Source organism: Novosphingobium sp. G106 (assembly GCF_019075875.1).
In the GTDB taxonomy this organism is placed as follows: domain Bacteria; phylum Pseudomonadota; class Alphaproteobacteria; order Sphingomonadales; family Sphingomonadaceae; genus Novosphingobium.
On the sequence record NZ_JAHOOZ010000001.1, the window covers coordinates 5,504,610 to 5,733,685 of the forward strand.

The 229,076-nt window shown below is 63.6% G+C and carries 210 protein-coding genes and 8 pseudogenes (1 of these 218 only partly in view); 93 read left to right on the top strand and 125 right to left on the bottom strand.

Features of this window, described 5'->3' with window-relative positions; translation table 11 throughout:
• Both KRR38_RS26810 and KRR38_RS26815 read right to left on the bottom strand, forming a co-directional pair.
• On the bottom strand, positions 1-220 hold the 5' portion of the coding sequence (locus KRR38_RS26810) for a TauD/TfdA family dioxygenase (protein ID WP_217406462.1). Its footprint begins 701 nt before the window's first position; 220 of the gene's 921 nt are visible here — the first part of the coding sequence; it begins with the start codon at positions 218-220; its stop codon lies off the left edge, out of view.
• Positions 220-1,965, bottom strand: coding sequence for an amidohydrolase family protein (locus KRR38_RS26815; RefSeq protein ID WP_217406463.1), 1,746 nt, complete (start codon positions 1,963-1,965; stop codon positions 220-222). The genes KRR38_RS26810 and KRR38_RS26815 overlap by 1 nt, the downstream gene beginning before the upstream one ends.
• Positions 1,966-2,075: 110 nt before the next feature.
• Here KRR38_RS26815 and KRR38_RS26820 point away from each other — a divergent pair, with 110 nt between their 5' ends.
• Positions 2,076-2,606, top strand: a complete 531-nt coding sequence (locus tag KRR38_RS26820; protein WP_217406464.1) for a nuclear transport factor 2 family protein — start codon at positions 2,076-2,078, stop codon at positions 2,604-2,606.
• A gap of 438 nt (positions 2,607-3,044) precedes the next feature.
• Here the strand turns inward: KRR38_RS26820 and KRR38_RS26825 are convergent, their stop codons facing one another.
• The 5 genes from KRR38_RS26825 to gntA form a co-directional block, all read right to left on the bottom strand.
• A complete protein-coding gene (locus KRR38_RS26825) occupies positions 3,045-3,362 on the bottom strand; it encodes a hypothetical protein (protein ID WP_217406465.1) in 318 nt (105 codons plus the stop codon).
• A gap of 5 nt (positions 3,363-3,367) precedes the next feature.
• A complete protein-coding gene (locus tag KRR38_RS26830; protein ID WP_309141150.1) occupies positions 3,368-4,882 on the bottom strand; it encodes a Ppx/GppA family phosphatase in 1,515 nt (504 codons plus the stop codon).
• 13 nt (positions 4,883-4,895) lie between these two features.
• Positions 4,896-7,046, bottom strand: coding sequence for an RNA degradosome polyphosphate kinase (locus KRR38_RS26835; protein WP_254514988.1), 2,151 nt, complete (start codon positions 7,044-7,046; stop codon positions 4,896-4,898).
• Positions 7,047-7,157: 111 nt separating this feature from the next.
• Positions 7,158-7,745: a DUF1989 domain-containing protein gene (locus KRR38_RS26840; protein WP_217406467.1), complete on the bottom strand. Its 588-nt coding sequence runs from the start codon at positions 7,743-7,745 to the stop codon at positions 7,158-7,160.
• The gene (gntA, locus tag KRR38_RS26845) at positions 7,742-8,425 is read right to left on the bottom strand and encodes a guanitoxin biosynthesis heme-dependent pre-guanitoxin N-hydroxylase GntA (RefSeq protein WP_217406468.1); all 684 of its coding nucleotides are present in this window, start codon (positions 8,423-8,425) and stop codon (positions 7,742-7,744) included. The genes KRR38_RS26840 and gntA overlap by 4 nt, the downstream gene beginning before the upstream one ends.
• Before the next feature lie 161 nt (positions 8,426-8,586).
• On the opposite strand from gntA, the gene KRR38_RS26850 reads away from it, so the two are divergent.
• Together KRR38_RS26850 and KRR38_RS26855 are read left to right on the top strand one after the other, a co-directional pair.
• Positions 8,587-9,987, top strand: coding sequence for an MFS transporter (locus KRR38_RS26850; RefSeq protein ID WP_217406469.1), 1,401 nt, complete (start codon positions 8,587-8,589; stop codon positions 9,985-9,987).
• 238 nt (positions 9,988-10,225) lie between these two features.
• Positions 10,226-12,661 (top strand): TonB-dependent receptor, encoded by a 2,436-nt coding sequence (locus KRR38_RS26855; RefSeq protein WP_254514989.1) that lies wholly within the window; start codon positions 10,226-10,228, stop codon positions 12,659-12,661.
• A gap of 59 nt (positions 12,662-12,720) precedes the next feature.
• Here the strand turns inward: KRR38_RS26855 and KRR38_RS26860 are convergent, their stop codons facing one another.
• The 3 genes from KRR38_RS26860 to KRR38_RS26870 form a co-directional block, all read right to left on the bottom strand.
• A complete protein-coding gene (locus KRR38_RS26860) occupies positions 12,721-13,167 on the bottom strand; it encodes a Zn-ribbon domain-containing OB-fold protein (protein WP_217406471.1) in 447 nt (148 codons plus the stop codon).
• The gene (locus KRR38_RS26865) at positions 13,148-14,371 is read right to left on the bottom strand and encodes a thiolase family protein (protein ID WP_217406472.1); all 1,224 of its coding nucleotides are present in this window, start codon (positions 14,369-14,371) and stop codon (positions 13,148-13,150) included. The genes KRR38_RS26860 and KRR38_RS26865 overlap by 20 nt, the downstream gene beginning before the upstream one ends.
• Positions 14,372-14,528: 157 nt before the next feature.
• Positions 14,529-15,218 carry a hypothetical protein gene (locus tag KRR38_RS26870; RefSeq protein ID WP_217406473.1) on the bottom strand — a complete coding sequence of 230 codons (690 nt, stop codon included), beginning with the start codon at positions 15,216-15,218 and terminating at the stop codon, positions 14,529-14,531.
• 138 nt (positions 15,219-15,356) lie between these two features.
• Between KRR38_RS26870 and KRR38_RS26875 the strand changes: the two genes are divergently transcribed.
• The 7 genes from KRR38_RS26875 (at position 15,357) to KRR38_RS26905 (ending at position 25,289) form a co-directional block, all read left to right on the top strand.
• Positions 15,357-16,031 carry a PilZ domain-containing protein gene (locus KRR38_RS26875; protein ID WP_217406474.1) on the top strand — a complete coding sequence of 225 codons (675 nt, stop codon included), beginning with the start codon at positions 15,357-15,359 and terminating at the stop codon, positions 16,029-16,031.
• Between the two features lie 134 nt (positions 16,032-16,165).
• Positions 16,166-18,046 (top strand): TadE/TadG family type IV pilus assembly protein, encoded by a 1,881-nt coding sequence (locus tag KRR38_RS26880; RefSeq protein WP_217406475.1) that lies wholly within the window; start codon positions 16,166-16,168, stop codon positions 18,044-18,046.
• Positions 18,043-18,642, top strand: coding sequence for a TadE/TadG family type IV pilus assembly protein (locus KRR38_RS26885; protein ID WP_217406476.1), 600 nt, complete (start codon positions 18,043-18,045; stop codon positions 18,640-18,642). The genes KRR38_RS26880 and KRR38_RS26885 overlap by 4 nt, the downstream gene beginning before the upstream one ends.
• Positions 18,636-19,319 (top strand): TadE/TadG family type IV pilus assembly protein, encoded by a 684-nt coding sequence (locus KRR38_RS26890; protein ID WP_254514990.1) that lies wholly within the window; start codon positions 18,636-18,638, stop codon positions 19,317-19,319. Before KRR38_RS26885 ends, KRR38_RS26890 begins: the two co-directional genes overlap by 7 nt.
• Positions 19,320-19,444: 125 nt before the next feature.
• Entirely contained in the window at positions 19,445-20,653 is a 1,209-nt protein-coding gene (locus KRR38_RS26895) for an efflux RND transporter periplasmic adaptor subunit (protein ID WP_217406477.1), read from the top strand.
• A gap of 6 nt (positions 20,654-20,659) precedes the next feature.
• Entirely contained in the window at positions 20,660-23,857 is a 3,198-nt protein-coding gene (locus KRR38_RS26900) for an efflux RND transporter permease subunit (protein ID WP_217406478.1), read from the top strand.
• Between the two features lie 94 nt (positions 23,858-23,951).
• On the top strand, positions 23,952-25,289 hold the full coding sequence (locus KRR38_RS26905; protein ID WP_309141211.1) for an efflux transporter outer membrane subunit: 1,338 nt from the start codon (positions 23,952-23,954) through the stop codon (positions 25,287-25,289).
• Positions 25,290-25,352: 63 nt separating this feature from the next.
• On the opposite strand, the gene KRR38_RS26910 is transcribed toward KRR38_RS26905, so the two are convergent.
• The 3 genes from KRR38_RS26910 to KRR38_RS26920 are packed head-to-tail and all read right to left on the bottom strand — an operon-like array spanning position 25,353 to position 27,677.
• The gene (locus tag KRR38_RS26910; protein ID WP_217406479.1) at positions 25,353-26,036 is read right to left on the bottom strand and encodes a hypothetical protein; all 684 of its coding nucleotides are present in this window, start codon (positions 26,034-26,036) and stop codon (positions 25,353-25,355) included.
• A 22-nt stretch (positions 26,037-26,058) separates the two neighbouring features.
• Positions 26,059-27,036 (bottom strand): FAD:protein FMN transferase, encoded by a 978-nt coding sequence (locus tag KRR38_RS26915; RefSeq protein WP_254514991.1) that lies wholly within the window; start codon positions 27,034-27,036, stop codon positions 26,059-26,061.
• Complete coding sequence (locus KRR38_RS26920; RefSeq protein WP_217406480.1) at positions 27,033-27,677, bottom strand: PepSY-associated TM helix domain-containing protein; 645 nt, start codon at positions 27,675-27,677, stop codon at positions 27,033-27,035. The genes KRR38_RS26915 and KRR38_RS26920 overlap by 4 nt, the downstream gene beginning before the upstream one ends.
• Before the next feature lie 180 nt (positions 27,678-27,857).
• Between KRR38_RS26920 and KRR38_RS26925 the strand changes: the two genes are divergently transcribed.
• Both KRR38_RS26925 and KRR38_RS26930 read left to right on the top strand, forming a co-directional pair.
• Positions 27,858-28,274, top strand: coding sequence for a UrcA family protein (locus KRR38_RS26925; RefSeq protein ID WP_217406481.1), 417 nt, complete (start codon positions 27,858-27,860; stop codon positions 28,272-28,274).
• Complete coding sequence (locus KRR38_RS26930) at positions 28,271-28,576, top strand: dodecin (protein ID WP_254514992.1); 306 nt, start codon at positions 28,271-28,273, stop codon at positions 28,574-28,576. The genes KRR38_RS26925 and KRR38_RS26930 overlap by 4 nt, the downstream gene beginning before the upstream one ends.
• 6 nt (positions 28,577-28,582) lie before the next feature.
• Here the strand turns inward: KRR38_RS26930 and KRR38_RS26935 are convergent, their stop codons facing one another.
• From KRR38_RS26935 to KRR38_RS26975, 9 genes are all read right to left on the bottom strand, one after another.
• The gene (locus tag KRR38_RS26935) at positions 28,583-29,503 is read right to left on the bottom strand and encodes an SMP-30/gluconolactonase/LRE family protein (RefSeq protein ID WP_217406482.1); all 921 of its coding nucleotides are present in this window, start codon (positions 29,501-29,503) and stop codon (positions 28,583-28,585) included.
• A 4-nt stretch (positions 29,504-29,507) separates the two neighbouring features.
• On the bottom strand, positions 29,508-30,389 hold the full coding sequence (locus KRR38_RS26940; protein ID WP_217406483.1) for an NAD(P)-dependent oxidoreductase: 882 nt from the start codon (positions 30,387-30,389) through the stop codon (positions 29,508-29,510).
• Between the two features lie 34 nt (positions 30,390-30,423).
• Positions 30,424-31,617, bottom strand: a complete 1,194-nt coding sequence (locus KRR38_RS26945; RefSeq protein ID WP_217406484.1) for a CaiB/BaiF CoA-transferase family protein — start codon at positions 31,615-31,617, stop codon at positions 30,424-30,426.
• A 1-nt stretch (position 31,618) separates the two neighbouring features.
• Entirely contained in the window at positions 31,619-32,764 is a 1,146-nt protein-coding gene (locus tag KRR38_RS26950; protein WP_217406485.1) for a CoA transferase, read from the bottom strand.
• Between the two features lie 138 nt (positions 32,765-32,902).
• Positions 32,903-34,102, bottom strand: a complete 1,200-nt coding sequence (locus KRR38_RS26955; RefSeq protein ID WP_217406486.1) for a MaoC family dehydratase N-terminal domain-containing protein — start codon at positions 34,100-34,102, stop codon at positions 32,903-32,905.
• Positions 34,103-34,226: 124 nt separating this feature from the next.
• Positions 34,227-34,808, bottom strand: coding sequence for a cysteine hydrolase family protein (locus KRR38_RS26960; RefSeq protein ID WP_217406487.1), 582 nt, complete (start codon positions 34,806-34,808; stop codon positions 34,227-34,229).
• A 36-nt stretch (positions 34,809-34,844) separates the two neighbouring features.
• Positions 34,845-35,489: a GntR family transcriptional regulator gene (locus tag KRR38_RS26965; RefSeq protein ID WP_217406488.1), complete on the bottom strand. Its 645-nt coding sequence runs from the start codon at positions 35,487-35,489 to the stop codon at positions 34,845-34,847.
• A complete protein-coding gene (locus KRR38_RS26970) occupies positions 35,486-36,532 on the bottom strand; it encodes an aldo/keto reductase (protein ID WP_217406489.1) in 1,047 nt (348 codons plus the stop codon). Before KRR38_RS26970 ends, KRR38_RS26965 begins: the two co-directional genes overlap by 4 nt.
• Before the next feature lie 12 nt (positions 36,533-36,544).
• Positions 36,545-37,780: a CaiB/BaiF CoA-transferase family protein gene (locus tag KRR38_RS26975; protein WP_217406490.1), complete on the bottom strand. Its 1,236-nt coding sequence runs from the start codon at positions 37,778-37,780 to the stop codon at positions 36,545-36,547.
• 99 nt (positions 37,781-37,879) lie between these two features.
• On the opposite strand from KRR38_RS26975, the gene KRR38_RS26980 reads away from it, so the two are divergent.
• Both KRR38_RS26980 and KRR38_RS26985 read left to right on the top strand, forming a co-directional pair.
• A complete protein-coding gene (locus KRR38_RS26980; RefSeq protein ID WP_217406491.1) occupies positions 37,880-38,713 on the top strand; it encodes a MaoC family dehydratase N-terminal domain-containing protein in 834 nt (277 codons plus the stop codon).
• Between the two features lie 904 nt (positions 38,714-39,617).
• Complete coding sequence (locus KRR38_RS26985) at positions 39,618-40,349, top strand: helix-turn-helix domain-containing protein (protein WP_217406492.1); 732 nt, start codon at positions 39,618-39,620, stop codon at positions 40,347-40,349.
• A gap of 55 nt (positions 40,350-40,404) precedes the next feature.
• Here KRR38_RS26985 and KRR38_RS26990 read toward each other — a convergent pair whose 3' ends face one another.
• Both KRR38_RS26990 and KRR38_RS26995 read right to left on the bottom strand, forming a co-directional pair.
• Complete coding sequence (locus KRR38_RS26990) at positions 40,405-40,638, bottom strand: helix-turn-helix transcriptional regulator (RefSeq protein WP_217406493.1); 234 nt, start codon at positions 40,636-40,638, stop codon at positions 40,405-40,407.
• A 100-nt stretch (positions 40,639-40,738) separates the two neighbouring features.
• A complete protein-coding gene (locus KRR38_RS26995) occupies positions 40,739-41,377 on the bottom strand; it encodes a cytochrome b (RefSeq protein ID WP_217406494.1) in 639 nt (212 codons plus the stop codon).
• A gap of 184 nt (positions 41,378-41,561) precedes the next feature.
• Here KRR38_RS26995 and KRR38_RS27000 point away from each other — a divergent pair, with 184 nt between their 5' ends.
• The 7 genes from KRR38_RS27000 (at position 41,562) to KRR38_RS27030 (ending at position 49,121) form a co-directional block, all read left to right on the top strand.
• Positions 41,562-42,011 (top strand): cupredoxin domain-containing protein, encoded by a 450-nt coding sequence (locus KRR38_RS27000; RefSeq protein ID WP_217406495.1) that lies wholly within the window; start codon positions 41,562-41,564, stop codon positions 42,009-42,011.
• 86 nt (positions 42,012-42,097) lie between these two features.
• Positions 42,098-42,862 carry an isocitrate lyase/phosphoenolpyruvate mutase family protein gene (locus KRR38_RS27005; RefSeq protein WP_217406496.1) on the top strand — a complete coding sequence of 255 codons (765 nt, stop codon included), beginning with the start codon at positions 42,098-42,100 and terminating at the stop codon, positions 42,860-42,862.
• 117 nt (positions 42,863-42,979) lie between these two features.
• Positions 42,980-44,092, top strand: a complete 1,113-nt coding sequence (locus tag KRR38_RS27010; protein ID WP_217406497.1) for an amidohydrolase family protein — start codon at positions 42,980-42,982, stop codon at positions 44,090-44,092.
• 196 nt (positions 44,093-44,288) lie between these two features.
• Positions 44,289-45,014 carry a CoxG family protein gene (locus KRR38_RS27015; protein WP_217406498.1) on the top strand — a complete coding sequence of 242 codons (726 nt, stop codon included), beginning with the start codon at positions 44,289-44,291 and terminating at the stop codon, positions 45,012-45,014.
• Positions 45,011-45,883, top strand: coding sequence for a xanthine dehydrogenase family protein subunit M (locus KRR38_RS27020; RefSeq protein ID WP_217406499.1), 873 nt, complete (start codon positions 45,011-45,013; stop codon positions 45,881-45,883). Before KRR38_RS27015 ends, KRR38_RS27020 begins: the two co-directional genes overlap by 4 nt.
• A complete protein-coding gene (locus KRR38_RS27025; RefSeq protein ID WP_217406500.1) occupies positions 45,880-46,383 on the top strand; it encodes a (2Fe-2S)-binding protein in 504 nt (167 codons plus the stop codon). Before KRR38_RS27020 ends, KRR38_RS27025 begins: the two co-directional genes overlap by 4 nt.
• An 8-nt stretch (positions 46,384-46,391) precedes the next feature.
• Positions 46,392-49,121 (top strand): xanthine dehydrogenase family protein molybdopterin-binding subunit, encoded by a 2,730-nt coding sequence (locus KRR38_RS27030; RefSeq protein ID WP_217406501.1) that lies wholly within the window; start codon positions 46,392-46,394, stop codon positions 49,119-49,121.
• 145 nt (positions 49,122-49,266) lie between these two features.
• Here KRR38_RS27030 and KRR38_RS37130 read toward each other — a convergent pair whose 3' ends face one another.
• Together KRR38_RS37130 and KRR38_RS27040 are read right to left on the bottom strand one after the other, a co-directional pair.
• Complete coding sequence (locus KRR38_RS37130; protein ID WP_217406502.1) at positions 49,267-49,848, bottom strand: sortase domain-bontaining protein; 582 nt, start codon at positions 49,846-49,848, stop codon at positions 49,267-49,269.
• Positions 49,845-51,992: a marine proteobacterial sortase target protein gene (locus tag KRR38_RS27040; protein ID WP_217406503.1), complete on the bottom strand. Its 2,148-nt coding sequence runs from the start codon at positions 51,990-51,992 to the stop codon at positions 49,845-49,847. The genes KRR38_RS37130 and KRR38_RS27040 overlap by 4 nt, the downstream gene beginning before the upstream one ends.
• A gap of 170 nt (positions 51,993-52,162) precedes the next feature.
• Here KRR38_RS27040 and KRR38_RS27045 point away from each other — a divergent pair, with 170 nt between their 5' ends.
• Positions 52,163-52,903 carry a helix-turn-helix transcriptional regulator gene (locus KRR38_RS27045; protein ID WP_217406504.1) on the top strand — a complete coding sequence of 247 codons (741 nt, stop codon included), beginning with the start codon at positions 52,163-52,165 and terminating at the stop codon, positions 52,901-52,903.
• A 115-nt stretch (positions 52,904-53,018) separates the two neighbouring features.
• Positions 53,019-53,543: a hypothetical protein gene (locus tag KRR38_RS27050; protein ID WP_217406505.1), complete on the top strand. Its 525-nt coding sequence runs from the start codon at positions 53,019-53,021 to the stop codon at positions 53,541-53,543.
• Positions 53,544-53,555: 12 nt separating this feature from the next.
• On the opposite strand, the gene KRR38_RS27055 is transcribed toward KRR38_RS27050, so the two are convergent.
• The 5 genes from KRR38_RS27055 to KRR38_RS27075 all read right to left on the bottom strand — a co-directional run bounded on the left by KRR38_RS27055 (position 53,556) and on the right by KRR38_RS27075 (position 60,478).
• Positions 53,556-54,608 (bottom strand): acyltransferase family protein, encoded by a 1,053-nt coding sequence (locus KRR38_RS27055; protein ID WP_217406506.1) that lies wholly within the window; start codon positions 54,606-54,608, stop codon positions 53,556-53,558.
• A gap of 220 nt (positions 54,609-54,828) precedes the next feature.
• Positions 54,829-56,061 (bottom strand): cytochrome P450, encoded by a 1,233-nt coding sequence (locus KRR38_RS27060; RefSeq protein WP_217406507.1) that lies wholly within the window; start codon positions 56,059-56,061, stop codon positions 54,829-54,831.
• A gap of 122 nt (positions 56,062-56,183) precedes the next feature.
• Positions 56,184-57,236 (bottom strand): phosphotransferase family protein, encoded by a 1,053-nt coding sequence (locus tag KRR38_RS27065; protein WP_217406508.1) that lies wholly within the window; start codon positions 57,234-57,236, stop codon positions 56,184-56,186.
• A gap of 84 nt (positions 57,237-57,320) precedes the next feature.
• The gene (locus KRR38_RS27070; protein WP_217406509.1) at positions 57,321-59,471 is read right to left on the bottom strand and encodes a molybdopterin-dependent oxidoreductase; all 2,151 of its coding nucleotides are present in this window, start codon (positions 59,469-59,471) and stop codon (positions 57,321-57,323) included.
• 65 nt (positions 59,472-59,536) lie between these two features.
• Positions 59,537-60,478, bottom strand: coding sequence for an aldo/keto reductase (locus KRR38_RS27075; protein WP_217406510.1), 942 nt, complete (start codon positions 60,476-60,478; stop codon positions 59,537-59,539).
• A gap of 80 nt (positions 60,479-60,558) precedes the next feature.
• Here KRR38_RS27075 and KRR38_RS27080 point away from each other — a divergent pair, with 80 nt between their 5' ends.
• Together KRR38_RS27080 and KRR38_RS27085 are read left to right on the top strand one after the other, a co-directional pair.
• Positions 60,559-61,167, top strand: coding sequence for a carboxymuconolactone decarboxylase family protein (locus tag KRR38_RS27080; protein WP_217406511.1), 609 nt, complete (start codon positions 60,559-60,561; stop codon positions 61,165-61,167).
• A gap of 64 nt (positions 61,168-61,231) precedes the next feature.
• Entirely contained in the window at positions 61,232-61,972 is a 741-nt protein-coding gene (locus tag KRR38_RS27085) for a hypothetical protein (protein ID WP_217406512.1), read from the top strand.
• 1 nt (position 61,973) lies between these two features.
• On the opposite strand, the gene KRR38_RS27090 is transcribed toward KRR38_RS27085, so the two are convergent.
• From KRR38_RS27090 to KRR38_RS27100, 3 genes are all read right to left on the bottom strand, one after another.
• Positions 61,974-62,768, bottom strand: a complete 795-nt coding sequence (locus KRR38_RS27090) for an SDR family oxidoreductase (RefSeq protein ID WP_217406513.1) — start codon at positions 62,766-62,768, stop codon at positions 61,974-61,976.
• A gap of 137 nt (positions 62,769-62,905) precedes the next feature.
• Entirely contained in the window at positions 62,906-64,156 is a 1,251-nt protein-coding gene (gene phaZ, locus KRR38_RS27095) for a polyhydroxyalkanoate depolymerase (protein ID WP_217406514.1), read from the bottom strand.
• 153 nt (positions 64,157-64,309) lie between these two features.
• Positions 64,310-66,010 carry an alpha/beta hydrolase gene (locus KRR38_RS27100; RefSeq protein ID WP_217406515.1) on the bottom strand — a complete coding sequence of 567 codons (1,701 nt, stop codon included), beginning with the start codon at positions 66,008-66,010 and terminating at the stop codon, positions 64,310-64,312.
• 381 nt (positions 66,011-66,391) lie between these two features.
• On the opposite strand from KRR38_RS27100, the gene KRR38_RS27105 reads away from it, so the two are divergent.
• Positions 66,392-66,868, top strand: coding sequence for a phasin family protein (locus KRR38_RS27105; protein WP_217406516.1), 477 nt, complete (start codon positions 66,392-66,394; stop codon positions 66,866-66,868).
• Positions 66,869-66,934: 66 nt separating this feature from the next.
• On the opposite strand, the gene KRR38_RS27110 is transcribed toward KRR38_RS27105, so the two are convergent.
• Positions 66,935-67,822, bottom strand: coding sequence for an amidohydrolase (locus tag KRR38_RS27110; RefSeq protein WP_217406517.1), 888 nt, complete (start codon positions 67,820-67,822; stop codon positions 66,935-66,937).
• A 145-nt stretch (positions 67,823-67,967) separates the two neighbouring features.
• Here KRR38_RS27110 and KRR38_RS27115 point away from each other — a divergent pair, with 145 nt between their 5' ends.
• Both KRR38_RS27115 and KRR38_RS27120 read left to right on the top strand, forming a co-directional pair.
• Entirely contained in the window at positions 67,968-68,612 is a 645-nt protein-coding gene (locus KRR38_RS27115; protein ID WP_254514994.1) for a cytochrome b/b6 domain-containing protein, read from the top strand.
• A gap of 303 nt (positions 68,613-68,915) precedes the next feature.
• Complete coding sequence (locus tag KRR38_RS27120) at positions 68,916-69,359, top strand: MarR family winged helix-turn-helix transcriptional regulator (protein WP_217406519.1); 444 nt, start codon at positions 68,916-68,918, stop codon at positions 69,357-69,359.
• Between the two features lie 4 nt (positions 69,360-69,363).
• Here KRR38_RS27120 and KRR38_RS27125 read toward each other — a convergent pair.
• The 3 genes and pseudogenes from KRR38_RS27125 to KRR38_RS27135 form a co-directional block, all read right to left on the bottom strand.
• Positions 69,364-70,825 (bottom strand): annotated as a pseudogene (locus KRR38_RS27125) (PepSY-associated TM helix domain-containing protein).
• A complete protein-coding gene (locus tag KRR38_RS27130) occupies positions 70,765-73,125 on the bottom strand; it encodes a TonB-dependent receptor (protein ID WP_217406520.1) in 2,361 nt (786 codons plus the stop codon). Before KRR38_RS27130 ends, KRR38_RS27125 begins: the two are co-directional and overlap by 61 nt.
• An 88-nt stretch (positions 73,126-73,213) precedes the next feature.
• Positions 73,214-73,684, bottom strand: a complete 471-nt coding sequence (locus KRR38_RS27135) for a DUF2946 family protein (RefSeq protein ID WP_254514995.1) — start codon at positions 73,682-73,684, stop codon at positions 73,214-73,216.
• Between the two features lie 59 nt (positions 73,685-73,743).
• On the opposite strand from KRR38_RS27135, the gene KRR38_RS27140 reads away from it, so the two are divergent.
• Complete coding sequence (locus KRR38_RS27140) at positions 73,744-74,739, top strand: iron ABC transporter permease (RefSeq protein ID WP_217406521.1); 996 nt, start codon at positions 73,744-73,746, stop codon at positions 74,737-74,739.
• Positions 74,733-75,506 (top strand): ABC transporter ATP-binding protein, encoded by a 774-nt coding sequence (locus KRR38_RS27145; protein ID WP_217406522.1) that lies wholly within the window; start codon positions 74,733-74,735, stop codon positions 75,504-75,506. The genes KRR38_RS27140 and KRR38_RS27145 overlap by 7 nt, the downstream gene beginning before the upstream one ends.
• Here KRR38_RS27145 and KRR38_RS27150 read toward each other — a convergent pair.
• A complete protein-coding gene (locus tag KRR38_RS27150) occupies positions 75,503-76,327 on the bottom strand; it encodes an enoyl-CoA hydratase-related protein (protein WP_217406523.1) in 825 nt (274 codons plus the stop codon). The genes KRR38_RS27145 and KRR38_RS27150 overlap by 4 nt on opposite strands.
• Before the next feature lie 148 nt (positions 76,328-76,475).
• On the opposite strand from KRR38_RS27150, the gene KRR38_RS27155 reads away from it, so the two are divergent.
• Positions 76,476-77,486 carry a zinc-binding dehydrogenase gene (locus tag KRR38_RS27155; RefSeq protein ID WP_217406524.1) on the top strand — a complete coding sequence of 337 codons (1,011 nt, stop codon included), beginning with the start codon at positions 76,476-76,478 and terminating at the stop codon, positions 77,484-77,486.
• On the opposite strand, the gene KRR38_RS27160 is transcribed toward KRR38_RS27155, so the two are convergent.
• Positions 77,483-78,244, bottom strand: a complete 762-nt coding sequence (locus KRR38_RS27160; RefSeq protein WP_217406525.1) for a sulfite exporter TauE/SafE family protein — start codon at positions 78,242-78,244, stop codon at positions 77,483-77,485. The genes KRR38_RS27155 and KRR38_RS27160 overlap by 4 nt on opposite strands.
• A gap of 73 nt (positions 78,245-78,317) precedes the next feature.
• Positions 78,318-79,349, bottom strand: coding sequence for an LLM class F420-dependent oxidoreductase (locus KRR38_RS27165; RefSeq protein WP_217406526.1), 1,032 nt, complete (start codon positions 79,347-79,349; stop codon positions 78,318-78,320).
• A 156-nt stretch (positions 79,350-79,505) separates the two neighbouring features.
• On the opposite strand from KRR38_RS27165, the gene KRR38_RS27170 reads away from it, so the two are divergent.
• On the top strand, positions 79,506-80,597 hold the full coding sequence (locus KRR38_RS27170; protein ID WP_217406527.1) for a Zn-dependent alcohol dehydrogenase: 1,092 nt from the start codon (positions 79,506-79,508) through the stop codon (positions 80,595-80,597).
• 63 nt (positions 80,598-80,660) lie between these two features.
• Here the strand turns inward: KRR38_RS27170 and KRR38_RS36470 are convergent, their stop codons facing one another.
• Positions 80,661-81,377, bottom strand: coding sequence for a PEPxxWA-CTERM sorting domain-containing protein (locus KRR38_RS36470; RefSeq protein ID WP_254514996.1), 717 nt, complete (start codon positions 81,375-81,377; stop codon positions 80,661-80,663).
• Between the two features lie 640 nt (positions 81,378-82,017).
• Between KRR38_RS36470 and KRR38_RS27180 the strand changes: the two genes are divergently transcribed.
• The 6 genes from KRR38_RS27180 (at position 82,018) to KRR38_RS27205 (ending at position 88,454) form a co-directional block, all read left to right on the top strand.
• Entirely contained in the window at positions 82,018-84,057 is a 2,040-nt protein-coding gene (locus KRR38_RS27180) for an acyl-CoA dehydrogenase family protein (RefSeq protein WP_309141152.1), read from the top strand.
• 104 nt (positions 84,058-84,161) lie between these two features.
• Positions 84,162-84,947, top strand: coding sequence for an enoyl-CoA hydratase-related protein (locus KRR38_RS27185; RefSeq protein WP_217406528.1), 786 nt, complete (start codon positions 84,162-84,164; stop codon positions 84,945-84,947).
• A 42-nt stretch (positions 84,948-84,989) separates the two neighbouring features.
• On the top strand, positions 84,990-86,546 hold the full coding sequence (locus tag KRR38_RS27190; RefSeq protein WP_217406529.1) for an AMP-binding protein: 1,557 nt from the start codon (positions 84,990-84,992) through the stop codon (positions 86,544-86,546).
• Positions 86,543-87,109 carry an acyl-CoA thioesterase domain-containing protein gene (locus KRR38_RS37895; protein WP_217406530.1) on the top strand — a complete coding sequence of 189 codons (567 nt, stop codon included), beginning with the start codon at positions 86,543-86,545 and terminating at the stop codon, positions 87,107-87,109. Before KRR38_RS27190 ends, KRR38_RS37895 begins: the two co-directional genes overlap by 4 nt.
• Positions 87,009-87,341, top strand: coding sequence for a hypothetical protein (locus tag KRR38_RS37900; RefSeq protein WP_375293473.1), 333 nt, complete (start codon positions 87,009-87,011; stop codon positions 87,339-87,341). Before KRR38_RS37895 ends, KRR38_RS37900 begins: the two co-directional genes overlap by 101 nt.
• A 12-nt stretch (positions 87,342-87,353) precedes the next feature.
• On the top strand, positions 87,354-88,454 hold the full coding sequence (locus KRR38_RS27205; protein WP_217406532.1) for a hypothetical protein: 1,101 nt from the start codon (positions 87,354-87,356) through the stop codon (positions 88,452-88,454).
• On the opposite strand, the gene KRR38_RS37225 is transcribed toward KRR38_RS27205, so the two are convergent.
• The 3 genes from KRR38_RS37225 to KRR38_RS27220 form a co-directional block, all read right to left on the bottom strand.
• Positions 88,451-89,743, bottom strand: a complete 1,293-nt coding sequence (locus KRR38_RS37225; RefSeq protein ID WP_217406533.1) for a CAP domain-containing protein — start codon at positions 89,741-89,743, stop codon at positions 88,451-88,453. The genes KRR38_RS27205 and KRR38_RS37225 overlap by 4 nt on opposite strands.
• 293 nt (positions 89,744-90,036) lie before the next feature.
• A complete protein-coding gene (locus tag KRR38_RS27215) occupies positions 90,037-90,369 on the bottom strand; it encodes a hypothetical protein (RefSeq protein ID WP_217406534.1) in 333 nt (110 codons plus the stop codon).
• 210 nt (positions 90,370-90,579) lie between these two features.
• A complete protein-coding gene (locus KRR38_RS27220) occupies positions 90,580-90,792 on the bottom strand; it encodes a tautomerase family protein (protein ID WP_217406535.1) in 213 nt (70 codons plus the stop codon).
• A 121-nt stretch (positions 90,793-90,913) separates the two neighbouring features.
• Between KRR38_RS27220 and KRR38_RS27225 the strand changes: the two genes are divergently transcribed.
• The 4 genes from KRR38_RS27225 to KRR38_RS27240 all read left to right on the top strand — a co-directional run bounded on the left by KRR38_RS27225 (position 90,914) and on the right by KRR38_RS27240 (position 93,683).
• Entirely contained in the window at positions 90,914-91,798 is an 885-nt protein-coding gene (locus KRR38_RS27225) for a winged helix-turn-helix domain-containing protein (protein WP_217406536.1), read from the top strand.
• Positions 91,799-91,817: 19 nt separating this feature from the next.
• The gene (locus KRR38_RS27230; RefSeq protein WP_217406537.1) at positions 91,818-92,492 is read left to right on the top strand and encodes a hypothetical protein; all 675 of its coding nucleotides are present in this window, start codon (positions 91,818-91,820) and stop codon (positions 92,490-92,492) included.
• Positions 92,493-92,559: 67 nt separating this feature from the next.
• Complete coding sequence (locus tag KRR38_RS27235; RefSeq protein ID WP_217406538.1) at positions 92,560-93,252, top strand: GDSL-type esterase/lipase family protein; 693 nt, start codon at positions 92,560-92,562, stop codon at positions 93,250-93,252.
• A 131-nt stretch (positions 93,253-93,383) separates the two neighbouring features.
• The gene (locus tag KRR38_RS27240; RefSeq protein WP_217406539.1) at positions 93,384-93,683 is read left to right on the top strand and encodes a hypothetical protein; all 300 of its coding nucleotides are present in this window, start codon (positions 93,384-93,386) and stop codon (positions 93,681-93,683) included.
• A 21-nt stretch (positions 93,684-93,704) separates the two neighbouring features.
• On the opposite strand, the gene KRR38_RS27245 is transcribed toward KRR38_RS27240, so the two are convergent.
• Positions 93,705-94,055, bottom strand: a complete 351-nt coding sequence (locus KRR38_RS27245; protein ID WP_217406540.1) for a hypothetical protein — start codon at positions 94,053-94,055, stop codon at positions 93,705-93,707.
• Between the two features lie 149 nt (positions 94,056-94,204).
• Entirely contained in the window at positions 94,205-94,405 is a 201-nt protein-coding gene (locus KRR38_RS27250) for a hypothetical protein (RefSeq protein WP_217406541.1), read from the bottom strand.
• 31 nt (positions 94,406-94,436) lie between these two features.
• On the opposite strand from KRR38_RS27250, the gene KRR38_RS27255 reads away from it, so the two are divergent.
• The 9 genes from KRR38_RS27255 (at position 94,437) to KRR38_RS27295 (ending at position 103,864) form a co-directional block, all read left to right on the top strand.
• Positions 94,437-95,126, top strand: a complete 690-nt coding sequence (locus tag KRR38_RS27255) for an acyltransferase (RefSeq protein ID WP_217406542.1) — start codon at positions 94,437-94,439, stop codon at positions 95,124-95,126.
• Positions 95,127-95,259: 133 nt separating this feature from the next.
• Positions 95,260-96,300 carry a Gfo/Idh/MocA family protein gene (locus tag KRR38_RS27260; RefSeq protein ID WP_217406543.1) on the top strand — a complete coding sequence of 347 codons (1,041 nt, stop codon included), beginning with the start codon at positions 95,260-95,262 and terminating at the stop codon, positions 96,298-96,300.
• A gap of 4 nt (positions 96,301-96,304) precedes the next feature.
• Positions 96,305-97,321 (top strand): NAD-dependent epimerase/dehydratase family protein, encoded by a 1,017-nt coding sequence (locus tag KRR38_RS27265; RefSeq protein ID WP_217406544.1) that lies wholly within the window; start codon positions 96,305-96,307, stop codon positions 97,319-97,321.
• A gap of 8 nt (positions 97,322-97,329) precedes the next feature.
• Positions 97,330-98,475 carry a DegT/DnrJ/EryC1/StrS aminotransferase family protein gene (locus KRR38_RS27270; protein WP_217406545.1) on the top strand — a complete coding sequence of 382 codons (1,146 nt, stop codon included), beginning with the start codon at positions 97,330-97,332 and terminating at the stop codon, positions 98,473-98,475.
• On the top strand, positions 98,475-98,966 hold the full coding sequence (locus KRR38_RS27275; protein WP_217406546.1) for an acyltransferase: 492 nt from the start codon (positions 98,475-98,477) through the stop codon (positions 98,964-98,966). Before KRR38_RS27270 ends, KRR38_RS27275 begins: the two co-directional genes overlap by 1 nt.
• The gene (locus KRR38_RS27280) at positions 98,960-100,093 is read left to right on the top strand and encodes a DegT/DnrJ/EryC1/StrS aminotransferase family protein (protein WP_217406547.1); all 1,134 of its coding nucleotides are present in this window, start codon (positions 98,960-98,962) and stop codon (positions 100,091-100,093) included. The genes KRR38_RS27275 and KRR38_RS27280 overlap by 7 nt, the downstream gene beginning before the upstream one ends.
• Positions 100,090-101,670: a glycosyltransferase gene (locus KRR38_RS27285; protein ID WP_217406548.1), complete on the top strand. Its 1,581-nt coding sequence runs from the start codon at positions 100,090-100,092 to the stop codon at positions 101,668-101,670. Before KRR38_RS27280 ends, KRR38_RS27285 begins: the two co-directional genes overlap by 4 nt.
• A gap of 253 nt (positions 101,671-101,923) precedes the next feature.
• Positions 101,924-103,222 carry a hypothetical protein gene (locus KRR38_RS27290; protein ID WP_217406549.1) on the top strand — a complete coding sequence of 433 codons (1,299 nt, stop codon included), beginning with the start codon at positions 101,924-101,926 and terminating at the stop codon, positions 103,220-103,222.
• A gap of 111 nt (positions 103,223-103,333) precedes the next feature.
• Positions 103,334-103,864 carry a nuclear transport factor 2 family protein gene (locus tag KRR38_RS27295; RefSeq protein ID WP_217406550.1) on the top strand — a complete coding sequence of 177 codons (531 nt, stop codon included), beginning with the start codon at positions 103,334-103,336 and terminating at the stop codon, positions 103,862-103,864.
• Positions 103,865-104,007: 143 nt separating this feature from the next.
• On the opposite strand, the gene KRR38_RS27300 is transcribed toward KRR38_RS27295, so the two are convergent.
• From KRR38_RS27300 to KRR38_RS27325, 6 genes and pseudogenes are all read right to left on the bottom strand, one after another.
• Positions 104,008-104,268, bottom strand: coding sequence for a hypothetical protein (locus KRR38_RS27300; protein WP_217406551.1), 261 nt, complete (start codon positions 104,266-104,268; stop codon positions 104,008-104,010).
• 143 nt (positions 104,269-104,411) lie between these two features.
• Complete coding sequence (locus KRR38_RS27305) at positions 104,412-104,960, bottom strand: MarR family winged helix-turn-helix transcriptional regulator (RefSeq protein WP_217406552.1); 549 nt, start codon at positions 104,958-104,960, stop codon at positions 104,412-104,414.
• A gap of 50 nt (positions 104,961-105,010) precedes the next feature.
• Positions 105,011-105,907, bottom strand: coding sequence for a phytanoyl-CoA dioxygenase family protein (locus KRR38_RS27310; protein WP_217406553.1), 897 nt, complete (start codon positions 105,905-105,907; stop codon positions 105,011-105,013).
• 48 nt (positions 105,908-105,955) lie between these two features.
• Positions 105,956-106,582 carry an acyl-homoserine-lactone synthase gene (locus KRR38_RS27315; protein ID WP_217406554.1) on the bottom strand — a complete coding sequence of 209 codons (627 nt, stop codon included), beginning with the start codon at positions 106,580-106,582 and terminating at the stop codon, positions 105,956-105,958.
• Positions 106,583-106,636: 54 nt separating this feature from the next.
• The gene (locus KRR38_RS27320) at positions 106,637-107,416 is read right to left on the bottom strand and encodes a LuxR family transcriptional regulator (RefSeq protein WP_217406555.1); all 780 of its coding nucleotides are present in this window, start codon (positions 107,414-107,416) and stop codon (positions 106,637-106,639) included.
• 278 nt (positions 107,417-107,694) lie between these two features.
• A pseudogene (locus KRR38_RS27325) lies at positions 107,695-108,159 on the bottom strand (YbaK/EbsC family protein); the annotation flags it as partial.
• A gap of 216 nt (positions 108,160-108,375) precedes the next feature.
• On the opposite strand from KRR38_RS27325, the gene KRR38_RS27330 reads away from it, so the two are divergent.
• From KRR38_RS27330 to KRR38_RS27345, 4 genes are all read left to right on the top strand, one after another.
• On the top strand, positions 108,376-110,325 hold the full coding sequence (locus tag KRR38_RS27330) for an OPT family oligopeptide transporter (protein WP_217406556.1): 1,950 nt from the start codon (positions 108,376-108,378) through the stop codon (positions 110,323-110,325).
• 77 nt (positions 110,326-110,402) lie between these two features.
• The gene (locus tag KRR38_RS27335) at positions 110,403-112,481 is read left to right on the top strand and encodes a M13 family metallopeptidase (protein WP_217406557.1); all 2,079 of its coding nucleotides are present in this window, start codon (positions 110,403-110,405) and stop codon (positions 112,479-112,481) included.
• 239 nt (positions 112,482-112,720) lie between these two features.
• On the top strand, positions 112,721-113,266 hold the full coding sequence (locus tag KRR38_RS27340) for a heme NO-binding domain-containing protein (RefSeq protein ID WP_217406558.1): 546 nt from the start codon (positions 112,721-112,723) through the stop codon (positions 113,264-113,266).
• A 5-nt stretch (positions 113,267-113,271) separates the two neighbouring features.
• The gene (locus tag KRR38_RS27345; protein ID WP_254515718.1) at positions 113,272-114,822 is read left to right on the top strand and encodes a bifunctional diguanylate cyclase/phosphodiesterase; all 1,551 of its coding nucleotides are present in this window, start codon (positions 113,272-113,274) and stop codon (positions 114,820-114,822) included.
• 24 nt (positions 114,823-114,846) lie between these two features.
• Here KRR38_RS27345 and KRR38_RS27350 read toward each other — a convergent pair whose 3' ends face one another.
• Together KRR38_RS27350 and KRR38_RS27355 are read right to left on the bottom strand one after the other, a co-directional pair.
• The gene (locus KRR38_RS27350; RefSeq protein ID WP_217406560.1) at positions 114,847-115,809 is read right to left on the bottom strand and encodes an AraC family transcriptional regulator; all 963 of its coding nucleotides are present in this window, start codon (positions 115,807-115,809) and stop codon (positions 114,847-114,849) included.
• A 334-nt stretch (positions 115,810-116,143) separates the two neighbouring features.
• Positions 116,144-117,559, bottom strand: coding sequence for a methyl-accepting chemotaxis protein (locus KRR38_RS27355; RefSeq protein ID WP_217406561.1), 1,416 nt, complete (start codon positions 117,557-117,559; stop codon positions 116,144-116,146).
• 406 nt (positions 117,560-117,965) lie between these two features.
• Here KRR38_RS27355 and KRR38_RS27360 point away from each other — a divergent pair, with 406 nt between their 5' ends.
• Positions 117,966-120,335, top strand: coding sequence for a TonB-dependent receptor (locus KRR38_RS27360; RefSeq protein WP_217406562.1), 2,370 nt, complete (start codon positions 117,966-117,968; stop codon positions 120,333-120,335).
• 174 nt (positions 120,336-120,509) lie between these two features.
• Here KRR38_RS27360 and KRR38_RS36490 read toward each other — a convergent pair.
• Together KRR38_RS36490 and KRR38_RS27365 are read right to left on the bottom strand one after the other, a co-directional pair.
• Positions 120,510-121,640 (bottom strand): annotated as a pseudogene (locus KRR38_RS36490) (MFS transporter); the annotation flags it as partial.
• A 141-nt stretch (positions 121,641-121,781) separates the two neighbouring features.
• Positions 121,782-122,384 (bottom strand): response regulator transcription factor, encoded by a 603-nt coding sequence (locus KRR38_RS27365; RefSeq protein ID WP_217406563.1) that lies wholly within the window; start codon positions 122,382-122,384, stop codon positions 121,782-121,784.
• 555 nt (positions 122,385-122,939) lie between these two features.
• On the opposite strand from KRR38_RS27365, the gene KRR38_RS27370 reads away from it, so the two are divergent.
• Entirely contained in the window at positions 122,940-123,554 is a 615-nt protein-coding gene (locus KRR38_RS27370; RefSeq protein WP_217406564.1) for a response regulator transcription factor, read from the top strand.
• 15 nt (positions 123,555-123,569) lie between these two features.
• Here the strand turns inward: KRR38_RS27370 and KRR38_RS27375 are convergent, their stop codons facing one another.
• The 9 genes from KRR38_RS27375 to KRR38_RS27415 all read right to left on the bottom strand — a co-directional run bounded on the left by KRR38_RS27375 (position 123,570) and on the right by KRR38_RS27415 (position 131,865).
• Positions 123,570-124,568, bottom strand: coding sequence for a fimbrial protein (locus KRR38_RS27375; RefSeq protein WP_217406565.1), 999 nt, complete (start codon positions 124,566-124,568; stop codon positions 123,570-123,572).
• A 15-nt stretch (positions 124,569-124,583) separates the two neighbouring features.
• Complete coding sequence (locus tag KRR38_RS27380) at positions 124,584-127,121, bottom strand: fimbria/pilus outer membrane usher protein (RefSeq protein WP_217406566.1); 2,538 nt, start codon at positions 127,119-127,121, stop codon at positions 124,584-124,586.
• Between the two features lie 84 nt (positions 127,122-127,205).
• Positions 127,206-127,964, bottom strand: coding sequence for a molecular chaperone (locus KRR38_RS27385; RefSeq protein WP_217406567.1), 759 nt, complete (start codon positions 127,962-127,964; stop codon positions 127,206-127,208).
• A 79-nt stretch (positions 127,965-128,043) separates the two neighbouring features.
• Positions 128,044-128,589, bottom strand: coding sequence for a fimbrial protein (locus tag KRR38_RS27390; protein ID WP_217406568.1), 546 nt, complete (start codon positions 128,587-128,589; stop codon positions 128,044-128,046).
• Between the two features lie 277 nt (positions 128,590-128,866).
• Positions 128,867-130,066 (bottom strand): serine hydrolase, encoded by a 1,200-nt coding sequence (locus KRR38_RS27395; RefSeq protein ID WP_217406569.1) that lies wholly within the window; start codon positions 130,064-130,066, stop codon positions 128,867-128,869.
• 12 nt (positions 130,067-130,078) lie between these two features.
• Positions 130,079-130,291, bottom strand: coding sequence for a hypothetical protein (locus KRR38_RS27400; protein WP_217406570.1), 213 nt, complete (start codon positions 130,289-130,291; stop codon positions 130,079-130,081).
• The gene (locus KRR38_RS27405) at positions 130,291-131,034 is read right to left on the bottom strand and encodes a thioredoxin family protein (protein ID WP_217406571.1); all 744 of its coding nucleotides are present in this window, start codon (positions 131,032-131,034) and stop codon (positions 130,291-130,293) included. Before KRR38_RS27405 ends, KRR38_RS27400 begins: the two co-directional genes overlap by 1 nt.
• Positions 131,035-131,050: 16 nt before the next feature.
• Complete coding sequence (locus tag KRR38_RS27410) at positions 131,051-131,485, bottom strand: SRPBCC domain-containing protein (protein ID WP_217406572.1); 435 nt, start codon at positions 131,483-131,485, stop codon at positions 131,051-131,053.
• The gene (locus KRR38_RS27415) at positions 131,482-131,865 is read right to left on the bottom strand and encodes a metalloregulator ArsR/SmtB family transcription factor (RefSeq protein ID WP_309141153.1); all 384 of its coding nucleotides are present in this window, start codon (positions 131,863-131,865) and stop codon (positions 131,482-131,484) included. The genes KRR38_RS27410 and KRR38_RS27415 overlap by 4 nt, the downstream gene beginning before the upstream one ends.
• Before the next feature lie 83 nt (positions 131,866-131,948).
• On the opposite strand from KRR38_RS27415, the gene KRR38_RS27420 reads away from it, so the two are divergent.
• The 7 genes from KRR38_RS27420 (at position 131,949) to KRR38_RS27450 (ending at position 136,859) form a co-directional block, all read left to right on the top strand.
• Entirely contained in the window at positions 131,949-132,320 is a 372-nt protein-coding gene (locus KRR38_RS27420) for a VOC family protein (protein ID WP_217406574.1), read from the top strand.
• Between the two features lie 57 nt (positions 132,321-132,377).
• The gene (locus KRR38_RS27425; RefSeq protein WP_217406575.1) at positions 132,378-133,025 is read left to right on the top strand and encodes a glutathione S-transferase family protein; all 648 of its coding nucleotides are present in this window, start codon (positions 132,378-132,380) and stop codon (positions 133,023-133,025) included.
• A gap of 222 nt (positions 133,026-133,247) precedes the next feature.
• Complete coding sequence (locus KRR38_RS27430; protein WP_217406576.1) at positions 133,248-133,439, top strand: hypothetical protein; 192 nt, start codon at positions 133,248-133,250, stop codon at positions 133,437-133,439.
• Positions 133,440-133,494: 55 nt separating this feature from the next.
• A complete protein-coding gene (locus tag KRR38_RS27435; RefSeq protein WP_217406577.1) occupies positions 133,495-134,298 on the top strand; it encodes an enoyl-CoA hydratase/isomerase family protein in 804 nt (267 codons plus the stop codon).
• A 127-nt stretch (positions 134,299-134,425) separates the two neighbouring features.
• A complete protein-coding gene (locus KRR38_RS27440) occupies positions 134,426-135,673 on the top strand; it encodes an MFS transporter (RefSeq protein ID WP_217406578.1) in 1,248 nt (415 codons plus the stop codon).
• 1 nt (position 135,674) lies between these two features.
• Entirely contained in the window at positions 135,675-136,424 is a 750-nt protein-coding gene (locus KRR38_RS27445) for a DUF2889 domain-containing protein (protein ID WP_217406579.1), read from the top strand.
• Between the two features lie 144 nt (positions 136,425-136,568).
• On the top strand, positions 136,569-136,859 hold the full coding sequence (locus KRR38_RS27450; RefSeq protein ID WP_217406580.1) for a hypothetical protein: 291 nt from the start codon (positions 136,569-136,571) through the stop codon (positions 136,857-136,859).
• 99 nt (positions 136,860-136,958) lie between these two features.
• Here the strand turns inward: KRR38_RS27450 and KRR38_RS27455 are convergent, their stop codons facing one another.
• The 9 genes from KRR38_RS27455 to KRR38_RS27495 all read right to left on the bottom strand — a co-directional run bounded on the left by KRR38_RS27455 (position 136,959) and on the right by KRR38_RS27495 (position 142,580).
• Positions 136,959-137,126: a Lar family restriction alleviation protein gene (locus KRR38_RS27455; protein ID WP_217406581.1), complete on the bottom strand. Its 168-nt coding sequence runs from the start codon at positions 137,124-137,126 to the stop codon at positions 136,959-136,961.
• Between the two features lie 217 nt (positions 137,127-137,343).
• Complete coding sequence (locus KRR38_RS27460; RefSeq protein ID WP_217406582.1) at positions 137,344-137,736, bottom strand: hypothetical protein; 393 nt, start codon at positions 137,734-137,736, stop codon at positions 137,344-137,346.
• Entirely contained in the window at positions 137,729-138,310 is a 582-nt protein-coding gene (locus KRR38_RS27465) for a hypothetical protein (RefSeq protein ID WP_217406583.1), read from the bottom strand. The genes KRR38_RS27460 and KRR38_RS27465 overlap by 8 nt, the downstream gene beginning before the upstream one ends.
• Before the next feature lie 281 nt (positions 138,311-138,591).
• On the bottom strand, positions 138,592-139,254 hold the full coding sequence (locus KRR38_RS36495; protein WP_254514998.1) for a PEP-CTERM sorting domain-containing protein: 663 nt from the start codon (positions 139,252-139,254) through the stop codon (positions 138,592-138,594).
• 185 nt (positions 139,255-139,439) lie between these two features.
• Positions 139,440-140,138 (bottom strand): TorF family putative porin, encoded by a 699-nt coding sequence (locus tag KRR38_RS27475; protein ID WP_217406584.1) that lies wholly within the window; start codon positions 140,136-140,138, stop codon positions 139,440-139,442.
• Between the two features lie 59 nt (positions 140,139-140,197).
• Positions 140,198-140,389 carry a hypothetical protein gene (locus tag KRR38_RS37520; protein WP_217406585.1) on the bottom strand — a complete coding sequence of 64 codons (192 nt, stop codon included), beginning with the start codon at positions 140,387-140,389 and terminating at the stop codon, positions 140,198-140,200.
• A gap of 1 nt (position 140,390) precedes the next feature.
• Positions 140,391-141,404 carry a S8 family serine peptidase gene (locus KRR38_RS27485; RefSeq protein WP_217406586.1) on the bottom strand — a complete coding sequence of 338 codons (1,014 nt, stop codon included), beginning with the start codon at positions 141,402-141,404 and terminating at the stop codon, positions 140,391-140,393.
• Entirely contained in the window at positions 141,401-142,045 is a 645-nt protein-coding gene (locus tag KRR38_RS27490; protein WP_217406587.1) for a zf-HC2 domain-containing protein, read from the bottom strand. The genes KRR38_RS27485 and KRR38_RS27490 overlap by 4 nt, the downstream gene beginning before the upstream one ends.
• 10 nt (positions 142,046-142,055) lie before the next feature.
• The gene (locus KRR38_RS27495) at positions 142,056-142,580 is read right to left on the bottom strand and encodes an RNA polymerase sigma factor (protein ID WP_217406588.1); all 525 of its coding nucleotides are present in this window, start codon (positions 142,578-142,580) and stop codon (positions 142,056-142,058) included.
• A gap of 234 nt (positions 142,581-142,814) precedes the next feature.
• Here KRR38_RS27495 and KRR38_RS27500 point away from each other — a divergent pair, with 234 nt between their 5' ends.
• A complete protein-coding gene (locus KRR38_RS27500) occupies positions 142,815-143,207 on the top strand; it encodes a cupredoxin domain-containing protein (protein ID WP_217406589.1) in 393 nt (130 codons plus the stop codon).
• 31 nt (positions 143,208-143,238) lie between these two features.
• Here KRR38_RS27500 and KRR38_RS27505 read toward each other — a convergent pair whose 3' ends face one another.
• The 4 genes from KRR38_RS27505 to KRR38_RS27520 are packed head-to-tail and all read right to left on the bottom strand — an operon-like array spanning position 143,239 to position 146,907.
• On the bottom strand, positions 143,239-144,198 hold the full coding sequence (locus KRR38_RS27505; protein ID WP_217406590.1) for a methyltransferase domain-containing protein: 960 nt from the start codon (positions 144,196-144,198) through the stop codon (positions 143,239-143,241).
• On the bottom strand, positions 144,199-144,411 hold the full coding sequence (locus KRR38_RS27510) for a DUF5989 family protein (RefSeq protein ID WP_254515000.1): 213 nt from the start codon (positions 144,409-144,411) through the stop codon (positions 144,199-144,201).
• Entirely contained in the window at positions 144,408-146,180 is a 1,773-nt protein-coding gene (locus tag KRR38_RS27515; RefSeq protein WP_217406591.1) for a carbamoyltransferase N-terminal domain-containing protein, read from the bottom strand. Before KRR38_RS27515 ends, KRR38_RS27510 begins: the two co-directional genes overlap by 4 nt.
• 1 nt (position 146,181) lies before the next feature.
• Positions 146,182-146,907, bottom strand: a complete 726-nt coding sequence (locus tag KRR38_RS27520; protein WP_217406592.1) for a ferritin-like domain-containing protein — start codon at positions 146,905-146,907, stop codon at positions 146,182-146,184.
• Positions 146,908-146,958: 51 nt separating this feature from the next.
• On the opposite strand from KRR38_RS27520, the gene KRR38_RS27525 reads away from it, so the two are divergent.
• The gene (locus KRR38_RS27525) at positions 146,959-148,200 is read left to right on the top strand and encodes a hypothetical protein (RefSeq protein WP_217406593.1); all 1,242 of its coding nucleotides are present in this window, start codon (positions 146,959-146,961) and stop codon (positions 148,198-148,200) included.
• Between the two features lie 44 nt (positions 148,201-148,244).
• Positions 148,245-148,865: an NADPH-dependent FMN reductase gene (locus tag KRR38_RS27530; RefSeq protein WP_254515001.1), complete on the top strand. Its 621-nt coding sequence runs from the start codon at positions 148,245-148,247 to the stop codon at positions 148,863-148,865.
• A gap of 444 nt (positions 148,866-149,309) precedes the next feature.
• Here the strand turns inward: KRR38_RS27530 and KRR38_RS36500 are convergent, their stop codons facing one another.
• Positions 149,310-149,528, bottom strand: a complete 219-nt coding sequence (locus KRR38_RS36500; RefSeq protein ID WP_254515002.1) for a hypothetical protein — start codon at positions 149,526-149,528, stop codon at positions 149,310-149,312.
• 229 nt (positions 149,529-149,757) lie between these two features.
• On the opposite strand from KRR38_RS36500, the gene KRR38_RS27535 reads away from it, so the two are divergent.
• From KRR38_RS27535 to KRR38_RS27545, 3 genes are all read left to right on the top strand, one after another.
• A complete protein-coding gene (locus KRR38_RS27535; protein WP_254515003.1) occupies positions 149,758-150,861 on the top strand; it encodes a hypothetical protein in 1,104 nt (367 codons plus the stop codon).
• Between the two features lie 61 nt (positions 150,862-150,922).
• Complete coding sequence (locus KRR38_RS27540) at positions 150,923-152,053, top strand: HlyD family secretion protein (protein ID WP_217407496.1); 1,131 nt, start codon at positions 150,923-150,925, stop codon at positions 152,051-152,053.
• The gene (locus KRR38_RS27545; RefSeq protein WP_309141154.1) at positions 152,050-153,471 is read left to right on the top strand and encodes an efflux transporter outer membrane subunit; all 1,422 of its coding nucleotides are present in this window, start codon (positions 152,050-152,052) and stop codon (positions 153,469-153,471) included. Before KRR38_RS27540 ends, KRR38_RS27545 begins: the two co-directional genes overlap by 4 nt.
• Before the next feature lie 356 nt (positions 153,472-153,827).
• Here KRR38_RS27545 and KRR38_RS27550 read toward each other — a convergent pair whose 3' ends face one another.
• From KRR38_RS27550 to ectA, 8 genes and pseudogenes are all read right to left on the bottom strand, one after another.
• Complete coding sequence (locus tag KRR38_RS27550) at positions 153,828-154,502, bottom strand: hypothetical protein (protein ID WP_217406594.1); 675 nt, start codon at positions 154,500-154,502, stop codon at positions 153,828-153,830.
• Positions 154,503-154,526: 24 nt separating this feature from the next.
• Positions 154,527-155,880, bottom strand: a pseudogene (locus KRR38_RS27555) (MFS transporter).
• Entirely contained in the window at positions 155,880-157,133 is a 1,254-nt protein-coding gene (locus tag KRR38_RS27560; protein WP_217406595.1) for a mechanosensitive ion channel family protein, read from the bottom strand. The pseudogene KRR38_RS27555 and the gene KRR38_RS27560 overlap by 1 nt, the downstream one beginning before the upstream one ends.
• Positions 157,134-158,318 (bottom strand): MFS transporter, encoded by a 1,185-nt coding sequence (locus tag KRR38_RS27565; RefSeq protein WP_217407498.1) that lies wholly within the window; start codon positions 158,316-158,318, stop codon positions 157,134-157,136.
• Positions 158,319-158,410: 92 nt separating this feature from the next.
• Complete coding sequence (thpD, locus tag KRR38_RS27570; protein WP_254515004.1) at positions 158,411-159,328, bottom strand: ectoine hydroxylase; 918 nt, start codon at positions 159,326-159,328, stop codon at positions 158,411-158,413.
• Between the two features lie 23 nt (positions 159,329-159,351).
• Positions 159,352-159,759 (bottom strand): ectoine synthase, encoded by a 408-nt coding sequence (locus KRR38_RS27575; protein ID WP_217406597.1) that lies wholly within the window; start codon positions 159,757-159,759, stop codon positions 159,352-159,354.
• Positions 159,760-159,772: 13 nt separating this feature from the next.
• Entirely contained in the window at positions 159,773-161,080 is a 1,308-nt protein-coding gene (gene ectB / locus KRR38_RS27580) for a diaminobutyrate--2-oxoglutarate transaminase (protein ID WP_217406598.1), read from the bottom strand.
• A 35-nt stretch (positions 161,081-161,115) separates the two neighbouring features.
• The gene (gene ectA / locus KRR38_RS27585; RefSeq protein WP_254515005.1) at positions 161,116-161,661 is read right to left on the bottom strand and encodes a diaminobutyrate acetyltransferase; all 546 of its coding nucleotides are present in this window, start codon (positions 161,659-161,661) and stop codon (positions 161,116-161,118) included.
• 275 nt (positions 161,662-161,936) lie between these two features.
• Here ectA and KRR38_RS27590 point away from each other — a divergent pair, with 275 nt between their 5' ends.
• Together KRR38_RS27590 and KRR38_RS27595 are read left to right on the top strand one after the other, a co-directional pair.
• The gene (locus KRR38_RS27590; protein WP_217406599.1) at positions 161,937-162,362 is read left to right on the top strand and encodes a MarR family winged helix-turn-helix transcriptional regulator; all 426 of its coding nucleotides are present in this window, start codon (positions 161,937-161,939) and stop codon (positions 162,360-162,362) included.
• A 221-nt stretch (positions 162,363-162,583) separates the two neighbouring features.
• Positions 162,584-163,135 carry a hypothetical protein gene (locus KRR38_RS27595; RefSeq protein WP_217406600.1) on the top strand — a complete coding sequence of 184 codons (552 nt, stop codon included), beginning with the start codon at positions 162,584-162,586 and terminating at the stop codon, positions 163,133-163,135.
• An 84-nt stretch (positions 163,136-163,219) separates the two neighbouring features.
• Here KRR38_RS27595 and KRR38_RS27600 read toward each other — a convergent pair whose 3' ends face one another.
• The gene (locus tag KRR38_RS27600) at positions 163,220-164,293 is read right to left on the bottom strand and encodes a mechanosensitive ion channel family protein (RefSeq protein WP_217406601.1); all 1,074 of its coding nucleotides are present in this window, start codon (positions 164,291-164,293) and stop codon (positions 163,220-163,222) included.
• A 531-nt stretch (positions 164,294-164,824) separates the two neighbouring features.
• Between KRR38_RS27600 and KRR38_RS27605 the strand changes: the two genes are divergently transcribed.
• From KRR38_RS27605 to KRR38_RS27620, 4 genes are all read left to right on the top strand, one after another.
• Complete coding sequence (locus KRR38_RS27605) at positions 164,825-166,393, top strand: DUF389 domain-containing protein (RefSeq protein WP_217406602.1); 1,569 nt, start codon at positions 164,825-164,827, stop codon at positions 166,391-166,393.
• Positions 166,390-167,673: a sodium:proton antiporter gene (locus tag KRR38_RS27610; protein WP_217406603.1), complete on the top strand. Its 1,284-nt coding sequence runs from the start codon at positions 166,390-166,392 to the stop codon at positions 167,671-167,673. The genes KRR38_RS27605 and KRR38_RS27610 overlap by 4 nt, the downstream gene beginning before the upstream one ends.
• 190 nt (positions 167,674-167,863) lie before the next feature.
• On the top strand, positions 167,864-169,075 hold the full coding sequence (locus KRR38_RS27615) for a hypothetical protein (RefSeq protein WP_217406604.1): 1,212 nt from the start codon (positions 167,864-167,866) through the stop codon (positions 169,073-169,075).
• A gap of 1,466 nt (positions 169,076-170,541) precedes the next feature.
• The gene (locus KRR38_RS27620) at positions 170,542-170,811 is read left to right on the top strand and encodes a hypothetical protein (RefSeq protein ID WP_217406605.1); all 270 of its coding nucleotides are present in this window, start codon (positions 170,542-170,544) and stop codon (positions 170,809-170,811) included.
• A 171-nt stretch (positions 170,812-170,982) separates the two neighbouring features.
• On the opposite strand, the pseudogene rodA reads toward KRR38_RS27620, so the two are convergent.
• Positions 170,983-172,085: pseudogene (rodA, locus tag KRR38_RS27625) on the bottom strand (rod shape-determining protein RodA).
• Positions 172,086-172,497: 412 nt separating this feature from the next.
• Here rodA and KRR38_RS27630 point away from each other — a divergent pair.
• A complete protein-coding gene (locus KRR38_RS27630; RefSeq protein ID WP_217406606.1) occupies positions 172,498-173,319 on the top strand; it encodes a superoxide dismutase in 822 nt (273 codons plus the stop codon).
• Between the two features lie 453 nt (positions 173,320-173,772).
• The gene (locus tag KRR38_RS27635) at positions 173,773-175,050 is read left to right on the top strand and encodes a mechanosensitive ion channel family protein (protein WP_217406607.1); all 1,278 of its coding nucleotides are present in this window, start codon (positions 173,773-173,775) and stop codon (positions 175,048-175,050) included.
• Between the two features lie 51 nt (positions 175,051-175,101).
• On the opposite strand, the gene KRR38_RS27640 is transcribed toward KRR38_RS27635, so the two are convergent.
• Entirely contained in the window at positions 175,102-175,947 is an 846-nt protein-coding gene (locus KRR38_RS27640; RefSeq protein WP_217406608.1) for a LysR family transcriptional regulator, read from the bottom strand.
• 484 nt (positions 175,948-176,431) lie between these two features.
• On the opposite strand from KRR38_RS27640, the gene KRR38_RS27645 reads away from it, so the two are divergent.
• Together KRR38_RS27645 and KRR38_RS37905 are read left to right on the top strand one after the other, a co-directional pair.
• The gene (locus tag KRR38_RS27645; RefSeq protein ID WP_217406609.1) at positions 176,432-177,301 is read left to right on the top strand and encodes a universal stress protein; all 870 of its coding nucleotides are present in this window, start codon (positions 176,432-176,434) and stop codon (positions 177,299-177,301) included.
• Positions 177,302-177,883: 582 nt separating this feature from the next.
• Positions 177,884-178,648: a helix-turn-helix domain-containing protein gene (locus tag KRR38_RS37905; protein WP_217406610.1), complete on the top strand. Its 765-nt coding sequence runs from the start codon at positions 177,884-177,886 to the stop codon at positions 178,646-178,648.
• Between the two features lie 66 nt (positions 178,649-178,714).
• On the opposite strand, the gene KRR38_RS27655 is transcribed toward KRR38_RS37905, so the two are convergent.
• The 3 genes from KRR38_RS27655 to KRR38_RS27665 form a co-directional block, all read right to left on the bottom strand.
• Positions 178,715-179,086, bottom strand: coding sequence for a PRC-barrel domain-containing protein (locus tag KRR38_RS27655; RefSeq protein WP_217406611.1), 372 nt, complete (start codon positions 179,084-179,086; stop codon positions 178,715-178,717).
• A 182-nt stretch (positions 179,087-179,268) separates the two neighbouring features.
• A complete protein-coding gene (locus tag KRR38_RS27660) occupies positions 179,269-179,715 on the bottom strand; it encodes a hypothetical protein (protein ID WP_217406612.1) in 447 nt (148 codons plus the stop codon).
• Positions 179,716-179,993: 278 nt separating this feature from the next.
• Complete coding sequence (locus tag KRR38_RS27665; protein ID WP_217406613.1) at positions 179,994-181,022, bottom strand: cytochrome c oxidase assembly protein; 1,029 nt, start codon at positions 181,020-181,022, stop codon at positions 179,994-179,996.
• A gap of 110 nt (positions 181,023-181,132) precedes the next feature.
• Here KRR38_RS27665 and KRR38_RS27670 point away from each other — a divergent pair, with 110 nt between their 5' ends.
• Positions 181,133-182,110, top strand: a complete 978-nt coding sequence (locus KRR38_RS27670) for a cytochrome c oxidase assembly protein (RefSeq protein ID WP_217406614.1) — start codon at positions 181,133-181,135, stop codon at positions 182,108-182,110.
• Between the two features lie 107 nt (positions 182,111-182,217).
• Here KRR38_RS27670 and KRR38_RS37910 read toward each other — a convergent pair.
• Positions 182,218-182,934, bottom strand: a pseudogene (locus KRR38_RS37910) (SCO family protein); the annotation flags it as partial.
• A gap of 90 nt (positions 182,935-183,024) precedes the next feature.
• The gene (locus KRR38_RS27675) at positions 183,025-183,822 is read right to left on the bottom strand and encodes a tol-pal system YbgF family protein (protein WP_217406615.1); all 798 of its coding nucleotides are present in this window, start codon (positions 183,820-183,822) and stop codon (positions 183,025-183,027) included.
• 739 nt (positions 183,823-184,561) lie between these two features.
• Between KRR38_RS27675 and KRR38_RS27680 the strand changes: the two genes are divergently transcribed.
• Both KRR38_RS27680 and KRR38_RS27685 read left to right on the top strand, forming a co-directional pair.
• A complete protein-coding gene (locus tag KRR38_RS27680; RefSeq protein WP_217406616.1) occupies positions 184,562-184,738 on the top strand; it encodes a hypothetical protein in 177 nt (58 codons plus the stop codon).
• Positions 184,739-185,068: 330 nt separating this feature from the next.
• Positions 185,069-186,982: a lytic transglycosylase domain-containing protein gene (locus KRR38_RS27685; protein ID WP_254515007.1), complete on the top strand. Its 1,914-nt coding sequence runs from the start codon at positions 185,069-185,071 to the stop codon at positions 186,980-186,982.
• Between the two features lie 599 nt (positions 186,983-187,581).
• Here the strand turns inward: KRR38_RS27685 and KRR38_RS27690 are convergent.
• From KRR38_RS27690 to otsB, 8 genes and pseudogenes are all read right to left on the bottom strand, one after another.
• Positions 187,582-188,943 carry a chloride channel protein gene (locus KRR38_RS27690; RefSeq protein ID WP_217406618.1) on the bottom strand — a complete coding sequence of 454 codons (1,362 nt, stop codon included), beginning with the start codon at positions 188,941-188,943 and terminating at the stop codon, positions 187,582-187,584.
• Positions 188,943-190,124 carry a Na+/H+ antiporter NhaA gene (gene nhaA / locus KRR38_RS27695; protein WP_217406619.1) on the bottom strand — a complete coding sequence of 394 codons (1,182 nt, stop codon included), beginning with the start codon at positions 190,122-190,124 and terminating at the stop codon, positions 188,943-188,945. Before nhaA ends, KRR38_RS27690 begins: the two co-directional genes overlap by 1 nt.
• A gap of 749 nt (positions 190,125-190,873) precedes the next feature.
• Positions 190,874-191,074 carry a hypothetical protein gene (locus KRR38_RS27700; RefSeq protein WP_217406620.1) on the bottom strand — a complete coding sequence of 67 codons (201 nt, stop codon included), beginning with the start codon at positions 191,072-191,074 and terminating at the stop codon, positions 190,874-190,876.
• The gene (locus tag KRR38_RS36510) at positions 191,058-191,180 is read right to left on the bottom strand and encodes a DUF2254 family protein (protein WP_309141155.1); all 123 of its coding nucleotides are present in this window, start codon (positions 191,178-191,180) and stop codon (positions 191,058-191,060) included. Before KRR38_RS36510 ends, KRR38_RS27700 begins: the two co-directional genes overlap by 17 nt.
• A gap of 97 nt (positions 191,181-191,277) precedes the next feature.
• A pseudogene (locus tag KRR38_RS37915) lies at positions 191,278-191,540 on the bottom strand (DUF2254 family protein); the annotation flags it as partial.
• Positions 191,541-191,909: 369 nt separating this feature from the next.
• A pseudogene (locus KRR38_RS27710) lies at positions 191,910-193,275 on the bottom strand (trehalose-6-phosphate synthase).
• Positions 193,272-195,068: a glycoside hydrolase family 15 protein gene (locus tag KRR38_RS27715; protein WP_217406621.1), complete on the bottom strand. Its 1,797-nt coding sequence runs from the start codon at positions 195,066-195,068 to the stop codon at positions 193,272-193,274. Before KRR38_RS27715 ends, KRR38_RS27710 begins: the two are co-directional and overlap by 4 nt.
• Positions 195,065-195,796: a trehalose-phosphatase gene (gene otsB, locus KRR38_RS27720; protein ID WP_217406622.1), complete on the bottom strand. Its 732-nt coding sequence runs from the start codon at positions 195,794-195,796 to the stop codon at positions 195,065-195,067. Before otsB ends, KRR38_RS27715 begins: the two co-directional genes overlap by 4 nt.
• 796 nt (positions 195,797-196,592) lie before the next feature.
• Between otsB and KRR38_RS27725 the strand changes: the two genes are divergently transcribed.
• The gene (locus tag KRR38_RS27725) at positions 196,593-196,952 is read left to right on the top strand and encodes a hypothetical protein (RefSeq protein WP_217406623.1); all 360 of its coding nucleotides are present in this window, start codon (positions 196,593-196,595) and stop codon (positions 196,950-196,952) included.
• Positions 196,953-197,062: 110 nt separating this feature from the next.
• Positions 197,063-198,376, top strand: a complete 1,314-nt coding sequence (locus KRR38_RS27730; protein ID WP_217406624.1) for an SLC13 family permease — start codon at positions 197,063-197,065, stop codon at positions 198,374-198,376.
• 19 nt (positions 198,377-198,395) lie between these two features.
• Here the strand turns inward: KRR38_RS27730 and KRR38_RS27735 are convergent, their stop codons facing one another.
• The 9 genes from KRR38_RS27735 to KRR38_RS27775 form a co-directional block, all read right to left on the bottom strand.
• A complete protein-coding gene (locus tag KRR38_RS27735; RefSeq protein WP_256449526.1) occupies positions 198,396-199,379 on the bottom strand; it encodes a YihY/virulence factor BrkB family protein in 984 nt (327 codons plus the stop codon).
• A 191-nt stretch (positions 199,380-199,570) separates the two neighbouring features.
• Positions 199,571-200,173 (bottom strand): DUF305 domain-containing protein, encoded by a 603-nt coding sequence (locus KRR38_RS27740; RefSeq protein ID WP_217406625.1) that lies wholly within the window; start codon positions 200,171-200,173, stop codon positions 199,571-199,573.
• Positions 200,174-200,490: 317 nt separating this feature from the next.
• The gene (locus KRR38_RS27745) at positions 200,491-201,390 is read right to left on the bottom strand and encodes a cytochrome c oxidase assembly protein (RefSeq protein ID WP_217406626.1); all 900 of its coding nucleotides are present in this window, start codon (positions 201,388-201,390) and stop codon (positions 200,491-200,493) included.
• Complete coding sequence (locus KRR38_RS27750) at positions 201,363-201,797, bottom strand: hypothetical protein (RefSeq protein WP_217406627.1); 435 nt, start codon at positions 201,795-201,797, stop codon at positions 201,363-201,365. The genes KRR38_RS27745 and KRR38_RS27750 overlap by 28 nt, the downstream gene beginning before the upstream one ends.
• Positions 201,794-202,396 carry a cytochrome c oxidase subunit 3 gene (locus tag KRR38_RS27755; protein ID WP_217406628.1) on the bottom strand — a complete coding sequence of 201 codons (603 nt, stop codon included), beginning with the start codon at positions 202,394-202,396 and terminating at the stop codon, positions 201,794-201,796. The genes KRR38_RS27750 and KRR38_RS27755 overlap by 4 nt, the downstream gene beginning before the upstream one ends.
• Positions 202,389-204,332: a cytochrome c oxidase subunit I gene (gene ctaD, locus KRR38_RS27760; RefSeq protein WP_217406629.1), complete on the bottom strand. Its 1,944-nt coding sequence runs from the start codon at positions 204,330-204,332 to the stop codon at positions 202,389-202,391. The genes KRR38_RS27755 and ctaD overlap by 8 nt, the downstream gene beginning before the upstream one ends.
• A complete protein-coding gene (coxB, locus tag KRR38_RS27765; protein WP_217406630.1) occupies positions 204,329-205,339 on the bottom strand; it encodes a cytochrome c oxidase subunit II in 1,011 nt (336 codons plus the stop codon). The genes ctaD and coxB overlap by 4 nt, the downstream gene beginning before the upstream one ends.
• On the bottom strand, positions 205,336-205,911 hold the full coding sequence (locus tag KRR38_RS36525) for a c-type cytochrome (protein ID WP_217406631.1): 576 nt from the start codon (positions 205,909-205,911) through the stop codon (positions 205,336-205,338). The genes coxB and KRR38_RS36525 overlap by 4 nt, the downstream gene beginning before the upstream one ends.
• Before the next feature lies 1 nt (position 205,912).
• Positions 205,913-207,712 (bottom strand): PQQ-dependent dehydrogenase, methanol/ethanol family, encoded by a 1,800-nt coding sequence (locus tag KRR38_RS27775; protein ID WP_217406632.1) that lies wholly within the window; start codon positions 207,710-207,712, stop codon positions 205,913-205,915.
• Between the two features lie 337 nt (positions 207,713-208,049).
• On the opposite strand from KRR38_RS27775, the gene KRR38_RS27780 reads away from it, so the two are divergent.
• Positions 208,050-209,621 carry a L,D-transpeptidase family protein gene (locus tag KRR38_RS27780; protein WP_217406633.1) on the top strand — a complete coding sequence of 524 codons (1,572 nt, stop codon included), beginning with the start codon at positions 208,050-208,052 and terminating at the stop codon, positions 209,619-209,621.
• Positions 209,622-210,367: 746 nt separating this feature from the next.
• On the opposite strand, the gene KRR38_RS27785 is transcribed toward KRR38_RS27780, so the two are convergent.
• From KRR38_RS27785 to KRR38_RS27795, 3 genes are read right to left on the bottom strand one after another with little or no spacing between them, the layout of a single operon-like run.
• Positions 210,368-210,637 carry a DUF5985 family protein gene (locus tag KRR38_RS27785; protein ID WP_254515011.1) on the bottom strand — a complete coding sequence of 90 codons (270 nt, stop codon included), beginning with the start codon at positions 210,635-210,637 and terminating at the stop codon, positions 210,368-210,370.
• Positions 210,638-210,639: 2 nt separating this feature from the next.
• Positions 210,640-210,909 (bottom strand): DUF5985 family protein, encoded by a 270-nt coding sequence (locus KRR38_RS27790; protein ID WP_217406635.1) that lies wholly within the window; start codon positions 210,907-210,909, stop codon positions 210,640-210,642.
• 2 nt (positions 210,910-210,911) lie between these two features.
• The gene (locus tag KRR38_RS27795) at positions 210,912-211,574 is read right to left on the bottom strand and encodes a hypothetical protein (protein ID WP_217406636.1); all 663 of its coding nucleotides are present in this window, start codon (positions 211,572-211,574) and stop codon (positions 210,912-210,914) included.
• Positions 211,575-212,054: 480 nt separating this feature from the next.
• On the opposite strand from KRR38_RS27795, the gene KRR38_RS27800 reads away from it, so the two are divergent.
• Both KRR38_RS27800 and KRR38_RS27805 read left to right on the top strand, forming a co-directional pair.
• Complete coding sequence (locus tag KRR38_RS27800) at positions 212,055-212,618, top strand: RNA polymerase sigma factor (RefSeq protein ID WP_217406637.1); 564 nt, start codon at positions 212,055-212,057, stop codon at positions 212,616-212,618.
• Entirely contained in the window at positions 212,615-213,619 is a 1,005-nt protein-coding gene (locus KRR38_RS27805; protein ID WP_217406638.1) for a FecR domain-containing protein, read from the top strand. The genes KRR38_RS27800 and KRR38_RS27805 overlap by 4 nt, the downstream gene beginning before the upstream one ends.
• A gap of 27 nt (positions 213,620-213,646) precedes the next feature.
• Here the strand turns inward: KRR38_RS27805 and KRR38_RS27810 are convergent, their stop codons facing one another.
• Positions 213,647-214,699, bottom strand: coding sequence for a Glu/Leu/Phe/Val dehydrogenase dimerization domain-containing protein (locus KRR38_RS27810; RefSeq protein WP_217406639.1), 1,053 nt, complete (start codon positions 214,697-214,699; stop codon positions 213,647-213,649).
• Between the two features lie 119 nt (positions 214,700-214,818).
• Here KRR38_RS27810 and KRR38_RS27815 point away from each other — a divergent pair, with 119 nt between their 5' ends.
• Positions 214,819-215,283 (top strand): Lrp/AsnC family transcriptional regulator, encoded by a 465-nt coding sequence (locus tag KRR38_RS27815; protein ID WP_217406640.1) that lies wholly within the window; start codon positions 214,819-214,821, stop codon positions 215,281-215,283.
• Between the two features lie 20 nt (positions 215,284-215,303).
• On the opposite strand, the gene KRR38_RS27820 is transcribed toward KRR38_RS27815, so the two are convergent.
• On the bottom strand, positions 215,304-215,579 hold the full coding sequence (locus KRR38_RS27820; protein ID WP_217406641.1) for an acylphosphatase: 276 nt from the start codon (positions 215,577-215,579) through the stop codon (positions 215,304-215,306).
• A 251-nt stretch (positions 215,580-215,830) separates the two neighbouring features.
• Here KRR38_RS27820 and KRR38_RS27825 point away from each other — a divergent pair, with 251 nt between their 5' ends.
• Positions 215,831-218,395, top strand: coding sequence for a TonB-dependent receptor (locus tag KRR38_RS27825; protein WP_217406642.1), 2,565 nt, complete (start codon positions 215,831-215,833; stop codon positions 218,393-218,395).
• Between the two features lie 68 nt (positions 218,396-218,463).
• Positions 218,464-220,599, top strand: coding sequence for an Atxe2 family lasso peptide isopeptidase (locus tag KRR38_RS27830; RefSeq protein ID WP_217406643.1), 2,136 nt, complete (start codon positions 218,464-218,466; stop codon positions 220,597-220,599).
• A 67-nt stretch (positions 220,600-220,666) separates the two neighbouring features.
• Here KRR38_RS27830 and KRR38_RS27835 read toward each other — a convergent pair whose 3' ends face one another.
• From KRR38_RS27835 to KRR38_RS27865, 7 genes are all read right to left on the bottom strand, one after another.
• Positions 220,667-222,427: an asparagine synthase C-terminal domain-containing protein gene (locus tag KRR38_RS27835; protein ID WP_217406644.1), complete on the bottom strand. Its 1,761-nt coding sequence runs from the start codon at positions 222,425-222,427 to the stop codon at positions 220,667-220,669.
• Positions 222,424-223,074: a lasso peptide biosynthesis B2 protein gene (locus tag KRR38_RS27840; protein ID WP_217406645.1), complete on the bottom strand. Its 651-nt coding sequence runs from the start codon at positions 223,072-223,074 to the stop codon at positions 222,424-222,426. The genes KRR38_RS27835 and KRR38_RS27840 overlap by 4 nt, the downstream gene beginning before the upstream one ends.
• Before the next feature lie 142 nt (positions 223,075-223,216).
• Positions 223,217-223,345 (bottom strand): benenodin family lasso peptide, encoded by a 129-nt coding sequence (locus KRR38_RS27845; RefSeq protein ID WP_217406646.1) that lies wholly within the window; start codon positions 223,343-223,345, stop codon positions 223,217-223,219.
• A 102-nt stretch (positions 223,346-223,447) separates the two neighbouring features.
• The gene (locus tag KRR38_RS27850; RefSeq protein WP_217406647.1) at positions 223,448-224,065 is read right to left on the bottom strand and encodes a GntR family transcriptional regulator; all 618 of its coding nucleotides are present in this window, start codon (positions 224,063-224,065) and stop codon (positions 223,448-223,450) included.
• Positions 224,062-225,018 (bottom strand): phytanoyl-CoA dioxygenase family protein, encoded by a 957-nt coding sequence (locus KRR38_RS27855; RefSeq protein WP_217406648.1) that lies wholly within the window; start codon positions 225,016-225,018, stop codon positions 224,062-224,064. The genes KRR38_RS27850 and KRR38_RS27855 overlap by 4 nt, the downstream gene beginning before the upstream one ends.
• Complete coding sequence (locus KRR38_RS27860; protein ID WP_217406649.1) at positions 225,015-225,638, bottom strand: acyl-homoserine-lactone synthase; 624 nt, start codon at positions 225,636-225,638, stop codon at positions 225,015-225,017. Before KRR38_RS27860 ends, KRR38_RS27855 begins: the two co-directional genes overlap by 4 nt.
• A 124-nt stretch (positions 225,639-225,762) precedes the next feature.
• Complete coding sequence (locus KRR38_RS27865) at positions 225,763-226,464, bottom strand: LuxR family transcriptional regulator (RefSeq protein WP_217406650.1); 702 nt, start codon at positions 226,462-226,464, stop codon at positions 225,763-225,765.
• 438 nt (positions 226,465-226,902) lie between these two features.
• Between KRR38_RS27865 and KRR38_RS27870 the strand changes: the two genes are divergently transcribed.
• Positions 226,903-227,649: a LuxR family transcriptional regulator gene (locus tag KRR38_RS27870; RefSeq protein WP_254515728.1), complete on the top strand. Its 747-nt coding sequence runs from the start codon at positions 226,903-226,905 to the stop codon at positions 227,647-227,649.
• Positions 227,650-227,857: 208 nt separating this feature from the next.
• Positions 227,858-228,619, top strand: a complete 762-nt coding sequence (locus KRR38_RS37525) for a transcriptional regulator domain-containing protein (RefSeq protein ID WP_217406652.1) — start codon at positions 227,858-227,860, stop codon at positions 228,617-228,619.
• Positions 228,620-229,076: the final 457 nt, after the last annotated feature.

Below are 229,076 nucleotides of genomic sequence, written 5' to 3' on the forward strand. Positions count from 1 at the left end.
CGGCCATCATCGGATGGACTTCGGGCTCACCATAGATTTCCGAGAGCGCGAGCTGGGTGTCTATGCCGCCCGGAATGCCGCGGAAGACGACGAGGCCTTTGTCGATCCAGAGGTCGTGCAGCGCCTGGCGGACTTTCGGATCGCCCAGAGTGCCAGGATCGAGCTCCGTGATCATGGCCCCGTAACGGTCCTGGCCGGGCAGGGGGGCGACGTCGAACATCAGCGCCCCGGTGTCGCTTGCCGCATCACGTCCATCGGCACCGTCCGCGTGTCTCGGCCCGATCGCAACAGCGTGCCCGGCAAGGCGCCCGTGTGCTCACCGTGGCGGACGATCTCGACGCCGCCGACGAGCACGTGGTCGATCCCCACCGCCTCGGCATAGATGCGGTATTCGTTGCCGCCGGGCAGGTCGTAGCGTCGGCCGATCGGCTGGCCGGCGATCGTATCCGGATCGAAGACGACCACGTCAGCATGATAGCCCTCGCGGATCAGGCCGCGGTCGATCAGGCCGAAATAGGCGGCGGGCCGCGCGGTGAGCTGGTGCACGGCCGCTTCGAGCGCGATGATCTTCTCCTCGCGCACACCCTTGCCGAGCACGGTCGTGGCGTAGTCGAAGCTGTCTATCAGATCGAGGTGAGCGCCGGCGTCCGAGGCGCCGACAAGCGTCCGGTCGTCGGCCCAGAGGCGCCCGCGCAGTTCCCACGAAGCGCGGTCGTGACCGCCCTGGTCGGGGGAGAAGACGGTCGCCAGTCCGTCGGCGACGGCGATGTCGAAGAAGGCATCGACCGCGCTCTTGCCCTCTTCGGCGGCGATGGCCGCTACCTGACGGCCGTCATGGCGGGCATTGGTCGACGACACCACGGTATAGGTCGCCAGCGTTGCAAAGGATTTGAGCCCCGAATCCGCGGGGATCAGCTCGGCGTCTGCCGCCAGTTGCCGGCGCACTTCGGGATCGCGGAATTTTTCGATCCGCTCTGGAATCGGCAGCTTGAACACCTCGCGCCAGAGGCCAGGCAGCACGTCGAACATCATCCCGTTCTTCAGGCTCATGTAGACGCCCGGCGTGCGCGGCATGGTCAGCGCGATCACCTCGCCGCCGCGCGCTCGCGCCGTGTCGCTGATCGACAGCTGCCGCGCGGCGATCTCGGCAGCATTGGCTTTTCCGTTCACCACCAGCACGTTCCAGTTGACCGGCCGCTGCCCCGCCAGCGAAAACTCGGCCATCAGGTCCGCCGTGCTCTCAAGCTTGTCGAGGTCCGGCAGCAGCTCCAGTCCGGTCCCTTCGTGCTTCGCGACGACGCTGGCGAGGGCCAGGAATTCCTCGCGCTCGGCCCAGCGCGAGGGGACGGGCTGACCTTCGTAATCGTTGTGCGTCGGCGATGTCGTGGTGGAGAAGCCCAGCGCGCCTTCGGCCAGCGACCGGTCGAGCAGGTCTTGCATCGCGGCGATCTCCGCCGCGTCGGCCTTCTCGCCCACCGCCCGCGGCCCCATCACCGCGCGGCGGATCGCCGAATGGCCGACGAAGAAGCCGGCGTTGAGCCCTAGGCCGCCTTCGACCCGGTCGAGATAGTCGCCGAACGAGGACCAGCCCCAGTCGGACACCGCCTCCAGCGTTTCGAGCGGCATGCCTTCGACGCGCGACAGCATGCGGCGGATGTAGGGGCCCGACTCAGCCGTCAACGGCGCGATCGAAAAGCCGCAGAAGCCGCCGATCACCGTGGTGACGCCGTGGAAGCACGAAGGCGTGAGCTTGGGGTCCCAGAACACCTGCGCGTCGTAATGCGTATGCGCATCGATGAAGCCGGGCGCGACCACCCGCCCGCTCGCGTCGATCGTCTCACGCGCCGCCTCGGTCACAGTGCCGATCGCGACGATGCGGCCGTCCCTGATGCCCAGATCGCCCGCGAAGCCCGGGCTGCCGGTGCCGTCGACGATGGTTCCGCCGATTATCCTGGTATCGAGCATGTGCCCGCACCCTCTCCATGTTTGTCTGTTGCTTACCAGCTAAGCGGGTGAATAGAACAGCCAAGGATGGAACAGGCGAAGACGCCGTTCTTGGCGAGAGAGGAAAGCCGATGACGATGACGGTATCGCAGATTCGCGACGAGATGGCCGATCGCGAGGCGATCCGCGACTGCCTGATGCGCTACAGCCGCGGGATCGACCGGATGGACCCCGAAGTGCTCGCCTCCGCCTATTGGCCCGGGGCGATGGACTATCACACCGGCTTCACCGGCACGGTCGAGCAGTTCATCGAATGGGCCCTGCCGCGGCTCGCCGCGATGGAGCAGGCCATGCACATGATCGGCAACGTGCTGATCCGCATCGACGGCGACACGGCCAAGGTCGAGTCCTACCTGTGGTCGGTCAGCGTGCTGCCGGGCGACGATGCGCGCCAGGTCATGGTCGTGGGCCGCTATCTCGACAAGTTCGAGAAGCGGAATGACGAGTGGCGGATCGCCGAGCGCCTGGTGGTCCACGACTGGTTCCAGGAGGGGCCGGCGGACAACGATTGGTCGGCAGGCCCCTTTGGCATGACCGGCCTGCTACGCGGGACCACCGTGCCGAAGGATGCCAGCGTCGACTGGTTGGAGCTGCGGGTTTGAGCGATGCACATACCTGCGTGGCGAGCCCATAGTGCCATCCGTTGTGGCTGGCAGATTGCGGCGGGCCTATCCTCACTCGATGCGCGTTTATTGCCTTTGTCTGTCGTTGTTCTTGGCAGGATGTAGTCGATCGACGAATACGTTTGAGGTTCAAGCCGCGGGTGCGACATCAGCAAAGCTTGAGCTTTGTGGGCAATCGACGGAGCTTCAACGGAGCGGCGATAAGTTTGCCGGCAGCTACCCGGTTGGCTGCGAGGGGGATGGCGTCATCAAGGTCAGCTTTCTAAGCCAAACGTCTGTCATTTGCCCCATCGGATACGTAACACCGGGAGCACGCCAGAATTTCCGATTCAAGATCGATGACGGTAGATGCACTCCATCTGAAATCTAGTCCGAGGTCCCCTTTTCGGACTGGCGTCGCGCCTGTGGGTCTATGCTTTAATCGCCGGCCTCGCGGCATTTCATGTCGATGGCGCGGCGCTGGAGCGTGCTGGCCGCGCCGCCCTCGCGCTTCATTTCCTCATCGACGCAGCGCTGCGAGGGTGTGCGGGTGTCGGCATTCTGTGCACGGATGCGGCGGTCGAGCTCGATCACGTCGGCCAGTTCCTGCGGCGTGAGGCTGCCGATCTGCCGGCCGCCGTTCATCACCGCCTCGTAGTTGGCGCGCGCTTCGGCGACGCGGCTCTGCGCCAGCGCGCTGCCCTGCCAGCCGAGCCCGAGCGTCAGGACCAGCGCCGCCGCTATCGTCTTCGTCATTGGATCTACCCTGCTATCGCTTCCTCGCGGGCCAGCTCGATCGCCGGCTGGGATTCCAGCCAGTTCGCCAGCAGGCGCAGGTCCTTTTCCACCGCTTCGGTGTACAACGGCTTAAGCGCTTCGGAGACGGCCAGCACGAGTTGCCCTTTCCGGCGGCTCAGCGTCGAGCCCGAAAGCGTCTGTGCGATGCAGCCGCTGAACTTGCGGCACAGCCGCGTCGCGAGGCCCCAGGTCACCGCTTCGCGCAAGTCGGCGAGCGGGGCGAGGCGCAGGTATTCGTCGGGGATCGCGGTGCGCCCGGTATTGGCCATGGCCGCCATCGCCAGGATCGCGCGCTCGCGGTCGTCGATGCCGATCCAGCGCTTGCGCAGCGCCCAATCCATCGCCTGCTCCATGCGCAGGTTTGGCTCGATCCGCTGCGCCGCCAGCGCCAGCATGGTCGCGGCGAGGCGTAGGCGTTCGCTGTTTGGCGCTTTGGGGCCGGCCTCACCGGGTATGCAGACGTCGGCGGTCCAGCCGTTGACCATGGTCGCTGCGGCGGGGGAGACGTCGAGCGTCTCGGCGAAGGCGGATACGCCCGCGAGCATCGGATCCTGGGCCCGCACGCCGGGGCTGAGCCGGCGGTAGAGCAGGCCCTCGCGCAGGCCCCAGGACGAGAAGATCAGGCTCGCCGGCTTGATCTCGCGCGCCAGGACCGCGAGCAGCGCAGCGGCATCGGGCAGAGTGGCAAGGCGCGAGGGCGAAAGCCGCGGGACGTCCGCGGTGAGCCTGCCCGAAACCACGCTGCGGCAAAGCCTGATCGCGGTCTCGGTATCGATCTCCCAACCGTGCGGATCGTCGAGCGGCCAGCCGAGCTTGGCCATGAAATAGCGGGCCAGCGCACGGAACGAGCCGCCAACCAGATAGAGCGGCAGGCCCGAGCCGTCGGGCCAGTCGGCCGCGCGCAGCGCCTTGTGGACGCGCGCGTTGAACTTCGCCGCGCCGCCGGCGCGCAGGGCTTCCAGTCGCAGCGTGCCGAAGGGCATGGTCACGCCGTGGCGGGCGTTCTGGCCGTCGAGTTCGGTCAGTTCCAGGCTGCCTCCGCCGAGGTCGGCGACGACACCCCTGGCGCCGGGGAAGGCGGCCATGATGCCGTGAGCGCTGGCGATTGCCTCTTCCTCGCCTGTCAACAGGCGCGGATCGAGCCCGAGCGCGCGCACCTGATCGAGGAAGGCCTCGCCGTTGCTGGCATCGCGCACCGCGGCCGTGGCGACGGTCTCGACGTCGCTTACCTCCATCATGCGCAGCAAGGTGGCATAGCGGCCGAGCGCCGACAGCGCGGACCTCATCGCCTTGTCCGACAGCGCGCTCGTCTCGCTCATGTTCCGGCCGAGCCGGGCGGTGACCTTCTCGTTGAGCAGCACAGAAGGCGCGCGCGGGGGCCCGCCGTAAACGACGACACGGACGGAGTTCGATCCGATGTCGATGATCGCGTGTCGCTCTGCCACTACCGTTCCCGTCATGCGGTTGGTGAAAAACACCGCGTCGCTCCTGTCACACTTTCCCGCGGCGCAAGGCAAGCTTCGGCACCTTGCGCCCGCTGGTCAATGCCGCGCCTCGGCCCGAAAGCGAAGGGTTGGTCATGAAGTAACGGTGCAAATTGAAGGGGGTTTCCCCCTTTTCCATGCGAGCGTAGCTGCCGTCGGGCGCGAGCACCCAGGACTGTTCGGTGTCGAGCAGGTTGGCGAGCATGACCTGGCTCAACACCTGGTCGTGGACGGTGCGGTTGCGGATCGGCACGAGCAGCTCGACTCGCCGGTCGAGATTGCGGCTCATGCCGTCGGCCGAGGTGATGAACACCCGCGCACGGCGGTTGGGCAGCTCGGCGCCGTTGGCAAAGGCCCAGATGCGGCTGTGCTCGAGGAAGCGGCCGATGATCGACTTGACCGTGATGTTTTCCGACAGGCCCTCGATCCCGGGCCGCAGGCAGCAGATGCCGCGGATCACCAGCGCGATCATCACGCCCGCCTGGCTCGCTTCGTAGAGCCGGTTGATCAGCTTCGAATCGGTCAGCGCGTTGAGCTTGGCCCAGATCGTCGCAGGCTTGCCCGCGCGGGCGTTGGCGATCTCGCGGTCGATGCATTCGTAGAGCCGGTCGCGCAGGAACAGCGGCGAGATCGCCAGCATCTCCAGCTTCTGCGGCTCGACATAGCCGGTGATGAAGTTGAACAGCTTGCCGGCATCGCGGCCGAACTTGGGATCGGCGGTGAAGAAGCTGAGGTCGGTATAGATGCGCGCGGTCACCGGGTGATAGTTGCCCGTGCCGAAGTGGCAGTAGGTCCGGTAGCTGCCTTTCTCGCGCCGCACGACCATCGAGACCTTGGCGTGGGTCTTCCAGTCGACGAAGCCGTAGATCACCTGCACCCCGGCGCGTTCGAGCTGCGAGGCCCAGAACAGGTTCTGCTCTTCGTCGAAGCGTGCCTTCAGTTCGACCACCGCGGTCACCGACTTGCCGGCCTCGGCCGCGGCGATCAGCGCGGCGATGACCGAGGACTGGTTGCCCGCGCGGTAGAGCGTCTGCTTGATCGCGACGACATCAGGGTCCGAAGCCGCCTGGCGCAGGAAGTCGACCACCACCTCGAAGCTTTCGTAGGGGTGGTGGATGACGATGTCCTTCTCGCTGATCGAGGCGAAGCAGTCGCCGTCATGTTCGAGCACGCGTTCGGGATAGCGCGGGGTATAGGGTTCGAACTTGAGGTCGGGCCGGTCTTCCTCGACGATCTTGGACAAGCCGCCGAAGCCGATCAGCCCGCCGGTCTTGATGACGATCGCCTTGTCGAGCCCGAGCTGGTTGCGCAGCAGCGCCTCGGCCGCGGGATCGAACTTGCCCTGGAGCTGGAGCAGGATGACCATGCCGCGCCGGCGCCGCTGGATCGCGGTGCGGTAATAGCGGACGAGGTCTTCGGCCTCTTCCTCGATCTCGATGTCGCTGTCGCGCAGCACGCGGAACACGCCGTGGCCGAGCCCGCGGAAACCGGGGAACAGCAGCTCGACGTTCAGGCAGATCAGGTCCTCGACGCTGATGTAGATCGCTTCTTCGCCGGGAATGCGGATGAAGCGCGGCAGCGACTGCGGGATCAGCACCATTTCCATCAGCTCGGCGCCGTCGGCGATGCGCGACAGCGCGAAGAGGATGCCCATTCCCTGGTTGGCGACGAAGGGGAAGGGATGCGCCGGGTCGATCGCCTGCGGCGTGATCACCGGCAGGATATGCTCCTGGAAATAGTCCTTCATCCAGCGCGCATGCGCCGGCTCGCGCTTATCGTCGTCGAGGATGGTGATGCCGCATTCGGCGAGCAGTACCTGCAGCTCTTCCCAGGCTTTCTGCTGGTCCAGCTCGAGCTCGATCACCTTCTCGCGGATCGCGCCGAGCTGTTGCGAGGGGGTCATGCCCTCTATCGAGACTTCCTCGATCTGGCGGCGCACCTGCCCGGCGAGGCCGGCGACGCGGACCATGAGGAATTCGTCGAGGTTGCTGCCCGAGATCGACAAGAAGCGCAGCCGTTCCAGCACCGGATAGTCGGGGTTGCTGGCTTCGGCTAGCACGCGCTGGTTGAAGGTGAGCCAGGAAAGTTCGCGGTTGAAATACCGCACTTCGGCGCCGGCGGTCTGCCCCCCGCCGACACGGACCGTTTCCGTGGTCATCATATCCCCAACAGCCAGCATTCGTTCGGCTCCGCTTCCGCTGCCTATGTTACAATAGGATGACAGTAATGCGGCAGATATGAAGGAAAGCCGCTGCCGAACCCTAGCCGGTCAACGCTCGATGCGATAGTCGATCGGCTTGAATGTGCCGCCATTGCTCGCATAGGCGGAGCAGGCCGTCAGGCCGACGATCAGGTCTTCCTCGGCGCGAAAGGCGATGCGGTCACCCGGCTTGCTCAGCGGCGGCTCGACGCGGATCGTGCCGTCGGCAGCGATGGGGACGTTCATGAAGCAGTTGAAGGCGACCGGGATCATGTCGGGCGTCACGCCCCAGGGCGAGAGGGCTTCTGCGAGATTGCCGAAGCACCCGCGGTGGACCGGCTTGTCGGGATAGAAGTGGCGGAAGGTGTCCTCGCTGCACGGTGTCAGCAGGAAATCGTGCGCGCCGACCGTGTCCTCCTCGATCGTCAGCAGCACACGGCTGCGGTTGGACCAGAGGCGGTTGCCGGTGGTAAGCCGGATGGTCTCTTCGTAGTCGAGCGTGCGCCCGTTGCTGATGACCTCGCGCAGGTCGAAGCGGCCGAAAGCGAGCAGGTCGGCAACCTGGCAGCCCTCGGGGTCGCTGACCACCAGCCGTTCGCCCTCGCGGAGCGGAAAGGCGGTGCCCGATCGCGGCAGGATGCGGTGGCTCTCGTTCATTCTTCTGTCCGGGGGTCGCGAAACGGACATTGCCAGTCGGGCCCGACCGCGCGGCCGCTGTACTGCGCCGCCTCGCTCGCGTCACCGTGCCGCGCGAGCATCGGATTGACCGAGCCGGCGAGATCGATGTCGCGCTCGAGGATCGTCTCACGGATCCGTTCGTAGCGGCCCTCGGCGCGTAGCTGCTGGAACTGGTCGTGGAGGTTGAACACCAGCGCCGGGTGCTCGAAGCGCCGGGCGGGCCGGCTGGCGTTGGGATGTAGTCCGACGACGAAAAATGCCTCGCCGCCAAAGCTCAGCGAGAAATGCGGGTCGTCGGGATCGCCGCTCACCCGTTCGTCATAGGGCTGGTCGAGCCAGGCGTCCTTGTCGGCAAGCGACTGCACGCGCGTCCAGAGCGCGGCCTCGAACTGCGTTTCGCTGAGGTCGCCGGGCTCGGCGAAGACGAAGGCGATCGAGCGGAACAGGCCGGGGTCCCGGCGGTAAGCCTTCGCCCAGGCGAGCAGCTTGCGATGGATCCGCACGTCGTCCCAGGCGCTGACGATCGACCAGCAGGCGACGGTCTTGAGCGTCCCGCGCGAGAGCGCCGACTTGGCGCCGACGCAAGGGAAGGCAGCATCGCGCACGAACGTCTCGAACAATTGCCTGAGGCGCTGGTCTTCCAGATCGTCGACGAGCATGGTTGCTATATCTCCAAGAAAACAGCGGATTAGGTGGCGGCCCCTAGCCAATGATGCGGCACGCGGATTGTTCCCGCTCGATCGTCCAGTTCACTCGCAGCAGCGTTGACGCCCGCGGCGTTTTTGCCCCAAGGCCGAAGGCAACAAATTTGGGGCAGGATATGCAGGCAACCCGTGCGGCGGAGGAAAGTCCCGCTGCGGCCTTGATGGCCGCGGACGGCGTTCCGACGCCGCGGCGCTATGCCGCCATCGTCGCGGTCTCGCTCGGCACGATGATCTCGATCATCGACACCGGCAGCCTCAACATCGCGCTGCCGACCCTGGCGCAGGAACTTCACGTCGCGCCCTCGGCCGTGGTCCTGCTCGTCACCGCCTATCAACTCGTGCTGATCATGACCGTGCTTCCGCTCTCGGCGCTCGGCGACCGGCTCGGCCACCGCACGCTCTACCAGTACGGCCAGATGCTCTACCTCGTCGCCACGCTGTTCTGCTTCGTCGCGCACAGCCTGCCGGCGCTGCTGGTGATCCGCACGCTCCAGGCGCTCGGCGCGGCGGCAACGTCGAGCGTTTCTTCTGCGATGGTCCGGCAGATCTATCCGCAGGCGCGTCTGGGGCGCGGCATGGCGCTCAACACGATGCTGGCGACCATGGCCTCGACCCTGGCGCCGAGCCTCGGCGGGCTGATCCTGAGCCACGCGCGCTGGCCCTGGCTCTTCGCCATCTGCCTGCCGCTGGGTCTGGGCTCGCTATTGGTGGGCGGCAAGGCGCTGCCCGATCCGATCCGGCGTGACCAGCCTTACGACGTCACGGCGGCGCTGCTCTGCGCCGCGACTTTCGGGCTGGCAGTGGTCGGACTCGAAGGCGCGGTGCACGGCTTCGCCCCGGTTCTGACCGGCGCGCTGCTGATCGCCGCGCTGGCCATCGGCACGGCTTTCGTCCGGCGCGAGGCCGAGCAGGATACGCCCGTGCTGCCGGTCGACCTGCTGCGCGAGCGGCAGATCGCGCTTTCTTCGGTGGCGGGGCTGATGGGCTCGATGGCGACGATGACGATCATGATCACGCTGCCTTTCCGCCTGCAGCACCAGTTCGGCTATTCGCCGACCGAGGCCGGGCTGGTCTATGCCGCCTGGCCGATGGCGCTGATCCTGTTCGCGCCGATCTCCGGCATACTTTCGGACCGGTTCCGGCCTGGCCTGCTCGGGCTGATCGGGACCCTGCTGGGCGTGGCCGGCATGGTGCTGCTGGCCTGGTTGCCCGACAAGCCCAGCCATTTCGACATCATGTGGCGGCTGGTGGTGATTTCGGCCGGATCGGGCACTTTCTTCGCGCCCAATGCGCGGCAGATCATCTTCGCCGCGCCCATGGCCCGCGCCGCCGCGGCGGGCGGGCTGACCCAGACGACGCGGATGGCAGGCCAGGTTCTCGGATCGACGGTGACCGCCGGTCTGCTCGCTTTCGGTGTCGGGTCGGGCGAAGTGCCCTCGATCGTCGCGGCGTCGCTGTTCTCGGTGAGCGGGCTCTGCTGCCTGGTCTTGCTCGGATTGGGGCGTTCCGAACGCTAGTTGCCGGACGATAGCTGGGGCATGCTGGACGATCGGTGCGTGCGCCAATCAAACAAACACTTGCTGCGCATCGCCCCAGCGATAGTATGGTAGTCGATCGGCGGGCGATGCGGATCGTATATCTTCGGCTTTTTCAGGCGTGCCTCTTTGCGCGCATCCGAAGTGTGCGCACAACTCCAACGTCCCCGACTGGTCGAAACGTGTCTGCCGAAAAAGGCAGAACGCCAGGGAGGGAATGATGAAAGTGAGCACACGCAGAATCTGTCTTGCTGCCACGGCGCTGGGCGTCGTCCTGTCGACCCCGGCCCTCGCGCAGAGCGACGGCGATGCGAGCGACATCGTCGTCACCGCCCGCCGCGTCGAGGAACGCCTGCAGGACGTGCCGATCTCGATCACGGTGTTCAACCAGGATCAGCTCGACGATCGCAATATCACCACAGCCACCGATCTGGCCTTCTACACGCCGTCGCTGACCGCCAACTCGCGGTTCGGTTCGGACAAGGCGTCGTTCACGATCCGCGGCTTCAACCAGGACGGTAAGACCGCGCCGACGGTGGGTGTCTACTTCGCCGAAGTCGTGTCGATCCGTGCCAACTCGGGCACCGGCGGCGGCAACGGCGCGGGGCCGGGTTCGTTCTTCGACCTGCAGAACGTCCAGGTCCTCAAGGGCCCGCAGGGCACCCTGTTTGGCCGCAACACGACGGGCGGCGCCATCCTGCTCGTGCCGCAGCGCCCGACGGGCGACCTCGAAGGCTATGTCGAAGGCTCGGTCGGCAACTATAACCTGCTGCGCGCCCAGGGCGTGCTCAACATTCCGCTGGCCGATACCTTCAAGGTCCGCCTCGGCATCGACCGGCAGAAGCGCGACGGCTACCTGCGCAACAAGAGCGGCATCGGTCCCAAGGACTTCGCCGACATCGATTATGTCGCGGCGCGCCTCAGCATCCTGGCCGAGCTGACGCCGGACCTGGAGAACTACACGATCGCGTCCTACAGCCGATCGGACACCAATGGCCCGATGTTCAAGATCGGCGCCTGCGAGCGCAATCCGGCGCTGCGGACTGGCCGCGGCGTTTTCGCGGGGCCGTTCGCCTGCGCCCAGATCGATCGCCAGAACGCGCGCGGCGACGGGTATTACGACGTCGAGAATTCCTTCGCGACGCCGCAAAGCCTGCTCGAGCAGTGGCAGGTCATCAACACGACGACCTGGAAAGCCAGCGATACGCTGACGATCAAGAACATCATGAGCTTCGGCGAGTACCGCGAGCGCTATGCCGGCAACATCGGCGGCGAGTTCCTGGTGCAGACCGCGGGACCGCTCGCGGGTCTGCCGCTCAGCACGACTCTGACCGCGCCTTTCCCGCACGCATTCTCGAACTTCCAGAGCGCTTTCACCGAAGAGTTCCAGATCCAGGGCAACAGCGGCGACAACCGCCTGAAGTACCAGGTCGGCGCCTATTTCGAGCAGACCAAACCGAACGGCTCGGGCGACACGACGCTGTCGGGCGCTTTCGTCAACTGCACGGACGTGTTCACCTATAAATGCACCGGCGTGTCGACCGCGCTGTCGGGCCTGGGGCTGATCTACAACCAGATCCAGAACCGCAACATCGGCCTCTATGCTCAGGGCAGCTATGACCTGACCGATCAACTCGCGGTCACCGCGGGTGTGCGCTACACGATAGACCGGATGGAAGGCCATGGCGGCCGTCTTTCGCTGCTGTTCGGTCAGCCCAACGTGATCACCGCGACGAGCTGCTCGAACCCGCGCTTCACGCCGCGGCCCGGCGACCTGAACCCGCGGCAGTGCGATTCCGGGCCGCTGGTCACCAAGTCGGAGAAGCCGACCTGGGTGATCGATCTCGAATACAAGCCGATCACCGACGTGATGGTCTATGCCAAGTACTCGCGCGGCTATCGCCAGGGCGGCGTCGACCCCAGCGTCATCAGCCTAGAGTTCTGGCAGCCCGAGAAGGTCGATACCTACGAGATCGGCGGCAAGACCAGCTTCTCGTCGGGCTCGATGCGCGGCTACTTCAACTTCGCCGCGTTCTATAACGACTTCAGCAACCAGCAGCTCTCGATCACCTTCACCGGCAAGGCGGGCAGCGGCATCACCGGTGCCCGTGCTATCATCAATGCCGGTAAGTCGCGGCTCTGGGGTATCGAGGCCGATGCCTCGGTGACGCTGTTCGACAGCCTGAAGCTGGATGCCGCCTATACCTATCTGAACACCGAGCTGCAGGAGATCGCCATTCCGACGATCCCGGCGACCAGCCCCTACAACCCGCCGGTCATCGCGATCCGCACGGGCGGGGACCTGCCGTTCAGCCCCAATCATCGCGTGACCCTGGGCGCGACCTACACGCTGCCGCTCGACGAGTCGGTCGGCCGCGTCTCGCTCGGCGTGAACTATGTCTATACGAGCACGCAGCTCGGCGTGCTGGAGCCGATCCCGTTCCAGAAGCTGCCGTCGACGAACCTGCTCAACGCCAACATCAATTGGGACAAGGTCGGCGGGCTTCCCGTCGATCTGAGCTTCTTCGTGACCAACCTGACGCAGGAGAAGTTCCCGATCGCCGTCGGCAATAGCTGGGCTTCGGGCTACGAAAGCTTCTTCCTCAACTCGCCGCGGATGTACGGCGTGCGCGTGAAGTACCGGTTCGGCAACTGATCCGGCGATAACCGGCTATGACAGCCCCGGCGAAAGCCGGGGCTGTTTCCTTTTGGGGATCAGCCGCGTTCGAACACCGGCAGCTTGAAGGTGCCGGCCGAATCCTCGGCATCGAGGAAGGCGAGCTTGACCGGCATCTCGGGTGACAGGTCCTGCCAGCTGAAGCCTTGCGGGTTGCTCATGAACAGCGGGCCTTCGTCCAGCTCGACGAGGATCGTGTCGTAGGGCACGGCCATCAGGCCGCGGTAATAGTCCTGCTGGAACGTGGTCCAGCTTACCACCTTGCCGCGGCCCGACATCGGTTCCCAGGTGAAGGCTTGCTCGCCGCAGGACTCGCACTTGCGCACGGTCACTGGCCAGTGAAGGTGGTTGCAGTTGCCGCAGCGCTGCAGCCGCAGCTCGCCTTTGCCGCACCAGTCCCAGAAGGTGTCGTGGTTGCCGCCGAGGGTGCGGTCTGGTCTTTTTGGACCGATGTATCTTGGGCCATCAGCGGTCTCCCCGGACATAGACGATGGGATGGGTCTGGTCGGTCTGGGCGAGGTTGGTCATCGAGACTTCGATACCCGGCACCTGGTACTGCCCGGCTTCGCCGCGTAGCTGGCGCACGGCCTGAACCACCTGGCTCCAGCCCTGCATGTAAGCATGGCTGAGATTGCCGCCCGAGGTGTTGGTCGGAATACGCCCGCCCACGGTCATCTGCCCGTCCTTGCAGAAGGCCAGGCCCGTGCCCGGCGGGGTGAAGCCGATGCCTTCGACCTGGTTGATCAGGTGGAACGACGAGGCGTCGTAGCCCTCGAAATGCTGGATCTGGTCGAGCGTCACCCCGGCCATAGCCAGGGCATCGGTGCTTGCCGCCTGAAGCTGCGGGCGCAACTGCTCGCGGACCATGGTATGCATCTTGTTCTGCTTGATCTTCGAGTAGCCCCAGCCGGCGACGTCGACCGGCACGTGGGCGAGGCCCTTGGCCAGATCGGCACGGCGGATGATCAGGCAGACCGCGCCGTCGTTGACGATGCAGATGTCGAACAGATGCAGCGGCCGGACGATATAGCGCGAGGCCAGATAGTCCTCGAGCGTCAGCTCCTTGCGCATCACTGCGTTATCCCGCGCCATCGCGTGGCGGCGGACCTGCGCGGCGACGTGGTAGAGGTCTTCCTCGCCGACGCCGTACTTCCACTGGAAATGGGCAAAGATCAGCGCCCAGTGCGCCGCCTGGCTGCTCCAACCCCAGGGATGGAAGTAATAGTACGATGCAGGCGCACCGCCTTCGCCATCGGGATCGGGGACGCCGCCGGTCGAATGGGTCATGCCGCCGAACAGCCGCCCGGCGCTGCGCGAGGCGACGGCGAATACCATGGCGATGCAATCGGCCTTGCCCTCGGCGATCGCGGCGCAGGCTGTGGGCAGGGGCCCCGCCATGATGTTGCCGTTGGCTTCGGCATAGCGCGCCTTGATGCCGAGCATCTTGGCCACTTCCTCGGCCGGCGGGCCGCCGTAGGTAAACGAACAGGTTACCCCGTCGATATCCTCGCGGCTCAGCCCGCTATCGGCCAGCGCGCGCTCGAAGGCGTTGGTGAGCAGACTCTCCTCGGTTGGTGGCACCCAGCCTTCGGGCCGCTTGCGCTCGGCCTGGTAGTCGGCGCCGAAGTCGGTTTCACCGACCCCGACGATCGAGACCTTGCGACTGAGCGCGGGGTCCGACGGCGGCATTGTTATCGCGCCATATGAGGCCATTTCCAGGTATACCCCTCTCGCTTTTCCGTTCCACATCCGGTCGATACAACAGGCCAGCCGGCTCGCGGCCGCCCATCGCACCAAACGCTTGATCGGATTGTGGTCCAGCCCCGCGGAGGAGGCAATGGCTATTCTATGATTGCTGCGCGCTCGCTTGTTCTTCGGCCCAATCGAGACACCAGTGCACCGACTCCTGCGCCGCCAGCGCGGCATCGAGTTCGGCGCTCTCGCCGGCGGCTTGCAGCGCGGCGATGCGGGCGTGGACCGCGGCCTGCTCGGCCTCGATCCGCTCGCGATAGGCGGGCAGGGTGATCTCGCCGGCCTGAAGGCTTTCGAAAGCTTCCTCGAGCCGGCCAAGCACGGCTTCGCTGTAGTCGAGCGCCTCGTCGGTCATGTGTTCGGCATCGAGCTCGGTCTGGGGCGCTTCTTCGGGCTCGGCCACTGGTTCGATGGCGACTTCGGGGACCGGCTCGATCTCGGGCTCTGGCTCCGCGCGCGCTTCGGGTTCCAGCACGGGCAGCACCACCGCATCGGCTTCCGCGGCCGTGCGCTCGGCTTCGGCGAAGGAATGCAGCTGCCGCCGGCGCGGGGGCTGCGGCGCATCGGCTGCGGGTTCCGGCTCAGGCTCGGCAACCTTCCTCCCAAGACCGGGCACGCGCAGCTTGGGCGCTGCCGGCTCGGCCGTGCTGGGGGAATGGGCATCGCTCGCGCCGGCGTCGCTCGCTCGGCGTTTCGCCATGAATTGCCGCACCAGCAGCACCACGACCGCGACGAGTGCCAGCGCGACGACGGCGAAGATCAGTTGGAAGACCAGAAACGACATATTCGGACTCCGAAGAAATAAATGCGGGTCACGTATCTTGTAGCACTTAGCGATTAACCGATTTTAAAGCGCCCCCAGTCATACTCGATTTACCAAGAAAGGCACTAGTCGCCCATGGCACTTGGTAGAAGGAATAGCATGACCCAGGCCCAGGACGCTTCGGAGCAGCCCGGTACGCCAGCTGAGTCTGGCGCCGGCTTCGGTGCCGACATGCGCGCCGCGCCGCGCTCGTCGCTGATGTTCCGCACTGCCAAGCTGCTCTGCGAGACCGGCGAATATGTCTGCGTCGTTCGCGACATATCGGCCACGGGCTGCCGCCTTCGCCTGTTTCATATGGCCCCACCCGATCAGCACCTGTTCCTCGAGCTCGCCAATGGCGATCGCTATGCGATGGAGCGGGTCTGGACGCGCGACGACCACGCCGGCTTCCGCTTCTCCTGCGAGATCGACGTCGACCATTTCATCGCCGAGCCGAGCCCCTATCCGCGACGTCCGATCCGTCTGAACCTCAAGCTGCCGGCCGATGTCGTCGTCGACGGCGTTGCCGCCCCGGCGGTCCTGCTCGACCTGTCGCAGCAGGGCGCACGGATCGACGCGGGCCGCAAGTTCGCGATCGAGCAGAAGCTCTGGCTCGGGGTCGAAGGCCAGCCGCAGCGCTTCGGCTGCGTGCGCTGGCGCAACGGCTATACCCACGGCCTCGTGCTGCAGCAGGGCTTCAAGCTCGACGAGCTGGCGCACTATGCCCTGGCGCTCCAGCCGTTCGGCGCCGACCCCACGGTCCCCGCACCGGCGGCGGCTGCGCGCTACGGCTGATTTCGGCGCAGCCCTGCGCTTTCGTGGACCGCACCGGGCGGGAAGGTCGGATATTAGCCTTTTCTTAAGCCTCCTCAATTTAAACTAATCTCACAGGGCCCTCTGTACCGGAGGGAATTGCCAGGGGCGGCAAGATGACTGGGGCGAAACGGGGCTTATTGACTCTTCTGCGCGATCGCTCGGGCAACGTCCTGCCGATCGCGGCCGTCGGCATGCTGCTCTCGGCCGCGCTCGTCGGCGGCGGCATCGACATGAGCCGCGCCTATCGCGCGCAGAACCGGCTGCAGGCGGCCTGCGACTCCGGCGCCCTCGCGGGCCGACGTGCAGTGCTTAGTTCGGGCTTCGACCAGCCTGCCAAGGACCAGGCCAGCGCCTTCTTCAACACCAATTTCAACGACAACGCGATGGAGACCGAGAACACGGTCTTCACACCCACGTCGACCGACAATGGCCAGACGATCAACGCATCCGCCAGCACCACGCTCAAGCTGGCGGTCATGAAGATCTTCGGATTCCAGGCGTTCGACTTGGCAGTGACCTGCACGGCGTCGATGGGCGTGGGCAACAGCGACGTCGTCATGGTGCTCGACACCACGGGCTCGATGACCACCGATACCGGTGGCGGTGTTACCAGATTGGCCGCGCTGCAGCAGGCAATGAAGAACTTCTACACGACTGTGCAGACCGCGACGACGGGCACCAACGCACGCATTCGCTATGGCTTCGTACCCTATAGCACGACCGTGAACGTCGGTAAGCTGCTCTATGCCGCGAATCCGGCATATCTGAAAGATACTCGGACCAACATGCCAACGCGCAAGGCGGTCACTAGCGGCAGCGCTACGACGACGGACAACAACATCGTCAACGGTTCAAGTCAGAACGATACGTCGGTCAGCTACAGCTCTTCGAGCAATTGCAATGCTGAGCTGACGAGCACCACCTGGACGAACAACGGCGCTTCCTCAACACTACCCATCACGATCATCGATGGACCGCCCAGCTCGCCACCGGACTACGGCAAGCGAAGCTGGACGGTGACCACCCGGCAACCGCAGACGCACAGGGTCTATACCTCGTGCTACAAGTCGGGGAGCGTCTATTACCGAAGCTATTATAATCAGACCAAGGATCTCGACAGCGCGCAAAAGTGGGTGCTGCAGTACTATACGCTTGCTGCAGGATACGACGTAAGCGCCTACAAGACCTTCGCGACGGTCACGACCAATACCGGCGACTATGGCGATTCGGTGTCGTCCACTTGGGAGGGCTGCATCGAAGAACGCGGCACAAGCGCCTCGTCCAGTTTCTCCTATTCTACGCTTACGGGTATTACACCGGCCGCCGCTATCGACCTGAACATCGATAGTGCACCGACGGACGATAACAGCAAGTGGGCGCCGATGTGGCCGGAAGTCGCCTACTTTCGCAGGACCAGCGGCGGGAGCTACAGTACCAGCACGACCACTTCGTATGGTACGCAGTCTAGCTCTTGCCCGTATGACGCGCAGTTGCTGGCGGAAATGTCGCAGGACGAGTTCAACACCTATGCCGGCAAGTTGAAGGCCGAAGGCAGCACCTATCTCGACATCGGCATGGTATGGGGCGGTCGTTTGAGCTCGCCCGACGGCATATTCGGGACCAACGTCAAGGTCGCGCCGACCAACGGCGGTGAGGTGTCGCGGCACATCATCTTCATGACCGACGGCATCATGGATCCCAGTCCCACCACCCAATCGGCCTGGGGTCTCGAATGGCATGACCGGCGCGTGACCAGCGACGGCTCGGATTCGCAGGATACTAGCCGCCATACCTCGCGCTTCCTGGCGATCTGCGAGGAGATCAAGGCCAAGGGCATCCGCGTCTGGGCGATCTCTTTCACCTCGGGAACAAACTCGACCCTGTCGACCTGCGCTTCGGCCAACAGCTACTACAACGCCGACAATCCGACCCAGCTCAACGCGGCTTTTCAGGAAATCGCCAAGCAGGTCGGTGAACTGAGGCTCACGCAATGAAGCAGAAAGCCGAAATCACAACACTATTCCGGCTCGCCGCCGAACAGGATGGCCTTGCCGCCATTGAGTTCGCGATCGTCGCGCCGGTGTTCTGCCTGTTGCTGATGGGGATCTTCGACATCGGTCAGATGGCCTATGGCCGGTCAATCCTTAGCGGCGCGGTGGAGAAGGCGGCGCGCAGTTCGGCAATGGAAACGGCCGATACCACTGCGGCGGACCTGATGGTGCAGAATGCGATCAAGCCGATTCTGCCTGGAGCGACCTTCACCAGCACTCGTGCAGCCTATGTCGATTTTAGCGACGTCAACCGGGCGGAGAAATTCACCGATACCAACAACAACGGCACCTGCGACGCGGGTGAGCCTTATGTCGACGAAAACCGCTCGGGCCACTGGGAGGCCGACGTCGGCATAAGCGGTAACGGCGGCGCCAACGATGTTGTGCTCTATACCGTCACGGTAAACTACAAGCCCGTGTTCAGGGTGAACCTCCTGGGTAATACCACGGAGACGCGAACGATGGTCGCCTACGGGGTACGCAAGAACCAGCCCTTCGCCACCCAGCGGGGCTATGGATCGAGTGCCGGGACATGCTGATCACTTCCGCCGCATCCGCGAGCTGGCGCAGCCGCGCGCGTCGCTTCGCCGGGCTTCTCGCTGTCACATCCGGCCGACTGGTTCGCGATAAATCGGCCAATTCATTGATCGAGTTTGCCTTTTCGATGCCGATCTTCCTGACGCTCGGCATGTATGGAGCCGAACTCGCCAACATGGCGGCGACCAGCATGCAGGTTAGCCAGATCGCCATGGCGCTGGCCGACAATTCGGCTCGTCTCGGCCAGACCGACAATAGCGCGGTCTTGCCGACGATTCTTGACCCGATGGTCAATTCGGTCATGTCGGGCGCGATGAAGCAAGGCACGACGATCAACTTCCAGGCCAACGGGCGGGTGATCTTGTCGAGCCTCGAGCAAACCGCGGGCGGCCTTCAATATATCCATTGGCAACGCTGCAAAGGCAATTTTGCCCGTGCCTCGGCTTACGGCCCGCTCAATTACGGGAACACGGGCACTGCGATTCCTGGCCTCGGCAAGAACAACGTCTCGGCACCCGCTGGGCAGGCGGTGATGTTCGTCGAGGCGTTTTACAGCTACAAGTCGCTGTTCGGTAACATGTTCGTCAAGAACGCTGTGATTTCGCAAGAAGCGGCCTTTCTGATGCGCGACCGTCGTGACCTGGCGCGCGGCATCGCTAACACCACCGATTGCACCTGACAGCCAGCCAGTCAGGTGCCGCTTCCGCGGGGGGGCCGTATCCACCCCCGGAAAAACGTCCCCATTCGGGCGCCGCGACAAACTGATACTTGACAGTTTGTCAGCCGTTCCGGATTTGGTTGCAAATGCGAAACATTTCAGCGCAGCCGCGGCGCAATTCTGCGTCAAAACAGAGAATTGCCGCGATTTTGCTGTGCCTGGCCGTTTGCGCGTGCAGCAAAGCCGCTGACGACAAGCGTAACAAGGGCACTCCAGAAGTCGGTTTCCGCGTCATGCAGCCGACCTCGGTGCCGATCGTCACCGAGCTGCCCGGCCGCATCAACGCGCTGCGCACCGCCGAAGTGCGGCCGCAGATCGCGGGTGTGATCCTCAAGCGGCTCTATACCGAGGGCGCGGTAGTCCGGCAGGGACAGCCGCTCTACCAGATCGACCCTAGTATCTATCGCGCCGCCGCGGACCAGGCTTCGGCCAACCTGTCGAGCGCCCAGGCCCAGGCCGAGGCCGCCCAGGCCAAGGCCAACCGCTTCAAGCCGCTCGCCGCCGAGCAGGCGGTCGCCCAGCAGGACTATACCGACGCGCTCGCGGCCGCCCGCGCCGCCAATGCCGCCGTGGCGCAGAACCGCGCGGCGCTGAACACAGCGCAGATCAACATGCGCTTCACCACGGTCCCCGCGCCGATCAGCGGCCGCATCGGCCGATCGCTGTTCACCGAGGGTGCGCTGGTGACGACCGGCCAGGCCGATCCGCTGGCGGTGATCTCGGTGCTCGATCCGATCTATGTCGATATCCAGCAAAGCTCGGGCGACATGCTGAAGCTGCGCCGTGAGCTCGCCTCGGGCGGTGTTTCGGCGATGACCGCCGAAGTGCGGCTGAAGCTCGACGACGGCAGCGACTACGATCTGCCCGGCACGGTCGAATTCTCCGAAGTGACCGTCGACCCGTCGACCGGCACGGTTACCCTGCGCGCGCGCTTCGCCAATCCGCAAGGCGTGCTGCTGCCGGGCATGTTCGTCCGCGCGCGCTTCGCCCAGGCTCAGGTCGCCAGCGCCTTCCTCGTCCCGCAGGTTGCGGTCACCCGCGATTCCAAGGGCAATCCGCAGGTCTATGTGGTCGTCGGCAACAAGGCTGAGGCCCGGCCGGTCACCACCGAGCAAACCCAGGGCGACGCCTGGATCGTCACCTCGGGCATCAAGAAGGGCGACCGCGTAATCACGCAGGGGCTCGGCAAGATCAGGCCCAACCAGCCGATCAAGGCGGTGCCCGAGAGCGCCTCGCAGGCACCGCACACAGGCAAAAGCGGGAAACACGGCGAAACCCAGGGCAAGGCGGGCTGACACCGGATGTCTCAGGTTTTCATCGGCCGGCCGATCTTCGCCTGGGTCATCGCCATCATGACGATGCTGCTCGGCCTGCTGAGCGCCTTTTCGCTGCCGATCGAGCAGTATCCCGACATCGCTCCACCGCAGGTCAATATCCGCGCGTCTTATCCTGGCGCTTCGGCAAAAGTGCTCGAGACCAGCGTCACTCAGGTGATCGAACAGCAGCTGACCGGCATCGACGGCCTGCTCTATTTCAGCTCGACCTCGTCATCGCGCGGCCGCGTCAGCATCACAGCGACCTTCGAGAAGGGCACTAACCCCGACATCGCCCAGGTCCAGGTGCAGAACAAGGTCCAGCAGGGCATCAGCCGCCTGCCGCAGCAGGTCCAGCAGCAGGGCCTTACGATCACCAAGTCCAACCCGGACTCGCTGCTGGTGGTGGCGATCTACGACAAGAACAAGAAGAACACATCGATCGAGATCGCCGACTACATGGTCTCGAACCTGCAGGACCAGATCGGCCGCATCGAAGGCGTGGGCGATCTCAACGTCTTCGGTTCGCAGTATGCCATGCGCATCTGGCTCGATCCCAACAAGCTGACCAGCTATGCGCTGATGCCGAGCGACATTACCGCGGCGATCACCGCGCAGAACGCCGAAGTGGCGGCCGGTGAGGTCGGCGCAGTGCCGAGCCCGCCCGGGCAGATGCTCGACGCTACGGTAACCGCGCAGTCGCGGCTGCAGACGCCGGCGCAATTCGCCAACATCGTCGTCAAGTCGCAGCCCGACGGTTCGCTCGTGCACCTGCACGACGTTGCCCGGATCGAGCTGGGCGCGGAAAGCTACGGCATCGCCGGCCTGCTCGGCGACGCTCCGGCCGCGGGCATGGCGATCAGCCTGTCGCCAGGCGCCGACGCGTTGACCACGGCCGAGCGGGTGAAGACTGAGCTTTCCGAGCAGGCGAAGAACTTCCCGCCGGGCTACGCAATCGCCTATCCGCAGGACTCGACGATCTTCATCAAGAAGTCGCTGGTCGACGTGGCGATTACCCTGGCAGAGGCCGTCGTCCTCGTCGTCATCGTCATGTTCGTCTTCCTGCAAAGCTGGCGCGCCACGCTGATCCCGGCCATCGCCGTGCCCGTGGTGCTGCTGGGGACGCTGGCCGTGTTCTCGGTCGCCGGGTTCAGCATCAACACGCTGACCTTGTTCGGCATGGTGCTGGCGATCGGCCTGCTGGTCGACGATGCCATCGTCGTGGTCGAGAACGTCGAGCGGCTCATGCAGGAAAATCCCGGCATGACCCCGCGCGAGGCGACGGTCGAATCGATGAAAGAGATCTCGGTCGCGCTGGTGGCGATCGCGCTCGTGCTCTCGGCCGTGTTCCTGCCGATGGCCTTCTTCGGCGGATCGACCGGCGTGATCTATCGCCAGTTCTCGCTGACGATCGTTTCGGCGATGGTGCTTTCGGTCGGTGTCGCGCTGATCCTCAGCCCGGCGCTGACGGCTACCTTGCTCAAGCGCCACGAAGACGAGGATCACGATAGCTTCGTCGGCCGCAACAGCTTCAAGATGCGCGAATGGTTCGATCGCCATTTCAACCGCTTGGTCGAATGGCACCAGGGCAAGACCATCTATGTCGTCGATCACAAGAAACGCTTCCTGATCATCTACGGCCTGATCGTCGTGCTGCTCGCCATCCTGTTCCTGCGCCTGCCCACCGGCTTCCTCCCCAACGAGGACCAGGGCATGACGTCGCTGCAGTTCAACCTGCCCGCGGGCGCGACTTTCGAGCGGACGGTCAACGCGCAGAACGCGGTCACCGACTATTTCCTCAAGCACGAGAAGGCGAATATCGATTCGCTGCAGACCGTCGCGGGCGGCGGTGGCGGCCCCGGCGGCGGCGGCCAGAACACCGGCCGCGGCTTCATCTCTTTCGTCGACTGGGATAAGCGTCCGGGCAAGGAGAACACCGCCGAAGCCATCTCGCGGCGCGCGACCAAGGCCTTGTCGAGCCTGCGCGACGTCGAGTTCTACGCCACGGTTCCGCCGGCAGTGCGCGGCCTCGGCCAGTCCACCGGCTTCACCGCCGAATTGCTCAATTCGGCGGCGATGTCGCGCGAGGAGTTCAATAACGTGCAGGCGCAGATCCTGGCCGACGCGCGCGCCGAATCCCGGCTGGCCAACGTCCGCCTCAGCAGCCTGCCCGACCAGCCGACGCTGCAGGTCAACACCGATACCGAGAAGCTTTCCGCGCTGGGCCTGACGCAGAACGCGGTGAATACGACGCTGTCGACCGCCTGGGGCGGAACCTACGTCAACGACTTCAACGACCGCGGCCGCGTCAAGCGGGTCTATGTCCAGGGCGACGCGCCGTTCCGCGCGCGGCCCGAGGATATCTCGCAATGGCAGGTGCGCAGCGCGAACGGGCTGATGTCGCCGTTCTCGTCCTTCTCGACGATCGGCTGGAGCACGGCGCCGACCTCGACCAGCCGCTTCAACGGCATCTCCAATTTCGAGTTCAACGGCGAGGCGGCGCCCGGCACCAGCTCGGGCGAAGCGATGAACATCTTCAGCGCCATCGCCGCCAAGTATCCGGGTGTATCGGTCGCCTGGTCGGGTGCCTCCTATCAGGAACGGCTGTCCTCGGGGCAGGCGCCCTACCTCTACGCGATCTCGCTGGTGGTCGTCTTCCTGTGCCTGGCCGCGCTCTACGAGAGCTGGTCGATCCCGGTCGCCGTGCTGCTCGTCATTCCCCTCGGTCTGATCGGCGCGGTCTTCGCGGTGACGCTGCGCGGGTTGCAGAACGACGTCTACCTGCAGATCGGCCTGCTCACGACGATGGGCCTGGCCGCCAAGAACGCGATTCTGATGATCGAGTTCGCCGAACAGGAAGAGCGCAAAGGTGCGCGCATCATCGATGCGGCATTGACCGCCGCGCGCATCCGCTTGCGTCCGATCCTGATGACGAGCTGCTCGTTCATCTTCGGCGTGCTGCCGCTGGCGATTGCCAGCGGGGCGGGCGCGAACAGCCGCATCGCCATCGGCACCGCGGTGATCGGCGGCATGCTCACCGCGACGATGCTCGCGGTGTTCTTCATCCCGCTGTTCTTCGTGCTGGTCCGCCGCGGCGTGCGCGACGGCATGAAGAAGCTGCACGATCACTATCACCCCACGCCGACACCCACCGGGCCGACGCCCGAAGAGGAGCCGCTGGTATGAGGCGGGCGCTTGTTCTGATGGCGGGCGTCGCGGCGCTTTCGGCCTGCACGATGGCGCCCAAGTATGCGACGCCGGCTCTGCCTGTGCCGCAGACCTGGCCTGTGGGCGACGCCTATCTCAAGCAGAGCGAGGCGGCGCTGCCGTCCTATTCCTACCGCGACGTCTTCGCCGACCCGCGGCTGCGTGCGGTGATCGACCAGGCCCTGGCCAACAACCAGGACGTCAAGGCGGCCATCGCCAATATCGAGACTGCGCGCGCGCAGTATCGTATCCAGCGCGCAGAGCTGCTCCCCAGCTCGATGCCACGGGCAGCTATCGCCGCTCGAAGGGCGCGACCGTCACGAACGGCAATGCCGTCGGTAGCGGCAGCGGCGAGCGTGACTCTTTGAACGCGCAGGCGACGGTGGCGAGCTGGGAACTCGACATCTTCGGCCGTATCCGCTCGCTGACCGGGGCGGCGCGCGATCGCTATCTGGCGAGCGAGTCGGCCGCGCGCGCCACCCGGCTGACGCTGGTGTCCGACGTGGCCGAGGCCTGGGTCGCCTACGGGCTCGACAACAGCCTGCTGCAGATCGCCCGGAACACGGCCGATTCGGCGCGCGACAGCGTGCGGCTCACCCAGCGCCGGCTCGACGGCGGCGTGGCGCCGCGCAGCGACCTGCGCCAGGCGCAGATCATCCTCCACACGGCCGAGGCCGATGTCGCCAGCCAGACGACGCAGGTCGCGCAGGACGTCAACGCCCTGCAGCTCCTGGTGGGGGCCCCGGTCGATCCCGCCATGCTGCCCGCCACGGTCGAAGACGCCGGCGCACAACTGCGCGAGGTGCCCGCCGGGCTCGATTCGATGATCCTGCTGCGCCGTCCTGACGTGATCGAGGCCGAATACCAGCTCAAGGCAGCCAATGCCGAGATCGGCGCGGCGCGCGCCGAGCTGTTCCCCAAGATTACGCTGACCGGCCTGCTCGGCTTCGCCTCGGACGCGCTGGACGCGCTGTTCAAGGGCGGCAACTTCATCTGGCAGGCGGGCGGCAACGCCTCCTATTCGATCTTCAGCGGCGGCGCTGCGCAGGCCGGGGTAGCGCAGAGCAAGGCGCAGCGCGATGCCGCGCTCGCCGCCTATCGCAAGTCGGTCCAGAGCGCCTTCGCCGACGTCGCCGATACGCTCGCCCGTCGCGGCACGATCGACGCGCAACTCAGAGCGACCCAGGCGGGCCGCGAGGCGGCGGCGGACAACCTCCATCTCGCCGACCTGCGCTACCGCGGCGGGATCGACTCCTACCTGAACGACCTGACCGCGCGCCAGTCGCTCTACTCCGCCGAACGTACGCTGGCGAACACGCAGCAACTGCGCGCGAGCAACCTGATCGCGCTCTATCGCTCGCTCGGCGGGGATGCGTTCACCGATGCGCCGAAGGTGACGGCGCAGCCTTAGTGCTCAGGTCATTGCCAAGGCTGAGTCCGCCGATGCGGAAACGGCGTCTGATCACCAACAGGTTTAGTCCGTAGTCTGCAGCTCGATCTGTTGACCAAAAGCGAGCGAGCCCGTGGAAATCACGTCTGTCCACACAAAGGCCTGCCACAGCGAAAACTCGTGATCGGGATCGCCGGGCCGGAAGGCGCGCTCGAGTCTCACGCGTCCGGCAAGTTCGGGTGCATCGCGTCCGACGGCTTCGAGCCGTGCGACGATATTCTCCCATTGCGCGGCCGTATCGACGCGAATGCCGAAATGCATGCCGTCCTGTGGCTTGGAGAGCAGCATTTGCCGATATCCGTTGAGGCTGGTCGCCAAGGGTTCCTGCGTCAGCGCGGCTGCCAGTTCCTGATCGAAGGCCCATTGCTCGCCGCGCACCTCGCGGCCGGCAATGAAATTGTCTGCGCCCGAATCCCCGGCCTCGATGATGCCCATGACGTAGCGGCCGCCATTGGTCTCCATCGTCTCGAAACCGAGCAGGTCGAAGAGTGCGTGCACAAGTGAGCGTTCGCCGGGACGATGGACAAACTCGACGTGGTTCAGCCGCTGCGCGCCGACAATTTTCGCAGGTGCGTTCATGTTGAAGCCTCCCAATAGGTTTTCCGGTGCATCAACTGCCGCACGCATTGCTGTGTCAAGCACTTCACATCCACGGCGATGCCGGAAGCGGCGGTTCGGCCAGGCACCGGGGCGGCGGCCTTCCGACAAAGCGGCATTGCGCTGCGGCCGGCTAATCCAGCATCGCCATCAACGCAGGGGACAAGAATTCCTCTTCGCCCGCTATCATCTGCACCGCCAGACCTTGCGCATCGGCCAGGGCCATGCCCTCGGCCGGGCCGAGCACGGTCAGTGCCGTGGCCCAGGCGTCGGCTTCCATGCAGCTCGCGTGGAGCACGGTCACCGAGCGGACGCCGTTGGCCACCGGGCGCCCGCTGCGCGGATCGAGCGTGTGGGGATGGCGCTCGCCGTCCGCGTCGAGCCAGCGGCGGTAGTCGCCCGAGGTCGCCACCGAAAGTTCGTGCAGCGCCACACGCAGCGGGGCGACGGTCAAGCCGGGCGGGCGCTCGATATCGACCCACCAGGGCTGGCCCTCGGGCTTGACCCCATGCCCGCGCAGTTCGCCGCCGACTTCGAGCAGGAAGTGACGGGCGCCGCTTGCCAGCAGGCGCTCGGCGGCCAGGTCGGCGCCGAAGCCCTTGGCGATGCCCGAGAAATCCAGTTGCGCCGCTCCCAGCCGCCGCGCGCGCAGGCCGGGGCCGTCGAACTCGATATGCCCGCCCACCGCGGCCTTCGTCGCATTGTGGCCGGGGGCATCGGCGGGCGCGGGGGAAGGGCCGAAGCCCCAGAGATCGGCGGCACCGCCCAGCGCCGGATCGAAGGCGCCGCCGCTCCGTTCAGCCACTTCCAGCGCAGCTTTGAGAACGCGTGCAAACTCGGGCGGGATCGGCTGCCACTGGCCGGGTGCATTCCGATTGAAGCGCGATATATCGGATTCTGGCTCCCACTGGCTCATCTGCGCAACGACGCGGTCGAGCGCGGCCTGCACGACCTGCGCCGTGCCTTCGGGTGGCGAGACCGCGGACAGGCTCCAGCGGGTGCCCATCGTTTCGCCCGACAGCGTGACGATGCGGCCCGTCTGGTCACGGCCTGCGAAAGCCGCCGGCGAAAGCGTCGGCGGGATGGCGATGCGGGGCGCGCCGGCGTTCAATGAATGAAGATGATCGCCAGCAGCGCCGGTATGACTAGCCCCGCGCCGACCAGCGGCCATGTGATCGTGCGCTTGGCGGCGTGCAGCCAAAGCAGCACGAGCCCGGTCAGTGCGAAGACCAGGCAGGCCGCGGCGAACACGTCGATGAACCAGGCCCAAGCCTTGCCCGCGTTGCGGCCCTTGTGGAGGTCGTTGAGGTAGGAGACCCAGCCGCGATCCGTGTCCTCGCTGGTGACTTCGCCGGTGGCACGGTCGAGCGAGACCCAGGCGTCGCCGCCTGGGCGCGGCAAGGGCAGGTAGACCGCGTCGATCGACCATTCGGCCGGAACGTCGGTCCTGACCTTGAATTCCTTGCCGACCCATTCGGCGAGCTTGGGCGGCAGCGGTTTCTTGCTGTCGGGCTTGTCGTCCGGCGCGATCAGCGGCAGCAACGGGACAGGCAGGTGCGCCGCGTGCTCGGTGGTTACGGGCTTCGCCTCGATGTCCGCAGCGTGGTTGAGCGTGAAGCCGGTAGCCGCGAACAGCAGCAGCCCGATCAGGCTGATCGCCGAGCTCATCCAGTGGACGGTGATCGCCATGCGCAGCCAGTAGGACTTACGGCTCTTGGCTCGCGGGTTAGCGTTCGGCGTCGGGTCGGGCATCGGCGCCGCGGTTTCCTGCACTTTGAGGGTCGAATCGACAAGCCGCATATCGCGAACGATTCGCATTTACAACACGGAACGCCGCAGTGAGGGCTCCGATCCCCGCAGAAAACGGAACCTTGGGGGCATCGCGTGGTTCGTCATGCGGGAGTGGGGACAGAGAACCGAAAGGACCTTCTTATGTCCCGCTTGATGATCGCCGGTGCCCTCGCCCTCGCAGCTACGCTGCCGCTCGCTCCGGCCATGGCCCAACCTGACTATTCGGGGGCCGGCTATTACTCGGACGATCCTTCGATCACCGTCACTGCGCCGCGCATGCGCCACGAGGGCCGCACCTCGACCGGCGCGCCGATCCGCGTGGTCGAGACCGATAGCGTGGTCTATACGCGCGACCTCAATCTCAACACCCGCGCGGGCCGCCGCGAACTCGACCTGCGCGTTGCGGCTGCTGCCGATGAGGCCTGCAGCTTCCTCGACCAGCACTATCCGATGGACAACGCCCTCGATACGCCGCGCGAATGCCGCAGCAATGCGGTGAACATGGCCCAGGCGCAGGTCCGCGATGCCGTCGAGCGTGCGGCGCTCTACGGCGATTGAAGTTCGTCACCCCCTCCCGCCCCATGCGGGAGGGGTTTTCGCTGCGGGAAAATGCCGATCAGGCGTATCATGTCCTCCCAAAAACGGTGGAGGATGCGATGACGGAACATGTCTACAAGCTCACCGAAATCGTCGGCACGTCGCACGACAGCCATGACGCGGCGGTCAAGGCGGCTCTGGCGCGCGCCAGGCAGTCCTTGCGCAACATCCGCTGGTTCGAGGTCGTCGGCCAGCGCGGCTATATCGACGGCGAAACCGTGATCCACCAGGTGACGCTGAAGATCGGCTTCACCCTCGAATAACGCACCTCAGTAGGCGAGCTTAAGCCCCGGCCGCGGCCAATCGACTGCGACCAGCGTGCCGTAGCCCGACAGGGTGATGTAGGCGGTCTTCATGTCCGGCCCGCCGAAGGCAATGTTCGTGCAATAAGGCTCGGGCGCCTCGTGGAACTCCAGGAGGCCGCCTTCGGGCGAGAATACGCTGATGCCCGCGGCGACCAGCGACGCGACGCAAATGTTGCCGTTGGCCTCGATCGCCATCGAATCGAAGCGCTGGTAGCCGGTCGGCCCGCCGATGAAGCGGCCGCCGGCGGGCGAGGGCCAGGGCTCCTTCTGCACTTGGCCCGGTGAGAGGATCGGCCACGCCCAGACGCGCCCCGTCTCGGTCTCCGAGGCATAGAGCACATTGCCGTCGGGCGAGAGGCCGACGCCATTAGGCGTGATCATCGGAAACGCGACCTCGCGGATGAACGAGCCGTCCTCGGCCGCGTAGAAAATCGCGCCGCGGTCCATCAGCCGGTCGTAGCTCTTGCCGTGGTCGGTGAAGTAGAAGCCGCCCTTGCCGTCGAACACGATGTCGTTGGGGCCGGTGATCGCGATGTCGCCGCAGTGCGTGTAAAGCATCTGCACCGCGCCCGAGGACAGGTCGACGCGCTGGATGCCGGCGTTGTGGTAGTTATCGGCCTTGCCGTGCGGGCGGGTGTAGCCGTCTTCCTCGTACACCCAGTTGAAGCCGCCGTTGTTGCAGACGTAGACGCAGTTGTTCGGCCCCAGCGCCGCGCCGTTCGGTCCGCCGCCGAGTTCGGCGACGACTTCGCGGCGGCCGTCCAGCTGGCAGCGCACGAGCCGCGCGCCCTCGATCTCGACCACCAGCACCGAACCGTCGGGCATGACGATCGGGCCTTCGGGAAAGCGGAGGCCGTTGGTGATCTCGCGTGCCTGCAATTTCATGCGCTTAACCCTTCTTCCCGATCAGTTCGATGATGGCCGGGAAGTATTTGTCGCCAAGCCCTTCGTCCACCGCCTGCTTGTAATATTGCGCCGCACGGTTCGCCATGCGCGGCTCGACGCCCATTTCGCCGGCCAGCTCGATCGCATAGCCGAGGTCCTTGAGCACATAGGGCGAAGGGAAGGCCTTCTCGGGGAACTGGCGCGGGACCATGGCCTTGAGCCCGTGATTCTGCAGCGCGAAAGAGTTGCCCGAGCCGAGGCCCACGGCTTCCACCAGCTTGGCCGGGGCTACGCCGGCGCGCTCGGCGACGACCATCATCTCGGCGATTGCGGCGACGTTCTCGAACAGCAAGGTATTGTTGATCAGCTTGACCACCTGGCCGCAGCCGACGTCGCCGCAATGGGTGACGTCGCTGCCCATGTAGCCGAGCAGCGGGGCGATCCGCGCGAACAGATCGTCACTGGCGCCGACGGTGATCGACAGCGTGCCGTCCTGCGCCGCCTGTCGGGTGCGGGCGACCGGCGCGTCGGCGAACAGCATGCCGGCTTCGGCGAGGGCGGCGGCGACCTGGCGGGCATCTGCGACGCCGGTGGTCGACATGTCGGCGACGATCGTCCCCGGCTTGCCGTTGGCAGCGATGTCGGCACAGACGGCAGCGACCTGCTTGCCGCCGGGCAGCGAGAGGAAGATCACGTCGGCATTCTGCGCGACCTCGGCGACCGAGCTGGCGGCGATTGCACCCAGGTCGACCGTCTCCTGCAACGCGGCCTCGCTCATGTCGAAAGCATGGACCTTGCCCGCATGCTTGCGCACGACGTTGCGGCTCATCGGTCCGCCCATGACGCCGAGGCCGATAAAGCCGAGGGTGGGGGTGTCGTCACTCATGTCCTGTTATCCTCTCCGCGCTTCCCTGGCGCGATCAGTAGATGACTTCGGCCTCTTCCAGCGCCGTCCGCTCGTCGCGTCCCAGGCCCAGCAGCTCGCCGTAGACGTAGTCCTCGTCCTCGCCGAGCTTGGGGGTGCCGCGATGGATGCCGATCTCGGCGCCCTTCGAGAGCCGCATCGGCACGCCGACCGCTGCGCGGTGCTTGCCGTCGGGCTCCTGCACTTCGCAGATCGCGCCGCGCGCGCGCAGGTGCGGGTCGGCGGCGATCTCGGGCGTGGTCCACGAGGCGTGGGCGGCGATGCCGGCGTCCTGGAGCATTTCGGCAATATCGTCGGCGGGCAGTGTCGTGGTCCAGGCCGAGAGGATCGGCTCTAGCACGGCGCGGTTGGCATGGCGGTCGGTCGACTTGGCAAAGCGCGGATCGCCGGCGAGGCCGGGTTCGTCGATGATGCTCGCCAGCGCCTGCCACTCTTCGTCGGTGGCGACGGCGATCGAGACCCAGCGGTCCTCGCCCTGCGCCGGATAGACGCCGTGGGGGGCCATGGCGAGGTGGTCGTTGCCGATGCGGTGCGGTTCCTGCCCGGCCGCGGCGAGTAGCAGCGCTTCGCCGAGCAGCGAGCTTGCCACTTCGCGCGCCGAGACGTCGACCAGTCCCCCCCGGCCTGTCGCGCGGCGACGCTGGAGCGCGGCCATCACCGCGACCGCGCTATTCATACCCACCGTGTGATCCATGACGTGCCGCATCTCGACCGGTGGGCCATCCGCATAGCCGGTCATCTCGCCGAGCCCGCCCCAGGCGCCGAACAGCGGCGCATAACCGGCGAAGTGCTTGTCGGGTCCGCTCTGCCCCGAGGAGGAAACGCAGAGCATGATGATGTCCTGCTTGACCGCCTGCAGATCCTCGAAGCCGAGGCCGAGCCGGCCGATCACGCCGGGGCGGAAGCTCTCGGCCGCGATGTCGGATACCGCGACCAGCCGCTTGGCCAGCGCCACGCCCTCGGGCTTCTTCAGGTTGATCCGCACCGACAGCTTGGTCGAGGCGACCTGGTCGAAGGTCGCCGGGCCCATCCGGCCATAGACCGGGTGCGGCTTGCGGAAGGCGTCGGGGCGCATCGCGCTCTCGACCTTGATGACCTCGGCGCCGAGCTGCGACAGCAGATGCGTGCAGAACGGCCCGGCGTTGTGCACGGTGAAATCGGCGATGCGGATGCCGTGGAGCGGTTTCATGTCAGGCCTCCGCTCGTGCGAGATCATATTCGCCGAGCGCCGGCGGACCGCTTTCGAGCCGCAGCGCCGCGCCGTCGAACTGGAACGGCGAGACCAGCATGTCGAACACCCCGGCGCCGGTCTCGATCGGCTGGAACAGCCCGCGCACCTTCTCGTGCGGATCGCGCACGACTTCGGCGGGGGTGTAGTATTTCGCCAGCGGCACCGACAGCGCCTGGCCCTCGCGTACGATGTCCTCGACCTTGCGGACCGCTGCCCATGCGCGGATGTGCTGGTTGATCATCGGACCCTGGCGGCTGCGTTCGAGCGAGTCTTCGAGCGCCGGATCGAGCGCCCATTCGGGCTCGCCGAGCAGCTTGACCAGCCCGTGCCACTGCCGCTGCTCGAGCGTCAGCAGTTCAACATAGCCGTCGGCGCAGGGGATCACCCCGCCATAGCGGAACGAGCGTTCGACGCGGTGCTCGATCGATCCATCGCCGAGCCGTTGGATCGCGAAAGCGCCGACCGCAAGTGTCGCATCCTGGCTGGCAATATCGACGAACTGGCCGCCCGCCTCGGGCCGCACCCAGAGCGCGGCGAGCGCACCGAGCGCAGTGGCTATGCCGCCCTGCATCGAGCCGAAATGACCGTGGACCTTGAGCGGCGCGCGGTCGGGAAACATCTCGACCGCGAGCCCGTTGGGCAGAAGATAGCCTTCGCCCGAGGCGTGCTGGACCTGGATGTCCTCGCCCTTCCATTCGGCCTTGGCGCCATAGGCGCCGAAGGGCAGAACCGAGACATGGATCAGGTCGGGATGGCGCTGCACCACGCCCGCTTCGTCGAGACCCAGCGCGGGGCGTTCGCTGAGCGGTGTGTCATCAATCAGAATATCCGCTTCGCTCAGCAGTGCGGTCAGGGTTGCGCGGCCATGCTCGGTATCGAGCTCACAGACGCGGCTGCGGAAACCGGCAGCGAGATAGGCGAACAGCGCGGAGACCTCGTCCGTGAGGAACGGCGGCTGGCGGCGCAGCGGAGTGCCTTGTGGCGGCTCGACCAGGATCACCTCGGCGCCCATCGTGCCGAGCAGCCGCCCGGCATAGGCCGCAGCGACACCGCGCGCGGTGAGGATGATGCGCAGGCCGGTGAGTGGGGCGTTGGATTCAGTCATCGATGATCAGCCAATCCCCCTCCCGCTTGCGGGAGGGGTTAGGGGTGGGCAAGTGCGGCAAGACAGGGCGCCGGATCGACAGGCCCACCCCCGGCCCCTCCCGCAAGCGGGAGGGGGCGGCGCCGTCCGGCGAGCCGATCAGCGCACCACTGGCAGTTCGAGATCCAGCCCCGAACCGTCGACGAACACCTTCGTCTGCGGATCGAGCGACGGCAGGATCACGGTTGCCAGGCCCGGCGTGGTCAGTTCGCCGCGCTGGTTCTCGCCCTTGATCTCGATGTCGACGAGCGCGTAGCCGTCCTTCTTGTACTTGCGCGTCACGGTGCCGCGCGCCCAGGTGCAGTCGCCCATCGTGTTGAAGCGGCTCATGCGGGTGCGGATGCGCTTGAGGAAGCCCGCGTCGCCCATCCAGTTGGTGACGAGCGAAGCCATCCAGGCCGAACGCTGTGGGCCGTAGTCGTAAACGCCGGGGACGCCCACTTCCTTGGCCGTGGACTCGCGGTGATGGCCGATGCCCGTGTACTCGATGCCGCCGCCGGCTTCGGGGTTGCGGAAGAAGTGGCCCGGGTGCTTGACCGCGTTCTTGAAGATCACGCCGTGGGTGTGGCCGCGGCCGCAGCCGACGAGGAAGCCCATCGTGTCCATCAGGCTCAGCGGGCCGCGGACGATCTCGGGCAGCACGTCGCCTTCGTTGACTTCCTCGAAATAGCGGACGTTGCCGCCGCGGATGTTCTTCTCTTCGTCGAGGATCGCGTTGTCGATGTGCTCGAATTCCTCGGCGGTGTACTCATGCGTCTTGATGTCGGCATACTTGCCTGCCTCGCGCGCGGCCTTGCGCTCGTGGCGGGTGCAGGTGCCGAGAGCGCGGCTGACGAGTTCGCCGCGCTGGTTGTAATAGCTCGCCTCGACGTACTGGAGCACGAGCGTGCCCGAGAACTGGCTTTCCTTGACGTCGACGCCGACGACGCGCTCGATCGCGGTGATGCGGTCGCCCGGACGGATCTGGCGGAAGATTTCCCAGTCGTTGCCGGCATAAAAGCCGTGGACGCCCGGCAGGCCCCAGCGCGTGCGGCCGACCCAGCCGAAGGCCATCGGGAAGTTCGGGTGCGCGAGCATCGAGCCGTGGCGCGTCAGGCGGCCGACTTCGAGATCGCGGTAGAGCGGGTTCAGATCACCGATGCCGTTGCAGAAGTTGCGGATCGTGTCCTCGGTCGCGTCCTGCAAATAGGGGCCCTCGGGGCGCAGTTGCATGCCGATCATGTTCTCGGCCGCCTTGATCGCCTCGGGGGTGATCTTTCCTTCGGCCGCGGCGTGGCCGATGTCGGTTTCGGTGCTCATCGTGTGCTCCTGATGTGGCGCATCGAATGGGCGCCGATGCGAGGGTAGGGAATCGCAGTTGGTGCATAATGCATTATCTTGACGGGTCAAGCGGTGGAGCGGGGGCCGGCGGCCGTAATAGCGCTCAGGCGTTCCAGTCGAACTCGGTGCTGTTCACGATCGATCCGTAGCGGCCGAGGCAGGCGATCGCGTGCATATGCTCGTCGGGCGTCACGCCGGCGCAGCAGTCTTCGAGGATCACCACTTCATAATCGCGATCATGCGCCTCGCGTGCGCCGGAATGCACCACGCCGTTGGTCGAGACGCCGCACATCACGATCCGCTCGATCGCATTGGCGCGCAGGATAGGTTCGAGCGAAGTACCGTAGAATGGGCTTACCCGGTGCTTGACCACGTCGAAGTCACCTTCCGCCGGGGCGAGCTCGGGGTGGACCTCGGTGCCCTTGGTGCCGAGCTGGAAGATCCCGTTCTTGCGCGCGCCCGAGAAGATCGGCGAGGCCACCGGCGCCTCGCGATAGTCGGGCGAGAATCCGACGCGAACATAGCCGACCTTGGCCCCGGCAGCGCGGGCAGCGGCGATCGCCTTCGCGGTGTTCTCCAGCACGCCGCGTTCCTTGACCTGCACGCCGTAGGTCTGTGCGTTGAAGCCGTCCTCGGCGACGAGATCGTTCATCATGTCCATGACGAGGAACAGCGTTTTCTTCATGTTTCCAGGGCTTTCAGTCTCGATTGAATGAAGCGGTCAGGCGGCTGCGACGGAGTGCTTGAGCTCCAGCCAGCCCGCCTCGATATGCTGCCGCGTCGCCAGCATTGCCGCGGCGACGTCGCCGCCGATGAAGGCCTGGAGCAGGTCGCCGTGCTCGGTCGCGGCGCGGCTGACGCGGCCCTTGAGCTGGTTGATCAGGTCGAACGGATAGCGCGCCCAGAGGATCTGCACAAAATGCAAGGTCTGCGGCATCGCCGCGATCTCGAACATGCGGTGGTGGAAGCGGTAGTTGGCGGCGCGGGCGGTCTCGTTGTCGCCCGCGTCGAAGGCCGTGGCGAAGGCGTCGGCCATCTCCTTGAGCTCGGCGATGTCCGCGGCCGTCGCCCGCTCGACCGCGCCGCGCACGAGCTGGGTTTCGAGCAGGATGCGCAGGTTCAGCGTCTCGGTCGAGGCCTCGATGTCGAATGGTGCCACCACCGCGCCGCGGTAGCTATCGCCGCTGACGTAACCTTCGGCCTCGAGCAGCTTCAGCGCCTCGCGCACCGGCGTGATGCTGGTGTTGAGCAGGGTGGCGATTTCCTGCTGCTTGAGCCGCGCACCACGCGCGAAGCGGCCAGCGATGATGCCTTCGCGCAGGTAGTCGGCGACCTGTTCCTCCTTGGTGCGGAACTGCATCGTCATTCCGCAGGGAGTCCCGGCTGCAGGCCCGGCACCGGGTTGCGGTCGCCGCCGAAATTGCGATGCATATCATAAGGATAGATCGGCGGCTTGGTGCTGGCCTCGTCGAGCCGCACCATTTCCGCGTCGCTCAGCGACCACTGCGCCGCGGCGAGGTTGTCGGTCAGCTGCTCCATCGTCCGCGCACCGACAAGGATCGTCGCGACCCCGGCCTTGCGCGCGACCCAGTTGAGCGCGACCTGCGACAGCGAAACGCCGCGCTCCTGCGCGATTCCCTCGACCGCCGCGATGACGCCGCGGGTGTGCTCGTTGTCCATCGCGTCGACCGTGCCGCGCTGGCCGAGCCGCGTGTTCGAGGTGTCGGTCAGCGTCCTGAACTTGCCCGACAGATAGCCCGAAGCCAGCGGCCCCCAGACCAGCGCGCCGACGCCCTCGTGGACGCCGAGCGGCATCAGCTCGTTCTCGGCATTGCGGTCGAGCAGCGAGTAGCGGATCTGCTGGCTGATATAGCGCGTCACGCCCATCCGGTCGGCGGTGGCGAGCATGCGCATCTGCGTCCAGCCCGAATGGTTCGAGCTGCCGACGTAGCGCACCTTGCCCTGGCGGACGAGGTCGTCGAGCGCGCGCAGCGTCTCCTCGGGCGGGACGATCAGGTCCTGGTTGTGGATCTGGTAGAGGTCGATGTAGTCGGTCTTGAGCCGGCGCAGGCTGGCCTCGCAGGCGTTGATGATGTGGTGCCGGCTGGAGCCAAGGTCGTTCTCGCCGCGGCCCTGGCGCGAATAGCACTTGGTCGCGATCAGCACTTGCTGGCGGCGGGTGCCGAGGATATCGCCGAGCACTTCCTCGGACTGGCCCTCGGTATAAACGTCGGCCGTGTCGAACAGGTTCACGCCGGCGTCGATGCAGGTGTCGATCTGGCGCTTGGCCTCGGCGCCGCGGGTATCGCCGACATTGCCGAACATGCCGTGGCCGTCACCGAAGGTCATAGCGCCGAAGCTGAAGACCGAGACTTTGAGGCCGCTGCGGCCGAGCAGGCGATATTCCATGTTTCCTGTCCCTTATGTCGGTTTGGGGCCCTTGTCGCGGACGGGCGCCCAGGTGAATTCCTCGGGATTGAAGCCCCTGACGGCGCCCTTGTCCAGCAGCGCGGCGACTTCGTCATCCTTATAGCCGAGCGCGCCGAGCACTTCGACCGTGTGCTCGCCGAGTTCGGGCGGGGGTGAGCCCGGTTCCACCTCGTGCTGGCCGGGGAATTCGGGGACTTCGAATTCGAGCCCGCGGAAGCTCAGTTCGCGCAGCTTGCCCGGCTGGCGCGCCTGCGGGCGGTCGAGCACGCGCTCGAGCGGCATGACCTCGGCGAAGCCCAGCCCGGCGGCGCCCAGCCGCTGCTCGATCTCGGCGAAAGTGAACTTGTCGACGCCCGCGCGCACCGCGGCTTCGACCGTGTCGCGCGCCTTCTTGCGGTCGCGCAGCTTGGCGAACGCCTCCATCCCGGCCTCGGGCATGTCGAGTGCCTTGGTCAGCTTGGCCCAGTGCGCGTCGGTCAAGGTCAGCAGGTATACCCAGCGGCCGTCGCTGGTGAGGTAGGAACCATAGCCGGGCATGGCGAATTCGCCGCCGGCCTCTTTCTCGGGCCGGCCGAGCAGCTGGGTCTTGAGCTGCACGCCCGCCAGGTCGCGTGCGGCGAGGTGGAGGCCGGTCTCGTAGAGGCCGATCTCGATCGTGCGATCGGCTTCGGTCGCGGCCGGGTTCATCATCGCCGCCATGATGCGGATGACGGCGAAAGTGCCGGCAAATTGGTCGTGGTACGAAGGCCCGAGCCGGCTCGGGCGGCCGTCGATGCGGTGATCGTCCATCACGCCGGTGGCGGCCTCGGCGACGGGGTTGGTCGCGAGGTCGTCGGCCTGCGGGCCGTGGGCATAGCCCTTAATGTGGCAGTGGATGATCTCGGGGTTCACCGCCCGGCAATCGGCAGCGGTGACGCCCAGCTTGCGCGAGGCGGCGGGCGCCAGGTTGTGGATCACCACGTCAGCGCTCGCGACGAGCTTGAGGAACACGTCCTTGCCCTCGGCCGTCGTCAGGTCGAGGCAGACGCCTTTCTTGCCGTGGCTATAAGCGATGATCGTGCCCGAAGGACCGCCGCGCACCAGCGAACGAGTCGTGTCGCCGCTCGGCGGCTCGATCTTGATCACCTCGGCGCCCAGATTGGCGAGGATATGCGTCGCGAAAGGCGCCGCGACCATGGTGCCGAGTTCGATGATCCGGCGGCCGGCGAGAGGTTTGGAATTGCTCATCGCGCTCTCGATAAAGATAATGCATTATATATCAAGTCTGGCATAGAGCCTCCCGCGTGGTTATGGCGCCCGCCGGTTGAGTCAGGAAAGCGAGCAGCGATGAGCGAAGATTTTTCGGCCTGGGTGGGCAAGAGCGAAGAACTGGTCGAAGTGCTCGAACCGGCGCGCAGCAATGCCCTGCGCGCGGCGCTTGGAGAGACTGACGTGCTCGCTGCCGGCGCCGAACTGCCGTTGCTGCACCACTGGCTCTATTTCTGGAACGTCCAGCCGCCCGCGGGCCTTGGTCCCGACGGCCATCCGGCCAAGGGCGGCTTCCTGCCGCCGGTCCCGCTGCCGCGTCGCATGTGGGCGGGCGGGCGCCTGAAGTTCCACGCGCCGCTGCTGCTCGGCGAGAGCGTGACCAAGACCTCGACGATCCTCAAGATCGAGGCGAAGAGCGGCAAGAGCGGCAATCTCGTCTTCGTTACGGTCGAACACAAGCTGGCAGGCGGCCACGGCCTGGCCATCACCGAGGAGCAGGACATCGTCTACCGCGAACCGGCCGCGGGCACGGTTCCAGCGCCGGTCGATAACGGCGAGCTGCCCGAAGCCGGCTGGCGCCGCGAAGTCGATCCGAACACTGTGCTGCTGTTCCGCTATTCGGCGCTGACGATGAACGGCCATCGTATCCATTATGACCGGCCCTATGCCATGGGCGAGGAAGCCTATCCCGCGCTCGTGGTCCACGGCCCGCTGCAGGCGACGCTGCTCGCCGATCTCGCGGTGAAGAATCTCGGCGGCAAGCGCCTTGCGACTTTCGATTTTCGCGGCATGTCGCCCGCATTCGACGGCACCACGCTGCACGTCTGCGGCGACGCGGGCGAGGGCGGCGCGAGCCTCTGGACCCAGCAGGGCGCGACCAAGAACATGACCGCGACGGTCACCTGCAGCTGATCGACGGCGGGTTAGGGTGACACATGTGCCACCCTGTTACCTGCTCGATCTGCTAAATTCGTTTTTACGATCAGTATTTTATCGCGACGGCCTGTAGGTGACAGTTTTCCAACCCAGACTGTAGCCCGACGATTTCAAAGAGCCGAAGCGAAGTGCCTCGCCAAGGATGGCAAAGCGCGGTGAAGTAGGAAAACGCTTTCCTGTCGCTTCTAGATCGTTTCCGAAGTCAAAAAGATGCGGCCCGCGGCACAGGGCCGGGGCCGCTAGGAGAAGGCGGGTGGGCAAAAGCGTTCGCCCGCCTCCTGGGTCGCATTTTTTAGGCGATCGGTGGCTTTACGTCCCGCTTGCGAAATTCACCGCGGGTACGAAACCAGAGCATTTTAAACAGGCATCCTCGTGCTTCTCTCGCCTAATTACGTGAACTTACCACCGCGAACTGATCGAGGTCCGAATGGTGGGTGCTGGTTGGAAGATCGCAGGGTCTAGAGCCTCTGCTCATGCGGGCTCAGGCTGCGATACAGGGCGGTCAGTTGGGATCGATATAACATTGCCAGTTGAGAGTGGCCGAGCCCCGCTTCTTCTGATGGAGCCTGTCGCGCCAACCATTCTTCATGGGCAATTCGAGATTCGCAATATTCGATTTCATTCTTAGTCACGAATATCCTTTCTATTGAATCTGCATGGCACGTTGTCAAATACAAGACTCAGTTAAAAATGAGGCGGTAACACCTTTTTTGTAGTCCGGGTATTTTCTGATTCCGCCCTTGTCCTGGAACTTCTATGACGCTTAGGTGCTGGACAGGTATACAGCAAAAGATAGGTCTATATTCTGGACCGATCGTGGGGCGTCCGCTGGGCGACCATTTCGCGCCAGGCGGGGCCGGATCTTTGGGGGATTCGGGATGTGGCACGCGTAGGCGGGATTTTCGGCAAAGCAGCCAAGGCACTCGGGTTTTCGGTGCTGACACCGGAATACGAGATAATTCTCGCCCTCGTAGATGCTCCAAGTCTGACGGTTGATCAGCTTCATGAGCGATCGTCGCTTTCCCGGGCGGGTTTCTTCAACACGATCGAGCGGCTCAAGAGCCTGGAACTGATCATATCTGTTTCCGACGTCATCGATCGCAGGAGAAGGAGCTACATGCTATCCGACGATCTGAGGGACATCATTTTTTACCGCTTCCGAAAATACCGTGTCGACTATTCCCATCACGAAGGCGACAAGAACAGAGGGCAAGATTTCATTACAAGGGAGCTGACGGCGCGGCGCGAAAGAGGGCTCGACTATTTTACCTGCGAGTTCCGCATACTGTTTTATCTCTATTTGAATTCGGACCTGCCGAACCACGCCTTACGGGGATTGGTGGATGCTTCGGATACAAAGTTCCATAACAGCCTCAAAGTTCTGCTCGAAAACGATCTGATCTCGGTGTCCTCGGAATCCAGCGACAAGCGCATCAAGCTGTACAACGTCGGCTGTCTCGTCCGACTGGTCATGCAACAGCTTCACGCCGACATTTTCAGCTGGCTCGATGTGCGTGACGCGGCCTGCGCACAGCCCGACCATCCTCCGCCGATGGAATGCGTCGAAAGGTTGGCGGCTTCCAAGGGAGATCGGCCCCGGTCGGGCGCCTGACTTCCGTTTCCCTGCGATCGGACAAGCGGCAGGCGACCCGCTCATGCCGGATAGCTCAACTCTGGAAATCCGCTTCGGGCAGCAGGTCCGTCGCGAGCGCGATCGCCACCATGTGGGTGGTATTGTGCGCCCGCAGCTTCAGCCGCATGCTGTCGAGATGGGATTGGACGGTGCGATAGGTGATCCCGCACCGGCGTCCCACCTCTTTCGCGGAACAACCGATTGCGACCAGCGCGAGGATTTCGAGCTCGCGCCCCGTCAGCGTCGGCATCGAATAGGCCATATTCATCGATTTAGGACTCCCTGGGCACGCTCGATCCGGCGTGCCTTTGATGTTTTGTCGTTTTGGGAAGGGTAAATGGTTCAAATAAATCCGTTGGGCGCGGCCCTCAGCGGGTCTCGCGGCGGCCCGGGATCATGGCGCCAAGCACGCCGTCGCGCAGAACCAGCACGTGCAGCAGCGCCGCGCCGGCATGGAGCCCCACCAGCGCGAGCAGGACGGTCGCAATTGTGGCGTGGACACTGTGGAGGAGGTGGGCGACATGGCCGTTGGGCGCCATGAAGGACGGCACGTCCACACCGAGCAGCGAAACCGCTTCCCCGCGTGCCACGCCCTGGAGAAAGCCCGTCACCGGTTGGGCGAGCAGGATCGCGTAGAGCGCGAATTGGGTGACCCGGGCCGCCAGAGCCTGGATGCGCGGCGTGGCGGCGGGCAGGGGTGGTGCGCTGCCGCGCGCCAGCTTCCAGCCCATCCGAACGAGCGTGGCGAGCCATACGAGCAGACCGAGCGAGCGATGCAGGCTCAGCAGCATCATGGCGCTGTCGCCGTCGCTTGCGCGCTCCTGCGCCCAGGCCGTGCCGAACAGAGAGATGATCAGCAGCAGAGTCAGCCAGTGCAGCGCCATCGAAAAACCGTCGTACCGCCGCGGCGTCGAGGTCTCGAAGCGCGCGCGGGGTTGGAGCGCAGTGCCTTCGATCACCCGCACTCGGGGCTCGGTCCGAGACCGCGTCGCATCACAAGGATTCATTTTCGTCTCCAGCAAAAAGGGTGCCGGAACGGCCGCGTTCTGCGCGAACCCGACCGCTCTTTGGCCGATAGACGGGAGGGAGGGGGGAATTTATTCCCGACGGGCTCAAGCGAGGCCGATTTCGGCTTCGGGAATAAAACCGGTGCCCGCTGCGTCTCCTCGTCGAACAACATGGAGAAGCGGGATGTTCGTGAATTTCCGGACGCAGAAGTTTGCAGGCGTGCTCGGCAAGATGGGGCGTTCGACCCTGGTGCTGGCACTATTTGCCGGCTCTCTGTCGACGCTCGTCGTGGCAGAGGCGCAATCGCCCTCCGACGTTGTCCGGATAGACGTGACGCTGTCGAACTTCCGGTTCGATCCGAGTGAGATCGAACTCGTCCACGGGCGCCAATACGCCCTGCATTTCGTCAACGCCACCGGCGGCGGCCATGACTTCGCAGCTCGGAAATTCTTCGCGGCCGCAGCGATGACGTCCGATCAAAGGCGGCTCGTCGAAGTCGGCGAGGTGGAGTTAAGGGGGCATGAAGAGAAGACGGTGGTTCTGATTGCTCCGGACCCCGGGACTTACGAGTTCCACTGCGGTCATTTCATGCACTCGGCCCTCGGCATGACAGGCCGCATCCAGATCCAGTAATTGCGCGCGAGTTTTCTCGGCGTCATGTCACAAATCCTGCGGCGAGGTCGTCAGGAGTGCTAAATCAGCTCGTAGGAGACCTCGCTATGTCCTCAAGCCGCAACCTCGCCGCCGACGCCGACACGCTCCGCGCGCTGCACGTCCCCGGAACGCCGCTGCTGCTCGCCAACGTCTGGGACCCGACCGTCGCCCAGGCGGTCGAGGCCGGCGGGCTGCCGGCGATCGCCACGGCAAGCGCGGCCGTGGCGCCGGTAAGCGGCTTCGAGGATCACGGCCATATGCCGCCCGAGGTCGCGTTCGCGGCGATCGCGCGGATCGCCGGCGCGGTGTCCTGCCCGGTCACGGCCGACTTCGAGGACGGCTATGGCCTGCCGCCGCGTGCCATCGCCGAGCGGCTGATCGCCGCGGGGGCCTGCGGGCTGAACCTCGAGGACAGCGACAACCGCGGCGAGGGGCTGATCGATGCCGCGGCCCAGGCCGAGCGCATCGCCGGCATTCGCCAGGCCGGCGAGGTATTGGGCGTGCGGCTGGTCATCAACGCGCGCGTCGACGTGCACATGAAGCAGGGCACGCCCGCCGAGGGGCTCGACCGCGCGCGGCGCTATCTGGATGCGGGGGCCGACTGCATCTACCCGATCTTCCTCGCCGATCCCGCCGTTATCCGCGACTATGTCGCGCTGGGGAACGTCAACCTGCTCGGCCGTCCGGGCGGGCTTACCTTCAAGGAGATGGCCGATCTCGGTGTCGCGCGGATCAGCCTCGGGCCGCTGCTGCACAAGGCTATGCTCGCGCGGATGACCCAGGCGGCCGAGGCTTTCGCCCGGCTCGACGACGCGGCGGTCTGGTCCTGACCGTTTCCGCGCATAGTCCCTGTTGACTGTAGCAAGCGCTAGGTAAACACTGCCGGCGAGGGCGTGCGATTCCGCAAAAAGCGGAACGCACGCCATGACCTCACGGGAGCGGAAGCCATGCAGTACAACGTGATCTCGGCAGACAATCATATTCTAGAACCGCGCGACCTGTTCACCACGCGCCTACCCAAGGAATACCGTGACCGCGCCCCGCGCGTGATGCGCGGCGAGGATGGCGGCGACGGCTGGTCGTGGGACGGCAAGACGGTCGACCGCACGCTGGGCATCGAGGCGACCGCGGGCCGCGCGGTCAAGATCAGCGGCTATACCTGGGACGAGATCCTGCCCGGCAACTACGACGGCGCCGCCCATCTGGCCGACATGCAGCAGGAAGGCGTCGACGCCGCGGTGCTGTTCCCCTCGGTGCCGCTGATGGCCTGGTCGATGCACGACGATCCCTATGCGCTGGCGCTGATGCAGACCTTCAACGACTGGGTGTTCGACGATTTCTGCGCGGCCGATCCCAAGCGGCTGATCGCGCTGCCGATGATGCCCGTGCATCACGGCATGGACGTGCTGCTGGCCGAGCTCGACCGCGTGCTGAAAAAAGGCGCGCGGGCAGTGCATATCCCGGTGTTTCCCGACAAGCCCTATATCGATACCTATTGGGATCCGTTCTGGGCGGCTGTCGCCGATGCCGGGGTGCCGCTCTGTATCCACCGCACCTCGGGCGGGATCGACACTTCGACCAAGGCCAACTTCCAGTTCAAGGTGCCCGGCGTGAACGTTGCGGGCACGGTCATCCGCTTCTTCTCGGGCGTCGAGCCGCTGACCCTGATGATCTTCACCGGCGTGTTCACGCGCCACCCCAAGCTCAAGATCATGGATGCCGAGGTCAACTTCGGCTGGATCCCCTACTGGAAGCAGCAGATGGACCAGTCGTTCGAGCAGCAGAAGGGCTGGGCGAAGTTCCCCTTCGAGACCAAGCCGAGCGAGACGCTGGGCAAGAACGTCTTCGTCAGCGTGCTCGACGACAAGATCGGCTTCGACCTCGTGAAGCTCGACCCGCAGATGGCCGACGTGGCGCTGTTCTCGATCGACTATCCGCACTCGGTTTGCCTCTGGCCGAACACGGCGAAGTACATCGAGGAATCGACGGCGGGCGTCGATCCGGTCGCCAAGCAGAAGATCCTCTCGGGCAATGCCGTGAAGCTGTTCAACCTGGATTGAACGATGCGACAGCCTGTCCCCCATTTGGGGATAGGCGGTCGCAGCACGCGCCTTATACCCTTGCTATATACGAGCCATGATAGCTCTTATCTGGTTTGACAGCCGGGGCGTGCCCGGCCATCTAGGCGACCGATAAGCACTGCCGGCACCTGCTCCGCGGGATGCCGGTTGGTCGACGGTGGAGGCAGGACATCTTATGGAAATGAAGGGTGAGCAGAGGATCGCGGCACCCCGCGCGAAAGTGTGGGAAGCGCTGAACGATGCCGAGGTCCTGCGGAAATGCATCCCCGGCTGCCAGTCGCTCGACAAAGAGGGCGACCGCATGAAGGCCGTCGTCGAGATCAAGATCGGGCCGATCGGCGCGCGCTTCAACGGCGCGGTGACGATCTCCGACGCCAATCCGCCCGAAAGCTACACGATCAGCGGCGAAGGGCAGGGCGGCACGGTCGGCAATGCCAAGGGCGGCGCCAAGGTGCGGCTGACCGAAGTCGATGGCGGCACGCTGTTGTCCTATGAAGTAGACGCCCAGGTCGGCGGCCGGCTGGCGCAGCTCGGCGGGCCGATCATCGATGCCACGGCCAAGCAGCTGGCCGGCAAGTTCTTCACCAAGTTCGGCGATGTCGTCGAAGGGCCGCCTGCTGGCGCGGCGCCCGAGGCCGCTCCCGCCACAGTCGCCGGCGCCGCACTGGCTGCCGCCGCTTCCGGGGTCGCGGTCGCTGCCCCGCAATATGTCTCTGCGGCGCCCGCATCGGGCGGTACGCTCTGGGGCTGGATCGTCGCTGTCGCGCTGGCGGTGGTCACCGGCTTCCTCATCGGCCGCAGCACCGAGGGTGAGATCTGGATGATTGGTGCGATCCTGACCGCGGTGGTTGCCGCCGCCGCCGGCTTCGAGGCCGGCAAGCGCAATGGAGCCGGGCGATGAAGCCCGCCCCCTTCGACTATGTCGCGCCGCGCTCGGTCGCCGAAGCGCTCGACACGCTGGCCGAGGCCGGCGGCGGCGCAACGCTGCTCGCTGGCGGGCAGACGCTGATGCCGCTGCTCGCGCTGCGCATGAGCCAGCCGTTCATCTTGGTCGACGTCAACAAGATCGACGGCATCGCCGGGATCAGCCACACCGCCGACACTACGCGGATCGCCGCCGGCACGCGCCAGGCCGTGGCGCTGGCCGACCAGGAGCTCAAGGCCGCGCAGCCGGTGTTCAACCTGGCGCTGAGCCATGTCGGCCACCACCAGACGCGCAACCGCGGCACGATCGGCGGCTCGGTCTCGCTCGGCGAGCCCGCGGCCGAAATGCCCGCGACCGCCGTCGCGCTCGGCGCCGAGATCGAGATCCATTCGCGCGAGCGGGGCGTGCGCCGGGTCAAGGCCGACGAATTCTACCTCGGCCCCTACATGACCGTGCTCGAACCCGACGAACTCGTCACCGCGATCCACTACCCGCGCTGGCCGGCGAATACGCTGACCGTGTTCCGCGAAGTGGCGCAGCGGCCGGGCGACTTCGCGCTCGTCGGCCTCGTCGGCGCGGTCCATGTCGAAGCCGGCAAGATCGCCCGCGCCGGCCTCGCCTGGTTCGGCATGGGGCCGACACCGATCAAGGCCCGCCAGGCCGAAGCGGCGCTGCTGGGCCAAGCCGTGGGTGACATCGACGCCCAGGCGATCGCCGAGCTCGCGGTCGCCGACACGGCGCCCTTCGAGGATCACCACGCCACGGCGCATTACCGGCGCACCGTCGGCCGCCGCATTTTCGCGCGGACCTTGAGCGAAGCACTTACCAGCAGGCAGGCGGCATGAGCGAGCACGTAATCGAAGTCAGCGTCAACGGCCAGCGCGTCAGGGCGCATGTCGAGGCGCGCCGGACGCTGGGCGATTTCCTGCGCATCGACGCGGGTTTTACCGGCACGCACCTCGGCTGCGAGCACGGCGTCTGCGGCGCCTGCACGGTGATCGTCGATGGCCTTGCCGTGCGCTCGTGCCTGATGCTCGCGGTCCAGGCCGACGGCGCCGCAGTGACCACGATCGAAGGCCTGGCCGAACCCGACGGTACTTTGAGCCCGGTCCAGCAAGCAATGCGCGACAACCACGCGCTGCAGTGCGGTTTCTGCACGCCGGGTGTGGTTTGCACGATGACCGCGATCACCGCGAACGACGCCCAGCCCACCGAAGACCAGATGATCGCCGCAATGTCGGGCCACATCTGCCGCTGCACGGGCTACCAAGGCATTCGCCGCGCGATCCGCCAGCTCACCGGCACCGCTCAGCCCGCCGGCCACGACCATGGGGACCACGCGTGAACGCTCCCATGGAGCCTCCCGTTCGCGGCGTGGGCGCGACCCGCTACATCGGCAAGCGCGTTCCCCGCAAGGAAGACGGCCGGCTACTGACCGGCAAGGGCACTTTCGTCGACGACGTCGCCGTGCCCGGCATGCTGCACGTTGCCTTCCACCGCAGCCCGATCGCCCGCGGCAAGATCAAGTCGATCGACACCGCCGCGGCGAAGGAGATTCCCGGCGTCCATGCCGTCCTGACCTTCGACGATTTCCGCGATCGGCAGATGACGCTGCTGACCTTCTATCTGACGCCGTCCGAAGTGCCGTGCCCGGTGCTGGCCGACGGCGAAGTGCGCCAGGTCGGTGATCCGGTGGTGATGGTGATCGCCAGCGACCGTTATATCGCCGAAGACGCCGCCGGGCTCATCACGGTTGAATACGACGAAGAAGACCCGGTCGTCACGATCGCGGATGCCCGCTCGGGACCGCCGGTCCACCCCACGACCGAAAACAACATCGCCCAGCAGATGGGCATCGACGAGGACGAGGACCTCGAGGAACTGCTGGCCAAGGCGCCGCATCTCGTAAGCCGCACGATCGTCCACCAGCGCATCGCGCAGTCGCCGATGGAGACACGCGGGGTCGTCGCGCAGATGCAGGGCGACGAGGAGCTGCTGGTCCACATCACCTGCCAAAGCCCGCACATGGTGGCGCGCTGGCTGCAGATCGCGCTTGGCCTGCCGAACATCTCGGTTCGCGTCATCGCCAAGGACGTCGGCGGGTCGTTCGGCCTCAAGAACCATCCGTGGCGCGAGGAAGCCGCGACGATCGCCGCCGCCATGATGCTCGGCCGGCCGCTCAAGTGGATCGAGGACCGGCTCGAGAGCCTCACCGCCTGCAACCAGGCGCGCGAGCAGGAGATGACGACGCGGATCGCCTTCGACAACGAGGGCAAGATCCTGGGGGCCCATTCGGACTATTCGAGCAACAACGGCGCCTATCCGCAGGGCGCCGACGCCAACGTAGCGGTCCATGTGTTCATGTGGGTTGCCTACAAGGTGCCCTATCCGGGCTTCATTACCCGGGCCTGGTACAGCAACACTCCCGGGCTGGCCGCCTATCGCGGCCCCTGGGCGATGGAATCGCTGGCGCGCGAGGCGATGCTCGACGTTGCCGCGCGGCAGATCGGCATCGATCCGGTCGATATCCGCCGCAAGAACCTCGTGACGCGCGCCGAGCTGCCTTTCACCACGCCGATGGGCATTCCGGTCGACGATATCTCGCCGGCCGAATGCTTTGAGAAGCTGCTCCAGAACTTCGACGTGAAGGCCTTCCGCAAGGAACAGGCCGCGGCGCGCGAGCAGGGCCGCTATCTCGGTCTCGGCATGGCCGCCTATGTCGAGCCCACGGGTTCGGCCGGTTCGATGGCGCCGATGACCGGCGAGCTCGCGCAGATCCGCGTCGAGCCGACCGGCAAGGTCACCGCGTCGATGTCCACCCATTCGCAGGGTCACGGCACGCAGACGACGATGGCGCAGGTCATCGCCGACCAGCTCGGCGTGCCCTATGAGGACGTCACCGTATTCGAGGGCGACAGCTCGCGCGGCGGCTTTGCGCCGGGCGCGGCCGGCAGCCGTCAGGCGGTGCTCGGCGGCGGCGCTTCGATCAAGGCGTCGAAGCTGCTCAAGGAAAAGATCCAGACCGTCGCGGCGCACCTGCTCAATGCCAGCCCCGAGAGCATCACGATCGAGAACGGCATGGTCCTGGTTGCTGGCGCCGAGGAAATGACGCGCAGCCTCAAGGAGATCGCCGAGATCGCCTATGGCGAGCCGATGCGCCTGCCGCCGGGAATGGAACCGGGGCTGGAAGCGCAGTTCCGCTATCAGCCGCCGCCGATGACCTTCACCAGCGCGGCGCATATCTGCGTGGTCGAAGTCGATGCCGAGACCGGCTTCGTCAAGATCCTGCGCTGGATCTCGAGCGAGGACTGCGGAAACCTGATCAACCCGGCCGTGGTCGAAGGTCAGGTTGCGGGCGGCCTTGCCCAGGCGATCGGTACCGTCCTGCTCGAAGAGGTTCATTTCGACGATCGCGGCAATCCGACAGCGGCGACCTTCAAGGACTACATGCTGCCGGCGATCACCGACGTGCCGGACTTCGAATATGTCCACGCGCATATTCCGGCGAACAACGAGGGCGGCTTCCGCGGCGTGGGCGAGGGCGGCGCGATCGTCGGCCCGCCGACGCTGTTCAACGCCATCGCCGATGCGCTTTCGCCATTCGGCGACCTGCCGATCCAGCTGCCGGTTACGCCGTCGAAGATCCTCGATCTGATCGAGGGGGTATCGAGCCAGCCGGCGCCGCCCGTCGAAGCGCCGGTGACGGCTACGCCCGAAGAGGCCGCCAGCCCTTCGGCCGCGCTCGCCGGGGTGGAGCCAGAGGCGGTCGAAGCGGCGGTGGATCCAGCGGCGATCGATGGCGACTGGAACGTGACCATGCAGCCGCCGATCGGCCCGGAGCAGCAGATGGTCGCCACCTTCCATACCGATGGCGGCACGCTTACCGGCAAGCTCGACGCACCCGAAGGCGCGCAGGAGTTCGCCGGGACGGTCAACGGCAACCGGCTCAAGTGGGAGATGAAAGTCACCACGCCGATGCCGATCACGCTGAAGTATGATCTTACCGTCGAGGGCGATGCGCTGTCGGGCAGCGCCAAGCTCGGCATGTTCGGCAAGGCCAAGGTTTCGGGCACGCGGGTTTAAGAGCGTGATCGCCTTACCCTGACATCGTCATCCCGGACTTGATCCGGGGGCCGACTCATTGCGTGCGGACGCGAGGTCGAAAAGTAGCGGGACCCCGGATCAAGTCCGGGGTGACGAACTTTGTCTGGCCAAAGGTGATTGCACTCTAAATCAGCTCCGCCCAGGCTACCCGCCGCATCGGCCCGTGCTCGGTCGCGCCGAAGGGCCAGCAGGTGGCTAGCGCCAGCATCGGACGCGCAGGATCGCCGGGGACGGCGAAACGGTCCCAACGCACTGTCTGGAAGCCGGTGACGCGGTAGCGCTGGTGGGTCCCGTCGATCCGCTCGACCACGACCTCATCACCCGCGCGCAAATCGCGGACGAATTCGAAATGGGTGTCGCGGTGCGCGGCGAGGACGGTGACGTGGTCGTTGCCGCGCAGCTCGGTCGGGCCGAAAGCCATGGCCTGCCCCGAACCGCCCGACAGCACAACGTCGCTGACGCCCAGCCGTTTGACCGACACCCGCGCGGCGGGGGCGGTGTCGGCCCAAGGCCAGGGCTTGACCGGGCGGTGCTCGGCGAGGCTGGCATCGAAGGCACGGCCGAGCAGGACCTGCGCGACCTGCGCCTTGACCGGTATCCAGGCACCTTGCGCCATCGTTATCAGCCCTATCGCGCAGACACCGAGGAAGAGGGCACGCCCCGCGGCGCGCCCTCCGTTGCGGATTGGAGTAAGGCGCCGGATCACGCTGCCGCTCCCGACTTGCGGCGGCGGCCGAAGGCGAAGAGGCCAGCGAGGCCCAGAGCGAGGGTGGCGAGTCCGCGCTCGATCGTACCCATGAAGCCGGTCGCGGTCTGCGGCAGGTCCATCGCCTGGCTCTGGTCGGCAGCGCCGTCCGCTCCCGCCTTGGGCGCTTCGCCGGCCGCACCGTTCTCGCCGAACAGCGTATCGAAGTCCCAGCCCGCGGGCAGCAGCACCGGCAGTTCCTCCTGTGTGAGCTTGGCCCCGGCCGGGCGCGAGGGCGTCTCGTCGACCGCGACGAGGCTCGTCTGGCGGGTGACGATCGAATAGTCGAGCCCGAGCTTGGCCACCGCCTCGTCGGCCGCGGCGTCTTCGATCTGGCCCGAAGCGCGTTGCGCTTCGACATCGGCGATCGAGCGGTTGGCCCAGAGCTTGGCCACGGCCGGGCTGTCCTGCGCCGAGGCAAGATCGACGCTCTGGCTCCACGGCGTGTCCCCGATCATGCCCTTGACCGTCAGCTTGCCCGACAGACTCTCGCCCTTGCCGAGCAGAACTAGCGGCTCGCCGGCATAGAGGTCGGGCAACTGCTTCGGCGTCAGGTCGAGCGGAGTGCCGTCCACCGTCACCGAGAGGTCGTGCGCCGCAGGCGTGCGCAGCCGTTCGAGCAGCGCGGTCATCTTGGCGTTCACCTCGCCTCCTTCGCCGATGTTGGTGTAGGTGCCGCGCCCGGCCTCGGCCATGCGGCGCATCAGGTAGTTGTTCGGCGCCGAGCCGATGCCGACCATGAATACGCGGCTCTTGCCGCCGTGCGCGGCGATCTCGGCCATCATCTCGCGTTCGTTCGAGAGGTCGCCGTCGGTCAGGAACACGACCTGGCGCACGGCCGGGCCGGTATCGTCGTCGACCAACGCGGCTTTCAGTGCAGGCAGCATCTCGGTGCCGCCGGCGGCTTCGAGCCCGTCGGCAAAGCGCTTGGCGAGGACGATCTGGTCGGGGCTGGCCTGCATCGAATGGTCGAACAGCTGGGTCATCGTATCGTCGAAGCGGATGACGTTGAAGCTGTCCTCGGGCCGCAGCGTATCGAGCGCGTGCTCGAGGCTCTGCTTGGCCGCTTCCATCGAGGTGCCGCCCATCGAGCCCGAATTGTCGATGACGAAGACCATCTCGCGCGGCGGCACCTTGCCGATCTTCTGTGTGGCCGGCGGGGTGATCGCAGCCATGAGGTACTGCTGGCCGTTCAGGGTCTGGCGGAACAGGCCGACGGTCGGGTCGGCGCTGGCCGAACGCCAGCGCAGCTCGAAGTCGCGGTCGGCCGGCTCCTCGCCTTGGGCGAGCGTGACCGTGCGCGCCATCGGCCCCGCCTCGGCGACATTGATGCGGTGGTAGGGGCTGATGATGTTCGCCGGCGCGAAGCCGGGCGCGAGGTGCACGGTGATCGACACCGGGTTGAGCGCGTCGGCCAGCGACGGCGCGGCGATCGGCGCCGTCACGGCGGCAGCGTCGGCCAAGGCTGCGGGGTCGGGGCCGACCGCGGGGCTCGCCAGCGTGTGCGGGGGAACGTAGCGCGCGCCGACGACCAGCGGCAGCCGCAACGCGAACTCGCCGCCGAGCTGGCGGACGGGCGCCTGGTACTCGATCGAGATCAGCACGGTCTCGTGCGGGCCGACGTTGGCGACGTTGTTGCGGAACAGGTTGGGCCGCTCGCTCTCGACGAGGCCGGCCTTCTGGCCCGCCGCCTTGGCGGTCTCGTAGATCTTCTTCGCTTCCTCGCGGCGCTTGATGTGGCCGATGATCACACGCTGGCCGACGACCATCTTCAGGCTGTCGACCGCGCCGTCGTCGGGCAGCGGGTAGAGATAGGTCGCCTCCATCCACTTGTCGCTGGTGTTGCGGAAGGCCTGGGTGACGCGCACGCGGGCGACCTGGCCACTGACCGTGACGTCCATGTCGGTGCCGAGGCGGACCGCGGGGAGGCCTTGCGCGATGCCCTTTCCAGCCAGCAACAGTGCGCCGCCGTCGGCGGGATCAGCCTTTTGCTCCTCGTCGGGCGTGGCGAGCAGGTTGGTCGAGAGCAGGCAGGATACGACGATGGCGGCGAGGCCGATCGCGCCGATGGTCAGGCGCTGGCGGGATTTGATCTGGATCAGCATGACGAAAGCTCCGGTTCGGTGGAGCTTTCCCACTAAGGCCGCGGAATGCCGGACAGCCATCGGCAGTGCTTGCCACTTTCGGTGCACGGCGGCGGGGAAGTGCGGGGCGCGGCTTGTCATTTGCCGATTTGTGCGGTTTTGTGCGGAATTGTCCGGTGAGGAGGGGCCGAATGACCGAACTGCGCGAAGTTGAAAGCGAAGCGATCGCGTTGAAGCTGCGCGAGGAGCTCGCCCGCCGCCGCATTTCGCGCCAGGCGCTCGCCGACATGGCGCGGATCAGCCTCTCGACCCTGGAGAAGGCGTTGTCGGGCAGCCGGCCGTTCACTCTGGCGACGGTTGTGCGGATCGAGGACGTGCTGGGGACGCCGCTGCGCCAGCATGCTCCAGCCACAGCGACCGCCGACACCGCACTCGCGCCGGAAAACATGGGTTCCTACAGCCGCCCGGCGGTGCGCTGGATCGAGGGAGCCTATGTCACGCTGCGGCCGAGCTTCGACAATCCCGGCCAGATCTACGCCTATCACACCGAGATATTCTGGGACGACGCGGCCGGGCATTTGTGCTTCGCCGAAGCCAAGCGCGCCGACGCCGCCTTCGCCCAGGCGGGCTTCGTCTCGATGCCCAACCTCTCGGGCCACACCTATCTGGTAACAAGCGAGGCCGGCCAGTTCCGTACGATCATCCTCGGCCGCGCGACGCGTGAACGGCGGATGTTCGGTCTGCTCTCGACGCTTCAGGTCGGCGCGGGATCGCAGCTCGTGCCCGTCGCCTGCCCGATCGCGCTGGTGCCCGACAGCCAGCTTCCCGAGGCCGAATTCGGTGTCGTCGGCGATGCCAGCGCCAGGGCCGGGGACTACCGCGAGATCCTGAACATGGCGCTGGCCAGCGACTTCTGCCGGTGGCGGCAGTAGCCATCATGGCGCTCGGCTGGCCTCGCCGCCGCAACGGCTGATCCGCGCCTTTACCTGGCATTTACCATCTTCGGCCGACCCCCTCCGCACCCCTCGGATGGGAAAGGCAGAAGTCATGAAGCGTGATTTTCATACCGCCGCCGCGGCCCTGCTCCTTACGGGCGCGAGCCTCACTCTAGGCTCCTGCGGCCTCTTCCAGAACAGGCACGTCGCCGACAGCCGCCCCGCGCCCCGGCCGGTCCCGCACCGGGCCGTCGCGCCGCGGCCGATTGTCGAAGCGCCGCCGGTGAGTTCCAGCGAAGCCGTCTGGGGCTTGCGTGCCGGCATCAACGTCGCCGCGCTCTCCTGCCGCGGGCATGGGCGCACGCCCGTCGCGAACGACTATGCCCGGATGCTCGCGCGCCACCGCGACTTGCTTGCCGCGGCCTATCGCCAGGAGCAGGGCAGGCAGGGCAACGCCTTCGACCGTCAGCAGACGCGCGTCTACAACACCTTCGCCAATCAGGCCTCGCCGGCGCGGTTCTGCAGCGCGGCCAGTTCGGCGGCACAGCGGGCGAACAGCCTGGATTCGATGACCTTGGCAAGCGCAGCGCCGCGGATGCTGGGTGATCTAAGGGCATCGCTGCGCAACCGCCCCTGACCTAGACCTACCTCACGTCGACAGGGGGCCTGACCTGCCGGGCCTCGGCGTCGCGGATTTGGTCGTTGGCAGATCGAACAGCAGGTCGAAGCCCAGGCGCTGCAGCAGTATTCCCAAGGCCAGCGTCAGCGGCACGATCAGCACGACCGTAACCACGGGATAGGCCAGGCCGAGCCAGAAATTCTCCAGAATCTCCGGATCGGCCCAAAGATTCACCAGATAACTGAGCAGGCAGATCAGCGGGAAGTGCAGCAGGTAAACGAACAGGGTGCGCCGTCCCACCCATTGGACGGGCGCGCTCAGCGTGCCGAGATTGCGGCAGACCAGGCTCCATGTCGTCAGGCTGAAGGCGACCGCGGCAATGTCGACGGCGATCGAATAGGTGCCGAGACTCATGGTGATGACCGCGCCAAGGGCATAGAGCCCGAATAGCGCCGCCCACCGGTAGGGCGAAGCGGTGCTGGCGAAACCGATCACTGCTCCCCTCAGGCGGACACCGGCTACGAAGAAGAACAGGCAGCGCAACAGTTTCGCCGCATAAAGCGTGTTGTCGGGCGACCAGATCGAGCCGGCCATCGAGACCAGCGCGCAGGCGGTCAGCACCGGCCCCGCCGGCAGGCTGCGCGTGACCTTGGTGATGAGGTAGAAGATGCCGAGACCGTACATGAACCATGCTGGCGAGCCGATGAAGAGGATCTTGTAAAGCCGATCGGGCAGCGCCATCGCGGGGTCTGTTGCGGGGAAGTTGGGCACCAGCGTCATGAGGATCGCGGCCCAGAGTGCATACAGATAAAACGGACGGACAAAGCAACGCCGATCGGCATCGTCGCGATCGTGCAATACAAATTTGGCTGCGAGCATGCCCGATATCAGGAAGAACGTCGGCATACGGATCGGCCGAATGAATTCGTTGATCGTATGCCAGATCTCCATAAGTTTAGACTGTTGACCCCAACCTGCCATCTGGATCTGGGCTTCGCCATGCATCAGTACGACCAAGCATGCGCAGGCCGCTTTGGCTACATTCGCCCACTCTATACTGTTGGTGTCTTCTAATGTGCTCACGGATTCGCCCTCCCGGATGGGACTCCGTGTCGCAGATCTCTCGTTAAAAACTCCTCATTTATGTGCGATAGTGGTCATTTCGGACATAATTCTGGATATCTGCGGCGCATGTTAAAAAATATACTATATTCAATGTTTTGCATTGGGTCCTGACGGGTTTTGCCAAGGGAAACCGTCCGAAACGGACTCGATTTCTCGATTTTCACGGGTTCGAATGGCCTTAGCCGACTTCCTCCAACGCCTTTGCCTGGTCGAAAGCGATCGGCAGGCCTCGCAGGCCCCAGACGCCGTAGAACGGCCGCCAGGCGCTTGTCCCCGTCCGCCGCGGATGCCTGATCCGCTGGGCGATCTGGTGGAGCCCTTCCTCGATCTGCGCGCGGGCGATGAACTGGCCGAGGCAGATGTGCACGCCCATGCCGAAGGTGATGTGCCGCTTCGCCGCCTGGTCGCGCTCGGGATCGAAAAGATCGCCGTGGTCGAAGGCAGGGTCGCGCCCCGAGATCGAGACCGGGAAGAACAGCAGCGTCCCCGCCGGGACCAGCACGTCCCTGTAGGTGATGTCCTTGGTCACGATCCGCGGGATCGTCGAAGTGGTGAGGTAGCGGAAGTTTTCCTCGGTCACCTTGCGGCAATAGGCGAGGTCTTCGGCGCAGCGCTGATAGATTTCGGGCCGGTCGATCAGCACGTCCATCAGCAGGGTCAGCGCATTCTTCGAGGTGTCGTAGCCGGCGACGAAGAGGAAGATCAGCAGGTCGTAGAGCTCGCGCTCGGAAAGCTTGCCCTCGTCGAGCGTGGTTATGAGGATTTCGAGCATGTCCTCGCCCGGCGCCTTTCGTGCCTTGCGCCGCTCGGCGACGATTTCGCGCGCGAAGGCATCGAGCACCAGCGTCGCTTCGTTGAGCCGCGGCAGGACCTGCTTGTCCATCGACATCGAGAGTCCGAAGGCTTCCATCGACGAACGCAGGCTCGCGATCGCCGTGGTCGGCGCGCCGATCAGGCTGCACATCACGGTGATCGGGAAGAACGAGGCGAAGTCCTCGAAGTCGAACGCGCCCTTGGGCACCCATTCGTCGAGCAGTTGCGCGATCACTTTCTGCATCAGCGCGCGATGCCTGTTGGCCTGCTGCGGGGTGAAGGCAGGGGCGAGCACGGAGCGGATGCGCTTGTGCGAGTCCCCGGTCTGGGCGAGCAGGCTCTCGTGCTGGAAGCGGCCCCAGGGCGTGCCCTCGGCCTCCATGATCTCGACGACGTCGTGATAGGCGCCGGTCAGGCTGTGATCGAGCCAGAGAAGGTCGCGCATCGCCTGATATTCATGGACGACGTAGCCGAAGTCGCAGGTAGCGAGCCAGGGATGCGCGGCGCGGGCCTTGGCGAATTCGGGCCAGGGATCGGCCGAGAAGGCCGGGTCCGCCATCGGCAGGCTGTGGAGCGTCAGGTCGGCGATGCTTGGCATGGGCGTCCTCTCTTGTTTGCCAAGTTCTTAGCATTTTTCGAGAGGCGCGGGGAGGGTTTATGATACTCCCTGGACCATTAGTATTGTTGCCCCTCTTCCCGCCCAGGAGAGGGGCACTTCGCTTAGATACCGAGCTTGTCCGCCAGCGCCTTGTGATCGGGTTCGGGCCAGCCCCAGAGCTTCGACGTGCTGACCGAAAGGCAGCCGGTCTTGAACGCGGTGAAATCGAGATACCAGTCGAGGTCGTCGACCGAAATACCGGTGATCTCCTGCCACAGCGCGATCGTCTCCTCGCGCGTGCCCATGCCGTCGAGGTGCGGCTTGTCGGCCGTCTTCTCGTGGGCGAAGGCCGACATCTGCAGCCACCAGGCGAGGTCGTGGAGCGCGCCGCCGAGCGAGGCCTGTTCCCAGTCCATCACCGCGACAACGTCGAAATTGTCGTCGAACATCATGTTGCCGATGCGCGCGTCGCCCCAGACCAGGCCCTCGGGCTGGTTCTTCGGCCAGCGCGCCTTCAGCGCGTCGCGCGCCTTGTCGAGCACCGGCCAGCGCTTTTCTTGGCTGATCCATTCGACGAAGCGGTCGTACTTGTCCCACTCCTGGTCGAGGCCGGTCAGGCCGGAGGTCTGCCCGGGAAGCCCGGCGAGGAACTGCACCTTGTCGAGCGGGGTCTTCTGGGTCAGCGCGAGGTTGCGCACGCCGCCTTCCCAGAACCGGCGGCGCTGCGCCGGGGTCGCTTCGGCCACCCAACCGTTCTCGCGGTAGGGCGGGAAGGTCACCGCGACGCGGCCATGGAGCTTCTTCATGACGAAGAATGGCGCGCCGACCAGCGAGGGGTCTTCCTCGAAGCCGATCGTTTCGGCGACAGGTACGATGTTTTCCTCGTGGAGCACGCGCATGACGCGGTACTGCTCCTCAAACAGATCGTCGGGATAGACCTGGTTGGCGTCGGGCTTGACGCGGATGACGTAGCCTTCCTGGCGCTCTTTCCCGCCCTCGCTCCAGCTCGCGTCGAACAGGATCGTCTCGTGGCTGCGGCCGGCGCCGCGCGGATAGTCCATGTTGGCGATCTTGAGGCCGGTCGCGCCGGGCAGCTTGCTCTCGAGCCAGGGGACGACCTGCTCGCTCATTTCGGCAAGGTCACGGGTACGCGGGGCGACGATCTGATCGGACATCCTATTCCCTTATGTGAACGTAATGATGGTTATGTGAATCATCTGCGCGATTTGGCGGTCCTTGGCTAGCCCGCTTTTCGCGAATTAGATGCGCCGCACGTTGACCGGCACCGCCGACATGCGCGGCATCATGTTGATGTTCGCGAGATGCTTGTCGGCAGCGATCAAAAGGTTGGTATTGGCGCCCGGACCTTCCTCGCCTGGCAGTCCGCCCCAGCAATGGGCGATAGAGACGACGCCGCGCCGCACCGCCTTGTCGGGCTGGGCCACGGTCTCGATCCGTCCGTGTTCGGAAGCGATCTCCACTCGGTCGCCGGGGGAGACGCCCAGGGCATCGAGCTCGCTTGGGTGCATGTAGGCGGGATTGGCCGGATCGTGCCGGAGCACGGCTTTCAGGTTGTTACCGCCCGAGTTCATCACCCGGTTCATCCGGCGCGAGATCATCAAGTGCGAATGGCCGCCTTCGGGCCGTCCGGCCTGGGCCAGCTCGGAGGCGAGGAATTCTGTAATCTCCTGCGCGACGTCTTCGGGCATGACGTCGAACCGCCCGCTGGCGCCCGGTCGTGCCGGCTGGACGATCTGCGAGGGGTGGTCGTAGATCTTGCCCCCGGGGTGCGCTTTGAGATCGGCCTGCAACTGGTCGAGCGTCACGCGGCCATTGCGCGCGCGGATTTCCAGCATTTCCTCGGTGGTCGGCGGCTGGTTGACCCCGAAATCGAGTTCGACGCCGCTGAACTGCATCTTGAGATCGAGCCGCTTGGCCACCGCCCAATAGGGATACCAGTCCTCGACGAGGTCCGACCCGGCTGGCGCCGCGATCACCGGTTCGGCGTATTGCGACCAGGTCTCGGTGCCGATGTTGAAGCCGGGAACGGCGATCGGCAGGTCGGGCCGCTCGTACATCATCGTCGGCGGCAGCACGTAGTGCGCGAGCTTCGCCGTGGCCGACATATAGGGATCCATCACCACCAGCAGTTCGAGATCGCGTAGCGCTTCCACCGCCTTCTTCTGGTCGGGCAGGCAGACCGCCGGGTTCGATCCGCTGACGAAGAGCGAACGGATCTGCCCCTCGCCTGGCGTCAGGATTTCCTCGGCCAGGGTCGATGCCAGCCGGTCGAAGCCGAGCATGCCGACGCCACGGATGCGGCTGGGCGGGAAGTTGCGATACATGCGCGGCGGCGAGATCACTTCGGCGTGGATCGCGTCGGGCGGGTTGATCATGTCGACCACCGCCTTCTGCCCGGCGCGGCGGAAGCGGCCGCAGACGATGTTCAGCGTGTCGACCAGATGCTGCATCGTGTTGCAGAACGGGGACATTGAGGGGCCAGTCGCGGCGAAGGCGGAGCCGCTCCCGGCGTCATGCGCGAACATCCGCGCGGCGGCGGCGATCTGGCCGGGTTCGAGCCCAGCGATGCGCTCGACGAATTCGGGCGCGAAGGGTTCGACCGCTTTGCGCAGGTCGGCGATGCGGTCGGCGCCGACGTGTTCGGCGCAGAACGTCGCGTCCTCCCAGCCTTCGGCCAGAATCGTCCGCACCATGCTCGCGGCGATCGCGGTGTCGCGGCCCGGCAGGGGCTGGAGATGAAGATCGGCGAAATGCGCGGTCTCGCTCTCGCGCGGGTCGATGCAGATCAGCTTGAGCCCGCGTTCCTTGGCGGCCTTCAGCTTGCGTACCGGATCCGGCCCCATGACTGGCATTGTCGAATGCGAGATGATCGGATTGCAGCCGAAGAACAGCAGGACTTCGGACTGGTCGATGTCATGGCACCCCGCGGCCCAGCCCCCCTGGCGCTCGAACGAGACGAACTTGGCCGACTGGTCGATCGTGTTGACCGAGAAGAACTGCTGCGACCCCAGCGCGTGGAGGAAATCGAGCTGGATCATGTGCGTGGCATAGAGCGATCCCGAAGTGCCCTTGAACGTCGCTACTGCCTTCGGCCCGCCGCGCGCGACGATGCCGCGTAGCCTGTCGGCGATCTCGTCGAGTGCCTGCTCGCTGCCGATCTCGGCGAAGCTGCCGTCGGGCTGGCGCTTCAGTGGGCGCAGCAGCCGCTGGAGGCCGTGGTGTGCTTCCTCTGCCTGGAGACCCTTGAAGCAGACATAGCCCTGGCTGAGCGGATTGTCCTTGTCGCCCTTGACCGACAGGATCGCATCGTTGGCGGTATCGATCGTCAGCACCACGCCGCAATGCGCGCTGCATATCCGGCAATAGGATCGCGCCTGCCTGGTCGCCATGACTCTGTCTCTCCCGGAGCCGGTTTCGGCTCTCGTTCGTCACTCTATACGCGGCGCCCCCGCGATCAAGCGTTCTCCAGCTCGCCGAGGTCGTCAGCGGTCAGCTTGAGCTCGACCGACTTCAGGATGTCCTTGAGCTGCGTCAGGCTCGTCGCGCTGACGATCGGCGCGGTGACCGAGGGGCGGGCCATCAGCCATGCCAGCGAGACCTGCGCCATCGTCGCGCCGTGGCGCTTGGCGATGCGGTCGATCACGTCGAGTAGCGCGAAATTGCGATCGGTCAGGAACCCCGCCGCGGTCATCTCCCGCGCCTTGCCGGCGAGGTCTTCCTTGCTGCGGTACTTGCCGGTGAGGAAGCCTGCGGCCAGTGCGAAGAATGGGATCGAGCCGATGTTTTCGCGGACGCAGAGATTCTCGACTGCGCCCTCGTATTCGTCGCGCTTGACCAAGTTGTAGTGCTGTTCGAGCACCTCGTAACGCGCGCGGCCGTTCCCGGAAGCGGCCAGCGCTTCGGCGAGTTCCGCGGCGCTGTAGTTCGAAGCCGCGGCATGGCCGACCTTGCCCGCGTCGATCAGCGCCTGAAAGGTCTCCAGCGTTTCGGTGATCGGCACCGACGGATCGGCGCGGTGCGACATATAGACGTCGATCCGGTCGGTCTGGAGGCGGCGCAGCGAGGCTTCGCAAGCGCGGGGCAGGTAGTCGCGGCCGAGCCCTTCCATGTTGTGGTCGCCCATCGGCAGCCCGCCCTTGGTGATGATCACCACGCGGTCGCGCACGCCGCGGTCCTTCATCCAGTTGCCGATCACGGTTTCCGATTCGCCGCCCTGGCCGCCCGGAAAGTAGCGGTTGTAGACGTCCGCCGTGTCGATGGCGTTGATCCCGGCTTCGAGTGCGGCGTCGAGGATCGCGAAGCTCGTGGCCTGGTCCGCGGTCCAGCCGAAGACGTTGCCGCCGAGCACCAGCGGTGCGATTTCGATGCCGGTGCTGCCCAGCTTGCGCATTTCCATGGTCGTCTCTCCCAAGAGCCAATAGAGCTTTACGACAGACTAGGGGGAATGCCGGCGCAGGCACAAGCGAGGGAATGAGGATGGAGCGTTTTCCCGTTCTGACGAAAGCCGATCTCGACGAGACGCAGTGCAAGCTTTGGGACGAGCTGACGCTGGGCCCGCGCGGTTTCTATACGGGCGGCGCAGAAGCGAAGCGGCTGCCCGATCTCTACAACGCCTGGCTGCAGTTCCCCGAATTCGGCGAGCTGATGATCAAGTTCGGTGATGTGTTACGCACGAAAACGCAGCTTCCCGGACGGTTTCGCGAGCTGATCGTGCTGACCACCTCGGCCATGCTTGGGGCCAGGGTCGAGTTCGATTTCCACGTGCCCTTCGCTCAGAACGAGGGGCTTTCGGAAGTGCTGATCGAAGCGATCCGCGCGGGCGAGGTGCCGCCTTTCGCCGACGACCTGGAGCGAGTGGTCTTCGAGGCCAACGTCCAGTTGCTGCGAACGGCCATGCTCACCGATGGGACGCGCGAGGAGGCGATCGCATTGCTCGGCTACCGCGGCGTCACCGAACTGATCGCCACGGTGACGCTCTACGTCGTCACCGCCTACACCACGAATGTCGCGCGGGTGAAGCTGGCCGACGACTTCTCGGCAGATCCGGGCAAGCTGAAGGATTTCTTCGCAGGGAAAACGGCTTAACCATAGATCGCAAGCATGACTCGCAACCCAATTCCAACCATGGGTGCTGTTCTATGCCGGTCGGATGATCAGGACCGACTATCCGGACGATCGCGTCACCCCTACCGTGCCCGGCGGCCGGACGACGGTTGCGTTCGCCGCGACCGCGATCGAGACCGACGACGCGTTCGAGGAGGAAGAGGAAGAGTCGGGTAGCCCCGAGACCGCCCTCGGTTATGGCAGCCTGCTCAGCCTGGGTTCGTCGATGCGCAAGAAGAAGCCGCTGATCGTGATCGATCCGGTCGAGGCCGAGAACGAGGCCCGCCGCGTCCAGTTCATCGCCGCGCAGCAACTAGTCGATCCCGACGAGGCCGACGGGATCGCCTTCCGCGAAGCTCCGGTGCTCTTCGTGGAGCCAGAGGAGGCGGAGCCGAGCCCCGATGAGATCGGCGACTCGGAGGATCGTGGCCCTGAGGCGGAGACTGCGGAGGAACAAACACTCTCCGAATGGACCGATGGCGAAGTGCTCGAAATGGAGCCTGCTGTCGAAGCGGAGGAAGATGTCGCAGAGGTGGACGACGACGACGAACTGTCGATCGCGGTCGAGGGGCTGGCGAGAATATACGAGGAGCACGGGCTGGAGCCGCTTTCCGCCGGCGAGCCCGAAGTGCTTCAGGACGAGGCACCGCATTCGGAACCGGCTCTCGCTCCGCACGGCCACAGCCTGCGCGCGCGCATGCCGACCCAGGCGCCGCGGCGCACTTTCGGTGACCATGCCCTGGCCTTCCTTGCCTGGCTCCGCGACTGGCTGACGCGGCCGCGCTGACCTAGTCCTGCCAGGTTCCCTCGGTGCTGTTCATGATGAAGCTGGCATTGCCCAGCGTCACCGCGCGCCGGTCGGGCGTGCAGAGCTGGATGAAGCCTTCCTGCATCTTGGGCATGACCGTGATCGGACCGTTGCCGAGGTTCTCCAGCGCGACGCGCGCGACGTCGAGGCCCGAATCGCCCTCGTCGCCGTGATCGATGCCGAGCCGGGCCATGGCTGGCGTGTCGGTCTTGCCGACGACGACGTGGAGCACGTCGACCCCTTCTTGCCCGAGCTCCCACCAGAGGCCTTCGGAGAAGATCTGCGAATAGGCCTTGGCGCCCGAGTAGGTCACCACCGAGGGACTGCCGGCCACCCCGGCGAGCGAGCCCATCAGCACGATCCCACCACGCCCGCGCGCCGCCATCAGCCGCCCGAAATGGTGTGAAAGCAAGGTCTGGCCGACGACGTTGAGCTGTATCACCCGCATCACGTCGTCGATCTCCCACGAGATGAACGGCCCCGTGCGGTGCGAGGCGCCGGCGTTGTAGACGAGCAGGCCGACCTCGATGTCATCGGTCGCCGCGCGGACGCGATCGAGCATCGCCGGGTCGGTAAGATCGAGGCTCAGGGTGCGGACTTCGATGCCGTAGCGTGCGCGGATGTCTGCCGCGGTGGCTTCGAGCGGTTCGGGCTTGCGCGCCAGTAGCAGGCTGTTGATGCCCTGTTTGGCCAGTTCCTCTGCCAGCGCGGGGCCGATGCCTTCCGATCCCCCGGCGATCACCGCCCAGGGGCCATATTTCGCGGCGTCGATCATGGTCCTCTCCCGATGTTGTTCGCGGGGAGGGGAACACTGCCGGCGCTTTCAGTCAATCGGCATGCGAAAAGGGCGCCCCCCGAGAGGGCGCCCCTTATTGCTTGCTCAGCGAATGCTCCTTGGACGGAGCAGTGCGATCACTGGCCGATCGGAATCACTTCCTTGGCTTCCACGCCCGCGGCTTCGTGGATGAAGTCGCGGATGATCGGATAGATGTCGGCCTGGAAACGCGAGCCCGAGAAGACACCGTAGTGGCCGACGCCCGGCTGGATGTAGTTCTTGCGCTTCGACGCAGGCACGCCGCTGAATACCGCGTGGGCCGCCTCGGTCTGGCCCGGCGGGCAGAAGTTGTCGTTCTCGCCCTCGACGGTCAGCAGCGGCAGGTCCTTGACGCTGGCGAAATCGACCAGCTTGCCGCGGTACTCCATCTTGCCGGTCGGGATATGGTGTTCGAAGAACACCTTCTTGAGCGTGTCGAGATAGAAATCCTCGGCCATGTCGAGCACGGCGAGATATTCGTCGTAGAAATCGCGGAACTTCTGCAGCGCCGCGTCATCGCCCGCCATCGAGATCTTGGGGAAGTTCTTGTACTGGCGGATGTGCGGCTTGGGGTTGAGCGCGATGAAGCCGGTGAGCTGGTAGAAGCCCGGATAGACGCGGCGGCCCGAGCCCGGATAGCCCGGCGGCACCTTGTGGACGTTCAGCGCCTTGAACGCGCCGAAGGGCACCTTCTCGGTCAGCTTGGTCAGCACGTTGGGGCTGACGCGCGTGTCGATCGGCCCGCCCATCAGCGTCAGCGTGGCCGGTTTGTGCTTGGCATTCTGCTTGTCGAGCACGGCGGCGGCGACCATGGCCGGCGGCGCCGCCTGGCAGGTCGCGACGACATGCGTTCCCGGACCCAGCACTTCGAGGAACTTCATGATATGCTCGGCATAGTCGTCGAAGCCGAACTTGCCTTCGGACAGGGGGACTTGCTTGGCGTCCTTCCAGTCGGTGATGTAGGTATCGAAATTGCGGGTGAAACCGCGGATCGTGTCCTGCAGCAGCGTGGCGTGATGGCCGGAGAGCGCGGCGACGATCAGGACCTTCGGCTTGTCGGTCCCGTCCTCCAGGTTGAAGCGGAGGAGGTCGGCAAACGGCAGGCTGTGGACGACTTCCTTGTCGACCACGACTTCGAGGTCGCCCAGACCCTCGAACACTTCGTAGCTGGGCTTGCCGTAGTCCTTGAGCGCGCGGGCGGGCAGCTCCCAGGCCGTCGCCAGGGCGCGCATGGCCAGGGTGTTGCGGGCGGGATTGCGTTCATCGCGGGCGAGCTTCTGGCCCTGGTCGAGAAGCCAGGCCATTGGCCGCGTACTGCGGCGCACCGCTTCATAGGCGAGATAGATCAATTTCGCTTCCTCAAAATGCCGGGCGCTGTCTCCCAACATGTCTCGGTAGAAGGTATCGTTCCTTCCTTTGCGAAACGTGCACAGCAGAGCCAAGGACAACTACTGAGCCGGATGTTAATAGCCGTCCGGCCCCGGCGCAAGCGACGTTATAGGCTATTGTGAGACGTAGTCACCCGGCGCATTTGCCAGTGGCGGAAACTTCTTGGACCCTTGCTGCTTGGGGGCGGGAACCCGCTTTCCGCTGCGTTCGGCGACCCATTTGGCCCAGCCCTCCCACCAGCTACCCTTTTGTTTTACCGCGGTTTCCATCCATGCGTCGGCATCGGCTGCGGTACCCGGGGCGATGAAGTGATGGGCCTTGGGATTGCTCGGCGGATTGACCAGAGCGGCAACATGACCGCCGTTTGACAAAGCGAAGGTGCTATCGCCGCCGAGGAAATTGCAGGATTGGTAGCAGGCCTTCCACGGCGTCAGGTGATCGGTCACCGCGCCGACGACGAAGTTGTCGCACTGGATCTTGCCGAGGTCGATGTCCGTGCCGAGCGCCCTGAACTGGCCCGGCTTGACCAGCAGGTTCTCCTCGAAGATCCGCAGGAAGTCCTTGTGGAGCTGCGCCGGCAGGTTGGTGTTGTCCTTGTTCCAGGCGAGAATGTCGAAGGCCGAGGGCGTATCGCCCATCAGGTAGTTGTTGACCCAGTAGTTCCAGACGAGGTCGTTCGGCCGCAGCCAGGTGAACACTTTGTGCAGGTCGTTGCCGCCGAGCACGCCCTTCATCTCGGACTGCGCCTTGGCGACGCTCAGCATCGCCGGCAGGCGGAAGGCGCCGATCGACGCGTTGACCTTCCAGTTGAGCATGGTCACGCAAAGCGCCAGCGTGTTGATCGTGTCCTTGCCCTTGTCCGCCAGGTAGGCCGCGACGATCGAGGAGAGGATGCCGCCGGCGCAGAAGGCGATCAGGTTGATCTTGGGCGTGCCGGTGATCGCGGCGACGGTCTCGACGGCTTCGAGAGCGGACTCGATGTAGTTCTCCAGCCCCCAGTCGCGGTGCTCGGGCTGCGGGTTGCGCCACGAGACGACGAAGTGGTTGAGGCCCTGGCTGACCGCATATTCGGCGAAGCTGCGTCCCGGCGCGAGGTCGGTGAAATAGAACCGGCCGATCTGCGGCGGGATCAGCAACACGGGGATTTCGTAGACCGTGTCACAGGTCGGCGTGTACTGGATCAGCTCGAACATGTCGGTCCGGTGGACGACCTTGCCCGGCGTCACGCCCAGGTTCTTGCCGACCTGGAATTTGGAATCGTCGACCTGCGAGGGCATGCCCTCGTTGTTCAGCCAGTCGTCGACGAAATTGCGGAAGCCCTTGGCGACGCTGTCGCCTTTGGTCTCGATCGCGCGCAACGCAGCGGCGGGATTGCCGAGCAGGGTGTTGGTCGGCGAGAAGGCACTGGTGACGATGTCGACGGCGAGCTGGGCGCGGCTACGGTCGTCGTCGGACAGGTCCTCGGGTATCAGTTTCTCCACCGCATCGGTCATCGCCAGATAGGCTTGGCTGAGCCGGCGGTAGAAAGGGTTCTTGCTCCAGGTCTCGTCCTGGAAGCGCCAATCGCGCGGGTCGGGCGCGATCGTCGACTTGCCCAAGGCGATGTCGATGAACTGCTGGTAGAGATCCATGTTCTGCTGAAACAGCGAGAAGGGATTGGCCGTGCGCATGAACTCGGCGAAGGGCCCGTCGATCCCGAACAACGCCGCGGGCAGGCCGATCCAGGGGCCGGCGCTGCCTTCCGCGGAGCCATTGGCGGCGGTTCCATTGGCCTGACCGTTGGACTTGCCATTGTGCTGTGATGAGTCGGCCATGCCCCTATCCTTTCCCAATGTCTGCGCACATTCGCCCGTGCGCTGGTCCAGCACTTTTCCTGTAGGCCTGCCTTGGCGGCTGACTAACGGGAAACCGCCACGCTACCAGAGCGGTTCCCGATGGGAAGCCCCTGAAAAGCGCGAGTTCGGCTTGTGCCGCTGCGAATCTTCGGCGCCCCGATTGCTGCGTCGGCCGGTTTCGTCAATCCATTTATGCTGCAGTGCACAATTTTCTTGACAGTAACGCAACATCGGCTATTGTGCAGTGCAACATGAAGGCGTTGCCGCGTTTTCCCGATAGAGGGCGATCGCTGGCGGCGCGAACCGTGTCGCAAAACGGATTTACCTGTAATTGCCATTGCAGATCAAAGGATTGATGAGATGACGACGACCCGTACGGCCAAGGCCAAGAAGATCACCGTCAAGTCGGTCACGGCCGACGTGCAGAGCAAGGCCAAAGCGCTTGGCGCCGAAGTCCAGGGCAAGGCCAAGCTGGCCTATGCCAAGGGCTCGGAAGTTGCCGGTGAGATCACCGCGATGACCAAGGGCAATGTCGACGCGGTCGTCGCTTCGGGCAAGATCCTCGGCGCCGGCCTCAAGGAGCTCGGTCAGGAGTCGATCACCGAAGGCAAGAAGGCTGCCGATACCGCCGTCGCCGATTTCAAGGCGCTGACCGCAATCAAGACGCCGAAGGACTTCTTCGACTTCCAGTTCAAGCTGGCCAAGCGCAACATCGACACCGCGATCGCGCTGAGCAGCAAGAACGGCAAGGCACTCAGCCAGCTCGCCAGCGCCGCCGCCGCGCCGCTCTCGAGCCAGGTTAAGGCCAACGTCGCCAAGCTGCGCGCCGCTGCCTGATCTTACCGAGCAACAGATTTACCGTCGGGGGCGGATGCGTCGGGGGGCGCGTCCGCCCTTGTCGTTTCAGGCCGGCCAGTTCAGCCATCGCCGCGCCGTGCCGCCGAGCACCCAGGCCCGTTCCTCCGCGCTGAGCTCGGGATTGTCGGCTATGGCGAAAAGCAGTTCCGCCCAGGACTCGCCGGTCTGGTTGACCGAGACGTCGCTCGCCCACATCACCCGGTTTGCGCCGAAGGCATCCACCGCCGCACGCAAGTAGGGCCGCGCGGCTAGGTTGGGATAGCCGGCCGCGTCGAAGCTCACTGGTGCATGGGCCCACTTGAGCGCGACCTGCGGGAACTCGGCCGTCTGTAGTACGCGGGCGAAGGCCTGTGCGTGCGGCTCCTCGCTGACCTTGCGCCAGTAGTCTGCGCTGTCGGGCAGGCCTTCCATCTGCGCGATGATCGGCGCGAGGGCGCCACCCGGCGGCATGCCGCAGTGGCAGATGACGATCCGGCTGTCGGGGTACTTCCGCACGATCCGCTCGATCAGCTGGGCCTGTCCGGCGATCTGGACGAAGACCGGCAGGCCGTTGTCGGCGGCAAGCGCGAACATCTCGTCATAGACGCCGCCGGCGAAATCGGCGACCTCGGCGCGTGTCATGCCCGGCGACACGCGCAGCGCGCGGACATGCGCGGCATCGCGCGCCAGGCGGATCACTGCGGCGAGCTCGGGGTCGCGTGGATCGACGCGCACCAGATAGGAAAAGCGCCCCGGATAAGTCCAGGCCGCCAGCTCGGCCGTGGGCGAGGTCGTGCGCGTCGCGCCGTTGGCCAGCCGGTAGAACGGGTCACCGGGCGTTCCGACCCAATATTCGTCGATCAGCGCGGCGGCGATGCCCAGCGCATCCAGCGCGGCGACCATCTCGGCCGCGCCGCCGGGACCCAGATGGACCTGGCTGTCGACTATATCCATGGCATTCTCCCGTTCCATTGTCGGCCGATGGTGGCAGATTCTTGCACGGAGCGAAATGTGCCGTGGTGCTTGCGAAGCAGAGGATAGCGTCTCGCGCAGCAGCCGTTATGCTCGTGCTCCGTCCGGCAGCATGAGGGGTGATCATTTGAAAGTCTGGGATATTCCGACACGCCTGTTCCACTGGCTGATCGTTCTGCTGGTCGGCTTTTCCTGGTGGAGCGCCGAGACCGGACACATGGACTGGCACTACAAGTCGGGCATGATGATCCTCAACCTCGTCACCTTCCGCATCGTCTGGGGGCTGATCGGCGGCAGCACCGCACGCTTTGCGCAATTCGTCAAATCGCCGGGCGCGGTCATGGCCTACCTCCGAAGCCCCAAGGGCACGTCGCATGCCGCCGGGCACAATCCGCTCGGCGGCTACAGCGTCGTCGCCCTGCTGCTGGTCCTGGCGATCCAAGTCGGAACCGGGGTCTTCTCGGTCGACGTCGACGGCATCGAGTCCGGCCCGCTGTCCAATCTCGTCTCGTTCGACCAGGGACGGCTCGCGGCCAAGGTGCACCACCTGAGCTTCACCATCCTGCAGGTGCTCGTCGTGCTGCACCTGCTGGCGATCCTCTATTACCGCGTTCGCGGCCGCAAGCTGATCCTGCCGATGGTAACCGGGCGCGATGCACAGCTGGCGGGCGGCACCGGGGGGCTGGTGGGCGCCGGCTGGCTCCGCTTCCTCATCGCGGTCGCGATCGCTTTCACGCTCGGCTGGTGGGTCAGCGCCGGCGCGCCGCACTGACGGCACGGGCGCTCGACATGGCTATCAACCGCTTGGTTGGGTAACTTCCTGTTATTACGTAAAACTACCGTATGGGTGGCTGTGAGAAGCGGGCGTAGAACCTGCAACGCGAGGAAAAATACCGGTTTCCTCGCATGCCGCTACCGGGATGGTGGGGGCGTCATGTGGTGAGCAGAGGGGAAGCTCGACCATGTCGCAATATAATGACGTGCTGTGCATCGTCGATGCGTCGCAGCATTCGATGGGCAGACTAATCGCGCTTGGCAATCGTGCCGGGCGGCTTTTCCGCGCGAGGTTGGGGCTATGACACCCTGGGTCGCAGTGGCGGAAAGCGAGGAGGCTCAATCCTGCGATTCCCGTCTGCCGGAACGGAGCAATCCGGTTTCCAGCGTGAAGCTCGCCATGGTGAAATGGTTCATTTCGCTGAAGGACAGCCGCCCGCTTCCGGAGTTTCGCGGCTGCACGGGCGAGCCCGGCTGGGACGTGCTGCTCGATCTCTATCTGGGCGAGCTGCTCGGGCGGAAGACGTCTGTCACGTCCGCCTGCATCGCATCGGGCGTACCGCCGACCACGGCGCTGCGCTACGTCAACGCGCTCTGCGATGCGGGGCGGATCGAGCGGGACCGCGACGAGAACGACGCGCGGCGGTGCTGGCTCAAGCTGGCACCGCAGGTGCGCGAAGAGATCGATAGCTATCTCGAAGCGACGCTGGGGCATGCACTGGCCATCGTGAAAGCGGGCGCCTGACTTCTCACGCCGCGGCAGGCCGAAGTCCCAGCCAGCGTGCCGTCGAGGGGATCCGGGCGAGCACCAGCCGCTCGGTCAGCCACAGCAGGATCAGCGATAGGGCGAGCAGCGGCAGCAGCGCGGCCAGCAGCAGAACGATGGCAACGACGCCGCGGATGCGCGCGGGAACCGGAGGCAACGGCGGGGCGCCGAGTGCGCCCTCGGGCTTGCGCCGGCGCCAGAGGACGAAGCCGCTGATCGCCAGGGTGATCAGCATCAGCGCCGTGGCGACGCCGACGAGCTGGTTGAACAGGCCGAAGAGGTGCCCTTCATGCCAGGCGATGCCGTAGCCGACTGCGCGGTCAATCGCGTGCTTGTCGGCGAAGGTGTCGCGAGAGGTCACTTTGCCGGTCATCGCATCGTAGGTCAGCGTGACGCGCTGGGGGCGGTTCTGCGTGTCCGATCGGACCGACCAGCCGGGCTGCGGCTTGCCCGGTGGCGTGATGATCACGGGATAGGCCAGGTGCTCGCTCTGCGCCCGCGCCGCGATCTCGCTCAGCGTCACCGGAGACATGCCGTGCATGTGCATGTGAGCGCCGCCGGCCATCGCCGGCATCGGCATCGGCATCGGCATCGCCATGTCGCCCGCGACCATTGCGCCGTGATCGTGCCCGGCGTGCTCGCCGGCATCGGCCGCCTGGCCGCCGAGGGTCCAGTCCTGCCGGCCCTTGATCCAGCCCATCTCCTCGCGCACCGCCTTGAAGGCGCTGCCCCAGACGCCGGCCCAGGGCAGCCCCGTCACCAGCAGGACCATGGCCAGGCCGGCGACCCAGAACCCGGTCACGGCATGGAGATCGCGCCAGAACACCCGTTTTCCACCGCGCAGCCGTGGCCAGACGACGCCGGCCAGCCCGCGCCCGTCCGGCCACCACAGGTAGAGCCCGGTCAGGATCATGACGATCGCCCAGCTCGCGGCCAGCTCGACGATCCAGCTGCCGCGCTCGCCGAGCAGGAGCTCGCCGTGGATGTCGTGGTCGATCTGCATGATCCGCCGCTCGGGATCGAGCACGCCGACGACCTTGCCTTGCGGCGAGACGAAGACGTCGCGCATAGCCTTGCCGTCGCGCAGGCTGATATGGACCAGCACGGCGTCGGCCTGGCTTTCGGGCAGGCGGTACGAATGGAAGCGGGCGCCCGGAAAGGCGGAGAGCGCGGCCTGCACCCGGTCGTCGGGTGAAACCGCCCCCCTCCGCGGACAGGCCGCGGAAATCGCGTTCCTCCCAGTGGTCCACCTGCGGCTTGAACAGGTAGACGGCGCCGGTCAGCGCGAGGATCAGGACCATCGGCACAACGAACAGCGCGGCGTAGAAATGCCAGCGCCAGATCGTGCGATATATCGCGTTACGCTCTATTATTACCTGCTCCATCACAGCCTCCAGCCGGCTTCGACCAGGAAGGTCCGCTGCGGATAGGGGTGGAACACCCATGCCCGGTCGTTGGTCAGGTTGTCGACGCCCGCCGAAAGCCGGAGCTGCTCGGTTAGCCTCCAGTTCAACCGCACATCGAGCGCGAACAGCTCCGAAGTGAAACCGTAGGTGTCGCCGCGCTGCAGCCCGAACAGGTCGGTGTTGGGCCGGCTGGCATAGCGCATGCCCAGCGATCCCTCGACCGCCGGGGTAAAGGCATAGCGCAGGTTGGCATTGACCCGCCACTTGGGGATGCGCGGGAACTGCACGCTTTCGGCGGCCGGGTTGGACGCGTTCCGGATGGTCTTGGAATCGACGTAGGCGGCGTTGGCGTCGATCGCCATGCCGGGCAGCGGCCAGTCCTTGGTCTGGGCGATCAGCTCGAAACCGAACTGGCGCGTGACGTCGATGTTCTTGTAGGTGGAGCTCGATATGCCGTTCTGGTTGAAGCCATAGAACTGGAAGATCGTGTTCTTCACCCGCTGCCAGAAGGCCGATCCGGTCAGCTTCACCGGGCCGAAGTCGTGCACGATCACCAGGTTCGCGTCCTTGCTGCGCTCTGGCTTCAGGTTGATGTCGAAGCTGTTGGCATTGAACGTGCCGTCGCCGTTGAGGCTGCCCTGGAACAGCTCGCCCACCGTCGGATAACGCGTCGCCATGGCCAGGCTGAGCTGGAGCCGGGTCGCCTCGTCGATCCGGTATTCGAACGACAGGCTGGGATCGACCGAGTCCTGCTGGCGCGAGGCGTAGCCGTTCCCGACCGGGGCATTGGCGGCGTTCAGCCGGGTCAGCCCGCCGTCATAGGCGCGCCAGTTGTCATAGCGCGCGCCCAGCGTCACGGTCAGCGGATCGAGCAGCAGGCGTGCCTCGGCCCAGGCCGAAAGCTGCCGGGTCTTGCCGAAAGTGCGCGTCGCGAAGGTCTCGCCGGCGTCGCTCGTCCAGTTCGCCAGCGTGTAGCGCGTCTGGTCGGTGCGATAGGCGTTGCCCGTAAAACCCACCGCCAACTCGCGGCGATCGGTCTTGTTCTCGATCGCGAGGTCGGCGGTCCACCAGCCGGTCGGCCCCTGCGCGGCCAGCGTGCCCGCGCCGTTGGTTTTGCCGGTGACATAGCCGTTCGACGTGAACACGTCCGACCGCGCGATCTGGTAGGTCGATACCGCGATCCGCGCGGTCGTATTCTCCGCGATCGGCGCGGCCAGCTTCAGGCCGGCGAGGAATTCGTCGCGCAGGGTCTTCGAGAAGACCGCGCCCGCGGCGGAATAGGCCTGCCCGCCGATCGCGACGCGGCCCTCGCAGACCACGTTGCCGGCGGCGTCGCGCAGGTAGCAGTCGGGCGCGGTCTGGCGGTCCTCGTTGTGCCAGTAGGCGAAGAGGAACTGGCCCGTGACGGTGCCGTCGTCGTAACCCAGCTTGACCTTGGTCTGCGCCTGCGTGATCCGCGCAGGAGACTGCGCGGCAAAGATCGGATTGGTCGGTGCACCGGGCACCGCCGGGATCGGCTGGGCCGGCTGGCCGGGAAGGTTCGGCGGCAGGTTGGCGAGCCCGGTGCCGGCCGTGATCGCTTCGACCTGCCTGGGATCGATCACCGCGCCGGTGACCGGCGTTCCGCCCGTGCCCGCCGCGGGCACCAGCCCGTACCACATCATCGGCTGGCCTTCGTTGCGGAAGAAACGACCCGTCACACGAAGCGAGAAAGGCCCGTCCTTCTGCTTCCAGCCCAGACCTGCCTCGGCCGAATAGCCGTAGTAGTCGTCCTTCGTGCCGAACTGGCGGTATGGCTGGACGAAGCCTTGTACGGTCGCAAAAGCCTCGGTGTCTTGGGGATCGCGCGTGGTGATGTTGACCACGCCGCCCATCGAGTTGCCGACATAGCGCGACGAATAGGGGCCATAGACGATGTCGAACTGCTCGACCTCGCCGGGTCCGACCACGCCCCACTTCGGCGCGAAGCCGAAGCTGTTGCCGAGGAAGTTCGAGACGACGAAGCCGTCGACCATCACCAGCGTCCGCGCGCTCTGCGACGAGTGCGTGCCGCGGAAGCCGGGCACGCCGTTGCTGTCGCCCGCGTAGCGTTTGCGCACGAAGAAATCCGGCGCGTACTTCATCAGGTCTTCGGTGTTGAAGGCGTTGACCGCCTCGAGCTGCTCGGCGCCGAGGCTCACGGCGAGCCCGCGCGGGGCGATCTCGATCGCCTTGGCGGACTGGCCGACGACGAGGATCGAGTTTTCCGGCGCGTCAGCGGCATCGGCGGCCGCCTCCTCGGCGAATGCCGGTGCAGTAATGCTCAGCGCCGTGGCCAGCGCGATCAGCGAAATCTTCATGGATATATCCGGAACCGTGGTCCCCGACGCCGGGCGTCAGGGACATGACCTGTCAGAAGGCCGCGCAGCTAGGCGGGCCGGCAGTCTGTCAGGCGAGTGCCGGTGGGCCGCGCAGCGGCGGTCGCAGGAAGAAGATGCGCCGAAGTGGCAAGCGCGGCGCGGTGGCGAAGCCCAGCGCCAGGATGAAGGCGAGCGCCAGCGCCAACAGCAGCCCATCGGCGCCCGCCAGCGAAGCGTAGCCGAGTGCGGCATAGGGGCATGTCGCAGGCGCCTTGTCGTGCGCCGATTTGCCATCGGCTGGCGTACCCGACTGCGGAATGACGATCTGCTTGGTCACCGTACCGCCCGAAGCGTCGGCGCAGATCTCGACGGTGAGTACCTTGCCGTGCTGGCCGACCATGTAGCCGGCCGGGACCGCGGCCTTGACTGCAAGCACCAGCACCACGAGCAGCAGCGCCAGCAGGCGATGTCTGTGGGTGAGGGCGCGCAGGGCTTGCATGCCCGCGCCCATAGGAGCGTTGGCTGCACTTGTCACTCCGAACATGGCAATTGTCGCCATCGAGGATTGCCGCTAACCGGCGCGCTCGCTGGTGGGACCGGCACGGGCAGGGAGCTAAAGTGGTTCGGGGACGTCACCCATTGCTGATACCGGCGCTGGCGGTCCTGGTGATCGTCGCGGCGATTGCCTCGATCGGGCTGGGCTCGGTGCCGCTGTCGCCCGCGCGTATCGTCGCGGCTCTGGCCGGCCACGGTGATCCGATCGCCCGTACCATCGTCTTCGAGCTGCGCTTGCCGCGCGCGCTGATCGGGCTGCTGGTCGGCGCTATTCTCGGCCTCTCGGGCGCCGTGCTGCAAGGCTACCTGCGCAACCCGCTGGCCGAGCCTTCGGTGCTGGGCACGTCGAGCGCGGCATCGCTCGGCGCTGTGGGGGCGATCTATTTCGGCCTTGCCGAATGGCACGTCGCCACGCTGCCGCTGTTGGCGATCCTCGGCGGGCTGCTGTCGCTGGTCCTGGTCTTCGTACTGGCGGGCCGTTCGGAAAGCCCGCTGACGCTGATCCTGGCCGGCATCGCGGTCATGACCCTGGCGATCGCCGGGATCAATCTGGCGCTCAATCTCTCGCCCAATCCCTTTGCCGCGATGGAGATCACGACTTGGTTGCTCGGTTCGCTTGAAAACCGTTCGACCGAGCACGTCTGGATCGCGTTGCCCTGTGTCCTGATCGGCGGCGGTCTGCTGCTGTTCGACGGCCGCGTGCTCGATGCGCTGGCCCTGGGCGAAGACGGCGCCCGCTCGTTGGGTTTCGATCTCGGGAAGGCCCGTCTGCGTATCCTGCTGGGGTTGGGTATCGGCGTGGGCGGCGCCGTTGCGGTCTCGGGCTCGATCGGCTTCATCGGCTTGGTCGTGCCGCATCTCGTCCGCCCGTTGACCGACCGCAGCCCCTCGGCGATCCTGCTGCCCTCGCTGCTCGGCGGCGCCGCGCTGCTGACCCTGGCCGACGTGCTGGTGCGGCTGATCCCCACCAATGCCGAGCTGAAGCTGGGCGTGGTCATGGCTTTCCTCGGTGTGCCGATCTTCCTGCTGCACCTGCTGCGGGAGCGCCGGCTATGGTGACCTTGGCGGTAGAGAACCTCTCGGTCGATCTCGGCCGGCGCCGCGTGGTCGAAGGCCTGTCGGCTCGGTTCGACAGCGGCGAACTCGTCGGCGTGATCGGGCCCAACGGCGCCGGCAAGTCGACTTTCGTGCGCGCCGTGCTCGGTCTCGTTCCGGCCAGCGGGGGCTGGGTGCAACTGGACGGCCGCGAGGTGTCGCACTGGTCGCCGCGAGAAAGGGCGAAAATGCTCGCCTATCTGCCGCAGGGCCAGACCTTGCACTGGCCGCTGTCGGTCGAGCGCCTCGTCGCGCTGGGCCGCCTGCCGCACCTCGCGCCGCTGTCGCGCGTCAGCGCCGAGGATCGCGCCGCCGTCGCCGAAGCGATGGCGCGCGCCGATGTCGGGCATCTTGCCGGCCGCACCGCCACCGAGCTCTCGGGCGGCGAACGTGCCCGCGTCATGCTGGCGCGGGCGTTGGCGGTCGGCGCCGCCGGCCTCGTCGTCGACGAGCCGCTGGCCTCGCTCGATCCCGGACACCAGATCGACGTGATGGAACTGCTCGCCCGCGAAGCTCGCGGCGGCGCGCTGGTGATCGCGGTGCTCCACGACCTCACCATGGCCGCGCGCTATTGTGACCGGCTGGTGCTGATGGACGGCGGCAAGCTGGTCGCCGAGGGTGCGCCAAGCGAAGTGCTGACCGCCCAGCGGCTGCGCGCGGTCTATGGCATCAGCGCGATGGTGGACATGTCCGGCGCCACGCCGATGGTCGTGCCGCTGCAGCGGATCTAGTCGAACGGATCGAGACGGGCGAGGTCGGGCGACAGCGGCGGGAACGCCAGCGGTCGCTTCTCACGAAAGGCGGCGATGCCTTCCTTCATGTCGGGACCGGCGACGGCCTCGCCGAGCAGCCGGTCGGCCTCGGCGAAGGGCTCCTTCATCGAAGCGGTCATCAGGTCCTGGTAGATCTGCTGCTTCACCGTCCGCATCGCCCAGGGCGAGTTTTCCGCCGCGATCGTGCGGCAATAGGCGAAGGCGCGGTCGAACAGGTCGTCGGGTGCCGCCAGCTGGTTGACGAGGCCGATCGCCAGCGCCTCTTCGGCAGCGACGACGCGGGCCGACAGCAGCATGTCGGTGGTACGGCCGGCGCCGATGAACCGGCTGAGCTGCCAGGACAGGCCGAGCTCGGCGATGAGGCCGCGCTTGACGTAAGGCACGCAGAACCGCGCCCCGTGCGCGGCGAAGCGGATGTCGCAGCACAGTGCCTGCTGCAGCCCGACGCCGTAGCAGGCGCCATGGACGGCCGCGACGATCGGCTTGCCCACGCCCATGGCATACCAATAGGGCCGCCCGTCGCGCTTGGTGATCTCGCCCCGGGCTGAGAGATTGCCGAGCGCCGACATGTCCGCGCCCGAGCAGAAGCCGCGCCCCGCGCCGAGGACCAGGACCGCGCGCACCGCGGGATCGGCGGCCATGGCATCGAGCGTGTCGAAATAGAGCGTGCCCATCGCCGAGTTCCAGGCGTTGAGCTTGTCCGGCCGGTTCAGCGTGATGATCCCGACGCCCTCGCGCAGTTCGGACAGGACAGCGGGCTGTTCGGCTTCGTCGGACATCTTGGGCTTTCTCAGGCTCTGGCTTTGGCGAAACCTCGGCCGCATCGAGGCGGAGTGTCAAGCCGATGGCCGCACATCGCCGGGACGGAGTCGGCGCGCGCATCGGCTTTTCGCTGGAGCGCGGGAGGGCCGTGTCTATCCTGCGCCCATGCAAGTACCCTTTGTCTGCGGCCCGAACGATCTGCGCCTGTTCGATATAGAACCGCCGCGAGCTGGTCCGCGCGACGTGGTGCTGCGTGTCGGCAGCGTCGGCATCTGCGGCAGCGACCTCGGCTATGTCGCCGCGGGCGGAACGGTCGGGCCGGCGGACAAGCCTTTCCCGATCGGGCACGAACTGTCGGGCACTGTTATGGCGGCGGGGGACGAGGTGCGTTCCGTCAAGCTCGGCGATCGCGTCGTGGTCAATCCGCTGGTCAATCTCATCGGCAATGGTTCGACCGAGGGTGCCTTTGCGCGCGAGCTGCTGATCCGCGATTTCGTGGCGCGGCCGGAATCGTTGCTACCGCTGCCCGAGGGGTTATCGCTGGACGCTGGCGCATTGGTGGAGCCGCTGGCCGTCGCCACGCATGGGGTAAACCAGCTCGGTGTGAAACCGGGCGACAAGGTTGCCGTCTTCGGCGCGGGGCCGATAGGGCTGGCTTCGCTGGTCGTGCTGCGGCACCGTGGGATCGAAGACGTGATTGCGTTCGATCTCTCGCCCTTCCGCCGCGAGCGCGCGCTGGCCCTGGGTGCCCGCGCCGCCTTCGACCCGCGCGAGCAAGCGCCGCGCGAGACGCTGCTGGCCGAGCACGGCGCGGTGGCGACCTTCCGCCAATCGCTACCCGCGACGACGCATTATCTCGAGGCTTCGGGCGCGCCGGTCATTCCCGATATCCTGTCCTTCGCTCGTGCGCGGGCCTCGCTCTGCGTGATCTCGGTGCAGAAGAAGCCGGTCGAGGTGGATTTCGGCCTCGTGATGTCGAAGGAGCTGCGCATGGTCGGGGCGCTGGGTTATCCGACCGAGTTCGGCGAAGTGCTGGAGATGCTGGCCGGCGGCACCGTCGACCTCGGCCCGCTGGTCAGCCACCGCTTCGCCGGCGAAGACTTCCTCGACGCTTTCGCCATGGCGAGCCGGCCCGGCGAGGCGGCGAAGGTGCTGGTTCAGTACGACCGCGATTAGGCGCGCAGGAACAGTCCGATCGTCAGTAGCACGCCGATGACGATGACCACCAGCCGCAGCATCTTCTCGTCGACCCGGCTGAGCAGCCGCGCGCCGAACACGCTGCCGACAAGCGCGCCCGCACAGGCCACGGCGCAGGCTAGCCAGCGGACCTGGCCAGAGAACAGGAAGATCAGCACGGCGGTGAAGTTCATCGCGCCGGCAAGCACGTTCTTGGTCGCGCCGGCTGCGCGCACGGGCACGCGGCTGAGCGCCAGCGCTGCCAACATCAGGAAGCCGATCCCGCCGCCGAAATAGCCGCCGTAGATCGCTATGCCCATCTGGACCGTGCCGGCGACAACGGCGCTCAGCGGCTTGCCCTCTTCTCCGGCCTGCGGCTTGCGGCCGAAGCTGCCCCAGGCATAGGCCACGGTCGCGAACAGGACCAGCCAGGGCACCATCTGCGCGAAGACGCCCGAGGGCGTCCACAGCAGCAGCACGGCGCCGATCGCGCCGCCGATCAGGCTGATCACGGTCAGTGCCTTGAACGACAGGCTTTCGGTCCCGCTGGCGAGCTTGCGCCCGATCCAGCCGCCGGTGACCTGGCCGGGGAACAGCGCGACCGTTGAGGTGATATTGGCCGCGCGGGCATCCATCCCGGTCAGGATCAGCGCGGGCAGCGTGATGAACGACCCGCCCCCGGCGAGCTGGTTCTGCGCGCCCGCCCAAGCGGCTGCGACGAACAGGATCGCCAGTTGTAGTAGATGAGCCTGGTCCAAAGTCGTTCCCCGCGCAGCGAAGCTTCGCCCCTAGGGCCAAGCGCGCGCGCTTTCCAGCCGAAGCGTTGCTATTTCAGCCGGCGATCTGCGCCATCAGCTTCATTGCCGTTTCATCGACATTGGTCAGGCGCAGCACGGTGAAGCCGGCGTCGCGCCAGGCGGGAAACCGCTCCCTGATCCGCGCGGGCGGCCCGTAAAGCGCGCCTTGGTCGAGATAGTCCTCGGGCACTGCCGCTTCCGCCTCCTCCTTGCGCCCTGCTAGATAGAGCTCTTGGATGCGTTCCGCTTCCGCACCGAAGTCGCGGCCGACCATGGCCTGGTTGTGGAAGTTTTGATCCCTCGAGCCCATGCCGCCGACGTAGAGCGCGGTCACCTTGCGCGCCTCGGCCATGGCGCCCTTGATGTCGTCGGTGACGATGACGCCCACATTGGCGACGATCTCGAAGTCCTTGAGCGTCTTGCCGTCGGCGCGCTTGGCCAGGCCTTCCTCGATGTACTTGATCTTGCCAGGCAGGTTGTGCGGCGTCGTGTGCATCGCGACGAGCCCGTCGGTGATCTCGCCGGTCAGCCGCAGGTTGCCGGGAGTGTTGGCGCCGAGCATGACCGGAATGTTTGGATCGCCATGGAGGATCGACTTGAGCGGCTTGGCCCGGCCGGTTGCGCCGGGACCGTCGTAGGGAATGCGGATCTCGGCGCCGCCATGCCTCAGCGGCTCCTCGCGGCGCCAGACCTTGCGCATGATCGCGACATAGTCGCGGATGCGCTCGGCCGGCTTGCCCCAGGGCTGGCCGTACCAGCCCTCGACCACCTGCGGGTTCGACACGCCCAAGCCGATGACCATGCGCCCTTCACCGACGAGGGCATCGGCGGTCTGCGCGGTCATCGCGAGGTTGGTCGGCGTGCGCGCGGCGAGTTGGGCGATGCCGGTGGCCAGCCGCAGCTTCTTCGTCAGCGCGCCGATATAGACCAGCGGCGTGATCGCGTCGGAGCCGTAGGCCTCGGCCGACCAGATGGAGTCGAAGCCGAGCTTCTCTGCCAGCAGGATCTTTTCCATCGGTAGAGCCATCTTCGCGCCGCTGTAACCTATGTCGAGACCGAGCTTCATCGGCGCTCTCCCTGCTCGTGTTAGAGTTTCGTCTTTCCATATCATCGACGGCAGCTTCGGCCAGACGCGGGGACGATATAGCGGCGCGCGCAGGCTAACCGCCTTGCTGCACAACCATCCGGCCGATACCCAGCTGCGAAAAGAAGGAGCATTTTTATGAAGGCGGCGGTCCTGCGCGAGAGATCGGCACCCCTCGTGATCGAGGACTTGACGATCGCCAAGCCGAAAGGCCGTGAAGTCCTCGTTCGGGTGACCGCGGTGGGCCTTTGTCATTCCGACATGCACGTGATCGATGGCGGCGCGCCGCTGCCCTTGCCGATCGTGCTGGGTCACGAGGTTGCCGGCGTGGTCGAGCAAGTCGGCGCGGACGTGCACCGGCTGAAGGCCGGCGATCACGTCGTCGTCTGCCTGGCCTTCCATTGCGGCCATTGCGAGCAGTGCGAGAGCGGGCACAGCAACCGCTGCCTGCCGCCCGAGGCAATGCGAGGCGAAAGCGAGGAGCCGCGCCTGCGTGATGCTGCCGGCGCGGCTATCGGCCAGTTCACCAACATCGGCGGCTTTGCCGAGCAGGTCCTCGTCCATGAAAGCGGCTGCGTTGCAATTCGCCGCGACATTCCGTTCGACAGGGCGGCGCTGATCGGTTGCGGCGTCACCACCGGCGTCGGTGCGGCGGTGCGCAGCGCACGAGTCCGGCCCGGCGAGACCGTGGCGATAATCGGCTGCGGCGGCGTCGGCCTTTCGGCGATCAACGGCGCCGCGATTGCCGGCGCGGGCCGGATCATCGCCATCGATCGCCTGCCGCTGAAGCTCGAGATGGCCAGGCGCTTCGGTGCGACCGACGTCGTTGATGCCTCGGCGGGAAGCGTGGTCGAGCAGGTCAAGGAGATCACCGGCGGGCGCGGCGTCGATCACGCGATCGAATGCGTCGGCCGCCAGGTAACGATCGAGGATGGCTTCAGGATGCTCGGCAAGGGTGGCACCGCGACCATCGTCGGCGTCACCTCGCGCCAGACCACGATCGAGCTGTCGCCGCTATTGATGATGCTCGGCGAGAAGCGCGTGCAGGGCTCCTACATGGGCGGCGTGCGCACCTTGATCGACATCCCGCGCTATGCCGATCTCTACATGCAGGGGCGGCTCAATCTCGACGAACTGGTCTCGCAGCGGCTGACGCTGGCGCAGATCAACCAGGGGTTCGCGGACATGCTGAAGGGCGAAGTGGCGCGATCGGTGGTGGTGTTCGACTGACGTGCAAGCGAAAGGCGCCGCCAACCCTAGGGTCGGCGGCGCCTTTGATCGTGCCCCGGCCGATCAGGCGTAGGAAACGCTGACCCGCTGGCGGCGGCGCATCGCGGCACCCGCGAAGCCGATGCCGAGGATCATCATCGCCCAGGTCGAGGGTTCGGGAACGCTGTTCGAGAAGATCTCGATGGCCGAGTTGGCTTTTTCACCGTTGTTGCCAACTTCGCCGATGTACAGCCAGAGGCCATTCAACTTCACCGCGCTGGTGAGATTGAACATGATCTGGCCGTTGTCACCGAGGCTCAGGAAGCCGGCGGGCAGCGTAGTGCTCGAGTCGGCGTCGAAGGCACCCAGCGTCGCGATCGAATTGTCGAAGACGTTCGCCCCCGTGGTCCCGAACAGTCTGGCATTGACAGTCGGACGCTGCGTTCCGGGCGTGAAGACCGTGCCGCCAGCCCCGAAATTGAAGACGCTGAGACCGGCCAGGCCGGCCACGCAGGCCGCCGTGGCGCAGGGTGACAGCGAAAGCTTGATCGCATCGAGATCGAAGCCCGAGAACTGCCCCGGCGAACCGCCCGTGAAGTTGCTGGCATCCCTGATCAGGATCGACGTGACGTTGTCCCCATAAGCCGTCAGATCGGCCGCAAAGACAGCGGTATTCGCTGGATTGTCGCCCGTCACGCCGGAGAGCTTGGTCAGAGTCACCGTAGCGGCGGATACTTGGGTGGATACGAGGGTCAGTGCCGTTGCAAGGCACAGGGTGCTGAACCGGAATCTCTTCGTCATGATCGGAGCCTCCTTTGGTGGGCCGATCATTAATCCAGAATTCATCCCCCAGCAATGATCGTCATCTTGTTAGCAAGGTGACGATCCCAGTGTTAGCAGCGTCTACTAACAGTTCTACCGCCGAACCGTCATGGTCTATTTTATGCTTAAACCCCTATTAACCTATTGAATGGTCCATAGATTGTTTGAGTCCTGAGACTTGCTTGCCGGATTGACATTTATCATATGGCGCAATTTTCAGTAAAAATACGTAGACTTTCACCACGCCACTTTCTCTCTCTTCTTCGCTACCTGTTCGATACTGGCATTTGCTCCGCCAGAGGCGGGTTCGAGGCTGCCGCCAAGAGCGAGTTGGGATGGCCGCCACACCGGGCTAGCATGCGCGTTACACGCTTGCCGATTTCGGCTTCTGGTCGGATTAGATGGCAGCCTTCCGCGCGGGTGGCATCGCCTGGAAAGGTCATTGGAGAGGCCATGCAACTCGACCCGTCCGAAGACCAGATCATGATGACCGACATGTTCGCGCGCTTCCTCGACGCGGAAAGCCCGATCTCGCGGGTCCGCGAGGCGATCCCTGCGGGCGGCTTCGACTCAGGTCTGTGGCGCGGGCTGGCGGAGCAGGGGGGCGCTGTCGATCCGCGTGCCCGAGGCGATGGGCGGGCTGGGCCTCGGCCTGTTCGATGCGGCGCTGCTGATGGAGCAGGCGGGCCGCACGCTGGTATCCGGCCCACTGGCCGAGGCGATCGTCGCCGCGCGGCTGCTGGCCCTGCTCGATCCCGACGACGCGACCGGTTTGCGCAATGGTATTGCGAGCGGCGCCAGCGTGGCGACGCTCGCCTTCCACGACGTAGCGGTCGCGCCCGATCAACTCGTAGCCGGCGGCGCGGTCGCCAATGCAGTAATCGTCCGTGATGGCGACGCGGTCGTGCTCGTGCGGCCGGGCCGGCAGCAGGCCGAACGCACTCTGGCTTCCACGCCGATCGCGCGACTGACGTTGTCGGGCGTAGAGCGGACGGTGCTCGGCCGGGGTGCGGAGGCTATCGCGCTCCACGCTGCCGCTGTCGAGGAATGGAAGCTGCTGACCGCCTCGGCGCTCGCGGGGCTTTCCGTCGAGGCCATCCGCATCGCCTCCGCTTATGCCTGCGAGCGTGAGCAGTTCGGCCGCCCGATCGGCTCCTACCAAGGCGTATCGCATCCGCTGGCCGATGCGGTGGTCGAGGTCGATGCCGGCCGGCTGATGCTCTGGCGCGCGATCCGCGCCGCGGTCGACGGCGATGCCGATGCCGGCGAGCGCGTCTCGATCGCCGCCTGGTGGGCGGGGCAGGCCGCCGAGAAGGCGGTGGTGCGCGCACTCCACACCCACGGCGGCTATGGGCTGACGCTCGAATACGACATCCACCTGTTCAACCTGCGCTCGCGTGCCTGGCTACTCGTGCTGGGCGATCCCGAACTGCTGCTCGAGGAAGCGGCACGCCGGCGCTACCGCGGCGAGATCGCGAAGCTGCCTGATGCTGGCGCGATGAACGTCGAATACGGCCTGGGCGACGAGGCCGAAGCGCTGGCGCGGGAAACGCGCGATTTCTTCGAGGCGACGCTGACGCCGGAACTGCGCGCCAAGGCGCACTATTCCTATGGGGGCCACGATCCCGGCGTGCACAGGAAGCTGGCAGAGGCGGGGCTGCTCTATCCCGACTGGCCCGAGCGGATCGGCGGGCGCGGGGTCAGCACCTATGCGATGCAGGCCGCGCACAAGGTCTGGGAGGACTACGACTGGACCTCCCATCCGCACGGCACGACCAATATCATTGGCCTGATGATCGACCGCTTCGGCACCGACCAGTGCAAGGCGGATATTCTCTCCAGGATCATCTCCGGCGATATCATCTGCAGCCTCGGCTACAGCGAGCCGGGCTCGGGCTCCGATGTCTTTGCTGCCAAGACCCGCGCGACGCGGCAGGCGGACGGCTCCTGGCGGATCGACGGCCAGAAGATGTTCACCAGCGGCGCCGAGCACGGCGACTACGTCATCATGCTGGCCCGCACCGATCCCGAGGCGCCCAAGCACAAAGGCGTCTCGATGTTCATGGTGCCGCTGAACGTGCCGGGCGTGACGATCCAGGAGGTCAAGACCTTCCAGGATGAGCGGACCAACATCACCTACTACGACGGGGTGCTGATTCCCGACGCTTACCGGCTGGGCGAGATCAACGGCGGCCTGGCGGTGATGTCGCTGGCGCTGGAGATCGAGCAGGGCATGAGCTTCGGGCCCTACCAGGAGCGCCTGCTCCATGCCGCCGAGCGGCTCTGCGGCAAGGCCATGCGCCACGGCAGGCCGGCGATCGAGGACCCGGCGGTGCAACTCCGGCTGACCCGGGTCTGGGCCAATGCCATCGCCTCGCAATGCCTGCACGACCGCATCCTGTGGGTCACCGCCGAGGGCAAGCAGAACCTCGCCTATGGCCCCGCGGTCAAGCTGTTCTCTGCCGAGGCCTACCGTGCGGATGCCTTCGACCTGTTGAGCCTGACCGCGCCGGAATCGCTGGCTTTCGCGGACAAGGACGCTGCTTTCATCAACCAGTGCTACCGCCACTCGCAAGTCGCCACGGTCTATGGCGGCACCAGCGAGGTGCAGCGCAGTCAGGTTGCCGAAAAGCAGCTCGGTTTGCCGCGGACGCGTTAGCGAAGAGGAGGCGGTATCGTCCCCCCGATGATCTGCGCGGCCGATATGGACAAGCCGGGCAGCCGCAAGGTCAATGGCGTAAACCGGCTGTAGGAGAGGCCCGGATGAGTTCCGATTCCGATATCGTCGTCGAGCGCCTGGGCAAGGTCGCGCGCATCACGCTTAACCGTCCTGCGCAGATGAACGCCTTCACGCTCGACATGACTCTGGCTTTGCCGCGGCTGATTCAGGCGGAGATCGACGCGGGCGCGCGGGCGATCATCCTCACCGGTGCGGGCGGCAACTTCAGCTCGGGCGCCGACATCGCGCCTGCCGGGGTCGGGACGGGCCAGATCGACGTGCGTGCGCGAATGGAGGACTGCTACAACCCGCTGGCGCGCTTCCTGATGGAACTGCCCGTGCCGCTGGTGACGGCGATCGACGGCGCGGCGGCCGGGGGCGGGGCCTCGCTGGCGCTGGCGGGGGACATCGTCGTCGCCGGGCGATCCTCCTACGTCATGCTGGCCTTCGTCCGCCGCGGGCTTGTGCCCGACGTCGGCGTGACCTGGCTGGTGGCCAGCGCCGTGGGCCGGCTGCGCGCGATGAAGATGGCGCTGCTCGGCGACAAGATGCCTGCCGAGGAAGCGCTCGCCGCGGGCCTTGTCTCCGAAGTTGTCGACGACGATCAGGTCATGGCACGCGCGGAAGAGATCGCCGAGCGGCTGGCCGAGATGCCGACGCGCACGCTCGCGATGATCCGGAGCCAGGTGAACGTTGCGGTCAATGCGGGCTTCGAGGCCTCGCTCGATGCCGAGCGCGACAACCAGGTCGCCGTGACCAGGACTCGCGACTTCAAGGAAGGCATCGCCGCCTTCAAGGAAAAGCGCAAACCCGTGTTTACCGGAGAATGAACCGCGTCTATTGCAATTTGTGAATCCACAAGGAGCCTGCGCGTGACCGATCTTCTCCACCAAGCCCCGACCGGTTCCGACTTCGTCGTCCAGGCGCTCTCGCGCGACCTCGACCGGCTGGTGGCGATCGGCACGAAGGGCGAGCGTCTGACCGCGCGCGGGCTCGCCGAGGGGATCAGCCGGATGCAGCAGGTGTTCGAAAGCCTCGAGCCGCGGCCGCGCCGCGCGGCGCTGCTCTCGCGCAATCGGCTCGACATTCTGCCGGTCAACAGTGGCCTGGCCTTCGCCGGCGTGGTGGCGACGGCGCTGCACCCGATGGGCTCGGTCGATGACTATCTCTATGTGCTGGAAGACGCTGAGGTCGATCTTCTGATCTACGACGCCGACCACTACGAGGAGACCGCAGCGGCGCTGAAGGCGTGCGCGCCGGGCCTTAAGCATGTCCTTGCGATGGGCGGCGAAGGCGTAGGAAGGAATATCGGAGAGGCGGCCGCCGCCTTCGCTCCCAAGCCGCTGACGGCGCCCGTCGTCGCGCCGGACAGCCTGTCGCGCATCGCCTATTCGGGCGGCACCACGGGCAAGCCCAAGGGGATCATGTGCTCGCACGGCTCCACGGCGACCTCGACTTTGATCCAGCTCACCAGCTGGGAATGCCCGAGCACTTTCCGCCACCTGATCTGCGCGCCGCTGAGCCATGCCGGCGCCTCGATGTTCAACCTGATCCTGCTCAAGGGCGGCTACATGGTCGTTGTCCCGGGCTTCGAGCCGGTCGCGGTGATGCAGGCGATCCAGGAGCATCGGATCACTTCGGTGCTGATGGTGCCGACGATGGTCATCGCCATGATCGATCACCCACGCTTCGCCGAGTTCGACCTGTCGAGCCTGGAGATCATCTACTACGGCGCCTCGGCCTTTCCTGCGGCGCGGCTCAAGGATGCGATCGGCAAGCTCGGCTCGATCTTCTTCCAGTTCTACGGTCAGGCAGAAGCGCCGATGTCGGTCACCGTCATGCGGCGCGACGAGCATCTGGTCGACAGTGCCGAGCGGCTGGCGAGCTGCGGCCGGCCGACGCCGCTGGTCCGCGTCGCGCTGATGGACGACGACCTGAACGAGGTGCCCGTCGGCACACCCGGCGAGATCTGCGTGCAGGGGCCGTTGGTGAACCTCGGCTATCTGAACAAGCCCGAGGAGACCGAGAAGGTCTTCGAAGGCGGCTGGCTGCATACCGGCGATGTCGCCATTCGCGGCGAGGACGGTTTCTTCCGCATCGTGGACCGCAAGAAGGACATGATCGTCACCGGCGGTTTCAACGTCTTCGCGCGCGAGGTGGAGGACGTGCTGACCGAGCATCCCTCGGTCCGCCAGGCAGCGGTGATCGGCGTGCCCGATCCTAAGTGGGGCGAGGCGGTCAAGGCGATCGTCGTGCTGGAGCCGGGCGCGAACGTCGACGAGAAGGTGCTGATCGCCAGCGTGCGCGAGCGCAAGGGGTCCGTGCAGGCACCCAAGAGCGTCGAATTCGTCGACGCGCTGCCCGTCACGCCGCTCGGCAAGCCTGACAAGAAGGCGCTGCGCATGCGCTATGCGGCGGTTGCCGCGTGAGCCCAGACGCCGAACCCTTCTTCCAACGTGATGGCGACCGGCTGGTTGCGACATGGCAGGCGCGCGGGCCGTGGAAGGCGAACTCGCTGCACGGGCGCGTGATCGCCGGGCTGCTCGCCGCCGAGATCGAGCGCAACCACGGCGATCCCGAGCTGATGCCCGTGCGCCTGACCGTCGACATGTACCGTGCGCCGTCGATGGAGCCGCTGCATGTCGAGACGCGCATCGTCCGCGACGGCCACCGGATCAAGGTGATCGACGCCGACCTGATCTCCGAGGGGCGCAGCGCCGGCCGCGCCACCTGCCAGATGCTGCGGCTGGGCGAAAAGCCAGAAGGCGAGGCCTGGCGCGGCGACGTATGGGACGCACCCGCACCGGACAGCCTGCCCGCAGCGAGGCCGGGGCCGGGAATCGATGGACGGTGCCTGGGAACTGCGCTGGATTTCCGGCCGGCTCGGCGAAATCGGCCAGCGCCGGGTCTGGATGCGCGAGCTGCGCGCGATGATCGGCGGCGAGCCGCTGACCCCGTTCCAGCGCGTCGCCGGGGGGGTCGACTACGTTAGCCCGCTCGCCAATGTCGGGACGCTCGGCAACTACAGCTACATCAATTCGGACCTGACGATGTACCTCCATCGCCTGCCGGTGGGCGAGTGGATTGGCTATGAATCCCTGGGTCACGAGGCGAGCGATGGCATCGCCCTGGGCCACTGCAACATCTACGACGTGGAAGGCCGCATCGGCTGGGGATCGGCTTGCGCGATCGCGCAGGGGACCAGGCTGCCCGTCAAGGGCTGAGGGGGAAGCGCAATGCTGAGCAAGGCCGACGACTATCCGGTCCACCAGACGCCCGATCCGATTGCCCATTCGGGCGTCGACCGGAATTTCTACGATCGCTATTTCTTCAACGGCTATTCGCCCGATGGCCGCGTCTTCTTCGGCGCGGCGCTGGGGGTCTATCCGCAGCTCGGCGTGATGGACGCGGCTTTCGCGATCCGCATCGAGGGGCGGCAGTACAACCTCCATGCCTCGCGCCATCTGAACTGGGACCGGACCGATACGCAGGTCGGGCCAATCCGGATCGAAGTGATCGAGCCGCTGCAGAGCCTGCGGATCACCGTGGCCGACAACGAGCACGGTATCAGCGCCGAGCTGACCTTTGACGGCCGCCACGCGCCGATCGAGGAGCCGCGCCACACACGCTGGGCCGGCACCCGGCTCTACATGGACGTGACCCGTCTGACCCAGCTCGGCAGCTACACCGGCTGGGTGCGCGCCGGCGGGCAGGAGGTACGGTTCGGGGAAGGCGAATGCCTCGGTACACGCGACCGGTCCTGGGGCATCCGCGCGATCGGCATGCGCGATCCTCAGCCCGCCGCGCCGCCGATCCCCGCGCAGTTCCACTGGTACTGGGTGCCCGCGCAGTTCGCGGACCGCGTGATGCACTTCTACATCAACGAGGACGAACTGGGCGACGTGTGGAATCTCGGCATGATCGTCGTGAAGGACGGCGAGGCGCCCGAACGGCTGCGCGAGGCGCGGATAGAGCCGGTGTTAGCGCCGGGCACCCGCTGGCCCACGGGCGGTGTCATCACCGCACGTGACAAAGCAGGTGGCGAGTACCGGGTCGAGCTTTCATCGCAGCGCCGGTTCTACCTCTACGGGCTCGGCTACACGCATCCCGAATGGGGCCATGGCGTCAACAAGGGACCGCTGGCCGTGGGTTATGACGAATGCGGGGTCGACGAGGTCACGGTCTATGCGCCGCCGCATATCCACGCGCAGGCTTTCGCCACGGTGCGGATGACGACGCCCGAAGCGAAGGTCCTCCAAGGCATCGGCGCCTTCGAGTCCTTCGGCATGGGCCCGCACGCGCGGCTCGGTTTTAGCGAACTGTTCGCCGCACCCTAGACGATTGAGAAGCTCTGGTAGTTGAGGTTGAGCCCCGGACTCACTTCGGCGAACTGGATCTGCTGGGCCGATCCGGTCCCGTCGGGGTCGTAAAACACCTGGCCGGTCGCGGAATTGTAGATGATCCGATCGGTCGAATCGTGCGCATCGGCACCGGTGTAGAAGGCTGAGGAAGCCAAGGTTCCAGTGCTGCGCAGCGCGGTGAAGATCGAATTCTCGAGCATGATGCGATCCTGACCGACGGTGAAGTCGGTGATCTTGTCGATGTTGCCGTTGCCGAGCGCGCTGTCGAAATAGAACCGATCGGTGCCGGTGCCGCCGGTGAGAATGTCTCTCCCCAGCCCGCCGTAGAGATAGTCGCTGCCGTCGCCGCCATTGATCGTGTCGTTGCCGCCGTGGCCATAGAGACGATCGTTGCCACCGAGCCCGTTATAGGTGTCGGCCGATTCCGTGCCGTGCCAAGTGTCCGCCCGCGATGTGCCCTGGGTGGGCGCCGGAGTAGGCGTAGGGGTCGGAGTAGGTGTCGGGGTTGGCGTGGGGGTCGGCGTTGGCGTTGGGGTGGGTGTGCCCGAGCCCAATGCCGGATCGATCCAATCAAGCTTGACGTTGTTCGACCCGATGGTGACCGTGCTCGTCGTCGCGACGTGGCTCGTGTCGGAGAAGGTGACCGAATAGGTCCCCGCCGCCAGATCGAGCTGATAACCGCCGCCGGCTTCGGTCAGGACCGTCGAGGTCCCGCCGGTGGCGGTGTTGGTGATCTTGACCGTGGCGCCCGCGAGGCCTTCGCCTATGTCGTAGAAGTGGTCGCCATCGAGATCGTCGAAGGCGACGCCGACGAGGAAAGGGTTGCCTGCGGTGCGCGCGAAGTCTTCCGTGACCATGGCCGCGTTCCAGCCCTGGAACTCGCCTATCTCGAAGCCGATGCCGATCTCGCGGTAGGTCGTGTTGAGGATGTTCGCGCGGTGGCCGGCCGAATTCATCAGGTTGGTGTGCAGCAGCAGCACCTCGTCCTGGTAGCCGTCGGGCGCCCGCGTGCTGGCCCAGGCGATGTTCTCACCCCAGGACCACGAGCCCGAGAAGGTAAAGCCCGCCGCGGTCATCCGCTGGCCGGCGTCCGATCCGCCCGATCCGGTGTGCGAGAAGGTGTCCGTATCGAGCATCCACTTGCTGTGGACCTCGCCCGCCGTGTTCAGGTTGCTGTCGAAGGCCAGCGGCGCTGCGCCAACCTTGGCGCGGTCCGCATTGATGAGTTCGAGCATGTACTGCTCGGAGGCGCTAGCTTGCGTCATGCCGATCCATGAATAAGAGTTAGTGCTTGGAAAAGAGTCCCCGCATCCCGATGCGGGATTTCCAGCAGATAAGTGATCATGGCAATGACATGTCGCCGAAGTGTTACTTCGGTGCGTTATCCCGACATTAACCAGGATGAGTGGTTATTTTCATCGGATGAACTGAAGGCTGAGGGTAAGGAGCCTCCAAGTGTTCACTTCGTAACTCTTATCTGTCCAATATGATATAATCTTATTTCATAACGGCTTGGCGGCGGGAGCAGGTTCGGCTGGTCCCACCGCAGCTTCGGGCGTCACGGATTGACTGCGAGGTCCGCGAATGTCGCCGCCGCGCCCTGGGCAAACCGCCGGTTCGCTTCGTCGGCCGCGGCCAGCATGTCCCGCAGCTTCTTCTTGAAGGCGCCGGCGTCGTACCCGCTGTCGAGAAGCAGCTGGAGCTTGATCCGCTGGCGCGGATTTACGCCTTGCGGCAAGGGAGGCAATTGGCCGAGCCGCTGCAGCGTGAGCCGAGCCGCACGCTCCGCGCCCGGCGTCGCGCCGATGAGCACGATGTCCATGGCGCGTCCGTCTTCGCCGCGACGGAACAGCGCCGTCGTGATGCCGGTCAGGCCGTTCGGCTCGACCATGACCTCGGAGGTCCGGGCATTGACCGCGCCGACTCAGGCATCGACCCTCGCCGGAGGTACGCTGCGCTGGGGCACTTCGGCCAGCAGCGGCGACGCATGGAATAGCGCTGCCGAAGCGAGCAGAACGATGCTGTTGTAGATCCTACGCATGTCGGATCCTCTCTTTTCCGAATAGGGGAAATGGGCGCCGGAGAGTTCCAGCGCCCAAGTTCAGGCCGAAAGCGCGTGGACGTCGGCCGCCTTCAGCATCTTGCCGCCGATGGCCCAGTCGCCCTGCTTGAATTCGCGGACCCGCACCCAGGTGACCTGGCGCATGGCCTCGCCTTCGACCTTGATCATCGCATCGGTGACCCCGGCGATGAGGTCGCGCTTCTGCGCGGGGGTGAACACGTCTTCGATGACGTCGATAGTAACGAGCGGCATGTTTCGATTCCTTCGCTTCGACTGTCGCCGACCACCGGCAACACCGTCATGAGTCCAGATAGAGGAGCGGCGAAATCGATGCTTGAAGGTGATCTGGAGATTTCATGGAGATTGCGCGAACGTGCTATGGGCCGCGGCCATGTCCTACCGGATCGGCGAAACGGAACTTGATCCCCTGAAATTCGAACTGCGGCGCGCGGGAAATGCGGTCGCGGTCGAGCCGCAGGTGCTCGGGTTGTTGCTTTATCTGGTCGAGAACCGCGATCGCCTGATAACCAAGGACGAAATCGTCGACCGCATCTGGAAGGGACGCATCGTCTCGGATTCCGCGGTCACCAGCCGGGTAAAGTCGGCCAGGCAGGCGCTGGGTGACGATGGCCGCGAGCAGCGGTTGATTCGCACGGTCCACGGCAAGGGCTACCGCTTCGTCGGCGAAGTGGAGCGACCTGGCCAACTCGTCGTATCGACACCCGAACCGACGCCCCCGTCCGAACTGGTCCCCGAAGCCTCGACCAGCAAGCCTTCGATCGCCGTCCTGCCTTTCGAGATGATCGGCGACGATCCGCAGGCCTCGCTGATCGCCGACGCCTTCCCCCACGAAGTGATCGCCGAGCTGTCGCGGCTGCGCTGGCTCTTCGTCATCGCGCGCAGTTCCTCGTTCCGCTTTCGCCACCCTGCGCCCGACGTGCGCCGCATCGGCGACATCCTCGGCGTTCGCTACTGCCTGTCGGGCAGCGTCGCGATGGAACAGGGGCGCATGCTGCTGACCGTCGAACTGGCCGAGACCCGGACCGGCGGTGTGATCTGGGCCGATCACTATTCGGCCACTGCCAATATGATCCACGAGGTGCGTGCCGAGATCCTGGCTGCGATCAGCACTGCGATGGAGATCCACATCCCCCCTGCGCGAGGCGCAGAACGCGCGGCTGAGATCGCCCGAAGACCTCGATGCCTGGTCGGCCTATCATGTCGGGCTGCAGCACGCCTATCGGTTCAACCAGCGTGACAACGCCTATGCGCTCGCCATGTTCGAGCGGGCGATCGCCAGGGAGCCCGGCTTCGGGCGGGCCCATGCGGGACTGTCCTTCGCCCATTTCCAGAACGCGTTCCTGAGCTATGTGCCCGATACCAAGGCGGCCGCGCAGGAAGCGCGCAGGGCGGCCGAGCGCGCGCTCGAGATCGACGTGCTCGATCCGTTCGCCAACTTCACGTTCGGGCGATCGCTGTGGCTCGACGACAAGGTCGAGACCAGCCTGCGGTGGCTCGACCGGTCGATCGCGCTGTCGCCGAACTATGCTCAGGGCCGCTATGCCAAGGCCTGGGCCGAAACGCTGCTGGGGCACGGCGAGGTGGGGCAGTCGCAGGCGGATGCGGCGATGTCGCTCAGTCCGATCGACCCGATGCTCTACGCCATGCTGGCGACGCGCGCGCTGACGCATCTGATCCGCGGTGAGAGCGCCACGGCCGCCTGCTGGGGCGACGAAGCCGCGCAGTCGCCCGGCGCGCACGGGCTGATCGCGCTGATCGCCGCGGTGTGCCAGGTGATCAACGGCGACATGAACAAGGCTCAGGCCTGGGTGCAGACCGCCAAAATGCGTGATCCGAATGTCAGCCAGACACGGTTTTTCGCGGCGTTTCCTTTCGCCGACGGCGACACCAGGAACTGTATCGCCACGGCCCTGACGCGGCTGGGTGTCTGACCGCCGGACCATCCCCCAAGGGTCGGCTCACTGGCTCGCTTCAATCTGATCTGAAGGGTTTACAACGATGGCTCTTTCGCTGTTTCTCGCCGCCGCTGCTGCGATCGGTGTGACCGACAACCCTTGCCTGGCTCCTCTCCCGGTGTCGGCCGATTGGGCCGATCTGTGCCGCTATCACGCCGACAATACCCGCCTGAAGACCTTGCCGAAGGCAGAGCGCGACATCGTATTCATCGGCGATTCGATTACCGCAGGCTGGGCGGCGGCCAATCCCGCATTCTACCGGGATGGGCGGATCAACCGCGGGATCGGCGGCCAGACGACGCAGCAGATGCTGCTGCGCTTTCCGCAGGATGTGCTCGCGCTGAAGCCGCGGGTGGTCCACATCATGGCCGGAACCAACGACGTCGCGGGCAATGCGGGGCCGACGACGCTCGAAGCGATCGAGGGCAACATCACTGCGATGGTCGTGCTGGCGAAAGCCGCCGGCATCAAGGTGATTCTCGCCTCGACCCCGCCGGCGAGCCATTTCCAATGGTCGCCGACGCTGCATCCGGCCCCGGTGATCGCCGCGCTCAACGAGCGGCTTCGTCGGCTTGCCGCAAGGGAGCGGGTCACTTTTGTCGACTACGGCAAGGCGCTGGCTACCCCCGACGGCACGCTGCGGCCGGACTTTACGGTCGACGGCACCCATCTCAATGCTGCCGGCTATGCCGCGATCGAACCCAGCCTCAGCCGGGCCCTGACTGCCGCCCGCTGAGCCGGCGCGATCCCGCAATCGTCATTACGCTAATGTGACGGCCAGAAGTTGCATCTTGCAACCTAGCGCTCGCTCGACCATTATGCTGCGATGCACAATTATTCTTTCTATGCCCTGCGGACGGGTGAACTATGAGCGAAACCCGACTGAAGCTGATGGAGGCGATCGCCCGCAAGCAGACGGTAGAGGCTCGCTATAATGGCGATCTCATCAAGCTTGCCCCGCACATGCTGTTCGAACGGCACGGCGACCTATTCGTCAGCGCGCTGAACATGAGCAAGACTTGGCGCAGCGACGACGAGCGGCGCTTGGGGCAGTTCAAGCTTGCGGGCCTGGGCTCGACCGAACTGCTCGATGAAAGCTTCGATCCGCTGCCGTCCTATCAGCCCACCGTGCCCCGTTCGGACGATGCGCTGATCCTCGCGATCTAGGCGCGCTCCGGGTCCTGTTATTCAGTCGCAGGCCGAATAGTCGCCCGCGCGGCAGGCGGCGACGGCGCGGCGCCAGCGCGCCATGTCGCGCTCGTACTGCGCGCGATCGCGGGCGTAGCCGTTCATGGCGCGCCGGTGGTCGCTCGACGAGTATTCGCGGTCGGCATCGTAGGCACGCCAGCCTTCGGCATAGCGCGCGTCGCGTTCGCGTACCCGCGCGGCTTCCTGGAGATTGAGCTGGCGGATGATCTCGCGGTCGCGCGCCCGCGCGGCGGCGCTGCGCATGGCCGGATCATGCGGATCGTCGGCCCAGGCGGTAGCCGGCATCATAGCGGCGACAAGCGCCGCGCAAACCATCGGATTGACCCTCATCGTTGTTCCCTCGCGTACCCATTTCCCGAATATCAAGGGGATAGGCCGCACAGCAAATCGAATGCGTTAAAGGGTTTCCCGCTCGCCGCTTGCGACGGGCGTTCTGCCGCAGTTCTTGCTGGCTCTTGACCGCGCGAGCGGGATTCGCTTCACCGGAGGCTGGCAATCGCGATCTGAAAGCGAATTTCGACAATGGCTAGGGCGGGGGTGACGATCGAGGACGATGTTGCCATCGGTGCGGGCAGACGCGGCGCGGCGATCCAGTCGAATTGCGCGTCACGCTGGGATCGGTGGCCACGCGCAACGTCGAGGATGGCCGCCTCGTGACGGGCAATTTCGCCGTTCCCCATTTTCAGTTCCTTCGCATGGCGGGCCGAGATTATGTCACTTACTCCAATCGATGATCTCGCAGCGCTGTTGAAGATCGACCGGGATGCGCTTGAGCGTGCGGTGCCCGGTATCGAGAGGCTGCTGTCGGACGAGCGCCTGTTCGGGCTACTGCCGTTGATCGCCGCCAGCGCCCGGCGCGAGTCCACCGAGGTCGAAGCCGATCTGGCCATCCGCGAACAGATCCTACGCTATCACGCCACGGAACTGATGACCGATCGCGAGCGGGCGGCTTTCCTGGGTCTGCCCGAGGGTTGCCGCATCCGCGAACGCGCCAAGATCCTCGCGCCCGAGAAATTCGTCTGCGGGAAGAACGTCTGGATCGGCGAAGGCGCCGTGCTCGATGCCCAGGGCGGGCTCACCGTTGGCGACTCCACCCAGATCGGGCTCGGAGTCATGGTCTGGACCCACACGAGCCACCTCCAGGCGATCCGCGGAGAGACCGGCACATCGCGCAAGGGCATCGCATATATGCCGACGCATATCGGCAAGAACTGCTTCATCTCGGGGCCGTCGGTCATTTCCGCCGGCGTCACGATTGGCGACGGCGCCGTCATTTCGCCGATGACTTTCGTCGACCGCGATGTTGCCCCGCGCGAAGTCGTCAGCGGTCCGCTGTCGCTCAAGAAGCTGGAAAGGCGGATCGATGAGTTGGAGCGGCGCCTGGCCGAGTCCGAGAGCTGAATCCCGTTCAGATTCCCGCGCGCGATCGTTCCGATCGGCGAGAAAAACCGGTGTCGTACTGGTTCATAGGTATGGTTAAGACTTTTTAAGGATGTTCCCCATAGGGATGTGACCCCGAAGGGGTAGCATCATCATGATCAGAGTTGGTCTTTGTGGTTTGGGGTACTGGGGCAAGAACTTGTTCCGGACCATATCGGGTAATCCGAATATCGAATTTGTCGGTGTCGCGGACGCCAAGGCCGAAACCCGCGATAAGCTGGCGGCATCGCATCCCCATCTCAAGCTCTACGCAGATGCACTGGAACTGATCGCCGATCCCGAGATCGACGCGGTCGTGCTCGCGACGCCGGTCTCGTTCCACTACGCCCAGGCCAAGGCCGCACTCGATGCCGGCAAGCACGTGATGGTCGAAAAGCCGATGTGCACGACCAGCGCCGAGGCGGACGACCTGATCGCCCGCGCCGAGCGCCACGGCCTGACGCTGATGGCGGATCATACCTTCCTGTTTCATCCGGCCGTGCTCAAGCTGGGCGAACTGGTGCATTCGGGCGCGCTCGGGCAGATCAGCTACTTTGACTCGCAGCGTGTCAATCTCGGCCTGTTCCAGCCCGACGTGAACGTGCTCTGGGACCTCGCCCCGCACGACATCTCGATCATCGACTATCTGTTCGGCGGTGAGCCGGTCCATGTCGAAGCCTCGGGCTATTGCCACGTCAACCCGGGTTTCCCCGACATTGCCTACCTGACCTTCCACTACCCCAATTCGATGGTCGCCCACCTCAACCTCAGCTGGATGTCGCCGGTGAAGGTCCGTCGCATCGCGGTCGGCGGCAGCGACAAGATGGTCGTCTGGGACGACATGAACCGCGAAGAGCCGATCAAGATCTACGACAGCGGCATCACCACGCACCCCCGCCAAGACCGTGAGATCATCCTGCCGTCCTACCGCATCGGCTCGGTTTCCTCGCCGCGCCTTGCCGGCAATGAGCCGCTCGTCGATGTCGTCGAGAACTTCCGCCAGGTCATTCTCGGCCAGGCCAAGCCGCGCTCGGACGGTCACGTCGGCCGCCGCGTCCTGCGCACGCTCGAAAGGGCCCAGGCCGCGCTCGACATCAGCCTGCGCCAGGTCGACGTGGCCATGGCCGACGCCTTCTACAGCATCGCCGCGGAATGAGATGATGAACCTGATCCCTGTGAACAGCCCTTACCCCAACACCCTAGCCGGCAAGCGCGTCCTCGTGACGGGCGGCGCCGGCTTCGTCGGATCGCATATCGTCGACCAGCTCCTGGCCCATGACGCGGCCGAGATCACGGTCATCGACAACATGGTGCGTGGCCGGCCGGCAAACCTCGCGGCCGCGCTGCGGAGCGGCCGCGTCAACCTGATCGAAGGCGACATCTGCGACCAGCCGCGGATGGTCGCGTTGGTCCGCGACGCCCAGATCGTGTTCCACCAGGCGGCGCTACGCATCACCCATTGTGCCGCCGAACCGCGTCTCGCTTTCGAGGTGATGGGCCGCGCTGCCTTCGAGATTTTCGAGGCCTGTGTCACCCACAAGGTAGAAAAGCTCGTCGCCGCCTCATCGGCCTCGATCTACGGTCTCGCCCCCGAGTTCCCGACGACCGAAGCCGCGGCGCCCTATGCCGACCGCACGCTTTACGGCGGGCTCAAGATGCTCAACGAAAGCCTGCTGCGCTCGTTCAACGACATGTTCGGCCTCAACTACACGGCGCTGCGCTACTTCAACGTCTTTGGCCCGCGCATGGACATCCACGGCAAGTATACCGAAGTGCTGATCCGCTGGATGGAGCGCATCGAGGCCGGCCTGCCGCCGCTGATCTTCGGCGACGGCCTGCAGACGATGGACTTCGTCGATGTTCGCGACATCGCCCGCGCCAACATCGCCGCGGCGCTCGCGCCCACTTCCGACCGGGTCTACAACGTCGCCTGGGGCACCGAAGTCTCGCTCAAGCAGCTTGCCGATAGCCTGCTGGCGATCATGGGCCGCCCCGATCTCGGCATCGAATATCAGGAGGCCCGCGCGATCAATCCGGTCGAGCGCCGGCTGGCCGATGTCACTCGCGCCCGCGAGGAACTGGGTTTCACTGCCACGATCACGCTCGAGGACGGCCTGCGTGATCTCGTTGCCTGGTGGCAGGGCGAGCGCGACCTCGAACGGGCTGCCGCCGAATGATCCCGCTGATGAAGCCTGTCATGGGGCAGGAAGAGGCCGATGCCGTCACCGCGGTGATCGCCTCCGGTTGGCTCACACAGGGACCGCAGGTCCTGGCCTTCGAGCAGGAATTCGCTGCCATGAGCGGCGCGAGCCACGCTTGCGCCGTATCGAACTGCACGACAGCGCTGCATCTCGCGCTGCTCGCCGTGGGCGTGACCGCGGGTGACGAGGTCATCACCGTCAGCCACAGCTTCATCGCCACGGCCAATGCCGTGCACATGTGCGGTGCCGAGCCGGTTTTCGCCGATATCGAGGAGGGTGGCTACAATATCGATCCCGCCGTGATCGAGGCGCTGATCACGCCGCGTACGCGGGCGATCCTCTGCGTCCACCAGATCGGCATGCCCTGCAATCTTTCGGCCATCGCCGCCATTGCGAAGAAGCACGGCCTGCGCCTCGTCGAGGATGCGGCCTGCGCCAGCGGCTCGGAAATTCTCATCGATGGCAAGTGGCAGCGGATCGGCAATCCGATCGGCGATGTTGCCTGCTTCTCGTTCCACCCCCGCAAGATCCTGACCTGCGGCGAGGGTGGGATGATCACGACCAACGACCCGGCGATCGACGCGAAGTGCCGGCTGCTCCGCCAGCACGGCATGAGCCTGTCCGACCTCGCGCGGCATTCGTCGAGCAAGGTCGTGACCGAGACCTACGACGAAGTCGGCTTCAATTACCGCATGAGCGACTTGCAGGCTGCGGTGGGCCGCGTTCAGTTGAGCCGTCTCGACGGCATCGTCGCCCGCCGGCAGCAGCTGGCCGAGCGCTATGCCGAACTGCTCGGTGCCATTCCCGGCGTCGCGGTTCCGCAACAGCCCGAGTGGGCCCGCTCGAACTGGCAGAGCTACACGATCGGCCTGCCTGACGGTGCCGACCGCGAGGCCGTGATGCAGTCGATGCTCGACGCCGGCGTTTCGACGCGCCGTGCCGTGATGTCGAGCCATCTCGAAAAGCCCTGGCGGAACGCCCGCCGCGGCGACCTGAGCCGGTCGGAAGCGGTCAGTGCGAAGCACATGATCCTGCCGCTCTACGATGCCATGACCGACGAAGATCAGGTCGTGGTGGCCGATGCTCTGGCCCGGGCACTCGCCTCGGCCCCTGCGAAAAGAGCGGCCTGATGCCGATCGCCGACAGCGTCAGTCTCCATCCCGAGGCGGTGATCTATCATCGCGATCTGGTGAACCTCTACGGCTGCACGATCGGCGCGGGGACGCGCATCGGCACATTCGTCGAGATCCAGTCGGATGTCGAGATCGGCGCAATGTGCAAGATCCAGTCGCACGCCTTCCTCTGTTCGGGCGTGACGATCGAGGACGAGGTTTTCGTCGGCCACGGCGTCATGTTCACCAACGACCTCTATCCGGCCGCGACCAATGCCGACGGCAGCCTCCAGGGCGCTTCGGATTGGATCTGCCTTCCGACTCGTATCTGTCGCCGCGCCTCTATTGGCAGCGGCGCAACCATCCTGCCCGTGACCGTGGGCGAAGGCGCGCTCGTCGCGGCCGGCGCGGTCGTGACGCGGGACGTCCCTCCCTTTGCCATCGTCGCGGGCGTGCCCGCCAAGGTCGTTGGCGACACCCGTAAAGCGAAAGGCGCAAGCGCATGTTGATGCAGTCGATCGGACCCGTCCCCTTCGTCGATCTCTCGATTCAGTGGGATCAGATCGGGGCCGAAGTCATGCCCGACCTCGAGAAGCTGTTCCAGGCCAGCGCCTTCTGCCTTGGCCCCTGGGCCGTGGCGTTCGAGAAACAGGTCGCAGAATACCTCGGCGTCAAGCACGCGATAGCAGTTTCCAGTGGCAGCGCCGCGCTTCACGTCGCGACGATCGCCGCCGGCATCAAGCGCGGAGACAAGGTTCTCGTTCCTGCGCATACCTTCATCGGCACGATCTGGGGCCTGATCTACGAAGGTGCGATCCCGGTGTTCTGCGACGTCGAGGAAGCCACGGGCAACATCGACCTCACCGATGCCGAGCGTCGCATCGAAGACGGCGTGAAGGCGATCATCCCGGTCCATCTCTACGGCCAGCCGGTCGACGTCGCGGGCGTACTCGCCTTCGCCGAACGCCATGAGCTCACCGTCATCGAGGACTGCGCCCAGGCGATCGGCGCGCGCTTTCAGGGGCGCTCGCTCGGGACTTTCGGATCTATGGGGTGCTTCAGCTTCTACCCGGGCAAGAACCTTGGCGGCGCGGGTGAGGGCGGCCTCGTCATCACCAATGACGACGAAAAGGCCAAGGTCCTGCGCTCGCTGCGCGAGCACGGCCAGGGTCCGCAGCGCTACGTCCACGAGCGTATCGGCTACAACTATCGCATGGATGGCATCCAGGCGCTGGTGCTGGGCCACAAGCTCAAGCGGCTCGACACCTGGACCGATCAGCGCCGCGCCATTGCCGCGCGCTATGCCGAAGCTCTGGCGGATACGCCGCTGCGGCTGCCCGCGGTGGTCCACGGCGATCACGTGCATCACCTCTATGTCGTGCGCGCGGACGACCGCGACGCGCTCAAGGCTTTCCTCGAAGAGCACGGCGTCTCGACCGGGCTCCACTATCCGATGCCGCTGTACAAGCAGCCCTGCCTCGAGGGCATCGCGTCGCCGTCTCCCGAGGGCTACCCGGTCACCGAGGACTGGGCCGGCAACGGGCTGTCGCTGCCGATGTTCGCCGGCATGACCACGCCGCAGCAAGACCGTGTGATCGACGCGATCCACGCCTATTTTGAGCAGGTGAAACCATGACCGCTTCGCGTATGAAAATCCTCTGCGTCCGGGCACGGCCGAATGTCGCCAGCGCCGCGATCCACAACGCGGTGATCGACGAGTGGGTCGGAGCGCTGGCGCTGCATTGCGATGTCGAGACGATCGAGCAGGATTTCGATCTCGTCGAAGTCTACGAGCGGGTGAAGCCCGACCTGCTGCTATTCGATTCCATCAACTGGGGACGCCGGCACAGGTTGAACATCGCCAATATCGATGCCTATCCCGATTTGCCGCGCGCGCTATTCGCCAACAACGATCCGCACGATCCGATGCGACCGCTGATGATGGACATGCTGCCGACCTACGGTATCGACACCATCTTCTGCATGGGCCACGAGGCTCTCGAGCAGATGAACGAACTGCGGCGTTTCAATTGTTTCGTCCTGCCCAAGTTCGTCGATTCTGGCGTGTTCCGCGACTATGGCGAGGCCAAGTCGATCCCCGTCGCGATCATGAGCGCGCATCTGTTCCCGACCTTCTATCCCTGGCGGGCGCAGGTCACGCAAGAGATCCAGCATATCCTGCCGACGCTGCTCTACACGCATCCGGGCTATGCCAATGGCGGCCACAATCCCTTTGCGATCCAGGGCGAGAGCTACGCCCGGATGCTGTCGCGCAGCCAGTTTTGCGTCTCGGATACTACGGTCCTCGACTATGTCGTGCGCAAGCATCTGGAGATCCCGGCCGCGGGATCGGTCCTGGTGTCGCCCGAGTGCGAAGCTCTTTCGGACTACGGCTTCGTCGACATGGAAAACTGCCTGTTGGGGCCGGCCGGCGCCGAACTCTACAAGAAGATCGTCGCCGTGGCGCGCGATCCGCAGCTCTATGAACAGATCCGCGCGAACGGCCATGCGCTGGTCCATGCGCGCTATACACGCCAGGCCTGGACCCACATCCTTGACTGGTATGCCTGCCGCAGAGCGCTGAAGCCTGGTGAGAAGGTCCAGCAGGAGGGCGTGTTCGGCAGGTTCAAGGCCGTGCCCGACATTGCGCAGGTGCCGACGATCGCCGATTTCACGGTTCGCGACAATCCTATGGCAGTCCGGCTGCGTGCAGCTCGCGAGGCCCTGCTGAGCGGGAGCGATCTCGCCCCGGCGGTTGACGGTCTGCGCGAGGTGATGAGCTGGGTTGGTCATGTCGGGGAGCCCTGGTTCATGATGGGCGTGATCTCCTTTGCGCTCGGCGATCTGGACAACGCCCGAACCTGGCTGCTGCAGCGTTGCGGTGCCCAGGGACAGGAGGACGCCAGTTTGGGACTGCTCGATCCCTGCGAGATCGCCTGGCTCATGCTCGTCGCCTACCTTACCGCCGACGACGTGCTGTTACGGCAGATGTCGCATGCCGCTGCGACAACCTCGCACTTGAGCATTCGGCGCGTGCAGTGGCTGATCGACGGTGGTGCGCCCGTCGCGGATATTGCCGAGGCTGGACTGGACAGACCGCGCCCGGACGACCGCCTGTCGATCCATTGGCTGGGTGATGAGGATTTCGATGCATGGTTCGGGCTGATCCACGCAGGTCTCAGCGCCCATGCCGGCGCGGCGCAGGCAGCCTGACGGTCCTCGTCTGTCGCGCTCCGGCTGGTAAACACCCTGGAGGTGCGTTCACGAGGAAACGTGCAGTCTCGCAAGACTTCGCGAACGCTGGATAGAGCCTGTTCGAGCTGAACCGACGGCACGGTCTTCGTGCTGCCTTCCAGCCATTGCCGGAACAGGGCGGAGCCGACCGGCGATGGCATTATGGTCGTGCGGCTAGCGCGCCGTGTGAAGGTTCATTGCGCTCGCGGCGCTTCCCGGGCTAGCGGGCTTCATGGCAGAAACCACGATCATAGATTGGGCGCGAGGCGACATGTTCGGTCTCGACTTTCCCACGCATCCCGAAGCGCTGAAATCCGTCGGACCCGAATTCCTCACGCGCGCTTTCCGCACGAGTGGCACGCTCGGTGAGGACAACAGGGTCGCGCGGATCACCGGTTTCGACGAATGGACGTTGGGCGGCACCGGCGTCAAAGCGCTGCTTTCGGTTGCCTACGAACGCGATGCGCCGGGCCTGTCGCGCGACCTGTTCGTGAAGTTTTCGCGCAATTTCGCAGACAGCGTGCGCGATAGCGGCCGCTATCATATGCCGCCGGAAGTGCGGCTCGCGAATGTATCGCGCAATCCCGACTTTCCGGTCGTCGTGCCGAAATGCTTCTATGCCGACATCGAGCAGGACACGCTGACCGGCATCATCATCACCGAACGCATCCCCTACGGCCAAGGCGCCGTCGAACCGCATCATCCCAAATGCATGGATCAGCTACTGCCCGATCCGCTCGCGCATTACAGCGCCCTGGTCTCGAATCTGGCGCGGCTGTCGGGAGTGCACAAATCGGGCCGGCTCGGCGACCTCGTCGAGCGCTATTTCCCGCTCGATCCGGACCGGCTGGTCGCGGGGCGCGCGCGTTTCGAGGGGCCGCTGCTTGCCAAAAGGATCGGCCGTCTGGCGGAATTCCTGCTGCAGTATCCCCATCTGGCGCCGGTACACATCGCCGATCGGGCCTTCCTCGACCGCTTCTGCGCCGATGCATCGCTGGCGGTCGAACGGCAGGAGGAGATCTGGCGGTTCCTCTATTCGCGGCCCGACATGCTGGCGCTCTGCCACATGAACGCGAACATCGACAACGCCTGGTTCTGGCGGGAACCGGACGGCGCGCTCCGGGCCGGTCTGATCGATTGGGGCAGCGTCGGGCAGATGTCGGTCGCTTCCTCGATCTGGGGCTGCATCGGCGCGGCGGAGCCCGAGACGCATGATCGACATCTCGACGAACTGCTCGATCTGTTCGTCGCCGAATATGCCGGCGCGGGAGGACCGATCCTCGATCGACGCGATCTTGCGCAGCATCTGGAAATGCATGTGGTGATGTCGGCGCTCCACATGACGACGGCGCCGCCGGCCATCCTGCGCGAAGTGCCCGATCCGGGAGCGGTCGCCGACCGCTACGATCCGATCTTCACGGCGAACGAAACCGCGCGTGTGCAACTGAAAATCACCATTTCGTTGTTGAACATGTGGCAGCGCCGCGATCTTGGTCGGCATCTGCGCGCGGATGCGGCCTGGCGGCGTTAGGGAGAGAACAAACGGAGGCGAGGCAGCGATTCCGGCCTTGTGTTCGGACAGGGAAAGCTAGCATCCTGCCGCGGCTGACCGGCACGCTCAAAAACAAGAGGAGAGGGCAGGATGCAGACCGAGAATCCCGTATCGAACGCGGAAATGCGCGCGCTGCTCGACAAGCAAGCGATCAGCGAGGCGCTCTACACCTATTGCCGCGCGGTCGACCGGGCGGATCATGAACTCGGCTATTCTGTCTGGCACGACGATGCCGAGGCCGACTATGGCAGCATCTACAAGGGCACCGGGCGTGGCGCGATGGGCTACATCTGCGACTCCTCGCTCAAGGGCATCGTGCATTCGCACCAGATCACCAACATCCTCATCGAGCTCGATAGCGACCGTGCCCTGAGCGAGGCCTACGTGACCTCGGCGATGCGTATGATGCACGACGGCCAACTCATGCAGATCAACACCCGCGGTCGCTATCTCGACCGCTGGACGCGCCAGGACGGCCGGTGGCTTATCATCCGGCGCGTATTCGCCCACGATCTCGATGAGATCCGCGCCGTGACGCCGGGCTATATCACCCCGACCTTCACGTTGGATCGCAACGATCCGTCCTATGCCCTGTTCGAGGGCGGTCACGGCAAGGGCTAACGGAAGAGGGAAGGCCCTGCGTGTCGCCCGGATAGGCCTCGGCCATATGGGCTTGCCCACGTCCAAGATGGTCGTCGCTGGCGGCCACGAGGTGCGTGGCTACGATGCCAAAGCGCTTGAACCCTGATGGCCGCATTGGGAGATCAGAATGGCGGCCGACCATACTTGCCGGAAAACAGCTCTGCGGCCATCGCATCCATTTCGGCAAAGTCTTCGTCCGGACGAAAGAGGGAGGCGGCCGATGGCGCTTTCCTCTCCAGCTCTTCGCGAGCTGTGTCGATCGCTTGCGCTACCGAAATGGCGGCCATCGTGCACCCCATAAGGTCGAGCGATTTCAGACACAGTTGCAACTGGAGAAATGTCGATTGCGCCAGATAGCTGCCGACGTCATGAAGGTTGTCCATGCACTCATCCACTCTGGGGACGGCCAAATCCGTTTGGACCAAGCTACAAATCAGTATGGCATCAAGTGCTGGGAGCCTAGCTCAAAAAAGATGCTTAGACGAGCAACGAAAAGCTCCCATTTGCATCCATTTACGGGTTTTCGTCATCGCCAGAACGCCTCCCAAACGTCAGCCAGGTACTCACGCACCATATCTGCCCCAAGACCGGTCAGAGCGATGTTGTTCACCCGGTGGTCGCCGTCCGCTTTCGTGCGGGTGACAAGACCTCGGGCCTCGAGAACCGAAATCCAGCGCAGGGCCGTGGTTGGCGGAACGCCCGAAGCGATGCAGGCGCTGGTCGTGCTGATGAGATGTCTGCGAGAATGCTGAATGAAGAGATCGAGCAAGAGATCCCAGCCCGGTTCTCCCAGCAGATCCTGAGGAAAGAAATGGGCCCTGCGCTGCCGCGAGCGATAGAGCGATTCTGCGAAGTCGATGAGATGAGCGTCACCCGATCCCGCAAGGTTTGACGGCGTCTCCTGATCGCGGATGGAATTTTCGGCCTCGGGCGCCGACATCGGAAGGGCCGGTTGGGCATCGTCGCTGCCGTCGCTGGAGCCTGGAATATCGTCTGGCGCTTTACCCGCGGACAGGATCCGATCAGCGTCTCCATCCAAGCCGGTGGCGGTGATTTTGAGGAAATTATGAGTCATCTTGTTCACCTCGGTGATTGCGGCGGCAGGGATGCCGCCGCCGCATCATTTCAAGCCACGGGCGACAGTTTGCCTGCGCGGTAGTCCTCGATCATCTCGACCTGATCCGGCCGAAGTTCGTCGATAGCGCCCAGGAAATCCGGGACCCGCCCGCGCAGCAGCAGCGATGGGCACTGGCCGTCGTAATTGTTGAGGTTCGGCTGATCCTGCCGGTAGCCCACGAGCTTCGCCAAAGCCGGCGAGAAGTTGCGCGCTACGGCCGGCGGATAGGCAAGCCACTGGTTTTCGTACGGCTTCAGCCATCCCAGACAGTAGCCGACGATCATGCCGCGGCGGATCATCCGGCTGCTGTTATGGCCGCCCCGGTGCAAGACGGACCCGACGTAAAGCAGCGCGTCACCTGGCTCCATCTCGATGTCGACCGATTCCTCGTCGGGCAGCAGGACCTCCTCGTGGTGGTTGCTGCCCGGCCAGAGGTTCGTCGCGCCATTCGCCCGCGTATATTCGGTGAACGGCCACATCACGTTGATGCTGAATTCGGCCGCCTTGGCGCAGTCCCAGATGCTGTCGTCGCGGTGGGGTACCTGCGACAGCGAACCGGGGTGCATTTCCAGCGCCTGTGTCAGGTTGAGCTGGATCTCACCGTGATCGCGAATGAGCACGCGGCGAACGATGGCCATGATCTCTTCGTGCTGGACGAGTTCCGCGGATCGAGGAGCACGGGTCAGAACCTGGCCAAAGCGCTTGGTGAATTCGCCGTAGAAATTGCCCTTGCTGAACGGCGTCTTCTCGAACCGCTGCCGAGTAACGTCGTCGAGTCCGCCGATCAACGACGGGTCTGCGGCACCTCGCATGATCAGGTAACCGTCACGCTGCAGTTGCTCGGCCTGCTCGGCGATCCTGACTTCGTGGATCTCGGCGGCGAGGGACGGGGAAAAGAGGTTCATGAGAATATCCTCCGATTTGGGTGTTTGGGGCTGCCGGCGGGGCTGAGTTCAGGCCGCGGCCGCGAATTCGATCTCTTCGATCCTGAGACCGCTGGTCTGGTAGGTTCCCGCCTCGCGCAGCAGCTCGATGGTATGGGGCTCGATGTGGATCATCATCGCGCAGACCATCTCGCCGCCGACGATTTGCGGCATGCCGAGCGGTCTGCATCGCCAGCCCAAGGCCAGGGTCTGGGTGAGCCAGTGCATGCTCGTGACGGCGGTGTACGTGGATATCCCGGTCAGCAGCCCATATTCGACCAGCGCCGTGACGAGCCGGTGGAATACGAGCCGCCGCTCTGCGCTCTTGAGCCTGCGTGACAGGCAAAGGCGGGTGATCTCCCGAATCTCGGGGCCGGAAGGTACGCCCTCCTCGCACAGGTTTGCGAACAAATTGCCCAGGATATGCGGGCGTTCCGTGGGCAGGAGACGCATCGAACCGAGATGCTCTTGCGTCTTGGCGTCGCAGACTACGAGATATTCCGCGTAATCGTTGTCGAAAGCGTCGATTTCGAGATCGCCGGCGGGAGGCAGGTCCCATTTGAGCTGATCGATGAAGACGCGCTTTCGGTCGCGGTGCATCGCTTCGATCTCTGCCGCATAAGCAGATCTGTTTCGGGATGTGACGAGCAGAACCATTCGACTCCCTCCTCTTTTTTGAGAAGGGAAGTTTGAATCAGCGAAGCGCCTGGTTCATCCCTGCAAAAGGGGGGGTATTTCGGACCCGATCGCGTCGGAAAGGGTGAGATAGCCGTCGTGGACGGCATGGAATGCCAGCTGGATGCGGCGCGAGACGCCGTAGCGGTCGCAGGCGTCCTCGATATATTCGTTGATCGTCGCCGGCTTGAGACCCAGCTGCGCCGCGATCTCCTTGTCCGATTTGCCGCGGGCGATCAGCGCAACGCATTCGATCTGACGTGTGGTCAGCTTGGGCCTTGCCTGATCCGCGCTGCTGATCCTTCGCAGCACGAGCTTGCGCGCCGCTTGGAAGGCATAGCTTCCCACCAGCTGTGCCATCGGGATATTCTCGCGGGGGATCAGCCTGCTTCCGGCCATCGCGAAATTGCAGGAGCCATTGGCCTCGCCCGGCACGTGAGCCGGGACCGTGAACCCATCGCCCAACCCTTCTCGCCGAACGCGCAGCAGAATTTCTTTGTGCTTGTTGGTAAGCTTGATCATCGAAGGGACTTCGGACCAGGCAAAGCCGACATTGGTCAAATGGCTGGCGATCAGCATGGGATCATCGGCGTAAAGGCCGGTGTTTACGAACACTTCAGCCCAATGACGCGGATAATTCTCCAGCCACAAGGCCGTGTCGATGCCCTTGGCGCGTATGTCAACGTGATGAATTAGTGCGAAATAGTCAAAACCCATATCGCGCGTGATCTGCTCCATCAGGAGCGATAGGCCCTGCGTCGTTTTTACGCGACCCGACTGATCGATGAAATTTTGAACCTCGCTGAGTTGACCCATATTCCACCTATCGGAGGGTGATCCCTCTCTGAGCGACTCGAACGGTATATCGTAAGTGCAGCCCGAAACCCCATACTTACGTTAGGCGGCAGTGAACGACGATCAATCCCACAAAAAAGTTCTGTGCTTGAAAACATATAGGCAGGATGGCGGCTCCATCGCTGCCATGCGTGTGATACTCCATTCTCTCACGCAAGGTAGCCACTATTCAGGTTGCCTGGCAGAGTTGTTCGGTGCCGTTCGGTCAGGCCGTCCTCGCCGACTTCCCGGGGCGTTTCTTCGACGGTTCGACATATGTCGGTCCACTGCGCGTTGACGAGTGAGCACAGGCGATCCGGTTCTATTTCGACGGAGGTAGTGCGCGAGCCGGCAGCCGGGAAAACTGTCGCAAATGGTCTGATTGAAACGTCGCAAAAGATTGGAAGCGGCGTCGCGAGGCCGAAGGGACAGACACCGCCGACAGGATGGCCGGTTAGTTCCTCGGTTTCGGCAGCCTGAAGCATGCGCGGGCGCGCTCCGAATACGGCTTTGCATCTGCCGTTATCCAGCCGTGCATCGCCCCGCGCGACTACGATTATCACCCGATCGTTGATGCGCAGGGCCAGCGTCTTGGCGATCCGGGCTGCATCGACGCCGAGCGCATGCGCCGCCTCGTTCACGGTTGCAACGCTTTGGCCATTCTCGACAATGCAAAGATCGGGCGCGTTTTCGGCCAACCAGGCCTTGGCGGTTTCCGCTGTCAACTTCTGGTTCCCGTCCAAGACGATGTCGCGAACAGCCTACATATCCCGCCGGTTGCCGCCCGCCAATCGCTCTTGATCGAGGCTTCCACCCGTAGTTATTTCCGCGATGCCTCGAAGGGAGGTCTTCCGACGGGCTTGCTTCGGCCTTCCCTGGGGCACTTGCCGACCGGTCGGCCATCGTCCACCATCGATCGGCAACATCGGATAAAGGGAAGAATGTCCAGCGACGCACCGCAGCCCCTTCGCGAGCTCACGCTCCGTGGCATCGTACTCGGCGGGATCATCACGCTGCTGTTTACCGCCGCCAACGTCTATCTCGGGCTCAAGGTCGGGCTGACCTTCGCCACTTCGATCCCCGCTGCCGTCATCTCGATGGCGATCCTGCGTTACCTGCCGGGCGCGAACATCCTCGAGAACAACATCGTCCAGACGATCGCCAGCGCTGCGGGCACGCTCGCTTCGATCATCTTCGTCCTGCCCGGCCTCATCATGATCGGGTGGTGGCAGAACTTCCCCTATGTGACGACCGCGGCGATCACGGGGCTGGGCGGGGTGCTGGGCGTGCTGTTCTCAGTGCCGCTGCGCCGGGCGCTCGTCATCGATTCCGAGCTTCCGTATCCTGAGGGGCGTGCAGCGGCAGAGGTGCTGCATGTCGGATCGGGTTCGCGCGAGGGCGCGGAGGAAAGCGCAAAGGGGCTCTGGGTCCTCATCTGGGCCAGTGTCGTCTCCACCGTCTTCGCCATCCTGACGCAGACCAAGCTGGTCGCGGCCGAGGCAGCGACCTGGTTCCGTGTCGGGGCCGGTGCGACCGGGATTTCGGGCGGCCTGTCCTTCGCGCTGCTCGGCGTCGGGCACCTGGTCGGCATCTCTGTGGGGCTCGCGCAGTTCCTTGGCCTGGTGACCGGCTGGTGGCTCCTGCTGCCGGTCCTGACCGCTGATCATCCGATGCCCGGCGGCGCCGAAACCTGGGCGAACGCGGTATTCCGCTCCGACGTGCGCTTCTTCGGCGCCGGCGTGATCGGCGTGGCGGCGATCTGGGCGCTGATCCGCATCGCGCGCCCGGTCGTGGGGGGGATCCGTTCGGCCTTTGCCGCCAGTCGCGCGCGCCAGCAGGGCGAAGTGCTGGCCCTGACCGAACGCGACATGCCGATCGGCGTCGTCATCTGCGGATCGTTCGCAGTGCTGCTGCCGATCCTGTGGCTGCTGTGGAGCATCCTCTCCGGTGGACCACTGACCGGATCGGCGGCGCTGCTGCTGGGCGGCGCGCTGCTGTTCATTTTCGTGTTCGGGCTGCTGATCGCGGCGGTCTGCGGCTATATGGCCGGGCTGATCGGCTCGTCGAATTCGCCGGTTTCCGCCATCGGCATCCTTTCCGTTCTCGCCGCCTCGCTCCTGCTCGCGGGGCTGTTCGGGCGCGATAACCCGGTGGCCACCAGCCAGGCGCTGATCGCCTATGCACTGATCGTGACCGGGATCGTGTTCGGCGTGGCGACGATCGCCAACGACAACCTGCAGGATCTGAAGACCGGCCAGCTCGTCGGCGCCACGCCGTGGAAGCAACAGGTCGCGCTGCTGATCGGCGTCGTGTTCGGCAGCCTCACCGTGCCGCCGGTGCTCGACCTGCTCAATGCGGCCTTCGGCTTCGTCGGCACGCCCGGCGCCGGGCCGAATGCCTTGTCGGCGCCGCAAGCCGGCTTGATCTCGGCCCTGGCCAAAGGCGTGCTCGGCGGGGACCTCAACTGGCCGATGCTGGGCTATGGGGCGATTGCGGGCGTCGGTTTCGTCGTCCTCGACGAGCTGCTCGGCAAGGCGAAGCTTCTGCGCCTGCCGCCGCTTGCGGTCGGGATCGGCATCTACCTGCCGATGGCGGTGATGTTGCCCGTGGTCATCGGCTCGATCGTCGGCTGGTTCTACGACCGCTGGGCCGATGGCCGACCCGCGCCCGAGCCGGCGCTACGGATGGGCGTGCTGGTGGCGACGGGCATGATCGTGGGCGAAAGCCTCTGGGGCGTCGCCTTTGCGGGTATCGTTGCCGTCACGGGGAGCGACAGCCCGCTGGCGCTCGTCGGGGAGGGCTTCGAGCCTATCGCGCTCATCGGCGGAACGCTGCTGTTCATCGCCCTGACCGCCTGGCTCTACCGTTACGCGAAGGCGCGCGTCGCTTGACGGGGGCTGCGTTGTCCCACGCGTGCGGTCGCCTTACATGGGCTGATCTTTGAAAGCGGTAGAGGAACCGGCGGATGATGGAAAAGAAACTTCTTGCAGCGCTGATGCTGGGCGCGGCGACCGTCGGTGCGTTTCCTGTGGCCGGTCAGACTCCCGCGCCGCCTAGCAGCGCTGCGAGCCAGACGGGAGCCGGCGTCGATCCTGCGATGATGGACAAGACGGTCAAGCCCGGCAACGATTTCAACACCTTCGCCAACGGAGCCTGGCTCAGGAACACGCCGATTCCGGCCGATCGGTCGAGCATCGGCGGTTTCTACATTGCCGATCACCAGACCGAGGAGCAACTGGCCGAGCTCATCGCCGCCATCGAGAAATCGAACGCACCAGCCGCCAGCGACGAGGGCCGGATTCGCGATTTCTACAAGGCCTATCTCGATACCGCCGCGATCGATGCTGCGGGCATGGCGCCGCTCCAGCCCGACCAGCACCGCTTTGCCGCGATCCGCGACCGCAAGGCGCTGTCGCGCGTGCTTGGCGAGCAGATCCGTGCCGATGTCGATCCGCTGAACGCCACCAATTTCCGGACCGAGAACCTGTTCGGCATCTTCGTCACCCAGGCGCTCGCCGGCGGCCCCGTGCTGCCCTATCTCCTCCAAGGCGGCCTCGGCATGCCCGAGCGCGAATACTACCTGTCGTCCGACGCCAAGATGGCCGAGCTGCGCGGCAAGTACCGGGCCTACATCACGCAGCTTCTGACCGATGCGGGGATCGCCGATGCCGACGCTCGGGCACAGCGCATCTACGACCTCGAGATGAAGATCGCGCAGGCCCATGTCACGCGGGCGGAAAGCGAGGACTTCCAGAAATCGGCCGCCGAATGGAGCCGCGCAGACTTCGCGGCGAAAGCGCCGGGCATCGACTGGGATGCCTTCTTTGCTGGGGCACAGCTCGGCCAGCAGCAGCGTTTCGCTGCCTATCACGCCGCGGCGATCCCCCGGCTCGCGGCGCTGGTCGCATCGGAGCCGCTGCAGGCGTGGCAGGACTGGCTGCTGTTCCACCAGATCAACAGCAACAGCGACGTCCTGCCGGGCAAGCTCGACCGCGATCACTTCGCCTTCTTCGGCACGGCGCTGCAAGGCACGGCCGAGCCGCGACCGCGTGACAAGCGTGCCATCGCCGCGATCAACGGCGCGATGGGCGATGCGCTCGGCAAGCTCTATGTCGAGCGGTATTTCCCCGCCTCGGCACGGGCGACGGTGCAGGCGATGGTCGGCAATATCAAGACGGCCTTCGAGCGCCGCATCGACGCGATCGACTGGCTGGCGCCGGCGACGAAGCGGCAGGCGATCGAGAAGGCCCGCGGCATCGAAGTGGGCGTGGGCTATCCCGACCACTGGCGTGACTATTCGAGCCTCAAGGTCAGCCCGTCGGCCGCCTATGCCAATGCCCAGGCGGCTTCGCTGGTCGACTATCGCCAGCAGCTCGCCAAGATCGGCAAGCCGCTCGACCGGCGCGAATGGTGGATGAACGCGCAGCTCGTCAACGCGGTAAACCTGCCGGTGCAGAATGCGCTCAACTTCCCCGCGGCGATCCTCAAGCGGCCGTTCTTCGATCCTGCGGCCGATGCCGCGTTCAACTATGGCGCTGTGGGCGCCGTCATCGGCCACGAGATCAGCCACAGCTTCGACAATAACGGTGCGGCCTTCGATGCCAGCGGCAAGATGCGCAACTGGTGGACCGACGCCGATCTCCAGCGCTTCAACGCTGCGGGCCAGGCGCTGGCGGACCAGTACGACACCTACGAGCCGTTCCCCGGCCTGCACGTCAACGGCAAGCTGACCTTGGGCGAGAACATCGCCGACGTCGCCGGCCTCGCCGCCTCCTACGATGCCTATCGTACCTCGCTCGGCGGACGCGAGGCCCCGGTCATCGACGGCCTTACGGGCGACCAGCGCTTCTTCATCGCCTATGCGCAAAGCTGGGCGACCAAGATGCGCGACGAAGCCTTGCGCGCGCGCATCGCGACCGACGGCCACGCGCCGGGCATGTATCGCGCCCAGACCGTGCGTAATCTCGACGCGTGGTACAGGGCCTTCGACGTCAAGCCCGGCGACAAGCTCTATCTCCCGCCGGAAAAGCGCGTCCGGATCTGGTAGAGTCGCAGAAAGATGTCGTCTGCTGGCGTCAGGTAAGCGGTACCCCTCGTAGTTAATACCGCCGATCGCGCCATTATATTGACATATGGCGTCTGCTTCACCCGCGGCAGAGGGATGCCAGGCTTTGGTAAAAGCTCTTTAACCTTGCCAGGCTCAGGCATAGCGTATGATGAGCAAGATGCGCGACGCGAGTGGGGCTGCGCTCTCTATCCGAAGTCTGAGAACGGGAGGGCGCCACTTTGAAGGGCATCATTTTCACCGAGTTTCTTGCCTTTGCAGAGGATCGGCATGGTGACGATTTTGTCGATGATTTGATTTTTCATGCGAAACTGCCGGGCAAGGGGGTGTATACGTCCGTCGGAACGTATGATTTTTCTGAATTGGCAAAGCTTCTTGGTTTATATTGTCAATTTACGGGGAGTAAGGCTCCCGACATTCTTCGTTTATTCGGGAAATATCTTGTTGGCGCTTTCTCTAGAAAATGGCCCGATATATTTGTAAGATATGGTGGGACGATAGAGCTTCTAAACCAAGTGGAAGATAATATCCATGTCGAGGTCAAGAAGCTGTACCCGGATGCGCAGTTGCCGACTTTCAAGACCATAGAGATAAGAAAAAATTCTATCGTAATGGACTATGCTAGCTGCAGATCACTTTCCGATCTTGCGACTGGGCTCATTTCCGGGGTTGCCGATCACTATCACGAGAATGTCGAAATTCTGACGGAAAGTGTCGATTTCGCCGATAGACCGACAGTGCGTTTTCATGTTGAAATTCGGTCGTGAGCAGGATGGAATCTGCGCGGGCGTTCGAGAATGCCCATACCTTTGCCCTGCCTGCGGCGGACAATGAGGCTGCGATAATAGAGCTCGAATGGCGCAGTCAGCGTCTGCGTGATCGTGCGCGCCGTGAACGCGCTGCGCGCACGGCGGCGGAAGAGATTCTCGAGGCAAAGTCGCGGCAGTTGTTCCTCTTGAATCAGACGCTTGAGCGCAAGGTAATCGAGCGAACATCGGAACTCGAGGCGGAAAGAGAGCGTGCCGTATCGCTTGCTGCGCATGATGCGCTGACGAATCTCTCGAACCGCGCAAGCCTCAACGGCGAGTTGCTGGCGAGAACGGCAAGCGGGGAGAACGCTACCGAACCTTTCGTCATGCTGGCCATAGACCTCGACAATTTCAAGGAGGTCAATGACCATCTGGGTCATGCCGCCGGGGATGATTTGCTCCGCCAGGTGGCCGATCGGTTCCGCGCCGTCCTGCCCGATGGCAGCTTCATTGCCCGATTGGGAGGCGATGAATTCACCGCATTGTGCTTCGGCAAGCATCATATCGAACGTGTCGATGGCATCTGCAGGGATCTGCTGAAAGAGCTGTCTCACCCCTACTGGTTCGGCGAGCGGGAAATGCGGATATCTGCATCCGTGGGCACGGCCTGCTTCCCCGGGGATGCAGCCACGTCGATCGATCTGATGCGCTACGCCGACATTGCGCTCTATGCGACCAAGCGCAGCGGTCGGAATGGGCATACGGGCTTCCACCCCCGATTGTTGCGCGATTTCGAGGAAAATCGGCAACTGGCAGCAGACTTGCGGTCGGCCGTCGCCAATCGGCAGATCGTCGCCTGGTATCAGCCCAAGTTCGACCTTGGCTCGGCGAGGCCGATTGGCGTCGAGGTTCTGGCCCGCTGGGATCATCCCAAGCGAGGGCCGATTTCACCGGCGGTATTCGTCCCCCTGGCGGAGGAAATCGGCCTGATACGGGACCTGGAATGGCAGATCATGACGCAATCCTGCGCTGCCGCCGGGGCCTGGATCGCGGCCGGATATATGGATCATGTGTCGGTCAATCTCTCGCCGTGCCATTTGAAGCGGCCTGATTTCATGTCAACGATCGATAGCGTCTTGGCCGAGAGCAAAATACCGCCGGCCGCACTCGAATTGGAAATAACGGAAAACCATTTTGCCACGGCGGACGAAGATTCTCTTCCCAAATTGGCAGAGCTCGTCGATCGAGGTATAGCGATTTCCTTGGATGACTTCGGGATCGGGTATTCCAATCTCTCTTATCTTTTAAAGATACCGCTCAAAACGATCAAAATCGACAAGACGTTCGTCGAAAATTTGGAATACGACAAGGATTCCCGAACGATTGTCGATGCCATCATTCATTTGGCCACCGCCTTCAAGCTGAACGTGGTGGCGGAGGGGATCGAAACCGTCGGTCAGAAAGAAGCCCTTCAGGCCTTGGGATGCCCGCAAGGCCAAGGCTTTCTCTTCAGTCGACCGATGACTCATTCTGAGTGTGAGGCGTTTCTGGCCCGGAATAGTATCGCTGGATGACGCCCTGGCTGTGCGACGACTTCGTCACCGGCCCGCTGCGTCGGCGCGCCATTTTTGCGGCGCACATCCGAACTCTGCATTGAACCAGCGGTTGAACGAGCTTGCCGACGAATAGCCGATCAGTTCGGCCACCATGGCTACCGAGTGATCGCCGCCCAGCAGGTAGCGCTTTGTCAGTTCCCTGCGCATGTCGTTCAGCAAGGTTGCGAAGGATTGCCCCTCGCCGTCCAGAACCCGCTGCAGCGTGCGCACGCTCATGCTAAGATGCATGGCAACATTGGCCACGGTGGCTTGGCCATTGGGCAGCAGGAGCGTGATCGCGCGTTTGACCTGTTCGCCAATCGCTTCATTGCCTTCTTCCAGTTCGACGAGCGCCAGAAGCTGGCGCATGTGCTGCGCCATCGTTGCGTCGGCCAGCGGATTGCCGATGTCCAGCGATGCTTCCGTGCAGCGCAGCCCATTGAAGGTGCTGCTGAAATTGACCGGGCATGGGTAGAATCGCTGAAAGACGGACAGGTTGGCCGGAGCCTTGCGGGTGAGATGGATGGAAAGAGGTGACCATTGGCCGCCCGATGCCCAGCGGATCGCCTGGAAGCCCAGCGCCACCGAGTGATCGACGACCTGTGGCTGCAGGCATTGGGGAACCATCTCGAACCGGATGCAGGGCGTGCCCGCGCGATCTTCCCAGGCTATGGTCAGGATGTTGTTGATGTGCCGTTGGTAGTCGATGAGCACCTGCACCGTGCCGCGCACGGTCGCCACGCGCTCCAGAAGCAGGCTCAACGGGCCGAGCGTGGCGGGGCTGCGGTTCTCTGCCATGCGCAGACCGAAGCTATCGCAGCCCGATCTCGCCGAGGCGAATTCGAAAAGGTCGACCGCCAGCTTGGCGGGAATCCGGTCTTCCGGACGTTCCAGCATGGCTTGGGTAATGCCCGTCCGGCGAAATGCCTCATATGGATCGATACCGACTTCGCGTGCGACGTCCACGAAGTTCGACAATGAAACGGCGCGGACTTTGTACAACTAATACTGCTCCAACGGGTGGCGCTCGGGCACGCGGATGCTTGGTGACGCGGGAGGCCAAGCGCTATCGCGCAGGCTCCCGCGGACAGGGCCCGGCCGTCATGCCGGCGCTTCCGCGGCTGAAGGAGGTGCCCCATCTTCCCGAGTCTGCGTTCTTCAGCAGATCGCCATCGATTGCACGCAACCGATCGCGTCCAGAATTTGGCATGTCGCGCCATTCCGCGCGGAAGGCCCGTGTTCCTGCACCCATGACAATCCAGGAGGGGGACATGCCGGGACAGCCTGTCCCCCATCTTCGTCAGAAGTCGGACCAGTCGTCGCCTTGCTCGACGGCGGCCGGCTTTATGGCGAGATTGCCCTGGACCTGCGGAATGCGCGCTGGCGCAGAGGCGCGTCGCGCGGGCGCCAGGGTCCGTACCACCGATGCATGCTGTGCGGTGCCGGCGTCTTCGCCGGTGGCGAAGCGCGTGACCAGCGCGGTCAGCTCGTTGGCCTCGTCGGCCAGGCTGCGCGAGGCGGCGGTCGACTGCTCGACCATGGCCGCGTTCTGCTGGGTCATCCGGTCCATCTCGCCGACCGTCGTGTTGATCTGCTGAAGATTGACCGACTGCGCGTTGGCGTTCTCGGCGATCTCATTCATCGCGCCGCTGATTTCGCCGACGCTGGAGAGGATCTTCTCGAGCAGCGTGCCGGTCTCGGCGACCAGGGTCACGCCGTCCTCGACCTGGCGGGTCGAGGCGGTGATCAGTTCCTTGATGTCCTTGGCAGCGTCGGCCGAGCGCTGCGCGAGAGCGCGCACTTCGTTGGCGACGACCGCGAAGCCCTTGCCGGCATCGCCGGCGCGCGCCGCTTCGACGCCCGCGTTGAGCGCGAGCAGGTTGGTCTGGAAGGCGATCGCATCGATGACGCTGATGATCTGGCCGATTTCCTGGGCCGATTTCTCGATCGCACTCATGGCGGTGATGGCGCGGGCGACGACCTGGCCGCCTTCGGTGGCTTCCTGGTGCGTGTTCACCACCGTGCGCTGGACCACGGTGGCGCGCTCCGCGGTCAGCTTGATGTTGTCGGTCACCTGGTTCATCGCCGAAGCGGCTTCCTCGAGGTTGGCCGCCTGGCGCTCGTTGCGATTGGCGAGGTCGTCGGAGGCCGATCGGATCTCGGTCGCGCCGCCATTCACGCTGCTGGCCGAGGCGCGGACCGAACGGATCGTGTCGGCCAGCGAGGAGACCGCCGCGTTGAAGTCCTGGCGCAGCGCCTCATAGGAGCCGGGGAAGGTTTCGTTCAGCTGGAAGTCGAGCTGGTTCTGCGAGAGCTTCTTCAGGCCCATGCCGAGCGCGTCGACGACGATACGTTCCTGCGCCTTGGCACCGTTCTGCAATTCCACGGCGTTGTCGCGGAAGGTCGCCATGGCCTTGGTCATGCGGCCGACGCAGTCCTTGTGGTCGGTGTAGTTGATCGAGCTGTCGGTATCGCCGGCGGCCAGGGCCTCCATGCGCAGCACCGTGTTCACATAGGGTGTGCAGATCTTGGAGGATGAAACCAGGACGGTGCCGACCGTCCCGACAAAGGCCGCACCTGCCGCGCCGAGCAGGGCAGGGCTGCCGCCCGCGAGATAGGTTGTGGCGAGGCTGGCGCCGGCGAAGGCGGTATGAACCCCGAGGAGGGCCTTGAATTTGACGCGGATGGGCGCGTTCTTCTCAAACCAGTTCAGCATGCTTTGCTCCCGTTGGTTTCACGAAATTTGTGTCAATGGCCATGTGACCCCCAATAATTCCGGGATTTTCTGCCCGTGTATTTCTCGATGAATTCACTATTCTTATTCTATAGCAATTTGAGCTCACCCCTTCTTCGGATCATTCCAAGGTCATCTTGAATGCGGGTATGATCGAGTGAACGTCTGCGCAAATGGAGCTTGGTGAATTGCCGTTAAGAAAAGGTTTTAAGCAATTAACTTCCGCGACGGACGAAGGGTAAGTGGCGTCATCGGCGAATTGCGTGACGTGAATTGCGCGGATGACCATGCCCTCGCGGATAATCTCGTGGAAATGCGGCCCGGCCGGTTGTCGACAGGGATCGGTCGGCTAAAGGCGCGCGCCGGAAAATCGTTCAGGAGGGTATTAATGGTGGGGCAAGCAACCGGAGGGCGTCGGGGGCATTTCGATCGCCTTTTTCCGCTGCGTCTCTGGATTGCCCTTCCTGCCACGCTGAGTGCTGCCACCGCAGCGCATGCCGAGGCGGCGGTCACCCCGGAAGACGGGGACGCGATCTTGGTAACCGCGCAAAAGCGGGTCGAGAACGTCCAGCAAGTGCCGATCTCGGTCGCTGCGTTCGACGCCGCTGCGCTGATGCGTGCTAACGTGGCCAGCGCGCCGGACCTCACTCGCATCGCGCCGGGCCTCCAGATCAGCCGTGGCACCCAGTCGGCCTTCTTGCGGGTCGCCATCCGCGGCATCGGAACGGCGAGCAACACGACCATCGAACCCAGCGTCGCGGTTCTTGTCGACCGCGTTTACGTTCCCCGTCCGGGGGCGATCGTCGGGACCATGCTCGACATGGACAGCGTCGAGATCCTGCGCGGCCCGCAAGGCACGCTGTTCGGTCGCAACGCCAGCGCGGGCGCGATCCAACTGAACACGGCCCCGCCCAAGGCGAACTTCTCCGCCGGCCTGGCCGAGGAAGTCGGCAACGGTTCGCGCTATAAGCTGAACGGCTATGTCAATCTGCCGCTGGGCAGCGCCATGGCGCTTCGCGTTGCTGGTAGCGCCCAGTGGTTCGGCGGCTTCTGGCGCAATCGCTTCGATGGCAAGCGTTATGGCGGCGCCGACGACCTGGGCCTGCGTGCCAGCTACAAGGCCGAGGCGGGCGGACTGACCTGGCTGGTCCGCGTCGAGCGCCTGCGGACAAAGGGCGACGGTTCCAGCGATATCGATTTCGACGCCGACAGCGTTTCGCTCGCGCAGCTTTCCGCGTTCCGATCGCGTCTCGGTGGAGTGCTTCCCGACCTGGAACTGGACGACACCCGCATGAACCAGTCGGTTACCGCCAGCTTAGACGACCGGCAGTGGGGCCTCTGGAGCACGCTGTCATTCGATCATGACGGGACCACCGTTCGCCTGATCGACAGCTATCGCGACTGGCGCAACCGGCAGCTCGACGGTGATGTCATCTACACGCCTGTCCCGATCCTTTCGCGCGTGGGGAACTATCGATCGAGGAGCCATAACCACGAGCTGCAGTTCATCTCGCCCGAGCGCGGATGGCTCGGCGGCCGGCTCGACATGGTCGGCGGTGTCTATCTGTTCAGCGAGGACTATGCGCTGGGCGAGAAGTTCCAGATGCGCGCCGCCTATTGCGACATCGTCGCGCCGCCCGGAGGCAACCGGGTCGGATGCAACGCCTTCATGGCGGCAGGGGGCGGCCAGGACGCCACCAGTCAGAAAGTCGCGCAGGCGACCCGGAGCTATGCCGCCTATGGTCAGGCGACCATCCATCTGACCGGGGCGCTGAGCCTTACGCTCGGTGGCCGCTACACCCTGGACCGCAAGCAAGGCAGCTATTCGCAGACGATCACCAATCCCTATGTCGCCCTGCTGCGCGCACCCGAAGTGCTGACGCTGCCAGACGTCCGCGACGAGCGGCTCACCTATCGCCTGGGCCTCGGTTACCAGCCAAGGCCGGACATCCTGGTCTTCGCATCGCTGTCGACGGGGTACAAATCGGCCGGCTACAACAGCGGCGGCGGGGCGACGCCGCTTTCGACTTTCGATGCAAGCGGCAAGCTCGTCTCAACCAGGCGCCTGTTCGCACGCGAGACCTCAAGGAATGTCGAGCTGGGAGCCAAGACAAGCTGGCTGTCCGGCCGGCTCACTGCCAATCTCACGCTCTACAGCATGGACATCGACGGCTATCAGGATCGCGCCTTCGACGGGATCAGCTTCGTCGTGCTCAACGCGGGGAGCATGCGCCAGCAGGGCTTCGAATATGACATGATCGCTTCGCCGGGCGGGGGCCTCAGGCTGACCTCGTCGATCGCCTACCTGGATTCGCGGTTCCTCGAATATCCCAATGCGCCGGGCCTGCCTGGGCTGGGCGGCACGCAGGACCTCAAAGGCAAGCCCACCACCGCCTCGCCGAATTGGACGGGCCGCGTCGCCGCCGATTGGACGCAAGGGCGGGTCGACGCGAACCTGGGCCTCTCGTTCGTCACCAGCCAGTTTCTGGGGCTGGGATCAGACGTCAATCCGCAGACCATCCAGAAGGGCTATGCGCTACTCGACGCGCGCATGACGCTGAACGCTGTCGATCGTCGTTGGGCCCTGTCGCTGTTCGGCACCAACCTGACCGACGCGTCCTATGCGCTCGGCCGATTCTACCAGGTGCTCGACGGTGTGTTCGGGCTTCGCAACGGCATCTTTCCGGGCAGCACGGCGATCCGCGTCAGTCGATCCTATCCGCGCAGCTACGGACTGTCGGCGAGCTTCCGGTACTAATCCCGTTCCCGACATCAGCACGCGGCCGTAAGCCGCAGCGCCGATCAGCGCGACCGGCACGGCCAGCAGGCACAGCGCATGGCCGACCGAGTGAGCGCCGCTCATCGGCGCCATCAGGTCGCTGACAAGTCCGACGGCGGGAATGCCGAGGCACAGCGTGAAGACCGACGCCGCGGTCGAGCAGACGGCGACCGCCAAGGCCCGGTGGCTCGGTCCCGCCGCATCCTGGATCAGCCGCGTTGCCGGAGCGGGCCAGGCGAAGGCCGGCGCCTGGAGCAGCGTCATCGCCGCCAGCGCCAGCCACCTGTCGTCGGCTGTGACCATCACCAGCGTGGCGGGAATGCTCAGGCTGGTCGCGGCGACCATGAACCAGGCTTCGGGGTGCGCCGTGCGCTTCCGCAGCCAATCGCAGAGCGGACCTGCGCCGACCACGCCGAGCGCGCCGGAGCTCCCGACCGCAAGCGCGCCGTAGAGGCCGATCTCGGCCACGCTCATCCCATGCGCACGCATGAAGAACGCGGGAATCCAGGCGTTTGTCGCATAGGCGACGAAGCTGGATGCGGACAGCGCCACGGCCAGCGAGCCCATACCACGCGTGCGGACGACCGCTATGATCGCCGCCGTCATCGTGCCGTCGCGGTGCAGAGCAGTGCGCGGACGCGGATCCTTTACAAAGGCGAGGATCAGCAGCGCCACGAGAAATCCGGGTGCCCCGGCAACGAGGAAGGCGGCCCGCCAACCCCAGAGCTGCGAGACCTGACCGCCGACGAAATAGCCCAGCAGGGTGCCGACCGGGACGCCCACGAACATCAGCGACAGGGCGGAGCTGCGTCGCCGGGGTGAGGCAAGGTCGGCGACGAGCGCTGTGCTTGCTGGCTGGGCACCGCCTTCGCCCAGACCAATACCGATCCGGCCCAGAGCCAGCGTGAGATAGCCAAAAGCAAGCCCGCAGACCAAGGTCGAGGCGCTCCACAGCACCACCATCGCCGCGAGCAGCTTTCGACGATCCGTCCTGTCGGCCAGCCACCCCATGGGAAGTGCCACGGCAGCGAAGAACAGGCCGAAGGTTGCGCCGGTCAGCAGGCCCAGTCCGGCGTCGTTGACATGCAATTCCGCCTTGATGCTCTCCGCCACGACGTTGATGACCTGCCGGTCGAACAGATTGACCGTCACGCCAGCGAAGAGGATCGTGACACCGAGGCGGGCATTCGCGGGTGGTGCGGGCGTATCTGCCGAGGGTCCTTGTGGTAGCCGATCCCCGGCAGCCCGGCACATGGCGATACTCGGCATTGGGCGGGGGAACATTCGGAGCGGTCACCTAGCGCGATGGGCACGCGCCCGATCCGGGCGGTTTGACTCATTGCGGTTCGGCCCACCGCAACGCAAGCCAGGCACGGTCGAAGTTAACAAGTTAATACTTGGGCGATTTCACGCGCCCGGTCCCGGCTAGATCATGAAGGTGCCTTCGACCCAGATACGAATGGAATCCGAAGGTCCGCGCGCCTTGAACTTGGAAATGACACTTGCGCGATGGGCTTCTACCGTTCGCGGGCTGATTCCCAGTTCATCTCCGATCTCCCGGCTCGAGAGGCCATCGACAACTTTTGCCATGATCTCTCTTTCCCGTGAATTGAGGTTCCGAACTTTGTCGGCCGAGGCCTCATAGCGGACTTTCCAGTTAACAATGTTGCCATTCCATCGATGGCTGCGCTCGATGCTCTTTTCGACATCGGTGTGGCTGAACGGCCAGATCAGATAGTCCCTGGCACCTTCCATCGCTGCTGCGGCGACGCGCTGGGAATCGCATACTTCGTCGAATGCGACCAATGGCGACCAGCACTCGCGCTTTCTTGCCAGTTCTTTTGCCTTTGGCACCGCGCTGCCATTGTCGTGCACCAGAATGGGGGCGCCGTCGGGTGGAAGCTGGAACAATTCGTTGGGGTCTTCGAGCGGCAGGACGCTGTAGCCGCCTTTTGAAAGTTCGAAAGCAATCGCTGCGCGGCGAGTACAATCTTCATCCACGACAAACAACTTGTTGAAAGTGACCATTTAGATTCGTCTGCCCCGCGATTTAATATCCGGATGAAACACGATGGCCTCGCTGATGTGTTGCCTATTGCACTTTTCGTTCACCATGTTGATCTTTGGTAAGTTAAGATATTCCGACCGGATAGCCGTTTCCATGGGTCGCCGGTCGTCCCGGCGCCATATGCAAATATTTCGGCGCGATCGGTGCGGGAATTCCTGTCGGCAACCGAAATGTCGGCGGCTATCACACCCGGAGATCTGCTCATGCGCGGTGGAGGAAGTGCTGCTCGTCAGTAACAGCGTGGCATTTTTGAACGAGATGGCCGGCTATACGAATGCTCATCGGCACCTTGTATACATCCAGAATGGCGCATTAACTCTTGTGATGCCTTTTGGGGTCCAATTCCCCCAGTTGTCTGTGATTTTCACGGATATTGTCGCGTAAAGTTAAGCGGAGTTGTCGTTTTTTAATTTGACAGGGCGGGTGGGAATAAAGGAACTCTCGCGCGCCGGTTCGAGAATTGTCATGGTTTTTTAGATATTTGGGGAAATTTCGTGGATGTTGCCGGGTAGAATATGGACATCAGCAAACGAATAACACTCATTGACGGCAATTCGCATCGCAGAGCGGAGATCTCGCGGTTTTTTCTGGGAATGCAGTTCCACATCGAGCCTTTCGAGAATGATTCAGAGCTCGAAGGACATTGGCCAAGCGACGGCCATATCCTGGTTCACGATACGGAGGAGAGCGTCGCCCACCTTGCGGGCCGGCTTCCCAGCACAGGCGTCTGGTTGCCGATAATCGCCTATAGTGAAGCGCCACAGCCGGATCGCATCGTCGATGCCATACTCGAAGGGGCAATCGATTATTGGACGCTACCCCTTGATAAGGACAGGGCGACAAGCAAGCTCGCGCTGGCTCGCGAGCGGACCGACAGTTTCGGTTTGGCGAGGGTGCGCGAGGCTGCCGCCAGGCGGAGCATCGAATGCTTGTCCAGCCGAGAGCTGCAGGTGCTTGCCGGTGTAGCCTCGGGCCTCCAGAATCGCGCTATAGCAGAACAGTTGGGCATAAGCCCTCGTACTGTTGAAGTTCATCGCGCCCATATGATGGGCAAGCTCAAGGCAAAATGTACGACGGATGCGATCCGCATTGCGCTTTACACATCCTTGTCTTTGAATCCTGCGGAGTGAACTCGATCGGAGGTTTTATTGATAGCTGAGTGTAAAGGTGGCGGCTGCCTGAATCAGGCCGGGAGTCGCTACACCGGTCGCGTAGTATTGGACCGTAAGCGGGATGGACGAGATCGAACCTGACGGACCGACCAGCCATTGGTTCGTCGTGCCCGCAACCGCAGAGTCCGGGCCATAATTTATCGCGCTTCCATTGCTGCGCAGTATCTGGAGTTTCACGTTTCCAGCTGTCGAGGTTCCCTTCAGGGACGGCAGCGTCGACGTGTTCGCGGCATTTGTCGTATCCGTAAGCGTAACATGGACATCGGCCCCGCCGGTGGCGCAATTGAGCGAAATGGAGAAGCTTGTCGCGCCGGCCGTCTGCCCGGCCGCCACGAGTTTCTGAACCGATACGGCCGGCAGATACACCGCAATCGATGGATTGGCGACCTGGCAGGTAACGCCGGTCACGGTTCCATTGTTGGCGGTCACCGTCAGGGTCTGGGCGCTGAGACTGAGCACGCCGCATCCCAGGCCGACGGCCGCGAAAGTCAGGCCGACGCTCGGCAGTGCATTCAGCGTCCCGGAACCGATCGGTCCGGTAACGATCAGATCGGCATCCACCCTGGTGAGTGTGCCGGGTGCGCTCAAGGACAAGGCAAGGCTTGCCTGGAGACCCGGAGTGATCTGCGTGCGGGTTGCTCCGTTGTAATAGTAAAAATTGACGCCGAGGCCTGGCACGCCGGTCGTGAAAGTGTTGCCGTTCGCGGCCGAGCCGGACAGGAAGAGCGTAGTAACCAGGCACAGGCCACCGACACCGGCCGCGGAGATCGTAGATGTCGATGTCGCCAGGACCGTGCCAACCGGTTTGTCTCGCGCTGTCGAGTACGGGCCGGCCGGGCTCAATGGCAGGTTTGCCGGGCTGATGACGATCGATATCGCCTGCGCCGGAGAGCTGAAGCCCAGGGCCAGCAGCAGGCAGATCCCGGCCAAGCGGCCGATCGAGCGGCGCAACAGATCGAATAGCGTGTTCATGGAGCCCTCCGCATCTCAAACAGGCAATGCGGTGATGCGAGGTTCCGGCTCGGCCAGGATCGTGCCTGGGATATTGGTCCGGCACAGCACCTCCAGTTTGACGAGGGGCGCGATATCCTTCCCTGAGACCGGGAGCCTGTAGCCGAAACGGCACTGATCGTCGCTTGAGGCGCCCCATTTGACCAGCAGGTCGCCTGCCTCGGGAACGCCTCGCAGGAACATCTGCCCGTTCTGACCGACCAACCCGATCTCCACATCCGTTTCATCCAGGACATCCGCGCCGAAGGGAACCGGAGAACCGTCAAGCAGGCGCGCGGTGATGACCACGCCCGGTCCGCTTCTCGTCCCGAATTTCAACATCACCGCCGCGTTGGCATGAGGGGCGATCTGCTGGCTGGTGTTCGTCAGGTCGACGTCGATCGCCGAGCCGCGCGGGTCGAGGTCCACCTGATTGAGCCGGTAAGGGACGAGATAGGGAACGATGGCATAGCCCGCGCCGTCGATGCGCGCGCCGGTCGCCGAGCCTATGGCAGCGCCCTTGGCGCCGGGCGCTTCGACGATGCCGATGGTGTCGCCGAGCTGGTTGGCAAGCGTTATGCCTCCGGGATGCATGACCAACCCGCCGCTTGCGCCAAAGGAAACCTGATTGAACGAAGCGCTCGTACTCGCGCTGGCCGAAAGCATGGCGAATGGCGCGCGGTATCCGGCGCCGACGCCGAACGACGTCTCGCCGGGGCCGAGGTTGAGGTTTGCGTTGTAATTGAATGCCTGATCGTCGCCGAGCGTCCCGGTTAGCGATAGCTGGCCGCCTGTTCGGGAATGCCCTTCGATCCTGTCCTGCGCAAGGCTCGCGGTCATGCGGGGCGCGTTGAGGCTTCCGCTGAGGGCCAGCGATAGCGAGAGCAGGAAGCGGTCCTCGGTCTGCCCGGTGGCGTCGTCGCGCTGCCGGCCATAAGACAGGCCATAGTTGAGATTGAGGTTACCCAGCGGAGCAACGTTACTGTAGCCGGCCTGGACCTGCGTGCGCGATCCGGTCGCGTTCCAGTAGCTCGTGATCGAACCCGTCAGATAAAGGTTCCCCCAACTCCCTCCCAGGTTCTGGCTGACGTTGGCCGCGATGCGGTTACGCTGGCGCGGTATGGACGGTATCGAAATGCCGCCGCTACCGGCTGCTCGCCGCGCTATCAGGGCGTCATCCATGGTCCAGAAACCGCGGGAAGAGTAACGATAGGCGGCGACGGATACATTCGTCAGGATGCCCGGCACCACTTTGCTGTAGCTCAATCGCACGCTGTAGCCTTGGTCGACATCGAGCGGCGTGATGCGAGCCCCCGCCAGGGTGGCGTCGAGCGCGACGGCTCCCAGCGGCGTATTCAGCGCCGCGCCCACCAGCCCCGAGGTGTAACCGGAGGCCAAGGCAATGCCCGCATAGCCTGTGACGGTGTTGCTCACCCCGTACTGCAGGGTGCCCTGGAAGAAGTGGCTGCCACTTCGCTTGCCGCCCAGGACCAAGTCGCCGGCAGCAAGGCTGTAGCGAAAGACACGCGGGCGCAGCAGCTGTACCAGCGAGGAATAGGGGACCGTAAAGCTGTGCTGGCTGCCGTCGGACTCGAGGACCGTGACCAGCAGATCGCCGCCATAGCCTGTTGGATAGAGGTCATCGATTTCGAAGGCCCCCGGAGAAACCGTGGTTTCCAGAATCAGGGTGCCATTTTGCATGACGCGAACCCGGGCATTGGTTTGCGCAGTGCCGCGGACGATCGGCGCATAGCCTTGCTGCGATTCAGGACGCATGCGATCGTCGCTCGCCAGCGCGATGCCCCGGAAGCCGAAGCTGTCAAACAGGGCGCCGTCGGTGAAGCTGTCGCCGATCGTGACGGTGCTTCGAATGGCAGGCAGGTCACGCTGGAGATAGAGCGCGACGTTCTGGTAGTGCCATGAGCCGTTCGTGCCGCTGAGCGTGCCGCGTTCGCGAAAATGCCAGTCGCCGAGGTTCAATCCGCCGGTCAGCCCGGCGTAGAAGCTGGTGGTGGTGGCGTCTGCGGTTTCGACCCGAAAAACGCTCGTATCGTAGGCAAGGGTGGCCGACTGCACGCCCCTCTGCCAGTTCTCCGGGCTCACATAGCCGCGGGCTTTGTGGCGAAGCGCCGCTTGCGGCAGGCTGATGGAGAGAAGCAGCGCCGACTGATCGAATTCCACGGATGCGGCGGCCACCGCAGCGGTGAGATCGGCGCAGTGCTCGCTTCCCAGTGCGGCACGGGCCTCAGCCGATAGCGCGGCAATGTCGAGTTCGAGCCGGGAGAGGATCGCGCTGTCGAGGCATGGCACGGCGCTCGCCGCGCCCGGCGGGGCCGTAAAGGTCACCATCGTTCGCGCGATCCAGCGGCCGTTCAGCGCCAGATCCACCATGTAGCTGCCGGGCAGGACAGGATTGTCTCTGGCAAAGCGGGCGATGTCGACCTTGTGTCCGGTGACCTGGAGAAAATCCGAATTGAATTCCACCGGCGTGACTTCCGGGTCCGCCTCTGCCTGGGCCGGAAACGCGATCATCATCGCAGCGGGGAGCGCAAATGACCTTCGGGGCCAGCCGCACGACTGGACAAGCCTGGAAGCGGTCATGCCCGGCATTCCCGAGGATCAGGACGCCGCGCGCGCCACGGCTTCGCCGCGGACGATGGCGCCGAAATCGTTGACGAAGCCATATTGAACGGTGGCCTGCCCGATCAGCGGCGCAGCCTGTCTCGACAGCTTGAATTGCTGGTTGGCGAAAGGTGCCAGCATGCCAGGTTCGCCCGAGACGATCCCGCTTCCGGCCGCCAGCTGCACTTCGGCAAAGGAAACGAAGAATGGCGTGGGATTGCGTGCTTCCAGGACGACATCCTCGCCGCGCCTTGCGACGGACCAGGTCACCGATGCGGCGGCGCTGTCTGCGCTGCCCGGCAGGCCCGAAGGGCGAAAGAACAGCTTCAGGCGATGCCGGAACGCCATCTCCAGGCGGTTGGACGGTTCGGGGCCGCTGGACGCGCGAGGAGGAATGTCGAGAACGTTGAGCCAGAATACCGTCTCGCGATCTTTGGCCAGCGGTTCCCGCGTATAGATCAACCGAAGCGTCTGGGCCTTGGCGGGATCCAGGCGGAACAGCGGCGGCGTCAGGGCGAACGGAACGGTGTCGTTGCCGGGCCGAACGGAGGGATCGCCAGCATCGATCCAGATCTGGACCAGGGACGGCCGATCGCCGACATTGCGCATGCTGACCGAGACTTCGCGCTTGGTCGATATGTAGACCACGCGTGTGCTATCCACCACGACGCCGGCGCGGACTGCCTCGGGAGCCAATGTGCAGGCCGCCGCCAGTACCAGCGGATAGCTCGCGCGCCTGAAATCGATGACGGACATAGGTCCAGCTCCCGTCGAGCGAGATGTTTGGAATGCCTGGCTCGGCTGTTGATGCTTTCCGCCGGGAAAGCCCCGCGAACTACTGATAGGTCAGCGAATAGGTAACTGAAGTCGTCACCGAACCCGACGTCGTCGCGCCGGTCGCATAGTACCGCGCCATATAGTTCAGAGTTCCGTCCGTAATGCTCGGGCTCGAGGTGGTTGTGACCCCGGTTGTGGTGGCCTGGCCGCCGCTACCCACCGCGATCGGTACGCCGGTTCCGGTGAGCAGCTGCACCTGGACATTGCCGGCCGTCCCGCCGTTGATCAGGTTTCCGGTCACGGTGTCTACAGTGGGACCCGCTTCAAAATAGGCGTTTACCGTTTTCCCCGTCGTGCATCCGGACAAATTCAAAGTGAAAATCGTCGCTCCGGCCACGACCCCGCCGCTTGGCAGGCTCAGTTTGGAAATGGCGGGTAAAGCGACCGATCCGTTCGCCGATGTATTGTTCACATTCACGACGCAAGTTGCGTCTGTGAGAGATCCCGTGAACGAGATCGTCCCATCTGCAGCGTTGACCGGGCTCGCAGAGAAGGCCGACAATGCGAACATAATTACGGTGCCAGTATGCTTCTTGTGCTTCATTTGCAATCTCCCAACAGCTTTGGCCGTTGCTGATGTGCTTCTGGCGATTGGCGCCGCCTTTGCACTTCTTGATGAAGACTACGCCTCTCCCCTGACCTCGTGGTTAAGCGAACTTAGTATCCATTACTTATAAGTATCGCCACGTAGCGCGGGGTAGAAGAAGCTCTACTCTCTTCGCATACCAAATCTCGTGATTTCGCTGGTTGGGTATATCGGGCGATGCAGGATGAAGCGTTCCGAAGCTCCACAAGGGCTGGGTAGATCGAGCCAACGCCGATCACGCGAGCGCGTCATAGGCGGCTGCCTGGAAAGCATGGTGTATCGGCGGCCCGCTCGGATCCTCGAAGGCGCGCTGCGTCAGAAGGATCGCCGTCAAGTCCTCGGTGGGATCGCTAAACCAGGAGGTGCCCAGTCCACCGGACCAGCCGATCGCGTCGGGTCTGAGGTTTTGAGCTCCCGCAGCGGCCACGACCGAGAGGCCGTAGCCCCAGCCGTGCCCGTCACCGAGGATCATTGTGCCGCCCTTGCGTTGGGAAGCGGTGAGATGGTCGGTCGTCATCGCCGTAACCGACGCTTCGGACAGGATCGTCCGGCCATCGTGCCTGCCGCCCGCCAGCATCATGCGAGCGAAGGCAAGAAAGTCGTCGACCGTCGAGACGAGCCCCGCATCCCCGGCCTCGAAGACCGGCGGATGTCCCCAGTCGCTGGAGGTCGGCTCGTCGTAGCAATCGAGCTCCGCGCCCGAGCCGTGATAAGCGGGCACGAGGCGGCCCTGCTTGGCCGGCGGTGCCCAGAAGCCGGTATCGACCATGCTGAGCGGCGCGAATATCCGCTCCTCCAGAAAGCGCGACAACGGCATGCCGGCAACTCGCGCGACGAGCACGCCCTGCACGTTGGAGCCCGCGGTGTAGAGCCACTGTTCCCCGGGCTGTGCCAACAGGGGCAGGGTGCCGATCCCCTTCATCCAGGCATCGTTGTCGAGCGGCGCCGTCGGATCGGGCGGGCCGAAGCCCATGAGGCCCAGCCGCTCGATCTCGCGCTGGATCGGATAGGTGCCAGGCGGGGCCATGACCAAGCCAAGGCCGAGGCGGAAGGTCAGGACGTCTTCGACCGTGATCGGCCGCCGTGCGGGCACGGTATGGTCGAGCTCGGCGTCGAGGCTTCGCAGAACCCGCCGGTCCGCAAGTTCGGGCAGCCAGCGCTCGACAGGATCGCTCAACGCGAGCAAGCCTTCGTCGACCAGCATCATGACCGCGGCCGCGGTGACGGGCTTGGTCATCGAGGCGATGCGGAACACGGAATCGCGCGCCATCGGCTCATTGCCGCCGACTACCGTGGTTCCGATCGCCATGACATGCGTCTCGCCGCGGCGGTGCACCAGGCCTACCGCTCCGGGGGCCGCATCGCTGGCAACGTGGCGCTCGATCGTGTCCCGAAGCGCCACGAGGCACCCGGCGCTGAAAGTCTGTCCCGACATCGATTGCCTTTTCTATTTGGCGGGCTCACCGCAAAGCATCTGCATCGCGCGCGCTGCTATATCCGCTCGGCTCGGCGGAACACTCCGCTCGCCCGCAACCGATGCCACGGCGGGGATCGCGAGCAGGGCGGCGGCGGCCGGCACGATCCACCGCGCGGCACCAAGACGCCGCCACGATCCCGCCAGGGCCGCCGCGATCACGGCCAGCAGGCCGCAGCACAGCATCAGGCGGCTCCGGCTGACGCGATTTCGTGGGTGCGGCCGTCGTTGGGATAGCTGTCGTGCCGTTTCACCCAGTCGCCGAGATTGCCGCCGGCGCCCTCGTCGCGGCCCTTCGGTACCATGTCGATCCAGCCATAGGCGGGGAGCGTCGTCTCGTTCCCGCGCGCATAGCTTGAATAGGTGTGGTAGATTTCTCCATCCTCGCCCAGCGCGAAGACGCTGGCGCCGGGCAGCTCGTCGATCTCGGGATCGGGCTGATCCTCGAAATTGTAGAACACGCCGTTTCGCCGCTGGTCCTCGGTGAAGGACACATGGAAATCGAAGTTGAAGTCGCTCGCCGCCGAAGAGACCCAGCGGAAGCTCCAGCCCATTCGCCGGCGATAGGCTTCGAGCTTCGCGATCGGCGCGCGCGACACGGCTACCCAGCTCACGTCCTTGTGCTCGAAATGCCGGCGGGCGCCGTCGACCTGGTCGGACAGGAACGAGCAGCCCGTGCAGCCTTCCTCCCATTCCGGTGCGAACATGAAGTGATAGACGATCAGCTGGCTGCGCCCGTCGAACAGCTCGGCCAGGGTGATGCGGCCGTCGGGGCCTTCGAACACGTAGTCCTTCTCGAGCCTGACCCACGGCAAGGCTCTGCGTTTGGCGGAAATCCGGTCGCGTTCGTGGGTCCAGACCTTTTCCTCGGCGAGCAATGCGCGCGACGCTTCGAGCCATTCGGCCCGCGATACGATCTCATGCTTCATCGTCGGTCTCCTCACTCTAAGCGAATTGGCGCACCAGCTTGTCGAGCGCGCCGTTCCAGCCCTGCTCGTGGCTGGCCCGCGATGCTTCGTTCGTGAGCTGGGCGTGGGTGAAGGTCAGCTCGGTGCCGGTCTCGATCGGTCTGAGGTCGATCTCGACGCGCGAGACGGCGCCGTCCTCCTCGGGCTCGCCGCCCGCGGTCCAGCACCAGCTCATCACCAGCCGCCTGGGCTCGTCCACCTCGAGATACTCGCCCTCGCTCTGGTGCTCGCTGCCGTCGAGCATGCGGAACCGCACCTTAAAGCGGCCGCCGACGCGCAGGTCGGTTTCGGCGAGCAGCACCGGCCCGTCGTCCGGACCCCACCAGCAGGCGATACCGTCCGGCTCGGTCAGGGCAGCGAACACGATCGACGGGCGCGCGGCGATCCGGCGCACCAGGGTAAGACTCGTCATTCGCCCTTCTCCTTCGCTTCGGCCCCGCTAGCTTCAAACTTGCGTGCCTTCGCCTCCTGAGCCTCGGCGAAGGTCGCGAGCCGGTCGAGGCTGGCCGACCAGAAGCGTTCGTAACGGGTGAGCCAGCGCATCGCTTCCTCCATCGGTTCGGGCGCGAGCCGGATCGAGACCGTCCGCCCCTCCTTGGACCGCGTTATCAGGCCGGCATCGCCGAGCACGTCGAGATGCTTCATCACGGCCGGCATCTTGATCGAGAAGGGCCGCGCCAGTTCGGTGACCGACAGCGCATCCTCGCGTTCGAGCCGTGCGAGGATCGCCCGGCGCGTCGGGTCGACGAGGGCCGCAAAAGTGCGGTCGAGGCTTGATTCTGGTAACTTCACCATATAGTGAAGTATTGAGACTCGAAGGCCGGCTGTCAAGTGCCGGTCGTCAGGCCCCCATCGATTGTCGAAGGAGCATGGACATGCTGCGCAGAGTTGCCTTCACGATGTACCCGGTGACCGACATGGCTGCCGCCCGCGCCTTCTACGAAGGCCCGCTCGGCCTGGCGACCGCAAGCTCACCGACCACGCCCTGGGTCGAGTACGACCTGCCGGGCGGCGGATGCTTCGCGATCACGACCGTGCTTTCCGACTCGCCGAGCGCATCGGCCGGAGGAACCATCGCCTTCGAGGTCGACGATATCGAGGCGCTGGTCTCCCGCTTGCGATCGAGCGGGGTCCGGCTGGCCGGAGAGACGCTGGTCAGAGGGCCACACTGCCGGATGATGACCTGCTTCGATCCCGACGGGAACTCGGTGCTGATCCATCAACTCGACGACGACCGCGCGAATTGACGTTGCGACAAGTCGTCGCGCCAAACGTTTCCCCCTAAACGGAAGGAATGCCGATCCATGGATAACGATCTGACCATCTGGACGCTGGACTGGGTGCCTGAAGGCCCCCGCGGTTTCGTGCGCGATCTGCGGCTGCGGTGGGCCTGCGAGGAAGCGGGGCTTGCCTATACCGTGCGAACCATCCCGTTCGAGGGGCGCGAGACGAACCACCTGTCGCGCCAGCCCTTCGGCCAGGTGCCCTATCTGGACGATGGCGAACTGAAGATGTTCGAGAGTGGTGCCGGACTGCTACATCTGGCCCGCAAGAGCGAAAAGCTGATGCCGCGCGATCCGGTCGGCGAAGCGGAAACGATGCAATGGATGATCGCCGCGCTCAACTCGGTCGAGATGGTCACGGTTCCCTGGTGGTTTCTTGGCCTGTCGGGCGCGAAGGACAACGGTCTCGATGGCTGGGTGCAAAGTCGCCTCGATCATCTCGAGGTGGTGCTGAGCGACAGGGAGTGGCTCGCTGCCGATCGTTTCACCGCTGCGGATCTCCTGACGGCAGACATCCTGCGCATCCCGAAAGTTCGTTCGTACGGGGAGCGGCCCGCCACCGAAAACTATGTGGCCCGGGTGACGGACCGTCCGTCGTTCAGAAAGGCCCACGCCGATCAACTGGCCCATTTTGCCGCGGCCGATGAACAAAGGCCGGCCGCTGGCTGACGGCGGAAATGCCTCATCGATCGGGAACCAGGCTCCTGGAGGGATTGGACAAGCCGCGCGTCTGCCGCTGACGGAAATCGCGCGGGCTGATGCCGACCGATCGACGAAAGGCAAAAGTGAAGCCGGAGGGCGAAGCGAAACCGATCTTCGACGCGATCGCAGTGGGCGCCTTTCCAAAGCCTGCTCGACCTGGCTCATGACGAGCAGGCCCTTGCCAACGACATGCTGTTCGAAGTCGAGGCTATGGGAGGAGCGCCGATCAAGCTGGCGCGAGGCCCCGTCCAGTTCGACCACGCGCGGGGCGAAACCACGCGGGCGCCGCAGACCTCCGAACAGACCGAACTGGTGCTGATGGAAGCTGGCTCCGAATGGGATAACATAGAGGCGCTGAAGGCAAGCGGCGCCATCGCGTGACCGGGCGAGGGGCACGGCCGAGAATTCTGCAAGCTTTGAGGAAGTGGAGAGAACAATGAGCAATCGCGAAGTCGTGGACTGGGATCTCGGAACGAAGAATCTCCGGATCGAGCGAGAGGGCCCAATCGCCTGGTGCATCATCGATCGGCCGAACGCGCGAAACGCCTTCACGCCCGCCATGTACTTCGGGATCAAGCAGGCGGTGCGACGCGTGAACAGCGACAAGGACTATCGCGCGCTGATCATCACGGGCACCGGCGATGTCTTCGCGCCAGGCGGTGATCTCGGCGGGCGTTACGAGGAAGGCGACCGGCATGTTCCCCAAGGCCTTACCTACGAGACCATGCCCTTTATTGCGGTCCGCGAAAGCCAGGCTCCGGTGATCTCGGCGGTCAATGGCATCTGCCAGGCCGGCGGTCTACTGATCGCGATGATGTCCGACATTGCCGTGATCAGCGAGCGTGCGAGCTTCCGCGTGCCGGAACTGTTGCGCGGCATCATCGACGCGACCTATGCCGCGGTGCTGCCGATCCACGTCGGCATGGCCCAGGCGCGCGACCTGCTGCTCTCGGCGCGCAAGATCGATGCGGCCGAAGCGCACCGGATCGGCCTGGTTTCGCGCATCTGCAAGCACGAGGACCTCGAGGCCGAGGCACGCAAGGCGGCGATCGAAGTGCTGCAGACCGCCCCGGAATGCCGGGCCCACGTCAAGCGCATGCTCAACCAGCAATATGCCGCGATTGACTTCGAGACGATGTTCGTTTCGCTGATGAGCCCCAACAGCGAGGCGCGCGAGGGGATGAATGCCTTCATGGAGAAACGCCAGCCGAACTGGATTCCGTCGAATCTGCCTGATTGAGCTGCATTGCCACCATCTGTCGCGACCAAATTAAACGAGCCGAAGCTTGCGCAGTGTGCGAGATTTGAACTCGTGTATGCTGGGTAGAAATATTCGCCCCTAACGGCGGGCAGGAGAGGAATTTCGGATGGTTGCATTCGCGGCTGAAGTCACCAGCGACGCGCCGAACCCGCCGCAGGCCAAGTGGATGGCGGTTATCGCGGGCCTGTCTTTCAACATCATCATCGGCTGCCTCATGGGCTCGTTCAGCGTGCTGCTCGATTCCGTGGAAGAGCGACTGCACGTGGCACGCTCGCTGTCCTCGATCGCGGGACCGCTGGTGATATTCGGATCGGCCCTGATCGCCTCGGTGGCCGGTGTGCTGATCGCACGATATTCGCTGCGATGGATGCTGTTCCTGGCAGCCGCCATGTCGGTGGCGGGCTATCTGCTGCTTGCGGTCACGGCGAGCTATCCGCTTTATATTGCGAGCTACGCGCTGTTGTTCGGTCCCAGCATGGCCATCGGCGGTTCGGTCGGCCCGGCTACCCTGGTCACGCGCTGGTTCACACGGCACCGCGGCCTGGCGCTGGGGCTGGTGAACGTCTCCTTCGTCGTCGCTGTGATGCCGCTCCTCTGCAACTGGACGCTCAAGACCTATGGCGCCCAGGCGACCTATTTCATGCTCGCGGGCATAGTGGCCGCCTTCCTGCCTTTCACTTTGCTGGTTCGCGATCACCCGGCCGGCGCAAATGCCATGTCCAACACGGACAGCGCGGGCGAGGCATCAGGGTCCATGACGGTAGGCCTGATCGTCCGACAGGTGGCGTTCTGGGCGCTCGCCATTGCCGCCGCGATTGTGATCACCGGCATCATGATCCTCACGTTCAACATGATCCAGATTGCCAGCTCGCTCGGCGTGGGCCGCGATGATGGCGCGCTCCTCCAGGCGATCATGTCGTTTGCCGGAATGGCGGGCTCCATCCTGTTCGGCTGGGTCGCCGATCGCATCGGCGGCGCGCGGGGGCTCGCTCTTATCGCCTTCAATTTCGCAGTTCTTCTTGGCCTTCTGCTGTTGCATCTGCCGTTCGTACCACTCGCGATCGTGATCGGCCTTTTGGGGCTTCACGGTTCGGGCATGATTCCCAATCTTAGCAGGGCCTTGGCCGATGCTTTCGGCCGGGACAGTTTCAGCCGCGCTTTCGGTCTCGCGACTTCGCTGAGCGTGCCGTTCACGCTGATAGGCCTGATCGGCACGGGTATCTCCGTCACCAGGACTGGGGCTTATGGTTTGGCGATCGGCGTGACGGCCGTGATGCTGATCGCCGTCGTTCCTTTGGTGCTCGGGCTCTCGAAGGTATCGGCCTCGTCGGAACCCGCCAGCGGCAGGGCCTGAGATGAGCGCGACAGGGGCCTTCCGCCGCCGGGTTTCGGTTGCCACCCGCAAATTTGCGGATGGACGGCTGGAAGCCCGGTGTGCGGTCGAGGACGAATTCCATCGCTTTCGCGTTCAGCTTGAGGCGAGCGATAGCGTGATAACTGCCGCGCGAAATGACGCACGCCGATCGCCGAACACGCTTTGCGAGGCCGCTGGCCAGCGGCTCGTGGAACTGGTCGGCATGGCGCTCGATCCTGCCTGCGCCGCCGTGCTCAATCATGCCGACCAGTTCCAGCAGTGCACGCATCAGTTCGATCTCGCCGGTCTGGGGGTGGCGGCGATGGCGCTGGAACGCCCGCGGCGCACCTACGATGTCACCGTTCCGGATCGCATCGACGGGCATACGGTGGCCACGCTCGACGTCGACGGTCAGCCCATGCTCCGATGGCGGATCCTGGATATGACCGTCGAGGGGCCCGCTCCTTACGAAGCTCGATCGCTGGGCGCCGGCTTCACGCAGTTTACGAGGTCGCTGGGTAGGGAAGAGGCAGAAGCCGCGCTAGTCATGCGCCGGGCCCTGTTCGTCAGCCAGGGGCGCGGGCATGATCTCGAAGCGCTCGGGAATCGCGGTCCGGTCGGCGGCTGCTGGGCCTGGCAGCCGGAGCGCATGGCGGAGCTCCGCCGTCTCCCGGAAAACCGACGCGACTTCTCGGACAGAGCCGAGGCCTTGCTCGCCGACGATGCTGAATGGCTCGACTTTCGATCCTGACGATCGGCCTTAGAAGCGTGCTTATTCGGCGCTATCGCGAAACTCATGTCGCTTCTACGCAAGCCGAGCCGCGGTCCGGTATGGCGCGAGCCAGCAGCGCAGCTATGGCTGCAGGCTGATTGGATGTAATGGGAGCGATCCTGAATGGAACGCATCGTCGCCAACGCCATCCATCCCGGTGAGGCCAATACCAAATTTGCCGCCCATGCCGAGCCGTGGATGGCCAAGATGATCCTCGATCAGAACGAGGTGTCTCCGGATGTAGGCGGGGACACCCTGGCCTGGCTTGCCGAAGCTCCCGAGAACGGCTCGATCTCGGGCTGCTATTTCTACGAGCGCGAGCAAGTCGAACCCAGTGCGGCCTCAACTGACGAAGAAGCCGCCAGGCGCCTGTGGGACGAGAGCGAAGCATTTCTGGCGCGTAGCGGGTACTGACCGAACCTGCCGCCGCCGATTACTGCGCCGATCCCGATCCGAGCATACGTCCTGCAATCGCGCCGTCGTCGAACCAACTGCTAGAACGGGTACGTGGAATCAGGCCTGCACCCGGCGATTCCATGCCCGCCCGGCTTCCTCGTGCGAAATACGCCGCGGTCCTTCGGCACTGCACAGATTGCACATGACAGAAAAGTGCTGCGAATAAACGTGCTCGTAGAAACCAACATTGGTCGAGGCACAGAACGGGCAGGCGAGCAGTTCCATGCTCGCCTCCTCATTTACCGGCCGGTGGGAGCTATCCTCATTCGGCATAGAGTGGCACCGCCGCCTTTGCTGTCCCATCAGGCTTCCGACGTTCCGTTGCTATCTTACCGGGCTTGCGACCCAGACCGATCTTCTTGGCAAATTCGCTGTGCCTGCCCGAGTAGTGGAGCTGCCATTGGATAGTCGCTCGGCACCCCCCGCCGGGCTGCCAAATTCATTATATGGCCAATAGGCGGCCGAAGAAGGAACGGTAGCGCTGTAGCGCGATGCGTAGATCCTCGGTCGAAACGTTGCTGCCGCGATCCCATGCGCCTTCCAACTGGTCGCGTTCCGCGGCGAACATTTCCGCCAATCGCTGCATGGCCGACGCGACCAAGGCGTCGGCGTCTTCGACTGATTTCCGGGGCTCATCGACAAATCCGGTCTGGATATGATCCCAGCGTGTCCGGAGATCTGCGACTTCGGATTCAGGGAGCAATGGCGTTCCAGAGGTCGGCTTCGTATCCGCCGCTCGATCGCTACGCCTTGCCTCCATCGCTTCCGCGAGATCGGCCGTCGAGGTTGGATGCTGCGCGCGGTCGGCAACGAGATTGGAGTTGTCGTTATCCATGGTGCTTCTCCTTTTCCGCTACGGTCTCCGCATAATGATCGGGCTCGTTCACCAAGTCGTCGAATAGCGCGCGGAAATGGATCATCGCCGTGCGCAGATCTTCGGTGGATGCCTCTCCCCGCGAATGGCTGAGGGCGAGGTCATGCGCGGTTCGGTAATGTTGAACGACATCGGGATGATCGACCGAGAGATCTGCCGCCCTCTGGTCGAAATCACGCACCGGATAGCCGCGCGCCAGCATTACTTCGCCGAGGAGATCGTCCGCACGAGTGACGGCGTAGCTCGGATCATCGACGAATTGGGCCTGAACCCCGCGCCAGGTTTCGACGAAATGGGCGCGCATCTCGCTCGAAAGCGGCTTGATCGTATATCCTGCAACCCGCTTCTGGCGCTCGGCCAGCAGCGTCTCGGCCTTTCGCTCATCGCCGACGTCATGGACGGCGCGCGCATATTCCGGACCGAATTGTGATTTGAGCGCTTCGGTGCGGCGGGTGCGCATCCAAAGAACGATCGCGGCGGCTGCCAGCAGGACAACCAATACCGCTAGAATGATTTCCGTTGGGGTGAAGGGCACGAGCCGTCTCCTGTATTAACTTTCGATGCCCCGTGCGGTTAACAATGCGAAATCGCTGCGAACGTTCCCCTTGATGTGCTCGTGCCGGAATTTTCAGGGATAGGGCGGGCTTGCTTGTCGATCTCCGCTACCAGTGTCAGGCCCCGCGCATAACGATAGGTTGGACGAAAACCCTGACCGGGAACGCTTACGCCGCGAATCTTATCGATCCGCGGCGTAAACAGAATTCAGCGCTGATCGCATAGGGATGCGACCATAGTCACTTAGGGCAACTGAGCGTATCAGGCCGGGTGCGCGGTGCGTTGACCAAATTGGGCTCCGACGCGCCGCGCGCGCAGGAAGGCGCCGACCAGACCGAGACCCAGGATCATCGTCGCCCAGGTGCTGGCCTCGGGCACGCTTGCCAGAACGGCATTGTCCGGCGCGAAATCGCTGATCGGTTGTTTGAGCTCTGCGGGTGTGCCGCCGCGTGGCCAGATGTTGAAGCGGAAATGCAGCGGGTCGGCGCCGGTGGCGGGCAGCAAGGCTGAGAGCGGCACCAGGGCATCGAAATGATCACCGCTGATCGTCATCGAGCCACCGAGACTAGCAAGTGACGATGCACCGATCGCAGCGGTGCCGTCTTTCTGGAACACGATGACCTTGTTGAAAGTGACGCCGGGCAAGCCCAGCGAGGCGAAGCTTGCGGTGGGCGTTCCCGTATTGACGCCTACAACGTAGAAGCCGGGATTGGCGGGAGTTATAGCGCCCGCGAATACGGCGTTCAGAAGGAAGTTGTTGGTCGCGGTATCGAAGTTGACGGAAAAGCTCGTCACGTCGAGATCAGGGTTCTTCGGGCCGTCATAGCTCGACAGGAAGTCGCCAACGGGATCGACGACAGTCATCGCCGAGGCCGGTGTGCTTGCAAGACAGAGAAGTGCTAGCGCAATATACGTCTTAGGCATGCCAATCTCCTAGAGGTTCAACCTGTCCACCCGAACATCAACCAGCCGGCGCTCGCAATCGCGCCGGCAACCCGGAATTTGCCGTAGTCGGGGGTTAGTTCCGGGGAGCTCGCGCTGAGTTCAAAGCAGCGCCGGACGAATTTCCTCGCGGCGCGCATTTAGCGGCAAGGCGAGGTAAAACGTCGCTAAAGCGACCAGACCATGCTGAGTGTGACTGCCAGGCGGTCGTGATCCGTGCCGTTATAGTGCTCCGGGTTTGGGCCGCCGTCGGAGACCGCAAGTTGCAGCTCGACCGCGCCCAGGCTGCGTGCGGCGCCGATGCGCCAGTTGTAACCGACGCGGCTCGCCCCGCCCGCAGTCCCTCCCGCAACGCGGATAAGGCTGCCGGCATGTGCAGTCAGATGCCAGTCACGGGCCGGCTCCACGGCGCCATCGATCGCCACATAAACCGTCTGAACGCCCGGCTGAAAATAGTGAGGGCTATAGTGGACGTGGAGCGCCAGTTGTCGGGTCAGCACGCCGGCATAGATCTCAGTGTAGTTCGCACCGCGTCCGCCGCTGGAGTATCTGCTGTAGTTCGATTGGACGACGCCCAATTCCAGGCCCGTTCCCACGGCGGTTCGATGGATGAATCCGATATTGGCCCGAACATTGATGACTTTGGGTTCTGACTCGACGATCGTGGTGGTCGCCGCAGCGCCGGCATAGACGCCCGAGGGGTGGTCATACGTCAGATTGAACACGACTGCCGGATCACCGCGGCTTACCGTTCGCCCGCGAAACCGTTCGTCGGTGGTGATCGTAACGGTGGCACCGGCCTGCGCATGGGCGATGGACGGGTTGAGAAAAAGCAGGCACGCGAGGCCGATCGGGCGCGTGGACACTGTCGCCGGCCTAGTGGGCAGCTTCCCCAGCAACCTCAGTAGTGCGCGCACAGTCGCATTCACAGCGTCTTCCAACCTGAAGCATGGTTGCGCAGGCGTCGATGCCAGTGTTCCCCCCGCAGTGTCACCAGAGTCAGTGCGTTGCCGCGTGATTTCGCGCGCAACAGGGCAAACAGGCCGCTGACATGGGCAGCGGCAAAGGAGCTTCCGCTGGCGACATTCCATTTTCCGCCAAGCTGCGTAGTGATCACGTCATGGCCGGGTGCCGTATAGATGCCCGCACGGCTGGTGCGTTGGCCCTCCTCGGCCACTGCGACGACGCCGCGGTGCGATGATGGAAATCCACCCTCGGGCAAGGCAGGGTCGTAGGCGGCGACGATCGTAATCCTGCGCGTCAAGGCGACGTCGAGCAATCGCTCCAGCAGTTCTCCACGGGGGGCCGGCGAGGCTCATGTTGATCACCTGGGCGCCGTGGTCGATTGCGTAGGACAAGGCTTTCGCCAGGCTCAACGTATCGCAGAGCGTGGCGCGGCTATCCTGTTGGCATGCGCGCAATCCCCAAAGCCGCGCGTCGGGTGCTATTCCGACGATCCCCAGATGGTTTCCGGCCTTCGCTGCGATGATGCCCGCCACCGCGGTTCCGTGGTTCTCGGCCCGAAAGGTGCTGCCTGTGACGAAATTCATCTTTACGGTCACTTGCCCCGACAGGTCGGGGTGCCGGTCCTCGATGCCGCTGTCGATCACCGCGACGGGGACGCCTCGGCCGGTGGAAATTCGATGCAGGGCGGCAAGCTTCCAGAGGCCGGCCGCAGGCTGGGCGCGGTAAAGCGGATCGTCATAGGACATCGGCGAAGATCGTGCGGCATAGACCTGCATGGGTTCGGCGAGGACGACGTCGCGATCGCTTGCGAGCTGGCTGAGGGTCTCCTCGACCGATCGACCCTCTGGAACCTCCATGACGAAACAGGTCAGCTCGATCAGCGGCATCGGCCAGTCGTCGGTGATCGTCAGACCGTGCGCGCGTGCAATGCGGCGCGCGAGCTGAAGTCGTGACCGGCGCGCCTGGTTGGTGCCATAGGCCCCGCCATATCCCGAATTGAGCTGGAAATGCTCGGGCGCCAGGCGGGTCATGACCAGGACCTTGGGCCGTTCGGCATTTGGGGGCCGTTCGGGATTTGGCGTTTCCTGTGCATGGACCGAGCCGGGGCTGAGGCACAGCGCGGCCAGTCCCATGCAAAGCGCGATGAGGAGGTACCACGGCTTCATGGAGCGGGCTGAGAATCGATTGGCTGCGCCAGAACAAGGTCCTTGCTCCGCTGAAATTCCGCCAGCGTCTTGGCGCGTTCGTTCTCCGGAACTCTCAGGATGTAGGCGCCGGCGACGGTTGGGCCGTCGACGATGACCGCACCATGGGCCAGGAGCGTGGTGCGCAGCTGCTGTTCGGAAACGTCGGGCCGGAACATGGCGATGACATTTCCTGCGCGAGGTGCAGGGGATGCGCTCAGGACGTGATATTCGGCCGCCGGCTGCCTCGGCAGTGCCATATAGACCGTGCCGGCCGCTACTATCACTACGATCTGGCTGGCCAGAACCCAGCCCATGTGCGTCGGCCGCTGAAACAGGTCTTTGAGCGCCGAAAGGACAGGCCGCGGACTCTGGTCCTTTGCCCGCCCGTGCATCTGGCGTCGGACCGCCTCCCAACCGGCATCGGCGTTTATCGGAAGCGAGACGACATGGGCAGCAAGCTCGCGCTCCGCCGCCAGCTCGCGCCGACAGGCGGCGCAGGTGGCAAGATGATCGTCGACCTCGGCCCGTTCGGCCGGGGCGAGGCGATCGGTCACATACCAGGGCAGCGCTTCCTGCACCTGCCGGTGACGATCGCTGCCAAATCCAATGATCTTGCCCATGATCCAATCCTTAAAGCCATTCCGCCGAGCCGCCGCTCATCAGGCGTTTGAGATGGCGTCTGGCATGAAACATCCGTGTTTTCACCGTGTCGACGGGACAGGCCATGATCTCGGCGATCTCGCGATAGCCCATCTCGTGAAAGTAGGTGAGATCGACAACCGCGCGATGATCGGCCGACAATTGCTGCATGGCTTCCAGCAACAGGCGTTCGCGTTGGCCCCGCCAGATCGCCTCATCGGATGAGACGCTGTCCTCATCGGGCGAGTCCACCGGTCGATATTCGACCGGATCGTCGACCTTGCGCAGCGCCTTCATCGCCTTGCGGTAGGCGATGCCGAAGATCCAGGTCGACAGCTTGCTCGCCCCGCGAAAACTGGCAGGCTTTTCCCACACCGCTATCATCGTATCGTTCAGGACCTCCTCGACAACCTGGGGCCGCCGGGTGAGATTGATCAGGAACCGGGCGAGCCGCGCGTGAAAGTGGCGATACAGTTCCTCGAACGCCCGCTCGTCGCCCCCCCTGGATGCGAGCAAGCAGCGCCAATTGCTCGGCTGCCGTAGCAGACGAATGCTGCCGCCCTTTTCGTGCCTCGGCTTCGCTCAAGTTTTCCTCACAAGCCCTTGAACATAAGTACCGCCAGAAGGCCTGCCGGTTCAACGAAAGAGCGAAACTGGCGCGCCGGCGATGCGCAGCCGCGGAATTCCGTTTCGCCATGAACCAATCGGCCGCGTGCCGGAACTCAGCCTGCAAGACAGGACAAGGTAATCATGAAGTACACGAAGATTCTCGCCGTGCTGTGTTTGGTGTCGTCGCCGGTGCTCGCTCAGGCTCCCGATTGGAGCCAGGCAGCGCAAGTGACGGTCACTCTAACGAGCTTCCATTTCGACCCAGGGACCGTGCACCTCCATGCAGGCCAGCCGGTCGTCCTGCATCTCGTCAACGGTGGGTCCGGCGGACATAATTTCAGCGCCCCCGAATTTTTCGCCGCAGCGCAAATCCGCGCTCAGGATCAGGCTTCGGTGCGAAAGGGAACTGTCGAAGTCTCTGGACACGGGGCCACGGATATCGCCCTCGTACCGCGCACTGGAACCTACAAGCTCAATTGCACGCACATGATGCACTCGGCATTCGGCATGAAGGGCGAGATCGTCGTCGATTGAGCCCGCATTGGGCGGAAGGCCGGCGCAAATGTCAGCCGCGCCGGCCGACTATGACGAACAGACCGCCTTCGCCGCCAAGGCTCCACATCCAGCCGATCTGCGCGAGCAGCGATTCCAGCGGCCACTCGTCTTCGGCCGGTGCGAGCAGGTCGTCGGGTTCGTGCCCGATCTGCGTCGAAGGGTAGGTGGAGACGAAATCGATCGCCTCATCGCGAAACCAGCGGCGTACCTCTGCCAGGCTGTGCCGGTGTTCCTCGGGGTGCTGGTATTGGTCGCGCAGCCAGGCTTCGCGCCGCGCCGGTTCTGCTCCGCGGTCGCGTAGCACCGGGTCGAACGGGATCCAGCGATAGGCGGTCGCCCGCGCGACCAGCCGGCGCAGTCGCAGGGGCAGTCGCGCATAGCGGTTGTAGAGGCCGAGGATGATATGCCCGCCGGGTTTCACGGCCCTGACCACGCTGGCGAAGGCGGCGCGCGGGTCCGGCGTATGATGAAGGACGCCCGAGCAATAGACCACGTCGAAGGCAGCATCGCGCAGCGGCAGGCAGGCGAGGTCGCACTCCACGAAGTCGATCCGGCGTGTGCCGTAGCGACGTGCCGCCGCCGCGCCCAATGTCAGCGCTGCGCGCGACAGATCGAGCGCCACCACTCGCCGATCGGCGCGGGCGAGGTATAGGCTCATCTGGCCGGTTCCGCAGCCGATCTCGGCAATCGTCGCGTCGCCGGGCAGCGAAGTGTCGAGCAGGCGTGCGAAGGCGCTGCGCTCGGCGCGGCCGCGCAGCCAGGTCAGACTGTCGTTGGGCGGATAACCGGGGAAAGGCGCGGCGTCGTAGAAATGGCGAACGACCGTGGTCTGTTCTTCGAGTTCCAGCCGCAGGTGCGGGATGCCGTCATGCGTATGCCAGTGCTCGCCACAAGCCGTGCAGCGCAGCATCTCGTCCAACGCAGCACGGCAGATCGGGCAGGCAAGCAGCTCCCAAGTCACCTCGACCATTCAGAAGATCGAGTAGATGAACGGCGCCAGCGCCTCGACCCCGGCTGCCAGGATCAGCAGGAAGCCGGTCAGGCAGAGGAACACGGCGAGCGGCATGACCAGCTTCTTGTCCGATCCGCCGCGCCACAGGCTGCGCGCGAATTCGCCGGTCGAGCCGAAGGCGCTGCCCAGCACAAGCAACTGACGCCGCAGTCGGCCTTTCTTCTTGATCATGCCACTTCCTCAATGTCGACGGTGGGTTGCGTGTCCTGCCCTCGCTTGCGCAAGCGGGTGTTGCCGGCGACGAGGACGTCGATGCCGCTGCGACGAAATGTCGAGTAGCCTTCTTCGGCGCTGCAGACGATCGGCTCTCCGGCGAGGTTGAGCGAGGTGTTGAGCAGCACGGGGACGCCGCTGATCCGGCCATAGGCGGCGACGAGATCATAGAGGCGAGAGGCAAAGTCGCGCGTGATCGTCTGGACGCGCGCGGTGCCGTCGACGTGGGTCACTGCGGCCAGCCGCTCGCGCCATTCGGGCCGCACGGGGAATACGCCCGACATGAAGCGCGCGAGCCGTGCTCCGCCGGGCGGGAGCTCGAAATAGCGGTCTGCCTCGTCTTCGAGCACGACCGGGGCGAAGGGGCGGAATTCCTCGCGGTACTTGATGTCGCGGTTGAGCCGGTCGCGCGTAGCCGCATCGTGCGGCGCGGCGAGCAGGCTGCGGTGGCCGAGCGCGCGCGGCCCGAACTCGCAGCGGCCTTCCATCCAGCCGACGATTCGCCCCGCGGCGAGATCGCGCGCGGTGTCCTCGATCAGCTCTGCGTCATCCGGCATGTCGCAGGGCAAGCCATCTTCCGTGCCGATCCGGGCGAGCGCCGCGCCGTCGGGCTCGGGACCCCAGAACGGGTGATCGGGAACGGCGCGATCGGGCTGGCCGAAATGGAGCCGGTCGGCCCAGAGCGCCGCCCCCAGGGCGCAGCCGGCATCGCCGGGCGCGGGCGGGACGAAGACACGCGCGAAGCCGGATTCGCGCAGGATGCGCGCATTGGCCACGCCGTTCAGCGCCACGCCGCCGCCGAGGCAGAGATCTTTCAGGCCGGTCCGCTGATGCAGGTCGCGGGCGAGGTCGACGAGCACGTCCTCGAGCACGCGCTGCACGCTGGCGGCGATGTCGGCGAAGCGGCGGCCTTCGGCGCTGGCGAAATCGATCGGCTCGTAGCGGTTGCGCGGCGGCCCGAACAACGCGACGAATTTGTCCGAATAGGATCGCCGCGCGCTCGAATGAAACTCGAAGTAGTCGAGGTCGAGTCGGAAGGCGCCGTCTGTGGTGCGCCGGATCAGCCGCCACACCGCGTCGGTCATGCTCGGCTCGCCATAGGCAGCGAGCCCCATGACCTTGTACTCGCCCTCGTTCACCGGAAAGCCGAGATAGGCGGTGAACGTCGAATAGAGCATGCCCAGCGAGTGCGGAAAGCGGATTTCGCGGTCGATCGCGATACGCGTGCCGGCGGGGCCGCGTTCGCCTCGCCCGACAGTGAGCGTCGCCCATTCGCCGACGCCGTCGGCCGTAAGGATCGCCGCGCGTTCGGTCGGCGCGGTGAGAAAGGTGGCCGCGGCGTGCGATTGGTGGTGCTCGGTGAACAGCACCTTGCGGCCAGGCAAGCCGAGCTGCGAGGTGATCACCCCGCGCACCCACGCCTTCTCGCCGAGCATGTTTTTGATCGCTTGCGGAAATGCGTGGTACGAGCGCGGGAAGGTCCGCAGTGCCATGGTCAGCACCCGGTCGAACTTCAGCATCGGCTTTTCGTAGAATACGACCGCATCGAGGTCTTTGGGCTCGATCCCGGCGTGGTCGAGGCAGTATTCGATTGCGCCGATGGGAAAGGCGGCGTCGTTCTTGCGGCGCGAGAGGCGTTCCTCCTGCACCGCCGCCACCGGCATCCCGTCTATCAACAGCGCTGCGGCCGCATCGTGGTAATGCGCGGAGAGGCCGAGGATCTTCATGTCAGAACTGGCTCCCGAGATCGCGCGCCTCTTCGGGCCGACACTTGCTCCAGCCCTCGGGCTCTCGCCGCGCCGCGCGCTTGGCGATCCAGGCGAAAGGCGGCACCAGGATGAAGTACTGCAGCGTCAGGATCACCGAGCCCATCAGGTTGCCGATCCCGGCCGCGATCCGCAGGTACCCCTTCCAGAGCCGGCCCAGCCGCGCGCGCCAGAGCAGCCAGCCTTGCTTGCGCGGCGCGATCCGGCCCAGTTCCTGTCGCGTGTAGGTCATGTGGAAGGCCTCGTCCTTGACGATGTGTGAGAACACATCGCGCGTCTCGGCGTCGCTGCCCACGGCCCGGCCGTAGGTCGCGAACTGCCGGGCGGCGGAGCGTTCGGACAAGTGCAGGAAGGCGAGAAGTGCTGCGTCTCGCCCGCGCTCGATCTCGACGTCGTCTAGCCCCCGTTCGCCGGGAGTCAGCCAGTCGCTCTGCCGGCCGGCCTCGTTCCCGCCGCTCGAGCGCAGGAGAGCGATGCCTCGGCTGCGAAAGATTTCCGCATGGCGCCGTTCGTCGAGCGCGTGGCGCAAATAGCGCCGTCGTAGCCGCGCGTCGCCGGTCAACTCGGCCGCGCGGGCGAGATCGCGGCCGCCATCGGCTTCGACTTCGGCGAAGCGCAGGAGGCGCAGGCCCCGGCGAAGCGGGTCTCGCCAGATCCAGCGCTGGATCAGGTTGAGCGATACCCGCATCACAGCTAGTCTCCCCCTTGCCCAAATACCGCGAGGCCGGGAAGCATGACGATGTCGACGGGGGGCCTGCGGGGGACCAAAGTCTCGGCCGTGCTCGCAAACTTTGGCCTCGTGGCGCTCGGCGTCGCCTGTCTCCTCGTGGCGCTAGCGATGGACGTGCACTGGTCGGAACGGCATTTCCTGCCGGTCTGGACCTGGACCTGGGAAACCCAGCTGCGCATCGTGCTGATCCTTCGGCTGTTGATCGGGACGGTCGGACTGGTCCTTGTGTTCCTCCTGCGCCCCTGGTTGGTTCAAGCCTGTCTGGCCGGCCGGGCTTTGTCGGCCCTGGGTTCGATCGCGCGTGTCGTATTGGCGGTCCTCGCCGCACTCGTGGCCACCGAACTGATCCTGCGCACGCAGACCTGGCGCGCGGCGCAAGAGCAGTTCGGCCTCGTCGATCCGCTGCGCATCCCTGACGGTGAATTCGGCTGGAGCTTTGCCGCGAATCGGGCCGCGACCGTCATGCTCGACGGACGCCCTGTGCACTACGCTACCGGTCCTTTCGGCTATCGCGCAGCCCGCGTCGGCGCGGTGCCCGATTTCACCCGGTCGACGATCGTCATCGCCGGAGAATCGATCGTTTTCGGCTATGGCCTGGACTGGCCGGATACGATCCCGGCCCAGGTTCAGGCGAAGACCGGTATCCAGACCGCGAACATTGGGGTGAATGCCCAGGCCACGGATCAGGTCTACATGCGCCTGCGCCGCGAGCTGCCGCGTTTCAAGCGCCCTGTGGCGGTAGTGATCCCGTTCATGCCGCGGCTGCTCGACCGCAATCTTGACGTCGACAAACCATATCTCGACGCGGCGCTACGCTGGCATGCTGCGGGGCCGCCGCCTATCCGGCTGGTCGAGCTGACGCGCCGCCTGCTCCGCTACCGCGACCCTGCCGACATTGCCCGGGGCGAGGCGACCACCTCGGCAGTGCTGAAGGGCGCGATCGCTGCCGCTGAGGCGCGCGGGGCACGGGCGATCGTGCTTGTCCCGCAATACCTTCCCGAAGAGCCCGTCGAGCGTCGTATCCGGCATGAGGTCCTTGACCGTGCCGGCATCCCCTATCTGCTGGTGCCGATCCCGCCGCAATGGCGCAGTCCGACACACTATCACCCGACCCGCGAAGGCGCGCTGAGGATTGCCGAGCGGATCAGCGAGGACCTTTCGAACAACGATAAAGCTATCCTCGTCGATGCCGATCATCATATGGTCACACATATGGGATCAATCCTCATGGGCGAGCATTCTGGAGGATAGTGGCGCCAACGGCGCGGTCCGAAGATTGACCCGACAAGGAAAGGTTGCACTTAGCGATGCCATCTCCGAAACATCAAATTGGGATTATCGTCGGCAGCCTTCGGCGCGACAGCATCAATCGCAAGATCGCGAACTCCATCGCCGCTTTCACCAGCGACTGGCTCGAGTGCGATTTCATCGAAATCGGTGATCTACCGCTTTACAATGAGGACGATGAAGGAAATCCGGCACCGGCGGTCCAGACATTCCGAGATCGGGTCAGGGTGGTCGACGGCGTGCTATTCGTCACGCCAGAATACAATCGCGGCGTGCCGGGCGTGCTCAAGAATGCGATCGATATCGGGTCACGCCCCTATGGTCAGAGCGTATGGGACAAAAAACCCGCAGCGGTCGTCACGGTGTCGCCCGGCGCCATTGGCGGTTTCGGTTCCAACCACCACCTCCGGCAATATAGCGTGTTTCTGAACATGCCGATGATGCAGCAGCCGGAGGCCTATATCGGTCAGGTCGGTGGTGAGAGCTTCGATACGACCGGCCAACTCAGGGATGGACCGTTAAAAGATTTGGTGATCAAAGTTGCTCAGGCATTCGCCGACTGGGTGGATTTGATCATTCGCGGTAAAATGCTGATTTCGGAGGACGCGGCGCACAGCGCCAGATCATGAGCCGGAAATCTCGATTATAGGCCTGCTTACGCCTTAGTTTTCTCCGAAAACGCTTTGCCATGTCGAAGCGCGCCTGGGCTTTCGGGTTTGCCAAGGAAACGGTCCTGCAAGCGCGCCGCAGGTACGATAAGAGTGCGGAATGGCAAGCATCGACTCGACTCGGCGCAGATCTTTGGGGGGAGCAGCCATGGCGGCCGTGGTTAGGCCAATTCCGAGCATCGCCGGGGCAGCGGGACTGTCCGGGAGCGCCAGATGCATTCGCTCGGACCGTGATCGGCGTGGGCGGCCATGAGCGGCAGGGCGGCCTAGAGAGCCGTGGCGGACTATGTCTTCAAGCCGCACGAGAAACCGACGCTGCCGGGATCGCCGGCAAACCCCGATCACCCGGCCCAGCGGAGGCTCGTCTACTTTCTTATCGGCTGCCTGATCGGCATCACCGGCGGGCTAGGCAATGCGCTGGTCACGGTCAATCTGAACTTCGCGCAAGGCACGCTGGGGCTCAACACCGATGAGAGCGCCTGGCTGACGGGCGCCTATTTCATGACCAACGTGACGGCCAACCTGCTCCTGGTAAAATACCGCCAGCAGTTCGGCCTGCAGCCTTTCATCCGCTACACCCTGGCCGCCTATGCCGCGACGACGGCGATGCATCTGATCGTCCACGATTTCGCGACGTCGGTCTCCGTCCGGGCAATGAGCGGCGTCGCGGCGAGCGGACTGACGACGCTGACCATCCTCTATTTCTTCCAGGCCATGCCCGCGCCCAAGCGGTTGGCGGCGGTCATGATCGGCATCTGCATACCCCAGCTGGCGACGCCGCTGGCGCGCGCGCTTTCGCCGCATCTCCTCGACTGGGGGGGACTGGCACAATCTCTACTGGTTCGAGCTCGGCATGACCCTGGCGACCTTGGCCGCGGTCTCGGCGCTGCCGCTGCCGCCCAGCGAGCGCGAGAAGGCGTTCGAGCCGCTCGATTTCCTCACTTTCACCTTGCTGGCGCCCGGGCTCTGGCTGCTGATCGCGGTGCTGTCCGAGGGCCGGATCGAATGGTGGACCGAACGCCCCTGGATGGGCTGGGCGCTCGCCGCCAGCATCGTGCTGATCGCGGCGGCAGTGCTTATCGAGCATCACCGCTGCAACCCGCTGATCAACACCCGTTGGCTGAGTACGCGCCAGATGGTGCGATTGATCCTGGTTGCCGCCTCGATCCGCGTCCTGCTGTCCGAGCAGTCGTTCGGTTCGGCCGGACTGCTGGGTGTCGTCGGCATGCTCAATGACCAGATGGTTACGCTGAACCTGATCGTCGTCGCGGCGTCGATCGCCGGCCTCGCCACCGCTGTGCTGACCTTTCGTCCCGCTCAGCTGCCGCAGCCGGTCATCATCGCGGTGGTCCTGATCGCGATCGGGTCGTTCATGGACGCCGATGCGAGCAATCTGACGCGGCCGAGCAGCTTCTATTTCAGCCAGGCGCTGATCGGCTTCGCCTCGCTACTGTTCCTCGCCCAGTTGATGGTGATCGGCATCGCCCGGACGCTGCTGGCGGGCGGGCGCAACTTCATCAGCTTCGTCGTGCTGTTCAGCCTGAGCCAGAGCGTTGGCGGGCTGATCGGCACGGCCTTGCTCGGCACCTTCCAGACCGCGCGCGAGAAGTATCATTCGCACGAGCTCGTCCAGAACATCGTCGCGTCCGACCCACAGGTCGCTGCGCGGCTGGGCGCGGGCGGCCGGGTGGTGGCCGGCACGATCGGCGATCCGGCATTGCGCAGTGCTGAAGGCGCCGCGATTCTCAGCCAGCAGGTCACGCGCGAGGCCAATATCCTGGCTTACAACGACGTCTTCTTCCTCGTCGGCGTGCTCGCGGTGCTGGTCGTGATCTGGGGCCTGCTGATCCGTCACTCGATCTTGCGCCGCCGCGAACCTTCGCCGGTGGTACAGCTTCAGGAGGCGCTTCAGGCCAAGGCCCTGGCGCAGCAGGCAGAGGCGCAACAGGGGCAATGACATGAACGACGAGCCCAGGACGGATACCGAATCCGAACCGCCGGCCGCGGCCGAAGAACCCATGGTCCAGCCGCCGTCGGACCTGGAACCGGAACCGGCACCGACGCCCGAGCCGCCGGTCGAAAGCCCGCCCTCGATGTGGCGGCCCGCGCCCAAGTCGCGTCCCATGGTCATAGCCATCGTCGCGCTGACGGTCTGCGCGGTCCTGGCGGTGCTCTACGCCTGGCGTCTGCCTCCTTTCGCCGGCTGGTCGGAAAAGACCGACAACGCCTATGTGCGCGGCTGGGTGACGATTATCAGTCCGCAGGTCAGCGGCTATGTCACCCAGGTCCCCGTGCAGGATTTCGCCGAAGTGAAAGCCGGCCAGGTACTCGCCACGATCGACGACCGCATCTACCGCGCGCGGGTCGAGCAGGCGCGGGCCAATGTCGCGTCGCAGGAGGCTTCGCTCGCCAATCTGAGCCAGGCGCAGCGCTCGCGCGAGGTGGCGATCGAAAGCCAGGATGCCGGCATTGCCAATGCCCAGGCCCAGCTCGTCCGCGCCCAGGCAGACATGCGGCGCGCGCAGGCGCTGGTCGCCGACGGCTCGATCTCGACCCGCGAGTTCGACCAGACGCGCGCGGCGCTGCTCGCAGCCCAGGCCGCCGTGCAGCAGGCCAAGGCGAGCCGCGCCATCGGCACGCAGGACGTGCGCACGGTGGTGGTCGCTCGCGGCGGGCTCGAGGCCTCGGTTGAGGCGGCGAAGGCGCAGCTGCGCCTCGCCCAGATCGACCTCGACAACACGATCATCCGTGCGCCCAGCGACGGCCAGCTCTCCGAAATCGGCGTCCGCCTTGGTGCCTATGTCACCGCCGGCACGCAGTTGCTGTCGATCGTGCCGCACAACGTTTGGGTCATCGCCAACTTCAAGGAAGCGCAGACGCGCCGCATGGCGATCGGCCAGCCGGCACGGTTCCGGGTCGATGCGTTGGGCGGTGCCGCGCTGAATGGCCGGGTCGAGAACCTGTCGCCGGCGGCAGGCTCCGAGTTCGCGGTGCTCAAGGCCGACAACGCCACGGGCAATTTCGTGAAAGTGGCCCAGCGCATTGCGGTGCGGATCGCGATCGATCCGGGGCAGGCGTTGACGGCGCGGCTGCGGCCGGGGATGTCGGTCGAAGTCAATATCGACACCCACCGCGGATCGCGCCAGTGACTATAGGCCGGCTCGCAGCGATGGCGATTCTCGCCGCGGCGCTCGCCGCCTGTGCGGGCCCGAAGGTCGCGACGGTCGCGGTGCCCCCGGTCAGACCGCCGGACGCCTGGCGGACCGACAGCGGCACTGCCGCGCCGCTCCAGCAGGACTGGTGGCAGGCATTCGGCGATCCGGCGATGACCGCGCTCATCGAGCAGGCGCTGGCGAACAATACCGACATAGCGATCGCCGCCGGCCGCGTGCGCGAGGCGCATGCCAATTTCGCGCTCGCCCGAGCGCAGTTGTTGCCGACGGTCGACGCGACGATCAGCGGCGCACGGTTGCGCGCGGTCAATCCCTTCGGCCTGCCGTCGAAGCAGTGGTTCGGCCAGCCGCAGGTCCAGGCGGCCTACGAAGCCGACCTGTTCGGCCGCCTCGCCGATCAGGCCTCGGCGGCACGCAGCAGCTATTTCGCGAGCGAGGCAGCGCATGATGCAGTGCGCCTCTCGATCGCCTCTGCCGTGGCCAACGGCTACGTCACCCTGCGCAATCTCGACGCGCGACTGGAGGTGGCGCGCGAGACGGTGCGCGCTCGATCGGAATCGCTGGGGATCGCGCGGTCGCGCGTCGGGCGTGGCTATTCGCCCAAGCTAGAGCTCGAGCAGGCCCAGGCGGAATACGATGCCACGGCCCAGATCGTGCCGCAGATCGAGCTCGCCATGGCACGGATCGAGAACGGCCTGAGCCAGCTGGTCGGTGACACGCCCCATGCCATATCCCGCGGCGTCGCGCTCGACCGGCTGGCAGCGCCCGCTGTGCCCGCGGGCCTGCCGTCCGAACTGCTGCGCCGGCGGCCCGATGTCGCCCAGGCCGAATATCAGCTCGCCGCGACGGACAGCAATCTTGCGGCGGCGCGCAAGCGCTTCCTGCCGCAGGTCCGCCTCACCGCGTCGCTGGGCGCCACCTTCTCCACGCTGTTCGACCCGATCACGATCTGGTCGGTCGGCGGCAGCATACTCTCTCCGCTCTTCGAGGGCGGCCGGCTGACCGCGCAGGCCGAGGTTGCGGGCGCTCAGCGCGACCAGGCCGCATTCGCCTATCGCCGCACCGCGCTGACCGCCTTCCGCGAGGTCGAGGATGCGCTGGCTGCGGTCAGGCTGACCGACATGCAGGTAGCTTCGGCCCAGTCGCAGCGCGATGCTCTGGCAGAGGGCCTCCGGCTGGCGACCAACCGCTACCGCGAGGGCTATTCGCCGTATCTCGAGCAGCTCGATGCCCAGCGCGGCCTGCTTGGCGCGGAGTTGTCGCTGATCCAGCTCCGCGCCGATGCGCTGTCGGCGCGCATCCAGCTGTTCCAGGCCTTGGGAGGAGGTTGGGACATTTGTGCGACGGGGGAGGCATCCTGTCCGCCAAGCCAATCGATCAAATCCGTTCGCTAGGGGTCGGAGACTGTCGCCGACTCAGCGGCCGCGTCAGGGCAATCCGAGCGGAGGTGGCGTACGTCGGCCAGACGGCTGGAACTCGGTGATCGCGAGCCCAGTCTGGAAGGAAACGGAAGCAAAGAAGTGGCGGAGACGGAGGGAAGCGAATATATGTTATAAATAATTGAAAACAAATGATTAAATAAACTCATCTTTTTGAGCCCCACACTCAACCCCACAAACGTTCAAAATCATCCGCGCACATCAGGGGGCGAAGATGTGGGATCCAAACCTTCTGGCTACGCATTTGGCAGGGATTGTCGCATGAGTTCGTTCGATCGGCACTAACGTCAACGCACGAAAGCCACCATCGTTCAGCACTCCAGGATGAGATATTTGCCCGGTTTCTCGATCAGTAGGTCGGTCGAGTTCTCAAGCCGCAAGGCTGCGGCGTCATTATGATCTAATAAAATATCCCTGATCTCTGCGTGCCCTTCTAGAACTAAAACATACACAGGCCTGCCGGACACGATGGTCCAGGATATTGGTTCTGCAGCTCGATTTTCTAGGCGCGTTACGCCGGTCTCGCCAGATAGCCACCGATCCGCCTGTCCGTGGCCGTCATGCCCTGCCAGTACTATTTGGTCGGTTACTCGGCCACGCCGCAGCGTTGGCATGCCGAGATCATCAGTTCGGTTGAACCAGATTTCAATCAACTCGGCCGTCTGATCGCCGCAGTTACGAAATCCGAAGTCACCCCCTGTCCTCATTGCCAGGACAGCGAACTCACCTCTGCCCAATGTAACGCGCCGATCTGCGCAGATGATGTCCAAGCGTCCTTCTTCGACGAAGATTACCACTTCCATGGCACCGAGGAAGTAGGGCTCGCGCGCGCCGCCTGGCTTGAGCGAGATGGTGTTGAGCATTCTAAGTGCTCCCCAATTCACCCGATCGAGAGACTGGTAGGGACCGAAGCAAAAATGATGCGCTGCTTGCGCACCATTGAAGTCGGTGAAGCCAAGATCCTCTGCGTTTCGCTTCTCAATCATGTCGATGCCACTGTGCTGCTCAAGTTATGCGGCGACTGAAGGATCAACGTAACGTTCAAGATCCGGTGTCCCACGAAGTGACTGTCCTGCCGTCTCTGGGAGAAACGGCAATGCGGCCATCCCTACTACGCAGGCCGCCATCATGGCATAGGCCGGGACCAAGACATCGCCCGTGGCGCCTATCGCCCAGGAATTTAGCGCTGGTGCGGTTCCCCCCGAAAAGCGAAGTCGAAATATTATACGCAATCGCCACTCCTGCAAACCGAACCGGCGTAGGAAACATGGCAGGAAAGGTAGACGAGATCGTTGCGAGTTGCGGAACGTAAAGCAGTCCGAGGACGCCAAATCCCAGCACGGCTCCAAAAAGTCCCGTTGCCATGAGGTGATAGGCTGGGATCGCCATAGCCACGAGGCCGCCGAGCGATAACCACCAGAGCGGCTTTCGTCCAACCCGATCCGACAGTGCGCCAACAGGGGGAATGAAGACCATCATGAAAAGCATGCCGATAATGGGCACGTAGAGGGCTTCCTCAGCTGAGAGGCCGAGGCGCAGCTGAAGGTAGGTCGGCATGTAGCTCAAGAGCGTGTAATTTACGACATTGAGCGCGATGACGAGTAGAATCAGGACCAGCACCGGGCGCCTATAATTTCGAAGAAGATTGCCAATCTCAAGCATGTGGCCGGGCTTGTTTGCACGGGATCGCTGTACTTCGCGAAACACCGGCGAGTCTTCAATTTGCGATCGAAGGTAAAGGCCGGCGAGACCGAGCGGGGCCGCCACGAAAAACGGCAGCCGCCATCCCCATTCATGCATAGCCTGCTCGCCGAGCACTGTCGCGAAGCCGAGCATGAGCAATGCACCGAGCGAAAAGCCCGCCAGTGTTCCCACCTCCAGAAAGCTGCCATAGAACCCCCGTCGGTTGTCGGGCGAGTACTCGGCCATGAATGTCGCTGCCCCGCCGTACTCGCCGCCCGTTGAGAAACCTTGGACGAGCCGCAACACCACCAACAGCGCCGGAGCCCAGATACCAATGGAAGTATAAGTTGGAACTAGGCCGATTCCGAGCGTCGCGATCGACATTATGACGATTGTCGAGGCCAGGACGTTCTTGCGTCCATAGCGATCGCCAAGCGGGCCCCAGAAGAGTCCTCCCAGCGGCCTTACTAGGAACGAGATCGCAAAAGTCGTGAGCGCAAATAGGGTCGCTTCGGCGGTCGATCCCGGAAACAGCGCTGCTGAAATGTACGACACACCGTAGGCATAAATGCCGTAGTCGAACCATTCCGTCGCATTCCCGATAGCGGATGCCGCGATAGCCCGGTGCAGTGTAGCCCGCGAAGGTGGCTTGCGAGACGAGGATGTCGCGTTGTGCAGCATCAATGCGACCTCGCCGGTTCGGGTTCGGCGCGCGTGATGCGGCGGCGTTCGAAATCGCTACTCCCAGGCCTTTGATAAAGCTGAAGTCCGAACTGCGGAAGAATCGCGAGAAGGTGATCGAAAATATCGGCCTGAATAGCTTCATAGCGCGACCATTCTACAGTAGCGGCAAAACAGTAAATCTGAATCGGAAGCCCTTCTGGTCCGGGCGAAAGTTGCCGAACGATTTTCGTCATATCCTTGCGAAGTAATGGGTGATCGGAAATGTATCCCTCGATATATGCGCGAAAGGTGCCGATATTGGTCAGTTTGCGGTAATTTACCGCGTCGTGGCCGCAAGCGGAAAGTTCATCGTTCCAGTTCTCAAGCTCGCGCTGCTTGTCTTCGATATAGTCAGCAAGCTGTTTGAAGCGGGCAAGATTGACTTTGTCGTCGGAAGACAGGAACCGCACGCTGGTCTGGTCGACATCGAGGGAGCGCATAATCCGCCTTGCTCCAGCATCCTTCATGCCCCGCCAATTGCGAAACGGCTCCGCGATGAGGCGGTGGGTCGGTATCGTCGTGATGGTTTTGTCGAAATTCTGAACTTTGACCGTATGGAGGGCGATGTCCACCACGTCGCCGTCCGCTTCGAACTTTGGTGCTTCAATCCAGTCCCCGACGCGAAGCATGTCGTTCGACGTCAACTGTACCGATGCCACGAGCGATAGGATGGTGTCCTTGAAAACCAGCATCAGGACAGCGGCCATCGCACCCAGGCTCGACAGCAAAAGCAGTGGTGACTGGTCCATCAGCACGGCAACGACCAAGATGGCGGCCGCGCCAAAAAGGATGATCTTCGCGACCTGGACATATCCCTTGATCGGTCGGCTTCCCGCCTGTGGACGGCTCTGGTAAAATCCATTTATCGCGTCGAGTGCGGCGCTCAACGCAAGCGTCAGAGCGAATACGATTGCCGCATGGGCTACATTTTGAATCAAGGTAATCGCATCGACCGATAGATGCGGAACAAGCACGATTCCGCGCGAAATGACTATTGCAGGCAACACGGTTGCCAACCGCCGCGCGAACGGTTCGAAGTACGCCGTACCTGTTTTCAAGCCGAGCCGCTCCAGGCCCCTGTCGATCATCCGCAAAATGATGCGCTTGAGGAGGAAGTTCACGCCAATCGCGGCGGTTACCAGAAGCGTCAGGCCTGAAAGCATCTGCGCCCATGAAGGCCAGCGGCCCAACAGAATAAATAGGTCATCCATCTACGTTCTCGCTTCCCCCGAAAGCGGATCCAACTTGGCGATGAGAGGCGTGGTGCGCGGCATAAACTGAAACCGGCGCTGCCGAGCGCCGGGCACCGGAGGGTTTGCAAGCAACCGGTAGCACGCAAAGAGAAGAAGTCCGGAGGCGCACAGACCGACAAACAGGAACAGACCTCGCGCGCCGCCGAAATCCATAAATAGGGCGCCCGGCAGTGGTCCCCCTGCGGCACCGAGCGAATAGACGAGGACAAGTCCCCCAGTCGCGCTGACACGCTGTGTCGGCTTCAGCCGATCGTTCAAGTGAGCGACGCAAAGAGGGTAGAGTGCGAAGCACGCACCTCCGAACAACGCTCCTGCCATCATAAGTTCGCCGCGCCCCTTGGCGGCTACGAAAATCGCGAGACTTATGGCGAGCGTCGCGGCAAAGGTTGCGACTATCACCTTTCGGCGATCAAATAGGTCCGACAGCCGTCCCAAAGGCCATTGGAACGCTATTCCGCCGATTATGGTGGCGCTCATGAATAATGCGGTGCCCGCGTCGGCCAAACCCACGCCGCGAGCAAAGACCGCCCCGAGGCCGTAAAAAGCACCCAGCATTACTCCTGTCGTTCCGGCCCCGACGACTGCGAGCGGCGATGCCTGATAGAGGCGATGCAGGCGCATGATCCGCCCGATCGGCGGAGCAGGGGCCGGCATCGGCGTCAGGGCAACGGGCAAGACGGCAAGCGACAAGAGGATGGATGCGGCGATGAAGGGAATTGATGGCCACGCATGGCCAAGAGTGAGCAGCAATTGGCCGACGGCCTGACCAGCGTAGAGCGCGATCATGTAAAACGCCATGACTCGCCCGCGGGACTCTGGCGCAGCCCGCTCATTGAGCCAGCTTTCCAGGCACACGAATACGCCCGCCATGCAAAATCCCTCGATCAGCCTGAGGAAAAACCAGAAAATGGCGTCCAACTGGATCGCGTAGGCAATGGAGGTGGCCGAAAAGAGCGAAACAAAGGCGGCGAAGGCGCGAATGTGACCCACGAGACCGACCACACTGAAAGCGAGAATGGAACCTAGGGCCAGGCCGCCGAAGTAAGCCGTCGCGACCACTCCGACGATCAGGGCGGGCTCGCCGGCCGCCTGGAGTCGCAGGCTTACCAGCGTGGCCAGAAAGCCGCTTCCCGACATCAGCATGAAGATGGCGAGAAGCAGCGTTGCGATGGATCGAACGGTTTGCAATGGGTGCTCCGGGATCGGATGCAGGACGAGCCCTTCTTCGAGGCGCGTCAACAGATCGTCGCGATTTCGAGGGGCGGTGGTCGGCGGATCAGGTGCACGTGCTTGCGCGTAGCAATGAACTCCGGCCGTGCCGTCGTAGCGCCAAACGGCGCGACCAATCGATTGCAGGCGGCATTGTAGACGATAAACGCATTGGCGCGCGGGAAAGGTGTGATGTTTCCGTTAGAACCGTGCATTGCATTGCAGTCGAACACGATGACGGTCCCCGCCGTACCCGTAGCTGCAGCGATCCCGCGATCAGTGGCGAGTTCAGCCAAAGTATCCATGTCCGGAACTCCAACTTCCTGCTTCTTGAGCGAGGAAAGGTAGTTTTCATCCGGCGTCTCGCCTGCGCAGGCATAATAGTGTTGATGCGATCCCGGGATTATCATCAATGGGCCGTTCGTTTCGCTGTTGGGCGCGAGAAGGATCGACATCGACAGTGCACGCATTTCCGGCATTCCGTCCTCGACGTGCCAAGTCTCGAAGTCCGAATGCCAATAGAACTCGCGCCCAACGAAGCCGGGCTTGTAATTCAACCGCGACTGATGAACGTAAATGTCATCATCGAGCAGGAACTGAGCGATGCTGGTGAGGCGGGGGTCGCTGGCGAGCCGAGCCATTGTCTCGTTTTGACGATGGATCATGAAAATGGATCGGATTTCGCGCGATCCCGGTTCGCTGATGATCGTCTCGGGATCGAGCGCTCGGGGGTCCGAGAGCAGCCGCGTCCCCGCTTGTTGGAGGGCCTCGATCTCGGCGGGATCGAATATGCTGTCCAGGATCAGGTAGCCATCGGTCTCGAAACGCGCGGTTTCCTCGCGTGTAAGCGGACAATCTTTGCGCCAGCGGCCCCGGACAACGGGTTCAAGCCGTGGCAGCACAGCCGGCGCCACGCCGCGGCGTGAGGGATAGTGATCGGGCAATGATTTCCTCCTGCGCCACTTCCTCAGCATACGGCTTTTTCGCCGGCGGCGCTGGGGCGCCGATAGGCACCGCTAGCATCGTGGGTCTCATCGCCAGCAAGGGGCGGATTGAATACGCAAACCGTAACAAGTTCGCTTTTCGCGCTAAGTCTGTGCCGGTCGTGCTGATCGAGCGCATAGAGCGTGCCAGGCTTCAGGTCGTGGGTTTCGCCGGTTGCAAGATCCTCGATACTGCCCTTGCCGCTGATGACGAATACGGCTTCCACATGATGCCGATAATGAAAGGTCCACTGTCCGCCTGCTTCCAGCGTCGTGACATGGAAAGAGAATCCCATGCCATCTTCGGCGAGAAGTAGCCTGCTGCTTTCCCACCCGCGGTCCCTGATGTTGCGTGCCGAGCGGCGAATATCCGAAAGGGTCTTTATGAGCATCGGTCTGGTCCCCTCAAGCCGCCGCGCCGTAAGCCGGCGTCATCACTTCATCGAAGGCATCCGCGAGCAGCGCGAGGCCGTTCGCGAGGATTTCGTCATCGATTGTCAATGGGGCGAGTACCTTGACCACTTCGTCGTGCGGGCCGCTGGTTTCTATGATGATGCCTTTATCGAATGCCGCGGCGGTGATTTCGCTTGCTAGCTTGCCAGACCCGACGTCGATTCCTCTCATCATGCCGCGGCCCTTGACGCTCGCCAGCTCGCCATAACGAGAGGCAATCTGCTCCAAGCCACTCTTCAGAATGTCCGAGCGCCGCCGAATGTCCTGTTGAAAGTTTTCGTTCCTCCAGAAATGCCGTAGCGCTGCCGTCGCCGTGACGAATGCATGGCAATTGCCGCGAAACGTTCCGTTGTGTTCGCCAGGTTCCCACACGTCGAGATCGGGCTTGAAAAGGGTAAGGGCAAATGGGAGTCCCATGCCGGACAAGGATTTTGCGAGGGTAACGATGTCCGGGGCAATGCCTGCCTGCTCGAAGCTGAAGAAATGCCCCGTCCGACCGCACCCTGCCTGAATATCGTCGATGATCAGAAGGGCACCATGCTCCTTGGCAATGCGCGCAATTTTGCGAAGCCATTTGGCTGAGGCGACGTTGAGGCCGCCTTCGCCCTGAACGGTCTCGACAAGAAACGCAGCAGGAGCGTCAAGTCCGCTGGACGGATCGCTGAGCCGCTGTTGAAGAAGTTCGGCGGTATCTACATCTTCGCCGAAGTATCCGTCATAGGGTTCGTGACTGACATGGGTGAGGGGAATGCCGGCACCGCCCCGCTTGCCGGTATTGCCCGTGCAGGCCAGCGCACCCAGGGTCATACCGTGAAAGCCGTTGGTAAAGGCGATCACATGCTGTCGGCCTGTAATCTTGCGTGCGAGTTTGAGCGCGGCTTCGACAGCGTTGGTGCCGGTGGGGCCTGTAAACATTGCTTTGAAGCTGAGTCCTCTCGGCTCCAAGATTGTGCTGTTCAGCTCAGTCAGGAATGCGGCTTTTGCCCGGGTGTGGAGATCGAGGCTGTGGGCGATCCCGTCCTCGCGTATATATTCGAGCAGTGCATCCCTCAGGACCGGGTGATTGTGCCCGTAGTTTAGAGTCGAGCATCCTGAAAGAAAATCGAGGTAGCGGCCTCCCTGGTCGTCGGTCATCCAGGGGCCTTCTGCGGTCGTGAATTCTCGCGGCATTGCGCGCGAATAGGTTCGAACCCGAGATTCCATTTTTTTGTAAATTGGGAAATCGGACCGCGTTGCCGAGGGCTGTGGAGATTTCTTCATGAGAGTCCTTTTCAGTATAGAATTAGGTGGCGCGATCAGAGCGGGCCTATGGCGATCAGCTTTTCGCTTTCGTGCTGCCCCCCAAAGTGTTGCCCCTGGTCGAACCAAGCGATTTCGAAGACTTGGGCTTGGCGTCGTTTGGCGAACCGCGCGAACATGCGCCGGGAAGCCTCGTTCGATGGCGTGACGGTCGTCTTCACCCAGGCTGGGGCTGACGGGTCCTGCCGCGAGAGCAGCGCTTCGAGCATTGCGACCCCAAGACCCGATCCTCTTGCGCCTTCGCGGACCGCGACTTGCCAGACGAACATGGTTTCAGGCTGATCAGGAGGACGATATCCCGATATCCAACCTTCAAGCGCGCCATCTTTCTCTGCAACGACGCAGGTGCCGGCAAAGTGCGTGCACTGAAGCAAAGTGCAATAAAGTGAATTGGCATCAAGGGGCGGAGACGCCGCGATGAGCGCTGAGACCGCTCGAGCGTCGTCAATCGTTGGCGTGCGGAACACATGGTCGCGGCCGACATGCTCGGCCGGAACGGCGGAGGGGCGAGCGCTCAGGCCCGCGCAGCCGCTATCAATCAAGGTATTTCCCCCGTCTTGTTATTTTCGAGTTCGAAATAAATTTCACCGACTCATATGCACGAGTCGGCGCTTAGGTAGGTATAATATCTCGATAAATCAAGAGATAACCGAAGGCCCTACCTGAAACCGCAGAGAGTTTTTGCCCATAACCCTTTGGTATCCGAAATAAAAATCTCGTTTGTCAGGTCGTTGAGGCAGGTTTAGCTGGATGCGTGATCGAGCCGCGCACCGAATCCGCCCTCCGCGCTATCCGTCGTGTCCTGCGAGCAGCGGAAATGAGCGAGAAGAAGCTTGCTTCTGCGACAGGCCTGACGCCGTCGCAGCTGGTCGTACTGCAGGAGGTCGCGCGCGATGGGGAAACCTTCGCCGGAGCGATCGCCAGTGCCGTTCAATTCAGTCAGGCTACTGTGACGAGCATCGTCGACCGGCTCGTCGAGCGGGAGTTCGTCGTTCGTAGTCGCCGTGAAAAGGACCGTAGACAGGTCTGGGTGACGATTACCGATGCAGGGCGGGCGGTGTTGAATTCGGCGCCGGATGTGATGCAGGATCGCTTCCAAGATCGGTTTGCACGGTTGCCCGATTGGGAGCAGGCCATGATCGTCGCCATGTTGGAGCGGCTCACAGCGCTTCTCAACGCCGACCAGATCGATGCCGCGCCGGTTATTGACGCCGGCGCGATCGATAGGATAGCGCCGGCCTAGTATCTCTGCTGCTTGTCACTTCCCCATTAGACGGTACAGCCCGGGTTCATAGTAGCGATGGTAATTCAAAGACTTAGTCTAGGTCTCGGATCGTTGCACCGGTTGTCATGTTGGGCACAAATCACGCTTTTGCCTCATTCCCGTTTATACGGGAACTGGCCGTTCGATTGGCCATCGGCACTTCTCGGAGCCGGTCTGAATAAAAAATTTGGGAGCAAATCATGAACTTTTTCAAACCCGCCCTAGTGGCTGTTGCCGTAGTGCTTTTGCCGAGCGTTGCTTCAGCTCAAGCCACTCCTCCGACAATGCCCGTACCGAATCTGTCGGCGGGCGTAGTCGTATATGATCCGCAAGGCGCCGAAGTCGGCAGGATCGTCAGCGCTGCGGGCGATAGTGTCGTCCTCGATACCGGCACGAACAAGGCAACCTTACCTAAGAATGTGTTCGGCGTCAGTGCCAAAGGACCTACGGTCAATGCGACACGCGGGCAAATCGATGCGATGGTAGCGGCCGCCTCTGCGAAGGCGAACGCTGCGCTCGAGGCTGCCCTGGTTCCCGGCGCCGAAGTCAAAGGCAGTGCTGGTGCGCTCATCGGCACCATAAAGGACGTGTCCGGCGATAACGTAACGATCGACCGCGCCGCCGGTCCGGTGCGAATTGCACGAAAGGCCTTTACTGTAGGCCCGCATGGCCTGACCATTTCGCTCACGACCGCTGAACTCGAAGCTGCGGCGCAAGCTGCAACGCAACCCCCATCGGGCGGGGCCTCCTGAGGCCTCGGACAGGGGGCTGGGCTTTCGCTAGCCCCGAGCCGAACCGCTACCTGCCAAAAGCCTCGAAGCGCTTGCGGGACCCTATCACGCAGCCATGCCGATCGCTGCGCCTTCGTTTAGATCGGCGCGGTATCTCACGAGAGCCTCCGGCATCTCCCGTCGCACAAAATCGAGCATGCTTTCGCGAATGTCGCAGCGCAGGTCGAACGCCGTAGATGCGTCCTTTGCCGTCATGAGTGCCCGGATCTCGATAGATTCGGGCCGCGCGTCGGTCACTTGCAGATTGAAGAAACGGCCATCCCACCGCTCATTTACTGTGACAAGCTCTTCAAGCTTGGTGCGCAGCCGCGGCACATCGACCGTTGCGTCGAAATACCAGATCACGTTGCCGAGGATCTGACTGGTATGCCGGGTCCAATTTTGAAAGCTGTTCTCGAGAAATTTGGAGATAGGCACAATGAGGCGGCGCTCGTCCCAGATTTTTACGACAGCGTAAGTCAGACGAATTTCCTCTATGCGTCCCCACTCGCCATCCATGATAACTACGTCGTCGATACTTATCGGCTCGGTCACCGCCATCTGAACGCCTGCGATGAGGTTCTTCAGCGCCGGCTGCGCCGCTGCACCCACGGCCAACGCTGCAAGGCCTGCCGAAGCAATCAGTGTCACGCCTATGCTGCGAACGCTGGGAATGCTCATCAGCATCATGCAGAATGTAATCAGCAGCACGATGAATACGGCGATCCGATATAAAATACCGGCCCTGGTCTGACGGCGTCTGGCCCGCAGGTTGTCGGCGACCGTGGTATCGGCCTTTGCTTGGACGAAGTCGAGCACCACCCCGAGCAGCGCGATTCCGGTCCAGCCGAACAAACCTGGCATCACCAGACCAGCGCCCCTGTTCCAGGCTTCGGTGCCCTGTCGCGAGAGCGACAGCGCGGGTTGCGTCGCGGTCACCGCGAAGGCCAAAAACAGCCAGCGCGACGGTGCGCGGAGCCTGCGCACAAAGAAATTGTCCGTCGGCGTCTTCGTGCGCTCTGCAGCCCGATCAAGGAGCCTGTAGAGAATGTAGTGCGCCGCGATGCTTGCCAATGCGACTGCGGTTAAGGTGCTCAAACTCCATAGCCACGGCGGGAGAGCGGCTGCGAACCGGTCCATGTCGTCTCCATCGATTGGTGGGAATTATTTCAAAACCAATCCAGGCACGCCATTGTTCCTCGTGCTGTCGTTTTCGACACACGCCGTACGAGCTGTCGTGCCCGATGAGACGGCCTCCCGCACAGGGGTTTCGTGGCTATCGTCGCCGGACCGGTATTGAAAAGCCCCGTTCGAGCGCGCCGATCCGGCAAACGTTGCAGGCCTGGCCGCCATGGTGTGAATCCTGCCATCAGCCCGCGACACGCTGTATGCGCCATGGGCCTACGCAGCGACGGAGACCCATTGGGCCAGTGCGAGACAATGTCCCCTTCCGGATAGCCGCCCGCCACAACACAGCCTACGCGGTCAAGTGGCGCGCGAGCCGGACGCGGGCCCGTGAAACTCACGGATCGGATGATGGCAACACCCGGCGCAAACAGTGCCTTGAACATTTCGGCCTCTGCAATCTTATCCTGCGCCTTGTGGGACTCGGCAGGAATTATGTCGGTCTCTTTCGGTTGCAAGACGAAGATCAATGATCGACGAGACGGAATGGAGCAGAATCATTCCTACGGACCCGCCTCCAAGCGGGCACCAGATCGTCTCACGCAGTTTCCATTATACCGATGGTGGCGCAGGATAGTCGTAGGAAGCGTCGATCACGGAACCGTGATCGAAAAAATCGTGGGCGAAAGCGGCTGGACGCCTCGCTATCTGTTTATGACGGTCATGTCCGCGGGCATCGCCGTCTTGGGCCTGCTGCTGTCATCACCCGCGGTCGTCATCGGCGCGATGTTGATCTCGCCGTTGATGAGTCCGATCCTCGGCCTCGGCTTCAGCCTCGCATTATTCGATTTTGCGGAAATGCGACGGGCGGTCGTCGCAATTGCAGCCGGCTCGCTGTGCGCCGTGCTGTTTACCGCGTTCATTGTCGCTGTGTCCCCGTTGCAGGCCCCGACCCCGGAAATCATAGCGCGCACGCGGCCCAACCTTTTCGATCTCGCGGTCGCGCTTTTCGCAGCCCTTGCTGGCACCTTCGCCATTATTCGCGGCAGAGGGGAAACGGTAGTCGGCGTTGCCATTGCGACGGCTCTGATGCCGCCCCTTGCCGTCGTCGGTTACGGCATTGCAACCGGTAATTTGGCTGTCCTAGCAGGCGCGCTGGCTCTCTTCGTGACCAACTTCGTGACGATCGCTCTATCGGCGACGGTCATGGCGCGATTCTACGGATTCGGACACTCACTATCCAGCCAGCAAAGCTGGACTCAAACGATCCTCCTCGTTCTCGTGTTCGTGGCGATGGCGATTCCCCTGGGGTTATCGCTCAAGCAGATCGCTATCGAAGCGGTCACGACAACCCAGGTTCGGTCTTACTTGTCGGACAGGTTTGGCCCCCGCGCGCGCGTTACCCAACTCGACCTAGATTTCGACACCGAGCCCCTGTCAGTACGCGCAGTTGTGATAACGCCTCGCGGCCGAATGCAGCTAACTCCTGCATTGCAGGCTGATTTGCAGAAGCGACTGGGCCGGATGGTTCGTCTTCAACTCGATCAAGTGCTCCTGGAGGCCGGAGCTGATGCCATCGATGCCCAGCGTGCAGAGATGAGGCAGGCGGGTGACGGCGGAAATTCAGAGTCGGCCCGCATCGCCGAGATGTCCCGAATGATTGCACTTGCGGCGGGCACCGCGCCCGATGGCGTAACAGTTGACCGCGACCACCACCGGGCAACAGTGCCTGCAGTGCCGTTGCCCGGCGCTACTCTCGCCACCTATAGAGCCCTGGAACGTCGTCTGCAGACGCAGATCGGTGGCTGGACAGTCGCGATCGTTCCGCCATCAGACGATTTCCCGATCATCCGTTTTGACAGCGATCGCGACCAACTCGACGAGGTCGCGCGCGAATCCGTGCTTACGAGCGCATGGGCAGCGGAGCGTTGGAACATACGAGCACTCTCGGTTCCGGGCTTACCCGAAGTGAAGAGGGAAAAGGTGTCGCTTGCGGAACGCCGCGCATTGGCAATAGCCAAGATCTTACGTGAACGCGGCATTGAGCCGACGCCGAGAAGGCCGTCTGGTCCGGCATTCCGGCTCGCAGTTTCTGCCGCGGGGATCGTCCGATGATTGCGGGCGTATTGCTAACGCCATTCGACGCTGCCGCCATTCTCATCGTGCTGGCGGCAGTCCTCGGCTACGCGAATTACCGGATCTTGAAGCTACCTCCGTCGGTGGGCCTGACCATAATGGGCGCGCTTGCCTCGCTCGTGGTCGTGGCGCTCGATCGCTTCCTCCCCGGCAGCACCGTCGGTGCCGACATCACCCGTTTCATTACGGGAATTGATTTTCACTCGACGCTGATGGACGGCATGCTTTGCTTCCTGCTCTTTGCTGGCGCCTTGCATGTAGACTGGCACGAGATGCGGCGCGGCCGCCTGCCGATCGTCGTATTGAGCACGATCGGCGTGGTTTTGTCGACGGTCCTGATTGGAGGAGGGCTATTCGCGCTTTGCGATGTCCTTGGACTTCATATTCCTTTCGCCTGGAGCCTCGTCTTCGGAGCGCTGATAAGCCCGACCGATCCGGTTTCCGTGATGGGGATCCTCAAGCGCGCCAAGGTCTCCCCAACCCTCGAGGCGACGGTGGCAGGGGAGAGTCTCTTCAACGATGGCGTGGGGGTTGTCATATTCACGATCCTCTTGGCAACGGCCATTTCTGGCGAACCATTCTCTTTGGCACGAGCAGGGCACCTGTTTGTCCTGGAAGCCGGTGGCGGGATTCTGCTCGGCCTGGCGTGTGGGTGGATCGCTTTTCGCGCCATGGGCTCGATCGACGAATACAAGGTCGAGGTCATGATCACCCTTGCTGTGGTGATGGGCGGCTACGCACTGGCGAATGCTCTCCACGTTAGTGGGCCGGTAGCGGTCGCTGTTGCCGGGCTGCTCATCGGCAACGCGGGAGCAACCTACGCTATGAGCGACGTGACGCGTGATTATGTCCATAAATTTTGGTCACTGATCGACGATATCTTGAACGCCGTTCTCTTTCTGTTGATCGGGCTCGAGGTCCTGACCATACCGGCTGACCCGCGCCTGCTGCTGCTGGGACTATGTGTCATCCCGCTGGTGCTGATGGCGCGTGCGATCTCCGTCAAACTGCCACTTATGGTCATGCATCCATGGTTCAATCTTGGTCCCCTGGCTCCGATCACTCTCATTTGGGGCGGACTGCGCGGTGGGATCTCGATTGCACTCGCATTGGCGTTGTCCTCAGGAGAAGCGCGAAACGCCTTGCTTGCGGCCACATATCTCGTCGTGCTTTTTTCCGTGGTAATTCAGGGTGCCACGGTGGAACGCGTGTTGTCGTGGGCGACCCGGCGGCAAGCTGCGCTCACGGTCGACCCGTAGTTTCTGATGCGGGTGGCAGTCGATTTCCAGATGTCCGCAGTCGGCTCGGGAAGAATGCCGGCCTGCTTGCCGCTGCTAAACTTGTCCGCTTAGCGAGCGGCTTGAGCGCTCTGACTGCGAGCGGATCGATTCTGCTTGTATTGGGCTCGCGATTCCGCTCAGCAACGAACCGGCATAGTCAGGAGCGAAAATGCTGATAACGCTCATCGCTATAGTCTCGGCCGCTTTCGTCACAGTCTTTCTTACTTTTGGTCCTTTCGCACGCTCGGAGAGCTGGCGCGCCACGGTCACGCCGCTCGCGTCGATCATCGGCAGCGGCTTTCTGATCTGCGGTCCCATTCTCGCGCGAGAATTCGGCCGGGCGGCCATCATTGCCGAAGCGCTGCTTCTCGCAATTGCCTATGCGGCAGGCTGGGTGATCCGCTTCAATATCGTCCATGTCGAGAACTACCTTGCCGATGCAGGAGTGCACGATCGCATCGCTTGGCTTGCCAGGATTACCCAAGGTGTCCTGGCTCTGGCCTACGCAATTTCGGTGGCTTATTACCTGAAGCTTCTCGCGGAGTTCCTGCTCAAGCCCGTTGCCATTGATCCCGCATGGCACGCGGCAGCATCAAACGGCATCGTCACTGGGCTGATTTTGCTGATCATTGCGTTGTCGCTCGGAAGCGGTCTGCGACGGGTCGAGCACCTCGCGCATGGCACGGTGTCTCTCAAGATCGGCATCATAGCCGGTCTTCTTGTCGCACTTGCCGCCTGGTGGCTAACCAATGCTGCAGCCGACCCCTTGCCGCCGGCTAAGCTTAGCTGGAACAGCATAGGCCTGTTGCTGGGCCTGGTCATCACCGTGCAAGGATTTGAAACGTCTCGTTATCTTGGGCATGCTTACAGCCAGGAAATGCGAATCCGCACCATGAAGCATGCGCAATGGATCGCCTCGGCCATCTATCTCCTCTTTCTCGCACTTCTGACGCCCTTCCTGAGCCGGGCAGCCGAGGCCGAAGGGGTCGCCGGGATTCTCGACATCATGAGCTTGGTCGCACCGGCCTTGGGAATCTTTGTCCTGATCGGTGCGCTTTCAAGCCAGTTGAGTGCTGCGGTTGCCGATTCGATCGGCTCCGGCGGGCTGATGAGCGAGGTTACCCGCCGCAAGCTGGGCGTTCAGGCTGCCTTCGCGCTTGCTGGCGCGTTGGCGATCGCCGTGGTCTGGCTCACAGATCCCTTCGAGGTCGTAGCGATCTCGTCACGCGCCTTCGCGCTATTTTATGCTCTTCAATGTATGCTGGCTTTCGCCGTAGCACGCAGCACCGGCGCTGGAAGCCTCATGCATCGCATCGGCTTCCTTTCGGTCGGTCTGGTCTGTATCGTGGCTGTGCTCGTCGGAGCTCCGGCCGAGGGGTAAGTGCGGGCCGACACCTTCGAGAGCTCGGCGCCACCGAGAGCTTCGCCGCGACCCTGGCAAAAGGCTCAGGTTCGCTTGAAGCCTTCTGCGGCCTTCCAGCTGACGGCATATGCCAGGCTGGCCCGCCTTAGCGCGACTCAAGACGAACATGCCGCGCCGGTCAACCTAGGCTCCACGGTGGTGACGGACCAGCACGGCCAGGGCAAAGGATGAAAAATGTTGCACCGTTTGGCCATCGTTCTTTTTCTGACCATGCTTGAAGGTTGTGGGTCCAACGAGCCTGCTCAGCCGACCCAACCCAATTCGCCATCCGGTGCTGCCACCGCGGCAATCAATTCCCGATTTTCGCCCGGCACTGGAGCGACGCTCAAGAGCCCTCTTCCGCTACCGCTTGGATATTATGCGTTGAATTCCGAATGCGGGCCCGCGCTCAAGGACCGCAGACTGGGCATCGAAATTACAGCAACGCAGTGGCGATCGCCTGACCGGGATTACAATCTTCTGCCGGTCGAACGTCTCGGTGTGAATCGCTATTCGCTGGGCGACGCCGCGCGATCTGTCCGACAAGCGAGTCCGCGGAAGTATCTAGTGGACGAGGGAAGACCGACAGAGCGCCAAATAACCTGGTGCGCGCCTCAAGCGCCGCGAGGCCGCCAAGGGCGTGATCATCCGCGGTGACTGCCGATGGGACCTCGGCCTGGTCGGTTGCTTGTCAGCGAGAACCCTTTGCATATCGCTTCGACGGCGCTCTCGCGCCATTGCAAACCAAGCAGGGTCAACGACGCGGTTGTCAAGGGCGTGGCGCAGTGTGCGGTCAAAGCGAGGTAGCGCTCACCACAGAGTATACGGTGATCCCGGCGGAACGCGGATGCAAATCGCGGCTCGGCGAGCCACGCATGCCACGGGGCTGCTGAGGAATTTCAACGATCCGACAAATTCTCAACCAAATGCCGCTCGGTGACGAGATGCCAGCGCCTTTGTTCGATCGCTGGGTTTGTCATTGTATTGCTTCGAATTTTGAGGGGAGCACCCGATCTCTCGGTTCGAGGGACACAATCTCGCTGATCTTCATTCGGATTTGGCGAATTTAGAATTCAGATAATTCTGCATAGGCGAAGTACGAGATTCCACTATTTCCTTTGCGAACGGGACAGGGGCCAAGGGTTTTAGATCCCTGCTCGGGGCTCCTGGGGGCGGTTGCGTCGAGGCTTGTTTGCCTCGACGCAACCCAACTCGGCCGTGCAAGATTGCACGACTGCAAAATCAAACGGGAAAATGAAACGGGGATGGTGCTTAGGATATTCTATGTGGCGCTGACGGCGCTCACGCTCATTCTTTTCGGACTTTACGAGTGGGAATTTTTTTTCGGGTCCTGAGTTATGCGCGCCGAATTCTCGCGGCTCGGATTTGAAATTCATCGATTTCTCACTAAATCTTGAGCACTGGCCATCCTGCGAGATTATGCCATGACCCTCGATGAAGACGAGCTTCTCAACCACCTCATGAGGCTTGTTGGAATACGAGCGCCGATCGTCGCCGCTGCAGTCCTGCAGTTGATCGTGGAATTGCGCAGAGCGATGATTTTCGATGAAGATGCGGTCGAGAGGATCAAGGAAGCAATTGTTCGGGCGGCAGTGCAGGTGAGACCATCGCATACACATGTTGCAGATTTCGAGATCCAGTTGAGAACGAAACTCGACCGTCTTTTTGCAGCATCGGAAGCCCCGAGGCCATAGGTCATCGCCCTCGCGGCAGCGGGCACTCCAAACGGCGCTAGGGTAACCGTCCTATGCTGGGTTGCTCCCGATGGCTTTGCGGGCGACGCTCAAGTCATGCCGATCCGATCGCATTTCGGTCATTGACTGTCTCTGGCCCCGTATTCTGGACTAAACGAGAGAAGCCAGCTCTCAAGATAGGCTCGCCTTTTTGTTGTCGCGATGGAGCGACAAAAGGATCCCAAGCAGTATCATCACTGTCATCATGGCCGACCCGCCATAGGACATAAGGGGTAGTGGAATACCGACAACGGGCGCAAGTCCCATGACCATCGAGAGGTTGATCGCAACGTAGAGAAACAGGGTGAAGGACAGTCCGACGGCCGTCAGGCGCTTGAAAACAGTCGCTCCATCTGCGCCCAGGCGCCAGCCCCAGCGAACGAGATAGCCGTAGCCAAGTATCAGCACGGAGCCTCCTAGCAATCCCCACTCTTCCGTCATCGAAGCGAAAATGAAGTCAGTGTGGGATTCGGGCAAATATTCAAGGTGGCTCTGCGATCCTCTGAGAAAGCCTTTGCCGAATACGCCCCCCCCGAGCCGATCGCGATCTTCGACTGCGTGATGTGGTAGCCGGTGCCGAGCGGGTCGCTCTCGGGATTCATAAAAACGAGGACTCTGTTCTTCTGATAGTCGTGCAGAAGCTCCCAAGCGATCGGCAGCAGCGCAAGCACGGCCGTTCCCGCCACAAGAAACCATCGTAACGGCAGTCCGGCGACAAAGATCATTAGTATGCCGGCCATCGAGATCATCATGGCGGTCCCTAAGTCGGGCTGCAGCATTACCAGCACGGCCGGCATGCCAATCATCAAGGCCGCCGGGATAAGAGCGGAGGGAGAAGTTATGAACGCGGGAGGAAGACGGTGAAAATATTTGGCAAGGCTGAGCACGACGGCAATCTTCATGAACTCGGACGGCTGCAGGCGAAGAAAGCCGAGGTCGATCCAACGCTGTGCGCCCATGCCAATTTTGCCAAACAGTTCAACGACGAAAAGCAACGCCAGGGCGGCAATGTAGAAAGGGTAGGCTACATCCATCCAGCGTTGGACAGGAACTCGCCATAGACCGATCATCAAGCCGGACAGCAGGACAAATCTGATCCCCTGGTTATAAGCCCAGGGTGCAAGATTTCCGCCTGCCGCCGAATAAAGTGTCGCAAGGCCGAACGTCACTATCGCGATCAGAACCGTCAGCATTCCCCATGGTAGTTTGCGTAAGGCATCGGGAAGGATCGACACGTACAAAAGGCTCCGTATTGGCTTTGGCGAGTCTCTTCGAGACCCGATCAGGCACAAGGTTGCAACCCCTCTATCATCTGCCTGTGGATGGAACGGTCGCATCCGTAAGCGCAAGCTCCCGGTCCAGCTGGCGAGCAGCGCCGCCAGCCGGCTGGTCCAACGCAAGCCAACAGATGCCGAAATTGCCTCGTTGCAGCCATTGCATTGAGCTGACTGCGTGGCTGGTCTTGGACCCCGACAACGACCGGTCCGTTCAGCGCTTGCCTGGTTGAGTCGGCCGCTTCGACCAACAAAGTAGCCGCGAGGACAACGATTCTGCAAATCGGAATTTGAAATTTGTTTAGTTTGGTTTTCCTAAATAATCTATAGCTGGTAAGCGGTTGGTGAATGAGCATCCTGGGCGTTGATCCCGATGCTGGCCACCTATGAATGCGTTTTGGCGCGCTTGGGAATACCAACCGCCAAAGGCAAAACCTCCGGAGAGATCATGAACCAAGACGCACCGCTCCTTCAGGAAAAGCCGACCAAGTTGAAATCTGGGCGATCTGATATTTCTAGAACTGTCAGGCGACCTGCTGGCGTAGAGGCTTGCGAAACGGAGCCGGTCAAAGTTGCGGAACTGCCTTTTGCGCTTGATGCGCTCGAGCCCCTGATCTCGCGCGAGGCAATGCATTTTCACTACGACAAGCATTTCAAGGGGTATGTCAACAAGTTGAACGCCCTTGTCGTCGGATCGGCCTACGCCGAACTGCCGCTCGAAGACATTGTCCGACAGGCGGCTTGGAAGCGCAAACGCCCGATGCTCGTCAATGCAAGCCAAACGTGGAATCATGCTTTCTTCTGGCAATGTCTTCAGCCCGGCGGCGTGATGGAGCCCGACGTAATCCTGAGCGAAGCGATAAGACGAACCTTTGGCAGCTACGCTGACTTCGAGGCCAAGTTCGTCGAAAAAGGCGTAGCGCACGTCGGTTCCGGATGGCTTTGGCTTGCCTGCCATCCGGAACGAGGGCTCATCATAACGGCGACTGAAGACGCAATTCCGGTCTGGCTGGCATCGGGCCGGGTTCCCCTGCTGGTTTGCGACCTTTGGGAGCACGCCTACTACCTGGATTGGCGTCACGATCGTGCGGGGTGGCTCAAGGGCTTTCTCGCGCAAGCGGCGAACTGGAATTTTGCGGGCGAGCAGCTTGCTTCCGTTCTCGACCGAAGGGAGCCTTGGACGTATTGCCGTTGACGTCGCCGCGGTCGCGCTCGGTCAGGAGCGACCAAGGACGGCCGAACTAAGAATAAGCGTCTCATTGGAATATGTCGTACTTCGTCGAAGCTGCCATCGATCATCCACGTAGCGCCCTGGGCTACGCAGCGCTTCTCGATTGCGTCGGCTGTGGCCGGCCGGCGACAAGGCTGGCCATATCGCAACTCGCCAGAATGATGTGGAACGACTGCTTCGGAATTTCTTCCGCACCGCCCTGGGAGCATGTCCCGGCCGATTCACCCCAAAAAAGAATGCTCTTTCGTGCTGCCGCCTTAGCACTTGAGGGTTCCTTCAGATATGGCTCGGTCGTACGATCATGATGCTGCGGCCGGAACGGCGATCCTTCTCGTCAGCGCCGAGGAAATCGGGACCAGCTTGTCACGCCACGTGAGCGCGCCGAAAGCAGCATGCTCCTAAAGGAAGGTAGGCATCATGGATTGGCAGGAGTGGGTCTCGCATAGCGGCCTCAGCTTGTCCGGTTCGTTCGATTTGGAAGCGCTAGTCGTAGCAGGTATTCTCGCGGTGGGCGCACTCGCAATTGGCTGGATCGTGGGAAGGCGCGCTGGGCCTTGGCTTAGCGAACGTATCCATCTGCTTGGTGGAAGCGTTCCGGCAGGCAATCGCAAGACGGTGACGGGCATCGTTCAGTGTTCCGTTGCCGGGCTCCTCCTGCTCGTCGCCGGCAATTCGGTAGCCTTGAGCCCACTGGGCCTCACGTTGCTCGCCGTTACGCTGGGGATGGTGACGGGTGTTCTGAGCATCCGGGTTGCTCGCGCATTGGCTGTCGGGAGAATGCCTGCCCGGATAGTCGGTCTGGGCGTTCTCGTCGCGACGACCGCGGCGGCCCTGGGCGGCATGCGTCCGTTGATAGAGGGGTTGGACAGCGTTGGATTCTCGATCGGCACGCATCGTCTCTCACTGCTCGGTACAGTCAATGCCATCGTCATTATTGCTGTTCTTTACGGAATCGCGCGTATCGTAAATCATGTGGTCAGCCACGTGATCGACCGCGTAAGCGGCCTGGATCTTTCGCAGCGTGTTCTCATCCGAAAGCTCTCGGGCATCGGTGTCATCACTATTGCGGTTCTGCTCGGGATCGATCTGCTCGGAATTGACCTCACCGCCCTTACAGTATTTTCCGGGGCGGTCGGACTTGCGATAGGGTTCGGACTTCAGAAAACCTTTGGGAACCTGATTGCCGGGCTAATCTTGCTGATGGATCGATCGGTAAAGCCTGGTGATGTCATCGTCGTAGGCGATACTTTTGGCGCGGTGGGAAAGATTGGCGTCCGTGCGGTCTCCGTATTGACCCGTGACGGCAAGGAGCATCTCATACCCAATGAACAATTGATGACGGAGCCGGTGGAGAACTGGTCCTACACCAACCGTAACGTGCGCATTCACGTGCCGGTGGGCGTAGCTTATTCAAGTGATCTGGCATTGGCACGGCGACTGATGATTGAGGCCGCGAGCGCGGCGGCGCGCGTGCTTGCGGAACCCGGGCCTTCAGTTTGGCTCAAGGGTTTCGGCGACAGTTCGGTCGATCACGAGATCCTGGTATGGATTGCCGACCCCGAACTCGGTGTCGGGAGTGTTCGTTCCGAGATACTGAACCGCCTATGGATGCTCTTCGCCGAAAATCATATCGAGATACCGTTTCCGCAACGCGACATCCACGTGCGCAGCGTGTCGAAACCAGAAACAGACTGATTCGGCTTCGCTTCTTCTCGCCATTGAGATCTCGCAGAACCTGCTGCGCGCTCAGCGGGCGAGCTCGTCCAAATGCCATTTTGCCCGTTCCACCAGCCGGGTGGCGATCTCCTTATCGAGAGACGAGCGCCAGCATACGAAAGGGGAAAACGCCATGGTTGGGGCGTCCGCGATCGCAGTCAAAGTTCCGGACTTGAGGTAACGCCATGCCAACCGCTCGGGAACGTAACCGCTCGCGCGCGTCTCCACGATCCAGTCGATCGCAAGAACGCCCAGGTCGAGCTCGAGTCCCGGTGCGGGAAATTCGCCCAAACGGGCGGTGAGCTCGGCCTTTGCCGATTCTCCCCAATCTACGCGAACGAAATTGTCCTGCCAGTTCGAACCCAGATCCGCCGTCACTAGGATGAGGCGGTCTCGCGCGATCTCCTCAATCCGCACGCCTTTTAGCCGGACGGGCGCATAAAGGAATGCGATGTCGAGATCTCCATCTTCGATAGCTCTGTTGAGCTGGGCGGGTGCTGCAGCCGTGGCCCGAAATGCGATTTGGGGAAATGTCTCGCGGACTTCCTGCAGCCACGGGATCAGGAACGATGGCCATAGCGCGTGCTGACCGCCGACACGGATGGATCGTTCGAAGCGAACAGGCATGGCGGCCCGGGCGCGAGCCTGCTCCCAGATACGCACAAAGCTCTGCATAGGTTCGATCAAGCGGCGACCAGCCGGCGTCAGCCGACACCCGCGCTTGTCCCGGTCGAACAATCGGACGTCGAGCAGGTGCTCGAGTTGCTTGATCCGCTCGGTGACGGTGGGCGGACTCGCGTTCACGCGCTTGGCGGCCGCCACGAAGCTTCCCGTTGCTGCGGCGGCGAGGAAGGTGCGGGCGACGGTGACATCCATTGCGTCAGCTTATTGGAAATGTCTGCGCGATCAAGCGTATGCATTCATCATCCATCGGTGTTTCGCTATCGGCAGCACCGATAGTCAAGCCGCGGCCCAGCCATCCACCCGCAGACGTGTCGCCAAGGAGCCGGCTGAACTTGCTCGCTAATTAAGGGGGGCGAGGACCAAGGGAGATACCCTTCACGTGGTTCCGAGCGATCCAGCCTGCAGGTGGGGCGATAGCTCTTATCCGCGAAAAAGCCTAAGCCGACTAGCTGTGTTCGACATATGTACGATGGTTATCCGGCATTGCCCGGCGCAATGCGGAACAAGGCATGAGGATAGCACATTGCGGGGCTCTGGAAGAGGTCGCGTGCGTATCCTCTTCTCGGCGCGTAGGCGCCATGCGAGGTATCGAAACGCGCGGGGCAGGCGGAACAGGGGGAGAAATCACAACTTCGAACGCGGGGTACGGTCTAACTAATCCTACTGGAGTTCGGAAATGCGAAAGATATTGGTGGCTACGGACTTTTCTCCCCGCTCCGATCGCGCCTTGCGTCGAGGAGTCTTGCTCGCTCATCAGGTCGACGCGGAGATCGTGATGATCCATGCGCTTGATGACGATTTGCCGTCATCGATTATCTCCACGCAGCGGAATGCGGCCGAGACGCTGCTTTCCGAAACCGCCAGTTCGATAAGGCAAATTGACGGCATAGCCTGTTCCTACGCTTTGGCTTTCGGCGATCCTTTCAAAGCGCTGCTCGATGCTGCCTCGGAAATGCAACCCGAGCTGATCGTCATGGGGCCTCATCGACGGAATCTGCTTAAGGACGTTTTTGTCGGTACCACGGCCGAGCGGATCATCCGCGAATGCGGCATTCCCATCATTTCGGCAGGCGGAGTACCGGCGGGCTACTATCAGCGCGTGACGATAGCGACGGATCTCTCGGAGTCTTCGTGGTGCGCTGTCTCGACCGCTCAGAAACTTGGGCTGCTGGACGCGACTGACGTCTCGCTCCTCCACGTGCTCGAGACAAGCGAAACAACGAGGCTGCAACGATCGTTTCGCAGCACGCAAGCCATCGAGGATCACGTGCTCTCCGCTCGAGCCGAAGCCATGCAATGCCTGCAAGCCTTGGCCGGCGACGCAGGCGTCGTACCAGACAGGATGAAAGTGGAGGCGCTCAAGTTCTCCATTGCCGACACCATCAAGTCGATCGTCGCGACCGCCGGCAGTGACCTTCTTGTGATAGGAACCCACGGCCGTTCGGGGTTCCAGAGACTCTTTCTCGGAAAGGTCGCCGAGGAGTTGCTTCGCGGCGCCGATGTTGACATCCTGGCTGTGGGCTTGCCTCATGCATGCCTGAATTGATTGTCAGGACTCTATGGTGCTCGGAGATTTTACCGGTCATCTCGAGCGCAGATTCCCGCGTCCTTGTCGTCCGGTGCGGATTATGCGCTTTCTTCGCGCAAGAACCAGTTCACTGGGTGCTAGAGTAGATAACTAGCCCCGCTCCCGCCGGCAACAGGGCGGCACCCGCTAGCCAGATTGCGGCTTTGGTCGATTTGAGCCGGTCGCGGCGCAGGAGATGGTCCAGGATTGCCAAAAGAAATGCTGATATTGCGAGAAGTATCATGGCGGACAATTGAAATTCGTTCACGATATAAACTTTCTCACTGCAAAGAATTGGCATTTTCGGAATTGGTAAAATGTTGTCGGATAATTGAAATGTGTCGCTTTAATAGGATTGGCCCGAATGATAATCTTAGCGCGTTCTTGCGGCTGCTTGCCTTCGTGCCGTAGCGATATGTCTACTTCGCGAAAGCATCGGGTTAAACGCGAAGCGGTCCTGAGGTTCCGTGGGAGCTTTCGGAAAAATCATGGTGCGCTTGATTTTCCCATATGATGAGCGGGCCGATCGATCTGCCTGTATAAGCCGAAGGCCCGCATCAGATGGAGGAAGAAATAGGTAATTCCGTCGGAGTTATTCAATCCGAAGCTCAGCGAGATTTGCTGAACGTGGCGCGTGGGCTTCCAACCTTTCGTCAGGTGCCCACCGACAGCCTCATTCGGTTGCTGGAAGGGGCGAGCGTGAAACGCTATCCCGCGGGAACTCAGCTTTTTTTCGAGGGGGAATTGGCGTCGCATCTCTATGGCATCGTCGATGGTATGGTCGAGTTGTTTGCGGGCAGCGGCGATTCGGAACGTGGAATTCTTCTTCTGGCAAAGGGGGATGTATTCATGCCCGGTGCCGCTCTGTTTGATGAACCATACTTGCACGCCGCACGCATCCTTCGCCGGACGAAGCTTCTCGAGGTCGATGTCCGCGTTCTGCGTGCCGAGGCAGCGCGAACCGGCGAGCTTGCCATGGCTATCGGGCGCGTCCTCGCCGGGCAGTTCCGAATGGCGGTACGAAGCATAATAGATCTCAAAACCAGCGCGGCAGCGCAAAGGCTGGCGATAATCCTGCTGCGTCTTGTCGATCAGCATGACGGCGCCGGGTTGCCACGATTACCGATTGCAAAGCGCACTCTGGCAACCCGTCTGGGCATGACCGCCGAGACGCTGTCGCGTACTCTGCAAATCGTCGCCAGCAACGGTCTCGTCGTGAGGGGGTCTTCGCTATTGCTGCGCGATCGAGCAAAACTCGAAGCGTTCTGTGGGCCCTCACTCGATCGTGGACTTCACGAGTTCGAATTAGGCGTCAGCGCGCTTTGAATCTGAAACGTCGCGAACGCGGGATCACCTGCCGACACAAAGCATCGACTGATCGCGGCGCGCCTCTCACCAAGGAAAGCCGTAGAACCCATATATCTGCTGCCCATAGGAGGCGTCGTAGGCCGGCTCGCGTCCGACCTTGTAGGAAGGTGCGCCCTCGATCTGTTCTCTCGTGAGGTTTACTACGTACCCCGACCGTTCTTCATCATATTTCAGCGCATCCCACGGCAGCGGGTAGTGATTCTCAAAGAGTCCTAGAACCCCCCCGAACGTCAGCACCGCATAGCGGACACGACCATCACGCTTACCCACCATGAAGTGTTCCAGGCGGCCCAGCTTTTCGCCGGCAAGATTGTAAACGTTCGTGCCCTGGACCTTCTCCGACGAGATCAGGTCGTCCGTTTCATGGCGTCCGATCGAAGCAATCATCTCGTTCATCGGTAAATTCCTGTCAGATAAAGAGTGCGCGCGCGATAACGGCGCGTCTGAAGGTAAAGTGCGCAGAACCAGCATAGCGTTCCCAAAATTGACCAGGATCAATTTTGGATCAGGCAACTGAGCGCCACGGGGCATTCGGCAGCGCTGTGCTCGTCCGTGGCAGGAGCGGTCGCCAGGTCGAATCAAGAGGCGCGGCTCTCCCCGAAATCGACCTCAACGTGACTTTGGAAGCCATTTTTACACAAGGCCACGTAACGAACCGAACGAGGCCTCGACGAGTTCTCCATTTCGACAACAGTGACCTGATCGCAGGGGGTCTTGCTATCGACTAGGCGAGCGACCTGAGGCACATAAAGTGTGGCGCGTTCGAATATCTCCGGCCCCAGGCGCTGAACCATGACTGGATAAGTCTTGGTTGGCCATTTCGACTCGACCTTCGGCCTGGCGTCGTTTGCAATAATTGCCAATCTGGGCTGGCGATTGGCTTGAAAGAGGGGCGCCGCGAGCATCATGGCAGCGATCAGGGCCACGACAACCCTGCGTAACCTGAAAGCGATGGGGAGTTTCACGTGTACTCGCTGCTTTTTATCGATCCCGCGTTCATCCGCGAAAGCCAATGGTTCTTGCATTCCCTGTCGGCCGCCATCTAGGACTAAGCGACCGCAAACCTAAAACGCTCATATCGCTGCGCTCGTTCCTGCAACCGGCCAATTTGCGGTCATTGCTTGCCGAGCGCATTACGAGGTCAATGCCACTCGAACGATGCTTGGTTCGAGGCCTCGTAACCAGGCCGTGCCCAGAATAGTCCCTGTTGCGCCTTGAAATCTTCGCTGTCGCGGTCGGGCGCCCCGGCGGGTTCAATTTCCCGCCGGCATTCGAGATTGCGCGAGCGTTTGGGAACTATGACCTATGCCGACCGAGAGAGCTGATAACTGCGCAGATTATCTCGCCGATTGATGCGATGAGCGCCCGCAACAATACCGCAGACCGCAGTAAAGACGAGCAGTACGAAGGCCGTTAACCCGATTGCGAGACGTCGATTTTTTGGCCGCGCCATTTCCCTGAGCCGTTGGCCTGTAGAAGGATAGAGCAGGATTGCAGAATTCGAAGAAGACCAGCGCGTCCGCTTCGCATCCTGCCGTGTCTCATGCCGGCCCCATAAGTCCACTACGCAAATCAGACCAATCAGCGAGAGCAATCCACTCGCAATCCATATAAAAAAACCTCCAAATGCCTCATCGCTGAGCGGCGAGATGACGGCGGCGCGCTGCGTCGCATCATAAGCATGATAGAGAACAGTCGTTTTGACTGTAATATACGCGCCCAATGCAATCTGGCTGAGGATCGCGAGCCAAATCATCATAAGCCTTTGAGCGTGGACTATTCCGTGGGGAACTGGACGTTTTTCGAAAAGGCGTGTCCAGAACAGGAGGCCGGCCCCCAAAAGACTAAAATGCATTAGGAGCCCAATTGTCGGGTTGGCAAGAGCGTCACCTTGCATGTCCGGGATCTCCCAGAAATAGAGCGACCCCACGTAGCAGATCATGACAAGGGCGGGCGTCGAGAGCACTCGCCAGCCCCTCCTGGTGGGTCTTGCCAGAAGCCCTGGCTTTACAAGCCGCGCACGAAGCCTACGCGGGATGCCGGCAATAATCAGGCCAGCAGGCCGGGCCATCGCCAGCAACATTGGCGCGACAATTCGTGCGATCAGTATCCCGATCTGATGGACATAGAAAAGCTCGTGCGCCCATACGGCAAAGGGCCATTGCAACGAGAGCAATAACAGCGCTAGCCCGGCCGCGAAAGCGGTGTGCCTGAGCATCGACACCGGGCGCTTTGCGTTGCGTCGCCGTACAGCGCCTGCCAGATACGAAATTCCGATAGCCAGAACCGGGAAGCCGGCGGTGGCGAAGAAGGTGATGCCCGGATCACTCATCTCGACGCCCTAGCCGACCACGACCGGTTCACCAATCCCCTGACATCCTGCTTGGTGCGGCGCCGGCGAACGTCTAACGCAAAATCCGATTGCAAGTTTGAGGCTACGATATGCATCCCTTGATGAACCCAAGCGGCGGTGTGTCGGGCTCGGCCAAAATCACTCCAGCGTGCGGTGTTCCCATGGCCATTGTCGCCGTCAGCGCAGTCCTGTGGTGGCTGTGCGAGTACCACGCCGCGGGGTTGCCATTCCTCGCACCCTGGGACTTTTCGTTTGTGGGGTTCTATGGCCTCGTCTTTCCCGTCTGGTGGTATGTCCGCGGAACTGCATTGACCGAACAGGCTAAGCTTCCGTCGGCATGGCGAACGGCGTCCTTCATCATGGGCATCGGTACGATATATATCGTCCTCCTCACTCGCTTCGAATATCTGGCGGAACACATGTTCTTCCTCAATCGGCTGCAACACGTAGTCATGCACCATCTCGGTCCCCTTCTGATCGCTCTTGCCTGGCCATGGCAGATGATTTTGAGCGGGATGCCGCAGGGTGTCAGGCGGATCGCCGAGGGCCAGCTGGCGCTCCGAATTCTAGGGCTGATGCGGCGGCCGTGGTTGGCAGGCTCCTTGTTCGTAGGGTTGATCGCCCTATGGCTCGTTCCGTCGGTCCATTTCCGGGCAATGATCGATCCGAAGCTCTATTGGGCGATGAATGGATCGATGGTGATTGACGGGATTTTCTTCTGGAGCCTGGTTCTTGATCCTCGCGAGCCCAGCATGGCAGAAGTCTCTTGGGGGGCGCGTGGGGCTTTAGCAATTGGCATCATGTTCCCGCAGATCCTCGTCGGTGCTATCATCGCGCTGTCGAGCCGAGACCTATACAGTTTCTACGCGTGGTGTGGCCGCATCTATCCGACGGTAAGCCCTCTTGACGATCAGGCGCTTGGCGGCCTGATCGTCTGGATCCCGCCGGCCATGATGAGCGTGATCTCGTTGCTCCTGGTGCTCAACGCGCTTCGCCGCTGCGAGGAGCGGACTGGTCCGGAACTCGAGGAAGGCTTCTCGTCGTCGAGCTGGACGGGACGTCCATAACTATCTCCCGACACGATGAGACGCTTCAGGTCTTGCGCCGTACCGTCGATATCGGACCTGGTCGTCGAGAGGGAACCCACCAGCAGTCGAGCGGCTCCCGTCCGATCGAAGGCGTAGATGGCCGAGCTGTGCGTGACTTGATACTCGCCCCCGGGGGCCGAAGGCCTAACCGAATAGGCAATACGGTATCGACGCGCGAGTGCTGCCACCGCGTTCTCGTCGCCCCGCAATGCATCGACCCGGGGAGCAAACGCGTGCGCGTACTCCCTTAATGCCGGCAGTGTGTCACGCGCAGGGTCAACCGATACAAAAAGCACTTTGGCGCTCCTTGCCCTAACCCCCAATTTCTGCAGGGCAAGACTCAGATTTATCAGCGTTGTAGGGCAGGCATCCGGGCAATACGTATAGCCAAAATACAACAGGACGATTTTGCCGCGATAATCCTTGGCGCTTACCCTCTTGTTGTCGCCGGCTCTTACGAGGTCGAATTGCAAGTCTGGCAGACCGCCGGTTATGTTCGTGTTATGCCATGGCTTTGCTTCAGCGCAGCTCAACAAAGCCGGAGCGATGACAAGCAGGACCAGCAGCGGGGGCAGAGCACGAGAAATCTGTGACTTCATCCAAGAGTTGCAAGATCGACTAAGCCAAGCGGGGAATACCGCCGAAGGTAATGTTTCCGCGGAGCCGGCATGTCGAGCGGTGGCCTTGCCTAAGGCCATGCGAAGCCGCACGCCGAGACCTCGAGCAACTACGCCACGGCGCACAGCAATCGGGTCCGCCCTATCGAGCGGGAACCGAACGAAAATATAATCGCAAAACGCCATAGATTCTGTTTCTCTGGTGACCGTTGATATGACCGGCTCACAATCTGTGTGGCGTCAAATCCAGACGAAATACGGTAATGTAACGCAATTTCATTTGCAGTGGGATTTTGCGAGAATGTCATCGTAAAGCGTTTTGAGCCGCGTAAAGTCTCCACCTGAATAGACGTCGCGGAACTCACCAAGGGAAATGCAGGCTCTCTTGTTATCTTTCAATCGCAGCATGGCCATTGAAAGATACAGAAGGCTGTCGGGTGCGCGAGGATCGGTCCGTCCGCCGCGATAGTTCGCGAGAAACCACTTTGCGGCTTCCATTGGATGATTATCATCGAGAAATGATCGGCCCAATAGATTTCGAGCGAAGCTGACACGTGCGTGCTGAGGGTATTTTTCGATGAACATCTTCAGCTGTTGCTGTGCTTCTGGGTATAGATCTGCACGCCAGAGCCGATAGCCGTAGCTGTATTCGTCATCGCCGGCATCGTTCGTGCGGGGTTTTATGATGGCGAGGACTGCCGCCAGTCGCTGCTTTGAAGGCGGCGTGGTCTTGGATCCTTTCGCTACCGTTGCGTTGGTGACTATGCCTCTCGTCGTTGCGGGCGGACTGGCAATCAGATCTGACTTGATCGCTGCTGCCTTGGCGGGTTCGTCGGCTCGGGCGGCTTGCTCGAGTTGCGAGATACGCTCCGAGGTGTGCTGAAGGCGAGTGGTAAGTGAGGTCAGCGAGCGTTCGATGGACTCCAGGCGAATAGCCAGATCTGCAGTCGGGGTCGTCGCTGGTCGCCCCGCTATGACCGTTCTGGTGAGCGGCCCCCAAATCTCGGGAGTGAATATCTTGCCACCTCCGCCAGGAAACACATTGCGCTGCAATGCACGAATTTCGGCCTCCATCCTCCGTATCCTCGTCTCTGAGGAGGCATCCTGCGCACTCGCGCCGGCCGAGAACATAAGAAGTATCAAGGATGCGAGCAACGGCATCCACCTGGGTTTGGATATGAAATTGCAGGATCTGAACGAGACCACCTTGAAGATGGATGACTTAAACACGGACGCTCCAAACTGAGTACACCGGAAGAGGTCCGGTGCAATAAAGAAATCATCTATATAGTAAGTAAATGTTATTCTCAGGTCGTTGTGTGGCCAGGTTTAAAGGGGATAGGGATGGAAAATCGCTCGGTCTCTTACATAAAAAGTCGGAATCGGGGAATGATGAATTATGAAAACAATGAGTTATGATAATCCGAATTCAATTTTACCTCGACGTCTGGCATGGCTACGTCCTGTAGGGATCGGCGGCGGACGGCGCTCATCCTCTGGAACGGGTGTCACCTCATGCCGCCGGGCCAGCGCTATCCCGCGGGGAGTGTCGATTTGCATCTCAAGAATGGGCTGCGCTCTGACCTCGCCTGGGCATGGCAAGTGGGAGGGGCTCGGTGTCGGCTGCCAAAGGGGGGGCGGGGCGTTCTATAGGTTTGCGCTCAAGCAGCTAGGCGCCTGATGCTTCTGGTCGAAGTGCTCTTCTGCGGAGGTCAGTGCCTTCCCGCCACCCTCTGCAAATAGCAGTAAATAAGAGCCAAAAAATATCAGTGAGATGCGTGGTAAACGACTATGTTATGAAGGGAAACGGAGCATGATATTTTACGCCTTAAAAGACGATGAGCGAATCTATACGCTGGAGATGCCAGTTGACGACGGGGCAGTCCATCTCCCAGACCTGGCCAAGCTCGGCATCACCGATTTTCAGGTGAAGTACCCCCAGTTTTCGCTCCGCGAACATCGCATCCTTTTTGGTTTTTCGCATTCCTGAATTTGCGTGAGGCAAAGTTTTGGCTCACACGTAAAAGCTTTTGATGAGGGTGAGGTGGGGAGGCCATGGCAAGAAACGCGATGGATCGGGCGGCGCTCTTTTATAGTGGCTAAGTAATTATAAAGTGCAACGCATCAGTAGTAAATCGGCTAAAATCGTAATCATGTAGTGTTTGAAGTTTACTAATTAACTTTTTTCTATCGTGCTATAATAAAAATCGCGAATTCAGTGCCTTATGGGGTGAATTTATTTTTCGTTTGAATTGGAGCCTTCCGATCTATGGTAAGTATCCGCGCAATGTCGCTTCCCTTGTTTTTAACCCTGGCTTCAATGTCGACACCCGCCGCCTGTCAGGACGGACGCGAGTGGGACCGTGCGCGCCAGCAGCTCATGGCTAGCAAGAGCGAAGCCCTTGCACAGGCGATAGACCGTTGGCGGCAGCTGACGAAGGCGCCTCCGGTAAACAGCTTTGACACTTACGCCGGCTTCGTTCTCGCCTACCCAGACTTTCCCGATGAGGACAAACTGCGCACCTATGCCGAGCAGGCGCTGGGCCGTGAAACGCCCGATCTTTCCCGGCTGGTCGCCTTCTTCGACCGCTTTCCGCCGCTGACCAATCCGGCACGCGCGCGCTACGCCCTGGCGCTATTCTCGCTCCAGCGCGGCGAGGCGCGTTCGATCGGCCTGCAAGCCTGGCGCGGCGGCTCGATGAGCGATGCCTCCGAAGCCGCGCTGTTCTCGCTCCTCGGCTCCGCCCTGACCCCGGCGGACCACGACGCGCGGATGAACGCGCTGCTCTGGGCCGGCGACGCTACGGCCGCAGCGCGGCAGATGACCTATGTTTCGCCCGCGGCGCGCGCCGGCTTCATGGCGCGGCTGACCTTGGTCCAGGGCTCCGCGCCAGGCACACTCGGCCTGCCGGTGCCGGGCGATGCGCTGCGCGATGCCGGCTATGTCTATGCCAGCGTCCGGCAGGCCCAGCGCTCGGGCAACACCTACGGCGCGGTCCAACTCCTCGCGACACGACCGCCCGCGACCACGCCGCCGCTCGATCCCGAGAAATGGATCGGCATGCTGCTGTCGGTCGCACGCGGCGCGGACAGCGCCAGCGCGACGCGCATCGCCGCCTCGATCGACGATACCTTCTCGCCCGGCACCGACGTCAGCCGGATGAAATTCAAGCTGCGCGACGACTATACCTCGCTGATGTGGCTGGGAGGCACGCGGGCGATGCAGCAGCTCGGCAATCCGACCGGCGCCGCGCCGCTGTTCTACCGCTACGGCGCTGCGGCGCAGACCCCGCAGACCCGCGCCAAAGGCTTTTACTGGGCCGGCCGCGCGCTCGCGCGGGCGGGCGACAATTCCGGCGCCAACCGCTACTTCGAAATGGCCGCTGCCTATCCCACGGCCTTCTACGGCGAGCTCGCGCTCGAACGGCTCGGCCGGCCGATCCCGCCGCTGACCAGCGCGCCGGTGCAGGTTCCGTCTCAGGCCGAACGCGCCGCCTTCAACGCCAAGCCGATCACAGCGGCGGTGCGCGAAGTCGCCCGCGCGTCCGACTGGCAGACCACGGTGCGCTTCTTCCGCGCGATCAGCGACCAGGCCGTGAGCGAAGGCGACCACGTGCTCGTCGCCGACCTCGCCACCAGCCTCGGCCGGCGCGACCTCGGCGTGATCCTGGGCCAGGCTGCGCATGCCGAAGGCTTCGTCAATCTGACCAAGGTCGCCTACCCGCTGCTTCCGGCCCCTGCCGGCACCGACTGGACGATGGTCCACGCGATCAGCCGGCAGGAGAGCCAGTTCTCGCAGAATGCTGTCAGCCACGCCGGCGCGCGCGGGCTGATGCAGTTGATGCCCGGCACGGCGCGCGAGCAGGCCGGCAAGATCGGCCTCGCTTACGACGCCAGCGCGCTGATGGCGGATCCCAGCTACAACCTGCGGCTTGGGGATGCCTACTTCGCGCGGATGATGGACTATTTCGGCGGCTCCTATCCGCTGGCGGTGGCCGCCTACAACGCCGGCCCGGGCAACGTGAACAAGTGGCTGCGCAACAACGGCGATCCGCGGACGGGTTCGATTGAATGGGTCGACTGGATCGAGGCGATCCCGCTGAGCGAGACGCGCAATTACGTCCAGCGCGTACTCGAGAACGCCGTGGTCTACGAAGCGATGAACCCAACGCGGGCGCGCTATACCGGCACGGCGCCGCTGAGCCACTTCATCGGCAAACGCCAACCAGGTTAACGTAATATAAGTGTCGGAAAGGTCGCCTGGGGCCGGGTGCTGCTTTTGAGTCCAAATTGCTTGGATCTTGTCATTACGAGGTGGCTCCGCGCCGGATTTCCGTGAGGTCACAACGGCCAGGGGGGCAATATCCCTCGGCCCAGGCACGGTGGATATAGAATGTTTTGCAGCCGTGGCGAAGGTGCAATGATAGCGCGGCCCGATCATTGGATCTACCGCGAGGGGGGTTAAATCCGATTAGATCTAAGATTTTTACGAAAAATCAATGAGAGTATTTGTCATGTTGCACAACCAATGGCGTAATTAATTGTAAAATTACCATATAGATTATGCAGACATGTCATTTTGGGAAGCTAATTTGATAGCCTTTATCATTCTAAATGAAGAAATACACATTCCAATAAATATGAATCCGTAGAATGACAAGATCATATACGTTCGTAGTATGTGAATGCCATCTGATGATAGATATCTAATGATGCTCTCTAACATTGCATTTGTTCTCGGTTGATGTCGAACGAGGGATGGTTCTGGTTCATATTATGAGGGGGGTATCGGTAAAGTGTTGAACTATGAGGTTCAGATGCTTTCTCAAAAATTCAGGACTGCCCGTTGGAGCTTTCATTGGACTTGTTGGACTGCGTCAGAAATGGTGCGGACAGGCCGTGATAAAGTCGCTCGCGGCAGACCAGCGCGCTCACCAGGTCCGCAATGAGCGCTGTCGCGAACAGGGGCATGATCATCCCTCTGCTTGCTGTCGTTTCGGTGATGATAATAATGGCTGTGAGTGGAGCGCGTACGACGCCTACAAAATAGCCGATCATTCCCAGCAGCACGACGGCACCTTTCGGATCGTCCGGAAAAATCGCAGTCAACAGATCGCCTAGGCCCGCGCCGACCGATAGCGATGGCGCGAAAATGCCGCCGGGCGCACCGCTCAATGCGGTCGCAAGCGTCGCTAGGAATTTCGCGGGACCAAACCACACCGAGGCGCCTTCCGATTCCACCAGATGGCGCGTCGTCTCATACCCGGTCCCCCAGGTTGTGCCGTTGCTGACAATCCCGAGTACGGCCACCAGCAACCCGCAAGCCGCGGCGACAATAACCGGGCGCTGCTTGAGCGCTTTGAGCCAAGAGCGACGCGGTGCTGACAATCCTAGCAAGGCCCTGGCGAAGAGCCCGCCTGCCAGGCCGCCGGCAATGCCGGCGACTGGAGCAACCAGCAGCACGCCGCGAAGGTCGAGTGTCTGCCGCATGGCGCCAAAATAGATATAGTCGCCCGCTATGCCAAGACTGACGAGACCGGCGATCATCACGGCGGCCATCACGAGCACCGCAACTCTTTGCTCGTAAGCCGAGGCGAGCTCTTCGATAGCAAAGGCTACACCTGCCAACGGTGTGTTGAAAGCGGCGGCCACGCCAGCGGCGCCGCCTGCGATGAGCACGCCTGCCGTGATCGGCACGCGAAGAAACCGGTGCACCGCAACCATGATTGCTGCGCTTATCTGGACTGTTGGTCCCTCCCTGCCAACCGACCCCCCAGCGCCCAGCATCATGACGGTCATGATCACTTTCAAGATGCCGGTCTTGAGGGAGACAAGCGGTCCGAACGCATCGCTTGCCGGATTCCGGGAGGCGGCAATAACCTGCGGTATTCCCGAACCACGCGCCTCCGGTGCCCAGCGATGCGTCACATAGACGGCACCGGCGAATACCGCGGGCGTGAGAATAAGAGCGCCGTAAGGAAAGGACGAGCTGAAAACGTGGAAGACTTTCTGCGCTAGATCGCCCAGCTTGGCGAAAGCGATCGCCAACAAGCCCAGCAGGATGGCGCCAACGCCCGTCGCGATCCTGCGGTGAAATACGGCGAGCGCATCCCGAGCGCGGGTCGTCCCATTCCCAGATTTGACCTGCGCGCCCGATATGACCTGTCGCAGATCCCGAAAGAGTTTAATTCCCATTATACGACCTGCCGGGGGGTGGTCCGTAGCAGGAAATAACCAGCGATTGCCGACGCTATCGAACCTGAAAGAATACCGAGTTTGGCTGCGTCATTCTGATGGGAGCCGTCACCGAATGCGAGGCCGCCAATAAACAGGCTCATCGTGAAACCAATCCCACATAGCAATGCGATGCCATAGACCTGACGCCAGCTCGCCCCGAGCGGCCGTTCGGCCAGCCCCATACGCACCAAGGCGAACACGGCAGTAAAGATCCCGATCTGTTTTCCAAGGAAGAGGCCGAGCGCGACACCGAGCGGAACGGGAGCCAAAACGTCTCGAGGCAAAAATCCCTGCAAGGCGACGCCTGCATTGGCAAAGCCGAATAGCGGCACTATCGCAAATGCGACCCAAGGGTGCAGGCCGTGCTCGAGCCGGGTCAGTGGCGAGAGTCTGTCGTCGGGACGCCCTGGTGTTCGCATTAGTGGCACCGTCATCGCAACCGCGACCCCTGCCAACGTAGCGTGGATTCCAGACCGAAATACAAAATACCAGACTACGGCGCCGACGAGCAAATAAGGCCAGAGCGCTATTATCCCGCGGCGATTTAAAAGCACCAGAACCACTAGCCCGAGACCCGCACCGGCTAGGGCCGCAAGATCGATTTGCGATGTGTAGAATACCGCGATGATCAGCACGGCGATTAGGTCATCGATGATCGCGACTGCAGCTAGGAATATCTTGAGTGACGTCGGCGCGCGTTGACCGAGCAAGGCCAGAACGCCTAGCGCAAATGCGATATCCGTGGCAGCTGGAATTGCCCAGCCTCGAAGGCCTGTCGGGTCCTCCCAGTTCAACGTTGCATAGATGGCGGCAGGAACGGCTACTCCAGCGGCCGCCGCGACGCCAGGCAACAGCCGGTCTGACCACCTCGCAAGCTGTCCGTCGAGAACCTCGCGCTTGATCTCCAATCCGACCAACAGAAAGAACAGCGCCATGAGGGCGTCATTGATCCAGTGCAGCAGGGTGAGGCCGCCCAGATCTTGATGCAAGGTCTGGAAATAGCTGGTGGCCAGCGAGGAGTTGGCAACGAGCATGGCTATGCCGGCAGCGGCGATGAGAATGATCCCGCCCGCCGCTTCAGTAGCAAGAAAGGCGCGCATCATCGAAAAGCGACGGTTTGCAGTGGCGGGTGAAATCATCTGCCCGCTCCTAGCCCGACAGGCCCGGCGCTACCACCAAAAGGCGGCGTCGAGCCAATTTTTCTTGCTAAGTGCGAGCGCGCAGGAGGCGGCAATGCGATCAATCGGCGAAGAGGATCGAAGTGGCCTGCGAGACAGCGGACGCGGGCGAACCCGCGCCGGGCCTCTCCTGACGGCGAGCTGCACCCGCCTGCCTAATCGCCGCACCGAACGCGACCGGGGACAGTCAGGTTTCCTTGCGAAGGGTGCAGTCGAGCCGATGTCATGCTGATTCGTACCAGCGTGCACCGAGCCGGCTTGTCTTCTTGCTGAGGAAAGGGGATTGTCGAGCGTCGTCGGGAATGGTGCAAGCTGGATATGGCCTTGCCCGGGCGGAGCACTCGAATAATCGCCGGGTCGACGTGGAGAGCATGCAATGTCCAATTATCTCGATATGCCGAATTATAGTTGATCGGAACCGGAGAATTCACATTAGGCTGCATGTATCCCCCAAAATCGCTTGGACCGTTGGGCTAGCGTTCGCCATGAGTATTATAATCTATCTGTCACGATATAATATCGTCAGCGACGGTGTATTAAATTTATCGATAATAATTTCCGTCGTGGTGGCGTGTGTAGTTATCAATGTAATCAGATGAATTGAATATTGCATTTATTGGTGGATGAAATAAAATCAAAATAATATTAGGATAAGGTCCGAAAATATAGCCGGGTGATGGATTGCGCTGTATATAGCCAGCCGAGGTCTGCTAGTGCAGTGCTTTGACAGGTGCGATGCGCCAGACCGTATTTGAAAGATGGTCGGCCACCAGCAGCGCGCCTCTGGGATCGAGCGCTACGCCTACAGGCCTGCCACCAGCATGACCCTTGCCATCGAGGAAGCCCGTCACGAAGTCGACGGGATTCCCGATCTGTTTGCCGCCGGCAAAACGATCAAGCGCTATCGACATCCTGAATCACGCTATTGATCTGAATCTTGCTTGGAACTTGATGGATAAAGAATATCAGCACGCCAATCGAACATAGTGCCAACGCCCCGGCCACCATTAGCGCCATGTTCGGGACGAAACTGAAGCCGCCGCTCTCGTCGGCCGACCGGGATCGTTCGCAATACGATCAAACAATAGAGGATGGTGGCAATGAAGGTTCCAAGCGTGACCTGATTGCCGCGATCTCGCATGAAATTTGTTAGAAGACGCGGCCCGTATTGTCCCGAAGCATAGACGACGGCGGCGATTGTGACGGAAAATACGGTGGCGGCCACGGTGATCATGGATCCGCCGACGCGGATAGCATCTGCCGGGCACCGTCGGGCCGCGCGGCATAGAGCCACGTGAACCGGTCCATCCAGTCGGATCCCTCGTAGCTGTCCAGCGTAATCATGAGGAAAGCGAGCAAAACGGCCAACAGCGCCATGATGCTGGGCACGAACCAGTAGCTCGCAGTGAGCTTGTCGCCGATGCGGAGGAGCCAGCTTTTCAAGGGCCCAAGTTTCCGCAGATCGCGATGTAATGCTTGTCATAGATCATAGTGATTCACTGCGAGGCAGGAGCAAATCGTCGAAGGTAGTAGCACTGTATTTGGCGCTACCGGCCGTTACCGTCGAATTCAGATTTGGCACTGGACACCCAAGCGGTCCTTGCCGCAACCCGATGAAGGTACACAGATCAATGCACCAGGCGGCATCGCGTTCCGGTTGTGTGTGGCAAGTCCTGCAAATAGCGACCAGGCCAGCTGGCTAAGCGGCTTGTCGTAGATCGGCTTTCAGCACCAAGATCTGCTAGCTCATGACATCAGCACGGCGGTGAACCGGTCTCGCCACCACACAACATCCTCGGCAAGGATGTTCTCATACATTGGCTTCCAGCGCGCCACGCGTTCCTCGCGGGGCATGTTCAGCGCTTTGTCTATGGCATCGGCGATGTCGTCCGCGCTGTATGGATTTACGATCAGGGCTCCCTTGAGCTGCTCGGCAGCGCCGGCAAATCGAGACAAGATCAAGACCCCCGGATCGACGGGATCTTGCGCGGCCACATACTCCTTGGCGACCAGGTTCATGCCATCGCGAAGCGGCGTAACGAGGCCTATCCGAGCCGCGCGATAGATTCCGGCAAGCACATTGCGCGGAAACCCTTGATTCACATAGCGAAGCGGTACCCAGTCAATATGGGCGAAGGCGCCATTGATCCGCCCTGATAGCGCATCGAGTTGGGCACGTATGTCGCGATAGCTCTGCACGGTATCGCGGGAAGGTGGCGCTATCTGAAGCATGTAGACATTGGAATGCGCATCGGGCCGCGTCTCGAGATAGCGCTGATAACCATTGAATCGTTCCTCGAGGCCCTTTGAGTAATCGAGACGATCCACCCCGACGATCAAGCTTCGCCCAATCGAGCTTTCCACCATTCGACTGTGGGCGACGACCGCATCCTCGCTGCTGGCGCTGTCGACAAATTCCTGAGCGTCGATCCCGATCGGACAGGCAATCGCTCTGATCGTGCGGCCGCCGACGGTAACCTCGTCGTTGGCGCCAAGCGATCCTCCCATTTCGCGGGTGACATAGTCATGAAATGTCTCCAGCCATTCCCTCGTCTGGAATCCGACCACGTCGTAAGCGAACAGTGCCTCGACCAATCTGCGGTGCTCCGGAAGGGCGGTTAGCAGTCGGGTCGGCGGCCAGGGGATGTGGAGAAAGAATCCGAGGCGGTTGGTGAGGCCCTGTTGGCGTAGAACCCAACCGAGGGGGATCATGTGATAATCATGAACCCAAATGAGATCGTCCGGCTCGATATGCGGCCCGATCACCGCGCCGAACACGCGATTGACCCGTTCGTAGCCACCCTGAAACTCCCGTTCGAATTCGGTCAGCCCCAGTCGATAATGAAACAGCGGCCACAATGTTCGGTTCGCGTAGCCATCGTAATATTCGTCCACGTCCTGTTCTGGCAGATCAATGGTGGCCGAGGTAACCCCATCGTAGGTCTCGAACTTGAGAGCGCCGGTCTCCCCCGTCTCTCCGGACCAGCCGAACCAGATGCCTTCCGCCTCCCGCAGGGCTGCAGTAAGCGCGACCGCGAGCCCCCCCTTGCGCGGCCGGCTGCGCAGAAGTTGGCGCCGAGACACGGTTGGATATGACTATCAATCTGCTCAACGGACGGTGCTCCACGGCTTGCTTAGCAGAACTGCGCAATTTATCATGCCGACGAGTGAATAGGTTTGCGGATAATTGCCCCACAATTCGCCGGTGCTAGGATCGATATCCTCTGAAAGCAGACCCGCCGGCGTGCGACGCGAAAACATCTCTTCGAGTAGTATGCGCGCATCTTGATCACGGCCAGTGTAGTGGAGCGCTTCAATTAGCCAGAACGTGCAAACGTTGAATGCGGTATGCGGCAACCCGAAATCGTCCTCGCTGTCGTAGCGCAACATGTTCGATCCACGCCGCAGACCTGTCTCGACAGCCTGAAGCGTGCCGAGGAAGCGCGGATCGTCAGGCTCAAGGAAGCGCAATTCGAGCAGTTGGATCAGGCTTGCGTCGAGATTATCGCCAACGAAAGTCGCTGAAAGCCGGTTGGATTCGGGGCGCCACGCCGCCCGCTCGATATGGGCGCGCATCGTATCGGCGCGGGATTGCCAGAATTCGGCTCGGTGCCCGAGGCCAAGCACGGAAGCGGCATTGGCGAGCCGGTCGCAAGCAGCCCAGCACATCGCCGCCGAGTATGTGTGGACATGCGACTTCGTGCGCAACTCCCAAAGCCCTGCATCCGGCTTGTCGTATCGTTCCCATGCGCGCTCGCCAATCGGCTCCAACGCCTCGAAATCGGTGATTTTCGCCATGCGAAACAGCCGATGGTCGAAAAAGGCCTGGGCATTCGACAGTATGATTTGACCGTAGGCATCATGCTGGATTTGGTCATAGGCTTGATTGCCCACGCGCACCGGCCCCATCCCGCGGTAGCCGTTGAGCCCCGGCGCCTCCCATTCGGTCAACATCTTCTCGCCGCCGACGCCGTAGAGCGGCTGGATGTGCCCCCCCGCGGCATTGTCGACGATGTTGCGGAGGTATTCGAGATAGCTTTCGAGCACGTCGAGCGCACCAAGCCGATTGAGCGCCTGGATCGTGTAGTAGGCATCCCTGATCCAGCAATAGCGGTAGTCCCAATTGCGGCCGGAATTCGCATGTTCGGGAATCGATGTGGTCAAAGCCGCGACGATCGCGCCGGTTTCCTCGTGCTGACACAGCTTGAGGGTAATGGCTGAGCGGATTACCGCTTCTTGCCACTCATGTGGCGTCGCCAGGCCACGGACCCAGTGCCGCCACTCCGAAGCTGTTTTATCGAGCATCATGTCAAGCGCAGCGCTGATTTCGTCGGCAAAACTCTCGTCTGGGCCAAGAAAGAAATGCAACGGCTTCTCGACCCGAAATAGGCGTTCGTCCTCGATCCAGCCTACGGGTGCAGTGGTCGACAGTCGGATCACGCCATCCTCAAGCAGATAACGGACATGGTTCGAGCCGCGCGTCCGTTCGGCGCGCGCACTTCCCCAGGCTCTCGAAGGACGCAGGCGGACGCGAATGCGCGGCGATCCTGCGACGGGACGGACAATGCGCGCGAAGGCAGTTGGCCGGTATGTCCGGCCATTGCGGTGAAATCGCGGGGCGAAATCGGTCACTTCCACCGCGTTGCCGTGCCCATCGGTATGGCGCGTTACCAGGATCGGCGTGTTGCGCAGATAGGACTGGCGCGTATCGGTCACGCCATCAAGGTCGATCTCCCAAAAGCCATAGGCGCCTTCGCCCCCTGGCGGTGAATCGTCGAGCAGCGAGGAGAAAGCAGGATCGCCATCCACGCGGGGAAGGCAGCCCCAGACGAAGCGGCCCGATCGATCGATCAGCGCAGAGACCTGGCAGTTGCCGATCGGCCAGAGATCGAGGGTCGCGGTCACAGGGCGCGCAACCAGTCATGGACATCGGCCACGCTCGCCAGCCGGTACTGGGCAGCCGATTTGCGGGGAGCACCTACGAGGATACCGGTTCCACCGAGCGCAACGCAGCGCTCGAAACCAGCCTCGTCGGTTACGTCATCGCCGAGGAAGACCGGGAGACTTCCTGCAAACGGCGGTGCCTGCATGAGCGCGGCTATCGCGCTGCCCTTGTCGTGACCGGAAGAGCGCAATTCGACCATCATTTTTCCCTCCTGCGTCACCAAACCATCGACTGCGCCGAAACGTTGCACCGCTGCGTGGGCGGCATCGGCCAGCGACGGATTTTGTCGGTAATGGATGGCAACGCCCAAGGATTTTACCTCGATGACAATGCCTTCACATTGGCCGAGGTCTTCACGGAATGCGCGCTCGGCGTCATCCAGCGCGTGCGGCCGTTCCAGCCGGCACACGCTTGCTCCGGCAAGTCGGACCTCTGCGCCGTGACTCCCCACCGTTGCCAGCCTGCGATGCAGCGATCCGATCAGACTGTCGAGTTGCTCGATCGAGCGCCCGCTGACCACGGCCACCCGCCCTGCCAGGCGCCCGATCAGCCCGTCGATCAGGGCTACAAGCGGCTCTGCGACCACCACAGCGTCCGGACGATCCGCGAGATCGATCAGTGTGCCGTCGAAGTCGAGAAAAAGGCTGATCGATTGCGACGGGAAAATCGGAGGACGCGGTTGCTGCATCGCGGGAACCTTACAGGCTTATGCGTGCGAGCGCACCCCGATCGTGTCGCTTCGTGCGGTGATTGGCCTCATTTTTACTGCGCCGCACAGCTCCGCCCGCTCGCCTGAGAAGATCTCTGCTGCAGAGTTGCAGACCGCCATGGGCCCCAACGAGCTCTTCGAACGGGGAAGGGCGAACGTATACGGCTCCAGCACGATTACGTGAAGGCTGCCCGCCGAACGGGCAGGGGCGAGCTCGGACGCCAGCGCGCCCTCGGCAGGCAAGCCAGCCACCGCGTTTAGCTGTTGGACCATTTTGCGATCGTCTCGCCGCTTCGCGGATCATCGATCGCGACGTTGTCGAAGACCGCGGAAATCGTGCAATCGGGCGGTACCTGCCCCCCCCACCACGACAAACGATGACCCGTTCGTCCGCCAGGCGTTGGAGTCTGCCGGTTATGACCAGGTCATATCCGATCTCACTCGGGGCCTTTCCTTCGTCCAGCACTTTATTGGTCGTATAGGCCCTATTGTTGCGTCGATGCGTCCGCGCATCCGCTTCTGTAAAAAATTGTGCGATTCCAATTTTTTGAACCGGTGCCGGCGTGGGTATGACGTCCTGCGAATTAACGGCGGCGGAAGGACTGACCCGAGACGGCGGACTGACCCGAGACTGCGGACTGGGCCCGGGACTGGCAGTCATCGCCGGCTCGGGGCTGGCCGCAGGACAAGCGGCAGTCAGCAACCACGGACGGCGAATCCAGAACCCCTCTACTGCTTCGTATCCAGCGACGCCCAGCGATCCCGCGGACGTTGAATGGTCGGAAATGCCAGGCTCCACACGAAGCGACAGCAGGCGTCGTTTCTTGTCGAACGTCCAGCTCCGCGCCTCATCCCCGTCACTCCCTCCCGGCGCGCCGCATCCGAAACGCAGCCGAAGCTCAAATCGCTTGCCCGCGAGTTCATTTTGATTTTCCGTATCGCTCTGAGCCAAAGCATAAGCGCTCGCTGCCTGGGCCACCGCCAGCAGCAGGGCCTGACGATCGAGCGGCAGGTCGGCAACGACAAGAGTCGGTACGACTGGAGCACTCTCGGTTTCTGCGCGGGGGGCAGCTGCTTGCCGTTCCGGTTGCTGCTGGCATCCCCACAACGCGACGATTGCCGCGAAGGCGGCTAGGAGACGGCGGTTTCGCATCCCGGCTCCATAACACAAGGAAAAGCAGAACCGTTAGATGCGTTCGAGGTTATCGCCTTGGAGATCGCCAACATTCTGATCATAAGGCTGAAATGAACGTCAGCCAGATGATAACGCTTGCCGTACTCGCGGCCGTGATCACCGCGCTGATCTGGGACAAGCTGCGTTCAGATGTCGTCGCTCTGACCGGCGCCGCCGTTCTGCTGATGACGGGCGTCGTCCGGCCCGTAGAGGTCCAGGCTGCATTCGCCAGCCCCGCGATCATTGCCTTGGCTTCGCTGTTCGTCATTGCATATGCAATGGAGCTCTCAGGCTTGCTCGATGCGGCCATCCGCCATTTGACGCGCTTGTGCCAACGCATCGGCAAGGCGGGGTTGTGGCTTATGATCGGCCTGTCGGGCGCGGCTTCCGCCTTTCTCAACAACACGCCGATTGTCGTGCTGGGTGCGCCGGTCGTGCGCGATGTGGCCCGGTCGCTGGGCCTCTCGCCAAAACCGTTCCTGATACCGCTTTCCTATGCGGCCGTGCTGGGCGGGTGCTGCACACTGATCGGCACCTCTACCAACCTGCTGGTCAACGACATGGCGTCAGTTGCCGGCCAGCCGCGCTTCGGCATTTTCGAGATCACCCCCGTGGGGGTGACCGTTGCCCTGGCCGGAGGGCTCTATCTGATGCTGTTCAGCCAGCGGTTGATCCGCAGCGAGGATGTCGCTCCCGAAACGCCTCTGTTTCCCGAAGGAAAGGTGATCGAGCCAGGCCTGGCTGGCGGTCAGATCGGCTCCGCCCTGTCGTTCGCAGAGTATTCTGCGCTTCGGCCAGCAGCCGCGATTGCGTCTGCGGCCGTATTTGTGGGCACGGTTACGCTTGCGGCGCTCAATGTCGCGCCCATTGCTGCCTGCGCATTTGCCGGCGCAGTCCTGTTGATCCTGCTCCGGGTGATCACAGCCGAGGAAGCCTATTCGGGGTTACGCCCCGAGGTGCTCATGCTCATCGCAGGAATGGTGGTGTTGGGCGTTGCGCTCGACGTGACCGGGCTAGCGGGCTCGCTGACCTCGCTGCTGATTTGGTCGGTCGATGGCCTCAGCCCCTTGATGGCACTCATCATTGTCTACGGGGTGACCCTCTTCGCCACGGAAATTCTATCCAATGCCACCGTCGCCGTGCTCTTCACCCCCATTGCCGTCTCTTTGGCCGAAGCGCTTCAGGTCAGCCCGAGGCCATTCCTGGTCGCGGTGATGGTCGCTGGAAGCGCGGCTTTCGCGACGCCATTTGGCTATCAGACCAATGTGCTCGTCTATCAGATGGGCGGCTATAGCTATATGGATTTCGTCCGGATCGGCATTCCGCTCAATCTGATAACCTGGTTGGTCGGGGTCGCCGCCATTCAGTTCTATTTTCCGTTTTAGATCAGGAATTCCGCGGCGATTATTCGCGATTGAATTCATGCATCAGTGCCGCGCTTTGATCGGCAACCACCGCTCCCCTTTTGCCCATCGGACGTTCCGGCCCGGTGGTCGTGTCTTGCGCGGTCTGCCGTTCCGTCTCGGCATTGATCACTGCCCCGACCAGGATCGCATAGGCCGAGACATAGAGCCACATCAACAGCACTACGACAGCGCCAAGCGACCCGTAGGTCGCATCGTAGTCGCCAAACCGGGCAGCGTAAAAGCCGAATGCCAGCGTTGCAGCGAGCCACAAAAGGGTCGCAGCGACAGACCCCGCGGTCAGCCATTGCCATCGCGCATCGGCCCGGTCAGGCGCGAAGCGGTACATGGCAGCGATTGTCATGCAGCATAGGCCGCCGGCGGCGCACCATGTCAGCACGCCGGTAAAGGCTGCGCCGATCGGGCCGATGTCCCCGATGAGGGCGCTGGCATAGCCAATCATCGTTGCCGCGGCGATGCCGACAACGCCGATCACGATCGCGCCGACGATCAGCAGACCAGCCGTAACTGTGCCACGAAGAATGCTCCGGCGGTCTTCCTGGTCGTAGATCACGTTGAGCGCGGAGATGAGCGCTGACGATGCTCGGGTCGCCCCATAGATCGAGACGGTAAGGGCGACGAGAAGGCCGAGCCCCTTTTTGTCGGCGGCTGCGCTGGTCAAGTTCGAGAGCTGTTCGTGGATGAGCATCGCGGCATCGGTCGGCACAAGCGCAATGATTACTTTCATGTGTTCGGCGACGATCGCTGGATCCGCTAGGAGCCCGTAGGTCATGACGAGCGCGCCAAGCAGAGGCACGAACGACAGGAATACGTAAAACGCCACTCCGGCCGACATAAGACCGATGTTGTGCCGGCCGATATTTCGCCAGACGCGTTTCAGGACAGCCTGCCACGCTGGGCCCGACAGTTGAGCTGGGGAGCGCGCCCACGCTCCATATTCCGTCGGTTCCCGATCCTTGTCCAAACCTCGCCTCCTTCAAGCGTAACGCGCGTAGAACTATCGGGTTCGCTCGGTGCCTCGCAGCAGATGCCCGTACGGCCTCCTGAATTCGTTCAAATCGAGAAGCGAACGGGCCCGAGACTGGTGGCTACTGCCCTGGCAATGGGCGGGCAGCACCGCAACGAAGACCGCTGCCGACCAAAAGGCGATCGGCGTCAGGAAATCGGCTGATGGGTATCGATGCCTGCGCTTTGATCGGTCTGGGGTAGAGGCGGCGCGGTTCCGCGATCACGGTAAGACGGAATGTCTGGCGCTCCTCCGGCTACGGGATTGGCTTCGAGACGAGCAATCATCTGCTTCATTTGCGCGATCTCCCGAACCTGGGCGTCTATGATCCCATCGGCGAGCTTACGGACCTCGGGATCCTTGATATGCGCGCGCTCGCTGGTCATGATCGCGATCGAATGATGGGGGATCATCGCCTTCATGTAGGAGACGTCGTCGACGGTCTCCTGACTTCGCACAAGCCAAAGCGCGATGCCGAAAATCAAAATGCTGCCACCGATGATCGCGATTTTGACCCGCCGTTCTCCATACATTTCCCACATGAAGCCGAGCATGATGATCGCCATTGCAGCGCCCATCACTACGGCCATCCAGGACCGGGTCTGGCTATATTCGACGTGGCTCAACGCGTAAGTGTTGAGATACATCAGCCCGAACATGACGATGGTCGAGGTCATGATCATCGCCGCGAACCTGCCGTAGCTCATGCCGCTCCGCGGCGATGCCTGCTTGCGGTGGTCTCGGGATTCCATGAGCATTTCCTCTCCTTGCGCGGCCGGTCCCCTAGTCTAATGCGCCGCTTGCCCCCTGGGTTCCGACCCCGTTGCGCGCGCTCGCGACCAATTTCGCGAAATCGGACCGTCGCGCTTCAAAGTCACCCAGCGGCACAGTCGTTGCCGTGTTCTTATCCCAGGAAGATAGTCCCTTCGCCGCAAATCCTCGGTTCGGTTGACACCTAGTGGACTTCTTGCGGATTGAGGCAGTTGCGGGTTGGAATGCCAGTGTCCGCACACAGCCATCGCACCTAGTCTCTCCTTCCGCCCAAGCCGGATTTCGCGCTCCCGACTGCCTATGGTTGCCGGTGGATGCTGGTATCGTGCGCCGGCGGCACATGCTTTAGGAGCCTGGCGATCGCAACCAGTGTTGAGCCAAGATAGACTAGCCCCGCCGGAACCCACATCAGAAGTCCGGCGATTTGCTGGTCAGCGAGCGGCTGCGACGCGTAGCTGACATAGAGCGGATTTGGTGCGAGCGTAATGAGTGCGGCGAGCAGATTGCCTTGCAGCCCGACCAAAGTGACGAGCAGGATGGCGGTCCCCGCATCGAGCCGCCGGTTGCCGCTGGTCGAGATCATCCGCCAGAACACTGCCGCGGTCATGAGGAAGGTGAGGTGCTCGAGCGTGTGGAGTTGCTCGTTGGCCAGCGCATTTTCATAGAGATGAGGCGCGTGCCAGATCCACAGACCCAGTGCGAAGAGCGTCGCCGCTACGACCGGGGCCAGCCGGTCCGATGCGCCCGCCTTGACGCCTGGCGCCCGGTTGATGCGCCGCCCGATCCAGCGCCGCGGTATCATCGGCAGCGCGAACAGGGCCACCAGATGCATGTTGGACATTGCCATCAACGGCGCGGCGACGAGCATCAACAGGAGATGCTGGAGCATGTGCCAGGCAAAGCTGCTGTCGGCAAAATCGTCGATCGGCGAGAACAGTGCGGCAATCAGCACCGCGACAGAGCACGAATAGCAAAGAATGCGCGGCAAGGGGGCAATCGAGCGCCGCTGGGCGGGAGTCATGCGCGCCTGCCCGGTAGCGTATATCAGCGCCGAGGCAGTCAAAAGCGCGAGGGCGAGCGGCTCGAATGTCCAGTCGCCCAGCGCGGCGCCGTGCGCCTCGCCGCCGTGTGCCCTCGCTGCGCCGGGCACCAGAAGCGCGAGCGCGAAGATCAGTTGAATGAAGCGAAGCCGAGGCATGCCGACAGCGTGAAAATGGCGGTGAGTTGGACGACAACTGCGAGTCCGAATATCGCGCTGGCGCAAAGGCCGCAATAAGCGAGGAAGCGGGTGCGTCCTTCGCCAATTTCCTGGACGCATTTCTGGTCACCACGCTTCTCGCCGCGGGTTTCGCGATAATTCGCGATGGCGATCCCCATACCGACGATGGTTGCGGTCAGCGCGGCAAGGTTGATCGCGACCAGCCAAAAGTTCGGCGGCCTCCCAGCGCCGCAGCCGTTCGCGGCGACGACGTAGCTGGCGACGACCTGCAGCGAGAACGCCGCAGGCGCGAGCGTGACCCCGCCGACGATGCGCCAAAGCGCCACGTCGCGCTTGCCGGGCGAAGGGTGACTGACTGCGCGTGCCAGCGGATGCAAGTCGCTCATGCCAGCCTCGGCGCCAGATAGACCGTTGCGAACACAAATAGCCACACGACATCGACGAAATGCCAGTACAGCGTTATCAAGCTACGGTGCTGCTCGTGCCCTGGCGCGATCCGGCCCGTCATGCTCCAGACCAGCAGGACCGTAAGGGCTATCAACCCTAAGGCTACGTGCGCGAGATGGGTGCCGGTCAGCACGAAATAGATCGAGCTGTAGCTGTCGGTCGAAAGAGAAAATGGCCTGTCCGACCATTCTTTCAGCCCGAGCGCGATGAAGCCCGCCCCCATCAGAATCCCGATAACGAGCGCAACCCTTGCCAGGGCAATGTCGCCCGTGCGCGCGCGGCGCTTGGCGAATTCGAGGACGAAGCTCGATCCCACCAGCAGGACGGTGGCGGGAATTGCCAGAGACAGACTAGGAGGCCCCCCGGTTGGAGGCCAAGCTTGAAAGCCCTGGCTTCCCAGATAGGCGTAGGAAAAGATCAGATAGGCGAAGAGTATGCCCTCCGTCGCGAACAGGCACAGCATCCCCCACCAGGGTGTGCCGATCTGGCCCATGCCGTGGACCGGCAGGCGCTCGTCGAGGGTCTTGGCGTCAGCCATAAACGCGTACCGCCTCGTCTTGTGCGGTATCGCCGCCGGGAGCGTACCACCGGATCAGGATGATCAGAGTCGCGATCCCGCCGAACGCGCCGAGCGCTACGGAATGCAGGAGCAATCCACCGAACAGCGGCATCAGCGCTACCGACAGTGCGAAGGGTAGCCAGCTGTCGCCCGGCATCTTGAGGATCACGTCGGGCTCGCCGTCGAGCGGCGTAACCGCGAGCGTCTCTTTGCCGCGATCGAGCAGGAAACCTTCGGCAAAGAGGCTTTTCTCGCCGGTATCGCCGAGCCTTTCCTCCCAAAGCGGATGCCGCGAGGCGATAACCGGGATCACCGCAAAATTGTAGACCGGCGGTGGTGACGAAATCGCCCATTCCAGCGTTGGTCCATCCCATGGATTTGGACCCGCGACACGTCCGCTGCGCCTTCCCAGCCAGATGTTGATGAAGAACAGCAGGATGCCGAATGCGAAGAGGAAGGCGCCGATCGACACGACCAAATTGGTCGAGGAAAAGCCCATATCGCTCCCGTAAGTATAGACGCGCCGGGGCATTCCGGCGAGTCCGAGCCAATGCATCGGCAGGAACGCCAGGTTGAATCCGGCGAACATTAGCCCGAACACCCATCGGCCCAGCCGTTCGTCCATCATCCGCCCGCTCATCTTGGGGAACCAGTGATAGATCGCGCCGGTCACCGCGAACAGATTGATCCCGATCAGCACGTAATGAAGGTGCGCGACGATGAAATAGGTGTCGGTCAGCTGCCAGTCGAGCGCGAGGCTGGCGGTCATCACGCCCGAGACCCCGCCGATCACGAACAGCAGGATGACGCTGGTGAAGAACAGGAACGGCACGGTAATCCGGGCTCGTCCGGTCCAGATCGTCGCGATCCATGCGAAAACCGAGATCGCCGATGGGATAGCGATGACGAAGCTTGCCGCCGAGAAGAAACTGAGCGCCAGCGTCGGTACACCGGTGGCGAACATATGATGCAGCCAGACACCGAACCCGACGACCATCGTCGCGACGGTCGCCATAGCGACGAGCGTGTAGCCGACCAAGGGGCGGCGACAATGGACGGGCAGCGCGTCGGATACCATGCCCATCGCGGGCAGCACGATCGCATAGACCCAGGGGTGGCCGAAGATCCAGAAGAGGTGCTGCCACAACAACGGCTGGCCGCCGCCGCTGACTTCGAAAAAATGGGTGCCCAGATTGCGATCGAACCACAGGAACAGGCAGGCGAGACTGACTGCCGGTACGGCGAACAGGTTGGCGACACTGGCAGTCATCGTCCCCCAGACGATGATCGGCAGCCGGTTGATCGACATGCCCGGGGCGCGCATCCGCAGCAGCGTGACGATAAAATTGGCCGAGCCGACCGTCGTCGAGATGCCCAGGAAAATCAGCCCGAGGCAATAGACATCGATGTTCGGCCCGGGCGAGAATTCGGACGAGCTGTTAGGGACATAATTGAACCAACCGCCATCCGGCGCGGCACCGAACGGGAAGCTGAGATAGAGAAAGATCCCCGCCGCGAGGAAGAGCCAGAAGCTTAGCGCATTCATCCGCGGGAAGGCCATGTCGCGGCTGCCGAGCATCAGTGGCCAGAGATAATTCGAAAATCCCGATAGTACCGGCAGCGCGTAGAGGAAGATCATCGTCACGCCGTGCATCGAGAATAGTTGATCGTACTGCTCCGGGTTCAGCACCGCTGCATCGGGCCTCGCCAGCTGGATGCGCATGACCAGCGCCTCGAGCCCGCCAACGACGAGGAAGGCGAATGCCGTGAACAGATAGCGGATGCCGATCACCTTGTGGTCGACGCTGCCGAACCAGCCTTTGAGGCCCGGTGCTTCGCCCCATGCCGCTTCGAGCGTCGCGGCGATCTCGGGCGGGTTGGGCGAGATCGGCGGATTGGGATCGACCGGGCTCATCGCAGAGCCCCGAGATAGCGGACGACCGCGGCGCGATCGGCGTCGCTCAGGGCTACCTGCGGCATCAGGGCGCCCGGTTTGACCCCCTGGGTGTCGGAGATCCAGCGATCACGCATCGCAGCCGTGTTTGGCAACAAACCAGCGGCAATGGTGGGCCGGTTCGCGAAGTGGGTGAGGTCGGGACCGTAGATTCCCGCTGCCGCCGTGCCGCGGACTGAATGGCAGGCCGCGCAATGATCGAGGAAAACCGTTCGCCCGCGCGTGTCGGGCGGCGCGGCCGGCGCGCGCTCGGCGGTAAACCAGCGCGAATATTCTACAGGGGCCAGCGCGGTAACCTGCAGTGCCATGCGTGCATGCTCGACCCCGCAATATTCCGCGCACTGGCCGCGATAGGTGCCTGCATCGCGCGCTTCGAGCCATGTGACATTGGTCTTGCCAGGGATCATGTCCATCTTGGGCCCCAATTTTGGCACCCAGAAATCGTGGATCACGTCGGCGCTCGCGAGCTCTATCCGGATGGGGACGCCGGTCGGGATGACGAGCCGGTTGGCGGTTGTGACGACTTGGTCGGGATGATCGGCGTCGCGGTACCGAATCTCCCACCACCAACGATGCCCGGTGATCTCGACAGTCATCCGGGGCGATGCACCGGGTTCGGCGATCGCCCGCGTCGCGACAAAGTTCCATACGGCCATTGTTATGAGCACCGGCATGGAGATTCCGACGCCCCAATAGATGAAGCCTAGGCCGTCATCGACTCGAGACACCGTATCGTCCGGCGACTTGCGGGCATTGCGCAGCGATGCCCGGATTGCGAGGCCGATCATCGCGGCGATGATCAAGGTCACCAGAATGGCTATTCCGGAAAATCCCCAGGCGATCCACTGCAAGGTGTCGGCGCTCGCGCTGCCACTGCCTGCCATGTAGCTGAGCGGCGTGCCGTCGCATCCCGACAAGGACAAAAACGCCAACGCAAATGCCGCGCCTAGGCCGCGCTTGCGGTTCATTTTTCGTCCGCCGCTCGTGCGGCTTCGCCAGGCTTGGTAAGCCAATCCTTTTGGCCGGGTATCTGGTCGCCGCGCAGGGCGGCGACGGCGTTTTGAGGCGGCACGCCGCCGCCAAGCGAACTGACGAACGCGGTAAGTTTCCACAACTGATCGGCAGGCAGCGCGTGCCCCCAAGCCGGCATTCCCTTCGGGCGCCCCTCGTAGATGGATTTGTAGATCTGCGCGGGTGCGCCGCCATAGCGCCAGTAGTGATCGTTGAGCGGCGGTCCCATCCCGCCCGCACCGGTATATCCATGACACCCGGCGCAGTTCATCGCGGTAAAAAGGCGTTTGCCGTCGGCAACCGCAGCGGGATCGTTGCCGAATGGATTGGCCAGGTCGATCGCGCCTGTCGGGACCGCGCCGCCGGCGATGTCGCCCAACGCAATCGAAGCGGGGCCTTCATATCCCGTATTGGTGGCCACGACCCCGGCGCGCGGTGCGGATCGCCCGTGCCAACCGACCCAGCCCGAAATGCTCGCACCAATCGCCCCGGTGGCTAGCGCGATCGCGACGACGCCGGGTGTCTTCACGTCACTTGCTCCCTGCCATCGAAGACGGGGCCGTGCCAGGTGCGGCGGAAACCCCTTCGCCGTCGAGGGAAAATACGTAGAGCGTCGATCCGCGCGCGGGGAATCCGGGCCGACCTTTTTGCACCATTGCCGCCCCGCCGACGCCGCTCGCCACCGCGACATATTGCCGCCCGTCGGGGCCGAGATAGGTGATCGGCTGGCCGATCACGCCCGACGACAGTTTCTGCTGCCACAGGAGCTTGCCGCTTCGTGCGTCGAGCGCCTTGAACCAGCCATCGGTGGTACCGTAGAAAACAACGTCACCGGCAGTGACGATCGTGCCCGACATCACCATGAACTTTTCAGGGATGCGCCAGGCTGCCTTGCCCGCGACCGGATCCCAGGCCAGCAGCGCGCCCCAATCGCCGTCCTCGCCGTCGACCGAGTGGCGGGTCATCTCCATCCCGTCGTAGGGGGTGCCGGCGATATAACTGACCTTATGATCGGTCAGATCCATGCATATGTTGAAGATGCCGACATAAATCAGGCCGGTGCGGGGACTGAACGAGGGGGGCTCCCAATCTTTCTGGCCAATGTCGGGTGGGCAGATATGCTCGACCTTGCCTCCGACCTTCGCCTCCTTCTCCGGATTTATCCTGGGGCGCATCGTTTTCCAGTCGAACCCGGTCGACCAGTTCTGCGGCGCGAAATTGTCGGCCTTGAGTACCTCCCCGGATTTCCGGTCGAGCACATAGGCATATGTGTTGCGGTCGAAATGGACGATCGTCTTGCGCATTTTTCCCGCAATCGGGAGGTCGAGCAGCATCATCTCATTGACGCCGTCATAATCCCATTGGTCGTGGGGCGTGAACTGATAGGCCCAGACTGCTTCGCCGGTATCAGCATCTCTGGCGAACACGGAACTGGTCCAGAGATTGTCTCCCGGCCGCTGAGAAGGGACGCGGGGGCCCGGGTTGGAGGTGCCGTAATATATGAGGTTGAGATCCGGATCGTAGCTGATGAAGCCCCACACCGCCCCGGTCCCCTTCGGCGCGGCACCAGCCGGCCATGTCCGCAGGCCGAGGTCTTTGCCCCGATATTGCGGATAAAGCGGTTTGAAGCGCGGGCCGATCAAGGCGTCCTCGTCCGACCCCGTCGAGTAAGCCCGCCACAATTGCTTGCCAGTGTGAATGTCGAGCGCGGCGATCCAGCCCGAAACGCCCATCTCGCCGCCCGAATTGCCGACATAAACCTTGTCGCCGACCACGAATGCCGACATCGTCATGGTGACGCCCTTTGACACGTCGGCCATCGTCGTACGCCAGACTTCCTTGCCGGACTTGAGATCGACCGCGACGGTGTGCGCATCGAGCAGGTTGTAAATGAGCTTGCCGTCGCCGATCGCCCAACCGCGCAGCACCGCGTCGCAGCAGGCCTTGCCGATCGCCATCGGCGCGGGGTTCGGATCGAATTCCCATTTGATCGGGGCGCCCGGCCTGGCGAGGTCGAGCGCATAAGCGCGGTTGGGGAAGGGCGAGACGATATACATCGTTCCGCCGACAACCAGGGGCGCACCTTCGTGCCCGTATTGGGCGCCATCCGAGAACGTCCAGGCAGTCCTCAGCCGTGACACGTTGGTCGTGTTGATCTGGTTCAGGCCGCTGTAACGGCTGTTCGCATAGTCCCGTGCCTGGCTGGTCCAATCGGCGGAAGCAGCGTTGGGGGCAGGGTTGAACGTGCCGCGTCCGGCCGCGCGCCCCGAGGTCGCGAGCGAGGGATTAGCAGCCCTCCTTTGATCGGAGCAGCCCGTCAGCGTGAGCATGCAGGCTGCGATCAGGCCAAAGCCTCGACTTACATGGTCTTTCGCAAGAAAGTTCGAACCGATTCCCACGGCGTCCTCTCGAACTGGCAATGACCCCGATTGGATTAAGGGCCAGCAGACCAGATGGTTCCGCCGGACGATCATCGGATTTGTCTCGCCGCGGCGGGAAGGGCGGAGGGCCGCGCGGGGATAGGCGTCGCGGCAGCGAATTAGGCACTGAGCCATGGACCCTTGAAACGGGCGTTGCCGCGGCAAGTGTTGGCGCGCGCGTCGCGCCGTCAGCCCACTAAGCCGAGGCAGAGGGACCTATTTCCGCCCTCCCACGTTGAAATAGCGTATGACGCATTTCCACTCGCCGCCGGTTGCCGCTTCGATTTTCATTTTTTCCGCTCTCCTTCTGTCCGGAGCCAGCGACGATCGAGCGAGCGCAGCGACGGCTGCTCCCAGCCAGTCCGCCCGTGAGGATAGGGGCACGCCGATCCTGCCTCCCGGCGCGTTGCGCGCCGCGGTGACCGATGCCGCGACGCGGCAGTTCTACAGGTCGAACGGATGGCAACCGATCTGGTCCGATGCGGCCGCAGACGCGTTCACGCGCATTCTCGACGCGCGAAGTCGCCACGGGCTGGATCATCTCGATTTCGTCCAAATTCCGACGCGAGAGGTCAGCCCGGCATCGCGCGAAGCCGCGCTGACCGGCGCCGCGCTGCGCTATGCCGCAGCGCTGGCGCATGGCGTGACCGATCCATCGGACCTTCACGCAATCTACACCATCCCGCGGCCCGAGAGCGCCTTGGATGAGGCGCTCGCGCAGGCGGTCGCCAACGGAACGTTGGAAGCATGGTTCTCCGCGCTCGCTCCGCAAGATGACGATTATTTCCGCCTTTCCGAAGCCTATCTTCAAGCGCGCCAAGGCGCCGGTGATATCAATCCGCGTTTGGACGCTGCGGGCCTGATCCATGTCGGTGACACCGACAGCCGCGTCCCGGCAATCGTCGAACAGTTGATCGGCGGCGAATACCTGACCCGCGAGGCAGCCATGGTAGGGCAGTCGTCGGACATTTCCCTCTATACCCAGCAGGTCGCAGACGCTGTCGAGCTGTTGCAGCGCGACTACGGTATCGTCGCTGACGGCGTTGTCGGGCCCGATACGCTCGAAGTTCTCAATCTGCGCCCCGGCGACCGGGCGCGGGTTATCGCAGTCGCGCTGGAAAGGCTGCGCTGGCTGCCACGCACCCCGCCCGCAACCAGGATCGATGTGAATATTGCAGCCGCACGTCTTTCTTACTACCGCGATGGCCTACTCACCGACAGTCGCCGCGCAATCGTCGGCAAGCCGGGCACGGAAACGCCGCAACTGCTTGCACCGATTTTCCGGCTCGTCGCCAATCCAACCTGGACGATTCCAAAATCCATCCAGCACGGCGAGATGGCCGGCGTCAGTCGCAATTATCTGAGGCGGCACAATATGGTTCTCAGAAACGGGTGGATCGTACAGAAATCCGGACCGGGCAATGCATTGGGCCTCGTCAAGTTCGACATGGATGACACCTACGCCATCTATCTGCACGACACTTCCGCACCGCACCTGTTCTCGCGAAGCGAACGCCACCTGAGTCATGGCTGCGTCCGTGTCGAGGATGCATTGGGCTTTGCGCAAAAAATCGCGGAAGACGAAGGCGTGGGGGATCAGTGGCGGCAGGCTCGTGCGTCGGATAAACAGACATTCGTCACCTTGCCGCAGCAGATTCCCGTGCGCTTGATCTACCAGAACGTTTTCATCGATCACGACGGAAATGTCGCTTTCCGCACCGATCCCTATGACTGGAATACACCGGTTGCCAAGGCACTCGGATTCACGGTCGCATCACACGCCAAAGCCCAGGCGAAAGCGACGGATATCGGTCCGTAAGTTGCCGCTTGCCCGCAGGCCGCATGGCATTTCAGGGATGGTGCCAGTCTCTTCAAGACCAAGCGCGTAAGGCGCAAGCGATTGGGTGATGCTATGTCTGAGCTGTATGCCAACAGCAGATTTAGCACCGAGCCTCAGGCGACCGTCTAGCGCACACAGATATTGAAATGTGCGGCCGGGTCAGCCGCTCGACACGCTAGGACCTAGCTATCCAGGTGTTACGCGCACTCTCGTAGATGGATGAACAGCTCAGTCTTCTGTTTGGGAGACAGAGACGAAATCATGTTTCTCGCGAGTATCACTTCGCCGTCGGTTTGGTCGGATTGCTCCACTCTCAACTGAAGGCTGTGGTCCCTTGCCTTGCAACGGCCGCCCAGGGAATTGAAGATATCAATCCAATCGTCCGAATCAAATGATCCGACTCCTGGATTTCGATTGTCCGATTTATAAATTCCGTGTTCCAAAACTAAATTCTCCTTTGAGCGCGTGCAGTCTCCATGTTCTTCGAATAAAGTCCCCGCTTGTGACCTTGTAGCAAAAAAAATGTGGCCGATTGGGGGCGGAATGAAAATGATCAGAACGCGAACTGCGCTAGGGCATTGTGCAGGCGAATGATTGTCGATCACTCATGGTTGCATAGTTTCTCGACGGAGGCGGCGATGGAAAATGGATTTTCCTGCTTTTAATGCGTTTGACCTCGCCCGCACTGAATGGGCGCGCTGCAGCCCGTTCGGACTGCGTGCAAGCTAGCGCTGCCTGTCATCTCGCGCATTATGCCGTATAATTGCGAAGATAATGAGAAGGAAGGCTGCCAACCGAAGCAAATAGAGCCAGCTCCGCTCTTCGAGCGGCACGTTGCTCAAGGTCAGCAAAGTCTGATTGATGGCCAGCAAGAAGAAGCTGCCGGCGAATGCCAGGAACAGTTGTACGCGGCTCTTGCGCCAGAAGCTGAGCAAGATCAGTCCGGCCACGGCAAATCCCATCGACACCGCGCCGCCCAGAAAGTCCAGGAGCATGCTCACTCTCCATCCCAAATGAAGCCGATCAGAAGTACGCCAACTGCGGCCAGTGAGAGACCGAGCCGGATCAGCCGGAAATCAACCTGCGGAAAGACGAGTATGTCCAGGATGACAACTAGGTTTGCAGCGGCCAGCAGCGTGAAGCAGATGGCACTCCAAAGCAGAATTCTAGCCCGGTTGCGGAGGAACATGCGGCCCAGCAGCGCAGCGCACAGGCTGCTGGTGAGGAAGCAAAGAGTGTAGACCAATGTGGGAAAGAGATCGGCCATGGTCAGTCCTTGCGCAATCTGAACGCCTCGGAAAAGGCAGCGATACCGGGAGAGGTATGTGAGACAATTTTGCGCCGGACCTGGTTTGGTCTTCGCTCGTAAAGCGAAAGGGCTTCATCGACGAGCGAGGCCAGTTCAGCACTCGCCGGCCGGAAACGGATCTCACCGTCGTCGTCGATGACGACCAGAGCAACCGCCAGAAGCTGGTCGATGCTCTGGTCGACGACCGATCTGCTCGCCCGCAATCTCTCGATAAGCTGGTCTGCCGAATGTGGAAATTCCGCGTTAGCGACCACAAAGCGCAGCACTTCGATTGCCCAAACCGACCGGAATGTGCTGCCAATAAACTCAAGTACCTGTTCTTCGCCCGCCACCCCCGCGGAAAACCCCTTGCGCGCCGTGCCGACAATGGTCGGCACTCCGGCAAGCCCCAAACGTTTCAGTTGCATTGGGGTTCCCGTGGTTCCGCAAATCGGGTCCAGCCCGATCTTGCGATCTATCGGTTTGCAATCTGCTGTCCGGCCGCCGGAAGGCGATCCGCCGTCACGGCGAATGTTTCGACAGGTCGATATGGCGACCGGCAATTCGGCGCCTTCATCGTCAAGCCGGCCTTCATCGTCAAACCGATGGTGTGGCGCTGCAATTTCACCGACGACCGCCGCCAAGATGGTGAGGGCACCCGGGTTTCGAGAACAAGCTGGACCTTGTGCCGGGATTTTAGCTGCTCGCCTGGACAGAAACCCAGCCACCCGGATGCCCCTTCCGCAAGATGACCGGGTTCTCGTCGCTACCAAACTGACAAGCGCTGCTTCGTGAACGTCAATCGCATCCATTGTGGCAATAGTTGGCGCTTGTCGTGCTTGCTCGATCGTCTTGCATTTTCGGGGCTGGCAACTAGACATTGCGCCGCGCTCGAAAGGAGAGCGCCGAGGCGCGAATTTCCGCCCGAACCTGACACTCTCGCCGGGCGCGTGGTCCAGAGCCGACCGCCGGGTGGTCGACGCGAATGTCCAGGCGCGAATTCGTGCTAAAGGCGTTGATGCTGGTTCGCGCGCGGGGCATCGCCATCCGGTCCAGGCCGGCGTCTCGCAGGAGCGGCCCATGGCGACGAGCATCGCGCGCTGGCGCGTGGCCCGGGCAACCTCGTGCGTCTGAAGATCTGGCACAGCGTCGGGGCGGCCGTCGATGGCGTACCTTCTTCCGGCAGCGCCTGCGACACGGACCTCGCCTTGCTCTACGAGATCGAGGCGCCGCGGCTGCGGCGACGGCTCACGCGCTATTTCAGCACAGAGAAGGCAGCCGATCTCGTACAGTCCGCTTTCGTGCGCTTGCTTCGGCTTGGCAGCGAGCGCCTGGACGAGCTCGAAAATCCCCGCGGCTACCTGGCGCGCACGGCCGACAATCTTGCTCGCGATGAGGTGAAGTTTGCGGCCCGCCGCAACGAGAACAGGCATGTCGATGCCGATGATTGTGGGCTCGCAGGCCCGGATCCGCTCGCGTTGCTCGAAGCGCGCGATATGCTGCGGCGGATCGAGGTCGGCATTGGCGAACTGCCCGATCGGACGCGCGAGATATTCATGGCCCATCGCTTCGAGGAGTTGACCTATGCCGAGATCGCCCAGCGCATGGGCGTGAGTATGCGGACGGTCGAGAGGCACATTTCGATCGCTCTGTTTGAGCTTCATCGCTGCGCGGGTCGCGAGACGTGACGCCCGGCGACAGCAGTGGTGAGGGCAACGAGCGTTTTCTGGCCGCGAGCCGATGGTTCGCGCGCATGCGCGGTCCCGACGCTGAGCAAAGCCTCCCGGAGTTCGAGGACTGGTGCCGCAATCCCGCGAACCGGCAGACCTATGGCGAAATGGAGGCGATCTGGATGGCATCGGCATCGGCCCGTCCCGGGGCTGCGTCAGCCGGAAGGAATCGCATCCGGCCCGGACTCATCGCCGCCGGGATCGCCACTGCAGTGACGCTCGGGCTACTCGTTTACGGCCACCTCCGGCCAGGGATACCGGCTCCTACGCAGGTCTACGGCAGCGAGCGGGGCGTCATTCGCGAGGTCGCGCTCGCCGACGGCAGTCATGTGGTCCTCGACACCGCGAGCCAGGTCAGCGCCTCGTTCGATCACCTTGAGAGAAAGGTGGCCCTTCTTGCCGGTCGCGCGCGGTTCAAGGTAATGCACGATACCGCGCATCCGTTCGTGGTGACGGCAGCCGGACTTGCCGTCGTGGCGCGCGGTACCATCTTCGATGTCCGCATTGACGCTGGCCGCACCGAGGTCAGCCTTGTCGAAGGCGCCGTAGATCTCGAGAGCCGCGGTCAAGATGGGGCCTACCGGGTCGTTGGTCGGCTTCGTCCCGGCGAGACGGCCACCTTCGCCAGCGCCGACCTTCGCCCGCGAATTGCGCGGTTGCCGCAACAAAGCTGGACTGCCGGCATCATTGCGGCCGACGGAATGCGTTTGTCCGATCTCTTGAGCGAAGCGAACCGCTATAGCGCAGCCCCGATCCGCCTTGCCGACCCGAGTCTCGGCGACCTGACAATTTCGGGCGGCTTCCGCCCGGCCGATAGCGAGCAGCTGGCGCAGGCCCTCGCTTCCGCCCTGTCCCTGCGGGTCATGCACGGCGGCGACGGCGCCGTGACGCTTACCCGGACGCCGGAAACGCCGGTTGCCAGGGCCGAATGCCGGACTGCCAATTGTTTCGCGCGCTGAGGTTGGGCCGCTGCGGGAACCTGTGCCTCACAAGCGTTCGGCCTGTCCCGTCCGCATGATCAGCTCGGCGATGCGATCGGCGATAACGAGCGGCGGGAGCTTCGATCTCGCCGCTTCCTCGAGGATGATGCTCACGCGTGGACCGATGCCCGCCACCCTGCCGGCAACGACCGATCGGTCCTCGCGCATATATTCCGCCGCAGCGCTTACGATCCCGCCAGCGTTCGCGACGTAGTCGGGCACATAGGTGATGCCGCGGGCGGCCAGATCATGAGCGATGTCAGGGGCTGCCAGCTGGTTGTTGGCAGCGCCGCAGATCAGTCTCGCCCGCATCGCATTCGCGACCTTGCGGGTGATCGCCCCGCCGAGCGCGCAGGGCGCGAAGACATCGACATGCATCAGGGCGATGTCCGCTGTATCGGCAATGCCGGCGCCGAGTTCGTTCGCGAGCGCCTCGGCTCTCGGCCGATCGATGTCGGCGACGATCAGGCGGGCACCGGCTTCGACGAGGCGGCGACACAGCTCGGACCCGACATGGCCGAGACCCTGGACCGCTACCGTGCGCCCTTCAAGCTCGGATGACAGGACGCGCCGGCTGGCGGCCTGCATGGCATGGACCACGCCGAGCGCCGTCCAGCGCGAGGGATCTCCGCCCGCTAGCCTGCCATCGGCGGGCCGGCCGACGACGTGGCCCGTTCGCTGCGCGACGTGCTCCATGTCACTCACGCAGGTGCCAACATCCTGGGCCGTGATGTAGCGGCCGCCGAGCCGGTCGACCGCCTCGCCGAAGGCTTCGAACAGCGCGGCCTTGTCGTAATCTCCTTCCGGCCGCCGGATGACGGCCTTGGCACCGCCGAAGGGCAGAGCCGCCATGGCATTCTTGTAGCTCATGCCCTCGGCCAGCCGAACCGCGTCGGCAAAGGCCTCGTCGATCGTCGGATAGGGCCAGACGCGGCAGCCGCCGAGCGAAAGGCCGAGCAAGGCGGAATGGATGACGATCACGCCTTCGAGTTTCGCCTGGTGATTATGCAGGCGGATCACTTCGGCGGGCGGTTCTGCGATATTTCTTCGATCGGTCATGTGGGGCTCCTCATGTCCGTCGTTATCGGCGAGCGAGGCAGGAGAGACTTGATCGATATGTCGGGCCAAACAGGGATTATCGGATCGAATTGTCCCGGCACGGACGCTGGCGGGTCGAAATGACCGATCTCGATCCCTTCGAGCGGAAGATCATCCGCGAGCTGCAACGCGATTCGAGCCTGACTACGGCTGAGGTCGCCGAGCGCGTGGGCCTCTCGACTTCACCCTGCTGGCGCAGGATCGACCGCCTCGAGCGCGAAGGTTACATTCGCGGTCAGGTAGCGCTGGTCGACCGACGCAAGCTCGGTTTCAATGCCCACATCTTCGCGCAAGTGAAGCTCACCGCGCACGGCCGCGCCAATCTCGATCAATTTTGCGATGCGATCAGGGCTTTTCCCGAAGTGCTCGAGGCCTATGTCCTGCTCGGGACGATGGATTTCATGCTGCGGATCGTCGCGCGCGACATCGAAGCCTACGAGCGCTTCTTCTTCGATCGGCTCAGCAAGGTGCCGGGAGTGCAGGAAGTCCAGTCGAACGTCGCGCTTTCGGAAATCAAGGTGACCGGCGAACTGCCGATCGACTGACCCAGGTCCTGCCAGGAACGTCAGAGGGTCTGGCGCCTGACGAAAGCTTCGACCGCTTCGATCGGCGCTTCGACGATCTCGAGGCCATCGACTTGAGAGGCGGGCGAGCCCTCGCGCAGCTTTTCGACGAGCCTGTCGAGCTGGTCCGGCACGCCCGCCGCGTAGACCTCCACCCTGCCATCGGAGCGGTTGCGGACCCAGCCGGCGACACCGATCTCGCGCGCGCGGCTGACGGTCCACTCGCGAAAGAAGACGCCTTGAACCTGGCCCGTGATGAAGATCCTGTATGCGACCATGCCAGCTTCATGGCGTCACGAATGCGATTTTTCCAGTTCGCTCGGGTGGCGCTTCAACAGTTGCCGCCAGGTCTGTGACCGACGCTCCGAGCGCGGTCGCGCGTCCAGTGCCGCGCGGGGCGACGGTGGTCGCGACGGCGCCCGCCATTCCCATCCAGCCCTGTCTGAAAAAAGTTTGTGGGGGGACGGTTCCCTCCGTCGTCACCCGCAGACTGCCGCCTCGTCGCCAGGCGCAGAACAGGGAGAACGACATGATGAACCGTACTTCGCGCTGCCGGCTCAGGACAGCGGCAGGCCTTATCGCAGCCGCGGCGCTGGCGACCATATCGCCGGCTCGTGCCCAGCCGGCGATGCAGATCTACGATATACCGGCACAGCCGCTGGGCGATGCGCTCGCGGCAGCGGCCCAGCGCGCGGGAGTGGCGATCCTGGCCCCGACGCCGCTGGTGGCGGGCCGGCGGGCGCCGGCGCTCAAGGGTCAGTTCTCGCCCGAGGAGGCGATAAGGCAACTCCTCTCCGGCAGCGGTCTGGTTCTCGAGCGGGTCGGCGACAGCTATGTCGTGAAGCGGTCCGGTCGCAGCGAGATCGATCCCGCCGATACCGACACCGACATCGTCGTCACGGGCTCGCGCATCCGCGGCGCGCCGGTGGCCTCGACGCTCGTGCGCCTCAGCGCGGAGTCCATCCGCAATACCGGGCAGGCAACGGTAGCCGATGCGATGCGTTCGCTGCCGCAGAATTTCGGCGGTGGCCAGAATCCGGGCATGGGCTTCAACGTACCGGAGTCGAGCGGTAGTGACATCAGCGGCGGCTCGGCGATCAATCTCAGGGGCCTCGGCGCCGACGCGACCCTGACCTTGCTCAATGGCCACCGGCTGCCCTATTCGGCCCTGTCGCAGTCGATCGACATCTCGGCGATCCCGCTCGACACCGTCGATCGCATCGAGGTCGTCGCGGACGGGGCATCGGCGATCTATGGTTCGGATGCCGTGGCGGGCGTCGTCAACATCGTCCTGAAGCGCGACTTCGATGGTCTGCGGACGCGCGCGCGGATGGGCGCCTCGACCGACGGAGGCAACTTCCAACAGCAGTATTCCGTTGTTGGCGGCAAGGCCTGGGACTCGGGCGGTGTCCTGATCGCCTACGAATTCGCGCGCTCGACCCAGATCACGGCTGCCGATCGCGACTACGCGGCGACCAAGGTGCCCGGGGTCACCCTCTATCCCGCGCTCAAGCGCCACAGCGTGGTCGTCGCGGCGCATCAGGAGATCACGCCCGACATCACTTTCTCGATCGACGGCGTTTATGGTCGCCGCTGGAAGGAGGCGACCTATCCGCTCAATGCCGCCGGCAACCTGGCGGTCAGCAGGGTCGAGAACAATGCGCAGTCGCGCTCGTGGGTGATTGCCCCTTCGCTCCAGGCCCGCCTGGGATCCTGGCGGCTCGAGCTCGGTGGCGCCTATGGCAAGGACCGTGTCATCATCGGTCCCGACCAGTTCATTGGCACCCGCTTCATCGACGGCGGCGAAGCCTGCCTTTGCAACACCGGCCGGTCGGTCGAGTTTTCCGGCGACGGTCCGGTCTTCGCACTGCCGGGCGGGGATGCCCGGCTGGCGCTGGGGCTGGGCTGGCGCGACAATCGCATCAACCGCACGAGCCCGCTCAATCCGGTCCGCGCCTTCATCGGATCGCAGGACAGCAAATTCGCCTATGGCGAGGTGAACCTGCCTATCGTTTCGCCGAGCATGGCTCTCGCCGGTATCGATCGGCTGAACCTGAGCGCGGCGCTGCGTTACGAAAACTATCCCGGTCTCGGCGACGTCGCGACGCCCAAGGTCGGGCTGATCTATTCGCCCGTCTCCGGTTTCACACTTAAGGCATCCTGGGGCAAGTCGTTCCGCGCGCCGACCCTGGTCCAGCTTTATCAGAACGTCTCGACCTCGATCGACCCGCCGAGCGATTATGGCGGCACCGGCTTTCCCGCAGGATCGCAGGTGCTCTTCTTCAACGGCGGCAATGCCGCGCTGAAGCCGGAACGCGCGACCAGCTGGTCCGCCACCGCCGTGCTCGAGCCGCCGCCGATCCCCGGCCTGCGTCTCGAAGTGGGCCTATTCCATACCCGTTACCAGGATCGCATCGTCGCGCCGATTATCCTGTTTAACACGGCGCTGGTCGATCCGGCTGTCGCCGACCGGGTGACGCGGTCGCCGACCTTGCCCCAGATCAATGCCGTTCTTGCGCAAACCGATGATCTGACCAACTATACCGAGCAGCCCTTCGATCCTGCGAGGGTCGTCGCGCTTATCGACGACACCTACGTCAATGCCGCGCGCCAGACGATCAAGGGCGTCGATTTCCTCGTCGACTACCGCACCGGCCTTGGCGGCGGGACTCTGGCCCTGACCGCGAATGCCAGCCTGCTCGACAGCGAGCAGCTTAGAGGGGCAGGGCAGCCGGTTTCCGTGCTGGCCGGGACCATTTTCAATCCGCCGCATTTCCGGGCGCGCGCGAGCGCAACCTGGGCCAAAGGCCCGCTCAATCTCGCAGCGACCGTCAACCGCATCGGCGGCGTCGACGACGCCCGCTTTGCGACAGTGACGGCCATACCCGGAATGACGACTTTCGATCTCGCGCTTCGCCTGCAGCCATCGAAGGGCATCGCCAAGGGTTTCGACCTGCTGCTGTCGCTCGAGAACATGTTCAACGCCAAGCCGGCGGCGGTCCGCACGATCGGTTTTACCGAAACGCCCTACGATTCGACGAACTATTCGCCGTTCGGCCGCGTCGTCAGCCTGACCCTGGCAAAGACATGGTGACGGGCCAAGACAGGGTGACGGGCCAAGAAATGGTGAGGGCCCCAAACATGGTGAGAGGCGAAAGCACAGTGAGCGGCAGCATGGCAAGGCTGCTGCCGCGCTGGACCGCGCGGCTCACCCTCGTCCTGGGCGCATTTCCGCCTTCACCGGCCTGGGCTCGATGCGAGGATCTGATCCCGTCCCTCGCGGCTCAATCCCCGGCGTTGGCCTCCGCCGACCCCGCGCGCCGCGTAGCACCGGAAGATATCGTACGGCTGCGCGATATCGGCGAGCGCGATGCCGTGGGGCTGGGCAAGGGGCCGCTCGCCACGTCCCCCGACGGCCGGCGGCTCGCCTTCACTATCGCCCGCGCCGCGATTGCGACCAACGACTACTGCCGCGCGCTCGTCGTGCTCGATCTTGCACCGGGCGCCCGGCCGCAGGTCATCGATCGCGGCGGTGAATATATGAAGATCAGCGCACCGGTGCGCGGCCTCGTCGTCAGTCCTGGGCCGCCCGAAGCCGTGACGCCTGTCTGGTCGCCCGATGGGCGGGAGGTTGCCTATCGCAAGCGGATCGACGATCGGACGGAGGCCTGGGTGGCCCGTGCCGACGGGGCGGGGGCCCGCAAGGTCGCGCGGCTCGAAACCGACGTCGAGGACCTGGCCTGGAGCGAGGACGGAACTCGGCTTGTGCTGGCCTGGCGCCCAGGTCTTGCCGCACAGCGCGCTGCTCGCGCGCGGGAGGCCTTGTCGGGCTATCTTTACGATGACCGATTTCAGCCGGCCTACCAAATGGAGCCGCTGCCGACCGCGGCCCCTCTCGCGGCGGTGTCCGTCGACCTCGCCTCTGGCCTGACCCGCAAGCTTGATGACACCGAGGCCGCGCGGATCTTTCCGGACTACAGGCCCGGCGTTCCCGCCCCGCGCCAGGCTCTCTCACCGAGCGGACGGCGCGCGCAACTGGCGCCCGCCGCGGGCGGCAGACCCGGAGCGATGCGTGTTTCCGCCGAAGGATCCGATGGCCGCATGACCTTGTGCATGGCCGCAAGCTGCACGGGACGGATCACTACCCTGTTCTGGCAAGGGCAGGCGGTTGTCTTTGTCCGGCTCGAGGGCTGGGCGCTGGGCACCTATGCTCTCTATCGCTGGAAGCCGGGAAGCTCGGCGCCGCGGCGGATTCTCGCGGGCGAGGACCTGCTCTACGGATGCGTGCCGGGCGCGCGAGCCGTGATTTGCGGAATCGAGAACGCGACCAGTCCGCGGCGGATCGAGGCCATCGATCCATCGAGCGGTCGCCGGCAGGTCCTGTTCAACCCGAACCCGGAGTTTCGTGCCTTGCGGCTTGGCGCGGTGCGCCGGATCAAGCTACGAAGCAGTCTCGGCTTCGAGGCCTGGGCCGATCTCGTCCTGCCGCCCGGATATCGCGGCGGCCGAATACCGCTTGTCGTCGTTCAATACCGGAGCCGCGGCTTCCTGCGCGGCGGGGTCGGGGCCGACTATCCCATCCAGGCCATTGCGGCGCGCGGAATGGCCGTGCTCAGCTTCGAGCGCCCCGAAGGGCCCGGCGACACAAAGGCCAACGAGGCCGAAATGCTCGCTGCCAACACGCGGGGCTGGGCCGACCGCCGCTCGGTTCTCGACGCGCTCGAACGGGCCATCGACGAGGCCGTGCGGCTGGGAATCGCAGACCCCGAGCGCATCGGCATGACCGGGCTCAGCGACGGTGCGACGACCGCGGCTTTCGCGTTGATCAACTCGCGGATCAAGCTTGCGGCAGTGGCCATGAGCTCGTGCTGCATGGAGCGCGAATTCGTGTCGATCACCGGCGGTCCGCGGTTCGCCGAGGCCATGAAAGCGGAAGGCTACCCGCCGATCGGTCACGACGACCCAGCCTTCTGGGCGCCGATGTCGCTAGCGCAGAACGCAGAGCGGATCGATACGCCGATCCTCATGCAACTGGCGGATCGCGAATATACCAATGGTCTCGAGACCTGGACCGCTCTCGTTCAGGCCGGCAAGCCCGTCGAGATGATCGTCTATCCCGACGAGTACCATAACAAGTGGCAACCGGCGCATCTTTACGCGAACTACGTCCGCAGCCTCGACTGGTTCGACTTCTGGTTCTTCGGCAGGAAGGATCCCGAACCGGCAAAGGCCGCTCAGTATGCGCGTTGGGACGAGCTCAGGCGCCTCCGCGATCGGGCGAGGGGGAGGGGATCGTAACGTCCCGCAAGATTGGCGACCATGCCGGCGGCAACGGAGCGGAAGGATCGCCGGTGGCGGCCGAAGCCTAGAGCGAAGCTGCGGCGGAGGTGCTCCGGCAGGCCCGGGCCCAGGCCTCGACGTCGGCGATCCGCAGCACGCGGCTGTAGTCGTAGTCACGCAAGGCAAGGCCGGGAGCCAGGGCGGCCAGGATCGCCTCGCCGTCGAGCAATCCCGCTCGGTCGAGCTCGCCCCCGATGAGAAGGTCGGCAAGCCGCTTGCGATTGGCTTCGAAGACTTCGCCGAGGAATCCGTCGGGTGATCCTTTGTCGCGGCGCCAGACTATTTCTGGCGGCAGCAGCTCCGCGAAGGCTTGTCGCGCAAGAGCACGGTTGTGGCCGCCGTCGAACCAATGCCAGCTCGGCACCGACAGGCAGAATTCGACGAGGGGCTGTGCCATCAGCGGCGACCATTCGGCGACAGGGCCGTCGGCGATCTCGATCAGGTTTTCGACGACGATCATGTTGGCAATGTGCGTCGCCGCGCCTGGCAGTGCGCCGCGCGGCGTCTTGAGCCAGGGATGCGTCGGCTTGGCCGCGCGGGCGAGCGCATCGCGGCTGAGCAACCGGTCGTCAATGGGCCAGCGGTAGGCGCGGCGCCGAAGGAAAGCGCGGCGCCAGGCAAGGCCGAGAACCTGCGGCAGGCTAGCCCCGGTGAGCCGGGCCATGTCGATCGCGGTCTTGACCATGCCTTTCCCTGGTCCCTGCCGGAGCAGCCGGTCGGCCACGGGTGCCGCCGACTGCATCGAGCAGAACAGACTGTCGCCGCCGCTTCCGTCCACTACGTCGCCGGCACCCGTCGAAGCGGCCAGTCGGTGCTTAGCGGTGCGTGCCGGTTGGACGAAGGCGCGGGCCAGGGGCCGAGCAAGGCCAATGGCGTCGCAGCGTCCTATATCGACTTGGTCGACCTCGGGCTCGATCTCGAACAGCGGAACGCCGAGATGGGCCGCTACCCTTCGTGCGTAGCTGCGCTCGTCGCCATTGGCGTCCCCGTAGGGCAGGTTCAGGCAGGTAAGGCGAGGGCCGGCGCGTGTCAGGCAAGCCGCGAGAATCGAGGAATCGAGGCCGCCCGACAGCATCGCACCTATGGTGTCGCGATCGCGGACCTGCGCCGCGACACAGGACAAGGTGAGTTCGCGAAGCCGCGCGGCGAGGGTAGCCGCCGGCTCGTCGCGGGGTGCGCGGGCAAAGGACCAAGGGCTCCATGCTGGTTCGGTCCGGACTTCCTCCATGGTGACGACCATGCGGTTGCCCCACAGGAGCTCGTCGATTCCGCTGATGCAGGTTGTGGGCGCGCGAAGTCCGGTCGTGCGCAGGTGGCAGGCTACTTCGTGCCAGTCGGGCTGGTCGACGGCCACGCCGCAGCGTGCAAGCAGGTCGATGTCGGATGAAAGCAAGAGGAGACCGCGGTGCCGCGTGTGGCAACAGGCCAGGTCCGATAGCGGCGCTCTTAGAACGATGACTTCATGGTCGTTCGCGGCGAAGGCGATGTAGTCGCCCCAGAATTCGGTGATCAGCGCCTGACCGCGCGCCGCGGTCACGCGGCCGCTTTCGATCTCATCGAGCTCGACAATGCGGTCCATCGCTCCGCCCTGGCGAAAGATGGGACCAAGGATCGTCCCCCTGTCGCCCGGCAGCACGATCGGCGCCGGCCCTTGGGCGTAGACCTGGAGGCCAGCGGCGCAAAAGACCAGCCCAAGGCCCGCCTCCGCCATGATCGGCGCGACCGAGCGCTTGAAGCCGAAAGGATCGCGGAATGCCGCGACGGCAAGATAACGCGGAAGCCTCACAGCCGCCGGATCGGGGTATAGGAGCGCACGCGATCGAACCGGTCGTTGACCAGGTGTCCCTGGCATTCGACCCAGCAATGCGCCGCGAACGGACGCAGCTGCACGCCGAGAACGACATGGGCCGCGAAACCTTTGCGAGCGAGGTCGGTCGCCAGAACGAGGGAGTGGGGCAGGCACAGATTGTGCGCTCCTCGCAGCAGGCTGAACCAGTCATAGGCCGTCGCAGTTGCGCCCAGTTCTGCATTGTCCCGGGGCGGGGCTGCGCTGCCGCGCGCCGCGGCCAGTTCGCCTGCTGGTCCCGCTATACCGTGGCGGCTGAGCTTGGCGCGCATGACCGCAAAGGCCAAGGTCAGTCGCAGCAGTCGGCCGGCCGATGTCGATCCCCTGGAAAGATCGAGCAGGCTCGCCCTGGGCGTGTCGGACGCGCAGGCGAGAAGGGGCTGGCCGCCGGAATGGCCGTGTCCGGGTACGACTATGCCGAGCTTCTCGAACACCGCGCATGTTTGCGGGTCGGCAGCGCCAGAGATAACAGCCGCGAAATCGCCGGCGAGCTCATGGCCAAGGCTGAAATAGCGATCTTGCGCCAGGTCGAGGAAGACGAACTCGCCTTGGATACGGCAAAATGAAATGTCGGGGTGAAGTGGCATCGAAGCTGAACCCTTGCGAGCTTGCCCGGACGTCGTCGCTGCCTTTGCGGCCGGCTATTCGTTTGGTCGCAACTGGCGACACGAGGTCCGATCGACGGCGGCGGAAGGCGCGCGGCCGACCGGCCGCGCGCCCCGACACCGATCAGTCGTCGGTCATGCCCTGCGGGATGAGATTGAAGCCCTGGTCGGTCTTCTGGCCGAGGACCCCCTTGGTTTCGGCGCTGGCCGTGCCGAGTTCGATCACTTCGGCGGTGTCATGTTCACGTTCCATGTCGACTTCCTTTCGCATGCCGCGAGATGCGGCATGGAAAGACTGGACCCTTGTCCGGACTATAGAAATTTAATAGTTGAAAAATATAGATAATATACTCCGCTACTGCTTTGCGTCCGGCGCCGGAGCGATCATCCGCGCGACTATCGCGGATACGCTACGTTGCCGTCGGCGGTGGTAGCGTGCGATCGCCGCGCGCAGATCTGACAGGCAGCCAAGCGACCAGGCCGTCGTGATCGTGGTCAACTCCTCGACCATCCCGGACAAGACCTGGACTTCCGCCAGGCGTGCCAGATGCAGGCGGTCGCTGGCCTCACCGATCGCATGGCGATGCTCGCCGTTGCCGAAAGCGGCGGCCATCGCCGCGAAGATCGATCTTGCGCCGTCTTCCGGGGCGGTCACCGGGGACGGAAGCGCGCCGCTCTTCCGATCGAGGCTCTTGCCGCGAAGGACAATGACCAGCAGGTCGCCGTTCCACGCATAGAGATCGCGCAGGCCGCTTTCGGTCGGTGTCGGCACCTTGAAGCCCTCGCGCGGCCAGGCCTCTATCAGGCGCTGGGCGTAGAGCTGGTGCAGTGCGTCGCGAACCGGCGTTGTGCTCGCATGGAGATCGGCGGCCAGTCGCGCCGGATCGAGATGTTCCCCCGGCCGCCGCTCGCCGGTCATGACCTGCCTCTTGACGAGATCGTAGATCCGGTCGGTTGTCTGACCGGGGCTCATGGTAACGGCGGACCTTGCCGCGCCCGCTCGCGCGCGGCGTGCTGTGCCACCATGGCTTGCTGCTCGGGCATCAGCGCGTCGGTTGCCGCGACGGGTGTGCCCGGGTCCCCGCCGAGCAGCCGCGAGGGGCATTGGCCGTCGACGTTGCCGAGGTTCGGACGGTGCTGCCGATAGCCGGCCAATGCGGCGAGGTTCGGCGAAAAATGGCGCGCCGCCTCGGGCGGATAGGCGAGCCAGAGGTTCTCGTAGGGCTTGAGCCACCCCAGTGAATAGCCGGCGACGATGCCCCTTCGCGGAGCGGTACTGCGGTTCGCGCCCGCGGCATGAAGCGAGGAACCGAGAAACAGGATCGCGTCGCCCGGATCGCATTGCGCAACATGGCCTGCCCTGTCGTAGGGCTCGGCCAGAGCGGCAGCGCCATGCGACTGCGGCCAGATGACGGTCGCGCCGTTCTCTTCGCGAAACGGCGTCAGCGGCCACATGACGTTGAGCAGGTATTCGATTTCCCCCTTGGGGCCGTGCCACATGTCCTGATCGCGGTGCGGAACCTGGGCGATCTCGCCGGGGTGGATCTCGATGGCCTGCATGACGTTCAGCTGGATCGTGTCGCAATAGGGCCCCAGCAGCGCGCGGGCGATCGCGAGGATCGCCGGGTGTTCGGCGAGCAGCGGCGCCACCGCGGCGCGCATCAGCAGCCGGCCGAACCGCTTGGTGCGCTCCCCGTAGAAATCGCCCCGGCTGAACGGCGTGTCGAGGAAACGCTCGGCGACCTCGCGATCGAGATCCAACATGGTTTCGCGCGGGAGAAGACCCGGGACGATGCAGTATCCGTTTCGGTTCAGTTGCTCGAGCCAGCTGGCCGCTTCCGGCCCTGCGGCGAAGTCGGCGCTGTCGCCCGCGTTGACGGCTGCGTTGACGGCCGCCTTGCCCGCCGTGCCGAGGGCCGCGCTCATGCCCGCAGCTCCGGCGCCATGCCCGAGGGCTGCCAGGCCGGTACCGTCCAGATGCCGCCGGCGGCGAGCAGCTCGGGCGTCTCGTGGTCGATCTCGATCCGCATGGCCACCAGCGTCCGGCCTTCGACGATCCGCGGCAGACCGAGCAGCGCGCAGCGCCAGCCGAAGTTGGCGATCTGCCGGAACCAGCCGATCTCGGCCACGCCGGTGTAGGCTGTAATGCCGTGCTCGATCGCGTAGGCGGTCAGAGCTGTCACCAAGCGGTCGCGCGCATGCCGGCGCTCGGCCGCGCGCAGCGAGCGATCGAGGCAAAAGCGCGTGATCTCGAGAATGTTAGCTCCGCTCGGCACCTCGCCGTCGACGAGGTCGGGATAGAGCTCGCCGAGAATGTGCGGACCGACCGTCTTGAGCAGCCTTGAAGAGGCGAAATGGCCGCCATTGCCATCGGAAATAATGAGATAGGTCGCTTCGCGGTCGTCGAATTGATCGAGTTCCCAGGTACCTGCCAGAACCGGTATGTCCCATTTCAGCAGGTCGACAAAAACATGTTTGCGAGCTTCGAACATGGCGCGAAGCACCGCGCCCTCCGCTTCGCTCATGTGATCGAGGGTATGAATCATAGTGCGCGCTCCCGGTCTGGTTGGACCGGGAAAATTGAACAGAATGGGAGCGCCTGCGGTATCCCTCGGCCTAGGGAGAAAATGCGGAATTTTGCGGCCGAAGGACGCCTGGTGGCCGAACAGTCTATCCGTAGGCCGCGCGTGGCGGCATGTCATCGAAGCACAGATCGCCCATTTTGAGCGAGCCGACGACCAGTTCGCAGCGCGAACCGACCCCCAGTTTCGCGCGCGCCTCGCGCAGATGCTCCATGACGCTTTGCACTCCGATGCCGAGGCGCAGCGCGATTTCCGGATTGCTGAGGCCCTGTCCTGCCAGGGCAATGCACTGCCTCTGACGCTTGCTGAGCCGCGGCAGCGGGTCTCCCGCAGCCCGCCGCTGGAGCCAGCGCATGCGATCGAAAGCGAAAGCCCCGATCGACTGCGCCAGGAGCAGCGTACCGCGCGGCAGCTTGGCGCCGGATTCCGCGACGAAGCTGCAGGATCCGCGCGCCTCGCCCGGGACATGCACCGGGACTGTGACGCCGTCGCCAAGTCCGATCTGCTTGCCAAGCCCCAGCACGTGGCGATCGGCACCATTGATCTGGATGATATCGGGTACATCGTTCCAGAAAAACCCGCTGGCCATGCGGTGGCTGGCGCGGTGGATCGGATCGCTGAGCCCGAGACTGCGCTGATCGTACCACGCCTCCCAGCCGTCCGGATAGTTGTGGATTCGCAGGGCTCTCGGTGCGGCTACGAAGTCGACGTGGTGAGACAAGGCAAAGTAACGTGCACCCAGCCATTCGCTGGCTTCGGCCAAGGCATCGTACAGAGCGTCCGTCGACATGACGCTGGATATTCGGCTCGCCAAGTCCATGGCGGCAGACAACTTTTCCATGACAGTACATTCGGCCGATCCGCGCCCGCTCTCGAGCCGAGCATGTGACCGGCCTCCTTTCACGTCAGGTCCCACCGGGCGGTCCAGCGCCGCGGACTAGGAAGGTTGGTGGTGCGACCCTGTTTTGCTTTGAGAGTTATAGACCTCCGCGCGAAGAACCAGGAAGCCCCAAGAATAAGGCTCGCAAAGTCTGTCGCGCAACTATATTTGGAAAATATCTGGAGGATATCGGATGGCCCTGGACGGGAGTTCGAGACTACCTTCGCGGGCACGCATTCGACTTGCTGCGCCCGCCGCTTACCGCTTGTCCCTATGCCTCGGCGCCGCGAGGGCTTTGTTTCACGAAGCGGGGCGCATTGTCGGCGGTCACCACCTGGCTGCTCGAATATGAGCCTCCACCGTGTGATTGAGCAATTCGCGAACCGATCGCGCCGTTGTTCGAATACCATCGATCTGTTTGCCCTGATCGAAGCCGCAGCCCGGGAAATACGTTTCCCGCGAGTCGCCCTGGCTCATGGAATGGCATTTCGCCGACCAGGCCGGCACCTCATCCGCATGGATAACTACGGAGATTGGGCCGATCTTTTCGTCGAGCGCCAATACTATCTTGCCGATCCGGCCACGCTCGCCGGGCTGCAGACCAGTTCAGCCTTTGCTTGGGGGCAAATTCCGCAATTGCTGACGCTGACGCGGCAGCAACGCAGAATTCTTGAGGAAGCCCAGCGGTTCGGTCTGCATTCCGGTTACACGATCCCGATCGGCGTGATCGGGGAGCCGCATGGTTCCTGCTCGTTCGTCGCCGCCGGTCCCGACCTGCCGTCGAAGTGGCATTGCCGCGCCGCCGCGTTGATCGGCGCCGATGCCTTCGGGGAGGCCCGGCGGCTGCATGGCCTTCCCGGACGCGCCAAACAGCTGCCCCGGCTCAGCGACAGAAAGCTCCAATGCCTCGAACTCCTGGCGATCGGCAAGACCGATGTCGAAATCGCCATCATCCTCGGGATAAAGGAGACGACCGTTCGGACCTACATGGCCCAGCTGCGCCAGGACTTCGGCGTCGTGAGCCGGACCCAGCTAGCGGTCGAAGCCCTGCGCTTCGGTCTGATCGACTACGGTGACGCAATTCCTCAAGGTTGAGGATGCCGGCGCAGAACGGCAGCTGCTCATCTCGCGCGACCACAGAATGGGGCGCGACATGACGCAGGGCATCCAAGGTTTCGCTGCACCCCATTCCTGTCGGGACCGTCGGGGTTCGGCTGCAAGTATCGCCGGACTTGGCCGAGCCGCGGTGGCAAACGGAACCGGGATCTAGCGGTCACCTGGTCTCTGTTGCCGGCCCAAAGCCGTGGATGCAGGGGCACCGCTGGCCGACTGGCGATCCGGTCAAGACTATGCGGCGCTCGCCCAGGGCGATCGGCGCACTTTTGCCTGGGAGTGGCTGCGCCGCTCGGCCGCCTATTGCCAGGCTTGCCAGGAAGCATGTCAGTCGGGGAGCGCCGCCGCCGGATTCGGGCTCCATCGGTTGGAGCCAGCCACTGGTGATATTTCGGCTGCGCGGCCGGTCTGGCGCGCGCAGGTCGACCCCCATGTCGCGGTTGCCGCGGCGATTCCGGGCACAGACGATAACGACACTTTCGATTTTGCGCGTCTCGCGGCTTTCGCCAAATGTGTGGGCGGACCGGGCGGAGCCGAGCATTGGCTGTGGTCGAGCGGCGCGCGGCAGATCCGCCTCGATGTCGTCGCCGGAACCTTGCACGCTGGACCTGTCCGGCTCGACTACCGCCTGAGCGGGTTCGGGTCGGCCCTGCCGGCCATGGCCGCGATCGCGCGGCTCATCGCGCTCGCGCGCACCGGCTCCTTTGCCGCGGGACTGTTTCCAACGGAGCGCCGCGCGCATCGCTGGGCACTGGTCCTGCGAACCCATGACGCCCTGGTGGCCGGCGCCTCGCAGCGCGAAATCGCCGAGCATCTTTTCGGGCTCGGAAAACTCCCGCGCTGGCGCATCGAGGCGCCGTCCTGGCGGCAGCGTGCTCAGCGCCTGGTCGTCGCTGCCCGGCAAGCCGCCGGGATCGAGCCGTACCGGTGGCTCGATGGCACATGGCCGTGATGGGCCGATGCGGCCAGCATGCGGGAAATGATCTTCGCCCGGTGCCGGCGAAGCTGGCAGGGTACTGGCGCCGGAAGCGAAGGCGGGCGTCTCGAACGGGTCCGATCCTGGTGTCCTTTGGTCGTACTTTCGACACTTCTGGCAGAGGCACCTGGATGGAGTCCGGCGCCTCGCGTGGGTGCCTGGATGCAGGCGGAGCGCGGAATATGCAGTGCGCACTCCGGCGGCCTGCTTTGCCAGGCCTCCAGGGGGCGCAAGCCGTTGTTTTGCCCGCGCGGCACTCTTGGGCGCGCCCATGCACGGCGGCGGCTGGCCCACAGGCCCGCGCGCACGCCGCCGTGCTTCGGCACGCATCCAAGGGTGCGTTTTCGTTGCGCCTGCGGCGGTGCATCCTGCTCGGCACCCAAGCGACCACGCCCTACGCCGCCGGACGCTCATGCGTCCGGCTCTACCGAGC

Coding starts and splice junctions, on each gene's coding strand:
- KRR38_RS26865 (WP_217406472.1), bottom strand. CDS start 14,371: ATGCCGCCGTCGGACCCCGCGCTCAGTCGCAAGGTCTCGATCGTCGGG.
- KRR38_RS27420 (WP_217406574.1), top strand. CDS start 131,949: ATGCTGCGCAGAGTTGCCTTCACGATGTACCCGGTGACCGACATGGCT.
- KRR38_RS27300 (WP_217406551.1), bottom strand. CDS start 104,268: ATGGACAACCTTCATGACGTCGGCAGCTATCTGGCGCAATCGACATTT.
- KRR38_RS27320 (WP_217406555.1), bottom strand. CDS start 107,416: ATGGGTCAACTCAGCGAGGTTCAAAATTTCATCGATCAGTCGGGTCGC.
- KRR38_RS27730 (WP_217406624.1), top strand. CDS start 197,063: ATGAACGTCAGCCAGATGATAACGCTTGCCGTACTCGCGGCCGTGATC.
- KRR38_RS27675 (WP_217406615.1), bottom strand. CDS start 183,822: ATGGAGGCCGAAATTCGTGCATTGCAGCGCAATGTGTTTCCTGGCGGA.
- ectB (WP_217406598.1), bottom strand. CDS start 161,080: ATGAAGAAATCTCCACAGCCCTCGGCAACGCGGTCCGATTTCCCAATT.
- KRR38_RS27290 (WP_217406549.1), top strand. CDS start 101,924: ATGGCAGAAACCACGATCATAGATTGGGCGCGAGGCGACATGTTCGGT.
- KRR38_RS26970 (WP_217406489.1), bottom strand. CDS start 36,532: ATGGAATATCGCCTGCTCGGCCGCAGCGGCCTCAAAGTCTCGGTCTTC.
- KRR38_RS27245 (WP_217406540.1), bottom strand. CDS start 94,055: ATGAGGGTCAATCCGATGGTTTGCGCGGCGCTTGTCGCCGCTATGATG.
- KRR38_RS27395 (WP_217406569.1), bottom strand. CDS start 130,066: ATGTCGGGACAGACTTTCAGCGCCGGGTGCCTCGTGGCGCTTCGGGAC.
- KRR38_RS27690 (WP_217406618.1), bottom strand. CDS start 188,943: ATGGGAATTAAACTCTTTCGGGATCTGCGACAGGTCATATCGGGCGCG.
- KRR38_RS27285 (WP_217406548.1), top strand. CDS start 100,090: ATGACCGCTTCGCGTATGAAAATCCTCTGCGTCCGGGCACGGCCGAAT.
- KRR38_RS27120 (WP_217406519.1), top strand. CDS start 68,916: ATGACACCCTGGGTCGCAGTGGCGGAAAGCGAGGAGGCTCAATCCTGC.
- KRR38_RS27380 (WP_217406566.1), bottom strand. CDS start 127,121: ATGATGATCGCGTTTCCGGCCCAGGCAGAGGCGGACCCGGAAGTCACG.
- KRR38_RS27680 (WP_217406616.1), top strand. CDS start 184,562: ATGATATTTTACGCCTTAAAAGACGATGAGCGAATCTATACGCTGGAG.
- KRR38_RS27060 (WP_217406507.1), bottom strand. CDS start 56,061: ATGCCAAGCATCGCCGACCTGACGCTCCACAGCCTGCCGATGGCGGAC.
- KRR38_RS27235 (WP_217406538.1), top strand. CDS start 92,560: ATGGCTCTTTCGCTGTTTCTCGCCGCCGCTGCTGCGATCGGTGTGACC.
- KRR38_RS27075 (WP_217406510.1), bottom strand. CDS start 60,478: ATGGAAATGCGCAAGCTGGGCAGCACCGGCATCGAAATCGCACCGCTG.
- KRR38_RS26820 (WP_217406464.1), top strand. CDS start 2,076: ATGACGATGACGGTATCGCAGATTCGCGACGAGATGGCCGATCGCGAG.
- KRR38_RS27080 (WP_217406511.1), top strand. CDS start 60,559: ATGGAGCGTTTTCCCGTTCTGACGAAAGCCGATCTCGACGAGACGCAG.
- KRR38_RS27660 (WP_217406612.1), bottom strand. CDS start 179,715: ATGCAAGAACCATTGGCTTTCGCGGATGAACGCGGGATCGATAAAAAG.
- KRR38_RS27240 (WP_217406539.1), top strand. CDS start 93,384: ATGAGCGAAACCCGACTGAAGCTGATGGAGGCGATCGCCCGCAAGCAG.
- KRR38_RS26920 (WP_217406480.1), bottom strand. CDS start 27,677: ATGCCCGACCCGACGCCGAACGCTAACCCGCGAGCCAAGAGCCGTAAG.
- KRR38_RS27435 (WP_217406577.1), top strand. CDS start 133,495: ATGAGCAATCGCGAAGTCGTGGACTGGGATCTCGGAACGAAGAATCTC.
- KRR38_RS27230 (WP_217406537.1), top strand. CDS start 91,818: ATGTTCGAGCGGGCGATCGCCAGGGAGCCCGGCTTCGGGCGGGCCCAT.
- KRR38_RS26925 (WP_217406481.1), top strand. CDS start 27,858: ATGTCCCGCTTGATGATCGCCGGTGCCCTCGCCCTCGCAGCTACGCTG.
- KRR38_RS27540 (WP_217407496.1), top strand. CDS start 150,923: ATGGTCCAGCCGCCGTCGGACCTGGAACCGGAACCGGCACCGACGCCC.
- KRR38_RS27455 (WP_217406581.1), bottom strand. CDS start 137,126: ATGGAACTGCTCGCCTGCCCGTTCTGTGCCTCGACCAATGTTGGTTTC.
- KRR38_RS26950 (WP_217406485.1), bottom strand. CDS start 32,764: ATGACTGAATCCAACGCCCCACTCACCGGCCTGCGCATCATCCTCACC.
- KRR38_RS27870 (WP_254515728.1), top strand. CDS start 226,903: ATGAGCCTCCACCGTGTGATTGAGCAATTCGCGAACCGATCGCGCCGT.
- KRR38_RS27185 (WP_217406528.1), top strand. CDS start 84,162: ATGAGTTCCGATTCCGATATCGTCGTCGAGCGCCTGGGCAAGGTCGCG.
- KRR38_RS27815 (WP_217406640.1), top strand. CDS start 214,819: ATGACCGATCTCGATCCCTTCGAGCGGAAGATCATCCGCGAGCTGCAA.
- KRR38_RS27265 (WP_217406544.1), top strand. CDS start 96,305: ATGAACCTGATCCCTGTGAACAGCCCTTACCCCAACACCCTAGCCGGC.
- KRR38_RS27085 (WP_217406512.1), top strand. CDS start 61,232: ATGATCAGGACCGACTATCCGGACGATCGCGTCACCCCTACCGTGCCC.
- KRR38_RS27405 (WP_217406571.1), bottom strand. CDS start 131,034: ATGAAGCATGAGATCGTATCGCGGGCCGAATGGCTCGAAGCGTCGCGC.
- KRR38_RS27100 (WP_217406515.1), bottom strand. CDS start 66,010: ATGGCCGACTCATCACAGCACAATGGCAAGTCCAACGGTCAGGCCAAT.
- KRR38_RS27615 (WP_217406604.1), top strand. CDS start 167,864: ATGCTGATAACGCTCATCGCTATAGTCTCGGCCGCTTTCGTCACAGTC.
- KRR38_RS27250 (WP_217406541.1), bottom strand. CDS start 94,405: ATGGGGAACGGCGAAATTGCCCGTCACGAGGCGGCCATCCTCGACGTT.
- KRR38_RS27255 (WP_217406542.1), top strand. CDS start 94,437: ATGTCACTTACTCCAATCGATGATCTCGCAGCGCTGTTGAAGATCGAC.
- KRR38_RS27595 (WP_217406600.1), top strand. CDS start 162,584: ATGAACTTTTTCAAACCCGCCCTAGTGGCTGTTGCCGTAGTGCTTTTG.
- KRR38_RS27655 (WP_217406611.1), bottom strand. CDS start 179,086: ATGAACGAGATGATTGCTTCGATCGGACGCCATGAAACGGACGACCTG.
- gntA (WP_217406468.1), bottom strand. CDS start 8,425: ATGCTCGTCGACGATCTGGAAGACCAGCGCCTCAGGCAATTGTTCGAG.
- KRR38_RS27050 (WP_217406505.1), top strand. CDS start 53,019: ATGAAGCGTGATTTTCATACCGCCGCCGCGGCCCTGCTCCTTACGGGC.
- KRR38_RS27485 (WP_217406586.1), bottom strand. CDS start 141,404: ATGAAGCCGTGGTACCTCCTCATCGCGCTTTGCATGGGACTGGCCGCG.
- KRR38_RS26890 (WP_254514990.1), top strand. CDS start 18,636: ATGCTGATCACTTCCGCCGCATCCGCGAGCTGGCGCAGCCGCGCGCGT.
- KRR38_RS27490 (WP_217406587.1), bottom strand. CDS start 142,045: ATGGGCAAGATCATTGGATTTGGCAGCGATCGTCACCGGCAGGTGCAG.
- KRR38_RS27865 (WP_217406650.1), bottom strand. CDS start 226,464: ATGTCGACGGACGCTCTGTACGATGCCTTGGCCGAAGCCAGCGAATGG.
- KRR38_RS27840 (WP_217406645.1), bottom strand. CDS start 223,074: ATGCCACTTCACCCCGACATTTCATTTTGCCGTATCCAAGGCGAGTTC.
- KRR38_RS27630 (WP_217406606.1), top strand. CDS start 172,498: ATGCTGGCCACCTATGAATGCGTTTTGGCGCGCTTGGGAATACCAACC.
- KRR38_RS27700 (WP_217406620.1), bottom strand. CDS start 191,074: ATGTCGATAGCGCTTGATCGTTTTGCCGGCGGCAAACAGATCGGGAAT.
- ctaD (WP_217406629.1), bottom strand. CDS start 204,332: ATGAGCCCGGTCGATCCCAATCCGCCGATCTCGCCCAACCCGCCCGAG.
- KRR38_RS27360 (WP_217406562.1), top strand. CDS start 117,966: ATGGTGGGGCAAGCAACCGGAGGGCGTCGGGGGCATTTCGATCGCCTT.
- KRR38_RS27030 (WP_217406501.1), top strand. CDS start 46,392: ATGGAGCCTCCCGTTCGCGGCGTGGGCGCGACCCGCTACATCGGCAAG.
- KRR38_RS27845 (WP_217406646.1), bottom strand. CDS start 223,345: ATGGAACGTGAACATGACACCGCCGAAGTGATCGAACTCGGCACGGCC.
- KRR38_RS26940 (WP_217406483.1), bottom strand. CDS start 30,389: ATGAGTGACGACACCCCCACCCTCGGCTTTATCGGCCTCGGCGTCATG.
- KRR38_RS26965 (WP_217406488.1), bottom strand. CDS start 35,489: ATGACGATGCAGTTCCGCACCAAGGAGGAACAGGTCGCCGACTACCTG.
- KRR38_RS27305 (WP_217406552.1), bottom strand. CDS start 104,960: ATGACTCATAATTTCCTCAAAATCACCGCCACCGGCTTGGATGGAGAC.
- KRR38_RS26980 (WP_217406491.1), top strand. CDS start 37,880: ATGAGCGAAGATTTTTCGGCCTGGGTGGGCAAGAGCGAAGAACTGGTC.
- KRR38_RS27500 (WP_217406589.1), top strand. CDS start 142,815: ATGAAGTACACGAAGATTCTCGCCGTGCTGTGTTTGGTGTCGTCGCCG.
- KRR38_RS27205 (WP_217406532.1), top strand. CDS start 87,354: ATGCTGAGCAAGGCCGACGACTATCCGGTCCACCAGACGCCCGATCCG.
- KRR38_RS26870 (WP_217406473.1), bottom strand. CDS start 15,218: ATGTCGTTTCTGGTCTTCCAACTGATCTTCGCCGTCGTCGCGCTGGCA.
- KRR38_RS27335 (WP_217406557.1), top strand. CDS start 110,403: ATGGAAAAGAAACTTCTTGCAGCGCTGATGCTGGGCGCGGCGACCGTC.
- KRR38_RS26990 (WP_217406493.1), bottom strand. CDS start 40,638: ATGAATATGGCCTATTCGATGCCGACGCTGACGGGGCGCGAGCTCGAA.
- KRR38_RS27090 (WP_217406513.1), bottom strand. CDS start 62,768: ATGATCGACGCCGCGAAATATGGCCCCTGGGCGGTGATCGCCGGGGGA.
- KRR38_RS27045 (WP_217406504.1), top strand. CDS start 52,163: ATGACCGAACTGCGCGAAGTTGAAAGCGAAGCGATCGCGTTGAAGCTG.
- KRR38_RS27390 (WP_217406568.1), bottom strand. CDS start 128,589: ATGAAGCACAAGAAGCATACTGGCACCGTAATTATGTTCGCATTGTCG.
- KRR38_RS27345 (WP_254515718.1), top strand. CDS start 113,272: ATGGAATCTGCGCGGGCGTTCGAGAATGCCCATACCTTTGCCCTGCCT.
- KRR38_RS27070 (WP_217406509.1), bottom strand. CDS start 59,471: ATGGCGACCAGGCAGGCGCGATCCTATTGCCGGATATGCAGCGCGCAT.
- KRR38_RS36495 (WP_254514998.1), bottom strand. CDS start 139,254: ATGCCTAAGACGTATATTGCGCTAGCACTTCTCTGTCTTGCAAGCACA.
- KRR38_RS26975 (WP_217406490.1), bottom strand. CDS start 37,780: ATGAGCAATTCCAAACCTCTCGCCGGCCGCCGGATCATCGAACTCGGC.
- KRR38_RS27040 (WP_217406503.1), bottom strand. CDS start 51,992: ATGCTGATCCAGATCAAATCCCGCCAGCGCCTGACCATCGGCGCGATC.
- KRR38_RS27505 (WP_217406590.1), bottom strand. CDS start 144,198: ATGGTCGAGGTGACTTGGGAGCTGCTTGCCTGCCCGATCTGCCGTGCT.
- KRR38_RS36470 (WP_254514996.1), bottom strand. CDS start 81,377: ATGACGAAGAGATTCCGGTTCAGCACCCTGTGCCTTGCAACGGCACTG.
- KRR38_RS27330 (WP_217406556.1), top strand. CDS start 108,376: ATGTCCAGCGACGCACCGCAGCCCCTTCGCGAGCTCACGCTCCGTGGC.
- KRR38_RS27780 (WP_217406633.1), top strand. CDS start 208,050: ATGACGCATTTCCACTCGCCGCCGGTTGCCGCTTCGATTTTCATTTTT.
- KRR38_RS26860 (WP_217406471.1), bottom strand. CDS start 13,167: ATGTCCGGGGAGACCGCTGATGGCCCAAGATACATCGGTCCAAAAAGA.
- KRR38_RS26835 (WP_254514988.1), bottom strand. CDS start 7,046: ATGACCACGGAAACGGTCCGTGTCGGCGGGGGGCAGACCGCCGGCGCC.
- KRR38_RS27145 (WP_217406522.1), top strand. CDS start 74,733: ATGGTGACCTTGGCGGTAGAGAACCTCTCGGTCGATCTCGGCCGGCGC.
- KRR38_RS27510 (WP_254515000.1), bottom strand. CDS start 144,411: ATGATCAAGAAGAAAGGCCGACTGCGGCGTCAGTTGCTTGTGCTGGGC.
- KRR38_RS27775 (WP_217406632.1), bottom strand. CDS start 207,712: ATGCTCACGCTGACGGGCTGCTCCGATCAAAGGAGGGCTGCTAATCCC.
- KRR38_RS26875 (WP_217406474.1), top strand. CDS start 15,357: ATGACCCAGGCCCAGGACGCTTCGGAGCAGCCCGGTACGCCAGCTGAG.
- KRR38_RS27005 (WP_217406496.1), top strand. CDS start 42,098: ATGTCCTCAAGCCGCAACCTCGCCGCCGACGCCGACACGCTCCGCGCG.
- KRR38_RS27130 (WP_217406520.1), bottom strand. CDS start 73,125: ATGAAGATTTCGCTGATCGCGCTGGCCACGGCGCTGAGCATTACTGCA.
- KRR38_RS27110 (WP_217406517.1), bottom strand. CDS start 67,822: ATGGATATAGTCGACAGCCAGGTCCATCTGGGTCCCGGCGGCGCGGCC.
- KRR38_RS27610 (WP_217406603.1), top strand. CDS start 166,390: ATGATTGCGGGCGTATTGCTAACGCCATTCGACGCTGCCGCCATTCTC.
- KRR38_RS27220 (WP_217406535.1), bottom strand. CDS start 90,792: ATGCCGCTCGTTACTATCGACGTCATCGAAGACGTGTTCACCCCCGCG.
- KRR38_RS27820 (WP_217406641.1), bottom strand. CDS start 215,579: ATGGTCGCATACAGGATCTTCATCACGGGCCAGGTTCAAGGCGTCTTC.
- KRR38_RS27640 (WP_217406608.1), bottom strand. CDS start 175,947: ATGGATGTCACCGTCGCCCGCACCTTCCTCGCCGCCGCAGCAACGGGA.
- KRR38_RS27520 (WP_217406592.1), bottom strand. CDS start 146,907: ATGCGGGTATCGCTCAACCTGATCCAGCGCTGGATCTGGCGAGACCCG.
- KRR38_RS27295 (WP_217406550.1), top strand. CDS start 103,334: ATGCAGACCGAGAATCCCGTATCGAACGCGGAAATGCGCGCGCTGCTC.
- coxB (WP_217406630.1), bottom strand. CDS start 205,339: ATGAACCGCAAGCGCGGCCTAGGCGCGGCATTTGCGTTGGCGTTTTTG.
- KRR38_RS27425 (WP_217406575.1), top strand. CDS start 132,378: ATGGATAACGATCTGACCATCTGGACGCTGGACTGGGTGCCTGAAGGC.
- KRR38_RS27745 (WP_217406626.1), bottom strand. CDS start 201,390: ATGCCTCGGCTTCGCTTCATTCAACTGATCTTCGCGCTCGCGCTTCTG.
- KRR38_RS27165 (WP_217406526.1), bottom strand. CDS start 79,349: ATGAAGCTCGGTCTCGACATAGGTTACAGCGGCGCGAAGATGGCTCTA.
- KRR38_RS27105 (WP_217406516.1), top strand. CDS start 66,392: ATGACGACGACCCGTACGGCCAAGGCCAAGAAGATCACCGTCAAGTCG.
- KRR38_RS26850 (WP_217406469.1), top strand. CDS start 8,587: ATGCAGGCAACCCGTGCGGCGGAGGAAAGTCCCGCTGCGGCCTTGATG.
- nhaA (WP_217406619.1), bottom strand. CDS start 190,124: ATGATTTCACCCGCCACTGCAAACCGTCGCTTTTCGATGATGCGCGCC.
- KRR38_RS26840 (WP_217406467.1), bottom strand. CDS start 7,745: ATGAACGAGAGCCACCGCATCCTGCCGCGATCGGGCACCGCCTTTCCG.
- KRR38_RS27445 (WP_217406579.1), top strand. CDS start 135,675: ATGAGCGCGACAGGGGCCTTCCGCCGCCGGGTTTCGGTTGCCACCCGC.
- KRR38_RS27810 (WP_217406639.1), bottom strand. CDS start 214,699: ATGACCGATCGAAGAAATATCGCAGAACCGCCCGCCGAAGTGATCCGC.
- KRR38_RS27790 (WP_217406635.1), bottom strand. CDS start 210,909: ATGGCCGATCTCTTTCCCACATTGGTCTACACTCTTTGCTTCCTCACC.
- KRR38_RS27785 (WP_254515011.1), bottom strand. CDS start 210,637: ATGCTCCTGGACTTTCTGGGCGGCGCGGTGTCGATGGGATTTGCCGTG.
- KRR38_RS27740 (WP_217406625.1), bottom strand. CDS start 200,173: ATGGAATCCCGAGACCACCGCAAGCAGGCATCGCCGCGGAGCGGCATG.
- KRR38_RS27665 (WP_217406613.1), bottom strand. CDS start 181,022: ATGAGTGATCCGGGCATCACCTTCTTCGCCACCGCCGGCTTCCCGGTT.
- KRR38_RS27020 (WP_217406499.1), top strand. CDS start 45,011: ATGAAGCCCGCCCCCTTCGACTATGTCGCGCCGCGCTCGGTCGCCGAA.
- KRR38_RS27750 (WP_217406627.1), bottom strand. CDS start 201,797: ATGAGCGACTTGCATCCGCTGGCACGCGCAGTCAGTCACCCTTCGCCC.
- KRR38_RS27000 (WP_217406495.1), top strand. CDS start 41,562: ATGTTCGTGAATTTCCGGACGCAGAAGTTTGCAGGCGTGCTCGGCAAG.
- KRR38_RS27515 (WP_217406591.1), bottom strand. CDS start 146,180: ATGAAGATCCTCGGCCTCTCCGCGCATTACCACGATGCGGCCGCAGCG.
- KRR38_RS26945 (WP_217406484.1), bottom strand. CDS start 31,617: ATGAAACCGCTCCACGGCATCCGCATCGCCGATTTCACCGTGCACAAC.
- KRR38_RS27025 (WP_217406500.1), top strand. CDS start 45,880: ATGAGCGAGCACGTAATCGAAGTCAGCGTCAACGGCCAGCGCGTCAGG.
- KRR38_RS27170 (WP_217406527.1), top strand. CDS start 79,506: ATGAAGGCGGCGGTCCTGCGCGAGAGATCGGCACCCCTCGTGATCGAG.
- KRR38_RS26895 (WP_217406477.1), top strand. CDS start 19,445: ATGCGAAACATTTCAGCGCAGCCGCGGCGCAATTCTGCGTCAAAACAG.
- KRR38_RS26900 (WP_217406478.1), top strand. CDS start 20,660: ATGTCTCAGGTTTTCATCGGCCGGCCGATCTTCGCCTGGGTCATCGCC.
- KRR38_RS36510 (WP_309141155.1), bottom strand. CDS start 191,180: ATGGCGCTAATGGTGGCCGGGGCGTTGGCACTATGTTCGATTGGCGTG.
- KRR38_RS27590 (WP_217406599.1), top strand. CDS start 161,937: ATGAGCGAGAAGAAGCTTGCTTCTGCGACAGGCCTGACGCCGTCGCAG.
- KRR38_RS27010 (WP_217406497.1), top strand. CDS start 42,980: ATGCAGTACAACGTGATCTCGGCAGACAATCATATTCTAGAACCGCGC.
- KRR38_RS27850 (WP_217406647.1), bottom strand. CDS start 224,065: ATGAGCCCCGGTCAGACAACCGACCGGATCTACGATCTCGTCAAGAGG.
- KRR38_RS27535 (WP_254515003.1), top strand. CDS start 149,758: ATGACCCTGGCGACCTTGGCCGCGGTCTCGGCGCTGCCGCTGCCGCCC.
- KRR38_RS27825 (WP_217406642.1), top strand. CDS start 215,831: ATGATGAACCGTACTTCGCGCTGCCGGCTCAGGACAGCGGCAGGCCTT.
- KRR38_RS27725 (WP_217406623.1), top strand. CDS start 196,593: ATGGTCGGAAATGCCAGGCTCCACACGAAGCGACAGCAGGCGTCGTTT.
- KRR38_RS26855 (WP_254514989.1), top strand. CDS start 10,226: ATGAAAGTGAGCACACGCAGAATCTGTCTTGCTGCCACGGCGCTGGGC.
- KRR38_RS27550 (WP_217406594.1), bottom strand. CDS start 154,502: ATGATTGAGAAGCGAAACGCAGAGGATCTTGGCTTCACCGACTTCAAT.
- KRR38_RS27620 (WP_217406605.1), top strand. CDS start 170,542: ATGACCCTCGATGAAGACGAGCTTCTCAACCACCTCATGAGGCTTGTT.
- KRR38_RS27670 (WP_217406614.1), top strand. CDS start 181,133: ATGCATCCCTTGATGAACCCAAGCGGCGGTGTGTCGGGCTCGGCCAAA.
- KRR38_RS37225 (WP_217406533.1), bottom strand. CDS start 89,743: ATGACGCAAGCTAGCGCCTCCGAGCAGTACATGCTCGAACTCATCAAT.
- KRR38_RS26815 (WP_217406463.1), bottom strand. CDS start 1,965: ATGCTCGATACCAGGATAATCGGCGGAACCATCGTCGACGGCACCGGC.
- KRR38_RS27355 (WP_217406561.1), bottom strand. CDS start 117,559: ATGCTGAACTGGTTTGAGAAGAACGCGCCCATCCGCGTCAAATTCAAG.
- KRR38_RS27600 (WP_217406601.1), bottom strand. CDS start 164,293: ATGGACCGGTTCGCAGCCGCTCTCCCGCCGTGGCTATGGAGTTTGAGC.
- KRR38_RS27635 (WP_217406607.1), top strand. CDS start 173,773: ATGGATTGGCAGGAGTGGGTCTCGCATAGCGGCCTCAGCTTGTCCGGT.
- KRR38_RS27410 (WP_217406572.1), bottom strand. CDS start 131,485: ATGACGAGTCTTACCCTGGTGCGCCGGATCGCCGCGCGCCCGTCGATC.
- KRR38_RS27135 (WP_254514995.1), bottom strand. CDS start 73,684: ATGGCGACAATTGCCATGTTCGGAGTGACAAGTGCAGCCAACGCTCCT.
- KRR38_RS27065 (WP_217406508.1), bottom strand. CDS start 57,236: ATGTCCGATCAGATCGTCGCCCCGCGTACCCGTGACCTTGCCGAAATG.
- KRR38_RS26880 (WP_217406475.1), top strand. CDS start 16,166: ATGACTGGGGCGAAACGGGGCTTATTGACTCTTCTGCGCGATCGCTCG.
- KRR38_RS27315 (WP_217406554.1), bottom strand. CDS start 106,582: ATGGTTCTGCTCGTCACATCCCGAAACAGATCTGCTTATGCGGCAGAG.
- KRR38_RS27270 (WP_217406545.1), top strand. CDS start 97,330: ATGAAGCCTGTCATGGGGCAGGAAGAGGCCGATGCCGTCACCGCGGTG.
- KRR38_RS27855 (WP_217406648.1), bottom strand. CDS start 225,018: ATGAGCGCGGCCCTCGGCACGGCGGGCAAGGCGGCCGTCAACGCAGCC.
- KRR38_RS27575 (WP_217406597.1), bottom strand. CDS start 159,759: ATGCTCATAAAGACCCTTTCGGATATTCGCCGCTCGGCACGCAACATC.
- KRR38_RS27150 (WP_217406523.1), bottom strand. CDS start 76,327: ATGTCCGACGAAGCCGAACAGCCCGCTGTCCTGTCCGAACTGCGCGAG.
- KRR38_RS27450 (WP_217406580.1), top strand. CDS start 136,569: ATGGAACGCATCGTCGCCAACGCCATCCATCCCGGTGAGGCCAATACC.
- KRR38_RS27260 (WP_217406543.1), top strand. CDS start 95,260: ATGATCAGAGTTGGTCTTTGTGGTTTGGGGTACTGGGGCAAGAACTTG.
- KRR38_RS26825 (WP_217406465.1), bottom strand. CDS start 3,362: ATGACGAAGACGATAGCGGCGGCGCTGGTCCTGACGCTCGGGCTCGGC.
- otsB (WP_217406622.1), bottom strand. CDS start 195,796: ATGCAGCAACCGCGTCCTCCGATTTTCCCGTCGCAATCGATCAGCCTT.
- KRR38_RS37905 (WP_217406610.1), top strand. CDS start 177,884: ATGGAGGAAGAAATAGGTAATTCCGTCGGAGTTATTCAATCCGAAGCT.
- KRR38_RS27460 (WP_217406582.1), bottom strand. CDS start 137,736: ATGGATAACGACAACTCCAATCTCGTTGCCGACCGCGCGCAGCATCCA.
- KRR38_RS27685 (WP_254515007.1), top strand. CDS start 185,069: ATGTCGACACCCGCCGCCTGTCAGGACGGACGCGAGTGGGACCGTGCG.
- KRR38_RS27280 (WP_217406547.1), top strand. CDS start 98,960: ATGTTGATGCAGTCGATCGGACCCGTCCCCTTCGTCGATCTCTCGATT.
- KRR38_RS27440 (WP_217406578.1), top strand. CDS start 134,426: ATGGTTGCATTCGCGGCTGAAGTCACCAGCGACGCGCCGAACCCGCCG.
- KRR38_RS27370 (WP_217406564.1), top strand. CDS start 122,940: ATGGACATCAGCAAACGAATAACACTCATTGACGGCAATTCGCATCGC.
- KRR38_RS26885 (WP_217406476.1), top strand. CDS start 18,043: ATGAAGCAGAAAGCCGAAATCACAACACTATTCCGGCTCGCCGCCGAA.
- KRR38_RS26960 (WP_217406487.1), bottom strand. CDS start 34,808: ATGAAGAAAACGCTGTTCCTCGTCATGGACATGATGAACGATCTCGTC.
- KRR38_RS27215 (WP_217406534.1), bottom strand. CDS start 90,369: ATGGTCGAGCCGAACGGCCTGACCGGCATCACGACGGCGCTGTTCCGT.
- KRR38_RS27310 (WP_217406553.1), bottom strand. CDS start 105,907: ATGAACCTCTTTTCCCCGTCCCTCGCCGCCGAGATCCACGAAGTCAGG.
- KRR38_RS27565 (WP_217407498.1), bottom strand. CDS start 158,318: ATGCTGATGTCGGGAAGCGGCTTTCTGGCCACGCTGGTAAGCCTGCGA.
- KRR38_RS27645 (WP_217406609.1), top strand. CDS start 176,432: ATGCGAAAGATATTGGTGGCTACGGACTTTTCTCCCCGCTCCGATCGC.
- KRR38_RS27430 (WP_217406576.1), top strand. CDS start 133,248: ATGCTGTTCGAAGTCGAGGCTATGGGAGGAGCGCCGATCAAGCTGGCG.
- KRR38_RS27155 (WP_217406524.1), top strand. CDS start 76,476: ATGCAAGTACCCTTTGTCTGCGGCCCGAACGATCTGCGCCTGTTCGAT.
- KRR38_RS27385 (WP_217406567.1), bottom strand. CDS start 127,964: ATGTCCGTCATCGATTTCAGGCGCGCGAGCTATCCGCTGGTACTGGCG.
- KRR38_RS27275 (WP_217406546.1), top strand. CDS start 98,475: ATGCCGATCGCCGACAGCGTCAGTCTCCATCCCGAGGCGGTGATCTAT.
- KRR38_RS27860 (WP_217406649.1), bottom strand. CDS start 225,638: ATGATTCATACCCTCGATCACATGAGCGAAGCGGAGGGCGCGGTGCTT.
- KRR38_RS26955 (WP_217406486.1), bottom strand. CDS start 34,102: ATGAGCACCGAAACCGACATCGGCCACGCCGCGGCCGAAGGAAAGATC.
- KRR38_RS27375 (WP_217406565.1), bottom strand. CDS start 124,568: ATGAACACGCTATTCGATCTGTTGCGCCGCTCGATCGGCCGCTTGGCC.
- KRR38_RS26995 (WP_217406494.1), bottom strand. CDS start 41,377: ATGAATCCTTGTGATGCGACGCGGTCTCGGACCGAGCCCCGAGTGCGG.
- KRR38_RS27400 (WP_217406570.1), bottom strand. CDS start 130,291: ATGCTGTGCTGCGGCCTGCTGGCCGTGATCGCGGCGGCCCTGGCGGGA.
- KRR38_RS27525 (WP_217406593.1), top strand. CDS start 146,959: ATGTCGACGGGGGGCCTGCGGGGGACCAAAGTCTCGGCCGTGCTCGCA.
- KRR38_RS27560 (WP_217406595.1), bottom strand. CDS start 157,133: ATGGATGACCTATTTATTCTGTTGGGCCGCTGGCCTTCATGGGCGCAG.
- KRR38_RS27605 (WP_217406602.1), top strand. CDS start 164,825: ATGGAGCAGAATCATTCCTACGGACCCGCCTCCAAGCGGGCACCAGAT.
- KRR38_RS27015 (WP_217406498.1), top strand. CDS start 44,289: ATGGAAATGAAGGGTGAGCAGAGGATCGCGGCACCCCGCGCGAAAGTG.
- KRR38_RS27365 (WP_217406563.1), bottom strand. CDS start 122,384: ATGGTCACTTTCAACAAGTTGTTTGTCGTGGATGAAGATTGTACTCGC.
- KRR38_RS26935 (WP_217406482.1), bottom strand. CDS start 29,503: ATGAAATTGCAGGCACGCGAGATCACCAACGGCCTCCGCTTTCCCGAA.
- KRR38_RS27755 (WP_217406628.1), bottom strand. CDS start 202,396: ATGGCTGACGCCAAGACCCTCGACGAGCGCCTGCCGGTCCACGGCATG.